Below are 181,278 nucleotides of genomic sequence, written 5' to 3'. Positions count from 1 at the left end.
TTGTTGTGCTTGAGACTACAAAGTAGCCGAAAGCCGTCCAAACAGTGAAGCTGACACTCTATCATCGGCCGAAGCCTAAGAGCGCGATATACAGACGTTGATCCATCGAATGAACCAAACCGCCCACATATCTCTTCAGATATCAAATTTTCAAACAGCGTTGAGACAAAAGAAACTGAGATGCGCCCTATAACCTTGGCGCGCCCCGCCTCTATTACCTCGAATTTTTACCCACCTTCCGAACCGAACCTAGCGTCGCCGCTCCCGTCCGCCCCGTCTGGCGCCCCGCCGCCGCATCTCTGCGCCGCCGGTAGAGGGGGTTCTAAGGTTAGACGCACAAACCCGCAAGCAGAAAGTTGAGAAAAGTGAGGGCTTTGGGGAACCTTTCGGCAAGTAGCTGAAATCGCGTGTTATTTCTGAGCTCCCGAAGCGCAGGATCCAGCCGCCCTGCCCCGCGCCCGACGGAAGATAGGCCGGGTCCGAGTGAATCACCCACGATTCACGGCTGCGAAGCACCTATTTGGTGAATCAAATCGAAAGCCAGGACCCCTTCATAATGCCGCCGTCCTCACCCCTCTGCTTCATCGTCCTCTGAACAGCGAAGCGGCAGCGGCTCTTTGAATGTGAGCGTACGGTAAGGGAATGGTATCTCAAGCCCGGCGTTATCCAACGCCCGCTTCACCGCCGTCACGACCTCATCCCGGGAGCGGCGCTGTTCCACCGGAGCCGAGCCTGTCCACCAAGTCACTTCGAAATTAATCGAGGAATCCCCAAACTCTTGGGCGAAGATCTGAATGGGGTGATCCCCCTGCTCTACTGTCTCACAGCCCTCAACCGCTTTGGAGATGACAGTGCGCGCCTCATTCAAATCTACATCATAGGCCACGCCGCAGATCACTGTTTGACGGCGGTGCTTTTGATCCGTGCGAACATGGACAGGGTTTTTGAACAGCATCGCGTTCGGGACGATCACAAGTTGCCCGTCCGTCTGGCGAATGTGGCTCTCCCTGATGGCGATATGGGCGACTTTACCCTCGATCCCCTCGCATTCGATATGATCCCCCATACGCATCTCGCGGCGAAAGAGGATGATAATTCCGGCGAGGAAGTTCTCGAAGACATCTTTGAAGGCAAAGCCGATGGCGACCGAGCCGATGCCAAGACCGGCCAGAATGCTCGCTGGGGTCAGACCCGGAAACACGATCACCGCGGCGATCATGATGCCGAACACCCAAATTAGGATTGAAGTCAGAAGAGTGAAGAGGTCCTGCAAGCTGGGGCGTAGTTTGGTACGCCCCAACGCCTTACTGACCAATGCGCGCCCAAGTGCTGCTATAAGCCAAGTTAGGATCAGCACAACCAGAGCAACCGCAACCTGCGGCAGGAGCGCGATTGTGTCCCGCGCCATTTCCATGACCTGACGCCACATAAACCTAACTGGTTCCACCCTAACCCCTTCTCAGACTTCTAAACAGATTGCAGCAAAACAGACGCTGCGGCGAGTATTATATGCCCCTACCACGGCAGTAGCATAACTGGTCACCTTAACCTTGCGGGCTACTTATCCGATGAGAGCAAGTTGCTGAGAGAGGGTCCCGATAAGATCGGGGTAGTACTATGGATATCATTCGCATCATTGTCGCTATCCTGCTGCCCCCGCTTGGGGTGTTCTTGCAGGAAGGTCTGGGAAAGCATTTCTGGATCAACATCATCCTGACGCTATTGGGCTATATCCCCGGTATCGTGCACGCGATTTACATCATCATTAAGAGGTAGGTGTGACGAGCCTTTGCCTTAAAAAAGCACGCCCCTGACAATCAGAGGCGTGCGATGCAATCAGTCAGATAATTTGCCCTCGGCGTCACCGACGCCCTTTTGCACTTTGCCTTCTGCCTGATCGGCCTGACCTTCGTGCTTAAGGTCGTCATTGCCAGCCGCATCACCAACTTCTTCTTTCAGCTTACCGCCAATGTCCTTGGCCTTGCCTTCTGCCTGATCTTTATTCGCCATGGTTGCTCTCCTCTATCTTTGTAGAAAAGCAACGCCAGAGTGCGAGCGGTAGTTCCGATATGGCAAAGCTGATTGAAACGAAACCGAGAGCTAGGCTTAGTTCGAGACTGACCATTTAGGGAAAATGGTGCCCGGGGGCGGAATCGAACCACCGACACGAGGATTTTCAATCCACTGCTCTACCCCTGAGCTACCCGGGCACGGGTCACCTCTTTCGAGATCGGGTGAGCGGGTTCTAGGACCTGTGGCGCGGGGTGTCCAGCCCCATTTTACCCTGAAATTCACTTCTTTTCGCGAAGGGCAAATTATCCAGCGTTAATGAGGCTTTGCGGGGCTGTCTTGCGCTGCCTCGGCGGCCTCAATGGCCGCCTCTACGTCTTCGGGATCGCGTGAGGGGACGGCATAGCTGCCGTTGAACCAGCGGCCCAGATCGATGTCAGCGCAGCGGCGCGAGCAGAAGGGGCGGTGCGCTTTGACGGTCTCAGCTTTGCAGATCGGGCAGCTCATTCGCCACCTCCTGCAAGAACCTCCGCCAGCACCGGGCGGCCGCGTTTGCGCTGCAATTCGTAATGGCCCAGCGGTGTCCAACCGACCAGCGTCGTGTCCACATCATCGGCACGGAAAGCGGCGCGAAGCGCGCTTTCAAAGGTGCGGCGATCCTTCTTGGGCATGGGGGCGAGATCGAGGGTGATCTGCCCGCCAAGACCGCGCAGGCGCAAGGCGCGGGGCAGTGCGCGGGCGCAGGCCATATTGGCTTTCACGCCAGCGGCGAGTGACGCATCACTACCGGTGTTCACATCCACAGCCACAAGTGCGCGGGTCGGCTCAACGAAGATCGACGCTCCGCTGCCAAGGGGAACTTGCGGCGAGGACAGGCGGTCAAGCTCTTCCAAAACACTATGGTCGCTGAAGCCCCCAGCCTCGGTCACCACCTCGGCAGGTGCGGTCCAGTCACGCCACGCCAACAAATGCGGGCCATCGCCTTCGCTCAGCACTTCCATCTCCTGCCCGTCATCATTGGCCACGGTATCCGCAAGGGCCAGCATATTCGCGATATCCTCGGCAATATCATTGGCATCGGCCCCGGCGCAGGAGGAGCGCAGGATCAGCCCCAGATCGGCCCCGCCTGCGGCTTCATGCGCGATTTCGAGCAAACGGTCGCGCTCTTCTTCGTCCTTGATGGAGCGCGAGATGTTCAGCCCCGGCGCATCGGGCGTTACGATGGCATAGCGCGACTTGAACAGCAGCTTGTTGGTCACCGGGATCGCCTTGCCCGGCTCGGCGTGGCCCGAAACCTGCACCAGAATCGTCCGACCGGGCGCCAGACCTTTGATCTGTCGCAGGAATGCCGCGCCGTCGGGGGTCTTGAGAAACATGCCCCCCTGCCCCTTCACCGGACGATCTGCAATCGCGCGATAAACGGTGCCAACGCGCGGCGCGTCGCTGTCCACGAGAAAATCATCAAGCTTGCCGTCCACCATGAGTGCTGCGGCTTCAACATCGCCAAGATGGTCGAGAATAATCGTTCGGCCCTTCATGCGGCACCTCCGTCAAATGGGTAGTCTGCCGCTTGAAGCAGGTTCGCAGCCTCGGCCAAAGGCAGGCCGACGATTGCAGTGAATGAGCCGCTGATCCATGGGATGAGCGCGCCAGCGGGGCCTTGAATGCCATAGCCGCCCGCTTTGCCGCGCCAATCGCCGGTGGCGAGGTAGCGGCGGATCTCTGGCTCGGAAAGGGATTTCATCTTTACGGTGCTCTGCACATCGCGCTGCCAGAGCTTATCGCCCTTTTTCACAGCCACAGCGGTTACCACCTTATGACGGCGGCCCGACATCAGTCGCAGGAAGGCCTCGGCTTCGGCCTCATCCTCGGGTTTGCCCAAGATGCGCCGCCCGAGCGCCACGGTGGTGTCCGCGCAGAGCACGATATCATCCGCCTCAGCAGGCACAGCCGCCACCTTTTCGCGCGCCATGCGGGCGCAATAGGGGCGCGGCAGTTCGGCCTTGTGGGGGGTCTCGTCAATGTCGGGGGCGCGGATGGCATCGGGAACCACGCCGATCTGGGCCAAAAGCTCCAACCGGCGCGGTGATCCTGATCCGAGAATGAACTGCATCTTATGGGCCTCCTTGCCTGAGGCCGGCAGCCCGGTCGGGGCCGCGCACGGCCCCGCCTGCGCCGCGCAACGCGCGAACGCGGTGCCGCTTACTTGAAACGATAGTTGATCCGACCCTTGGTCAAATCATAGGGTGTCATTTCCACCTGAACTTTGTCGCCAGCCAGAACACGGATGCGGTTTTTCCGCATCTTGCCTGCCGTATGCGCGATGATCTCATGGCCGTTTTCCAGCTCGACCCGAAACGTCGCGTTAGGCAGGAGTTCCTTCACGACACCGGGAAATTCGAGCGTATCTTCCTTGGCCATGGTCTCTCCTTGAGCACAAAACCCTCCAATTTGAGGGCGCAGGCTTAAATGGGCGCATTTTACTGCTTTTTCAAGAGGGATTCAGCGCAGCGTGACGTTTATCGCTGTTCCATCCCGCCCAAACTGGTCTTGCCAATCGCGCCGATTGAGCACGATGCCATCTGCGCGGACCTCCGCAACCTGCGCCAAGTCGGCCTCTGCGACCGTCCAGCCGGGGGCGTTGACCTCTCGCACGGCCAAAATACCGGTGGGTGGGAAACCGCGGTCCGGCGGGCAGAAAATGCCACCAGCGCCAAAGGACTGCCCCAAAGCATCAGACCAATCCGCCGCACCAACGACTGAAGACATCGCCGTGATACACTGATTCTCAAGGGCGCGGGCCATGGAGCCGATGCGCACACGCCAATATCCCGCCAGCGTTTCCGTGACACTTGGCACGCAGATCACATCGCAATCGGCCAGCGCACGGCCCAGCAATGGAAATTCACTATCGTAGCAGATCAAAATGCCGATCTTGCAGATAGCCGTGTCAAAAACCTGCAGCGCGTTGCCGCCAATTACGCCCCAGTCTTCCCGTTCAAACCGGGTCATGATCTGCTTGTCCTGCACGCCCACCTGCCCCGAAGGCGTGATCAGCCGTGCCCGGTTCACCGGACGGCTGTCGGTCGTGGCGGGGCCGGATCCTGCAACGATATGCACATTGTGTTCGGCGGCGAGTTGCAAATGAAGGCGATCTGCCTCTTCCAACTTGTCAGAAACGGAAAACAGCGAACGCTCTAGATCACCGGCCACCTCGGCGCCATCCAATGTGGCCAATTCCATCGCGGCGTATTCGGGAAATACCAACAGGTCCGCCCCCTGCACCGCCGCGTCGGCGACCCAATGGGCCAGTTTGTCCTCGTACTGCGCCCAAGAGCTTAGAACATCGAGCGGATAGGCGGCGGTAGCAATTTTCATCGGGGGCTCCGGAGGGTGCGTTTCGGCGCAGTCTGCGCGGCTTTGACGGTGGCTTCAAGAGGTCGCCGTCGGATCAAATCGCAGGCTTCACTGTTTCCGCTTTCTAACATCTACGCTGCCAGTTCATTGGGCAAACGCTTGACCTAAGGACTTCATGGTTTCACAAAACTCAAAAGAGATCGGACAGTCCATGCTGCATAAAGGCATCACTCTCAGAGGTATTGAAGTCTTCGAAGCGCTCGCGCGCACGGGGTCTGTCGCGCAGGCGGCTCATGCCACAGGGCTCAGCCAGCCTGCCGTCAGCCAGCAGATGCGCAATCTAGAGGCCGCCATAGGCGCAGAACTGGTTGATCACACGCGCCGCCCCATGCGGTTGACCCAAGCCGGGCAAATGTTCCTGCGCCGCGCCGGGCTCGCCCTGACCGAACTGCGCCAAGCACAAAGTGAAGTCACAGTGATGGATCTCGCGCATCTAGAGGCGCTGAACCTCGGAGTTATTGATGATTTCGATGACGATCTGACCCCACGCCTTGCAACGATCCTTGGCGACAGTCTGACCGGATGCCGCTTTCGCATGATTACGGCAGGCAGCAACGAATTGGCCGACGCGCTGCGTGACAAGAGCCTACATATGGCACTTTTTGCCCAGATCGAAGGCAAACTGGACGCGGTGGTGGAATATCCGCTGGCCCGCGATCCCTTCATCATCGTTACCCCAGAACAGACGCCGCATGCCCCCGCAGCCTTGCTGAGCGGCGACAGCGATCTGCCATTCCTGCGCTATGCCAAAGACCAGCTAATCGCGCGCCAGATTGACGCCCACCTTGCGGCTCAAAGCCATGACCTGCCCGCCCGGTTTGAGATCGGCAGCCATCTGGCGCTGATGGCCATGGTGGCGCGGGGGATCGGTTGGGCGATCACCACGCCCCTAGGCTACATGCGGGCGGCGCGTTTTCACAACAAATTGGCCGCACATCCCCTGCCCGCCCCGGTGCCGTCGCGCACCATTTCGCTGTTTGCCGGGGATGAATGGTCTGGCCCCGTCCCGCGCGACATCGCCCAAACCCTGCGGCAGTTGATGCAAACCCATATGATCGCGCCCGCCATTGCGCAGTTGCCGTGGTTGGCCGATGGATTCCATCTGCTTGAAGATTACAATCGGATCGGAGACTAATCAGCCATGACAAAAATCGTGATCCTTACCGGCGCAGGCATCTCAGCCGAAAGCGGGCTCGAGACCTTTCGCGCATCAGACGGGCTTTGGGCGCAGCACCGGGTCGAAGATGTTGCCACCCCCGAAGGTTTCGCCAGCAATCCGAAGCTTGTGATCGACTTCTACAATGCCCGCCGTGCGCAGGCGGCACAAGTTTCGCCAAACCCTGCGCATCAGGCTCTTGCGAAACTGGAAGCCGAGCTTGATGGCGAAGTGGTGGTGATCACTCAGAACGTGGATGACCTGCACGAACAGGGCGGCTCGCGAAAGGTTATGCATATGCATGGTGCTCTCAAAGGCGCGCTTTGTGCCGCCTGCGATCATCGCTGGCCCGCGCCGATGGTTATGGCGCCCGGCGATCCCTGCCCCGCATGCAATGCCCCCGCCGCCCGACCCGACATCGTTTGGTTCGGTGAGATGCCCTATGAGATGGACGCGCTTTTCGATCATCTGGCCGAGGCCGATATCTTTGCCGCCATTGGCACCTCGGGCAATGTCTACCCCGCCGCCGGTTTCGTCGCCGAGGCCCGCCGCGCCGGGGCGCATACGATTGAATTCAATCTAGAACGCTCTGCCGTGGGAAACCAATTTGAGGAACACCGCATTGGCGCAGCAAGTCAAACTGTCCCCGAATGGGTCGCAGAGGTTTTGCAGGCGCGCCGTTAAGCTCCGGCGCGCCGAAGTGACTTAGCGAGGTTCGCTGCGCAGCCCTTTGTAGATGGTGTAACACATCACCAGCATCAGAATAGCAAAGGGAACCCCCGTTGCCGTGACCCCGGCCTGCAAGGCCGAGAGCCCGCCGCCGATCAGCAGCACGATGGCGATCAACCCCTCAACCACACACCAGAAGACCCGCTGTGGCACCGGAGCGTCAATCTTGCCGCCTGCGGTGATCGTATCTACCACCAGTGACCCCGAATCTGACGAGGTAACAAAGAATACCAGCGCCAAAAGGATCGCAATCGTCGATGCGGTCTTGGTGAAGGGCAGCTCATTAAGCATCCCAAACAGCGAAAGTTCTGGCGAGTAGCTGTCGATTACATTCGCTTTCACCAATGACGTCTCAGGACTTGTGAGGATCTGGTCGATTGCGATGCCGCCAAAGACACCCATCCAAATAAAGATGATCAGCGACGGGATCAGCAGAACGCAGACGATGAACTCCCGCACCGTGCGCCCACGCGATACCCGCGCGATGAACATGCCGACAAAAGGCGCCCAAGAGATCCACCACGCCCAATAGAAGGCTGTCCAACCTTCGCGGTACGAATCGTCCTCACGACCGAATGGGTTGGAAAGTGGCACGATCTCTTGTGTGTAGGCGACCAGCCCGGTCCAGAACCCATCAAGCCCCACCAACGTCGGGCCCACAAAGAGCACGAAGAAGAAGAACAGGATCGCCACCACCATGTTCACCTCTGACAGGACTTTCACTCCACCATCTAGTCCCCGCCAAACCGAGACGAGCGCCACAGCAGTGACTAGAAGAATTATGATCACCTGCGCGTTGGTCGAAATCTCTAGCCCGAACGCAAAGTTAAAGCCTGCATTGGCCTGCTGCGCACCCAGCCCCAGCGACGTTGCCAGACCAAATAGCGTTGCGAACACGGCCAAGATATCAATGATATGCCCCGGCCACCCCCAAACGCGATCCCCCAGAATGGGGTAGAAACACGACCGGATCGAAAATGGCAGCCCCTTGTTATAGGTAAACAGCGCCAAAGCAAGCGCCATGATCGCATAGACGGCCCAACCGTGCAGACCCCAATGATAAAAGGTTGCCGCAAGCCCCATGGCACGGGCCGCCTCGACATTCTCAGGTATGATGGAGCCGTCCTCAGCAATCGGCAATGGCACCCCTAAAGGGCTGGAAACATTCATGTGGTACACAGGCTCAAGCACGCCAAAGAATAACAGGCCGATGCCCATGCCCGCGGCAAAAAGCATCGCAAACCACGCGGGGTAGGAATACTCCGGCACGGCGTCTTTACCGCCCAATCTGACCTTTGAGATCGGCATAAAAATCAGGGCGATACAGAAGATCACAAAGATATTCACGATGATCATAAATAGCCAATCCAGCTTGCTGGTGGCAAAATCCCGCACTGCAAGGAAAAGCTCTCCTGCGTGGCTGGGAAAGATCATTGTCAGCAACACAAAGGCCACGGCAGTCAGCCCGGATACCATGAAAACCGGGTTGTGAATGTCAAAGCCTAGAGGGCCAAGAGTGCCGTCAATATTGTCTTGGCCGACTTCGAAATCGGTTTCGATCTCGCCATTGTCGGGGGTGGGGTCAGTCATGAATTCTCCGATCTTGAATGCACTGTCTTAGCCCCGCCTTGGCAGGTCGCATGGCCAGAACAACGAGTGTCAGAGAGTAAATTAGCTTCGTTTACCGATATTTCCCGAATAAAAACATCAATCCGTGAAAGGAATTTCAAAAGCCTGCGCCATTCGGCTCTTTGCTTAAATGGGGTCGGTATTAAAAAATGCCTAAGCCACAAACGAAAAAAGCCCCGATCCTTGCGGATCGAGGCCCATTCTGGTCTGTGTTAAGCCTTAGCTCAGCACATCAGCGGTCGCGCTGGATTTGGCGATCGCTTTTTTGATTTTCAGTGCGTTGTCGGACAGTTCAACGTCCTTGGCTTTCGCCAGGAACTTGTCCAGACCACCGCGGTGGTCAACGCTGCGCAGGGCTGCGGCAGAGATGCGCAGCTTGAACGCACGGCCCAATGCCTCGGACTGCAACGACACGTCGTTGAGGTTCGGCAAGAACCGACGGCGGGTGCGGTTGTTGGCGTGGCTTACATTGTTGCCCGTCATCGGGCCTTTTCCGGTCAATTCGCAACGGCGCGACATGGGTTCATCCTTTTGCTGTTGTGTCTGCCCAGCGATCCGGGAAACACATACGATAGGGGCCGCGCAGAGCCGACCCTGAATTGGTCCGCTGGCTTTAAGGGGAATCGCGGTAGCCGTCAACCCGAAGCGCAGGACTTGAGCGCTTTTCCTGTCAGACAGCTTGGCCCGTCAAGGTCACCCCAGCCCGCCCTGCCCGCGTTACGCTAGTTTTTGCCACCTGTGATAGAGTTTTCTTTGCATCCCCCTGATGGATTTGCGATGCAGACATATGACCATACAGATGCGCGCCCTCTTCGTTCACCTTTTCACTGCCACCGGCGCGGTGCTGGCGATGCTCGCCATGCTCGCCGCTGTGGAGGAAAAATGGGACTTGATGTTCCTTTGGCTGGTGATCGCCTTTTTTGTTGATGGCATCGACGGCCCATTGGCGCGCAGATACGATGTAAAGACCAACGCGCCGGAGTTTGACGGCGTCTTGATGGACCTCATCATCGACTACCTCACCTATGTCTTTATTCCGGCCTTCGCGCTGTTCACCTCGGGGCTGATGGATGGCTGGAGCGGTTGGGCGATGATCATTATCATCACCTTTGCCAGCGTCATGTATTTTTCCGACACACGCATGAAAACGAAGGACAATTCATTCAAAGGCTTCCCCGGTTGCTGGAACATGCTGGTGCTGGTGCTCTTTGCTTTGCAGCCCCAGTGGTGGGTCAGCCTAATCGTGGTCACGATCCTTGCCGCGGCGATGTTTCTGCCGATCAAGTTCGTGCACCCCGTCCGGACCGAACGCTGGCGCCCCGTGACATTGCCCATGGCGCTGGCATGGACCTTCTTCGCGGGCTGGTCGGCTTGGGTGAATTTTCACCCCGAAAGCTGGGCCCACTGGGGTCTGGTAATCACCTCAATCTACCTGATCTGCGCCGGTGCTGCGCAGCAGTTGATCCCCCTCGCCGAAGACTAAGACTGCTTTACGAGGTTAAATCAACAGCCCCGCCGCGCCCTCATGGCGCAGCAGCGCGACCTTGGTCTCGACCCCACCTGCCCCGCTAAAGCCAGTCAGGCCCTTCGCCCCCATTACCCGGTGGCATGGGATAATGACCGGGATCGGATTGCCGCCACAGGCCCCGCCCACCGCTTGCGCAGGCACGCCGAGGTCGCGGGCAATTTCGCCATAGGTGCGGGTATCGCCGAACGGAATCGCCAGAATCGCGGTGCAGACCTCGCGTTGGAAATCGCTCCCTTTGATGCGCAGTGGCAGGTCGAAGCTCTGGCGCTTACCTGTCGCATATTCGTTAAGCTGGCTCAGCGCGGTATCAAGCAGGTCCGAGCAGTCCTGCCGTGTCGCCTGCCCCCAGCCAAGCGCGGTGATTGCGCCGTCTTCTTCGGTCAAGGTCAGATCGCCGAAGGGCGTGGAGAGGGAGGCGTGTTTCATTGTCCCATTCTGGGCCAGAAACGACATTTACGAAAGAGCGCTAAGGGCGATGCCCGTGGTTCCCACGGGCGGGGCATTGGCGACCAGACAAAGAAAAACGGGCGCCGGTTATCCCGACGCCCGTTTTACCGTGCTCTTGGACCGCCTTAGGCTTCCGCTAACGCCTCACGCACCGCTTCATCACAGCGCCCGCAAACGCCGGGATGCTCATGCGTGCCGACATCCGGCAGCACCTTCCAGCAACGCTCGCATTTGGCGCCTTCGGCTTTCTCGAACACCACGGCGACGCCTTGCGCCTCGGGCATGCGGAAAGCCTCAGCCGGAGCTGCATCGCCGGTTACGGTGATGTCAGAGGTGATGGCTACGTCTTCGAAAGACACGCTCTCCAACGCCTCGCGCTGCGCCGCGTCGTCGACATGCACAACGGGGGCCGCTTCGAGCGAGGCACCGATCACCTTCTCGGTCCGCTGCACTTCGAGCGCCGCGGTCACCACACGCCGCGCCGCGCGGACCTTGGACCATTTCGCCGCCAGCTCCGGGTTTAGCCAAGCCTCTGGCGTTTCGGGCATATCCACCAGATGCACGGAGGATTCCTCGCCCGGGAAACGCTCCAGCCAGACTTCCTCCATCGTGAAGACCAGCACAGGTGCAAGCCATGTGGTCAGACGGTGGAACAGGATATCCAGCACCGTGCGCGCGGCGCGGCGGCGCAGGGTATCGCCATCGCAATAGAGCGCATCCTTGCGGATATCGAAGTAGAACGCCGAGAGATCGACCGTCGCAAAGGTGAACACCGCCTGAAACACGCCCTGAAAATCAAAGCGCGCAAAGCCGTCGCGTACAACCTTGTCGAGTTCCGCCACCCGGTGCAGCACCCACCGCTCCAACTCGGGCATATCGGCGGGATCAACGCGGTCCGCCTCGCTGAAATCATTCAATGCGCCGAGCATATAGCGCATGGTGTTGCGCAGGCGGCGATAGCTGTCGGCCACACCTTTGAGGATCTCATCCCCGATGCGTTGGTCGGCGGTGTAATCGGTCTGCGCCACCCAGAGACGCAGGATATCCGCGCCATACTGCTGCACGATCTTCTCGGGCACGATGGTGTTGCCGATGGATTTGGACATCTTCATGCCCTTGGCGTCCAACGTGAAACCATGGGTCACCACATTGCGATACGGCGCGCGGCCCGTGGTGCCGACGGATTGCAGCAGCGACGAATGGAACCAGCCGCGGTGCTGGTCGGTGCCCTCCATGTAAACGTCTGCGATGCCGTCCTCGGTCCCGTCTTCACGGTCGCGCAGGGTGAAGGCATGGGTCGAACCGCTGTCGAACCAAACGTCGAGGATGTCGGTCACCTGATCGAACTCTGCAGGATCAACGATGCCTTCGAGGAACCGCTCCTTCGCGCCTTCCGCATACCACGCATCCGCGCCTTCGGTCTCGAAAGCCTCGGTGATACGCTGGTTCACTGCTTCGTTGCGCAGCAGGAAGTTCTCATCCGTCGGAGCGACACCCCTGCGCACGAAACAGGTCAGCGGCACGCCCCAGGCGCGCTGGCGGCTGAGCACCCAGTCGGGCCGCGCCTCCATCATCGAATGCAGACGGTTGCGGCCGGATTTCGGCACCCAGTTGACCTTGTCGATACACGTCAGCGCGCGCTCGCGGATCGTCTTGCCGTTCTGGTCCAGTCCGTCGCCGACCTCCTTGTCGATGGCGGCAAACCACTGCGGCGTGTTGCGATAAATCACCGGCGCCTTGGAGCGCCAGCTGTGCGGGTAGCTGTGCTTGATCTTGCCACGCGCCAGCAGACCGCCGACCTCGACCAGCTTGTCGATGATCGCGCTGTTCGCGTTACCCTCCTTGCCGTTCGGCTTGAGGATCGCTTTGCCGCCAAAGAACGGCAGATCGTCGCGGAAACGACCGTCTTCCATGACGTTATAGGTGATGACCTGCGGCAGCATGCCAAGGTCACGGTAGAGTTCGTATTCCTCGAGGCCATGGGAAGGTGCGCAATGCACGAAGCCCGTGCCCTCGTCCGAGGTGACGAAATCCGCCGCGCGGAAATCGCGCAGGTCGTCCCATTCGCCGTTCGCGCCCTCGGCCCCGGCGAGCGGGTGCTGAAGCTTAATCTTGGCTAAATCTTCCTGCGTGACATCGCAAAGACGGCGGTACATCCCCTCGTCCAGACGCGCGCGGGCAAATACATCCGCAGCCAGATCGTCAGCCAGCAGATAGCGGTCACCGATGCTGACCCAGCATTCCTCGGGTCGGCCGGTGATTTCATACAGACCATAAGAGATGCTCTCGCCGTAAACCACGGCCTTGTTCGAGGGCATGGTCCAAGGCGTGGTCGTCCAGATCACCACATTTGCCCCGTCGAGCGTCCGATCGCCGGTTTCGACGACCTTAAACTTCACCCAAACGGTGTGGCTTTCCTTGTCGTGATACTCGACCTCCGCCTCGGCCAGCGCGGTCTTTTCGACCGGCGACCACATCACGGGTTTGGAGCCTTGATAAAGCGTCCCGTTCATCAGGAACTTCATGAATTCCTCAGCGATCACGCGCTCGGCGTGGAAGTCCATCGTCAGGTACGGGTTTTCCCAATTGCCGGTAATGCCCAACCGCTTGAATTCTTCGCGCTGTACGTCAACCCAGCCACGCGCAAACTCGCGGCATTCGGCGCGAAATTCGTTGATCGGCACCTGATCCTTGTCGCGGCCCTTCTTGCGGTACTGCTCTTCGATCTTCCATTCGATCGGCAGGCCGTGGCAATCCCAGCCGGGGATATAGCGCGCATCATAGCCCATCATCTGGTGGCTGCGCACGATCATGTCCTTGATCGTCTTGTTCAGCGCGTGACCGATGTGCAGGTTCCCGTTGGCGTAGGGAGGGCCATCGTGCAGGGTGAAAGGCTCACGACCCTCTTTCTCGCGCAGGCGGTCATAGACGCCGATTTTCTCCCAGCGTTCCAGCCAAGCGGGCTCGCGCTTGGGCAGTCCAGCGCGCATCGGGAAATCGGTTTTGGGCAGGTTCAACGTGGCTTTATAGTCGGGGGTCTCGGCGCACATGGGGGGCGTCCTTCGGCATTTGGGGTGTTGTACAATCTGGTTCGGTGCGAGCGGCTCAAACACCTCGGCCCGGCGTCTCAGTTGGTCAGAGCGCCGGGGATATAATTCGAATAATGATCGCGGTGAGGCGTGTCATAAGGCTGCTTATAAACAGCCCCCCCTGCCCCGACAAGCCCTGCCGAAAGAGGCGAGGATTGCCCCGAATACCGCATCAAACAGCACCTCACGCAAATCTTAACATTTTTTATGAATCCCGGCCTTCTCTTGAATTTTACGGTAGAAACAGCATCATACACTTTTCGTTATGCTTATGAGTGCGCGGCCCCTTTGCTGAGGGCAGCCACGCAGTTTTAATGGGCGGAAAGACCTACATGTGACCACCGAACAGCCCCTATATCATGATATGACCGTTAAACCCTCTGGCATGGTGGATCACCTAAGTGATGCGCAGTGGGCCAAGCTCGCGCCGCTTTTGGTCCAGCATAAGCATTATGCACCCGGAAACGTAGTTAGCCGCCGGGGTGATTTTTTGAACCACAGTCTTTTGCTGCTTGATGGTTTGATTGCCCGAAGCGTGCCTCGCGGCCAGCGGGCGCGGAGCACCTTCGTTGCCCTGCAATTTCCGGGCGAGTTCGTCGATCTACATGCCTTTCCACTAAAGCGGTTGGATCATGATGTCGTATCGCTGACCGATACGCGTGTGGCTACGGTGTCTCATGACACGCTGCACGAATTGCTCAACGGCGATGTAGAACTGGCCCGGAAGCTTTGGCTTATGACCTTGGTGGATGCCTCAATTCACCGCCATTGGGTTATGCGTAACAGCGCCATGCGCGCATTGGCGCGCGTTGCGAATTTCCTATGCGAGTTTGATGCCCGGATGACCGCCGCCTACGGTGTGGAACGTCAAAGCCTGCCCTTCAGCCTGCGCCAAACTGACATTGCCGATGCCACCGGCCTCACCTCGGTTCACGTCAGCCGCACACTGCGCGAGCTACGCGAACATGGCTGCTGCTCTGTGACGGGAGGGAAGCTTTTGATCCACGACCGTAACGGCTTGCACAAAGTCGGTATGTTTGAGGCGGCATATCTTTACATGCCGGAAACCGAGGCGGTGATTTAAATCGCCTCAGCCGGCGCTTCGTTCTACCCCACCTCGACCAACGCTTCGTCTGTGCCCTCCACCCGCAGGGCGAGCGCCGGATAGGTTTTGCGCGGCGCTTCAGCATTTCGCAGCGCAGATGCCGAATGATAGAGCCGCTCAAACTTTGCCACCATCGCCCGCGCATCGAACAGCCGCGCCACGCGGGAGCGCGGCACCTCCGAAGAGATTGCAGACGCAAGCTGCAGGGCCTCTGCCAAGGCTTCGGGGCTATCATCGGCGGCGATCACACCTGCATCGCCAAGCACCTCTTCGACGGCCCCATGTGGGGTTGCCGCGATGGGTAGCCCCATCGCCATCGCCTCCACCGCTGCAAGGCCAAAAGGTTCCTCCCATTGCGGCGTGAAAAGCGCGACAGATGCCCGGCCATAGGCCTGTCTAAGCGCCGCAGCGTCCAGATGCCCGACGTATTCCACCCCGCCATATAGATGGGGTCTTACCAAATCGTTAAAGTAATCCTCATGCTCCACCACGCCGTAGAGACGCAGCGGCACTCCGGCGATCTGTCCAGCCTCTGCCGCCAGATGCGTGCCTTTTGTCGGCGTGATCCGTCCCGCCCAAACCGCGCTGCCATCACCGGGACCGCCTCCAGACCATTCGGTAAGGTCGATCCCGTTGTGCACCACATGCGCGGTTTCTGCCGCGCCTTCGGGCCACCAGATTTCCCGCTGACGTGCCGAAACAACGGAAGAGAGATGCCACGGTGCTGCCCCATCCATCAACGCGCCGCGCAAAACTTTGAACGGTGGAATATGCAGCGAGGTCACCATCGGCAGCCGCTCTGCCCGCGACAGGCGCGGCAGGTAGCGGTGCAGCGCATTGTTGTGCACCACGTCAAAGCGCCCCTGCAACAAGAGCCGCGCCGCACGGGCATAGCAAGCATCAAGGTGCGCATTCAGCGCCTCGGTTCCGTGGAAATTATGCCACGGAAACCGCGCATCATAATGCGCATCGCAGATCGGCAGCAGTTTGACCCCCGATGGCAGCCCTGCGGCACTGTCGCCGCTGGCCAATAGGGTCACGTCATGACCCCGCGCGGCCAACATCCGTGCAAGCCCGTGGGTAAACGCCTCCATTCCGCCCTTGAAGGGAGGGGCAATAGGATGGCGAATATGGCCGACGATGGCGATGCGCAGGCTCATTCCGCCGCGATCCGCTCTTCGCCGCGCAGATAGCGCAGCACGCGCGCGGTATTGGCGTAGGGCTGATCAGACTGCTGCTCACAGAGCGCAAAATCATCCGCATCCGGTTCGCGCAACTGCACCAACGCATCCCCATCATTGCCCACCAACCCCATAAGGCGAAAAGCCGTGAGCCAGTGGTTCATTGTTCGGTGGCCCCATTTGTCGGCAAAAATCTCGGTATTGCGCAGGATCGACGGAATGTGATGGATCGGCGGCATGCAATGGGCGTGATGCTGGTGAAACACCTTCGCCCCCTTCGCCCAATGGATCGGCACGCCGCGCTCGTCCAATTCGCGGCCGAAGTCGGTGTCCTCTCCCCCATATCCGGTAAAGCGTTCATCAAAGCCGCCCGATTTATCCCAATCTTGACGGTGGATGGCAAAGTTCAGCGACCAAAAGCAGCGGTAATCGTTGCAACGTTTCAACCCTTCGGCAGGCGGCCCTTGGCGGTCTGAATGGCGCACTGCGACGGCTTCGAGTTTGCTGTACGTCCATCCCTCATCTGCGGCGCCGTCGGGCAGGTAATTCACCTCGCCCATGATCAGACCGTTACCGGGGATCGCATAGCCCATGTAATCGGCGATGAGGTCTTGCGCGGGAATACAATCTACATCGAGGAAAACCAAACAGTCGCCTACGGCTCCTGTCGCGACGGTATTGCGTGCCCGCGAAAGCGGGAGTTCGCGGCCTGTGACCCGCACCTGTCGAATTGGAAAATCGGTCTGCGGCAAGTCTTCGTAAAGCGTGTCTTGCATGACGCCGATCACCAACTCATCCGGCTGGCGGGTCTGCCGCGTAAGGCCGAGGATCACATTGTACAAATGAACGGCCCGCCCCCGTGCAAGCGTCAGGGCGCTGACTGTGGTGTCTTTAGGCGCGGATGGGGTGAACGACGTCATGTAAATCTCCGATCTCATTGGATGGTTCAAAAAGCAACTGATCGGCCAAACCGGCCAACCATTGGGCTGTCTCAGACGCGGCATTCTCATTGACCAAAGCCCGTTGCAGGGCCGGATCATGAGCGTCGATAGTGGTACCTATCGCTGTGCGCCAAGCCTCGACTGAAGATGGAAAATGCGCGAGGTGATGCGCCGCACCCGCACGGGCCAGTGCTTGGGCCTTTTCGATCTGTTCGTCGAAATAGCGCCACTCCGGCACGGCAAGCCAAGGTGTCTCTGCAGCGAGGATTTGGTGACAGGTGGTGTTCCCCGTCGACGCCACCACCATGTCAGCTGCCGCCAGATATTCCGCGGCGTTCTTGACCCAGCCGTGATGTTGCAGGTTCGCCGGTTCCGTCGCATGCCAGTCCCGCGCCATTCGACCGATGGTGATGAACGCCGTTTCAGGCATCGCCCGCGCGGCTATCCCAAAAGGGGCCGAAGCAAAACCAGTGCCACCCCCACCCGACATGACAACCATCAACTGTTGATCCGGTCCGATCCCGAGTTGCGCACGTGCCGCTGCCCGCGTTGCCGCATCAGGGCGCTTGACCTCGACCCCAAGCCCCCCGGCGAAATGGGTTTTTACCATATGCCGCGCGGGCCAATCGGGCTGCGCCAGCGCCCGCGCCCCAGGACAAAGCAGACCAACCGCCCCGTCATAGGCCGCCTGATGCCCCGGATCGTTTCGCCGCCCGTGTTGCAGCACTTTCACATGCGGCACCGAGCATAGCCGCGCAAGCTGCGCCACCTCGGCAGAGACATCGCAGATCATTAACACTGGATTGGCACTGGCAAACCACGACACCAGTTGCGCCATGGCCTGCCGGATACCCGGCCAACCTAGAGGGGCGCAGTGTACCGTATCTGGGGCGGTGGTGGTGTCGTGGATGTCCTCCGCCCCGGTCGGTTCGAACAGCGACGGCAGGGTGATCAACTCTACCGGGCGGGTAAAAGCCGGAAAAATATCTGGTTTCGCGCAAAAGACGGTTACCGGCTGGCTGTCTGGCAGCGCGTTGATCACCGCCGCGCAGCGCTCGGCATGACCCCGGCCCTGATGATGCACGAAATAACCGATCGGCCGCGTCATTGCGCCACCATCTTAACAGGCGGTTCCATCGCGTTCGGCGCAAGGCCAAAAGTCTCCAACCCCTCCAGCACACCAGCGGCATGAGAAGCACGCGCATAATACAGCCGCCCGCCCCCCAAGCGTTCCCGAAGCCCGTCCATCGCATTGCCCACTAGAATGCCCCGGCCCGGCCCGTGTTTTACGGCCTGCAACATATCGAAGTCATTCCCACTGTCCCCGGCGACGACAACACGGTCCATTGGCATGCCCAGCCTCCGTGCCGCCGCGCAGACAGCGGCCCCCTTGCCCGCTGCCATGGGTAGCACATCAATCAGCCGATTATGAGAGGCGACAATCTGCGCTGCCGCACCGCATCGCGCCAAATGCCGTTCCAACCGCCGCGCTGTACGCATGTCTCCGAAACCGCTGAGTTTCCAACGGCGCTGCTCAACCCGGGCTTGCCAATTGAACCCGAAATCCTCCAACGCTCGTTCTACCCGGTCGCGGGCCCAACCTGCGTCGAGCTTGCGGGCAAATCGCGCGTCTAAACAAAGCCGCCCTTGTGCATCGGGCAGATAGACTTCGGTCCCGACCGAGGTGATGAAAACGCGCGGCATCGGCAGGTTCCATTCCCGCAAGATACGGCGGGCCTCGGGTAAACTGCGCCCCGTGGCCACAGCAAACACCGGACGATCCCGCGCGACCCATGTGTTGAACAACGCGGCTGACGGCACACAGCCAGTTAGCGTGTTATCGATGTCGCTGGCCAGCATGACCGGCGCAGCGGCAAGCGGCCCTGCGTTACGAATGTCTTCACAGATCAATTGCACCTCTTCGGCCCATTTAGACCAGTCATAACGCCCGACATGTGCCTGCCCCGCGGCGGATGCTTCGACCCACAGCGCCCGGTCATCCAAGAGCTTTAACAGCGCCGCCTTAATCGCCTGCGCATCAGACGGCGGCACGCAAATACCGTGACCGAGGTCTGCCACGATATCCGCAGGCCCCCCTTCATGAGTGGCCACAACCGGCAAGCCATGAGCCGCCGCTTCCAACATTGTCAGGCCAAAGGGCTCATGCAGAGCAAGGTTCACAAACACCCCACCCGTCTGCCTCGCCGCTTCGTAAAGTGCGGCAACATCTGCCTGCGTGTGCTGCGGCGGCAGGGCCACCTTGCCGCGAAGATTCGGTGTCTCCAAAATGTCGCGCAGTTTGCCTAGCTCGGCTCGCGCCTCGGGGTTGGCCTGCAACGCGTCGCCATGCTGCCCGGCAAGGATCACAAGGTTCGCACGCGCCTGCAAATCAGGGCTGTCCGCATAAACCTGCGCCAAACGCGCAAGGTTCTTGCGGGCAACAGGGCGTGCCACCGCCAGCAGCATCGGGCGGTCCGGTTCGCATAGCGATCTGGCCAACAAAGCGCGCCCGGCCCCGTTCTGCGCAGGGCGGCGCAGTGACACACCCGGAGAGACGCGGTGCACACGCGCCTGCGCGTCCGCGCCATATGCCGCGACCTGAACCTCTGCCTCATCACGTGACGACAACACAACCGCATCCGCCTCGATCAAGGCACGCCGCTCGGCCTCAATCCGGGCGGCATCCACCGTCGCGCCAGATTTGCTCAGCGCCAGTGAATGTGGCGTGTAGATCACCGGAATGCCAAACCGCTCACGCGCCGCCAAGGCCAACTGCGCTGCATCCGAGAAATGCGCATGGATCACATCTGGCCGTCGCGTGGCCTGCGCCAGATCCGCCAAAAAAGCCTCCACCAACGCAGGGATTTCCGCAGCAAGGTTTTCTTTGCTCAGATACCCGCGTTGCGCCGTCCACAGCCGCCGGATCGACAGGCTGCGGCTGACCTGCTGGTCTGTCTGTCCGTGTACCGCACCAAGGCTTGGCTCATCGAATGCACGCGTCACGATCTGAACCGTATCCACATCCCCGCGCGCCGCCTGCGCACGGGCTGCGCCCAGAATATACGCGATATGACCGCCGGTATCTTCGGTCACGCCGTAGTTAACAGTCGGAGCTGTAAGACAGCCCCCCAGTGCGATGTGGCAAATGTACATGACGGGTCTCCTTATGGGAGGTGAACCCCATTCAGCAGCCCTTCCGTTCCGATAACAAAAGTTAACACGTGAACCTCTGGAAAGAACATTGTCGTGGTCTAGCTGGCTTTCCGTTGTGCCCAATCGCATGCCCCATAACGAGCCACCTGATGTCCCTCAAAACTCCTCCACGCTATTTGTTTATCGGCGGGCTGCACCGTTCTGGCACGTCGCTGGTGAACCGACTGGCCAATGCGCTGCCCGGTGCGGGCGGCATTACCGGATCGGACGCGCCCGAGAATGAGGGCGTTTACCTGCAAGGTGCCATCGCGCATACGGCGCAATCGGGGCGGCCCATGCATTTTGCGACCAATCCGGCAGAACATCTAACCGAAGATCACCCGCTGAATTCATTGGAAACAAAGACACGTTTGGAGAACGACTGGGCCCCGTGGTTTGCCCCCGATTTGCGCTGGCGGGTTGAGAAATCACCGGTCAACCTGACCCGTATGCGGTTGCTGCAGCAGCTTTTCCCAATGTCTCAATTCATAATCGTTCTGCGCCATCCAGAGGCGGTCGCGGCCTCGGTCGCGTCTTGGGTTGGTGCCCCCGCGGAGCAGTTGATTGACCATTGGATCGCGGCACAGGCACAACTGCTTGGCGACCTGCCATATCTGCATGCTGTGATGGTACTGCGGTACGAAGATATCGTTGCGGATACACCCAAGGCGCTTCGCCGGATCGCGGCCTTTCTTGACCTGCCCGAAACCTCACTGCCTGAGTTGATCTCGGACGGCAATCAGCAGTATCAAGGCGCGCTTCAGATGAACCCCGAACAGGCCGAAAAGGCCGCAAGCTGGGGATATCAGCCCGGGCTGGCTGTCGGGACATTTCGCGGAATAATCCAGCACCCCCTGCGGGCCATCCGCGAAAATGCCGCGCCCTAGATTACCTTATTCCTTACCGAAAACCCCAGTAAGCGCCCGTTTGACGATGCCCCGCACACCGGGCCGTTTTTCCCGCACAAAGGGCAACGGACGGCAGACTTCGATCGCCGCGACCCCCACACGTGCGGTCAGCGCGCCATTTACCAGCCCCTCGCCAAAACGGCGGCTTAGTTTGGCAACGATAGACCCCCCCAGAAGCGGCTCGATCAGGTCATCACCCACCGCCACGGCTCCCGTCGCCACCAGATGCGACAGCACAGCACGGGTCAGCCGCCATGAGCCAAAAAACCCCGAGCGCCCGCCGTAAATCTCGGCAATTCGGCGGATCATCCGCAGGTTGCTGCTGAGCGCTGCGGCGACATCCGCCAGCGCCAGCGGAACCAGTGCCGTGACGGCGGCGACCTGCCGGGCGGCGGCCTCAACCTCGCGGGTGGCGGCGCTGTCCAGCGGGGCCAGAACCTCGCTCTCGGCCAGCCCCAGCAGCGCTTCGGCATCGAATTGATCGCCGCGCAGTTCGGTCAGCCGGTCGCGGCCCCAGCGGGTGTCTTCACGGTGTTTGTAAAGCGTTTCCAGCCGATCCGTCACGCTGCGTGCGGCGGCCAAATCCCCCTGCGCCAGCGCCTCGCCCGCGTCGTGGCGCAGCCCGTCCAGCCGCGCGAGCCGCCCAAAGGCCGCCATTTCGCGCAACGACAGTAACAGCAAGACCAGCAAAAACGCCCCGATCAGCAGCGTCATCGCCCAGCCCAGCAGCGGGTAGCGCGCCATCAGGTCGGTCACAAAAGTCCAAGCCGCAATCGACACCAGCGCCGTCACCAGCGCCCCGGCCAGCGCCCAGAACATCCGCACCAGCCGCGACGGTTTGCGCGCGGCGAGCCGTGCCGCGATCTGCATCGCTTGACCCTTGGGCGGCGGGGTATCCACGTCCAACTCAGGCACAGCAGGCGCGTCGGCGACCGAGGGCTGGGGCTTGGCGTCTTCTTCTAGGTCGAACAGGATCGGTCCGCGGGCCATCAGGCGGCCTCCCTCTGCCAGTGCAATGTCAAATCGGGCAACCCTTCGTCATTGGCGCTGCCATCGCCGCGCGCGGTTTCGGCAAAACCGTGTTGGCGGTAAAACGCGATGGCCCGCGCGTTGGCCTGAAATGTCCAGCATGTCAGAGTCTTATGGCGCGACTTTAACGCGATCAAAAGGGCCGAGCCGATGCCTTGCCCCCGCGCCGCATGGGACACATAGAGCGCGTCCAACTCGCCCCCCTCACAGGCGGCAAAACCGGTGATTTTGCCTGCTTGCTCGGCTACGGTGACCCAGTCCCGCGCGATCATAGCATCTGCATGGGCGATGTCCTCTGCCGCTGTATGAATGCGCGGCAACCAATTGGTATCGCGCGCAAAATCGCTCATGATGCCGCCTACAGCGCCCGCGTCCAAGGGCTGCGCTGGACGCAGAGTAGCGGGGCGGGTCAACACTTCGCTCATAGCCGATCCCCGATCAGAAACTCCGCCGCGCGGTCGAGCCGGATATGGGGCGGGCCGTCGCCGGGACGCAGGTCCAACACCGCCGGCGCAAAACGCATGATCTGGTAATCCGCCCCCAGCCATTCCTGCGCGCCCTGCCGGGCGGGGGTCAGAAGATGCGCCGGGTCTTCAGGCAATTCACCGGGGTAAAAAGCCGCCTGTCGCCCGCGCGTTTCATCATCGTTCAGCAGCGTGCCGCGCACCACGTCAAGTTGCTCTCCGCCATGGGTCATCACGTCTTCGGTCGTGGCACGCAGGCTGGCGATGGCCATCGCCCGCGTGCCCGCGCCTGCGTATTGCGCCCGGTCCCGCGCGTCGCGGATCAGCGCCTGCATGATGCCACTCAGCCGAGGATGCTGGCTGTGGTGCAGATGATCGGCCTTGGTCGCGGCAAAGAGAATTTTCTCAACCCGTTTGCCCCGCAGCAAGCTGGTCAGGAAGTTGTTCGTCCCCGGCCTGAACGCGCCCAGAATATCGGCCATGGCGCCGCGCAGATCTTCGACCGCGCGCGGCCCTTGATGGATCGCGCCAAGCGCGTCGACCAGCACCACCTGCCGATCAATCCGAGAGAAATGATCCCGGAAGAAGGGCTGCACCACCCGTTTCTTATAGGCCTCGAACCGCCGCGCCATTTCGCGGATCAGCGACTTACGCGGCGCGCCGTCCGAACCGGGCAGCGGCGCGAAGGTCAGCACCGGCGATCCGGCCAGATCACCGGGCAGCAGGAACCGCCCCGGCGTGCAGTCGGAATAGCCATTAGCGCGCGCGGTTTGCAGATAGTCGGCAAAGCTGTCGGCAAGCTTGCGGGCCGTGGTCTCTTCCAGCTCGGCATGGGGGTCGGTCTGTTCGGCCAGCGCGCGGTAGCCCGCCGCCTCCTCTCGGTTTGCGATACGCTCAATCACCTGCGCCGACCATTCAGCGTAGGTGACATCCATCAGCGCCAAATCAAGCAGCCATTCGCCGGGGTAATCCACGATATCCAGATGCAGCGTGCGCGGCCCTTGCAGCCCCGCCAGCAACCCATTGGGCCGCACCTTGAGCGACAGCCGCAATTCCGAGATCGCCCGCGTGCTTTCCGGCCAATGCGGCGTCTTGCCGGTCAGCGCGGCGAGGTGGTTCTCATAGTCAAAACGCGGCACGGTATCGTCGGGCTGTGGCTGCAAAAACGCCGCCTCAATCCGCCCTTCGGAGGCCGCCAACAGCCCCGGCATCCGCCCCCGATCCAGCAGGTTCGCCACCAGCGAGGTGATGAAAACCGTCTTGCCCGACCGCGCAAGCCCCGTGACCCCGAGCCGGATCACCGGCTCAAAAAACGTCTCGCCGACCGTGTCGGTGACATTCTCAAACTGCCGCCAAATGCCGTCGGCAATGCCTGTGATACCCAAAGCTGCGCCCGTCCCTTTGTCTTTGGCGTTAACATAGGGCTGGCAGCCGGGGATTGCCAGAAGCGCCCGCCCGCGCTAATGCCCCGTCCATGCCCAGATATGCTCTGAAAATCGAATACCACGGCGCGCCTTTCAAAGGTTGGCAGCGTCAAGTTGACCTTCCTACTGTGCAGGGGGCGATCGAAGCAGCGCTCGCGCGGTTAGAGCCCGGCGAACATACGATCGCCGCCGCTGGTCGAACGGATACCGGGGTGCATGGTTTGGCGCAGGTGGCACACTGTGATATGGCACGCGAGTGGTCGCCTTTCCGCTTGGGGGAGGCGTTGAATTATCACCTCAAACCCCAACCCGTTGCGATCACTGATTGCGCATTGGCGCCGCCTGATTTCCACGCGCGTTTCTCGGCGTTGGAGCGGCGTTACCATTTCCGCATCCTCAGCCGTCGCGCCCCTGCGGTGCATCAAGCGGGGCTGGTCTGGCAGATCAAACATCCGCTGGATGTAGCGGCAATGCAGGAGGCCGCGGACCTGTTGGTGGGCAAACATGATTTTACCACCTTCCGCTCAACAATTTGTCAGGCGCAAAGCCCGATTAAAACTTTGGGTCGGCTTGACGTTTGCGAGGTCGAAACTGAAGCCGGGACGGAATATCATTTCGATGTGCGTGCACAGTCTTTCCTGCACAATCAGGTGCGCAGCTTCGTCGGGTCGCTTGAGCGCGTCGGCGCCGGATCATGGAGCGTGGCGGATATGGGTGCAGCGCTTGCCGCACGAGACCGAGCCGCCTGCGGTCCGGTGTGCCCGCCGCAGGGGTTGTATCTGGCGCATGTGAGCTATCCTGTGCCCCCCTTCGCACAAGCCTAACGCAGAGCAGCGCCAGCCTATGAGGTGCCACCGGCCCGGCGGCAAAAACCGAGCCGAAAGCGATCTCTAAGGCAGCGGATTCCACGTCCCGTGGAACTTGCCTTCTTCGCCCTGGCGTTCAAACCCATGTGCGCCAAAGAAATCCCGCTGCGCTTGGATCATATTCGCCGTTCCACGCGCCCGGCGCATAGTGTCATACCACGCCAGCGCCGCCGATAGTGCCGGCAAAGCAACCCCCAAAAGCGCCCCTGCGGCCACCACACGGCGTAGCGCCGGAACGCTCTCCTCCAGCCGCTTGCGCATGGCGGGTGCAAGGATCAAATGCCCACCGGGCAATTCACCGCGAAACGCATCGGCAAATTCATCCAGCAGCGCAGAGCGGATAATGCAGCCCGCGCGCCAAATCTCGGAAATGCGCGCCATATCGAGCGACCATTCAAACTCCTCCGACGCGGCGCTGAGGATCCGAAAGCCCTGCGCGTGGCCGATGATCCGCCCTGCCAACAAGGCTTGTTCCAGATCACCCGGCTCGGGCAGCGGTGCGTCCTGTACGCCTTCGGGCAGAAGCGGCTCTGCCATCTCTCGCACTGCCTTCTCGCTCGACCAACCGCGCGCACCGACAGCGGCTTCGATCGTATTGGCCGACTGCCCCATCTTTAGCGCTTCAATCAGCGTCCAGCGGCCGGTGCCCTTTTGCCCCGCCTGATCGCGGATCACGTCGACCATCGGCGTGCCGGTCTGCGTGTCGACAGACAACAGCGCTGCGGCAGAAACTTCGATGAGATAGGAACTCAGCGGCCCCTTCTGCCACTCAGCAAACAGATTGCCGATCTCTACCGCGCCCAGTCCGCCCGCGTCGCGCAGCAGGCCGTAAACCTCGGCAATCATCTGCATGTCGGCGTATTCAATGCCGTTGTGCACCGTCTTAACGAAATGCCCGGCCCCATCAGGCCCGAGATGCGCCACACAGGGCGACCCTTCGAAATCCGCCGCGATGGCCTCTGCCATGGGTTGGAACTGCTCCCAAGAATGATCGCTGCCGCCTACCATCATCGACGGGCCATTGCGCGCGCCAGCTTCACCGCCCGAGACGCCCATGCCAACGAAATGCAACTCCGTGCCCTCCAACTCGGCGCTGCGGCGGCGGGTGTCGTGGAAATCGGCGTTGCCGCCATCAATCAGCGTGTCGCCCTCATCAAGCAGCGGTTTGATCGCTGCAATCATGGCATCAACCGGCGCGCCAGAGGGGATCATGAAAAGGATGCTGCGCGGGCGGGCAATCGCGGCGACGAACGCCTCGAGGCTTTCTGCCCCGGTCAGACGTTCGGCCAATGGCCCTGCTTCGGCCAGAAACTGTGCGATCCATTCCGCTTCTCTATTGCTGACGGCCACGGTAAATCCGCTGTCGGCCAGATTAAGCGCCAACGCCGACCCCATGGTGCCCAGACCATAAACCCCAATATCGGCGCCCATGCCATCGGTCGCGCCTCCCATTGCCTGCGTGCCAGTTGCCATATCGTTGATGCCTCACCTTTAGCCGGTCACACTGTTTGCACCTCAATCCGAAGCGCTGCAGTTTGATTTGCATTTAACAAGACTATATAATGTCCGGATAACAAGAAAAACACCCGACCGAGGCATAGTTCTGTAATGACACAAGTATTTAGACGCGCATGGGAGGATATGGTCCTTCCTATTTTCAAACGCCCCCGCCGGGTGCAAGTTGCCGCCCTTTGCTATCGCGATACCGAAGCGGGCAAAAAGGTGCTACTGATTACCAGCCGCGACACAGGCCGTTGGATCCTGCCCAAGGGCTGGCCGATTGACGGGCTAGACGGTGCCGGCGCCGCGCTGCAAGAAGCGTGGGAAGAGGCCGGCGTAACCGAGGCGGATATCGAATCCGATCCGATGGGCATTTTTGAGTATGACAAAGGCTTGGGCGAAGGGCTAACCGTGCCCGTGACCACACAGGTCTATTTGACCCGCGTCCGTGACCTGAGCGAGGAATACCCAGAAGCGGGCATGCGCAAACGCGCGTGGTTCACCCCTCAAGAGGCCGCCGAGTTGGTGGATGAGCCTGATCTCAAAGCGATATTGACCGCTTTTCACTAAGCAGGCAGCAAAATCGCCTTAGGTGCCGGGCCGTTGCCCGGCACGTCTACGCCCCTCCTTGCCCAGCTCTCCCTCCGCAACATGTTACAATTTTGTGACAGCGTGACTTGCACCCTAAGCGACCTTATGTCACCTGCCGCTGAACTTTAGGATCTTTGGGAGATCATCAAAGAATGGCAACGGAACCGCAGGGCAGCCAGTGGAAGACGCTGGACAAAGACCTCAACCGTATTTCGCAAGTCGAACTGGCCGCGACCTATGTCGCACGGCCTCTCGTGGGGCCCGGCATCGCGCTGGCCTTTATCGTGGTGGCGGGTGCTGTTGCTGCGGTCTTCTTTGGGCACCAGCCCTCTAGCTTTGTCGTGATCGCAGCGGCGGCCTTTGGCGCTTATATGGCCGTGAACATCGGCGCGAATGACGTGGCCAATAATATGGGCCCCGCCGTAGGGGCCAATGCGCTGACCATGGGCGGTGCCATCGTTATTGCCGCACTTTGCGAATCCGCAGGCGCGTTGCTGGCGGGGGGGGACGTGGTTTCGACCATTTCCAAAGGGATCATTGACCCGGCCAGCGTGGCTGACACCCGGATCTTTATCTGGGCGATGATGGCGGCGCTGATTTCATCCGCGCTGTGGGTAAACCTTGCCACATGGGTCGGTGCGCCAGTCTCAACCACGCATTCGGTCGTTGGCGGCGTCATGGGCGCGGGCATCGCTGCTGCGGGTTTCGGTGTCGTCAACTGGAGCTCGATGAGCATGATCGCCGCCAGTTGGGTGATCTCTCCCGTGCTGGGCGGGGCAGTTGCGGCGATGTTCCTTGCGTTCATCAAGGCCCGTATCATCTATCAAGATGACAAAATCGCCGCCGCGCGCACATGGGTTCCGGTGCTGGTCGGCGTCATGGCGGGGGTCTTTGCCGCCTATCTGGCGCTGAAAGGTCTGAAAAAGATCGTGTCCATCGATATGCCGATGGCGTTGATTATCGGCCTTGTCGTCGGCTTGGTGACCTATGTGATCTCCGCGCCGCTGATCCGTCAGAAATCCGAAGGCATGGAGAACCGCAACCGCTCTGTCAAAACGCTCTTTGGCCTGCCGCTGGTCCTCTCCGCCGCCCTGCTCAGCTTTGCTCATGGGGCGAATGACGTGGCCAATGCGGTTGGCCCACTGGCGGCGATTGTACACGCGACAGAGTTCGGCGGCTTTGATGATAAGGTCAGCATCCCCACATGGGTGATGATTATCGGCGCCTTCGGCATCTCCTTTGGTCTGTTCCTTTTCGGCCCCAAGCTGATCCGTATGGTTGGCAGCCAGATTACCAAACTGAACCCGATGCGCGCCTATTGCGTGGCACTGTCGGCAGCGATCACGGTGATCGTGGCTTCTTGGTTGGGGCTGCCGGTCTCATCGACCCATATCGCTGTGGGCGGGGTTTTTGGCGTGGGCTTCTACCGCGAATGGCATATGGAGCGTCGTCTGCGGCGCATAGGTGCCAAAACCGGAGAGGTGAAACGCATCGCCAAAGAAGAGCGCCGCCGCCGCAAGCTGGTGCGCCGTTCCCACTTCATGACCATCGTTGCGGCGTGGGTAATTACCGTACCAGCAGCGGCACTGCTGTCGGGGATTGTCTTTTGGGCACTTAATTCCTTTGTAAACTAAGGTCAGGCGCGTCTGCGCCTTACCCCTCTTGCTGGTCCTGCCCTGCTGCCATCTCGGCCCGCAGGGCGGTGACCGGCAGATGCGGCAGCCCTTCGCCCGCAAGCTCAGCCCAGCCCATCACCCGCACCACCATATCCGCCACCGGCGTCGCCCGGCCCAAGGTTTGCCCGCGCCGCTGCACCTCACCTTGCAGCGCGTCGATCTCGGTCGCGCGGCGCGCGGCGAGGTCTTGTGCCATGGAGGTCCGCGCCTGCGGGTCGATCTGCATCATGGTCGCAGCAATGCGCGTGAACAGCGGCGTCGGCAGGCGCAGCAGCGCCGGAACCAGCCGCGCAGGGATCGGCGTCGTCATGGCGGGGCGAATTTTCTCGGCCCGCAAGACCGTCAGCGCCTCAGCCCATTGATCGGCCATCAGACGTCGCCACGCCCGATCCTGCAACTGGGCCTGTAACGGCAACCCGCTCAGCGCATTCAGCGCGTTGTTTAGGTTCATCAGGAACTTACCCCACTGCAGGGCCGTGATATCCGCGTGTTCTGTCATCTTCAAATTGGGGAGTGAGAGCCGCGCCGCCAAATCAGCCGGCCCGCCTTCGATCACCAGATCGCCCGAGCTTGCCCGGTGATAGCACCCCTGCCCCATCGCGACGACGTTGAAAGGCACCAACCCCGCCCGCAGATCATGCTGCGGCAGGTGCTGGGCGAAGATCGCGCGGTTGCCCATGCCGTTTTGCAGACTGATGACCTGCACGCCCTGCGCCGTGTGGCGGGCGATAAGCCGGGCCATGTTTTCGGTGTCGCGCGATTTGACCGTGACCAGCACGATATCGGCATCGCGCAGACAGGTCTCATCACTCGCGAGGGTCAGATCATCCGCCGAGAGGTAGCGGGCCATGCCGCCAAAATCGGTTAACGTCAGTCCGTGGGTACGGATCTCGGCCTGAATACGAGGCCGGGCCAGCAGGGTCACGGAATGCCCCGCCCCGGCCAGCAACCCGCCGATAAAACAACCGATCGCCCCCGCGCCCGCGACAACGATGCGGGGGCCGTCGCTCATGCGCCCAGACACCAGCGCATGACGGCTTTTTGGGCGTGCAGACGGTTTTCGGCCTCGTCAAAGATCACCGAATGCGGGCCGTCCATAACCGAGCTTGTCGCCTCGTCGTCGCGGTGCGCGGGCAGGCAGTGCATAAAAAGCGCGTCAGGCTTAGCCAGCGCCATCAGCGCGTCGTTCACCTGATAGCCACGCAGCTGGTTGTGCCGCCGTTCGCGTGCCGACTGCGGATCATGCATGCTGACCCACGTGTCGGTGACCACCAGATCGGCGCCCTCAACAGCCTTTTGCGGGTCGCGCTCAATGGAATACAGACCATCAAGTGCCTGTTCGGGGTCCAGCGTCTGCGGCCCGGTAAAGACCAGTTCGAAGTCGAACTGTTTGGCCGCATGGGCAAAGCTCGCGAAGACATTGTTGCCGTCGCCTGACCAAACCACCTTGCGCCCTTTGATCGGTCCGCGATGTTCCTCGAAAGTCTGAATATCGGCCATGATCTGACAGGGGTGCGTGCGGTTGGTCAGCCCGTTGATCACCGGCACGCTGGCGTATTCGGCCATTTCCAGCAGGGTCTGCTCCTCAAAAGTGCGGATCATGATCATATCGACATAACGTGACAGCACGCGGGCGGTGTCGGCGATGGTTTCACCATGGCCCAACTGCATATCAGCGCCTGAAAGCACCATCGTCTGACCGCCCATCTGACGCACGCCCACGTCAAAGGAAACGCGCGTCCGGGTCGAAGGTTTTTCAAAGATCAGCGCAACCATCTGGTCTTTCAACGGCTGTTCTTCATCCGGCGCACCGCGCGGACGGCCATTGCGTGCGGCCTTCATGGCGGCGGCACTGTCGATGATCTGCCGCAAATCGGTGGGGGCGGTTTGGTGGATATCAAGAAAATGGTTCATCTGTCGTCTCTGTCTTGCGGGTCGAAAGGCGCGGCCTCCGGTGCCCGAGGAATATTTTAGGTGAATGACCCTCAGGCCGGAGTGAGATCACGCGCGATGGCGTCAAGGCGGGTCACGGCCTCGGCAATCTCATCGTCAGAAATGGTCAGCGGCGGCAGCAGGCGGATCACGTTGTCGGCGGCGGGCACGGTGATCAGGTCATGGGCATAGCCTGAGGCGACCACATCGGCATTCACCACCTTGCACTTCAGCCCCAGCATCAGCCCCGCGCCGCGCACCTCTTCAAAGACCTCGGGATGCTCGGCCACCAGCCCCTCAAGGCGCTGACGCATCAGCCCGGCCTTACGGTTCACTTCGGCTAGAAACGCCTCATCGGCCACCACATCCAGCACCGCGCAGCCCACGGCGCAGCCCAGCGGGTTGCCCCCATAGGTCGACCCGTGGGTGCCTGCGGTCATGCCCGATGCGGCCTTTTCGGTTGCCAGCACCGCGCCTAAGGGGAATCCCCCGCCAATGCCCTTGGCGACCATCATGATGTCGGGTGTCACCCCGGCCCATTCATGTGCAAAGAGCCGTCCGGTCCGACCCACACCGCATTGCACCTCGTCAAAGATCAAAAGCAGCCCGTGCTGATCACAAAGCGCGCGCATCTGCTGCAATTCCGCGTCAGGCACAGCGCGGATACCGCCCTCGCCCTGCACCGGCTCGACCATGATGGCGGCGGTCTTGCCGGTGATGGCGGCCTTTAGCGCTTCGCTGTCGCCTAGGTCGAGATGCACGAAACCCGGCAGCAACGGGCCGAATCCCTTGGTCATCTTCTCAGACCCCGCAGCCGCGATCCCGGCAGAGGAACGGCCGTGGAACGACCCGCTGAAGGTGATGATCTCAACCCGCTCAGGCTGGCCCGCGTCATAGAAATACTTGCGCGCCATCTTCACGGCCAGCTCACAAGCCTCGGTGCCCGAGTTACAGAAGAACGCCGTGTCGGCAAAAGTCTCGGCCACCAGCCTATCCGCCAGCGCTTCTTGCTGTGGGATATGGTAGAGGTTGGACGTATGCCAAAGCGCCTGCGCCTGATCGGTCAGCGCCTTCACAAGCGCCGGATGCGCATGACCAAGCGCGTTCACCGCGATCCCCGCGCCAAGGTCGAGAAAACGTCGCCCATCCGCCTCGATCAGCCATGTGCCTTCGCCTTTGACAAAGGTCAAAGGGGCACGGTTATAGGTCGGCAGAACGGAAGCGATCATCTGTTTGTCCTTAGGAAGGGGCCATATCACGCCGGTAAAAGGGCATGGGGCTGGCGCAGGGTCAATGGGATTTGATTGTTTTTGAAAGGGTGCAACATGCATGCTGCGAGATCAGGCCATCGGGCCGCCCTAAAAAGGGCCGCGCGTTTATCGGACGGTGCGTCGTCGGATGAAATATGTGGCGGAAATGATCATGGGCCTTGCATAGCCGCCCTTCATCCCCCACGTAAAGCCCCAATCGCAACCTGCCGCCCTTATGGGGATCGGCGCTTGCACCTGCGGCCCCAAAAGATAAAATGGGGGCTGATAAACTGACAAAGCGGTCCGGGCTATGGGGCCGCTTTTTAACTGGGGAACCCCGTATGTCCTGGACTGATGAGCGCGTAGAAACACTGAAAAAGATGTGGGGCGAAGGCCAGTCCGCCAGCCAGATCGCGAAAGAACTGGGCGGGGTGACGCGCAACGCCGTGATCGGCAAAGTCCACCGTTTGGGCCTGTCGAACCGCACTGCCGCTGCGCCAGCGGCCGCAGCGGCCAAGCCGGAGCCCAAGGCCAAACCAGCCGCGCCCAAGGCTGAGGCCAAGCCCAAGCCCGCTGCCAAAGCAACGCCCGAGCCAGAGGCTGAAGCCGCCCCCGCACCAGAAGCCGAAGAGCCCGCCGCAGCCCCGGCGCCCAAGCCCAACCTGCCCGCGCGCAAACAGATCATCCCCGCAGGCCAACCCCTGCCGCCGCAGCCTTCCGCTAATGAGATCAGCCCCGAAGCGCTGGCCAAAGTCAGCGAAGTCGAGAAGAAGGCCAAAAAGATCGGCCTGATGGACCTGACCGAGCGGACCTGCAAATGGCCCGTGGGTGACCCTGCGACAGACGATTTCTGGTTCTGCGGCCTGCCTGTGCAGCAGGGCAAACCCTATTGCGAAGCCCATGTCGGCGTCGCCTTCCAGCCGATGAGCGCACGGCGCGACCGCCGCCGCTAAGACCGGCTTCTTGAAATTAAAAAAGGCGGGTGGGTGTGAAAACCCGGCCCGCCTTTTTCTTTGCCCAGTGAAAAGATCAACGCAGTTTCGGCGGTTTCGCCGGATCGCTCCCCGGAGCCATACGCGGTGTATTCTGCAAGGGCTCCATCTGCGGCAAGTCAAAGCGCAGACCGACGCGGGCCAGTTTCTCGACCACCGGGTCATTGGGGCCGAAGAAACCCACGTCCATCGCGCCTGCCTCAATTCCCGAGAAGGTCAGCGCCTCGGACGCCGCGCGCACAAGCGCGTCCTGCGCGCGGGGGATCGCCCCGACGAAGGCCAGAAGATGCCCGCGCCCGCCGCCGGTATATTCGACCCCCACAAGGAACGCGCCTGCCGCCATGCCGGTGGCCGTCGCCAATTTCGCATCAATCGCGGCGATCAGCGTCTCAGGCAAGCCCTGAGGCGGGAACACGCGGTCGATGCCTGCCTCCACCTCGCCCGGCGCATGGGCCAAGGTACTGCGCAGCCAGTCCATCGCCTCGGCAGGCAGAAGGATCTCCGACGGGGCCACACCGATGTTTACCGCCATGCCCAAGGGCTGCCCCTCCAACATCGCGGCAATCGCACGACCCGAGAGCGCCACATAGGGAGACGCCTCCCCCACATGGGCCGAGAGCCGCGCGGCGCGGTCGAAGACCATGACATAGCTATCGTCGAGCAGCACCGGGCTGATCTGATCGCCCTGCGGCTCATCCTCAAGCAGCATGAAAAGCTCGACATCCGCGATACGCTCGTAAAATCGCAGCCGCGCCGCGTCGTCGTCGGGGGCAGAGGTCATCGCGGCATGGGCTTGGTCGAGCGGGGTCAGCTCGGTCTTGGGGTCAGTTTGGCGGTCGGTCATTCATCACCTCGGACACGGCGGCGCGCAGACGGGGCAAGACCTCTTCCGCGAACCAGGGATTCTTGTTCAACCATCCGGTATTGCGCCACGACGGATGAGGCAAGGCAAAGACCCCCGGCGGATGATCCCGCCAGCCCGCCACAGCCTCGGTCACATTGCGGAATCCGGGCAGGTGATATTTCATCGCATAGGCCCCGATCAACACCGTGAGCCGGAAATCCGGCAGCATCTCCAACACTGGTTTGCGCCAAGTTTGGGCACAGATACGCGGCGGCGGCAGGTCACTGCCCTTGGCGTCATAGCCCGGAAAACAAAAGCCCATCGGCACGATCGCCACCCGGCTGCGGTCATAGAATGTCGCCTCATCCAGCCCCAACCAGTCGCGCAGCCGGGTGCCTGACATATCCCAGAACGGCTTGCCCGCCTCATGCACCCGTTTGCCGGGCGCTTGGCTAGCAATCAGCAGCCGCGCGCCGGGTTTGAACCAGACGATGGGCCGTGGGCGATGCTGGGTCGCCGTCACGGCAAAACGCTCGGCACAAAGGCGGCAGGCGGCTAGATCATCTCGGATATCTTTCATGAGCAGGAGATAAGCGGTAGGGCCGAAAGATAAAGGGCGGCGGGCGTTCACTTCGATATTTATCGAAATAAAGATTGCATCGCGCTGACGTTTCTATATTTCTAGAATCATGAAACAAGAATCCGCAACCCCCGCCCTCACCCTCGCTGCCAGCAGCTTTGCAGCACTTGGATCAGAACAACGCCTGTTGGTGCTGCGCACGCTGGTGCGCGCCGGATCAGCTGGGTTGAGCATCGGCACGCTGGGCGAACGCACCGGCGTGACCGGCTCGACCCTGACGCATCACCTGAAACTTTTGGCCTCTGCCGGATTGGTGAAACAGGAAAAGCAAGGTCGCAGCACAATCTGCGCCGCCGTCGCCTATGAAGAAGTACAGGCGCTGGCAAATTTCCTGCTGACCGAATGCTGCGCGGACGCGATCGACGGCTGCACGGAGCATAACCATGGCTGATACCACACAAACCCTCCCCGCGCTGCACCGCTTGGCCTTTCTGAAAGGCGCTTGGGGCATCACAGTGGTCCTTCTGGCCCTCATCGCCCTGTTGGATCCACCGCAAGCCGTGCCCACCGTCATCTTCGCCGCCGAAGCCCTTTTGGGCACGGCCCCTTTCATCGCCTTCGCGGTGCTGGCCGTGGCTTACCTCAAAGCGAGCGGCGCCGAGAGCCTGCTCGCCAGCGCATTTGAGGGCAATCCGGCCCGGATGGTGGTCATGGCAGCCGCCCTTGGCGGGCTGTCTCCCTTTTGCAGCTGCGAAGTGATCCCCTTTATTGCCGCCCTTCTCGCTGTCGGGGCCCCGCTGGGTGCGGTCATGGCCTTTTGGCTAGCCTCCCCGCTGATGGACCCGGCGATGTTCGCTATTACCTCTGGCACGCTCGGCTTTGATTTCGCCGTGGCGAAAACCATCGCAGCACTTGGCGTCGGCATGTTCGGTGGCTTCACCGTATTGGCTCTATCGCGGACCCCGCTTTTCAACGATCCGCTGCGCGCCCAGCCCGCGAAAAGCAGCTGCTGTTCGTCGGCCAAACCCTTTTCCGGCGCACCGGTCTGGAAATTTTGGCAAGAGCCCGAGCGCCGCGCGAGCTTTGTCGACACGGCGCTGACGAATGCGCTGTTCCTCGTCAAATGGCTGACCCTCGCCTATGTGGTCGAAGCCCTCATGCTGACCTATGTACCCGCAGAATGGATCGCCAACGTCTTGGGAGGCACCGGAGTCATGCCGATCATCCTCGGCGCTTTGGTGGGGGCGCCGGCCTATCTCAACGGCTATGCCGCCGTGCCCCTGATCGACGCGCTGCTGGCCCAAGGCATGACCCAAGGCGCGGCCATGTCCTTTGTCGTCGCAGGCGGAGTAAGCTGTATCCCGGCGGCCATCGCGGTCTGGGCGCTGGTCAAACCGCATATTTTTGCGGCCTATCTCGGTTTTGCCTTTGTCGGCGCGATCTTTGCTGGTGTTGCTTGGCAATTGGTGGCGTAAATGGCGGCGGGCTGCAGCAACACTATGCTGCGGCCCGATCCCCCGAAGGTTTTTCGGTCTCTTCATCGCCAATCGGCCCGGCCCCGCTGATCATATCTTTGATATGCATCCCATGGGCCAGCTCGCGGCCAGACCCATTTCCCAAAGGCATATCGATATAGAACGTCGTGCCGGGGCCTTCGTTTTTGAAATAGTCAATCTCCCCGCCCAAGGCTTCGATGATCCGCTTAGAGATATTCATCCCCAACCCCGTACCGCCAACTGCGCGCTGGTCTGATGAATCGATCTGCGAGAATTCATCAAAGACCTTTTCACGCTCTGACTCTGACAATCCAATCCCCTCGTCTATCACGCTGATGCGCACCTTTTCGTTCTCCGTGACCGACGTGACCTTCACGGTCGACCCAGCCGGAGAGAACTTGGCCGCATTGGACAACAGGTTCGACATCACCTGCTGCAAGCGCTTTTCATCCGTGGCAATGCCCGCCGGATCCGACGGCTTGGCATAGCGCAGTGTCACACCAAGGCTCGACGCAAAGGACTGGTTAAGCTCAATCGCGTCTTCGATAATCGTCTGCACTTCAAGCGGTTCGATATCAAAGCTTATCTTGCCCGCCTCAAACTTTTGCAGGTCGAGAATTTCGTTGATGATCGAAGTGAGCCGCGCTGAATTGCGCTGCGCGATCTTCAAAACCTTCTCCATCTGTGGGGTCATCTCACCCAGAACACCCGCGCAGGCCATATCGAGCGACCCTTTGATCGAGGTCATCGGCGTGCGCAACTCGTGGCTGATGGTTGATACGAACTCAGTCTTCACCTTAAAGGCGATCTTGGTCTTCTCATGCTCTGCCTTCAACTCTTCCAACTGGCGCAGGTTGGTGCGGTACATTTTCATGAAGATGCGCGAACAATCGACGATGAAATACAGCACGAAAACAACGGTGAACAACTGCGTCCAAAGCTCAGACTCGATGGTCGCCCCGGTGCTCACGATGTCCCAGGTTGGAATGAACAGGAAAGTCGCGCCATAGATCGCCAGCCGCATCATAAGCACAGGCAGGATGTGGTGGTTGTTCATTGACGCGAAAAGTGCCGCTGCGAACAGGAAAAACAGCGGCAAGAAATGTGTCGTCGCGCCTTGTTGCAACGCAATGCCAAGCGCGAAATAGCTGATCACCCCGGCGCTGAGCACTGTGCCGATGTAGATACGGTTCATGAACAGCCGCGCCAATCGGGGGCTGCGCCCCCGCCATCTGGTGATGCGCAAGAACAGGATGTAATCGAACGTCTCGGATATCGCGATCAAAATCAGCGTCGATATCGAAAGCCAGAGTTCATAATAGAACGCGGACAGGCAGATAGCAGCGGCAAATATCATCTGCCGCTGCCAGAACAAGCTAACGCCCACTTGGGAGTAGTCGCGCATCTGCTGGACCTTAGTGGCGTCCGCCAAATGAGCCGTATGAGTCGGGCGGTATATTGTTTTTTCCTGCGACATCGCTCTCGTTTTCTTCGGTCGGCTGCTCGGACCCGGCATTCTGCCGTTTTAAAAGGCTCTGAACATGTTGCATTTCGGCATCGAAGCACATGTTAGACGCGATCTTTACCCCTTCTACACACGGAATTGGGACATAAGTATGGCCATTTCGTGCAACTAGAGGTTACCCTCTTGATAAGAGGCATTTTTACACCGCAGTTTTGAGGCCCGATATGAGTCTGCAAGGACGGAAATTTAGTGGTAGATCTTGGCAAGATGTTCTTCCCGAACTGACGCCACAAGACGCTAAGGCGTTGGAAGTTAAAAATAATCGTTTCCCGCGTAGGCTGCTTGGCGCTAAGGCTGCCGAACCCGATCCCTATAGTCCAGAGGCCCTCGCCCAAGCCAACCCGTATATGCGCGCCACGACTTTGTCGTTTTTGAATATGCATCAGCACGGTGAATTATTCGTAAATTTCCTGCGTGCCCGCCGGCGTATCTTCATTGATGACAAGCAATGGGATCTACCTCAGGTTGATGGGATGGAGTTTGACCAATACGATACGCCCCGTGCCCGCTGGATTGTACTGCATGAATATGGCGAAGTCATGGGGGGCGTCCGCTTGATGCCCACCACTTCAACGTGTGCGCAATACAGCTATATGCTACGTGATGCACAGTTGGGCATGCTACCTGACATTCCTCAAGATGTGCTGTTTTTCAAAGCGCCCGTGCGCGATGACATTTGGGAAGCCACCCGTCTGTTCCTGACCAACGCCGTCCCCGCACACCGCCGCATTGCCGTGCAGCGTATGCTGATGAACCAAATGGCCGGTGCCGCCTATGCCATGGGTGCAAGCCATGTATTGGGGATTGTGCCCGCCACTTTTAGCCGTTGGATGACGCGTCTTGGCCTAATGAGCGCCGTGCCCGTCGGCCCGGTGCAGAACATTGACGGCGATCGCACGCAGGCCGCTCTGATGAACGTCAGCTATATCGGAGACATCGCCCCGACCGAAAGCACCCACACGCTGCACTGACCTCCTACGCTTTTTCGCGGGGCGTTCATGTCCTTCGCAGTTCCTTTTCTCGCCGCGCGGGAAGCGTATTTCGGTCGCGCACAGCCTGCCCTTAAGAAGCTTTGCAGCGACCTTCGCCTGCATTTCGACATATTGTGGTCAAATTCAGTGAATAGACGGTTAAGATACCTCTGATACAAGAGGCGCCGAGAGGCCGCGCTCAGCACCAACCGGAGCAGGGAATGCTGGAATTTGAAAATGTGTCCAAGTCCTTTTGGACGGGCTCCCAGCACAAGGTCATTCTTGACCGGGTGTCTTTTCGCGTGGAACTTGGCAAGTCCTTGGGCATTCTGGCCCCCAACGGAACCGGCAAAACCACCCTCATCAATATGATGGCCGGGCTTGAAAAACCGGATGAGGGTGAGATCAGGCGCAGCTGTAACATCTCGTTTCCATTGGGTTTTATGGGCGGCGTGGTCAACAAAGTCTCTGCGATGGAAAACGCCCGCTATATCGCGCGGCTTTATGGGCTCGATCCCGATTACGTCGAAAGTTTTTGCCGCTGGCTTTGCGGTCTGGGGGAATATTTCGATCAACCGATTGGCACTTATTCTGCGGGGATGCGGGCGCGGTTCTCTTTTGCGCTGATGTTGGCGTTAGATTTTGATATCTATCTGATTGACGAAGGCATGCCGGGCACCACAGACGTGGAATTCAACCGCAAAGCGGGTGACATTCTGAAAGAACGGCTGCGGACCACGACGATTATCATCGTTTCGCATCAAGCCCATACGCTTGAAAAGTTCGCCCGCTCCGCCGCTGTCCTTTTGGATGGTAAACTGCATATGTTCGACACCTTGGAAGAAGCGAAACAGCTCTATGACTACGAAACCCAAGGCTAGAAAATTCCGCATCCGCAAAGTGACGCCATCTGCGGCGTCCAGCCCTGCCGTAAAGGCCGAGACTTCGCAGTCCGATGCCGCACGCGCAGAAAGAGCCGCCAAGCTGCGCGCCGTGGCAGATGCTACGGATGTGAAACCATCCCACAGTAAAGAAGCGTTGGAACATGCCGCAAGAAGCGGCAAAGCCAACCCGCCAGAAACCAGCCGTGAAGGAGAGGTCTCCTCAGCCGGGGAGGTGTCAGCCGAGCAAGATATCGACGCGATCCGCCGCGAAGGGCTGACGGGCCGACAACTGCGCATGGCCCGCCGGGTGGCGCAGAAACACGGGCTGGCACCCACTTCGGATTTTGATGCTGTGCGCCTGTTGCGTGCCAAGGGAATTGACCCTTTCCAACGCTCCAACATGCTGGAACTGGTGGTGCCGCAAGCCGGTGATCAAGACGGGGCAGGCCTGCCTGCCACTCATGGTCAGTCGGGTGCGGCGCGCGTACAACTGCCTCAAACCACGCCTGCGGGTGGTCGCGGCCTTCCCTCTACCGATGTCAGCCCGGCAGAGCGCCGCCAGCGCGAGATCTCTGACATCCAGCGCGACATCACCCGCCGCCGCCGCCGCAAGGGGGCGATGCTGCTGGTGCGGCTCGCCTTTTTCGTCATGCTACCGACATTCGCGGCGGGCTATTACTTTTATAAGATCGCAACGCCGATGTATGCGACCGACAGCCAGTTCCTAATCATCCAAAACGAGGGCGGCGGAGGCACAAGCCCCTTTGGCGGCCTGCTGCCCACGCAATTCGCCAACAGTGCCGACAGCATCGCCACACAGGCCTATCTGCAATCTAAAGACGCCATGCTGCGGCTAGACGAAGATGCCGATTTCCGCGCCCATTTCGCGGATCCGGAAATTGACCCCATCCAGCGTTTAACCGAAGACCCGACCAACGAAGAATCGTATAAAACCTATAAGAAGAACGTGAAAATCGGCTACGACCCGACTGAAGGCGTTATCCGGATGGAGGTTATTGCCGCCGATCCCCAGCTCTCGGAAGAGTTTTCAAAACGCCTGCTCACCTATGCCGAGGAACGGGTTAACGATCTAAGCAAACAAAAACGCGAAGACGGAATGCGCGATGCGCGTGAAGGTTATGAAACTGCGCTTCAAAATCGCCGTGATGCCCAAGAGGCGTTGATTACATTGCAGATCGACAACAACGTCGATCCCGAAGCGATGATCGCTTCGATCCGCACCCAAATCACCAGCTATGAGACTCTGTTGATCGAGAAAGAGCTCGAACTGGCGGCCCTGCTCGACAATCAGCGCCCGAACCAAGCCAAGGTCGATGGCGCGCGCGGCGATGTGCGCCGCCTGCGCGAACAGTTAACCAAGCTGCGCGAGCGGATGACCGCCGCCAATGAAGGCGAAAACTCGCTTGCCCAACAGGCCGTCGCGGCACAGCTTGCACAGGCCGATCTGGCCGCCGCTGACATGGTGCTACAAAGTGCGCAAACCGCAATGGATCAAGCCCGAACAGAGGCCGGGCGGCAGGTCCGCTACCTCACCGTGGCGGTCAATCCCGTAGCCCCGGATGAGGCCACCTACCCCCGCAAGTTTGAAAACACGATATTGGCTTTCCTTATCTTTGCAGGCATCTACCTGATGCTGTCCCTGACGGCGTCCATTCTAAGAGAACAGGTAACTTCATGACCCAGCTGCGCATCGGAAATCTGACAGTCGGCAACGACCGCCCACTCACCGTGATCGCTGGTCCCTGCCAGCTAGAGAGCGAAGATCACGCGCAGATGATCGCGGGCGTTCTGAAAGAAGCCTGCAACGCGGCGGGCGCGCAGTTCATCTTCAAAGCAAGCTACGACAAAGCCAACCGGACCTCCCTTTCGGGCAAGCGCGGATTGGGCATCGAAAAAGGTCTTCAGGTACTGCAATCCGTGGCCCGCGCCAACGACGTGCCCGTACTGACGGATGTGCATAACGAAGCACAATGCGCGCAAGCTGGCGAAGTGGTCGACGTGCTGCAAATCCCCGCCTTCCTCTGCCGCCAGACCGACATTCTGCTGGCAGCCGGCGAGGCGGGCAAGGCTGTGAACGTCAAGAAGGGCCAATTCCTCGCCCCTTGGGAAATGCAGAACATCGTCGACAAGATCGAAAGTACCGGCAACAAGAACATCCTGCTGACCGAACGCGGCACGACCTTCGGCTACAACACGCTGGTTGCCGACATGCGCAGCCTGCCCCAGATGGCCCAAACCGGCTATCCGGTGGTGATGGACGCGACACATTCCGTCGCGCAGCCGGGCGGCAAGGGCGGCTCCTCGGGCGGTCAGCGCGAGTTTGCCCCAGTTATGGCCCGCGCGGCAGCATCCATCGGCGTCGCAGCGATCTTTATGGAAACGCATGAAGACCCTGACACCGCGCCCAGCGATGGGCCAAACATGATCTACCTCGACCAGATGCCGGGGCTGATCAACCTGCTGATGCAATTCGACGCGCTGGCCAAGAGCCACCCGCTGACATTCTGAATTTAAACAAAAGCGAGTATTTACAGTGACCAAACCGGCCTCCACCGTGACCCCGAACACTTGGGAATTTTTGCGCGATGCGATGATCACCCCGACAGGTTTCCGGGAGTATGACGCGCGCTGGAAGTACCCCGATGACATCAACCTGCCCGGCATCACCGCGCTTGGTCTTGGGCTCGGCACCCAGATGCACGCACGCGGGATTGAGCCGGTCATCGCCGTTGGCAATGACTACCGCGATTACTCCCTGTCGATCAAAAACGCGCTGATGCTCGGCCTGATGCAGGCCGGGATCACGGTCAAAGACATCGGCCCGGCGTTGTCGCCCATGGCCTATTTCGCGCAATTCCACCTCAATGCGCCCGCCGTTGCGATGGTCACCGCCAGCCATAACCCCAACGGTTGGACCGGCGTCAAAATGGGCTTTGAACGCCCGCTGACCCACGGCCCGGATGAGATGGCCGAGTTGCGCGACATCGTTCTGAATGGCCGGGGAGAGCGGCGTTCAGGCGGCGCTTATGAGTTCATCGAAGGAGTGCGCGAAGCCTATCTTGACGACCTTGTGGGTGACTTCAAAATGACCCGCAAACTTAAGGTCGTTTGCGCCACCGGTAACGGCACCGCCTCGGCCTTCGCGCCTGAGCTGTTCCGCCGCCTGGGTGTCGAAGTGGTCGATAGCCATAATCAGCTAGATTACACATTCCCGCATTACAATCCGAACCCCGAAGCGCTGGAAATGCTACACGACATGGCCGACAGCGTGCGTGCCTCTGGCGCCGATTTCGCGCTTGGTTTTGACGGAGACGGTGACCGCTGCGGCGTGGTTGATGACGAAGGCGAAGAGATCTTTGCCGACAAGATGGGCGTTATCATGGCCCGCGATCTGGCCAAATTGCACCCCAACAGCACCTTTGTCGCCGACGTGAAATCCACTGGCCTCTTCGCATCAGATCCCGAACTGCAAAAGCACGGGGCCAAAGCCGACTACTGGAAAACAGGCCACAGCCACATGAAACGCCGCGTCAAAGAACTGGGCGCGCTGGCGGGTTTTGAGAAATCCGGCCACTACTTCCTCGCCGAGCCGATTGGCCGGGGCTATGACTGCGGCATGCGCGTCGCCGTGGAAATCTGCAAGCTGATGGACCGTAACCCGGACAAATCTATGTCCGACCTGCGCCGCGCCCTGCCCCAGACTTGGGCCACGCCCACCATGTCGCCCTATGCCTCGGACACCGAGAAGTATGACATCCTCGACCGTCTGGTGCAGAAACTCGTCGCCAAAGCCGAAGCTGGCGAAAAAATTGGCGGTCGCGCGATTTCCGAAGTCATCACCGTAAATGGCGCACGGGTCATGCTCGACAACGGCGGTTGGGGTCTGGTGCGGGCGTCGTCCAACACGCCGAACCTTGTGGTGGTCTGCGAAAGCCCCGAGTCAGAGGCCGAAATGCGGGCGATCTTCGCCGATATCGACGCCGTGATCCGGACAGAGCCGGGCGTGGGTGACTACGACCAGTCGATCTGATCCTCCACACATTCGCATCGAACGACAAAGGCCCGGGGCAATGCCGCCGGGCCTTTTTACTGTTGTAGGTAACCGTTCTTACTTCAGTGCCGCGTCGCAGAAAGCGCGGATAAGCTCAGCATCCTTCACACCGGGTGCGCTTTCGACGCCGGAAGATACATCCACCTGCCGCGCACCGGTGAGGGCAATCGCCTCCCCCACATTCGCTGCATTCAGGCCACCTGCCAGCATCCACGGCTTCGGCCAACGGCGGCCCGCAATGAGACGCCAGTCAAAGGCCAGCCCATTCCCGCCGGGCAGCACCGCATCTTTGGGCGGCTTTGCATCAACCAAAAGCTGGTCGGCGACGCTCACATAGTCATTCAAGGCCGCCAGATCATCACGATCCGCCACGCCCACGGCCTTCATCACCGGCAAGCCATAGCGCGCCTTGACCTCAGCCACCCGCGCGGGACTTTCGCTGCCGTGAAGCTGCAACATGTCCAAAAAGGGTACGGCGGCCAGCAGCGCATCCAGCGCAGCGTCATCGGCATTCACCGTCAAAGCAACTTTGCAGATGCCGTCTGGCACAGCCTCTGCCATATGCGCGGCAGCCTCTAATGACAGGTGACGTGGCGATTTCTCGAAAAAGACAAAGCCGAGCGTGCGCGCGCCTGCCAAAAGGGCGGCAGGCACATCAGCAGGATCGGTCAGACCGCAGATTTTTACGTTGATATTCTCAGGCATGGAGAGCGTTTAGCCCGCTTCGTCGAGAAGTGCCAGAACTTCATCCTTACCTTCATGCTTCTCAGCTTTGAGGCGGATTACTTCACGCTCCAACCGACGACGTTCGCGGGCCAAACGGGCCGCCTCCGCACGCTGGCCGTGCTCCCGAATCCACTCCCAGACGAAACCGACCAAAAGGCCTACGATGATCCCGCCAAGGATCACGATAAACAATGGCAGCTGCACCGACGGGTTAACGGCAAACCAGCCGGAAATTTCGGTCGGCAGAACCTGCAAAGTAACGATGTTGCGGTTTGCCAAAGCGACAGAGATCAGCGCCACCGCAAAGAGTGCGATGCAGGCATAACGAATGTAACGCATTAGCTTTTCCCGTTCAGCCGGTCGCGCAGCAGCTTGCCAGTCTTAAAGAAAGGCACGTGCTTTTCCTCAACGTTCACCGTCTCCCCTGTACGGGGGTTACGGCCAACGCGTGCGTCGCGCTTTTTCACCGAAAAGGCGCCAAAGCCGCGCAACTCAACCCGATCCCCACGCGACATCGCGCCGGTGATCTCATCGAAAACGGTATTTACGATCCGCTCCACATCGCGTTGATAAAGATGCGGATTGTCGTCAGCGATCTTCTGGATCAGTTCCGACCGGATCATGGCACGTCCCCCGAGAATTTGTTGATGTCTTAATCGACTATAGGAAATAACGCTTCACTCGGGAAGGTGTTCCACCCACACCGCAGCAGATTTTTCTGGGCGAAACCTCTGTTTTCTCGGCTCTTTTCCGCCGCTTCTTGCTGAGCAGCACCTAAAGAGGCGACAGCGCGGTGCCCCCTCCCCTCAAAGCAGCCCCGATTCGAGAGGCCCGGTAGAACAGAAAAAGGCCCCGCATGTCGCCATGCGGGGCCTTCGCTAACTACACACATTCGACGTGGAATGTGTTTACTCGTCGTCGCCCTTCAGCGCCGCACCAAGGATGTCGCCCAAGCTCGCGCCGGAGTCGGAGGAACCGTACTGCTGTACCGCCTCTTTCTCTTCTGCGATCTCACGCGCCTTGATCGAAACGCCCAGACGGTGTGCCTTGGCATCGACGTTGGTGATGCGCACGTCAACCTTGTCACCGACCGAGAAACGCTCAGGGCGCTGTTCGGCACGGTCACGGCTGAGGTCGGAACGACGGATGAAGCTCTTCATGCCTTCGTATTCGACTTCGATGCCACCTTCTTCGATGGAGGTCACGTTCACGGTTACGATCGAGCCGCGCTTCACGCCTCCAACGGCTTCGGCGAATTTGTCACCGCCAACGTTCTTGATCGAGAGCGAGATGCGCTCTTTCTCAACGTCGACTTCGGAGACAACGGCCTGAACCACGTCACCTTTGCGGTAGTCTTGGATCGCTTCTTCGCCGCGCTGGTCCCAGCTAAGGTCGGAGAGGTGAACCATGCCGTCGATGTCGCCGGGCAGGCCAACGAACAGACCGAATTCGGTGATGTTCTTGACTTCGCCTTCGACTTCGGTGCCCTCGGGGTGGGTCTCAGCAAAGACTTCCCATGGGTTGCGCATGGTCTGCTTGAGACCAAGGGATACACGACGCTTGGCGCTGTCGATTTCCAGAACCATGACTTCGACTTCTTGGGAGGTCGACACGATCTTGCCGGGGTGCACGTTCTTCTTGGTCCAAGACATTTCGGACACGTGAACCAGACCTTCAACGCCCGGCTCCAGCTCAACAAATGCGCCGTAATCGGTGATGTTGGTCACACGACCGCTGTGCACGGAGGACAGCGGGTATTTCGCGCCAACCAGATCCCACGGATCTTCCTGCAGCTGCTTCATGCCGAGGCTGATGCGGTGGGTCTCTTTGTTGATCTTGATGACCTGAACCTTGATGGTCTCGCCAATCGCCAGGATCTCGGACGGGTGGTTAACCCGGCGCCATGCCATGTCGGTGACGTGCAGCAGGCCGTCAACGCCGCCCAGATCAACAAACGCACCGTATTCGGTGATGTTCTTGACCACACCATCGACGGTCTGACCTTCGGTCAGGTTGCCAATGACTTCGGCACGCTGTTCGGCGCGGGACTCTTCGAGGATCGCACGGCGCGATACAACGATGTTGCCACGACGGCGGTCCATCTTGAGGATTTGGAACGGCTGCTTGAGGCCCATGAGCGGGCCCGCGTCGCGCACGGGGCGGACGTCGACTTGGCTGCCGGGCAGGAACGCAACTGCGCCGCCGAGGTCGACGGTGAAGCCACCTTTGACACGGCCAAAGATCGCGCCTTCGACACGCTCTTCTGCGGCATAGGCTTTTTCCAGACGATCCCAGGCTTCCTCACGGCGGGCCATTTCGCGGCTGATGACAGCCTCGCCACGCGCGTTCTCGACTTGGCGAAGGAAAACTTCGACTTCGTCGCCAACTTCGATTTTGGGGGATTCGCCGGGATCAGCAAATTCTTTAAGCTCAACGCGGCCTTCCATTTTGTAGCCGACGTCGATGATGGCTTGGCCCGCTTCGACAGCGATCACCTTGCCTTTGACGACTGTGCCCTCTTGGGGCGTGTCCATTTCGAAGCTTTCGTTCAGAAGCGCTTCGAATTCGTCCATTGCTTTAGTCATGTAGCTTTTCGTATCCTTATCAAATGTTTCTGGCCGCGCGGTTGTCTCCGCCGGTCTGGAGTTGCAATTGGTCGTCGTGGTGGCACCGTGCAAATTACGCCGGAGAAACTCCGAAGCAAAGGCACAGCGGTGAACCCGCAGCCGAACACAAACAAAAGAGGGCCGGTTGGTACCGACCCTGCCCGTTATATCGCGCCCGAAGCTGTAACCGCCCCTTAGACAGGGCGCGTATATGGCAAATTTGACGCTCCTGCAAGGGCCAAGCATGCTCATGGCGGGGGCATGCGGGCTTCTGCCTGAAAAGTGAAGACGTTGGGCCGTCGAAGCAAGGGGGGGGGGCGCATGACGCTATAAATCAGTCCCAAGCATGGACGGGCGCGCGGCCGCCTGCGTCGCTGGGCCCCGTCTGCACGGCACCCGGCCCGGAGCTAATGAACGGATGACCCAAGGATGCGCAGAGTAGCGAGCCTCTCAAATCCGGCGTTCATCCAACCGCACCACCCCATCCGGCGCCCAACCCCGGCGTCGGTTTCGGCAGATCGGTAAGATCACCCTCGGCCAGTTCGCCGCCCTGGTAGCTGGCCAAATCTTCCACAAACTCCCAAAGTTGCAGGAATGTGTAGTCAACTTTAGCCAGTTCTTCTTCCATCAACACTGGGTTGGATCGATCAAGCCTGCGCAGATCGCGCATCATCTCACTGACCATCGGCTTGATCTCTTGCGCGCATTCTTCGGTAAAACGCCGCAGGACACTTTGAACCTCAGTCCTTTTTTGTTCTTGGGTGGCGATGCCAAAGCGCAGTGCCGTTTTCTGCAAAGCGTTAAAAGCAGAGCGCCGCAGGGTGTTTTGCGAAAGCTCGTCTTTGGCGATATAGTCACTACAGCCGCCACGCAGCGCTTCGATTGCCACGTCACCCTGATCTGTTCCGGTGACCATCACCGTCGCGACACTGCCGTTTTGTGGATGCGCTCTTATGAGCTCCAGCCCGCGCAACCCATCCCCGTCTGGCAGGTTATAGTCGAGCACGATCAAATCAAACTCACCCTCATCCAACTGTTGGGAAAGGGCGGCAAGGCTCTCTGCCTCTGTCAGGAGGGTCGAAAAATCAAGCCCGCCGCAGAACCGTTTGATCCGCATCCGGTCGAACCGGTCGTCATCCACGATCAGGATACGCGCGACATCGCCTGACGCCGCCATGCCGTCCGCTGTTCCGCCGCTACCCGCTTCACTTCTGACCACGCTCATCTGACGCCTCCCTGCTATGTCTCCCTGATTTATACCCACGAAGGCTAACAACTGATTAAGCTCCATAATCACCGCTCCGATGCAGAGGATTGTTGCGAAGGGCCAGCCGGGCCGCTACATGAGCCGCCATGAGTGACACAGAACGCCCCCGCCGCAACTTCTATGGCCGCCTCAAAGGCAAATCCCTGAAGAAGTCGCAAAAGACCTATATCGACGAAGATCTCGACGCATTGTCGCCGGGGGCCGTTGATTGGGACGCCAATCCCGACCGCACACCGCTGGAGCTCGACACGCTCTTTGACGGGCGCAAGGTCTGGCTGGAAATCGGCTTTGGTGGTGGTGAGCATCTGGTGCATCAGGCGGGGCAGAACCCGGATGTCGGCATCATCGGCTGCGAGCCTTACATCAACGGTGTTGCGATGCTGCTGGGCAAAATCCGGCGGGCGGGCGTCGATAACCTTGCCATCCATCCCGGTGACGTGCGCGATATGTTCGACGTGCTGCCTGAAGCCTCCATCGACCGGGCGTTCCTGCTCTACCCCGATCCTTGGCCAAAAACCCGCCATCACCGCCGCCGCTTTGTCACGCCCGAGCATCTGGAGCCTCTGGCCCGCGTTTTGAAACCCGGTGCGATCTTCCGCGTGGCGACTGATATCGAAGACTACGTCCGCCAGACCCTCGAACAGGTGCCGCAGCACGGGTTTGACTGGCTGGCCGAAGGACCGGAGGACTGGCGTGCGCCTTGGGATGATTGGCTCTCGACCCGCTATGAGCAGAAGGCACTGCGCGAAGGGCGCACCCCGCATTACCTAACCTTCCGAAAACGCTAAGCCCAACCGCCTGATACCACCCTGATTACCATCCATTGCACGCGCGGCGATGGACGCTGCCGCCCGCCTGCGATAATAGGAACCTTGAGCAGATCAGAGGTACCTCATGTCCAGTCACGGCAGCCCCATTCCCATGTCATCGCGCGCCTGCGGGCCGCTTAGCGGCACTGCCGAGGTGCCCGGTGATAAATCCATCTCGCACCGTAGCTTGATCCTTGGCGCCATGGCCGTGGGCGAGACCACGATCACCGGGCTTTTGGAAGGCCAAGACGTGCTCGACACCGCCAAAGCCATGCGCGCTTTCGGGGCCGAGGTGATTGACCACGGCGGCGGCTCTTACTCCGTTCACGGCGTCGGCGTCGGCGGCTTTGCTGAGCCTGACAACGTGATCGACTGCGGCAATTCCGGCACCGGCGTGCGCCTGCTGATGGGGGCCATGGCAACCTCCCCGATCTCTGTCACCTTCACCGGTGACGCCAGCCTTAACAGCCGCCCGATGGCGCGGGTGACCGATCCGCTGGCGCTGTTCGGCACGCAATCCGTGGGCCGCGCCGGAGGCCGTCTGCCGATGACGCTGGTAGGCGCGGCTGAGCCTGTACCGGTGCGCTATACCGTCCCGGTCCCTTCCGCACAGGTCAAATCCGCCGTGCTGCTGGCCGGGCTGAATGCCCCCGGCAAGACCGTGGTGATCGAGGCCGAAGCCACCCGCGACCATACCGAGCGGATGCTGGCAGGCTTCGGCGCCGAAATCACGGTCGAAGAAACGGACGAAGGCCGCGTCATTACCCTGACCGGCCAGCCGGAGTTGAAGCCGCAGCACATCGACGTGCCGCGCGACCCCTCCTCCGCCGCCTTCCCCGTTTGCGCCGCGCTGATCGTGCCGGGCTCGGACGTGCTGGTGCCGGGTATCGGCTTAAACCCGACCCGCGCGGGGCTGTTCACCACCCTGCGCGAGATGGGCGCGGACCTGACCTACGAAAACGAACGCACCGAGGGTGGCGAGCCTGTGGCCGACCTGCGCGCGAAGTTCTCACCAAACCTCAAAGGCATCGAAGTGCCGCCCGAACGGGCTGCCAGCATGATCGACGAATACCCCGTGCTCTCGGTCGTGGCAGCCTGTGCGACGGGCGAAACCGTGATGCGCGGCGTCAAGGAATTGCGCGTCAAGGAAAGCGACCGGATCGAGGCCATGGCCAGCGGGCTGCGCGCCAATGGGGTTGAGGTCGAAGACGGGCCGGATTGGTGGATCGTCAAAGGGTTGGGCCACGGCAATATCCCCGGGGGTGCGACCTGCCAGAGCCATCTCGACCACCGCATCGCCATGTCATTCCTGATCCTCGGGATGGTCGCGCAACAGCCGGTGCAGGTGGATGACGGCGGGCCGATCGCCACATCCTTCCCGATTTTCGAACCGTTGATGGCGTCCTTGGGGGCGCAGGTCGAACGGCTACCTGCGTGATAGGCGACCGGCTCATCTGGCTCAGCCTCTGCGCCACATTGGCCTTTGCCGCGCTCGCGGGCTTCTCCGAAGTCTACCTGCGCGCGGAGGGCATGGGGGTCTTGGATGGGCGGCTTTGGGGCTATGATCTGGCCGAGGTACGCGCGTATCTCGCCGCTCTCAGCCCGGAGCAGACCGCACTTTACCTCGGCCAGTTTCGGCTGGCTGACACCGCCTTCCCCGCGCTTTTGGCGTTGGCGCTGTTACTGTGGTTTCGGCGTTGGTCGGCGGGCGGGCTTCGGCTGGCGCTGACGCTGGCCGTCGCGCTCTACCTCGGGGCGGATTACACCGAGAACATGCTGATCGCGCGGCTGGCCGAACTGGGGCCAGAACGGCTGACGGAACAAGCGGTCGCGACCGCCAGCCTGTTTACGCAGGTAAAATGGACAATACTGGCCGCCTGTTTCGGAGCAGCCCTGCTGCTTGGCCTCAGGGCGCGCAACGAAAGGAATGAGCAATGACGAAGAGTACCAATGGCGGCATGACCGTTGCCATCGACGGCCCCGCAGCGGCAGGCAAAGGCACGGTCGCCAAAGCGGTCGCTGCGCATTTCGGCTTTGCGCATCTCGACACCGGGCTTTTGTACCGGGCGGTGGCCGCGAAAACCCTGACCGGGATGGACGCCGAAGTGGCCGCGCAAACCCTCGCCCCTGTTGACCTTGAAGACCCCAGCCTGCGCAACCCGGACGTGGCGCAAGAGGCCAGCAAAGTGGCGGTGATCCCCGCGGTGCGGGCCGCCCTCGGGCGTTTCCAACGCAGCTTTGCCGCCCGCGCAGGCGGTGCCGTACTGGACGGGCGCGACATCGGCACGGTGATCTGCCCCGATGCGCCGGTGAAACTTTTCATCACCGCCAGCCCCGAAGTGCGCGCGCAGCGCCGCTTTGCCGAGCTTTCGGGCAAGGGGATTGAGATTACTTATGAAACCGTTCTGGACGACGTCAAACAGCGCGACATGCGCGACATGAGCCGCGACCAAGCGCCGCTGAAGCCCGCTGATGATGCCAAGCAGATCGACACGACTGAAATGGCTATTGAAGATGCGGTCGCCGCCGCGGTGGCTTTGGTTGAGGCCAAGCTGGCCGACCGGGGGTAAGCTGGGCCACGGTTATACGGGTGGTGTAACGCCAGCCTTTGCATTCCGTGATGTCGTTGGATGTTTCAGAACCCTGACGTGCGTAACTTGACCGATGCTTCGGGTCGGACCAAGGTCAGCGGTGTAACTGTACACAGATTGCTGATGAGGTCGGCTGTGAGTGTTTTGGAAATGTACCACGACTTTCGAAAGCAATTTCCCAAGCTCACCCGTGCCGCAGACGCCAAGCACCTGCAAATCTGGGGCAGTGTCGATGATGACACGGCATATGTCTGGTTCGAAAGTTTGGCTGCTACGATCAACGATCAGATGGTGGATGAAAAACAACGCACCGATATCGCGTCGGTTTTCACATACTTCCAAGGACAACTTCGTGCGGGTAGCCATGAAGTTGAGAACTGCATTGAAGTTAGTCTTATTGAGAACCTCTTTTGGGAAGTGAAACCAAGTTTTGCTACCAGTGTTTGGCCGCAACTACCCAAGTCTATGCAACGACTCTATCTTAACTTCCATGGTCGGCCCCCAACGCAAGAATAGCCCACGTTTGATCAGCGTTGAGATGAATTGAGGAGAAAGCCTGCTCTGCTCCACTAGGTTAATCGCTAATGCAAGAAGCGCCCGAAGATATCTTCGGGCGCTTCATTTGCCATAAAACCATGCCTTTAAGGAGACCGGCCGAGGGCTGCATGCACCACGCACCCCACAGGCCTGGGGCGCAACCGCCCCCAAGTATCTTTAGACTGCAGTCTTCAACTGATCGGCCAGATCACGGCGCTCCCAGCTAAAGCCGCCATCCGCGTCGGGCGCGCGGCCAAAGTGGCCGTAGGCCGCCGTGCGCTGGTAGATCGGTTTGTTCAATTGCAGATGCTCGCGAATGCCACGCGGGGTCAGGTCGATGATCTGGCGGATGGCCTTTTCGATCGCCGCGTCATGTACGTCACCGGTGCCATGGGTGTCGCAATAGATCGACAGCGGCTCGCTCACCCCAATCGCATAGCTAAGCTGGATGGTGCATTTCTTGGCCATCCCCGCCGCCACAACGTTCTTGGCCAAATAGCGCGCGACATAAGCGGCTGAGCGGTCCACCTTGGTCGGATCCTTGCCCGAGAACGCACCGCCGCCATGCGGAGCGGCCCCGCCATAGGTGTCGACGATGATCTTGCGGCCCGTGAGGCCCGCGTCGCCATCCGGCCCGCCAATGACGAAAACACCGGTGGGGTTCACATGCCAAACGGTGTCAGCGTCGATCCAGCCCTCGGGCAGCACTTCGCGGATGTAAGGCTCCACGATATCGCGGATATCGGCGCTGGTCTGGCGTTCGCTCTCATGCTGGGTCGAGAGGACAATGGAGGTTACGCCCACGGGTTTGCCGTTCTCATAACGCACCGAAAGCTGGCTCTTGGCGTCGGGCCGCAGGGTCGGCTCGGTCCCGTCTTTGCGCACTTCGGCCAGACGGCGCAGGATCGCATGGGCGTAGTGGATCGGCGCGGGCATCAGCTCGGGCGTCTCATCGGTGGCAAAACCGAACATGATCCCCTGATCGCCTGCGCCCTCTTCCTTGCCGTCCGACGCATCAACCCCTTGGGCGATATGCGCGGACTGGGGGTGCAGCAGATTGGTGATCTCACATGTCGCGTGGTGGAACTCATCCTGCTCGTAACCGATGTCTTTGATGCAGGCGCGGGCGATGTCTTCGACCTTGCTAAGATATTCGTCAAGCTTGGTCTTATTGGCCAGACCGACCTCCCCGCCGATCACGACGCGGTTGGTGGTGGCAAAGGTCTCGGCGGCGACCCGCGCTTCGGGTTCCTCGCTGATGAAAGCGTCGAGGATGGCATCGGAAATCCGGTCGCAGACCTTATCCGGGTGCCCCTCGGAAACGGATTCCGAAGTGAAAGTATAGTTCTGACGGGACATGTAGTGCTCCAATAAAAATTACGCACCACGTCAGGAAGCCGTTGTGATGCTCTGCCAATGGCTTAGACAACCGCTGGTGGATGGTCAATCGGCATTCCCGGGGCTGCGGCGGCGGGCCACGGCAAGCCCCGTAAGGCACAGCGCCAAGATTACAGAAAGCGGCAAATCTCCGCTGCCGCTATAGAGTGTAGGCGGCAATGGTGCCGGCAGCGGCGCGTCGATGAACCCTTCGGTGTTCAGCGCCAGTGACGCGATCACCCGCCCCTGCGGGTCGATCATCGCCGAGATGCCTGTGTTGGCCGCACGGGCCATCGGCAGCCCCTGCTCAATCGCCCGCATCCGCGCTTGGGCAAGATGTTGGCGCGGGCCTGCGGCCTTGCCGAACCAAGCGTCATTGGTGACCTGCATCAAGAACGCGGGCCGCGCCGGGGCTGCGTTCACGTCATGGGCAAAGACGGCTTCATAGCAGATCAGCGGCAAGCCCGCGCCGAGCGGTCCAAGGTCCAAAAGCTCTGCGCCCGGCCCGCTGGAATACCCATTCCCTTCCTGCGCGGCGAGCCCGTGGATCCCGAAACGCGCCATCAGATCGCCCATGGGCATGTATTCGCCAAAGGGCACGAGGTGATGTTTATCATAAAGCTGGTCAACAGCGCCATTGGCATCCAGCACCACCAGCGAATTGAAATAGCGCATGTTCGACCGGCGCTGCACCCCAAGGACGACCGGAACGTCAGACGCCGCACCGATCTCAGCCAGCGCACTGCCCGCCATATCCAGCGCCCAAGGGATCGCGGTTTCGGGCCAGATCACCAGATCGGGTGCACGCCCCCTGTCTTTGGGGGTGGCGGCGGTATACTCAAGCTGCCGCGAGAAATAGAACTCAAAGGTGTCGGAATTCCATTTGTCCCGTTGCGCGGCGTTGGGCTGAACCAGCCGCACGACATTCTCGGTCAACGCCGCAGGTGGTGTCTGTGGCGGCAGCACCAACAGCAGCAAAGTAGAAAGCGCCAGCGTCCCTTGCCCCAAGCGCAGGGCGAGTGGTCCGCGCAGCAGCAAGATCGCGGCAATCGCAAACAGCCAGAGGTTCAGCGCATAGGGGCCAACCCATGCCAAACCCTGCCCGGCCATTACGCCGACCAGCGCCTGCGCGGGCATGGCCCATGGGAAACCGGTGAAGATATAGGCGCGAAGCAGTTCCACCGCCGCCCAAGTCAGCGCTAAGGCCAGCCCGCGCCGTGGCGCAATCCAGCGGGCAAGACCAAAGGCCAGCCCCGAGAACAGCGCCATGCCTGCCGCCAGCAGGATCAGCGCAAAGGGCGCCATCCAGCCGTGACGCTCCACATCGACCATAAAGGGCGACACGATCCATTGCAGGGCGTGCAGGAAATAGCCAAAGCCAAAGCCCCAGCCCAAAAGCGCCGCGCGAAACGGGCCGCCAGATTGCGCACGGTACAGCCAAAACGCCGCCACCAGCCCGGCAAAGAGCAAAAGCGGAAGTTCATAGGGCGCTTGCCCGAAGGCTGCGATGGCGCCGGCGATTGGAGCCAGCAACATCCGGCCCCGCATCGCCAGCCGTTGCATCATCCCCCTGCCCCTTGGGTGCGTACCCGCAACCGTTTGATGCGGCGCGGATCGGCGTCGATCACCTCAAACTCAGGGCCGTCAGGGTGCAAGACAACCTCGCCCCGTGCGGGAACGCGACCCGACAGCATGAAGACCAGCCCACCAAGGGTGTCGATCTCCTCTTCGTCGACGGTCTCATGGTCGGTCAGCGAATGGCCAATCTCGGCCTCAAAGTCGCCCAGCGGTGTCTTGGCGAGCGCCAGATAAGTGCCGGGTTTTTCGACCGTCCAATAGGTGCCCTCGTCAACGTCATGTTCGTCTTCGATTTCGCCTATGACCTGTTCGATCAGGTCTTCGATGGTCACCAACCCGTCGACACCACCATATTCATCGATCACCAATGCCATATGCCGCCGCTCGGCCTGCATTTTGGTCAGCAGCACACCGATGGTCATAGACGGCGGCACATAGACCAAGGGACGCAGCATGGCGCGCAGATCGAACTTGGTGTTTTTACCGTTAAAACCGTGGTTTAGCGCGAGGTCTTTCAGGTGAACCATGCCAACGGGCGTGTCCAAGGTGCCGTCGTAAACCGGCAAGCGGGTCATCCCGCTTTCCCTAAATACAGCCACCAGCTCATCCAGCGTGGCGCTGACCGGCACGGCGGTAATATCTGCCTTAGGCACCGCCACATCATCAACCCGCATACGGCGCAGGTTTATCATGCCGTGGCCGGTGGGCCGCTCGGCCTCTGCCGATGCCTCGGGGGTGTCATCCTCGCTGTCCGATGGGCTCAACGCCTCGAACACCCGAGAAAAGAAATTGCCGGTGCGCATTGCGCTATCGTCCGGCAGCTCATGTCTATCTTCATCCGCAAGCGCGCTCTGCGCCGCCTCAGATGATCCGTCTGTATCGCCCATTGGGTCCCGTCTGTGTTGCAAAGCCCCTTAAGGCCCATTTTCCCTATATGGGTCATCATAACCCATTTTGCCAAGTATTTCGCGCTCTAACCCTTCCATCAACGTCGCGTCGGGGTCATTTTCATGGTCATAGCCCAGAAGATGCAACAGCCCGTGTACGATGAGATGGGTCACATGCGCGGCCAGAGGCTTGTCTGCCGCTTTAGCTTCGGCGGCACAGGTCTCATAGGCCAAAGCGATGTCGCCCAGTTCGAGCATTCCGTCAATGCCGGGGGAGACGGGCAGCGGATCGCCGCCCGGTGCGGCGGCACCCCGTTCTTCTGCGGGCCAGCTCAGCACATTAGTGGCGCGCGCTTTGCCGCGAAAGTCTTCGTTCAGTACAGCAATGCGGGCGTCATCGCAGGCCAGCAGGGTCATCTCTGCCGCCTCGGCGTTGAGGCCGAGATGCCCCAGAGTGGCGCGTGCCGCCGCATGAGCGAGCGGTTCAAGGTCGACCGCGTTCCAGCGGTCGTCCTCAATCACGAGGTCGAAATCTTCTAGCATCACATCAAGCGGCACCGCTATCCGCCTCATAAGCCTCAATAATCGCCGCCACGAGCGGGTGGCGCACCACGTCTTTAGAGGTGAAATAGTTGAAGCTGATGCTGGGGATCGTTTTCAGCAAGCGCTCGGCATCCTGAAGCCCCGATTGCACGCCACGCGGCAGGTCGATCTGGGTCCGGTCGCCGGTGATCACCATGCGGGAGTTCTGCCCTAGCCGCGTCAGGAACATCTTCATCTGCATCGACGTGGCGTTTTGCGCCTCATCCAGCACGACGAAGGCGTTGGAAAGCGTCCGCCCGCGCATAAAGGCCAGCGGCGCGATCTCGATGCGCTTTTCTTCTAGCAGTTTCGCCAATTGCTTGCCCGGCAGGAAATCATTCAGCGCGTCATAGAGCGGCTGCATGTAAGGATCGACTTTGTCCTTCATGTCACCGGGCAGATAACCCAGCTTTTCTCCCGCTTCGACAGCAGGACGGCTGAGAATAATCCGGTCCACATGCCCGCCGATGAACATCGACACGCCCACCGCCACCGCCAGATAGGTCTTGCCGGTGCCGGCAGGGCCGATGCCAAAGGCCAGTTCATTGTCAAACAGCGATTGCACATAAGCCTTCTGCGCGTCAGTGCGCGGCTCCACCCGTTTCTTGCGGGTCTGGATTTCAATCGCGTCCGAGATCGGCATTTCCAACTGGTCGCCCTGGCGCACGCCAGTGCCCGCGCTGGAATTGCCCATGCGCAACATGCCGTCCACATCCGCAGGCTCAACCGAGCGCCCGCTTTCCAGCCGCACATAAAGCGCGTTCAGCAGGCTTTCGGCTTTCTCCACGGCCTCGCCCTCACCCAAAATCTGCAGGTGATTGCCGCGCCGGATGATCTGCACCTCGAGCGACTTTTCGATGGCAGCCAGATGCGCGTCATAGGCGCCGCAGAGGTCGATCAAAAGGCGGTTATCGGGAAATTCCACCACCCGTTCGGCCGCGGTTTCCGGTGTCATCAGATCAGTTGAAGGCAATGCGCGTATCCTTTGTGAAGCACTAAATGGTGAGATAGTCAGGCGGGCAGGATTTACCAACCCGTAGCGACAAAAAGGGCCGAAGCGCAATGCGCTCCGGCCCGAGGTGTCTGATATGGTCCGCCAAGGTCAGTTCGGGTCTTTGATGTTGGAGCCGCCCTTGAAATCTCCGACCGTATGGGTTGGAGGGGCCACGCCCGAACAGACCGGCTTGCCGAATTTATCAAGCCGTGCCGACAGATAGCCCTCAACCCCATCGTCGATGATCCAGTGGTCGCAGCCGTTGGGATCGACCCAGATACCGGCCTGAAGGTTGCTTAGGTGCTTTTTATCGATGCCCCGGTCAAATGTCTTGTCCGAAGGGTAGCCCCGGCCCAGACCACCTTCGAAGTCGGTACAGGCTGACAGGCCGACAGCACAGGCGGTGACCATGAGAAGTTTCGTCTTAATCACTTTTTTGGTCCCTTCAGCGAATGCAGATAATTTCGACACGGCGGTTTTTGGCCATGTTCGCAGCGGAATTGTTCGGCACGGCGGGCATCCGTTCACCATAGCCACGCACATCAGCGATACGCGCACCAACCTGATTGGCGACATGCGCCACGGCATTGGCGCGGTTGTAAGAAAGACGCATGTTATAGGCGTCCGAGGCGCGGCTGTCGGTGTGGCCAGTGATGATGTAAGATACTGCCCCGGTCGATTGGAAGAAGTTCGCCAAACGCGCACGGCCCTGAGCGGAGATATTGTATTTGTCGGTGGCAAAGAACTGATCCGCCTCCATCACGCCGCAGACATTGCCCCGGCGGCAGACCGGAATGCCCTGACGCGTGGTGTGCGGGGTCATATAGCCCTCGGCCCCGTCATCCATGACCCAATGCTCACAGCCGTCGGGATCAACCCAAATGGTCGGCGTGTAGACGCCCTTGTCGCGGCCCTGTTGCGAGGGTGTCTGCGCGTCTGCCGACGTGCTGGCCACGGTAAGCACGGCTGCCATCGTCAGGCTGGCCATGGTGCGCAGCGCATTGGAAATAGTGGGTCCCACAGCGTTTGTCCTTATTCTAAATTCTGGCAAATGCGGCCCCTCCCCGGACCCGCGTCCACGTAATATACGGCTAGGTTAAGTAAAAACGGGCCTGCTGTGAAGCTGCGAAATCAACATTTTGTGGCTCGGGCACTTCGGGTTACAACGAATCTGTCGCGCCACTGGGGCAGGAATGACCATCCCCACCCGGCCTACAGGCCACCAGCCCGCCGACAAAAATGCCCTATTAACCCATGGGTCGGCGACAATCATCCGCAAGCCTTTGAGATTGTTCGCACCTCTCTGACAGTGCCATCGAATCTTCTTGAAATACGCACGATTGGGTCTAAGCCTCTATGCATCAGATCGCGAGGGTGGGACTTTCGCGCGGCTTTGCCGATCTTGACTGACGCTGCAACGATAACTGGGGGACCAACTCATGATGAAAACAATACTCGCCACCGCCGTCACCGGCCTGCTTGCCCTGCCCGCCTTTGCCGGAGGTGTGAAATACGCCTACCACAATCAAGGCAAGGCGCATCCAACAGGCAATGTGATCCACGTCAGCTGCTACCGTGGGCCATGGAATGACGTGATCTGGGACCGCCCCAATTCCGTTTTTGTGGATAGCCTCGTCGCCGTTGGATACGACTTCTCGACTGCCCATGCCGTGGCCGAGCGCATTTGTCGTGATGACAAGCTGGTTGGCAACCCTGCGGGCATGAAAGCGGCGATGGAGCGGATCTTTGCGGATGCCTCTTCTCACCGGAAACACAACTACTGATACGCTTGGGGTGCGCGGCGACGCGCACCCACTGCGGCCCTGCTGGCCACCAAGATAGAAAAGGATTTAGATCTGAACAGCGGCCAAAGAGTTCGTTTTGGCCTCAGTCACCCGCACGCGCTGGATATCACCAATCGCCGCCGTGCAGTTCTCAATATGCACCGCATGCAGATACTCTGACTTACCGAGCATCTGACCGGGCAAGCGGCCTTTCTTCTCAACCAGAACCGACACCTCGCGCCCAACCATCGACTGCTGGATTTCGCGCTGGTGCTGAGTGATGAGCCCCTGCAAACGTTGCAGGCGGTCGTCAGCCACGACTGGATCGACCAGCGGGCGTTCGGCCGCTGGGGTGCCGGGGCGGGTGGAGTATTTAAACGAATAGGCATAGCCGTAGCGCACCTGCCGGACCAGCTCCATCGTGGCCTCGAAATCGGCATCGCTTTCTTCGGGGAAGCCGACGATGAAATCGCCCGACAGAAGGATATCAGGCCGCGCCTCGCGGATACGTTCCAGCAGCTTGAGGTAGCTTTCGGCGGTATGGCTGCGGTTCATCCTCTTCAGGATGTGGTCGCTGCCGGACTGCACCGGCAAGTGCAGGTAAGGCATCAGTTCGGGCACCTCACCATGCGCCGCAATCAGATCGTCGCCCATGTCGTTAGGGTGGCTGGTGGTGTAGCGGATACGCTCCAGCCCATCGACCTTGGCGAGTGCGCGGATCAGTTCGGCCAGCGTCATGCCCCCGTGGTAGGCATTCACATTCTGCCCCAGCAAAGTGACTTCGCGCACTCCGCGCTCTAGCAGATCGCGGGCCTCCTCCAGCACTTTTTCGGCGGGGCGCGAAACTTCGGCACCGCGGGTATAGGGTACCACGCAGAAGGCACAGAACTTGTCGCAGCCCTCTTGCACGGTGAGGAAGGCCGCGGGCGCGCGTTTCGCCTTGGGGCGGCCCTTGAGGTGGTCGAATTTGTCTTCTGCCGGGAAATCGGTGTCCAGCGCGCTTTGACCGCTGCGCACTTTTGCCTCCATCTCTGGCAGACGGTGATAGCTTTGCGGGCCAACCACCAGATCGACGGCGGGCTGACGGCGCATGATCTCTTCGCCCTCGGCCTGCGCCACACAGCCCGCCACACCGATCTTCAGATCGGGCCGCGCGTCTTTCAACGGCTTCAGGCGGCCCAACTCGGAATAAACCTTCTCTGCTGCCTTTTCGCGGATGTGGCAGGTGTTGAGCAGGATCATATCCGCGTCATCCGCGCGGTCGGTCGTGACATAGCCCTGACCGCCCAGGCTTTCGGCCATGCGTTCGCTGTCATAGACGTTCATCTGGCAACCATAGGTCTTGATGAACAGCTTTTTCGGTTGTGTCATGGCGGAGATCCAACTGGCTTTGGCAGTATATAGGCAGATGGCGTCGTCTAGCAGCGGCAGCCGCGTCTTGCAATGCATCCGGAATTGACCGACTTTGCGCCACGGAAATACCAGCGGGGGCCTATGCGGTATCGCGATCTCGATCATCTTATCAAAGAGGCGCAGGCGGCGCTCAAGGCGGGCCCCATCGCCATGATCGTGGTCGAGGATGAGGTGGAGATCGACACCACCCTGCGCCACCACCAGCAAGCGGGCTTTGACACTGTGTTGGCGCTGATGCCCGCCGCCTTTGATCTGCCCCGCGACTTGCAGGAAAGCGTGCTGCGTGTGGACTACGACACCACCGCCGAAGGCGCGTTAGCGCAGGCGGTAAACCGGATGATCCCGGCGGTGCCAGGGCAATGGCTTTATTACTGCTACAACGCCGAATATCTGTTCCACCCTTTCAGCGAGACGCGCAACGTCAAGGAACTGCTGGCGTTTCACAGCGAAGAGCGGCGCGATGCGCTGCTTGGCTATGTGGTTGACCTCTACGCGCTTGACCTCAAACGCCACCCCAACGCTGTCTCACTGGAACAGGCGCATCTGGACCGGTCAGGCTATTACGCGCTGGCGCGTAAAGACGTAGCGCGCGATGGACACCCCAAGGAGCGGCAGTTGGACTTCTTCGGTGGCCTGCGTTGGCGGTTTGAAGAACACGTGCCGAAGCTGAGCCGCAAAATTGATCGCATCCCGCTGTTTCGTGCCAAGCCGGGTTTGAAGCTGCGCAGCGATCACACCTTTAATGATGAAGAATACAATACCTACGCCTGTAAGTGGCACCACAATATCACCATAGCCGTCTGCTCGTTCCGCACGGCAAAGGCGCTGAAAAGCAATCCCGGCAGCCGCTACGATATACCGACGTTTCAATGGCATAACTCAGAGCCGTTTGAGTGGCATTCTAGGCAGTTGATGGATCTGGGCCTAATGGAGCCGGGTCAGTGGTTTTGAAGAAGACCCGGTAGCCTCGGCGTTGACCGTGTTCCCTCCTGCCCAAACCCGCCGCTTTCCTAAAACCTCCTTGCACTCGCGCTTTATGCACCTATGACGGAAGACAGCCAGAACGGGAGGGTCCGATGTCCGTCAACATGCTCGACACATTCATCAAACCAATGCACCGCGAGGGCGTCAAATTCGTGGCGATCTTTGCCGCCATCACGCTGGTGCTCTTCGCCATCGAAGAAGTGCTGGGCTGGATCGGCGTCGGGTTGACCGTTTGGTGCTACTATTTCTTCCGCGATCCTGAGCGTGTGACCCCCGACCGGCCCGACCTCATCGTCAGCCCCGCCGATGGCATCGTCTCGCTCATCGAGCCTGCCGTGCCGCCTGCCGAACTGGGCATGCCCGATGTGCCGCTGATCCGCGTCAGCGTCTTCATGAGCGTGTTTAACTGTCACATCAACCGCGCCCCCGTCGCGGGCAAGGTGCAGGCCGTCGCTTACCGTCCGGGCAAATTCTTTAACGCCTCGCTCGACAAGGCCAGCGCCGACAATGAGCGTAACAGCCTGTGCATCCGTATGGACGATGGACGCGATCTGGCCGTGGTGCAGATCGCCGGCCTCGTCGCACGTCGCATCGTCTGTTTCGTAAAATCCGGTGACGCGCTGGAAACCGGCGAACGCTTTGGCTTGATCCGCTTTGGCTCCCGGCTAGATGTTTACCTGCCCGAGGGCGTCGACCCAATGGTCAGCATCGGGCAAACCATGGTCGCCGGGGAAACCGTGCTGGCCGAGTTGAAACCGCCGGTGGCCCAGACCACCCCCGTCTAGGATTGCTGCATGCGCCCCTCTTCTGAAAAGTCCGGCGCAGACCTTGCGCTGATCCAGCTCCTGCCCAACGCGCTGACGATCACCGCGATTTGCGCAGGGCTATCAGCGATCCGGTTCGGGGTGCAGGGCAACTATGTGCTGGCCGTGCAACTGATCCTTCTGGCCTGCGTGCTGGATGGTTTGGACGGGCGGCTGGCGCGGTTGTTGCGCTCTTCCAGCCCGATGGGCGCTGAGTTGGACTCACTGGCCGATTTCCTGAACTTCGGCGTGGCCCCGCCGCTGATCCTCTATTTCTGGGCGCTGCAAGACATGCGCAGTGCGGCATGGATTTCCGTGCTGATCTATGCGGTCTGCTGCGTGGTGCGGCTTGCGCGCTTCAACGTGAACGACAAGGCCGAGGCCGAGAAGGCCAAGAATGGCGACGCGGTGGGCGAGAGCGGCTCGTTCTTCACCGGCATCCCCTCCCCGGCGGGCGCGCTGTTGGTGCTCCTGCCGATGACCGCCTCTTTTGCCTTTCATAACCGGCCCATCGTGCCGGATTGGTTAATTTGTCTGCATATGGTGCTTATCGGCTTTCTGATGATCAGCCGCATTCCCACGTGGTCGTTCAAGACCACCAAAGTCTCGCGCCGCCATGTGAAGTACCTGCTGGTGGGTGTGGCGATTTTTGCCGCAGCGCTGGCGACCTATGCTTGGACCACGCTGGTTGCCCTTTGTGTGGCCTATATCGGCATGGTGGTCTGGGGCCTGCTGCGGGCAAGGAAAACGAATAAAACCAAAAGGATTTAAGATGGATATCAAGGCGGTTGAGACATCCTATGCCCGCTGGGCGCCAATTTACGACAAGACCTTTGGCGCGCTGACCAGCGGCGGTCGCCGTCATGTCGTTGCCCATATCAACAAGGGCAGCGGATCGGTCCTTGAAGTGGGCGTCGGCACTGGCCTGTCCCTGCCCCATTACGCGCCCCATCTGTCGGTCACCGGCATTGATTTCAGTGACGAGATGCTCGCGAAAGCCCGTCAGCGGGTCACCCACGAAGGACTAAAGCACGTAGCCGACCTGCGCCAAATGGATGCCCGCAACCTCGATTTCCCCGACGCCAGCTTTGATACCATCGCCGCCATGCATGTCCTTTCGGTCGTGCCCGAGCCGGAACGTGTCATGGAAGAGATTGCCCGCGTGTTAAAGCCCGGCGGTCAGGTGGTGATCGCTAACCACTTCATGCGCACCACAGGTGTGCTCGGTTTCCTAGAGAAGGTCTCCGCCCCTTTTGCCAACACACTCGGGTGGCACTCGGATTTTGAGATGGAAACCGTGTTACAGCAAGATGCGCTTCAGCTTGAAGACGAACGCGCCTTGCCTCCGATGGGCATGATGACATTTCTGGTGCTGCGCAAACGCGGTTAAGCCGCGCCCTGCGGTGGGGTGCGATGCCCCGCCGCTTAAGACTTCCGGCGCAGGCGGATCACCACATCGACCGAAGCAATCTCGGCGCCCTCTGGCGCATCGGGAAGTTGGGCGATCACCAATTGCTCGGATGGCGCGTCTGTCAGCTTGCTGTCGTCTTCCCAGAAAAAATGCGGGTGGTCGTGGGTGTTGGTGTCGAAATAGCTTTTGGAGCCATCAACGGTCACTTCCTGCAACAGCCCCGCATCACAAAAGGCGCGCAGCGTGTTGTAGACCGTCGCCAGCGACACGGCTTCGCCCTGCCCCTTGGCCGCCTCAAACAGGCTCTCAGCGGTGACATGACGGTCTTGACCATCGCCCACCAGCAGGCTTGCCAGCGTGACACGTTGGCGTGTGGGGCGTAGTCCGGCCTGCGCCAGCCAGCGCGTCCCGACCTCTTGTTCCTGTTCGGACATCAGTTTCCTGCCTTTCAGAGCCATATAAAGGATGAAATCCCCGGTTTTCAATTGAAAACCTCGCGCCAATCGTCGCAGCCGCCCTTGCGCGGCCCTTGCAGCACGCGGTGACGCGGTGCTAAACGGGGCCGGTGTTATAACAGAGCAGCAGGAGAGCCGCAGGATGGCCGACTACCCCACGAGTTTCGACAAGGAAGATCTGCTGAAATGCGCCCGCGGCGAGCTTTTCGGCCCCGGTAACGCGCAGCTTCCCGCCCCGCCGATGCTCATGATGGACCGGATCACCGATGTCTCGGCCGACGGTGGTGCCCATGGCAAGGGCCATATTACCGCCGAATTCGACATCACTCCGGACCTGTGGTTCTTCGAGTGCCACTTCCCCGGCAACCCGATCATGCCCGGCTGTCTGGGCCTTGACGGTCTGTGGCAACTGACCGGCTTTAACCTCGGCTGGCGCGGCTGGCAGGGGCGCGGCTACGCGCTTGGCGTGGGCGAGGTGAAACTCACCGGCATGGTACGCCCGGACCGCAAGATGCTGACCTACAAGATTGATTTCACCAAGGCGATCCAAACCCGCCGCCTGACCATGGGTGTGGCCGATGGCATCGTCGAAGCCGATGGCGAGGTGATCTATCAGGTGAAAGACATGAAAGTGGCGCTGAGCGAAAGCTGAACATCGCGTCCAACGCCTTAAAAAGGGGGCCATCCGGCCCCCTTTTTTTTGCGTGAGTAGTGTCATTCGATTTAGATGGTTTGCATCTCTTGCACCTTGCCGTCATGACGGCCCGTGACCGCTGCTTCGGCCAAGACAGCCGCCACATCCGCACGGCGTGCCTGCGCGCCTTGATCCACGTCATTGCCCAGTTTCACGGCGTCAGTCTTAGGATCATCCGTCAGTGCCACGGGCCGCAGGATCGAATAGGTCAACCCAGAGGCCTGCAAATGCTCGTCAGCGGCTTGTTTTGCCTTTAGGTAATGGGTCATCTCGTGGTCCTCGGGCGGATTGTCTGCCCCGACCGAGCTTAGCATGACAAAGCGGTCAACCTTGGCCTCGCGGGCGAAATTCACCAGACGCTGGGCGCCCTCTCTGTCAACTTTCTCGGTCATTTCGGGCCCTGTGCTGCCGCCCGACCCTGCGGCAAAGATCACTGCATCGACACCGTCGCATACGCCCGTTTGCAGGTTGGTCAAATCCCCCTGCCGCTGTTCAGTGCCTTCTGGCAGAACGGAGGTGTCGGAGCCATCACGCACCAATGCAATGGGCTCGGCCCCTCGCTCTTTCAATTCGCTCACAAGCAGACGCCCCGTTTTGCCGGTCGCACCGGCAACAAGTATCTTCATAGTCATATAGAACCCCTTAAAAATTTTGCAGATATCAGGGCGAACGGCATATGATACCGCCCGCCAATTGCCGTTCAGGACGACAGGAAGATCGATTTGGCGTTGACGAATTCCTTCATGCCAAAGCCGCCGTGCTCACGCCCGTAACCAGAGTTTTTCACCCCGCCGAACGGCATATTCGGATCGGCTGCACCAAAGTTGTTGATCCGCACCATACCGGTATCGAACTCATCTCGCGCCAGCTTGAGCGCGTGCTCTTCGTCGGTGCAGAAGATGCCACCGCCCAAGCCATATCGGCTGTCATTGGCGAGGCGCATGGCGTCTTCGTCATCCTTGGCGCGGATCACCGCCGCCACAGGGCCAAAGATTTCATCGTCATAGGCTGGCATCCCGGGCGTCACTTCCGACAAAACGGTCGCAGGATAGTAGGTGCCTGTTCGGTCCGGCACTTCCCCGCCGCATAGGATCTTGGCCCCCTTCTCGACGCTCTCTTTTACCTGATCGCGCACCGTTTCAAACTGGCCTTGACTGGAAAGCGGTCCAAGCTTGGTATCTTCGTCCATCGGATCGCCCATCGGGATTTCCTTCATCGCGTCGACATAGGCGCTAACAAAGGCGTCGTAATTCTTCTCGGTCACGATAAAGCGCTTGGCCGAAACACAGGTTTGACCGTTGTTATAAAGCCGCCCCATGGTCGAGAATTTGACAGCCGTTTCGATGTCCGCATCTTCCAGCACCAGATAGGCGTCGTTCGAACCCAATTCGAGCACGGATTTTTTGAGGTTTTTCGCCGCCTCCGCACCGATATGGCTACCCGCCTTATCAGAACCGGTCATGGTCACACCGCGCACAAGTTTGTGGGCAATCAGCTTGTCGGATGTGTCGTGGTCAATGATGATCACATTGAACAAATCCTTAGGCAGCCCGGCTTCTTCGCAGATTTCTTTCAGACGCAGACCGCTGCCAGTGCAGATTTCCGCGTGTTTCAGCACGCAGCCATTGCCCGTCATTAAATTAGCGGCCAACACGCGCACGGGCTGGTACAATGGGAAGTTCCAAGGCTGAATTTGATAAATCACGCCGATGGGCTGATAGGTCACCACGCCACGCTTCTTGCCGCCTGCGTGTTTGCGCTCTTCGTCTTCCAGCATTTCTGGGCCGTTTTCGGCGGTGTATTCAAAGATCTGCGCGCAAAGCTCGACCTCTGTCAGACCGTCCTTGTACAGCTTGCCGACCTCACGGGTCATTAACTCTGACAAGTTCTCTTTATTCTCGCGCAGCTTTTCCGCGATCTTTTTCAGGTATGGGGCGCGCTCAGCATGGGAGAGTTTGCGCCATTCTCTGAAAGCTTCATGCGTGGCCTCGACCGCTTCGGTCGCCTCGGCTTCGGACATCCCGGTGTAGGTGTTCAGTACCTCTTCGGTGGCGGGGTTTACCGTCTTGATCTCGGGCATTCTGTTCTCCTTTATGTCTCGCTGGGCTAACACCGCCTGCCCGCCGGGCGTTCCATCACAGAACCTTGACCGGCAACTTCCGCCCGCTGTCTTTCGGCAAACCGCTTGCGCCGTGCCGCCGTGCTGTCATACACCGGGGCTGATAAAACAAAGGAGTGCTGCCCATGCGCCGCGTCGTCGTCACAGGGTTGGGAATTGTCTCATCCATCGGAAATAACGCCGAAGAAGTGCTAGCCGCGCTGAAAGACGGCACCTCCGGGATCGAAGCAAGCCCGGAGATGGCCGAACACGGGTTCCGCAGCCGCGTGGCCGGGACGCTCAAGATCAATCTGTCCGACCACATCGACAAGCGCACCCTGCGTTTCATGGGTCCGGGCGCGGGTTATGCCTATGTCGCCATGTCCCAAGCGATTGCGGATGCGGGTCTGGATGAGAGCCAGATCAGCAACCCGCGCACAGGTCTGGTGGCAGGCTCTGGCGGGCCGTCGACCAGCGCCATGTTCACCGCGCATAACATCGTCAAAGACACCGGGACGACCAAGCGCATCGGGCCCTTTGCCGTGCCGAAATGCATGTCTTCGACCGTCAGCGCGAACCTTTCGACCGCGTTCAAGATAAAGGGCATTAACTATTCCATCACCTCCGCCTGCTCCACCTCGCTGCATTGCATCGGCAACGCGGCCGAGCAGATCATGCTGGGCAAGCAAGACGTGATGTTTGCGGGCGGCGGCGAAGAGTTGGACTGGACGCTCAGCTGCCTCTTCGACGCGATGGGCGCGATGTCGTCCAAGTACAACGACGCACCCGAAACGGCGAGCCGCGCCTTCGACGCCGACCGCGACGGTTTCGTGATCTCCGGCGGCGGCGGTATGCTCGTGCTCGAAGACCTCGACCACGCGCTGGCGCGCGGCGCGAAAATCTATGCCGAGGTGACCGGCTATGCCGCCACCAGCGATGGGCATGACATGGTGGCACCCTCCGGCGAAGGCGGCGAGCGTGCAATGCGTCTGGCGCTCGACACCCTGCCCGAAGGCCGCAAGGTCGGCTATATCAACGCGCACGGCACCTCGACCCCCGTCGGCGACGTAGGCGAGATCGAAGCGGTCCGCCGCGTCTTCGGCAAGGGCAGCACGCCACCGGTAAGCTCCACCAAGTCGATGACCGGCCACGCCCAAGGCGCCGCCGGAGCGTTGGAGGCGATCTTCAGCCTGCTGATGCTCGACAACGATTTCATCGCCCGTTCGATCAACGTGCAAAACCTCGACCCCGCGCTTGATCCGTCGGAAATCGCGCTTGAGCGCGTCGATAACGCGGGCCTCGATTCCGTGATGACCAACTCCTTCGGGTTTGGTGGCACCAATGGGTCGATGATCCTGTCGAAATACAAAGGCTGAGGGCGCGGTATGTCAGGAATGCTTGCAGGAAAACGCGGTCTTATCATGGGCGTGGCCAATGAACGCTCCATCGCTTGGGGCATCGCCAAGGCGATGGCAGAGGCCGGGGCCGAACTGGCCTTCACCTATCAGGGCGAGGCCTTTGGCAAGCGTCTTGAGCCGCTGGCCCAGAGCGTCGGGTCGGACTTCATGGTCGATGTCGATGTGACCGATGACGCCTCGCTCGACCGCGCCTTCGAGGAATTGGGCGCGCGCTGGCCGACGATTGACTTCGTCGTGCATGCCATTGCTTTCTCGGACAAATCCGAGTTGACGGGGCGGTTCCTGAACACCAGCCGGGCGAACTTCAAGAACTCGATGGACATCTCGGCCTATTCCTTCATCGACGTGGCGCGCCGCGCGCATCCGCTGATGGTTGAGAACGGCGGCACATTGATGACGCTGACCTACATGGGGTCAAACCGCGTGACGCCGAACTACAATGTGATGGGTGTGGCCAAGGCGGCGCTAGAGAGTGCGACACGTTATCTGGCGAATGATTTGGGGCCGGAAGGCATCCGCGTGAACGCGATTTCGCCGGGGCCGATGAAGACGCTGGCGGGGGCTGCGATTGGTGGCGCGCGCAAGACGTATAAGCACACGGATCAGAACGCGCCACTGCGGTCGAATGCGACACTGGAGGCGGTTGGTGGCACGGCGGTTTATCTGGCGTCTGATGCGGGGGCTTGCACGACGGGTGAGATTATCCGCGTCGATGGTGGTTTCCACGTGTTGGGAATGCCGCAGGCGGATCACCTGTAAGTCTAGAACTAAGGGCCATCGCCTGCCCGTGGGGTGGCGATGGCAACGTGGCTTTGTGCCACTTTATGGTGCAGCCTTTGGACGACTTCGAAGGCTCCCGCCCAGCCTCACCAAATCGCCAGCCCGCCGGGACGGGCAGGCGATGGCCCGGTGCCTGCGGCTTGATTCCGGGCTGGGGTGGTATCCTTTACCGCAGCACATCCGTCTGCCAGAGCCAGATTTTCATCCCACCATGCGCAATCGCCGGCCCCTGCGGCTTCCACGGCAACCCGGTCGCCCGCGCCAAAGGCGGCTCTGACGTCACCAGCGCCACACGCCAGCCGCGGAACCGCGCCTTCAGCGTCTCGCCCAGCGTCCCATAGAGTGGATAGAGCAGCTTCTTATTCCCGATGCGCCCGCCATAAGGCGGGTTCACGATCACCAGACCGGGCTGGCCTTCGGGCGGCTGCACCTCCCCTGCCCCATGACAGGCAAAATGACACCACGCACCAACACCCGCACGCTCGGCATTGGCCGTGCTCATCCGGATCGCGCCCGCGTCCCGGTCCGAGCCGTAGAACCGCGCTGCAGGCGCGGCCACCGCCCCGCCGCTGCGCATCTCTTCCCAAGCTCCAGCATCAAAACTCGCCAAATCCTCGAAAGCAAAGCTCCGGCTGCGCCCCGGCTTCAACCCCGACGCAATCTCCGCCGCTTCAATCAAAAACGTCCCCGAACCACACATCGGATCAACCACCGGCTCGCCGGGCTTGTAGCCGCAAGACCGCAGCATCAGCGCCGCCATATTCTCGCGCATCGGTGCCTTGCCCACAGCCTCTTTATGCCCGCGCTTGTGCAGCGCCTCGCCAGAGGTATCGAGGCTGAATTGCACCGCGTTGTCATGGATGCGCACCTTGAGCACCAATGCTGCCTCGGCATCCACCGTGATCCCATGGCTTTCACGCAGCGCCGTCTCGACCCGCTGCTGCGCCGCCCCGGCATGGTAAATCTTCGACGCCTTGCACGTCACCTGCACCTTCACCGGCACATCGGCGCGCAGCACGTCACCAAAGGGAAACTTGCGGCAGCGTTTGTCCAACTGCGCCAGATGGAAGGCCATAAACCCGCCAATCCGCGCCAGCACGCGACCCGCGCCGCGCAGATCAAGGTTCGCACGCCAGACCTCGGGCCAGCCGCCCTGAACGGTCACGCCGCCGGGCTGCGCCTGCGCCTCGGCAAAACCTTTTTCCTGCGCCTCGGCGCAGAGCAAATCCTCAAGCCCGGGCGGGCAGACAAGGAAGATCTCGAATGTATCTGGGGTATCCATGGCCCCTGCATAAGCGCCTGCGCGGCGCGGTGCGAGGGGAAAAAGACGCGCATGGCGTCTTCTAGGCCCGCCGGGGAGGCATCCCCCCGGCAGGCAATATCAGATCGCTCAGGCGATTTTGACCAGTTCGATATCAAACTGCAGGTCTTTGCCCGCCAGCGGGTGGTTGGCATCGAGGGTCACGGTGGTCTCGTCCACTTCCACCACGGTCACGGGCAGCGCCTGACCTTCGGGCGTCTGCATCTGCAACTGCGTGCCGGGATCAAGCGGGATGTCCGCCGGAATGCCTTCGCGCGGCACCGATTGGCGCATCTCAGGGTTCACCGGACCGTAGGCGTCGTCGCTGGGCACCTGAACGACCTTCTTGTCGCCTTCGGTCATGCCGGGCAGCGCGCTGTCGAGGCCGGGGATGATCTGACCCGAACCCACAACGAATTCCAACGGGTCACGGCCCTCGGAACTGTCAAATGTGGTGCCGTCCTGCAGCGTGCCGGTATAGTGAATCTGTACTGTGTCGCCGGATTTGACCTCAGCCATTGTCGTCTCCAATTTGTCAGGGGAAAAAGGGAAGGAGGCCACGTATCTGCGCGGGTGCTCCAAATTCCGCGACAGCATGAAGATTGTGCGCCTGAGAGTAAACCCCCAGTCCCGGCCGATTGGGGAATTCGCCCCTTTTCGCCGCTGCGCCCGCGTGCCACTCTGCCGCGACACGGAAAGGGAGAGCCTGTCAGATGCCCATCACAACCTGCGTTTTCGACGCCTATGGAACCCTGTTCGACGTGGCTGCTGCGGCGCGTGAGGCGGCCAAAGAGCCAGCCTTTGCCGCCATCGCCGACACTTGGCCGCAGCTGGCAGAACACTGGCGCCTCAAGCAGTTGCAGTATTCATGGCTGCGCGCCGTGACCGGGGCGCATGACGATTTCTGGCAGGTCACCCAAGAGGGGCTGGACTGGTCGCTGGAGAAATTGGGCGTCGCAGACGACCCTGCCCTGCGCGAGCGTCTGTTGGCGCTTTATTGGGAGCTTCAGGCCTTTGCCGAAGTTCCCGCCATGCTGCGTGCGCTGAAAGACGGCGGCCTGAACACCGCGATCTTATCCAACGGCTCGCCCGCGATGCTGGACGGGGCGGTGCAATCTGCGGGAGTCGGTGATCTTTTGGATGTGTCGCTCTCGGTCGAAAGTGTCGGGGTCTTCAAACCCCATGCATCGGTCTATGATCTGGTCGGGCAGCACTACAGCTGCGCCAAAGACGAGGTGCTGTTCGTCTCCTCCAACGGCTGGGACGCGGCGGCGGCGACGGGCTATGGCTTCACGACCGCATGGGTAAACCGGGGCGGCGATCCGGTGGACCGCCTGCCATGGAAACCTGCGCATCAGTTGCGTGAGCTCAGCGGCATCCCTGCATTGGCGGGCCTCTGATGGCGCGGTTCACCACCTCCGACGGTCTGTCACTGCACTACACGGACGAAGGCTCCGGCCTGCCGATCCTCTGCCTTGCTGGCCTCACCCGCACCGGGGCGGATTTCGACTATCTGGCTCCACATTTGGCCGATCACCGCCTGATCCGCATGGATTATCGGGGCCGTGGGCGTTCGGATTTCGACAAGAATTGGCAGAACTACACGCTGCCGGTGGAATGCCGCGACGTGCTGGAACTGCTGGCGCATCTGGAGTTGGAGCAGGTCGCCATCATCGGCACCTCGCGCGGCGGGCTTAACGCGATGGGGCTTGCGATGGTCGCCCATGACCACCTTTTGGGCGTGGCGCTGAATGACGTCGGGCCCGAGCTTGACGCCAAGGGCGTCGAGTTCATCATGGGTTATCTGGGGCGCAACCCCGCCGCCAAGACCTATGAAGAGGCCGCCGCCGCCATGGCCCGGGCCTTTTCCGAATTTCGCGGCGTGCCGGAAAGCCGTTGGCTGGAAGAGGTGCAGCGCCATTACACGGCGACCGAACACGGGCTGAAAATCACCTATGACCCGCATCTGCGCGACGCAGTTGCCACCGCAGGCCAGCCGACGCCCGACCTCTGGCCGTTTTTCGACGCGCTTCAAGGCCTGCCACTGGCTGCGATCCGAGGCGCGAATTCGACCTTACTGAGCCGCGAAACGCTGATGCAAATGCAGGCGCGGCGGCCGGATATGATCGTGGCCGAAGTGCCGGATCGCGGCCACGTGCCATTTCTCGACGAACCCGAGGCGCTGGCCGCGCTGCACGAATGGATAGGACAACTGCAATGAATATCGACATGATCCGCGCCTCCGCCGCCCGGGCAGAGGGCCATGTGCGGCGCACGCCCCTGTTGAACTCGCCCTTTCTGGACGAGATCGCGGGCCGTCGCATTTGGGTCAAGCCAGAGTGCTTGCAACATACCGGCAGTTTCAAGTTTCGCGGCGCGTGGTCGGCCCTGTCATCGCTGGATCCTGACGCGCGTGCCAAGGGTGTCATCGCCTATTCCAGCGGCAACCACGCCCAGGGCGTGGCACTGGCCTCCAAAATGCACGGTGCCCCCGCCGTGATCATCATGCCCAAAGACAGCCCGCGCCTGAAAATTGCCAACACCCGCGCCTATGGGGCCGAGGTCGTACTCTATGACCGCGCGAATGAAAGCCGCGAAGAAATTGGCGCGAAACTGGCCGAAGAACGCGGCCTGACGCTGATCAAACCTTACGACAATCCGCAGGTGATCGCGGGCCAAGGCACCACGGGGCTGGAGATTGCGCAGCAGGCAGCCGAGGCCGGGATCGAGAACGCTGATGTAATCGTCTGCTGCGGCGGCGGCGGTCTAACGTCCGGCATCGCGCTGGCACTAGAGGCTGAGGCCCCCAGCTTTCGCGCGCGCCCGGCGGAGCCGGAAGGCTTTGACGACGCGGCCCGGTCGCTGGCGCAAGGTAAAATCGTGGGCAATGCCCGCCCGCTTGGATCGATCTGCGATGCCATCGTGACGCCCCAGCCGGGTGATCTGACCTTTCCAATCATGCAGCGGCTCGCCGGTCCCGGTCTGGTGGTGAGCGATGATGAGGCATTGCAAGCCATGGCGCAGGCGTTCAATCGGCTGAAACTGGTGGCCGAGCCGGGCGGCGCGGTGGCATTGGCAGCAGCGTTGTTCCGTGGGGATGAGATTGAGGGGGACGACGTGATCGTCACGATCTCTGGCGGGAACGTAGATGCAGAAATGTTCGAGCGCGCGTTGCAGACGTTAGGGTAAAGACAAGCGCAGCCTTGGCTTAAGGGTCCGGGTCGGCGCGCCCATCCCGTGGCCTGCCACGACCCGGCAGTGCTGTTCGCTCTTTGCCCTCCGACCATCGCGCGATATGCTGCCCCTTCAAGCCGTTCACAGGAGACGACCCATGCGCATTTTCGACACCGGCGAGGTGCAACTCCACTACCGCGTTGATGGGCCGGAAGATGGCGCACCTGTGGTCTTTGCCAATTCGCTCGGTACCGACTTGCGCCTGTGGGATCCGATCTTGCCGCTGCTCGCCCCCGGCCTGCGGATCATCCGGTTTGACAAACGCGGCCATGGACTGTCGTCCTGCCCGCCCGCGCCCTATTCGATGGGATCGCTGATTACCGACACCGAGCGGTTGCTTGACCACCTAAACGTCCGCGACTGCGTTTTTGTCGGCCTGTCGATTGGCGGCATGATCGCGCAGGGACTGGCTGTCAAACGGCTCGACATGATCCGCGCGCTGGTGCTGAGCAACACCGCCACCAAGATCGGCAACCGTGACATCTGGGCTGAGCGGATCGCGGCGGTGGAACAGGGCGGCATCGAAAGCCTTGCCGACGCGGTGATGGAGCGCTGGTACTCCCCCCAATTCCGCGCGACGCCGGAGCTGGCGCTGTGGCGCAACATGCTCACCCGCCAGCCGGACGCGGGCTATGCGGGCTGTTCGGCGGCGATCTCGCACAGTGACTTCATGACCCCGACATCCGGCCTGCGCCTGCCCGCGCTTGGCATCGCGGGGACCGAGGATGGCTCCACCCCGCCTGATCTGGTGCGCGAGCTGATGGACCTAATTCCCGCTTCCAAGTTCAAGCTGATCCGCCGCGCGGGGCATCTGCCTTGCGTCGAGCAACCGCAAGAATACGCCGAAATACTGAACGAATTCCTTGCCAACGTCGGGCATATTCCCAAGGCGCAGGGCTGAGCATGGTGCCATGCGATCACGACACCCCTGCTTTCCGCGACGGGCAGGCAAATTGCGCCCAGCCGACTGGCCCCGACCGCACCCGGACCGATGCGCAGCCGCGTCGCCTTGCACCGGGCGCCCTTGCCTTTGCCACCCGTGCGGACCACCTCTAACCGGATGCCGCTGCCGCTGATTTTTATCCTTTTGACGGTGATGATTGATGCCATGGGCGTCGGTCTGATCCTGCCGGTGATGCCCGACCTGATCCGCGAAGTGCGCGGTGGCGGGCTGAGCGATGCCGCCCTTTGGGGTGGTGTGCTGGCGACTGGTTTTGCCGCGATGCAATTCCTTTTCGGACCCGTTCTGGGCGGACTGTCTGATCGTTTTGGCCGCCGTCCGGTCTTGCTGCTCGCGCTGGTGGTGATGACTGTAGACTACGGCGTCATGGCACTAGCGGGCAGCATCTGGCTGCTGCTGATCGGGCGGCTGGTGGGTGGCATCACGGCAGCGACCCATGCGACGGCATCGGCCTATATGGCTGATATCTCTCCCGCGCAGGATCGCGCGGCGCGGTTTGGACTGATTGGCGCGGCCTTTGGCGCGGGCTTTGTCTTGGGGCCGCTGATGGGCGGTATCTTGGGCGAATACGGCACCCGCGCACCTTTCTGGGCGGCGGCGGTGCTGGCGGCAGGCAATGCCGCCCTCGGATGGCGCGTCCTGCGCGAGACCCTGCCCCAGACGCAACGCCGCAGATTTGACTGGCGTCGCGCCAACCCGCTGGGCGCGCTGCATGCCCTTGGCCGTCTGCCGGGCATCGGTCGGATGCTCTTGGTCTATTTCATCTATCATGTGGGCTTTGCCGCCTATCCGGCGGTCTGGGCCTATTTCGGGGTCGAACGGTTTGGCTGGTCCCCGACGATGATCGGCCTGTCCCTGGGTCTGTTCGGCATACAGATGGCACTCGTCCAAGGTGCGCTGATCGGCCCAGTGCTGCGCCGCCTTGGCGCGCGGGGCACGGTAATCATCGGCCATGTCTTTGCCCTCGCGGCCTTTGCGGCGCTGACCTTGCTAAGCTCGGGCACTTGGGCGTTGATCATGATCCCGCTTGCCGCGCTTGCGGGCGTGATTCCCCCGGCGCTCCAAGGCATCATGTCGGCCCGCGTCAGCGCCGATGCCCAAGGCGAATTGCACGGCGCGCTCAGTTCCTCGACCGCGCTGGCAATGATCATCTCCCCCCTGACGATGACAGCGGTCTTTGCCTATTTCACCGCGCCCGGTGCCGCGCTTTATCTGCCCGGCGCGCCCTTTTTGCTGGCGCTGCTGCTGACGTGCGGCGGGCTGATCATCTTTGCCAGCCGCCCTACCCCTACGTCACAAAGCAAGCCTAAACTCGATTGAGCCTATTCCCCTGCTTGCACCATAGGCCCATCCGCGTCAGGCTGGCGAAAACCGAGTAAAAAGGACAGGCCATTGCAAACCATCAAAGCCGCCGTCTGCCATGCGTTTGACAGCCCACTAAGCGTCGAAGACATACGCCTGCGCGCACCGCAATCCGGCGAGGTCGAAGTCACCTTGGACGCCGTGGCGATCTGCCACTCTGATATCTCTTTTGCCGACGGCGGATGGGGCGGCACCCTGCCTGCCGTCTATGGTCATGAGGCCGCAGGCTGCGTGAGCGCGGTTGGGGAAAACGTCCAAGGGCTTGGGGTTGGCGACAGCGTGGTGGTCACCCTGATCCGGGCTTGCGGCAGTTGCCCCAGTTGCGCCTCTGGCCAGCCGGTCATCTGCGAAACACCGCAAGCGCCCGAAGGTCCGTTACAAACCGCCGACGGAAAACCGCTTTACCAAGCCATGAACACCGGCGGATTTGCCGAAAAGGTGGTCGTGGACCGCTCACAGATCGTGAAAATCTCGCATGACATCCCCAAAGACGCCGCCTGCCTGATCGCCTGCGGCGTCATCACCGGTGTCGGCGCTGTGGTCAATGCAGCGGGGCTGCGCGCGGGGCAAGACGTGGTGGTGATCGGCGCGGGCGGCGTCGGGTTGAACGCTATCCAAGGCGCGCGCATCGCGGGTGCTCGGCGGATCGTGGCGGTCGATATGACCGAAGATAAACTCGCCATCGCCCGCGAATTCGGCGCGACCGACACGGTGCTGGCGACCGAGGCCAAGCCATGGCGCGCGGCACTCCAAGCCATGGGGCGCGGGGCAGATGCCGTGATCGTCACCGTGGGCGCGATCCCCGCCTATGAAACCGCGCCGCGCTACCTTGCCGCCGGGGGCCGGGTGATCATGGTCGGCATGCCCCATAGCGGGGCCGAGGCCAGCTATGAGCCGGTGGTCCTTGCGGCCTTGGGGCAAGGCATGGTTGGTTCCAAAATGGGCGATGTGGTGATCCAGCGGGATATCCCGTGGATGGTTGACCTCTATCTTCAGGGGCGTCTGCAACTCGACAGCCTGATCTCAGGGCGCTGGCGGTTGGATCAGATCAACAAAGCGATTGCCGACACCAAAACCGGTGCCGCGCGGCGCAATGTGATCCTGTTCAATCAACCTGAGTGATTTAGCCCTCCGGCAGGTCGCCAATCAAGATCGCGCGGAAATCATTCACATTGGTCCCGGTGGGGCCGGTGTGAAACAGCGCGTCAATCGCCTCGAACGCCTCGAAGGCATCGTTGCGCTGCAACGCACCGCGCGGATCCACGCCTGCTGCGCGCATCGCGGCTCCTGTCCTTCCATCGACAAAGGCCCCGGCGTTGTCCTCTGATCCGTCGATGCCGTCGGTGTCTGCGGCCAGCGCCGTGATCCCCGCCTGCCCCTCCATCGCAAGGGCCAGCGACAGGGCAAACTCACTGTTGCGCCCGCCCCGGCCCTTGTGACGCAGCGTGACCGTCGTCTCTCCGCCCGAAAGCAAAACCAGCGGCGCGAGATGGGGAAAGCCGCTTTCTTGCGCCTGCCGGGCCAAGGCCGCATGAACCAGCGCCACCTCCCGCGCCTCGCCCTCGACCGCGTCAGACAGAACCCAAGCGTTCACGCCACGCCCGCGGGCAGCCTCGGCAGCGGCGGCGAGCGATAGGCCCGCAGAGGCAATGATATGCGTAGTTGTGTTACTGGGTGCGTCTTGCGCAGGCTGCTGCGCGGCTTCTTTTAGATACGCCATACAACGAGACGGCAGCTCCAGCCCACGCGCCGCAACCTCCTCCAGCACCTCTTCCGCAGACCGCCGTCCCGGCACGGTAGGGCCAGAGGCGACAGCCCCCGGATCATCCCCCGGCACATCCGAAACAATAAGGCTAATCACCTGAGCCGGATACGCCAGTTCTGCCAAACGCCCGCCATTGACCGTGCTGAACTGCTTGCGGATGTCATTCATGACCGAGATCGGCGCGCCGGACGCCAAGAGCGCAGAGTTCAATTCCTGCAAATCTGCCAACGTCAGCCCCTCGGGCGGCGCGGGCAACAGCGATGACCCTCCGCCACAGATCAATGCAATCACCTGATCCTCTGGCCCTAAGCCCTGCACCGCATCTTGCAAGGCCCGTGTGGCCTCTACCCCGGCTTGGTCGGGCACGGGATGGGCGGCTTCCAACACTTTGATGCGAGGACAAGACGCGCCATAGCCATAGCGTGTCACCACGACACCTTCATATGGATGCGGCCAAAGTGCCTCGAAGGTCTGCGCCAGTTGCGCGGCCCCCTTGCCCGCCCCGATTACCACCGTGCGCCCCTTGGCCGGGGGCGGCAGCATATCGGGCAAGATGCCACGCGGGTCGGCGGCGGCGACGGCAGTGTCAAAAAGGTCCACGAGGAACTGGCGTTTCGGGTCATCAAGTTGGGTCATTGGGCACTCCGGCTGCTGCGGCGATCATGGCCGCGCGGGGCGTACTGTCAATCCGGCAGGGGTTGATCCCGATGCACAAACAAAGAGTTCCGCGCCCCCAGCAAGCCGAAATCCGGGTCTTGGCAAAGGCCCAACGGCAGTTCTTTGCGCCATGTGCTATGCCGCCCGCCCGCATTAAATGCCGCCAGAAAGGCATCGTCGAAGATCCACTCATTCTGCTGCGCGACACCGCCGGTCACAAAAACCCCGCCACGCGCGCCCATGACCAACCCCAAATCACCCGCGACACCGCCCAGATAGCGCACCATTAACTCCACCGCGCGGCAAGCGTTGGCGTCGCTTTTGGCCTTAGCCGCTGCAAAGATCGCCGCGGCACTCTCTAGGTCTACCGCCTCGCCCCGTGCCTCTGCGATGGCGCGGTACCAATATGGCATTCCGGTGCCGGACAGGATCGCTTCGGCCTCGACCGCCAATTGGTCGCCCAACTGGACCTCTGGCCATAAAGTAACCAACGCCCTGAAATAATCAATTTCCTCGGCGCTATGCGGGGTCAGGCGCACATGACCGCCTTCGCCCGGCACTGCCGTAGGTCGATTGCCGTGCCAAACCAAAGCACCAACCCCCAAGCCCGTTCCCGGCCCAATGATCACCCGTGGCCCCGGCTGCGCCTCTGGGCCGCCCTGAAGATAGGTCACTTTCGCCGGGTCAAGCGTGGCCAGTGACCATGCCGCCGCCTCGAAATCATTCAGCAGCAACACCTCTGATGGCGCGACCTTACATGCCGCCGCCAGATCATCGCGCGAAATACTGCGGTCGGCGTTTGTCATCCGCACCTGCCCGTCGACAACCACCCCGGCCACCGCCACGGCAACCCCTTCCGGCGCACTGCCCATCTTAGCACATAACGCGGCACAAACCTCGGGCAGCGCGGTTAGAGCATCGGTGGGATGCGCGCTTCGGGCTTGCAAGTTGCCTGCCATATCAACCGCCGCCAGCCGCAGATTGGTGCCGCCGATGTCCCCCACGAGATACCACATATGTTTGCCCTGATGCCTTTAATGCTGTCGCTAGATGACCCGCGCAATCAGCAAAGGTCAAACGGCAAAAGGCCCGAAAGCAATCTGCTTCCGGGCCTTGACCCCGTGCGGGGCGCTTATGTCTTAGTCGGGTGCAACAGGCACGGTGGCCGTGTCGTCGCCCTCAATCCCGGTGCCATCGTCGACGATTACTTCGTCTTCGGTTCCGGGGGCCGTCGCGACTTCTTCACCGGTCCAGAATACAATGATCCCGATGCCAAAGAGCACAACGATCGCCATGCCGATCAACGGCCATTTGTGACGGTTTTCTTGCTTCTTCAGATTTGTGTCTGGTGGACTCATGATCCGCTCCCTTTCGCTTACCCCGGTCAGTGATGTGCAACGCGCCCAGCGCGGCCCTTGTTACAGAGCAAACCCAATGGCCCGCGCCAAAGTTCCCTAGGGCCGGAAGGTTTCACAATAGCGCCGTCAATTCTGCCATCGCACGGCGGTAACCCGCTACAATATCATCGCGTTGCCGATGCCGCCCGCCTGATACCGCATGACGCCCCGCTGACCAGACATCAGTGACCACCCGGTCCTTCGCCGCAAAGACCAGCCCATCAAGAAATTGATCTGCCCGCAGCGCACAAAGCGCCGGGTCTTGGCTGTCGATTGCTGTCAGATCAGCCCATTCGCCTACCGCAATCTCGCCCCGCCCCCGGCCAAGTGCCTGCGCCCCGCCGCGGGCGGCCCCGGTATAAAGCGCCTCGCCGACCGAGCCTTCGTCCGGCACCATCACATTGCGCGCCAGATCGCGCAGGCGTTGGGAATACTCCAAAGTGCGCAACTCTTCGGTCAATGAAATCAGCACGTTAGAATCCGACCCAATGCCAAACCGCCCTCCTGCGGCGAGGTAGCCCGGCCCGTTGAACGGCCCATCGCCCAAATTCGCCTCTGTCACCGGGCAGAGCCCCGCCACCGCGCCGGTGCGGGCCATGGCCGCCGTCTCTGCTTCGGTCATATGAGTCGCATGGATCAGGCACCAACTCTCGTTCACCTCAGCGTTCGCCAGCAACCAGTCTACCGGCCGCGCGCCGAGCCAGTCCGAGACGTCTGCGACTTCCTTAGGCTGTTCGGCGATGTGGATATGAGTCGGCACCTCGGGATGCGCGGCCAGCACCTCGGCCAGTTCCGCCGGGGCTGTGGCGCGCAGCGAATGCGGCGCGATGCCCACACGACAGTCTGGGGCGAGATCATCCACCGCCCGTTTCGCTCGCTCCACCAGCGCATTGAACTGCGCCACCCCATTGCCAAAACGCGCCTGCCCCGCCTGCAAGGGCACCTGCCCCGCGCCGCCATAGGTATAGAGCACCGGCAGATGGATCAGGCCGATCCCCGTCTCCGCCGCCGCCGCCGCGATCCGGGCCGAGAGCTCCCCCAGATCATCATAGGGCGTGCCGTCGGGCTGGTGATGCAGGTAATGAAACTCGCCCACGCTGGCAAAACCCGCCTCTTGCATCTCAAGGAAAACAAAGGCGGCGATGGCCTCAATATGTGCGGGCGTAAGATGGGCGGTAAAGCGGTACATCAGGTCACGCCACGTCCAAAAGCTGTCTTTGCCCGCCCTGCGCGCCTCGGTCATCCCGGCCATGGCGTGTTGAAAGCTGTGACTGTGCAGGTTGGCGAGCGCGGGCAGCAGGGTCTCGACGCGGCTGTCGTCAGGATGCGGCGTCTGACCGGTCTGCACCGCCGTGATGCGGCCCTCTGCCACCGTAATCCGAACGTCCCGCGCCCAGCCCTGCGGCAGTTTTGCGTGTTTGGCGAAAATCATTTGACGGCCTTTCGTTTTTTTATGTATAGACATATAACAATTAAAACCGCGTTAGAAAAGTAAAACCTCAGGAGGGGGCGATAGAGATGACAGAGCATGACCGGGTCTTGATCGACCTCACCGCCGCGACCTTGGACGGCGCGGAACCCTATGGAATGATTGAGAATGCAGCGATTGCGATTGCCGGCAGCCAGATCGCATGGGTCGGCCCGCGCGTTGAACTGCCACGCGCCTACCGCGACCAGCCGACAGAATCGCTCGGCCACCGCCTCGTCACCCCCGGTCTGATCGACTGCCACACCCATATCGTCCACGGCGGCGACCGCGCGCGTGAATTCGAGATGCGGCTGGAAGGGGCCAGCTATGAGGAAATCGCCCGCGCCGGGGGCGGCATCGTCTCAACCGTCACCGCCACCCGCGCCGCCAGTGAGGCCGACCTGCTGGCCGATGCCCTGCGCCGCGTCGATGTGCTGATCGCCGAAGGCGTCACGGGGATCGAGATCAAATCCGGTTACGGTCTGGATATCGACACCGAGCTGCGCATGCTCCGCAGCGCCCGCGCCGTGGGCCACCAGCGCCCGATCCGGGTGCGCACCACCTTCCTCGGCGCCCATGCCACGCCTACCGAATACGCAGGGCGTGACGACGCCTATATCGACGAGGTCTGCATCCCCGCCCTGCGCGCCGCCCATGCCGAAGGGCTGGTCGATGCAGTTGATGGGTTCTGCGAGGGCATCGCCTTTCAGCCCGCCCAGATCGCGCGCGTGTTCGATGTGGCGCGGGAATTGGGCCTGCCGGTCAAACTCCACGCCGAACAACTGTCTAACCTCGGCGGCGCGAAACTCGCGGCCTCCTATGGCGCGCTGTCGGCGGATCATATCGAGTACCTTGACGCGGACGGCGTGAAAGCGATGGCCGAGGCCGGCACTGTCGCGGTTATCCTGCCCGGTGCGTTTTATACCCTACGCGAAACCCAAGCGCCCCCGATTGATCTGCTGCGCAAACACGGCGTGCCGATGGCGCTGGCGACGGATATCAACCCCGGGTCTTCGCCGCTCAACTCCCTCCTCCTGACGCTTAACATGGGCTGCACCCTGTTCCGCATGACGCCCGAAGAGGCGCTGCGCGGCGCCACGCAACATGCCGCCCGCGCGCTTGGGCTGGACGATTGCGCCATGATCCGCCCCGGCCTGCGCGCCGACCTCGCGGTCTGGGACATTAAACACCCTGCCGAGCTTGCCTATCGCATCGGCTTCAACCCGCTTCATTCTCGCATTTTCGGAGGCCAATCGTGACCACCCTGACCCTCACCCCCGGCGCGGCCACTTTGGACGATCTGGCCCGCATCTACCGCGAAGAGGCATCGGTGAGGCTCGACCCCGCCTGCCGCCCGGCGATTGAGCTGGCCCATGCGCGCATCGCCAAAGCGGTGGCGGGAGAGGATGCCGTCTACGGCGTGAACACCGGTTTCGGCAAGCTCGCCTCGGTCAAAATCGCCTCGGAAGACACGGCCACCCTGCAACGCAACCTGATCCTGTCACATTGCTGCGGCGTTGGCCCCGCGATCCCGCGCGGCCATGCGCGGCTCTTGATGGCGCTCAAACTACTGAGCCTCGGGCGCGGTGCCTCGGGCGTGCGGCTTGAGGTCGTGGACCTGATCGAAGCCATGCTGGAGCGGGGCGTGACCCCGGTGATCCCGGCGCAAGGCTCTGTTGGTGCCTCGGGCGATCTGGCCCCCTTGGCCCATATGGCCGCCGCGATGATGGGCCACGGCGAGGCGGAATTTGAGGGCCGCGTCATGCCCGGCGGCGAGGCGCTGGCCGCCGCGGGTCTCACCCCGCTTGAGTTCGGCCCCAAGGAAGGGCTGGCGCTGATCAATGGCACGCAATTTTCGACCGCCTTCGCGCTGGCGGGGTTGTTTGACGCATGGCGGGCCGCAAGTTCGGCGCTAGTGATCTCGGCCCTGTCGACCGATGCGATCATGGGCTCCACCGCGCCGCTTCAACCCGAGATCCACGCCCTGCGCGGCCATCGCGGCCAGATCGAGGCGGGCGAGACGATGCGTGCCCTGCTCAACGGCTCGGATATCCGCGAGAGCCACGTGGCGAATGACGCCCGCGTGCAAGACCCCTATTGCATCCGTTGCCAGCCACAGGTGACCGGGGCCGCAATGGACGTGCTGCGCATGGCCGCCCGCACGCTTGAGGTCGAAGCCAATGCCGCCACCGACAACCCGCTGGTGCTGGTCGGCGCAGACCTGATCGTCTCTGGCGGTAATTTCCATGCCGAACCGGTGGGCTTCGCCGCCGATATGATCGCGCTGGCCGTGGCCGAGATCGGCGCCATCGCGCAGCGCCGCGTGGCGCTGATCGTCGACCCGGTGCTCAGCTTCAACCTGCCGCCCTTCCTGACGCCAAACCCCGGCCTCAACAGCGGCTATATGATTGCCGAAGTGACCACCGCTGCGCTGATGAGCGAGAACAAACACCTCGCCAATCCTTGCGTCACCGACAGCACGCCGACTTCGGCCAACCAAGAGGATCACGTCAGTATGGCCGCCCATGGCGCACGGCGGTTGGGGCAGATGATCGACAATCTCAACCGTATCCTCGGCGTGGAACTGCTCTGCGCCGCGCAGGGCATCGACTTTCGCGCGCCGCTGGCCACCAGCGAGACTTTGCAGCGCGTGGTGACACGGGTGCGCAAGGATGTCGCGACGCTGGATGAAGACCGCTACCTCGCCCCCGATCTGGAACGCTCGGCACGGATGGTGGCCGGAGGTGAGATCACCCGCGCCGCCGCCATCGAAATGCCGGAGCTTTCCACATGACCCCGGTAGAGATCACCCGCGGCGACAGCCCTATCGTGCTCGGCCTGCCACATACCGGCACCGATCTGCCCGACACGGTGCGCCGCGATCTCAACCCGCGCGGGCGCGAACTGGCGGATACCGATTGGCATATCCATCACCTTTACGAAGGGCTGTTGCCCGGCGCGACAACCGTGCGCGCGACCTTCCACCGCTATGTGATCGACGCCAACCGCGACCCTTCGGGCGCATCGCTCTACCCCGGCCAAAACACCACCGGGCTGGTGCCGCTGACGGATTTCGACGGGCAGGACACTTGGACAACCCCGCCCGATGACGCCGAGATTGAGACCCGCCGTGCTGCCTATCATGCACCCTATCACGCGGCGCTTGAGGCGGAACTGGCCCGCGTCCGCGACCTGCATGGGGTCGCAATCCTCTATGACTGCCACTCGATCCGCTCGCTGATCCCGTTCCTCTTTGACGGCCCGCTGCCCGATTTCAACATCGGGACGAACCTCGGCTCCACCTGCGCGCCTGAGATCGAAGCCGCCGTCGCGGAGATCTGCGCCGCCGCCCCCGGCTATACCTCTGTCACCAACGGACGTTTCAAAGGCGGCTGGACCACGCGGCACTATGGCCGCCCCGCCGAAGGGATCCACGCGATCCAGATGGAACTGGCGCAGAGCAGCTACCTCAGCGTCGAATCCCCGCCCTGGCCCTATGACCCCGAAAAATCTGCGCGCCTGCGCGTGCACCTGACCGACATTCTGACAACTCTGGCCGCGATGGCCCCTACCCTGAAAGGCACAGCATGAGCGATCCGCGCAAGAACACCCGTGACGTCTATCCTGCCACCGGCACCGAGCTTTCGGCGAAAAGCTGGCTTACCGAAGCGCCCCTGCGGATGCTGATGAACAACCTACATCCAGATGTCGCCGAGAACCCGCATGAGCTGGTCGTCTACGGTGGCATCGGGCGCGCCGCGCGGACGTGGAAGGACTATGACCAGATCGTCGCCTCGCTCCGCGCGCTCGAAGACGACCAAACGCTGCTCGTGCAATCGGGCAAGCCCGTGGGTGTCTTCCAAACCCACAAAGACGCCCCGCGCGTGTTGATCGCCAACTCCAACCTCGTGCCGCATTGGGCGAATTGGGATCACTTTAACGAGCTCGATAAAAAGGGTCTGGCGATGTACGGCCAGATGACCGCCGGATCGTGGATCTACATCGGCTCGCAAGGCATCGTGCAGGGCACCTATGAGACCTTCGGGGAGGCAGGCCGCCAGCACTATGGCGGCGACCTCAAAGGCAAATGGATCCTCACCGGGGGTTTGGGCGGCATGGGCGGTGCGCAGCCCTTGGCGGCTGTCATGGCCGGGGCCTGCTGTCTGGCGGTGGAGTGCAACCCCGACAGCATCGATTTCCGCCTGCGCACCCGCTACGTCGACGAAAAGACCGACAGCCTTGATGAGGCGCTGGCGATGATCGACCGCTGGACCGCAGCCGGAGAGGCGAAGTCCGTGGCCCTCTTGGGCAATGCCGCCGATGTCTTCCCCGAACTGGTGAAACGCGGGGTCCGCCCCGATATCGTCACCGATCAAACCTCGGCCCATGACCCGGTGAACGGCTACCTGCCACAGGGTTGGAGCATGGCCGAATGGCGCGAAAAACGCGAGAGCGACCCCAAAGCGGTCGAAAAGGCCGCCCGCGCCTCGATGAAGCTGCAGGTGCAGGCGATGGTCGATTTCCACGCCGCGGGCATCCCCACGGTCGACTACGGCAATAACATCCGTCAGATGGCGCTGGAGGAAGGGTTGCAGAACGCCTTCGACTTCCCCGGCTTTGTCCCCGCCTACATTCGCCCGCTGTTCTGCCGGGGCGTGGGGCCGTTCCGCTGGGCGGCACTCTCGGGCGATCCTGAGGATATTTATAAGACCGATGCCAAGGTGAAGGAAATCCTCTCCGAAGACACACATCTGCACAACTGGCTCGACATGGCGCGGGAGCGTATCTCTTTCCAAGGGCTGCCCGCACGGATCTGCTGGGTGGGTCTCGGCGTGCGCCACCGCCTCGGTCTTGCCTTCAACGAGATGGTCCGCACTGGCGAGCTGAGCGCGCCGGTCGTGATAGGCCGCGATCACCTCGACAGCGGCTCCGTCGCCTCGCCCAACCGCGAGACGGAGGCGATGAAAGACGGCTCTGACGCCGTGTCGGATTGGCCGCTGCTGAACGCGCTTTTGAACACTGCCTCGGGCGCCACATGGGTGTCGCTGCACCACGGCGGCGGGGTCGGCATGGGCTTCTCGCAGCATTCCGGCATGGTGATCTGCTGTGACGGGTCCGAAGACGCCGACCGTCGCATCGAAAGGGTGCTGTGGAACGACCCGGCGACGGGCGTGATGCGCCATGCGGATGCGGGCTATGACGAAGCGCTTGATTGCGCCCGCGAACACGGGCTGAACCTGCCGGGCATCCTTTGAACCTCACGCGCCGCCTTAGCGTGGCGGCGCATCAATAGCGGGTTGTCAGCCGGTGACCGGGGCGATGGGACAGGCGCACATAGGTCACCGCCTGCCCCTCCCACCACGTCGAACGCTCGACCGTGAAAACCGGATCGCCTAGGGCGCAGCCGAGATACTCGCTCAGCCGCTGATCGGCCAGTCCGGCAGAGAGGCTGATTTCCACATCCGAAAAGGGTATCGCCGAGATCAGCCATTCGTTTGGCCCCACCTCTGCGAAATCCTCCTCTCGCGCCTGCGGCAGGGTCGCAAGGTTGATCCAGCGGTCTTCATATTGATAGGGATCGCCGTCGGCGTAATGCATACAGACCAGATGCAACACCTCACCACCCGCGTCCAGTTTCAGCCGCGCGCGCAGCCAGTCCGGCGCAGGCTCAACCGCGTGGCTGACCAGCGAATAGCGATAATCAGCGCCCTTCTCTTCGATCTCGGCTCGAACCAGCGGAATGTCAAAGCGCGCCTGCCGCACCGGGGCCATCCGCACCCGCGTCCCGGCCTTGCGGCGGCGCTCGATAAACCCCTCATCGGCCAATTCGCGCATGGCGCGGTTGACCGTCGCGCGGGCGCAGCCATAGGTCTCGGCCAGATCGACCTCATTGGGCACAAGACTGCCCAGAGGCCACTCACCCTTGGTGATCTTTGACAGGATGTCGGTTTTGACATCCCGGTAGGTGACTTTCATAAGAACGGCCCTGCTGGGTTCATGACTGTTTTATCAAGCATTACACTAGGTCAAAGCATAGCCCAAGCGCCACAAAGGCGCCGCCGGGGGGAAATCGCCGGGGCGGCGCCATGGCTCTTGCCTCGCCCGGCGTTTGCTGAAAAGTTGCTGGCCACGCAGTCTCCTGATCCCGAAAGGCCACCCATGCGCGCTCAGCCCTTGAACTTCCGCACCGCCGCTTTGTTGCTGGGCTTTGGCCTGCTTGCCGCCTGCGGTGGCAAAGAGACGGAGTTGGTCGCAGTGCCGGGGGACGAGCTCGAATGTATGGCCCGCGCGATGTATTTCGAATCCAACCGGTCAAGCCGTGATGGGATGATCGCCGTGGGTAATGTGGTGATGAACCGGGTCCACTCAGAGGCGTTCCCAAATACGGTCTGCGGGGTGGTGGGCCAGCCCAAACAATTCGCCCCCGGCGTTATGACCAAACCGATGAACGACCGTTCTGCGCCGCTGGCCCGCGCGTCTGCATTGGCGGTCCTTCAGGGCGAACGGCACCCCAAGGTCACCCGCGCCAAATTCTTCCACGCTGCGTGGTACAAAGCGAATTACAACAACATGCATTATGTGGTGACGGCGGGCGGTAACGCCTTTTATGAAAAGCGTCGCCCCGAACTGGTGACCACCCCCAACCCGCTGCCGCCGCTCGAAGGCATCACGCCGCATTGACGCTTACATTTAGCCACCTGCGACCAAGATCAGCACTAGGTAGCGCCCCCCTTTGGCAAAGGTGACGATCACCAGAAATCGCCAAATCGGTTCGCGCAGCATGCCTGCGGCCAAGGTCAGCGGGTCACCGATAATCGGCACCCAACTGGCCAGCAGGCTCCAATAGCCCCAACGCCGATACCAGCCAGAGGCGCGGGCCATCTGCTTGGCCGAAAAGGGAAACCAGCGGTGATCGGCAAAATGGATGAGGTAGCGCCCCAGCAGCCAGTTCATCACCGACCCCAGAACATTGCCCAGCGTCGCCACCAGCCACAGCAGCGCGGTCGCATGCCCGCCGGACCACATCAGCCCCAACAGTAACGCTTCGGATTGTGCGGGGATTAACGTCGCCGCCAGCAACGCCGCAAAAAACAGGCTCGACAGCGCCAACATGTCAGCGGTCAAACGGGTGAAAAGAGCGCGGGCCAAACATGGCGCGTTCGTAAAGGCCGCCTCACGCCAGAGCAAGCCAGCAAAGTTTGCCCCGCAGCGCGCTATGAGCTGTCCAAGACGGGCAGATCACTTGGTCAGGATCAATTTCCCCGCCCGTGTGATGCGCAGCGTATAGGTCTGACCATCAAGAACGATATTGGCTGTGGTGCCGTTAGGGACCAGCGCGCGGGCGTCATGAACAGCCGCCTCAACTGGTTGGCTCGCAGGCGATGGATCGGGCAGCTTTTGCATCAGGCTCATCGTTCTTCTCCGATTTGGTGCGTACGTTGCAGATCAATAAGGTGCTCAAGCGCGATCCCATCACAGGGGCCGTGGTCAACATTGTTCAGCGCGATATCGCGCCAGCTGTTGCTGGGCGGGGTGCGTAGCCGGGCATGGGCCATTGGCTCGGGCGTGGTCACGGGTGTCCTCACGGGGCGGGCTCCTTTCCATTGACATCCGGGCTGCCGAACAGGCGGTGGCTTGGACGGTTGCGGCGTAAATTGCTTAACTTTCCGGCAAAACAACCGGGCACATGTGAACGCTACTTAATCCGATTATTTTAGTCAAGTATAGAAACCGCGCCTTTCAACGCTCACACTGAACGGGGCGCCTCAATCTTTTGGATGGCTTGAAACCCTTCGAAACGCGGCGATCCCTCATGCAGTTTGCGCGTTTGCCCCGCACGGGAATGCGCCGCACGAAAAGCGCCGCTTGTGGTCCAAGCGCGGAAATGCGCCTCGCTCTCCCATACAGTATGCGAGGCATAGAGGATCTCCCCCTCCTCCTCCGGCCCTTTGAGCATGTGGAAAGAGACGAACCCTTCGGTATCTTTCAAACGGCTCTCGCGGTTCAGCCAAAGGTCTTCGAAAGCGGCAGCGTTTTCCAGCAAGACGGTGAAAAGGTTCATGGCAAGATACATGGGATATCCTTTAGCTTTTGGTCAGGGATTTACAGGGGTCTTCCCGTGCGACAGGCGGGATGAGATGTGTCTCATCGAAAGGCGTATCGCCTGCTGCTTCGACAAAGCCGATGGCGTGGGTCGTCACCTCGGGCGCGGCTTGGGCGATGAGGGCCGGAATCCCCCAATCGGTGCGCGCGTGACCATTGCCCACGATGACGGCCACGGGTGCGCCGTAGGTCTCCAGCGCGTCCAGTGCCGCGCGGGCGAATGTGGCGTCGCGGTAGCGCTGCACGGCAACCATCCCCCCCATCATCTCACGCGGCATGGCATTGCAATGCGCTGCAAACTGCCCTTCAACCCGCGCGGCGTGCTGATCTTCAGGCAGCGGCTGATCAAGGCCAAAGCGCGCCGCTTCAGGCCCAAAAAGCGCAGCTGGCCCATCATTAAAAACGCTGCGCACCGCCTCGCGCGGGGCTGCAGCACCGATGATACGCGCCGCGCCCAAAGCGTCAAAGATTGGTGCATAGATTTTGAAGTCTTGCCAACCGCTCGCGCTCCACGCCTGTGCAATCTGGCTGCGGTCGGCATCGGCTTTGGCGGCTTCTTCGGCGGTTAGCATCTCGAACACAACAGCCGTAGGGCGTAACGCCTTCACCGCGGCAGCTTGTTCTAAATGGGCGTGCGAATTGTCATGCACCTCGCCCAAGATCACGATATCGGCGGATGGATCAGCCCCGGCAGACATTGCAAAGCAAAGCAGAAAAGCGGTTAGGCGCATGGGCGTCCTCTTTGGCAGAAACAGAATGCCCGAAAGTTGAGAGCACCCCCCGAGGGTAATCATGCCGAAACATCTAGCGCGCATCCATAGGCACGCTAACGTTCTTAAGAAACATTGCCTTGAGCAGCAGGCCAAAGGGCCATGGTATTATGCGCTTCACTGTCCAACCAGCCGACTTCAGCTTAGGACTTTACCTCGTCGGCATCGGTCTTCAAATCAGGATCGTTGTAGTTGTTCGGATCGAAATCCTCGGGGTCAAAGGGATCTTCATGCTCGGCAATACCACTCACATGTGTGGTGCCGCTTTCTTCGTCGAACACCAAACCATAGTTCGCCTTGCCTTCGCTTTTATAGCGCTGAAACTCGTGAATGCCTGCGTAGACAAAAACCAGAGTGATCGGCAACAGAATCAGAAATGCAACAATTTGGGCGTCCATAAGCGCGCTCCTTAACCTATTTGTCGGGGGCCGTATCACCGGCGGGCGCCTGCATTTGGCACTGCGCGGCCAGTGAACTCGCCTGAGATATAATGTCTGCCGCGCAGCATCGCGCGGCTGGACCAGATGCGCCCCTATCTGAACCGCCTTGTAGGTGAAAGCATTAAACGCGGCATTTTGTTCCCTAGCCCCTTATTTTTCTGGCCATGGCTGGATTTGCGCAGCGTTACGAACGCTGCCTTCACCTACAAAAACCTCCCACAAGTCACGCGGCACCAACTGCTTCAAACCATGCTCTAGACGGCCAATGCGCCCAACAAATAGCGGCAAACGCGCAGCCCTGCGCCCCGGTTCCTGAAAAAACCGCGCGTTACAAAAGCTTCGTCAAACTTAAACATTCGTGACATTCACCACTGCGATAGCTCGCCCCGCAAACCCCGGGGGACTTATGCTCGTCATTTCTGAACTGACCAAAACATTCGGCGCAAACACAGCGGTGGCCCGCGCCAATCTGCAGGTCGACAAACCGCAGATGATCGGGATCATTGGCCGCTCTGGCGCGGGGAAATCCACGCTGCTGCGGATGTTGAACCGACTGACCGATTCCTCCTCGGGGCAGATCCTGTTCCAAGGGCGCGATGTGACCGCCCTGCGCGGCGCGGCCCGGCGCGGCTGGCAGGCAGAATGCGCGATGATCTTTCAGCAGTTCAACCTCGTCCCGCGGATGGATGTGGTGTCGAATGTGCTGCACGGCACGCTCAACCGCCGCTCGACGCTCAGCAGCATCTTCAACCTTTATCCCGATGCCGACATCACCCGCGCGATTGAAATCCTCGACCGTCTGGGCATCGCGCAGCACGCGCCCAAACGGGCCGAGGCGTTGTCAGGCGGGCAGCAACAGCGCGTCGCCATCGCCCGCGCCCTGATGCAAGACCCGCAGATCATTCTGGCCGATGAACCCATCGCCAGCCTCGACCCGATGAACGCGCAGGTGGTGATGCAATCGCTGCGCCGCATCCACGAGGAAGACGGCCGTATGGTCATCGCCAACCTTCACACGCTGGATACCGCGCGCCGCTACTGCGACCGCGTGGTGGGGATGCGCGACGGCAAGATCGTCTTTGACGGCACGCCCGAGCAACTGACCACCAGCATGGCCCGCGAAATCTACGGTGCAGACAGCAGCTTCTCCGAAGCCGCCACCTCAACCGAGATCGAAACGCTGGACAAGGTGCCAGCCTGACACGACCCGCCCCAAGGGGCATATTTTCAAACTGGAGACGACAAAATGAAGAAGCTCATCGCCGCCGCACTGGCTTCCACTGCCCTGACCGGCGCTGCACTGGCTCAATCCGCCGATGTCACCGAATTCCGCATCGGCATCCTCGGCGGGGAAAACGCGCAGGACCGGATGAACTCCTACGAATGTCTGCGCGGCTACACCGAAGAGCGCCTTGGCGTTCCGGCTAAACTCTTTGCCCCGGCCGACTATAACGGCGTGATCCAAGGTCTGCTGGGCGGCACGCTCGACATGGCGTGGCTGGGTGCCTCGGCCTATGCCGCCGTTTACCTGCAAGACCCCGAAGCGGTTGAGCCAGTACTGGTCAAGATCAACCTTGATGGCTCCTATGGCTACCACTCCATCGGCTTCGCCCGCAAAGATGCGGGCATCAACAGCCTCGAAGACATGCAGGGCAAGGTCTTTGGCTTTGGCGATCCAAACTCCACCTCCGGCTACCTGATCCCCTCCATCGAAATCCCCCAGACGACCGGTGCCACCATGGAATCCGGCGACTACTTCGGCGAAGTGAAATTCACCGGCGGCCATGAGCAGACCATCGTCGCGGTCAACAACGGCGACGTGGCGGGCGGCGTGACATGGGCCGACGGTCAGGGCAACTGGGAAGACGGCTATAACTCCGGCGCGCTGCGCAAAGCCGTGGACGCGGGCCTCGTCGACATGAATGATCTGGTGGAAATCTGGCGCTCCAAGCCGATCCCCGAAGGCCCGGTCGTGCTGCGCAAAGACCTGCCCGAAGAGGTCAAAACAACCATGACCCAACTGGTGGATGAGCTGCACGAAATGGACGCCGACTGCGCCTATGGCGTGGCTGCGGGCGAGAGCCTTGGATTCGATCCGATTGCGCATGACGCCTATGTCTCCATCGTCGAAGCGCGCAAGGCGAAATCCAACTGATCCGACAGAACGACAGACATCTGGCAGGTCCCGGCAACGATTGTCGGGGCCTGTCGTCATAGGGGGACGACAGATGCACCAGACCACCACCGCACCGCAGATCACGGCGGACTACCTTGCCCATACCCGACAAAAGCGGGTGATGAATATGATCCTGCTGGTCGTTTTCGTGGCCCTGCTAATCGGCGGTTTTAGCACCGCCAATGCCCGTAACGCGGGCGGGTTCTGGAACGGGCTGCCCAATGTCTTTGACTTCCCCGCCGATGTGCTGAGCGAGGCTTGGGAGCGCGCCCATCTGCTGCCCGGCTATTTCGTCAAATACCTCCCCTCTCTGATTGAGACCGTGAACATCGCCGGGGCTGCCACGCTGATCGGTGCGCTCTTTGCCTTCTTCGCCGCGCTTCTGGCCACACGCGGCCTTGCCCCCGCGCCTTGGCTCGTCGGCCCTCTGCGCCGCCTGCTAGACGTGCTGCGCGCCGTGCCTGAAATTGTCGTCGCCCTTGTGCTGATCTTTTTGCTCGGTGGTGGCCCGGTGCCTGCGATGATCGCCATCGCGCTGCATACCGTGGGCGCGCTTGGCAAACTTTTTTCCGAGGTGAACGAGAACGCCTCCCTCAAACCCGTCGACGGCCTTGCCTCTGTTGGGGCGGGCTGGCTGCAACGCATGGTGCTGGGCGTCGTGCCACAGGTCGCGCCCAACTACCTCTCCTACGCGCTGCTGCGGTTTGAGATCAACATCCGCGCCTCGGCCATCCTCGGCTTCGTCGGCGCAGGCGGCATCGGCTATGACCTGCGCAACACGATGTCTTGGGGCCAAGGGAAATTCGACGAGGCGGCGGCGATCTTTCTGCTGCTCTTCGGCACCATCATCATTGTCGACCAAGTCTCAAGCCATTTCCGCAACCGGCTGACCCATGGCCGCGCCTATAAGGACAAGGGAGCCATCCTGTGACCGACCTTACCGCTTCCACCCTCCCCGCTCAGCAGGTCGCCAGCCGCAGCTTCCGCCGCAAACGCATGGCGAGCCTTGCCGCGCCGGTGCTGATCCTTGCCTACCTCACCTACGTCTTCTTCGCCTTCGACGTGGCGGGGCTGGGCGATCGCATCAACGTGTCGAACATGAAGACGCTGGTCGCCGACAGTTACAGCTACAAAACCCATGTCGCCCGCGACAACCGCAATGGCGAGATGGAGATCGCCATCGAGGGCGAGCGCAAGGGCCGCTACGCCCCCGGCACCGCGCCCGATTGGGTCACCTTGGGCGAGACGACCCGCGTCGAATTGGGCAATGGCCATACCGTCGAACTGGGGCCGGAGGTGCGCTATGACGTGCCGGGCTACGGGCTGATCACCGCCACACCGGGCAGCAGCGGCGTCAATGCCTCCCTGCCCGACGGCCCCCTGCCCGAATGGATCAACGCCTCGAAAAACCGTCTTGCCATAACCACGGACGCGGGCCGCCTCACGATCACCCGCAACCGGGCCGAGGTCTTCCGCTATTTCAATGGGTGGGAGCTGTTCTTCTTCACGCTCGACAGCCCCTATCACGGCATGTCCCCGCTAGAGCTGCTGCGCAGTGGTGAATACGGCGCGATCTGGCAGGATTTTTGGACCAACAAAATGTGGCGTCATGGCGATGTGGCATGGGCGCTGGTCGAGACGGTCCTGATGGCCTTTCTCGGCACCTTTGGCGCGGCGATGATCGCCCTGCCGTTGGGCTTTCTGGCCGCCAAGAACTTCTCGCCCCTGGGCGGTCTGCGCTTCGCGGCACGGCGGCTCTTCGACTTCCTGCGCGGGGTCGACGGGCTGATCTGGACCATCGTTCTCTCCCGTGCCTTTGGCCCCGGCCCGCTGACCGGCTCGCTGGCGATCCTGCTGACCGATACCGGCACCTTCGGCAAAATCTTCTCCGAGGCGCTGGAGAATGTGGATGACAAACAGATCGAGGGCATCGCCTCAACCGGGGCCGCCCCCGTGCAACGCTACCGCTTTGGCGTGATCCCCCAGATCACCCCGGTCCTGCTCAGCCAAGTGCTCTACTATCTGGAGTCGAACACCCGGTCTGCCACCATCATCGGCGCGATCACCGGCGGCGGCATCGGCCTGCTGCTGACCCAGGCCATCATCACTCAAAAGGATTGGGAGGAGGTGAGCTATTACATCGTGCTCATCATCCTGATGGTTATCGCGATGGACAGCTTCTCGGGCTGGCTGCGCCGCAAGCTGATCGCGGGCAATGAGGCGGGCCACTGATGGCGCGTCTCAAAGCCGACGCGCCTTTCCTCCACCCGGACTGCGAAGTGACAGACACGCAGTTCGGGCGCTATGTCGAGATCGGGCGCGCCACCCGCCTCGCCCACTCAGAGATCGGGGATTACTCATACTGCGACCGCTGGTGCGACATCGCCAACACCCAAGTCGGCAAGTTCAGCAATATCGCCGCCAGCGTGCGCATCGGGGCCACGGATCACCCGATGGAAAAGGCCAGCCTGCACCACTTCCACTACCGCGCCGGGGATTACTTTGACGGGGCCGAGGATGACGCCGATTGGTTCGCCCTCCGCCGCAGCCGCCGCACGGTGATCGGCCATGACACATGGTTGGGCCACGGCGCGCAGGTTCGGCCCGAGGTGACGATCGGGCACGGCGCGGTGGTGGCGGGCGGGGCCATCGTCACCCGCGATGTCGCCCCCTATATGATCGTCGCTGGCATCCCCGCCAAACCGCTGCGCCGCCGCTTTTCCGAAAGCATCGCCGCGCGGATGGAGGAATTGGCGTGGTGGGATTGGCCCCATGACCGGCTGCAAGCATCGCTCAAGGATCTCCAGACCCTGCCCGCCGAAGCGTTTTTGGAAAAATACGCCTAGTCGCCGGGGTTGAGGGTCAGCGTCACCCGATCACCCGCGAACCACGTCACCCCGTATTCCACCGGCACGCCCCCGGGGTCCACGTTGATCCCCGCCGAGCGCAGGATCGGCGCGCCTTCGGACAGCCGCAGATGCAGCGCCTGCGTGGCATTCGCCAGCTTCGCAGTCAGCCGGGTCGAGGCGCGGGTGTAATCCGCCACCCCGCCCTGCGCCAAGGCAGTGGAGACCGAGCGGCTGGTCTCAAGCGCTTCCAACAGATCGGGAAACCGCGCGGCGGGGAAGATGCTGCGAAAGATCGCGATGGGCTGCTCATCGGCCAGCGACAGCCCTTCATAGACATGCACCAGCGCCTCGCCTTCCAGCCTAAGCTGCGCGGCCTCATGGGCCGAAGCGGCGCGCGTCTCCAAGGTCAAAATCTCCTTGGCTGGCACCCGCCCCGCCGCCGCGAGGTTCTGGTGAAAGCGCACCCGTTTGCCGATTGGATAATCCGTGGGCCGCTGCGCCACGAAGACCCCCGCCCCGCGACGGCTATAGGTCAGCCCGCTCTCGTTCATGTCGCTAATCGCGCGGCGCACCGTATGGCGATTCACGCCAAACCGCGCCGCCAATTGCGCCTCGGTCGGAAGCCGGTCGCCGGGGGCGTATTTCCTCGCGGCGATGTCATGGGTCAGCGTGGCGGTGATGGTTTTCCAAATCGCAGTACGGGCCATGTCGCAGAAGTTTCACATATCCAAGCTTGCGCCAGCAGGAGGCCAGCGGCTAATACTTGTCTAGTTGTATAGTAAATTAGACAAATGCACAAGGTGTCTAGATGACCGTTGAAACCAAGGAAAAGACCCGCGACAGGCAGGCTTGGATGGGCCTGCTCGGACGGGCCGAGGCCCGTGATCTCGCCCGGCTTTGGGAGGGCTTCGGCCCCCTGCCCGCCCATGAGATACTCCGCGCGCCCGAGATCGGCGGCGTCATGCTGCGGGGCCGGATGGGGGCTGTGGGCGATGCCTTCAACATGGGCGAAATGTCGGTCACGCGCTGTTCGGTGCGGCTAACGGATGGGCCAGACGGCCACGCCTATGTCCAAGGCCGCAGCCGCGACAAGGCGCTGCAAGCGGCCCTTACCGACGCGCTGATGCAAAGCGATGCGGCGGATGAGGTCCGCGCCAAACTGCTCGACCCGCTGGCCGAGATCGAAAGCCAGCGCCGCGCCAGCCGTGCCGCCAAGGCTGCCGCCACCAAGGTCGACTTTTTCACCATGGTCAGAGGAGAAGACTGATGCAGACCCTATCGCTGACAGGCGGGTTCCGCGACGCGCCGAAAGACGCCGCTTTTGCCTTTCGCGCGGTGATGAACGCCATGGCCAAACCGGGTGAGATCAATCGCGTGACCGGGGCCGAACCGCCTGCGGGCCTCTCCATCGCCGCCGGGGTCGTCCTGCTGACACTCTGCGACCCCGAAACGCCGCTCTACCTCGCCCCCGGCTTTGACCGGCCCGAAGTGCGCGACTGGATCACCTTCCACACCGGCGCGCCCTTCGCCCCGGCCAATGCGGCGCACTTCGCCTTAGGCGCTTGGGACGACCTGCCGCGCGGCGACTTCCCCCTCGGGACCGCCGCCTACCCCGACCGCTCTGCCACGCTGATCGTTGAGGTGGATGATCTGCGCAGCGATGGCGCGACCCTCTCCGGCCCCGGCATCAAAGATAGTGCTGCGCTGTCGCTGCCCGACCGCATGGCCTTCCAACAAAATGCGGCACTCTTCCCCCGTGGTTTGGATTTCATTTTCACCTGCGGCGACCGTCTGGCGGCGCTGCCCCGAAGCACAAAGGTGTCCTGATGTATGTAGCGGTAAAAGGCGGCGAGCGGGCGATTGACAACGCCCACGCATGGCTTTCCGAAGAGCGGCGCGGTGACGCAAGCGTGACCGAACTCAGCGTCGCGCAAATTCGCGAGCAGATGACGCTGGCGGTGAACCGGGTGATGGCCGAAGGCTCGCTCTATGATCCCGACCTCGCCGCGCTGGCGATCAAACAGGCGCGGGGCGATCTGATCGAAGCGGTGTTTCTGATCCGCGCCTATCGCACCACCCTGCCGCGTTTCGGGGCCTCGCGCCCGATGGACACCGGCACCATGGCCTGCGACCGCCGCGTCTCGGCCACCTTCAAGGATGCGCCTGGCGGGCAAGTCTTGGGGCCGACCTTCGACTACACGCACCGGCTGCTGGATTTCAAACTTGCCGCCGATGGTGAGGTGCCCCCGGCCCCCGAAGCGCCTGAGGGCGCGCCACCCGCAAAGGCGCCGCACATCATGGAATTCCTCGACCGCGAAGGGCTGATGCAGCGCGACACGGACAGCAAGACCCTGCCGCGCGATCTAACCCGCGAGCCGCTGGAACTCCCCGCCACCCGCGACCTGCGCCTGCAAGCGCTGACCCGCGGCGACGAGGGCTTCGTGCTCGGCATGGCCTATTCCACGCAGCGCGGCTATGCGCGCAATCACGCTTTCGTCGCGGAGCTGCGCATCGGCAAAGTCGCGGTCGAGATGGACATCCCCGAACTGGGTTTCGCCATCGAGATCGGCGAAGTTGAGCTGACCGAATGTGAAACGGTGAACCAATTTGCAGGCTCCAAGACCGAGCCGCCGCAGTTCACCCGCGGCTATGGGCTGGTCTTCGGCATGTCTGAGCGCAAGGCGATCTCGATGGCGCTGGTGGACCGGGCATTGCGTTGGGAGGAGTTGGGCGAAGACAACCTCGGCGCGCCGGCGCAGGACGCGGAATTCGTGCTTTATCACGCTGACAACATTCAGGCGACGGGGTTCTTAGAGCATATCAAGCTGCCCCATTACGTCGATTTCCAATCCGAACTCGAACTGATCCGCAAACTGCGCCGCGAAGCTGCGGCGGCGGCCCAAGACGCACCACGGGAGGCCGCGGAATGAACCCTGCCATGACACAGAGTGACCAAGACAGGCATGAGGAGCGGGGCATGAATGACTACAATTTTGCCTATCTAGACGAGCAGACCAAGCGAATGATCCGCCGCGCGATCCTAAAAGGGTTGGCGATCCCCGGCTATCAGGTGCCCTTTGCCAGCCGCGAGATGCCGATGCCTTACGGTTGGGGCACCGGCGGGGTGCAGGTCTCTGCCGCGGTGCTGACGCCCGAGGATACCTTCAAGGTGATCGACCAAGGCGCGGACGACACGACCAATGCCGTCTCGATCCGCCGCTTTTTTCAGAAGACGGCTGGCGTTGCCGTGACCGAAGCCACGACCGAGGCCAGCGTCATCCAAACCCGCCACCGCATCCCCGAAGCCGCGCTGCGCGAGGATCAGGTGCTGGTCTATCAGGTGCCGATCCCCGAACCGCTGCGTTTTCTCGAACCTTCAGAGGTCGAGACCCGCAAAATGCACGAGCTGGAGGAATACGGGCTGATGCATGTGAAACTCTACGAAGACATCGCCCAGCATGGTGCGATTGCCACGGCCTATGCCTATCCAGTCAAGGTCGAGGGGCGCTATGTGATGGACCCTTCGCCGATCCCGAAATTCGACAATCCGAAACTGGAAATGGCCGCGATCCAACTCTTCGGCGCAGGGCGTGAGCAGCGGATCTATGCGCTGCCGCCCTATACGCAGGTCGTCTCGCTGGATTTCGAGGATTACCCCTTTGAGGCGAGCAAGGCCGACCATCCCTGCGGCCTCTGCGGGGCCGAAGACAGCTATCTGGATGAGTTGATCGTCGATGACGCAGGGGGGCGCTTGTTCATGTGCTCCGACACCGATTATTGCGCGGCCCGTCAGGCCGCCGGGCATCGCGGCGCGGATGCGGCCCCTGTGTTGGAGGGCATGGCATGACCCCCTTGTTGCAAGTTGAAAACATCGCGAAATTCTATGGCGCGCGGATCGGCTGCACTGATGTCAGCTTTGATCTCTACCCCGGTGAGGTCATGGGCATCGTCGGCGAGAGCGGCTCGGGCAAGTCGACGCTGCTGAACACGCTGGCGGGGCATCTGACGCCTGATCGCGGGGCGGTGCGTTTCGACACCCGCGCCGATGGGCTGCGCGACACAGTGACGATGAGCGAGCCGGAGCGCCGGATGCTGTCGCGCACCGATTGGGCCTTTGTCCACCAGCACGCGCGCGACGGGCTGCGCATGAACGTCAGCGCAGGCGGCAATGTGGGCGAGCGGCTGATGGCCGTGGGCGCACGGCACTACGGCGACATCCGCGCCAGCGCCACCGATTGGCTGGGCAGGGTGGAGATCAACGAAGACCGGATCGACGACCGGCCTTCGGCCTTCTCTGGCGGGATGCAGCAGCGCTTGCAGATTGCCCGCAACCTCGTGACCGGGCCACGATTGGTTTTCATGGACGAACCCACCGGCGGGCTGGACGTAAGCGTTCAGGCACGACTGCTCGACCTGCTGCGCGGTCTGGTGCGCGAGATGGGGCTGAGCGCCATTATCGTGACCCATGATCTGGCGGTGGTGCGGCTGCTGGCGGATCGGCTGATGGTGATGAAAGACGGCCATGTGGTGGAAACCGGACTGACCGATCAAGTCTTGGACGACCCGCAGCATGGCTATACCCAGCTTTTGGTCTCTAGCGTGCTACAGGTGTAATCATGCAAGAAAAACCATTCAATTTCAAAGTTATACTAAACAAGGCTAAACCATGATACGCGTTGAACATGTGAGCAAATCCTTCACCCTGCACAATCAGGGTGCGGCGGTGATCCCGGTGATGCGCGGCGGTGAATTGACCGTGGCGCGGGGCGAATGCGTGGCGCTGACCGGGGCGTCGGGGGCCGGGAAATCAACGCTGATGCGGATGATCTATGGCAATTACCTGACCGCCTCGGGCCGGGTCATGGTGGGCGATCTGGATGTCGCCCAAGCCGCCCCGCGCGAGATATTGGAGCTCCGCCGTCATGTGCTGGGCTATGTCAGCCAGTTCCTGCGCGTCGTGCCACGGGTGGCGACGCTGGATGTGGTGGCCGAACCGCTCCGGGCGGTGGGCAGCAACGAAGCCGAGGCACGGGCGCGGGCCGGAGAATTGCTGGCGCAGCTCAACATCCCCGAACGCCTCTGGCAGCTCAGCCCGACGACCTTTTCAGGCGGGGAGCAGCAGCGGGTGAACATCGCCCGTGGCTTTGCGCATCCCTATCCCGTCCTGCTGCTGGACGAGCCGACGGCGAGCCTTGATGCCACCAACCGCGCGACGGTGCTGGCGCTGATCGAAGATGCCAAGGCCCGCGGCACGGCGATCTTGGGCATCTTCCATGATGAGGCCGCCCGGGACCAAATCTGCGACCGCGAAGTGGACGTGACCCGTTTCACCCCCGGATTGGCCGCATGAGCGGGCGCTTTATCGCAGTCGTAGGCCCCTCCGGCGTTGGCAAGGACAGCGTGATGGAAGGACTGGCCGAAGCCCTGCCCAACCTCTTCCTCGCCCGCCGCGCCATCACCCGGCCCGGTGAGGCCGGGGGCGAGGATTTCGACGGGATCAGCGAGGCGGCGTTTCTGCGGCTCGAAGCGGAGAGCGCCTTTGCCCTGAGCTGGGCCGCGCATGGGCTGCATTATGGCATTCCCATCGCGGTTGAAATGGCGCTGGCTGAGGGGCGCGATGTGCTCGCCAACCTCTCACGCGGGGTGCTGACCGAGGCCAAACTGCGGTTTGCGCGGTTCGAGGTGCTGTCGCTCACCGCCTCCCCTCAAGTCTTGGCCGCGCGGTTGCGGGGCCGTGGGCGCGAGACGGAGAAGGAGATCACCGCCCGTCTGGCACGGGCCGAGCGCGCCCTGCCCGATCATATTACGGCGATGGAGATCGACAACTCCGGCCCCTTGGAGCAGACCGTGGCGCAGGCGCTGGCGGCACTTTACCCCGAGAGGGCGGCGCGGTGAACCTCATGGAACATACCGTCTTCGGCTTGCCCTACAAGCGTCAGGCTGTCCAGCACGAAGGGCTGCGGCAGATGCGGCGTGATATAGGGGGCCAGCGCTGCGGTGACCTGCGGCAGATCGCCCTTGGGCAGCTTGCCGGTCAGGGTGATGTGAAAGCGGAACGCCTCCATCACGTAAGGATAGCCCCATTTGGTGAGGTTCGCCTCTTGAGCAGGCGTCAAGTTGGCTTGGCGGCGGCGGGCCAGATCGGCCTCGGTCGGCGGCGCGCGGAAAGTATCGAGGCCGCGCAGCACCTCGGCGGCCATGGCGTTGAGCGCGGCGGTGTCCCCCTCGGGCGTCAGCGCCAGAAAGCGGCCCAGCGGGGTGAGCGCAAGCCCGTCGAGCGTGATCGGCGAAAGCCGCGTACAAAGCGCCTCGAACCCGGCCATCAACCCGTCAGCCGTGGTGCCTTCGGCCAACACAAAGGGCGGTTTAATGGTCGCATGCAAACCGTATTTGCGCGGCGTCTGGGTCAGGGCGTCCACGTCCAGCCCGGCGACCGCTGGATGCGCCACGGCGCAGCCCCGCGCCACATCCCAGCCCAGCCAAGCGGCCCCAGCCTCGGCCAATGCGCCCTTGGGCGTGTAATAGATCGCGTAGCGGTCGAACTTCATTCATCTTCTCCCTGCATCCATGGATGCGCAACAAGCGTGACGTTCACATGACAAAAGAAACCATTCTCGCCAATGCCAAAATCATCCTGCCCGATGCGGTGATCCCCGGCAGCGTGGTGCTGCGCGATGGGGTGATCGCCGATATCGCCGAAGGCACCGCTCTGCCCAAGGGGGCGGTCGATTGCGAAGGACGCACCCTCGCCCCCGGTCTGGTGGAACTGCACACCGACAACCTTGAACGCCACATGAAGCCGCGCCCAAAGGTTGACTGGCCGCACCGCGCGGCGATCATCGCACATGATCGCGAATTGGCGGGCACCGGGATCACCACCGTGTTTGACGCGATCCGGGTGGGGTCGATCGTCTCGGACGACGGGCGCAAACGCTATGGAAAATATGCCCGCGACATGGCCGACGAAATCCTGATGATGCGCGACAGTGGGGCGCTGGCGATCAGCCACCATATCCACCTGCGGGCCGAGATCTGTTCGGAAACGCTGGAAGAGGAACTGGCCGAGTTTGGCCCCGACGACAAGGTCGGCATCGTCAGCCTGATGGACCATACGCCAGGCCAGCGCCAGTTCCGCGATGTGCAAAAGTTCGAGGATTACGTCTGCGGCAAGAACGGTCTGCCCCGTGAGGATTTCGGCGATTACGTCACCTTCCTGCACGGGCTGCAAGAACGGCTGGGCGCGAAACATGAGGCGGCAGCGGTGGCAGCAGCAGCGCATTACGGCGCGGCGCTGGCCAGCCATGATGACACCACGGCAGAACAGGTGGCCACCAGCCACGGCCATGGCGTGCGGCTGGCTGAATTCCCCACCACACGCGAGGCGGCAGAAGCCTGCCATGCCCAAGAGATCGCCACGATCATGGGTGCGCCCAACCTCGTGCGCGGCGGATCGCATTCAGGCAATGTGGCGGCAAAGGAATTAGCGGAACTGGACCTGCTCGACATCCTATCATCGGATTACGTGCCCGCAGCGCTGCTATTGGGCGCGGTGCAACTGGGTGAGCTTTGGGGTGATATGGCACGGGGGCTGGCGACCGTCACCCGCACGCCCGCGCACCACGTAGGCCTGACCGACCGGGGGGAGATTGCCCTTGGGATGCGGGCCGATCTGATCGAATTTGAGGTGATGAAAGACGCGCCGATCCTCCGCTCGGTCTATGCGATGGGCAAGCGGGTGGCCTAAGCAAACAGAGTTTCTACGCAACGTGCATCCGCCGATTTCGGCGGGTGCCGACAGGCCGTTCGGTATCACCGCCGCCGAATGCTGCCCCGCGCAGAGGTGGTTTGACATCATGTTCAGCGACATTGGGCCGCCGGATAATCGCGATCATCATCACCTCAAGCGCCAGTCCGCAAGAATGCGCCGAAGGTGACGCAGACGTGACGCGCTTTGTCAGCTTGATGAAACCTTATGATGAGCATTCTGCAGGACACGCGCTCGCACCATGTGGGGAAAGCGCGGTATAAGGCGGCTAGGATCAGGCCGGTTTTCGATCTATGACGGACGAAAATCAAAGAGAGGCAGATCATGCGCAGGATCACATTCGCAACCGTTTCCACCCTTATGTTCGTCGCAGGCTGTGCGGGCATCGCCGCCGATCAGGTGATGGTGCACCGCACCGGGCCGGACGAGCTTTTGAAGCTGCGCAGCGGCCCCGGGCTCGACTTTGGGGTCATCATGGGCCTGCCCGATGGCACCATTCTCAACCGCCGCGATTGCGTGACTGAGATTGGCCAGCTTTGGTGCCGAGTTTCCTTGGCCGATGCGCCAGAGGTACGGGGCTATGTCTCGGCTGATTATATCTCGGATATCTGAGACGAAAGCCGGAGCGGGGCGGGACGCGCCCCCCTCCTTTTTCAAACGGCGCTTCAGCGCCACGGCCCGACGTGTGGCTAGATTTACCGGCACATCACTCTACTTGAGGGCTTCACACCCGTTGTGACGCTAAGTGAAACCCCTCTAGAGTAAGGACAAATATGTGCCGCTTCCTCGCCTATATCGGACCTGAACTGCCAATCGAGTCGCTGCTCCTTGCTCCTGAAAACAGTCTGCTGAACCAAAGCCTTGATCCGGAACTTCACCCAAGTCTGCAGCTGGCAGGATGGGGTTTTGCCGCCTGGAGCGACCATCTGCTGAAACCCGATCCGCCGCTGCTTTATCACCGGCCCAAAGCGGCCTTTCACGACGACAATGCCAAGACCCTGATCCCCAGCCTACAGGCCCATACGATGCTGTCGCACATCCGCGCGGCCTCTTATGACGCCAGCGTCGTGCAGGCCGATGAAAACTGCCACCCGTTTTCCTTTGACCATACCCCGTGGATCATCGCGCAGAACGGTGCCCTGCCTCATTGGCGGCAATTGCAACGTGAGCTCCTACCCCATTGCAAAGATCAATACCTCACCCAGATGCGCGGCACGACGGATACGGAATTTCTGTATGTGTTGCTGCTGTCATTGCTGGAGGGCGACAGCGACGACCATGTGCAGCGCGGGTTTGAGAAACTGCTCAAGGTGATCTGCGAAGCGGCGCGAAAACTTGATCTCGCGTCGCTGACCAAGCTCAAGATTGCGCTGGTCAGTTCGGATCGGATCATTGGCGTGAACTATGGCTGCGACCATGAAGGCGAGACGGATGTGAAGGGCGATTGGAAGAAGTTGCGCGACGAAGACTTGCATCTCTCCATGCTGCTTGAGCCGGTCTATGTGCTAACAGGGACGAATTTTCAGGATTACGCCAATTCCTACAAGGTAGACGCCTGCCCCGAAGGCGAAGCCACATCGGCGATCTTTGCCTCTGAGCCGCTGACCGAAGACGGGGACGAGTGGCAAAGCATCAATTTCGGAGAGATCGTGTTTCTGGAGCGGAAAGACGGGCGCATTGCCAAAACGGTGCGCAAGCTCGACGTTTGATCGTTCGCCCAGCCGATAGGAGCCATTTGATGACGGATCGTTTCCAAAACTATGCCGACCTCTCTGCCGAGATGCTGCGCGATGATGATTACCAGATACGCGCCGAGGATCGAGGCAGCGCAGTCATCATCATCGCGCCCCACGGCGGTACGATTGAGCCTGAGACCAGCCTGATCGCCGAGGCCATCGCGGGAAGCGACTATTCCTACTATCTGTTCGAGGCGCTGAAGGCCGGGGCGCATGGGGATTTCCACATCACCTCGCACCGCTTTGATGAGCCGCAGGCGTTGAAACTTGTGGCAAGCGCGCAGGTTGCCGTGGCGATCCATGGCCGCAAGGATGATGGCACCGAGACGGTTTGGCTTGGCGGGCGGGCCGAAGCCCTACGCGATGCAATCGGCGCGGCCCTGCGTGAGGCGGGGTTTGACGCGGCGCCCAACACCACGCTGCCCGGTGTGCATGAGACGAACATCTGCAACCGAACCCGCACAGGCGAAGGCGTTCAGCTAGAACTGCCCCGGTCGCTGCGGCGCACGCTTGCCGAAGACCCAGACCTGTTAGAGAGATTCAGTCAAGCGGTACGGCAGACGCTGTGACCAGGGAGCGGCAGGCCCAGCGCGGGCCTGCCCTATTATCATCCGCGCTTTTGAAACAGGATCAGCATCAGCGCCAAAAGCGATGAGCCCAGCATCAATAACAGCGACACGGCGTTCAGCAGCGGGGTCGAGCCTTCTTTCAACCGGTCGAACATGGCGATGGTCAGCGGCGCGTCAGAACCCACGAGCATCAGCGTTGTGTTGAAGTTCTCAAAGCTCATGAGAAACGCCACCACGACCGCTCCGATCATCGCGGGTGCAAGGAACGGCAGCGTGATCGTGCGCACCGCCGTCAGCCGGTCCGCGCCAAGGTTCAGCGCCGCCTCTTCCAACGTGCGGTCAAACTTCTGCAAGCGGGCCGAGATCACCAGCGTGGCGATGGTGGTGATAAAGCTGAACTGTCCAAGGATCACCAAAAGCAGACCGGGGCGCAGCGCCTGAATGTCGATCTGCGCCATGTCCCAGACGCCATTGGCCAGCGTGGAGGAAAACACCAGCACCGAGATGCCCAGCACGATGCCGGGGATCACCAGCGGCAGCAGCATCAGCACATAGAGAAACCCCTTGCCGCGAAACTCATAGCGGTTGAACAAAAAGGCGTTCGTCGTGCCAACGCAAACCGACATGATCGCCACGCAAAGCGCCACGAATGCCGATGTGCCCACCGACCGCAGGATGCCACGTTCATGAAAGACGCCGATCTGAGGGCGCTCCTCGCCAAAGAACCAGTTCCACGTGAACCCCTCCCACGGAAGAGACGGGAACTGGCTGTCGTTGAAGGCGAATACCGCCACCACGGTCAGCGGCAGGGCCAGATAGAGAAAAAACAGCGCCACATAGCCACCATACAGGATGCGAAAGCTGCGCGATTGCGGGATTGTCGGGATCATTGGATCACCCCATCGTTTCCTTGAGGGTCCGGCCCGTGAGCCAGAGCATCCCCCAGACGATCACCGAAGACAGCACCAGAAGCATAAAGCCAAAGGCAGCGCCCAGCTCCCAATTGGAGCGCACGATGAACTGGTTATAGATCATTTCGGTGAACCACAGGCTGTCCTTGCCGCCCAGCATCGTCGGCGTCAGGTAGTTGCCCAAGCTCAGCATGAAGACCACGATACAGCCCGACACGATACCGGGCATGGCATGGGGGATGATGATCTCACGCAGGACGGAAAGCCCGCTGCCGCCCAGATCATAGCCCGCTTCGATCACACTGTCGTCGAGGCTTTCCAGCGTAGTGACAAGCGGCACCACCATGAAGAGCATGGAGGTATAGACCAGCCCCACCATCATCGTGGCATCGGTATAAAGCAGTTCAATCGGGCGATCCGCCAGCCCCACCCATTGCAACAGGTTCGAGACGAGACCGGTCTCGCGCAGCAGGATCATCCAGCCGAAAGTACGCACCAATTCCGAGACATAGAACGGGATCAGACAGAGCAGGAAAAGCACCTGCTGCAACCGCCCCTTCGCCATCTTGGCGATGTAATAAGACACCGGGAAGGCGATCATCAGCGTCAGCGCGGTTGCCAGCACCGACATCACTGCCGTGCGCCAAAAGGTGCGTAGGTAAAGTGGTTCGGTCAGCGCCTTTTCATATTGCGCAAGACTGGTTTCATAGACGCCAAAGCTGATCCGCTCGCGCAGGGAAATCAGCAGCATGTCGATATGCGGAATGATGATGAGCAGACCCAGCCAGAGCACCAGAGGCGTCAGCAGCAGGTAGAATGTAATGCGGGATTGACTGCGCATCAGGCGGCCCCAAAGCAGGTCGCCTGCCCCGCGCCCCAGCCGATATGCACCGCATCGCCGCGTTGCAGGCTTGAGAATTCGCCCGATTGCGGCAGCGTGACTTCGAGCGTTTCGCCAACATCGTCCTGTACCAACACGCGCGAAGCCGCGCCGTTGAACAGCAGGCTGGTCACCGTGCCCGTCAGTTGATTGTCAAAGCCCGACAGCGCATCGGCACTGGCGGCCAGCCGGATGGATTCAGGTCGCACGAAGATCTCGGCCCGCGCCCCTTGGACAAGGCCCGCGCCGGTGGCGCGCATTGCAAGCCCGCTGTCGGTGCGCAGTTGCAGGGCGTCGCCCTCCACCCGCTCAATCCGGCCTTTCCAGCGGTTCGATTCACCGATGAAACCGGCGACGAAGGGCGTCTCGGGGCGGTAGTAGAGGTCTTGCCCCCGGCCCACCTGCTCGAACTGGCCATTGCTCATCACTGCGATCTGGTCGGACATCACCAGCGCTTCGGATTGGTCATGAGTGATATAGACGAATGTCGTGTCAAAGGCGGCTTGCAGGGCCTTGAGCTCAACCTTCATATGTTCGCGCAGCTTGAGGTCCAGCGCCCCCAGCGGCTCATCCAGCAGCAGCACGTCCGGCTCCAGCACCATGCAACGCGCGATGGCCACCCGCTGTTTCTGACCGCCCGAAAGCTCATCCGTCTTGCGCGCGCCGATCCCCGGCAGGCCGATCCGGTCGAGCGCCTCGTCGACTTTACGCGCGATCTCGGCCTTGGGCATGCCACGGCGGCGCAGCCCGTAGCCGATATTCTCGGCAATCGTCATCATCGGGAAAAGCGCCAGATGCTGGAACACCATATTCACTGGGCGTTTGTTCGGCGGCGTATCGAGCACCGATCCGCCCTTGATCCGAATGTCACCAGAGGTCGGGTCGAGAAACCCCGCGATCATCCGCATAATCGTCGTTTTGCCGCAGCCCGAAGGCCCGAGGATGGAGAAGAAACTGCCGGGCGGCACCGTGAAGGAGACGTTGTTAACAGCGGTGGTATCGCCGAACCGCTTAACGAGGTCGACGCATTCCAGATCTGGGGTCATGTGAATTCCGTATAAAGAAGCGACACCCTCAGCGTGAGGGTGCCGCTCGTAGGGTCAGTTATCAGTTGGCAGCTTGGATGCGGTCCAGCACTTCGCCTTCGATCGTTTCCAGACCGGCGGGCACCGGCGGATACCATTTGATGTTGTCGATGGCTTCTTGGGGGAAGCTGGCCTGGTACTTGGCTTTCAGGCTGTCTTCGGCAAACTCATCCGCGCCTGCGGAGGCGGTGAAGTTGCCCGCCGCTGCGGTGATCATCGCCGCGACTTCGGGCTGCATGACAAAATTGATCCACTCATAGGCCACATCGTCAGCCTGCCCTTTGGCGGGCAGAACGAAGGTGTCGATCCAGCCCAGAGCGCCCGAGGCCGGGGCCACGAAGGTCAGATCAGCGTTGTCGTCGTTCAGCTTCCAGCCGCCGGTGTCCCATGCCATCGACGCGGTCACTTCGCCCGAGCGCAGCAGGTTCATCAGCTCATCACCGCCGCCCCAGTAGGTTTTGACGTTCTCTTTACATTCGATCAGCTTCTCTTCGACCTTGCCCATGATCTCGGCGTATTTGGCTTCGTCGCCATAGGCGGCAAAGGGGTCTTCGCCCATCGCGAAGGCGAAACCGATCAGGGTCGGGCGCTTGAGACGGTAAGAAACCTTACCCGCCACTTCCGGCGCACAGAGGTCGGTGTAATCCTTGACCGTGTCACCCGCTTCGGCGGTGTTCATCACCAGACCGGAGGTGCCCCAGACATGCGGAACGCCATAAACGTCGCCGTTCACGGTGGTGTTGCCCATCGTCGCATCAAGCATGGAGGGAATGAAAAGCTCTTTGTTCAGCTTCGAGACATCAATCGGCTTGTAGATGCCGAATTCCATCTGCGGCCCCATGATGCGGTCTTGCGAAGGCTGGGCGAGGTCAAAACCACCGCCGCCCGTGGCGCGCAGCTTGGCGATCATCTCTTCGTTGTTGGATTTCGTGACTTCGACGGTATGGCCGGTCTCTTCTTCGAATTTCGCGACCACGTCCTCAGGTGCGTAACCGCCCCATGTCAAAAGGCGCAGCGTGTCGGCTTGGGCCACGGAGGCAAGCCCCGCCAGCATGGTGCCGGCCAGCAGAATGGTTCGTGTCATGGGAAATCCTCTTTCTAGTGTACTCATTGTCGGCAGAATGCGCGCGTTAGACCATATGGTCAATTTATACTTCGGCGCAGCATGCCTCCTTGTCGCCTTAGAATGCAAAACTTTTGTGACAATGATGGCAATTGCCTTTTGTTTTGGTAGGGTTGGCATCACCGCGACTTAGAAATTGGCAGATCAATCGGCATGCGCAGCGCCGTGCGATAGGATCACGCTGGGCGGACTTGTCTTTGCAGTTTTAGCACGCCAAACCGCCAGCGCGGCAGGCTGACAATGCGTATTTGTCCTATGGAGCGTCGCATGGCGAAACTACTTGCCTTGCTATGTTTTTTCCTGTGAAGGTCGCCGCATCACGACCTAAGGCCCCGCCTTGGTTGGGCATAAAATAGAACGGAAGGAACCGGAATGACCGACAGCAAACCGCTTTGGCAATGGAGCGCCAGCGAAATCTCAGCGGCCACCCGGGCAGGCACAATCTCGGCCAGTGACGCCACCGAGGCGGCGATCGCACGTATGAATGAGGTCAATCCAGACCTGAACGCGGTTGTCGAAAACCTTGCTGACGAAGCACGAGCAGAGGCCAGCGCTTTGGACGTCAGCAGCGCGCCCAAAGGAGCGCTCCACGGCGTTCCGGTCACCATCAAAATAAACGTCGACCAAAAGGGCCATGCCACCAGTAACGGTGTTCCAGCGTTCAAAGACATAATTGCGCCCGAGGATGCGCCGCTGGTTCGCAACCTGAAAGATGCAGGCGCGATCATCATAGGCCGCACCAACACGCCTGAATTTTCCTTTCGTGCGGACACGGACAACCCACTTTATGGGCGCACCTACAACCCTTGGGGCCGGCATCTGTCGGCGGGCGGCTCTTCGGGCGGTGCCGGATCGGCCGTGATGGCCGGGATTGGCGCACTTGCCCATGGCAACGACATTGGCGGTTCGCTGCGTTTTCCGGCTTCGGCAAATGGCGCGGTCACGGTGAAACCCGGATTGGGACGGGTGCCTGCGTGGAACCCCAGCCAAAAGGCTGAGCGGGGATTTTTGGCACAATCCATGTCAGTTCAAGGGCTTATCGCAAGAACTGCATCTGATCTGCACCTCTCGATGCCCTCCCTGATCACGCCAGACGCGCGCGACCCGTTCCATGTGCCACTTCCTTGGCGTGGCGCACTGATCGACGGCCCGATCCGTGTCGCCGTCACACGCGAAGATTTCGGGTTTGGCCTGCACGGTGATGTGGCCACGGCGCTTGATAATGCGGCATCCGCCCTGTCAAATGCAGGCTACGCCGTCGAAGAGGTCGACCCGCCCCTTGCGCGCGAGACCGGCGAAGTTGGATACCGTGCGTTGTTGGGCGAAGTTCAAGCCCTCATGGGCCCGGATATTCGCGCCCACGGATCTGACGAAGTGAATGCGATCTTCGATTCCTACTATGCGGAATTCCCGCCTTTCGAAGGTACTCAGCAGCTGGAAATGATTGCCAAACGCACGCATTACGCCCGCGAATGGTCGCTGTTTCTTGAGGATTACCCCTTGATCCTGACCCCATTCCTGCTGGCGCCGTTCTTCACGGCTGGCCGCGATACGGAGGGTGCAGAAGGTGTGCGTGAGGTATTGGGCAAGGCGCATTGGTCGTTCATCATGAACTTTACCGGGCTGCCTGCTGGCAACATTCCAACGCATATCGCGCGCTTGGCCAGCGGCCCCCAGCCCATCGGGGTGCAAATCGCCGGCCGTCGCTGGCGCGAAGATCTGATCGTCGACGCGATGCAGGCGATCGAGAAAGAGATTCCGCCGGTTTGTGGGGCTTTGTGGGATAGGTAAGGGTTCTAAGCTAAGATAAGCGTGCGAGCGTGTAGGGGCGGTCGCACGCTGGTTTGGGCCAAGGTATCGTCGGCAACGGCCCGGAATCGCGATTCATTTAGTACGCAGCCAAGGTCAGTTTTTGGATGCTCTAAAAAAACCCATCAATCGCGGAACCTCCGATTAAATTGGTGGGAATGCCTACCGCTCAAAAGGTGCATCGCAAGTAACCGAAGAGAGCATTTAACCTCTTCAGGCAATCTCATAACACCAAGATGAAAGAGCGCTCGCACCCCCGGAAAGCTGACTTACTATTAGGGTTCCTTCACCGATTAGAGAGTATTCGATGAACGACGGTATAGGCTTGGAGACGTGCCATAGGACTTACGAAACTCACGATGAAAATGCGCGGAATCTGAAAACCCAGCGTCAGCTGCGATTTCGGCGATCCTGTCCGTGGTATGCGTCAATCGCCAAAGCGCGTAGCTGAGCCGCATTGAACGGAAATACCGAGACGGGGATTGCCCCATGGCCTGATTAAATCGCCGATCAAGTTGACGGACACTGATCCCCACCTCGGCGGCCAGGACATCCATTGATGGCGGCATATTGATTTTTTGCTCCATCAGGGCTGCGCAACGCCGTACCACCTCATCTTTCACATCATGGGTGCTCTTTGAGAAATGCGCTTGAGGAAAAGTCCCTGCCCGCTGTCCTTGCATCATCATATGTCGGATGGATTGCTGAGCATACTCACTCCCGCAGTGGCGATGGATCAGGTGAAGTGCCAGATCCGAGGCCCCGGTCGACCCTGCGCAGGTGATACGCGCCCCGGCGTCCAAGAATATCCGGTCAGTAAAGGCTTCGACCCGCGGGAATTGATCGTGAAATTCGTCTGCTACGTTCCAATGCACGCAGGCCGGATAGCCCTGCATCAGCCCCGCCCGCGCAATGTTAAATGTCCCGGTACAGAGCCCGATCAAGGGGACACCAGACTCAGCGACCTCGGAGAGGTATTGATCCAGCCATTGGGGCTGGGACCTAATTCGGTAACCATTCCCACCGCAAACCGCGACATAGTCGACCTCCTTTGGATCGATCAATGGCGAAGTCGCTGCAACGGACAGCCCGCAACTGGCCGCAACCTTGCCCTTCCCCATAACCTCCCAACCGCAGGCAACCTGCCGGCTGCGGCCGCCATGGTCAGCGGCAAGGCGGATCGCCTCGACGAATCCGGAGAAGGCGTTGAGGGTGAAGCTATCCAACAGCAAAAACCCGACGCGAAGTTTCTGTTCAGTACGGCGCATCACATCCCCATTAACGGTGGCGTCATGATCAGAGAGTAGTGATTTCAAACAAAAATGTCCGAAATATTCACTTATCTGTCTAATCTATTCTATCGAGGGGGTCCATCGCTGTCTAACGTCCTATACAGCCCCACCGTATACAACGGGGCACAGAGAGGGAGACTCAGAATGAACCGCAGAACTTTTGCCGCCTTTGCTTTAGCCGCTTCGGTCAGCGCATTGGCAACCCTGCCTGCACTGGCCCAAGATATCAATTTTCGTGTCAATGTTCCCGGCAACCAAGACGGGATCGCCTTCCGCTCGGTTGAGCATTTCAACGAAGTTCTGAAGGACAAAAGCGGCGGCAGTCTCGGCACCAAATTGTTCCACTCCAGCGCACTCGGCGATCAGGAAAGCTCGATCGAAGCGATGCAGTCTTCGATCCTCGACATGGCCACAATCGAAACGCCGATCACCGCCGTCGCACCTGAACTTGGTGCAGCCGCCTTGCCCTATATTTTTTCCAGCCGCGCGCACGTGAAAGCGGCAATGGATGGCGAAGCAGGCCAAATGATCGAAGCGATGCTTGCCGAAAAAGGCCTGCGGGTGGTTGGCTTTTTGGAAGGCGGCTTTCGCCAGATCACCAACAATGTCCGTCCGATCACGACCCCAGAAGACCTGAAGGGCGTCAAGATTCGCACCCCGGGCAGCGCCTTGCGCATTGCGATCTTCAATCACTATGGCGCTAATGCCTCCCCTCTACCGTTCAGCGAACTCTACTCGGCGCTCCAGACCGGCGTTTATGATGGGCAAGAGAATCCAGTAATCTGGGCGCAAAGCACCAAATTTTACGAAGTGCAAAAGTACCTATCTCTTACCAATCATCTCTATACGGTCACCTACCTCCTAATGGCCGAAGACAAATTCCAATCCTTGACCGAAGACCAGCAGGCTGCGGTCCTCGCGGCAGGTGAAGCCGCCGAGGCGCGTTCAGTTGAACTGGGCATCAAAGCTGACGCTGAGATTGTCAGCTTCCTTGAGGAAGCAGGCATGGAAGTGAACGAGGCTGATGTTGAAGCCTTCACGGCGCAGTCCGGCCAAATCTGGGAGGATTGGGCAGCCGAGCAAGGCCCCGATGCGCAAAAGCTGATCGATCTGATCCGCGCCGCAGATCAGTAAGGCCAGCCCAGAGGAGATAGCCATGATTAACCGCATACTCGAAGCGATCATCTCAGCCCTGCTGCTCGCGGCCGTCGGTGTGGCTTTTCTGGCGGTAATCTACCGCTATCTCCTCGACAACGCGCTCAGCTGGAGCTTTGAGGTTTCGCTGGCGCTGCTGACCTATATTACCTTCTTAGGAAGCTATCTGGCGCTGCGGCGGGGTGCGCATCTGAAGGTCGATGTCTTCGTGCGCAACCTGCCCTTCTGGGCGCAAGGCGTTCTTTACGTCATCAACCAGCTACTTATCGGTGGCGTGGGCTGGATCATGGCGTGGTATGGCGGGCGGCAGGTTATCCGCTTTGCCGGGCAGACTACCAATGTTTTGGAAATCTCTAGCGGCTGGCTTTATGCGGCGATCCCCATTGCAGGCGCGCTGATCTGCTTTGATGCGCTGATACAGATTGCCCGCAGCCTGCCGCGCATTCGTCAGGGGCTTGACCCCGACAGCCGCCACGACGCCGACAACAGCCCTTTCGATCTTTGACCCGAGGATAACCGACCATGGAACTGCTTTTAATCCTCTGCATCCTTTTGGGATTGATCGGCATCGGCCTGCCCATCGCATTTGCGTTGGTTTGCATCGCCATCGGCATCTTCTGGATGGGAGACATCGACCAGTTGATCGTCGCTCAGCGCCTTTACCGCGGGGTGCAAAGTTTCCCACTGCTGGCGGTGCCGCTTTTCATCCTTGCCGGTCAAATCATGAGTCGTTCTGGCATCTCTGGTCATCTCATCGAATTTGCGAAGACCCTCGTTGGACAGATGCGCGGCGGTCTGGCGGCGGTTAATGTCGTCACCTCCATGTTCTTTGCAGGGATGAGCGGCACATCGATGTCCGACACAGCCGCCGTGGGCGGGATGATTATCGACCCTATGATCAAGCGCGGCTACAGCCGCCCCTTCACCGCAGCCGTCACTGCCGCGTCTTCCACCATCGGCATCATCATTCCGCCCAGCGTGCCCATGGTCATTCTGGGGGCCTATCTCGGCATCTCTACAGGCGCGCTCTTTGCCGCGGGGCTGATGGCGGGCGTGCTGCTGGGCGTGGCTCTGATCATTGTGGCATGGATCATCTCGGTGCGCGAAGGCTACCCGGTTGAGGCCCCTTTCAGCGGCAAACGCATGTTGGTTGCCTTTGGCAAAGCGCTTCCCGCGTTGCTGATGCCGGCGATCATCCTTGGGGGCATTCTGGGTGGTATCTTTACCCCGACCGAAGCCTCTGCCGTGGCAGTCGTCTATGGCATCTGCGTTGGTATGTTCTACTACCGTACCCTCAAGCTGCGTGTACTCTATCAAACCTTCTGCGAGGCCGCAGTTCTATCCGGCGCGGTGATGCTGGTGACGGCGACCGCGCATGTCATGGGCTTTGCCTTCACGTTCGAGCAATTGGCCGACAGCATTCTCGCGCCGCTCGCACAGATGGACATGTCACCCATCCTGTTCCTGATCATGCTGAGCGCAATCATGATTATCGCGGGCACCTTTTTGGACGGGATTGCGATGATCTTCATCATCGTGCCGCTGTTCCTTCCAGCAGTGAAACTGCTGGGGATCGACCCGATCCACTTTGGCATGGTCGTTGTCCTTTGCTGGGGCATCGGCCAACAGACCCCGCCAGTTGGGGCCGCCCTCTTTATCACCAGCGTCATCGCGAAGGTCGATATCTTGACCCTAACCCGGGCGAACCTGCCCTTTATCGCGGTGATGTTCCTTGTTCTGGGTGCCGTGATCGCCTTCCCCGATCAACTCGTGCTGCTGATCCCGCGCGCCCTCGGACTCTAACACTTTTTTCACTTTCTAAGAAAAACCACAGGAGGACTCTGTCCAATGATGACCAACAACCGCTTCGTCGATGTGATCTATACACATACCGATGGCGAACCCACCTGCATCATCCACGGGGGCATCCCCTATCCCCACGGGCTGAGCGTCACCGAAAAACGTCAGTTTATCCGAGACAACTATAACTTCGTGCGAACGGCCCTTCTGCGTGAGCCACGCGGCCACCACGATATGGTCGGCGTCTTCGTCACCCCGCCTTCCAGCTCCGATTATGACGCGGGCATGCTGTGGTGCGATGGTGATGATTTCATGGAGATGTGTGGCCACGGCACTATCGCACTGTCTATGGCACTGGTCTCACACGGGCTGGTGCATGACGCGGGCGGCGATGTAACGAAAATCCGCTTTGAAACACCAGCAGGCGATGTGACCTCTGAAGTAGGCCGCGAAAACGGTCAGATCGCTTGGACCAAATTCCAAAACGTCCCTGCCTTTGTTCTGGAACAAGATGTGCCGATCACCCTGCCCGGCTATGGCGAATTGAAGGCAGACATCACCTTTGGTGGCAACTTCTTTGCTGTCGTCAAATGGCCAGACGGGGAACGCCCGATCGGTCCACAGAACGGCAAGCTGCTGTCTGAGATGGGTGTGCTGGTGAAGGATCAGATCAACGCCAAGATGAAAATTCAGCACCCGACCGAGAAGCATATTCAGGGTCTGAACTTCACTACCTTCTGGCAAGAGCCTGACCACGCGGACAGCCTTTACCGCAACGTGCATGTCTTCAGCGATGGAAAGCTTGATCGCTCGCCCGGCGGCACGGGCACATCAATGATGATGGCGATGTTCGAAGCGCGTGGGCAGATGAAGATCGGCCAAACCATCAAGTCCGAGGGCCTGCTGGGCCAAGGGCGCTTCGAAGGTCAGCTTTTGGGTGAAACCATGCTGGGGAACCAGCGCGCTGTGATCCCTACGGTTAAAGGCACCGCCAAAGTTATCGGCTATGCCAAATGGTTGATCGATGAAACCGATCCTGTTGGCCGCGGTTTTACAATCACCTAAAAACACAGTCGTGACGGTCGGCCGCCGCAGCTTACGTGGCGACCGACTGTTTCATAGCGGGTGGGAAAGTCTCCATGCCCGCCACAGGTTTCACGTCACTTCGCAGATAGTTGCGCAACACATTCGGCCTTAGCCGCTGCGCCTTTGCCCATTTGGTGTCGGGCTTGGGATCAGACAGGCCGAGGTCATTCGAGATCACCTCACTGAAGGCGGGCTTCCCACTATCAAACCTCTTCACGCCCCGGGCAGCCGGTGCAGCCTTGCCCCCAAGTTTGGTATAGTCCAACAGCAGCGCGTTACCGTGATGCCAAGTATGGCCCGTCGCATCATGCGGCGGCGCGGGAAAGTTATCCGTTCTTAAGAGCACGGGTTCACCCTGCCGCTCTGTCCAGACAGCCATCCTTTGGTCAAGATGGGAGGCAATCAAGCTGCGTCGTCCACATGAACCCTCGTATCATCGCGCACCTCTGCGGGCACCAAGACGTCATCCATCAGGTCCTCAATGAAGGTGCTGAGCAACTGAGTTCGGCCCGCGACCCCCGCCTTGCGATAGATTGCATTTGTTTGCGCTTTAATCGTGCCTTCGGAGGTGCCTCGCAGCCCTGCAATATCCCGGGTACTTAGTCCTTTCGTCAAGAAGAGCGCGACGTCTTTCTCTGCGGACGTCAGTCTCCATTTATGAAAATGCTCGGCTATCAATTGCGAGAACTCCGACGTGCATTTGCGCATCTTTTCTTCGGCAAGCCGGGCACGATGAAGACTCATTCTCAAGGCAATCCAACCCAAGGCGACCCCCAGATTCAACCCGATTGCCAAGATCGTTTGCTGATACTCATGGCTCTGCCAGATCAGAAAATCGGGCTCCATTCCTATGACGTCCAGTAGGAAGCAAACAGTAAAGAAGATCGCCACAATTGCCTGTAGTGCAGCGATGGCCCAAAGGGCGATGGTTCCACGCGATTTCATAGCTCGAAGTGCCTTATTTTTGGTGGAAAGCGCAGGGCCGGCCCGTTCAAGCGGCCCTGCGATAGGCGCTTACTTCATCGCTGTGACGGTGAGCTTGCCTTTCACGCGGTCGGCCACGAATTCGATGTTCTGGCCTTCTTTCATTTTGGCGATCAGCGCTTCATCGGCTTTGAACACCATGGTCATCGACGGCATGTCGAGGTTTTCAAGCGGGCCGTGAATGATGGTCACTTTCTTACCCTTCGCGTCGACCTTCTTGATCTTGCCGGTGGAGTAGACCGCGGGCGCCTCTGGCGCCTCATCAGACTGCGCCACGGTGATCGGGCCATGCATGCCGGATTCGTAGTGGCCGGGGATCAGGCAGGCGAATTCGAAGCTGCCTTCGTTGGCGAAGGTCCAGATCACCTCGCCCTCCATGCCGGAGTCGAGACGGACCGAATTCGGGTCGTCATGCTCCATGTCCATCTTGGCCATGGCTTCCTTGTGCTTGGCAATGCCCTCCATCGTGTCGATCACGAACTCATGCTCGATCTCGCCTTTGTTGGTGACGTTGAAGCGGATCGTCTCGCCCTTCTTGATGTGGAACTCGGCGGGCTCAAAGATCATTTCGCCATCGTCGGTTTCGCGCATGGTCACGTCGATGGTGCGATCGACCGCCTCGGCCTTGCCGGGCATGCCGATGGCCATTTCCTTGTGCATGTCGCCGTGGCCGTCGTCGTCATGACCGCCGCCATGGGTGCCCGCGGCAAAGGCGGGGGCGGTGATGAGAAGGCTGAGGGCGGTCGAGAGAAGAAGTTTGTTCATGGTGTTTCCTGTATGGGTTGGTTGTCATTGTGGTCCTAGGGCCGCTTAGCCCTTGGAGGTTGGTTTTGGCGTGATCTGGGTTTTCGGGCTGTGGTTCTGCGCGAACTCTGGCAGTTCGCCCGTCCATTCATACGCCTCGGTGCCCAGAGGGTTTTCGTACCAGCCGGGATCTTCGTAGTCGTCCGCGTCGATGCCCTCGCGCACCTTCACGACCGAGAACATGCCGCCCATTTCCAACGGGCCATGTGGCCCCCAACCGGCCATCATCGGCACGGTGTTGTCGGGCAGCGGCATCGACATTTCGCCCATATCCGCCATGCCTGCCGTGCCCATGGGCATGAACTCGGGCTGCACGCGGCGGACCTGACGTGTCATGTTGGAACTGTTGGTACCGATCAGCGTCGGCACGTCGTGGCCCATGGCGTTCATCGTGTGGTGCGATTTGTGGCAATGGATTGCCCAGTCGCCCAGATGGTCGGCCACGAACTCATAGGCGCGCATGGCCCCCACGGGGATGTCGATCGACACCTCGGGCCATTGCGCCGATTCCGGCACCCAGCCGCCATCGGTGCAGGTGACCTTGAAGTCATAGCCATGCATGTGGATCGGGTGGTTGGTCATCGTGAGGTTGCCAACGCGCACCCGCACCTTATCCCCTTGGTTGACCACAAGCGGGTCAATGTCCGGGAAAATCCGGCTGTTCCAGGTCCACAGGTTGAAATCCGTCATCGTCATGATGCGCGGGATGTAGGTGCCGGGATCAATGTCGAAGGCGTTGAGCATGATCAGGAAGTCCCGATCAACGCGCATGAAGTCCGGATCCTTGGGGTGGACCACGAACATGCCCATCATCCCCATCGCCATCTGCACCATCTCGTCGCCATGCGGGTGGTACATGAAGGTGCCGGATTTGGTCAGGTCGAACTCGTAGACAAAGGTCTTGCCCGGCGGGATGCCGGGATGGCTGAGCCCGCCGACACCGTCCATGCCCGAGGGCAAGATCAGCCCGTGCCAATGCACGGTGGTATGTTCGGGCAGGCGGTTGGTGACATAGATGCGCACCCGGTCGCCCTCGACGGTCTCGATGGTCGGGCCGGTGGATTGGCCGTTGTAGCCCCAGAGCCGCGCGACCATCCCGTCGGCCAGCTCCCGCTCCACCGGTTCGGCAACGAGGTGAAATTCCTTCACGCCATTGTTCATTCGGTGCGGCAGGGTCCAGCCGTTGAGCGTGACCACAGGATTGTAATCCGGCCCGCTGGTGGGGCGGGTTGGCGATTGGGTCAGCGCGCTGTCCATCACCGCGGCTTCAGGCAGGCCCATATTCATGGTCTGGCCCCATGCTTTGGAAGACACGAGCGTTGCTCCCGCAGCACCGGCCCCCAGCAGTTGACGTCTGTTAATCATCTGGTTGCTTCCTTGTCTCAATGTCCGCCGCCGCCACCGGCGGCGATTTGTGTCTCTCCACCGGCGCCACCGCCGGCGCTGCCACCGCCGTAGATCGCGGCTGTCAGACCAGCCGAGGCCAGCCAGAATTCACGCTTGGCGCTGGCTGCTTCGAGCTGGCTCGCGATCTTCTCGCGGGCGTCGTTCAGCAGGTCGAAAGTGCTGGTGATCATGCCGTTGTTGCTGAGCAATGCCTCCTCGTCGATTGTGCGGCGCAGGGGCAGCACGACGTCTGAGTAGTGCCGCGCGATCTGGTGGCTTGAGCGGTAGGCCGTGGCCGCCGCCCGCGCTTCGGAGCGGACGTTCACAGCCTGCTCGGCCAGCACATTGGCCGCCTGAAGATAGCTCAGCTCGGCCTTGCGCAGCCGCGCCTTGCCGCTGTCGAAGATCGGGATCACGAACTCGAACTCGACCTGCGGTGACACGCTGGTCTCGGTCTCTCCGTCCTCTTCTTCACGCTCGATCTCGGCCCCGGCGATAACTTCGAGGTCCGTCAGGGTGCGGGTGGCATCGGTCAGGCCGTAGGCTTTGGCCGTGGCCTCCAACCCCAGCCGGGCGACTTCCAAATCAACGCGATTGGCCAGCGCCAGCCGTTCAATGCCCTTGTGGCTGCCGACCGTGTTCGGCACACGCGGCAGGGCATCAGGTACATAATAGGCCACGTCCTGCCCCCAAAGGCCCATAAGCCGGGTCAATTGCTCCTTGGCCAATTGTGCGTCCAGCCGCGCCTGTGCCAATTGGCCCGCCATTTCGGCGTTGAACGCCTGCTCTCGGGCCTGCGCGGCCTTGTTGAGCGCGCCGGTCTTGCCCAGCTGCTGCGCCAGTTCCGCCACCGCATCGGTGGTGACGGCCGCGCGTTTCAGATAGCTGACCGTTTCAAAGGCCGCGACCGCGTTGACCCAAGCCTCGCGCGTCTCATTGGCCAGCGCCAACGTCTCGCTGACCGCTTGCATCTGCGCGTGCTGGAACTCCGCCTCGGCAGCGGCGATGCGCTGTTTGCGGGTGCGGGCATCCAGCAGGTTCACGGCGATCATGCTTTCCAAGGCGCGGTAAAGACCAACTTCAGGCGCGCCGATGCCCAGCAAGCCGATGGAAACGACGGGGTTTTCTGGCGTGGACTGCTGCCATGCTTCGGCCGCCGAAAGGCCGATCTGCGCATAGGATGCCTGAAGCCCTTTGTTGTTCAAAAGCGCGACTTGCACCGCGGTTTCGGCATTGATCGTCTTGCCCTGCACCATGGCGCGGACCTGTTTAGAGGCCGCGACGGTCTCTGCCTGCGACTGCGCCCAGACGGTGCGCTTGCCGATGGCCTTGGAGGTGCGCGCCTCAACGGCGGCAAAACCAGCATCGCGGGCCGAGTAATTTACCGGCAGCACCGGGGCCGTGCAGGCGCCCAAGATCAGAGGCGTAATGACGGCGGCGGTTTTCAGTTTCCAACGCATCAGTGGTTCATCCCTTGCATAGGTGCTTGTTCAGCGTTCAATCGTCGCCAATCGAGCGGCTCCACCACGCCGCGGCGACGGTAACCTGCGAAGGGTTGCTCTTCGGCGGTCGTGGCACTGCCGCGCGTGCTGTTGTCGGCGGCGGTCATCGCGGCGACTTCGGGCAGAGGCGTGGGTTGCTGTACGTAAGCGGTAGTCACGTCGGGAAACGGGGGGAGCGCGGTTGCGCAAGCCCCAAGGGTCAGGGACATCGCCCCTGCAATCAGTGGTAATTTCATTGGTTTTTTGCCTGAGAATGAGGTGATCTTACCCGCAGCCAGACGCCGCGGATGCAAAGGCCGTTAGTCGGCCGGGATCAACTCAGGCTCGAGGTGGGCGCAATTGGCCAGCGGGTTGGCCAGAGGCGACGGAATGGGACACGCTGGTGTATTCAACGGATCGCACAGCCGTCATTTTAACGTCTTGCGAGGTGGTCAGCGCCGCCGTCAGGCAAATACCACCACAGCAAGGCTCGCCTTCGAAATCTTCGCGTACATCGGCGTGGTCGGGCACTGCTGCTGCTTCTTGCTGCGGCTCAGACGCTGCGGTCATTTGATGGCCCACGTGAGGCGCCGCCTGCGCGCTGTCATGCATCCCGCTTTGCGCGTGAACCGACGAGGGCGGGAGCAGCAATAGGCTACAAGCCAAGACCACGCCAAGCAGGGCGCGGCAGAGGTTTGATATGTTTGCCAGAGCACGCATAGGGGTTAGCAGTGTCGCAAGCCGCACGACCTGTCAACGCGTCCAGCGCAGGAAGGTTTGCGGTTTTCTGGCAGAAATCTGCCAAACCTACGGGGCGGCGGCTCGACGTTTCGGCCAAGATGGAGGCCCGTGGCGCTAACCTCGGAGCCAGAACGCGTTAGGCAATAGGCCGGAAACGCCTACTTCGACGCCTTTTGCAAAAGACCGATCAACTCGTCAAACTTGGCGCGTTGCTCTTCTGGGTCGCCGCTGGCAATCGCAGCCTCAACGCAATGCTGGGCGTGGTTCTCCAACACAAGCTTTTCGACCCCCAGAACGGCGGATCGGATCGCCGCAGTCTGCGCTAAGATGTCCATGCAATAGCGGTCGGCCTCAACCATTTTCGCGATGCCGCGTACCTGTCCTTCGAGCCGCGCTAGGCGGTCCAGCGTCTTTTCCTTGTTAGCCTTCATGAGGCGGCGCTCCGTTTGGGATTTGTTGCCAACCGGAAAACATACCCCATATGGGTATAAAACGAAGGCACACATTGGCAATTTAGGAGGACAATACAATGGTTTCAAAGAATAAGCACGACGATAGCGAAGGCTCAGGCAGCGGCTATGGTCGGTTCTTCGCGATGATCGGCACCTCAACGGTTGTGATGTACGGCCTGATGTACTTGAACACCTATGCCCTTGATCATGTCTTCTTTTCGCAGACACGGATGTGGATGGCGTTTTATATGGGCGGGGTGATGGCAATTATCATGCTCGCCTTCATGCTCGGCATGTACTCCAATCGAAAAATGAATCTTGCAATTTTTACTGGGGCCGCCATCGCCTTTGCAGCTGGCCTATACTTGGTCCGTTCGCAAGACACGGTAGGCGACACGGCTTGGATGAAAGCCATGATCCCGCACCATTCCATTGCGATCTTGACCAGCGAACGTGCAAACCTGTCCGATCCGCGCGTACGCGAACTGGCCAACGCGATCATTGAGGCGCAGCGCAGCGAGATCGAAGAGATGAAGCTCTATATCGAAGACATCGAAGCCAACGGGGATGCAGCGCCCGGCACGCCCCGCGCCGAACCCTAAGATGAAGGAGCATATGATGCCCAGAGACACCCGTGATGTGGCCGACGTGACATCTGACCCGGCGACCGCAGCGCCCGGAAACACCGCCGTTCTGTACCGCATGGCCCTGCCAAACCACCTGTGCCCGGCGGGGCAGAAGGCGCGATGGCTTTGGGAGGGGCACCCTGCAGCGAACAGCAGCAATCTGCTCTGACAACTGGGCCGTCACGAAAGGCCAAGCAAAGCCCTGCAATATCAGACGCCAGCGGAGAAGTTCGCACAGTGTATTGCATCCACCTGCTGAGCCCGCCGCCCAAGGCCGACATTGCCCGCTCACTCAATCAATGTCTGATATGAGAGAACTTAAACTGCATTACTCGAATTCGGCAAAACCAACCTATGTTCAGAGCCGAACCGCATTTACCGCAGAAAACTGATCTCGAAAGTTGTTCCTGGATCATTCTCTGACACGGTTATTTCGGCGCCATGCAGATCACAGATTGCTTTTGCTAATGCTAGGCCAAGGCCATTCCCAGGACTGTTCCGACTTTTTTCGCCCCGAAAGAACCGTCGAAAAATACGCTCTCGATCCTCGCGTGCGATCCCCGGACCGTTGTCAGTGATGCGCAAGGTCGGGCCGGCAAGTGTGCTTTCCGCCAAGACCAGAACCTTAGAACCAGCGGGACAATGTTTGATTGCGTTCTCGACAAGGTTCGACAGTAGTTGCGTCAGAAGATTTCCATCGCCAACAACCTCAAGCTGTTCGCCCGGCACCTTAGTGGTCAACTCAATGCCAGCATCCTCGGCCGCAGGCTCAAAGACCTCCGTAACATTGGCTATGATCTCACAAAGATCGTACAGCCCAAACCTTTCGCGACGGTCACTCCCCTCAATCTGGGCGATACGCAAAAGGGCGTTGAAGGTCGCTATGATTTCTTCAGTTTGATCGAGACTGGCTGAAATATCGTCCGGGCGGATCGTCGGGCTGTCTCGTAGTTTCTCCAGCCGCTGCCGAAGATGCTGAAGCGGTGTGCGCATATCATGGGCAATATCATTCGAGATTTGCTCTTGGCTTTCCAGCAGGCGTTTGATCTGACCGAGCATACTATTGATCTCGGTTGATACCCGCGAAAGATCATCACGAGCCTTTGGGGCCGTTGAAATACGGGAGGCGAGGTTGCCAGCGGAAACCTCCGCGAGGGTATTTGATATCGCCGCAATCCGTCGCTCGGTGATGCGGCCTATTCGGATACCGACGATAAGGCCGAGGATCACAACCGCCAAATAGCCTACCACCAAAGCCATGCCGAGCGCTTCCAGTATCTCCAAGACGATATGGTCTCCTGTCCCTTGGATCAGGAGATAGGGGCCAACATCATCTGCGCGCAGCCAATAGCCGGTGACCTCGTCGTGGATTTCTCCAGCAAGTGGCAAATCCTGTGCCGGAAGGTAGTCTGGCAAAGGGCTTGCAAAGGTCGAGGACAGGTTGCCGGAAACAATCGCGCCGTCTGAGTTTAGAAGCTGGTAAACCCGGGCATTCTGAAAGCTGACTTCGGCGAGGGCATCTACGCGGTCGACCAGCATCTCATCGCCGCCCAACTCAAAGATTTCAACGAGTGTGCCCGCATCGCTGCGCATTTGGTCGAGGACCCAGTCTTGAACCTCGTATTGCGTGAACCAATAGGCCAAGGCGAAGACCAGTGCAGAGAGCACCGAATAGAGGAACGAGTATTGCAAAGACAGCCTTATGGATGTCCTCAACGCGGATGGACCTTTGCGCGCGTGCTTATCCATGGAGGCTGTATCCAGCGCCCCGAACCGTATGGATCAACGGCTGGTCGAAAGGTTTGTCGATTTTGTTGCGGAGGCGGCTGATATGCGTCTCAACGACATTCGTGTTAGGATCAAAGTGAAAGTCCCAAACTGCCTCTAACAACATGGTGCGTGTCACCACCCGCTCGGCGTTCTTCATTAGGTAGGATAGAAGGCGAAACTCACGCGGCTGCACGGCGATCTCTTGGCCGGATCTGCACACAGTATGGCGGATCAGGTCAATCTCCAGATCGACAACCTGAAGTCGCGTTTCTTCTGTCTGCATCGGGGGACGACGCGCAAGTGCAGTCAGGCGCGCAGATAGTTCTGAAAAAGCAAAAGGTTTCACAAGGTAGTCGTCCGCCCCGGCTTCCAATCCATTCACCCGGTCGTTCAAACCGCCGAGCGCGCTCAGGAATAGGATCGGCGTGTTAACATTCGCACCGCGCACTGATCTGACGAGGGTCATCCCATCCAAGCCGGGCAGCATCCGGTCGACAACGATCACGTCAAAGTCATTGTCCAAGGCATCAAGGAATCCTTGTTTGCCATCCGACGCATGCTTCGTCACATGACCAAGCGCTTTTAGGCTGGTGCAGATATACTCAGCCGTTTCGCTATCATCTTCTACAACAAGCACCCGCATTTGCGCCCAAGCTCCGTAAGGTATCGAGAAAATAACCTGCTTTGCAGCTTTAAGCCATCTTCGTAATGTTACGGATCGGTATAGTGCCGACCACCTTTTGCAGATCACTGCCGTCCTATGCCCTTAGAAAAAGGACAGGACATCATGGTCGCAATTGATCCCAAATTCGATACAGCCGTGCGGCAAGAGCATGCGGGGCGCTTTGGCTTAACGCGCAGTGACCAACGGTTCCTGCTGTTTGCACTCGGTGCATTATTCGCCGTGCGCCTGCTTGCCATGTTCTGGTGGCCTTTCACGGATTCTACAGAAGCCCGCTATGCCGAAATCGCGCGTAAGATGGTCGAGACAGGGGACTGGATCACACCCCAATTTGACTATGGCGTCCCGTTTTGGGGCAAACCTCCCTTACATACTTGGCTGTATGCCTTGGGGATGAAGCTCTTTTGGTGTTGGGGCCTTTGGTGCGCGGGTATTCATCTTTGCTGCGTCATTGGGGGTGCTAAGCCTTCTTTTCGCCTGGATGCGTCGGCACCGGGGCCCGGATCAGGCTCTGGTCGTGACGGCGGTTCTCGCTTCATCTTTAATGTTTTTTGGCGCGTCGGCCTTTGTGATGACGGACATGGTCATGGTGCTCGGCACGACCCTGAGCATGATCGGCTTCTACAACTATATGGAGGACGGCCCCTCTCGCAGCACATGGGGACGGTGGTTCTTCGTCGGCATCGCAATCGGCCTTTTGGCGAAGGGACCAGTCGCGCTTGTCATAACGGTGATCGCGCTTGTACCATGGCTGGCGCTGACTGGACGCTGGCGGGAATTACGCGGGTTTCCCTGGCTGTCGGGGCTGTTGATCGCCGCAGCGCTGACCCTTCCGTGGTATATCTTGGCCGAGATCAAGACCCCGGGGTTCCTGCGCTACTTCCTTATCGGAGAGCATTTCCAGCGCTTTGTCGTGCCGGGTTGGCAGGGTGATCTTTACGGCTCCGGCCATGAGCAGCCCAAGGGCCTGATCTGGCTTTATGCCGGCGCTACGTTTCTGCCATGGAGCCTGTTTGCCCTGCCCCTGCTTCCCCGAGCCGCCTCTTACGTCAAGGAAATGACAGGGAGTGATCGAGGCTGGCACAGCTATCTCGCGCTTTGGGTCGTCGCGCCGCTGATCCTCTTCACCCCCGCCGCAAACATCTTGCCAGCCTATGCCCTGCCCGGGCTTCCCGCAGCGGCGGTTCTTCTGGTCTCGCTTTGGACTCAGGGTAGAGGCCGACCGGGGTGGTGGGCGCGGAGCACGGTCTTCATGGCCATTGTTTTTGTGGGGCTGGCATTTCTATCTCTGACCATTCTGGCGCGTTACCAGCCCGGATCAATCACCTATCGGTCAGAGCGCAGATTAGTAACCGCGGCGCAAAGTTACGATCCTGATGTGCAGATCACCTATTGGGGCGGTCGCAGCTTTTCTGCCGAGTTCTATACGCGAGGCAGAGTTCAGTTCACCAAGCGAACCGCGACATCCGATAGCCGTGCAGACAATGGCTTGCGCGACGCGGTAGCCATCCCGGCATCTATCGCCTCAGAACTGGTTCCCTTTCTGGGTTCGCGGTTCGATCCTGCCGGACGGTTTGGGCATCGCATCTTGTTCGTCGAAAATCTGGATCGGGAGGTAACACGATGAACCGTCGCCCCGAAAGCTATGTTAAGCCTAAGCTCGTTCCTTCTCCACAACCTATTCCCGATCTTTCGTTTGTGATCCCCGCTTTCAATGAGGCGGGCAATATCACCAGAACGGTGGCCAAGGTGGATGCGCATGCCCGCAGACTGGTGAGTAGTTTCGAGATCATCATCGTGGATGATGGCAGCCTCGATTCCACCTTTGAGGAAAGTCGAGCACTCTGCGCCCAATATCCGCTTCGTGTGCTGCGACTGTCGCGGAACTTCGGCAAGGAACATGCGATCATGGCCGGTCTGGAGAGTACAGTGGGGGCGGCGGCGGTCATTCTTGATGCCGATCTTCAAGAACCCCTTTTTCATCTCGAAACCATGCTGAAACATCGCGCCGAGGGGTATGAGATGGTCTGTGCTGTTCGCGCGCAACGCCGGGACGAGACATGGCGCAAACGGGTTTTCACCCGGGCGTTCTATGCCCTGCTGAATATCGGCGGCGACACCGCGATACCAGCCAATGCGCGCGATTTTAGGCTCATGGATCGACGGGTTGTCGATGCGCTCTGTGCCTTGCCTGAGCGCAATCGCTTTATGAAGGGGCTGTATGGCTGGGTCGGCTTTCGCACCAAGGCTGTGGCGATTGAGTTGGCCCCGCGGGCGACCGGAGCCTCTAAATTCGGCTTTGCTGGATTGTTCAAGTTAGGTTTGACCGGCCTTACGTCCTTCACCGCATGGCCGCTAAGGGTTTGGACAGGGATAGGTATGACCATTGCTACCTGTTCAATTCTCTACGCCCTCTGGATTGCCATCCGCACCCTAGTCTTCGGCATCGAGGTGCCGGGGTGGTCGACACTTGTGGTGGCCGTCATGTTGCTGGGCGGCGTGCAACTTATCTCCATCGGTGTGTTGGGCGAATACCTCTCGCGGGTCTTTACGGAGGTCAAAGGCCGTCCCGGCTTTATCATTGCGGAAGACTTTTCTGCTGATCGGGAGCATCTATGATGTGGCGCCAATTTTTGCGTTTCGGGATGGTCGGCCTGTTTGCGACCATCGTTCATATGATGATCGGCTTTCTACTGATCCAGTCAAACTGGCAGCCAGAGATGGCGAACCTGCTCGCCTTCACAATCGCTTTCGTGGTCAGCTTCATCGGCCATCTCGGCTTTTCCTTTGCAGACCAAGAGGTCAGCCTGTCAAACGCGCTCTGGAAATTCGCGCTTGTCGCCCTGATCGGCTTTGCCGGCAACGAAGTGCTGCTGATTGCTTTGTTATCGGTCGGTAATCAGACTGAAGTCATGAGCCTGTGGACCTCAACCGGGTGCATTGCATTTTTGACTTTTGCGCTCAGCAAATTTTGGGCGTTTCGCGGTCCTGCGCAGCCCCGCTGACTGCCGTCGGTGCTGTCGCAATGGCTGTGATGGCTCTGGTTGAAATGTGCAGCCCTGCAAGCCCGCATCCATGGCCGGATCAACACCTTACCAATTGGTAATATTGCGGCAATGGTCCGATCATTCGGCAAACTCTACTGCTTCGTTTAAGGAGAACCAGATGAAGAAAACCGCCTTTCGAACCCTATTGGCAACAGCAGTGGCCCTTATTCTTGTTGCCGGGACCGAAGGCCAGGTATTCTCCGTCGCGGCTTCTGGCATACGGTCATTGGCGAGCCCTCTGCAATCAGACATGTTCGACACAAACCGGGTCCACAAACTGGATGTGACGCTGCCATTCTCTGTTCTGGCGGCAGGTGACATCGCCTCCTGCGCAAACGGAGGCTACTTGGGTAGAACCGACAGAAACCTGCGCTATGCGGTTGGTCTTCCCCGGGCAGAAGCCACACCGAACGAGGGCATGATAGACACCACCAGCATCTTGGAACAACACCCCGAAACGGCAGTGCTTGCCTTGGGGGACCTGGTTTATAAACGCGGAGAAGCCGTGGGCTTTGAAGATTGCTACGACCCCTATTGGGGGGCTGCTTGGGAGCGCACATGGCCGACCCCTGGAAACCACGAATACCACTCCCCTCTTGCATATGCATACTTTGACTACTGGCAAGATCGCGCAGGGCCAGACCGAAGCGGCTATTACGCTCTGCAAGCCGGGAACTGGTTGATCCTGTCACTCAACAGCGAGATCGATGCGTCCGAAGGGTCTGCACAGGCGAAATGGGCAAAAGAAGTGCTCGCAGCGCATCCCGACAGCTGCACTGCCGCATATTTTCATAAACCCGCCTATTCGAGCGTGGTGCGCAGCGGATCGAACGATGCACGGGCGCTGTTCCGGCTTGTCGCTGAGGCAGGTGTCCGCTTCGTCTTGCATGGTCATAATCACTTCTACGAACGCACCGTGCCGCTGGATGCCGAGGGAAAGCCAACAGAGGGCGGCACAATCGCCTTCGTGGTAGGGGCCGGCGGCAAGTCGACACAGGGCAATATTGAGCCTGCGGCCTTCTCTGAGCGGCTGATTACCGGGACAACAGGCGTGCTGAAGCTGACCTTCACAGATGAGGCGGCCATCTGGACCTACCTCACCGCCCCCGGATCCGAGGAAACTGACAGCGGCTTGATCCCGTGCTGAAACGGGCAATGCTGCCCAACCTACCGCATAGGCCCGAGCATGTTTGACTTTATCACCTCGCTGCTGGCTTCAACGGGGAGCCTCGGCGTCGCCGCCCTGATGTTGTTTGAGAACGTCTTCCCGCCGATCCTTTCGGAAGTCATCATGCCCTTCGCCGGCTATCTCGCGGCGAATGGTGACCTCTCCTTTGTAAGTGTGGTGATCGCCGGCACGATCGGTTCAGTTGCAGGAGCTTTTCTGTGGTATTGGATCGGGTCAGCAGTATCTGAAGCACGGTTGCGCAGGCTCATCGCGCGGCACGGCAGGTGGCTGACCATCTCAGAGCAAGACCTTGACCGTTCCCTTTCGTGGTTTCGGCGCAATGGTGGCAAAGCGGTGTTTCTGGGCCGGATTGTGCCGGGGGTTCGAACGCTGGTATCCGTCCCAGCCGGCATGACGGGGATGCCGCTGCTGCCATTTCTTCTCTACACAGGGTCGGGCAGCCTCCTCTGGACGGCTGCGCTCACCATTTCAGGCTATCTGCTGGAGGCGCAGTTTGCCAAAGTCGAGATGTGGATCAATCCGGTGACAAATGTTCTGCTCTTGGGCCTTCTCGCTCTTTATGTCTGGCGGTTGCTTCGCCCTCAGGCACAAAGATGACGCCGGTGGAAAGGCGCAGTTCAGACAGTCTCAATCATCGGCCGTTTGCAGCACTTTAAGAATCTTATGCACTAGGCTCTTCGCCGGCGCTTTTTTCGCCGTCTTTATGGCCAAACAACGACGCTCCCACATGGGCATTCGCAGAGGTTTCAAATTCAAGGCTGGAGTGGGTGATGCCGAAGTCATTGGCGAGCTTTTTCTTAACCTCCTGCTTTACGACCTCAAGATCCGACCAATCTCGCCCCACCAACACCACATGGCAATCAAGAGCCACCTCATGCTCTTGCATCTGCCAAAGGTGAACGTGATGCACATCCCGGACGCCATCGACATTGTTCATCGCCTCGACCACTGCGCCTGCATCCATGTCGGGCGGACTGCCCAGCATCAGCATACGGATCGGACCGCCGATTTCAGTAAGGGCCAGATAGAGGATATAAAGCGCGATACCGATGGTAATCGCGGGATCGACCCACCGAAGGTCGTAAAGGATAATGAGCGTGCCACCGATAATCACAGCGACCGAGGCCAGCGCGTCTGACAGGTTATGCAAGAACAAAGCCCTGATATTCACGCTGTCCTTCTGCATCGAATAGGTCAGCAGCGCCGTCAGTGTATCGACCACCAGCGCAACAGCGCCCAGAATGACCACCGTCCAACCCGCCACCTCAGGCGGATCAATCATGCGCATCCCGCCTTCGTAGATCAAATAGATCCCGACCAGAATGAGCGTGGTGTAGTTGATCAGGGCGGCAACGATTTCAATTCGACCATAGCCAAAGGTCATCCGCGCATCTGCCGGACGCCGTGCGATTTTGCGGGCGACAAAAGCGATGACCAATGAGGCCATGTCCGAAAAATTGTGCAGCGCGTCCGCGATAAGAGCGAGCGACCCCGCAAAGACACCGCCCACGATCTGTGCCACCGTCAGAAGCGCATTCGCCCAGATTGCCAGTGATACTCTGCGGTCTCCGCTTTCGGGGTCAATATGGGCGTGATCATGTGCCATATGTGCTTCCTACCGGTTTAGGGCCAGAACCGTTGCGTTTTATGCAGCCTCGTAGCGTGTGAAGACTTCGCTGCTGCCATCACGGGCAATCAGATAGACGTCATATGCGTCGCGCTCACTCTCCGGTCCCATCCCCGGCGAGCCATAGGGCATTCCCGGCACGGCGAGGCCGATAGCATCCGGGCGCTCTGCCAGCAGTTTGCGGATGTCGCCGGGCGGGACGTGGCCTTCGATCATATAGCCCTCGATCTTTCCGGTGTGGCAAGAGGCCATATTCTGCGGAATACCGTTGTCTTGCTTGTATTTAATCAAGAGCGTCCCCAAGCTGCGTTCCGTGGTCACGGCAAAACCCTCGTTCTCCAAAATCTCGATCCACGCCGAACAGCAACCGCAATTAGGATCTTTCATTACATGGATCGCGGGCTTTGCTTCAGCCAAGGCCGCGAGGGGTGCGGCGGCGGCAAAACTCGCGGAACAGGCCAGCAAGCTGCGTCGTGTGAGGGTCATGTAAAATCCTTCCAGAGGTTCAGGCTGTCGTTTCATCTGTTGCATGGGTTGTAGGGCAGCGGCCGGGTTCGGCCAACCGCTCAGCGAAAGTTGGGCGGAAAGGTAGCAACCGCAGGGCGTTGAGCGTAACCAAAACAGCCACCCCAGTGTGCGCCAAAATCGCGATCCAGAGGCCGGTGACGCCAAGCACCGTGGCGACAAGGAACCCGGCCTTCAGCTCAAGGTCGATGGCGATTTTCTGCCGGATACTCCCGATCATGGCACGTGCAAGGCGGATTTGGCCTGCCACATCCGTCACCCGCTCGCGCAGGATCGCGGCATCGGCGGTTTCAAGAGCCACATCGGAGCCGGGACTTTCAGCAGGCCGGACAAGCCGGGATGCCCACGCCGCTGCAAACAAGGCGCCGCTGCCGAGCACCAAGTAACCTTTCGCAGTTTGATGCCAAACCGGGTCCAATCTATCTTTAGGCGCAGAGTCTCGAGGAGCGGCCCCTGCCCCACTGATCAGCGCATCGTCCGGTAGGATAAAACCGCCCGTGGGCCTCTCTGTCTTCGCTCCCTTCGTCGAAATGCCAAAACCAATGCCGCGGGTGGAGAAACAGCCATCCATATTTGGAAATTGTCAAATGCGTGGTGGACCAGTAGTTCAGCAATTCTTTGCTGAAATTCAGCCTGTTCGCGGAAAATCGGCAAAGCATGTAGTGATCCACTGCCAGCAACGTTAGGTCACTATCAGGTCCATACTTCTCCATAAAAGGCGTGTGTTCTTGAGGCAGCGGGGCATGGCAATAGAGGATACTTCAAAATGCAAACTCGCAACAAAGGCTCACTTTTCGGCCGTATATTGAGACCATTTCAAACGACGGGCGCGGACTCTATTGACATAGAAAGTGGAATGATAGCGCGGGAGGAAGGTCAGTACGATCGAGCGCATGAAATTTTCGGCGCTTTCGCCAAAGAGGGAAATGCTGAAGCTCAATGTGAGTTGGGCCGCCTGTACTTTGACGGGTTGGGCGTGTCGCAGAATTTCGTGACATCTCTCGAATGGGCGCGGAAGGCCGCTGATCAAAACCATGCAGGCGGGCTTAACTCTGTCGGTGTGTGCTACCGGAATGGGCTGGCTGTCGACGCTGATCTTGATGTGGCGATGTCCTACTTTGTTCGCGCGGCGGAACAAGGGTCCGTCAAAGCCATGTTCAACTTGGGCAATATGCACGATCTAGGAGGGGAACTGGCACATGACCCCGACCAAGCGCTGAGCTGGTACGAAAAGTGTCTGAAGGCCGATGGGAGCTTCGCGCTTGCAGCTTACCGTGCAGGCGTATTGGTTCTGCAAGGTTCTGATCCGGACCCCGACCGTGCCGTTGGTCTTTTGCAAATTGCTGCGGACCAAGGTTTGGCGGATGCACAATACACCCTAGGCCTTGTGTATGATGAGGGCATGGGCATACCCGTTAATCATGCCAAAGCAAGGACCTATTACCTTGCCGCTGCCAATCAGGATCATCCTGCTGCCCAGATCAATCTGGGCAACTTGTACAATGAAGGGATCGGGGGCTCACAGGATCACCAAAAGGCAACAGAATGGTACCATAGAGCCGCCGAAATGGAAGTGCCCGCCGCTGAGATCAATATGGGCAAACAATATCAAATGGGATGGGGCGTTGCCAAAGATATGGATGAAGCGCTTGCATGGTATCAACGCGCGGCAAACGGCGGGGAGCCTGTAGCCTACCTAAATATTGGCCTTATGTACCTGAATTGGGATGGTATCGAGCAAAGCGATATTGACGCCGCACTATGGCTTTTCAAGGCTGCGGAATGTGGCGAGCCGCGGGCCATGCGCTGGATGGCGACGCTATATGATGAGGGGCGCGGTGTGCCGCTGAATTCCGTCCTTGCGCTGGCCTATGAGCAGTTAGCTCATGACTTTGGTGAAGCTACCGACGGCGCTGCATGGCATGAGTTTCGGCAAAAGCTGAACGATGCCGAAGCGGAAAAAGCGCTTGCGCTGGCCGCAAATTGGTCAGTTGGGATGCCCGGTCTTCGTGCCGGATGACGAACAAACGCAAGTACCCTGCCAGCGGGCTGACGGGGTGCTTGCGTCTGTGGGTGAAGCCAAGACGCGCTAAATAGAATGCGCTGCGACCGCAATCGCATAAGCGCCAATCTTTTTAGTGATCTAGGAGAGATTGGCTCCGGCGGTAGGGATCGAACCTACGACCAATTGATTAACAGTCAAGTTTTGGGGCCCATCCGACGCTAACCATTCAGAACGCACACCCCTTAAAAAATGTGGAATCACTTGTATTTAGACCGATTTCCCTTAACACTCATTAGCACCGGGTAACGCCTCAAATCGGCGAAAATGTTACCCCGGGTAACGCTCGGGGTAACGCCCGGGCCTCACACAAGAGGTCAGAGACGACATGGCGAAAGCACTCACCACGACGGCAATCGACGCAGCCAAGTCCGGCCCGAACCGCCGCGAAATCAGCGACGGCGGGCAAGAGGGCCTCTTCCTGATCGTGCAGCCGTCGGGCTCGAAGTCGTGGGCGCTACGCTATCGCTCGGCCGGGAAGCCAGTTAAGCTGACGCTCGGCTCGTGGCCCGCCATGTCGCTCGCCAAGGCACGGGGGGCGGCCGCCGAGGCGCTCGAAGCGGCGAAGTCTGGCGACGATCCCGCCGCCAAGAAGCGCGCCGAGAAGGCCGCCCGGCTCGAAGTTGATCTCTCCGAGCGCGACAAGGTGAAAACGCTGATCGGGCAATACGACAAGCTACGCCTTAAGGGGCTTCGCAGCCGGGCGACGGTACGCCGGGAACTCGATCGCTTCGTCGTCGCTGCGTGGGGCGAGCGCGACATTCACACGATCGCCAAGCGCGACGTGATCGACCTTCTCGACGGGATCGCCGAAAGCGGGCGGGCCGTGACGGCAAACCGGGTGCGGGCCTACGTCAACACCTTCCTCAACTGGTGCGTCGAGCGCGATATCGTCGCCATAAGCCCGGCGACGGGCGTGAAGCGCGTTGTCAAAGAAGCGAGCCGCGAGCGCGTGCTCTCCGAGGACGAAATCCGGTGGCTCTGGCGGGCTTGCGACGAACTCGACCTATGGGGGCCGTTCACGAAGACGCTCTTGCTCACGGGGCAGCGGCTTGGCGAGGTGGCGGGTATGCGCGAGGCCGAGATCACCGGCACGACATGGCACCTTGACGCCAAGCGGACGAAGAACGGCCGGGCGCACGACGTGCCTCTCTCCGACGCGGTGCGCGACGTGCTGGCGAGCACAATGAAGATCAAGGGTGCGGGCTATCTCTTCACGACGACGGGCGCCTCGGCTCTCTCGAACTTCCATCGGGGGCGGGAAGCCGTCGCCGCGAAGATGGCCGAGGTCGCCGCCAAGGAACGCGGCGAGCCCGTCGAGATTCCGCATTGGACCTTCCACGACCTTCGCCGCACGGCGGCAACCGGCATGGCCCGGCTCGGCATCCCCGTTCGCGTCACCGAGGCCGTGCTCAATCATGTCTCGGGCACGGGTGGCGGGATCGTCGCCGTCTATCAGCGCCACGACTACGCCGACGAGAAGCGCGCCGCGCTCGACGCATGGGCGCGCTACGTCGTCTCGATCGTCGAGGGAAAGGCCGAGAACGTGATCCCGATTCGGGCGTGAGCGCGCGCGAACGGTGCGGATATTCGCAGCATGTGGCGAACTTGCACCGAACTTTGTGACGCCGTGTGACACGGTGTTACAAGAGCGAACTCGCCTCAAGCGACGTGCGAGCACACGGTATCTAGAGCTATCAGAGGCGAACGATACGGGGCATCTTCCTTCGTGTCGCCGGGCTCACCGGCGAAGAGCAAGAAGGAAAACGGCTATGGACCGACCCGAATACGTTCCCGCACACGTCGCTCGCCGCGAGATTCTCGGCGTCTCGGAAATGACCGTGTGGCGCTGGCGGCAAGACCCGTCGCTCGGCTTCCCGAGTCCCGTTCGCATCCGCAATCGGCTCTACTTCCGAGCCGACGAATTGCGCGACTGGATGGAGACTCAGCGAGCCGTCGCCGCCTGACTTGAAGGCCCCGCCGGATAGCACCCGACAGCGCCTGAACGAGCTTTTCTGCGCGGAGCCGAACCCGCGCATCAAAACCCTACCACTCGCCGCGCAAGCGGCCAAAAAGAACGAGCTTAAAAAGCCAATGCAGATCAAAGACATGGCGTCGCCTCGCGAGCCTAAATCCGCCCTCGGCGCGGCGCTCGCGTACGCCGCCGCCGGGTTTCCGGTGCACCCCGTCAAAGGCAAGGTGCCTCTGACTAAATGGAAGGGTGCCGCATCGACCGACGAAGCAACAATCCGGGGATGGTGGGAACGATGGCCGAATGCGAGCGTAGCTCTCGTCACCGGCACACGATCAGGGCTCTTCGTCGTCGATCTCGATATCGACAAAGCGACGGGCGAGGCTATCGGTGAGGCGTCGGCCGCGCGGCTCGGGCTCGCTGAGTGCTTCGAGGGTGCGCCGGTCGCGCGCACCGGCTCGGGCGGGCGGCACGTCTTTTTCAAGGCCGAAGAGGGGTTTGAAAATTCTGCCGGCAAGGTCGGCGAAGGGATCGATACGCGCGGCGAAGGTGGCTTCGTGGTGGCGGCCGGATCGCCCGGCTATGAATGGCTCGGGCCGTCAATCGTCGAGCTTGCGCCTCCGCCGGTCCCCGAGAAGATCGGCAAGGCGATCCGAGCCTCAAAGAAGAAGGATGGCCCCAAACCCATGCCCAGCGCATCCTCTGCGGCGGACGTCGTCGCTTTTCCTATGGCGGCGCTCGCCCGGCAGCTCGACGTCATGCGCGCAGGCGAGGCTGGCAGTTGCGCATGGGCCGAGCAAGCCATGCTCGCCGAGGCTGGCCGCGTCATTGCGGCCGCCCCGGGCACGCGCAATCACACCCTCAATCGAGCGGCCTTTTCTCTTGGGCAGATCGTGGCAGGCGGCGGACTTGATCGCGCGCGCGTCGTGGACGCTCTGACCCGAGCTGCACGCGCCGCCGGGCTCGATGAGCACGAGATCGGCCCGACTATCGAATCCGGCCTCAACGATGGCGCTGCAAGTCCGAGGACTGCACCCGAGCGGCCGTCAGGGCACCCCCAGGCATCGCTTGCCCCCCTGCCCGCGCCAGACGTGCTCGCATGCCGCAAAGCCGCATTAGCGGCGCGCATGGTGCGGGCAACCGACGTGCGCCCGCTTCTCGCCGCGCCCTATCTCGTGAAGGGTTGGCTCGATCGTGGCGCAATGTCGGTCGTCTATGGCGAGAGCAACGTCGGCAAGAGCTTTTTCGCCCTATCTATCTCGCACGCCGTCGCAAAGGGCGAGCGTTGGGCGGGGTGCCGCGTGGTCGGCGGACCAGTGTTCTACGTCGCTAGCGAGGGCGGCCGATCCTTCGTAAACCGCGTGGCTGCCCTAGACAGGCCTTCCGAGCGGCTCGTGGTGATTCCTGTCTCGATCGATCTCTGTGGCTCAACTCTCGACGTTGAAGCAGTGGCCGCGCTCATCCGCGACGAGGCTAAGGTACACGGCGAGCCAGCGTTACTGGTAATTGACACGCTCGCACGTAGCATGGGCCAAGGCGATGAGAACACCGCGCCCGATATGGGTGCTTTCGTGCGCAACGTTGACACGATCCGCGAAGAAACCTCGGCGCATGTCATGGTGATTCACCACTCAGGCAAGGACCGGGCTAGAGGCGCGCGCGGGCACTCCTCGCTCCGGGCGGCGACCGACACTGAGATCGAGTTAACCGGCGAGGCCGGGATCGTAGTCGCCGAAGCAAAGAAGCAACGCGATATGGCTAACGGAAGGCGCTTCGCCTACCAACTCGCAGAAGTCGATCTCGGCGAGGACCAAGACGGCGATGCAGTTACGACATGCCGTGTCGAGCCCTGCCACGTGCCCGAGAAGAGCGCCTTGACGCCGATCTCGCCCGAACAACGGCGGGTGCTCGAATCTCTGCGCCAGTTCGTCGGCGATCGCGGCACACCAAATCCGGGCGGCACAGGCTGGCCCGAGCCGGGAGCGCGAATGACTGTAGATCTGGTCGAGTTTAAGCGGTTCGCAGCGGCAAAAGAACCGGACGCTGAAGAGCCGAAAAAAGCATCACGTCGGGTACGTGATATGCTTATGAAGCTGGAGGGGAAAGGTCTGGTCCGATGCAACGAAGGCCGCATCTGGATCGTGCCGCGCGGTGGGAACGTGGGAACGTAAAGGAACGCGTGCACCTCTGCGTTTTCTGCGTGCCCTTGCCGTCGAGGGAACGCGACGCGACGCGCGCTCTATAAGAGCGCGTCGCGCGTTCTCTACGTGCATTAGGCCTGCAGGGCGATAAATTGGATCGGAAGAGCATTCCCAAATTTGACGACTGACCGCCTCCGATTTCAGCGGTTGACTGTGCAACTTGGTAGTTTAACCTCAAACCCACGATCGGTAGTGCAAAAACGCAAAGTCTCGCCAGCCCTTGGGCACCGATCGTTCCACCTCAATACATCGGATAGTCACGATACTTCGATGGCCATAGCGATCCACTTTTGCCTCGGATCGCGTCATGGAAGCGTGTTCGCCAATAGCTTGAAGATGGCGGTTTAGCATATTGCTTGCAATAAACGTAAATGTCAGCCAGCTGAACAAGGCGGCTGTGGTGAGAGTGCGCAAAATGGACCGTATCCACGAGGCGCTCTATCTTTCTTCCAAGCGCCCAAGACGTTGTGCCAATCCGGTATTGTGAAAGGTTGGTGATCGATGGAGTTATCATTTTGTGATCGTAGTCCCCGAAGAGCATCCCAATATCTGATCTGGACTCTAGGAAAGCCTCTGCCTTTTCGACAAAGAACATGAATGTGTCTCGTTCTGGATCGGTGGGGAAGTGAACTTTTGAGGGTGTCATACGCGCATATATTTTCGAGACCGTAGATTTTCCCAAAATATCAAGAAGCCCTTCGAGCATCTCAACTCGCTCTTCGCCGCCTCGTCCCTTGCAGTTCCCTTTGCCTTGCGCGATGTCCCTTGCGTGAAATTCAGTGTCCTTGCTTAAAACCTTACTGCCAAAGTATTTTTCGGCGAGTTCGTTCATCTGGTCTTCGATGTCCTGCGCGTCGGTGTGTTTTACTGCAATTCCACCGAACAACTGCGCCTCCTGCGCCGGGGGGTCATGTTTAACCTCATCAAAATAAATCAAGAACAACTATCATCCCCTTTCTGCCCTCTCGTCGCAGTAATGCAAGGGGAAGTTGTGTTTTGCAAGGCGCGTCACGAAGGCATACAGCATAGATAGCCGGTAAATCTCTTATACTTTTTGGGCACAAACCGCATGGGATAGCCAAATTCTTACTTGGTAGAAATGCCGGTTTCGACGCGGCGCTAATCACCGCTGTCGCGCTTCTCGATCGCCGCCCGCGCTCCTTCGGGAAGAGCTGCATAAACCTCGTCAACGTGCTTTGGTTCAGAGATCATTTTATCCGCGATCAAGTTCATCAATCGGAAAAGGCTTTCCGCCGTCGCTCGATCGTCTCGAAGGTCAATTTGTCCGGGATGCACAGCGTTGTTCCCGATCACGCGCACCGCATCGAGCGCCTTTTGCACCCGGGGATCGAGGCCACCCGCGACCAGCGCCTTGATATCTGCGTTGATGTTTTCCCCCGGCTGCCCGAGTTCCTTGCAGAGCTTCTGGATCCCGAGGCGGATTAGCGCGGCGGCACCCCTTGGCGAGAGATCGAGGATCACGCTCGCTTCATCATAGTCGCGCCGAACGTCTTCGGGCAGATCGGGATTGGCGGGAGGTGCTTCGCCACGCTGCGGATACACAAGCCGATCATAAATCCAGATCGAAATATCATCGCAGTTGTAACACTGGCTAAACGAAAGGTTCGTCAGGGCTTTATCCACGTTCGTTCGGTTGTGTTCCCAAAAGGGAACGCCTTTTGCAGCGCGTTCCGCCCACGCCTTTAGGTGGGCGCGCTGGTCTTTGTCTTCGATATGGTCGAGCTTGAGTTCCTTGAGTCTTTCTTCGGATATTATCAACGGGTGCGAGTCTTTTTCCATCGGCTCCGCGTGAGCGGCAAACCAGAACTGCTTCGCGAGAGCGCCGCAATGCGGGCAATTAAAGGCGGTCTCTGTCGCGGAAGGCGGAACAAATTTCATCTTAAATCCTCGAAACTTACGTAGGCATTTAGTTAGCCGATCGCCCCTTCGAAGTCATCATTGAATGGCTGCGCGAGCGCACGGCGGCGTGCAAGCGCAGCCGCACGACACCGTATAGCCTAGTGTTTGACCACAACGAGCATCCGGCGCCGAAGCCGGGCAGAAGGAAACTCGCCATGAAGACGGCTCACGCTCTCGCGAAAGAACTTCGCATCCACTACGGACTCGCGATCAATTCAAGCTACTCGGCCGCCTATGCTGTCGCGCGCTCGCGCGGGCTGATCCGCCCGAGCGGCGGTGTCGAACTCGATACGGCCGCCAAGGCTGAGACGATCCTTGCCGTGATGGCGCAGGGTTCCGGACTTGGAGGCGACACCGACCTCTTCCTCGCTACGATCCGCCGGAATGGCTCGGCCGAGACGCTCGCTGACCTGATCCGCAAAGTCGAGGCAGGGAACCCCGAACACCTCCGCGAAAGCTGGCTGGCGATTGACGCGATCGGCCGGTGCCGCTGGATCTATGTCGAAAGCCTCGCCGCTTCGTCGGTAGCGATCGGTCTCACCGACTTCGGCGGGAAGCCCGGGCCGCGCTGCGCTGCGATCGACGGCGGCGCGCTTGCCGAGTTGCTTGCCTGATCCTTCTCCGGCCGCGCGGCGCGGCCAATGAAGCGTGTCACCCGTATATGGCCGGGCAATGCGCGCTTCGTGAAAGACGATCGACCACGGCCTTTTCCCTTCGCCGTGGGAGTCGCGCCGCAAGTTCCGGGGGCCTTCCTCGGCGGGTGCGCCGCGCATCCGTAACCAAGCGGTACCTCAACCCGCGCCCGAGCGGCGCACCAACCAGAAGCCCGCTAATGGGCCACAGAAGGAACTTTCGTTCATGAAAACTGTCCGTGAACTGCGCGCCGCTCTCAAGGCGAAGACTGACGAGGCGCGCACCGTGATCAACGATGGCGAGAAGTTCGCCTCCGTGGATTCCGAAATCCGATCGCTCTCGGAGCAAATTGAACGCGCCGAGCGTGTCGAAGAGATCGAGCGCAACGTCGAGGGTCGCTCGCTAACCGAGCCCGGGGCCGATGGTGCCGCCGAGTGGCGCTCGCTGGCGCGCGGAGAAGCTCGCTCCATGACCGTTGCGGCCGACGGCGGCGCGATCGTCCCCGAGCAACTTGCGAGCCAGATTCAGAACCGCGTCTCCGATATCTCGCCGATCCGGTCGATCGCGAGCGTCGTGCAGGTTTCGAGCGCCGACTTCACGATCCCGGTGAACGTGCGCGGCTCGGCGTCGCGCTGGTCCGGTGAGTCCGACGACCGCAACAGCGAAACCGCGACTCCGACGATCCGGCCGGTGAAGCCGACCTTCGGCGAGGTGAACGCCTTCCCCGTCGTGTCGAACCACCTGCTCGACGACTCGGCCTATGACGTGGGCGGCTTCATCACCAACAACGCCGCCACCGACTTCGCGGAGGCCGAGGGGGCAGCTTTCGTTGCAGGCAACGGCACCAACAAGCCGACGGGCTTGCTCGCCGTCGCGCCGGAAGCTGCTGGCGACGACACTCGCACCGCCGGTGCGCTGCAATTCGTCGAGACGACGGGCACGAGCGTGATGATCGCCGAAGATATCGTCGATCTCGTCTACAAGCTGCGCGCGGGCTACCGGGCGAACGGCGTCTTCGTCATGAACTCAACCACGGCCGCTGTCGTTCATAAGCTCAAGGACTCGACCGGCCGTTTCCTCTGGACCGACGGCCTTGCTGCCGGGCAACCCGCCCGCCTTCTGGGCTATCCCGTCGTCATCGCTGAGGATATGCCCTCGATCGCCGATAGCGCCTTCCCTATCGCGTTCGGCGACTTCAGGGCCGGCTACACGATCGCCGATCGCACCGGCGTGCGCCTGATCCGCGACGAAGTGACGAAGAAGGGTTTCACCGGCTTCTACCTTTCGAAGCGTGTCGGCGGGATCGTCACCGATGACGCGGCGATCAAGCTGCTCAAGGTCAAGGCCGCGTAATATGGAAGGGCACGCCGACATTGAACGGCGTGCCCTCGAACTCCGTGCCGTTGAAGGCGGTCGGATCGAAGGCTACGCCGCCGTCTTTAAATCGCCGAGCCACGACCTCGGCGGCTTCGTCGAGACGATTGCACCCGGTGCTTTCGCCGCCTCGCTCAAGCGGGGCGACGACGTTCTCGCGCTCTTCCACCATGACACGCGGGCCGTACTCGGGCGCTCCACGGCCGGAACGCTGCGCCTCAAGGAAGACCGAAAGGGCCTGTTCTTCTCGCTCGACGTGGCGAATACTTCGGCCGGACGCGACGTGCTGGAAAGCGTCGGGCGCGGCGATATCACCGGCGCGAGCTTCGGCTTCCGCGCGATCCGCGATCGCTGGTCGCATAAGGGGAGCCCGGCAAAGCGCGAGCTTCTCGAAGTCAAGCTTCTCGACGTGACGATCACCCCGAGCCCGGCTTACCCGGCAACCGTCGTCGCGCGCCGCTCTTTGGATAAATTCGACGAGACCGATCGCCGCGCGCGGTACCTCGATCACCTGCGAGGCTATCATGGGATTCTCTGACCTCTTCCGCCGCCGCCAAGTCGAGACGCGCTCCAACGAGACGCTCGCGGCGCTCGGCGCTCATTGGCTTGGCACGCCGTCGGGCAAGTATCCCGCGGAGCAGCTCGCCGTCACGTCCGCCTGCGTCGGTGTGATCTCGGGCCAGTTGGCGGGCCTGCCGGTGCGCGTCTATCGCTTCGAGGGCGATACCCGCCACGAGGCACCGTCACACCCTCTCGCGCGACTTGTGCGGCGTGCGCCGAACCCGTGGCAGTCTTGGCCTGACTTCGTGGAATGGCTGGCTGCCTCGGCGCTCTTGCACGGCAACGGACTCGCCGAAGTCGTCACCGATCGCGCGGGCCGCGTCGTCGAGCTTCGCCCGATCCGTTGGGGGCTCGTGCGCGTCGAACTCGTGAATCCCGGGCGAGTGATCTATCACGTCACGGGTGACGATCTCTCGGCACCAATGGGCACGACGCGCCGCTTGCTGGCGAGCGAGGTGATCCACCTTCGCGCTCGCACCGACGACGGCTTGATCGGCGTTGCGCCGCTGCGCCGGGCTATGGCGGCCGCCGAGCACGCCGTCGAAACCGACGCGCATAGTAAGGCCGTTTGGCGGAATGCATCGCAACCGGGCGGCGTGCTGATGCACGAGAAGAATCTTTCGGAAGCGGCAGCCAAGCGGCTCAAGCAAAACTGGCTCGATCGCTTCGGCGGCGCGAACCGGGGCTCGCCTGCCGTGCTCGAAGAGGGGCTCAAGTTCGAACCCTTCCCGACGCTCTCGCCGGAAGACGCCGAGATTCTCGCCGCTCGCCGGTTCTCGACCGAAGAGATCGCCCGGGCTTTCGGCGTTCCCGCGCCGCTCGTCGGTATCCTCGATCACGCCAGTTTTACCAACTCGGAAACGCTCTTGCGGCACTTCGCGCAAAGCACGCTAGCGCATTGGGCGCGGAAGTTGGAAACCGAGCTTTCCCGCTCGATCCTGACGGACACCGAGCGCGAGACATACGAGATCGACGTTGATCTCTCCGGGCTTCTGCGCGGCGATCACGCTGCCCGGTGGGCGGCCCATAAGATCGCGTTAGAGGCGGGCGTACTCACGATCGACGAGGTCCGCGAGGTGGAAGGGTGGAGTCCGCTTGCCAAGGCACCGCAAGGGGAGGGCATGGCATGAGCGTCTATGCGAAGATCGCCGAGCGTCTCTCGATTGAAGAGGCGCTCGTCCGGGCGGTGGCGTGGGAATTGCGCGCCGCCGGGCTTGCCAGTGGACACCGGCGGCGTGTCCCACCCGAGATTGCGCGGCGTATCCGCGAGCTTGCGGCCGTCGGCCTTAACGCTCGGCAGATTGGCGAAGTCGTTGGCTATTCCCGGGCGTGCTGCGACTCGATCATGCGAGGGGCGACACACAAGCGCCTCGCGTGAGCGCGCATCACTCATTGACCATGAGCCCGTCGGGAAACTGACGGGTTTATTCATTGCGAAAAGGCGTTACCCCAAACGTTACCCCGAGCCCAAAACGACGAAAGCCCCCGAAGGGGCTTGCTCGCAAATCACTGTTTTGACAGGGAGATTTGGCTCCGGCGGTAGGGATCGAACCTACGACCAATTGATTAACAGTCAACTGCTCTACCGCTGAGCTACGCCGGAATGCCTATGTCTGTCTGGTGAGTAACTCTACCGGACAGCGGCTCTTTAACTTGGGCGGTCCGGGGTGCGCAAGGGGAATTGGGCACGAATATCGAATTTTTTTCGGAAATCTTGCCGCCACGGCGAGAATGCTCTGTTTGACGGATGGCGACAGACATCTTCAATCACAGATGTGTGACAATCCCCCCTTCCCCGCGCTTCAGGCTGGACGGCTTACGCCAACTGCGATTGATACTTGCTCAGTTTGCGCAACTCCTAGCACTACAAAGGAAAAATCATGACCTTCCTCACCCCCTACCGGCTGCAAATCTTGTCGCTACTCCGCATCATGTCGGGGCTTTTGGTGCTGCAGCATGGCACAACGAAAATCCTCGGCTTTCCAGCCAGCCAGATGAGCGGCGTTTCAATCACGTCGATGGGCGGCATCGCGGGCGTCATTGAGCTGGTTTTTGGCGTTTTGCTGGTGGTTGGCCTTTTCTCAAGATTGTCGGCCTTTATCCTCAGCGGCTTAACCGCAGCGGCCTATTTCATCGCGCATATGCCGCAGGGGTTCTACCCGATGCTGAACGGCGGAGAACTGGTGGCGCTTTACAGCTTTGCTTTTCTCTACCTCGCGGCCGCAGGCCCGGGGCCTTGGTCGGTCGACGCGATGCGTGACAACGGCTGAGGCCGGATATGAAAAAGGCATGGCCCGTTTGGGGCCATGCCTGACGTTACTACAGGTTATAGCGCGGTTAGAACCCTGCAGCCTGTCCATCCTTGCGCGGATCGGAACCGGCGGAATAGCCCCCTTCGGGCAAGCGCTGCACCAGTTGCGCGCCGCCGAATCCAAAGGCATTGTCGGGCGCTTCGACATGGATCACATGGCCCAGATCACGCAACCCTTGCAGCAATTCCGGCTTCATCGCGGGTTCGCAAGCGACCTCTAGCCCAGACAGCATCCGCCAGCGTGGCGCGTCGGCTGCAACCTGTACGTCTTGGCCCCAAAGCTGGGTGCGCAGCAGCAATTGCATATGCCCTTGAGCCTGGATCGGGCCGCCCATCATGCCGTAAGCCATCAGCGGCTGGCCGTTCTTCATGGCAAACCCGGGGATGATCGTATGGAAGGGGCGCTTGCCGCCTGCCACGATGTTCTGGTGCCCGGCCTCGGTGGTGAACCCAAAGCCGCGGTTTTGCATCGACACGCCCGTTCCCGGCACCACCACGCCTGATCCGAAGCCCGCATAGTTTGACTGGATAAAGCTGACCATCATGCCAGAAGCATCGGCCGTGCTCATCAAGACCGTACCGCCCTTTTTAGGCGCCCCTGCCCCGAAATCCTGCGCTTTTTGGGTCGAAATCAGTGCCGCACGGGATTTCAAGTAAGCGGGGTCGAGCAGCGCCTTTTCATCCACCTCAGTCATCGCCGGACGATCGGCGACATAGGCATGCAGGTCACTGTAGGCGAGCTTGCACGCCTCGATCTGAAGGTGCACCGACATGAGATCGTCGGGACCGTGGTCGCGAATTTCGCTATGCTCTAGAATGCCCAAAGCCATAAGCGCGGCGATCCCCTGCCCGTTTGGCGGGATTTCATGCAGTTCCACGTCGTCGAAGCTCTGGCTGATTGTCCCACACCATTCGGGCGCATTGGCGGCCAAGTCCTCCATGGTCATCGCGCCGCCGTTGGCTTTGGCATGGGCGACGATTTCCTCGGCGATTTCCCCTTCGTAAAAGGCGCGGCCGTTCGTTTCGGCAATCAGGCGCAGGGTACGCGCGGCACCGGGGTTACGGAACCGCTCACCTGCACGCGGGGCGCGACCTTCGGGCAGGAACGTCTCAGCAAAGCCCGGCTGCTTGCCCAGAACCTCGGCACCGCGCGCCCAGAGCGTGGCAATCGTGGGCGAAACGAGGAAGCCTTCCTCAGCGTAGCGGATCGCCGGGGCCAACACCGTCGCCAGATCAAGCTTGCCGAATTTCTCCATCAGTTCGACCCAAGCGCTGACCGCACCGGGAACGGTGACACTGTCCCAACCATGCTCAATCATGCCATCGGGGAACCGCTCGGGTGACCAAGCCGCCGGAGCGCGGCCCGAAGCGTTAAGCCCGTGCAGCTCCTTTCCATCCCACAGAATGCAAAAAGCGTCGGAACCCAGCCCGTTGCCCGTCGGTTCCACCACCGTTAGCGCCGCGGCAGTTGCGATCGCCGCATCCACCGCATTCCCCCCCTGCTGCATCATCAAAAGCCCAGCCTGCGTGGCCAGCGGTTGTGAGGTCGCGACAACATTATCGGCAACCACGGGGGAACGGTGGGACGGGTAGATTGGATCGTGACGAAGCATAGCTGTCCTTTGTTAAGGTAAGGCCAGCGGCACGGTTATTCCGGCCGCCTGCGGCGTTGCCGGCAAACTGAACCCGAATGCATCTGCATGCAACTGCTCTGCAGCGCTAATTCCCAAGCAGTTGGTAATTGGATTTCTGTGAACGATATGATGTGCCGCTCTACCCGGGATTTTCGCCATGATGGCGCATCTTCAGACGCAACATGGTTCGATGATGACGAAAGCTATGCTCGCAATGAGAGGGGGTGAAAACCATCACCTAGATAGCCCAGAGGCGGCTTTCCTCTCTGTACTGCCATGCCCTTGCACAAAGCGACTGATCGGCATCCGAAAAGATGCAATTATGAAGGATACGAGACCAATCTCTAACGTTAACCAACATTCAGAACCTCCCTTTCGCATGGCGTCGGGGCATTCACATGCCCCTACTGCCAAGATTTGCCCCCCGAATGGGTTAGTCCTCGTCAAAAATTCTGCCGAGAATACAGCGGAGGATGACCAAAACCATGCCGCGCGTTTGTGTAATCTTTGCGATACGAGCGTACGGTGGGTAAACGACCTCGGCTGTCTGGCAGCGCCGACGGGTTCTTCATGGCAAGCACTGAAAAGTTTATCTCCAAGGCAAGAGCTTGCCATTTGGCTGACACCAAACAATGCTGTGCTCTCTGGACAGCGTTAGATGAAGATGCAAAAATATCGGAACTCTTTTCACCCCCATATTTTAGGTTATCAGGCTTTTTAAGGCCCGCCCTGCCACAATCCTATTTAACGACAAAGGATATAAGCAGCCTATGCCAGAGAACCTGCTTATTTATGCACCGGTTCCCCTCTACGCCTCCTCCCAAGGTTTCCTTCAGGAAAATCAAGCTTGTAACGGCCTGCGATTATGGGCCGAAAATTTTGAGACCGTATCGGTCATGATGCCCGTGCTAACCGGGATGCCCCCCCCCAGTTGGCGCCCTATAAGCACGGTTGGTCCGAATTTAGAGCGTATTAACGTTATTCCCCTCCCCACCGCCTATCGACCCGATAGGTTTTTCCAGCATCTTCCATCCACGGCGCGCCTTATCCAAGAGCAGATCAAAAAGGCAGATTATCTTTCGTTCTCCATCGGGGGGCTATTCGGGGATTGGGGATCGGTGTCATGTCACCTCGCCCATAAGATGGGCAAGCCATATGCCATCTGGACGGACCGGGTGGAATCGGAAGTTGTCCGCCGCACGGCTCACGTTGGAAACTGGCGCCAGCGGTTGCGTGCGCGCGCAACCCACCGTCCGATGTTCGCCTTGGAAAAACATCTGATTAGGCGATCTTCGTTAGGGCTGTTCCATGGCAAGGAGACCTATGACACCTATGCGCCCTATTGCCGCAACCCGCAGATTGTTCACGACATTCATATACCAAAATCTGATCACATTGATGCCCAAGCACTAGATGAAAAGCTCGCATCTTTAGTGAAAGGCCCTCTCAAGATCGCTTATGTCGGCCGGGCCGATGCCATGAAAGGGTCGCTGGACTGGATCACAGTCATAAAAAACCTCGCCGCTGCGGACATGGATTTTCAGGCAAGCTGGCTTGGTGATGGCCCCGATCTGGAAGAGATGCGTGCTCAGGTGACCGAAGCGGGCTTGCAGGATCGCGTCAAACTGCCCGGCTTCACAGACGATCGTTCCGAAGTGCTAAAATGCTTACGAGATGCTCATATCGTTATGTTCTGCCACAAAACTCCTGAATCACCCCGCAGCTTAATCGAGGCACTCGCCTCAGCCGCGCCAATTGTCGGCTATGAGGGAGCTTTTGCGCGCGATCTTATCTCAGCAGAGGGCGGTGGCTTGTTGTCTGGCATGGGGGATACAGCGGAGTTAGCCCGGAATATAATGACCCTTGATAATGATCGACAGAAACTAGCCCAGTTGGCCCGAGAAGCGGCGGTGGCTGGATCAACCTATGACGAAGAAACGGTTTTTGAGCACCGCTGTGAGCTTATTCGTCGGTATCTATGAGTTGTAGAGAAGCCGTGGTAACAATGATCTGAGGATGCGAAGCTGGTGAATGGGTTTCATCGCCATGAGGCTCAATCTAACGCAGACAATCAACATTACAGGGTTGGCGGGCTTTTGGGCGGATAAAGCGCGTAACTATTCTAAATTTTATTAAAAAAGCAAGGCGCAGTGGCGGAGACGAAGGGATTCGAACCCTCGAGACCCTTCCGGGCCTACTCCCTTAGCAGGGGAGCGCCTTCGACCACTCGGCCACGTCTCCGCCGACCCGTTTAGACAGGTCCCGTCCGAGTGACAAGGCGAAATTGGCCAGAAAATTTGCATTTTCTGCATCTAATTTCATCTGGCCAGTGGGTCGTGGCTTGCGAACGCCTATCCCTAGAAACTCGAGCGTTGCACCACAGAGGGAATGCGATCGACCCTCCATCAAACCGCCGTTTATTCTCCTTCTCAGCACCCTCTGTAGCATCTCACACGGGAGCGTGAATGACTTGTGAAATCATGAGAGCCCGAAAATAAAACACTGTTATAAAACGATAAATTTGATACCCCCTACCGTTCACGCGCAGCAATCTCCCTCGAACGTCGGCAACCTTGCCGCAGTGCCGAAACTTTCTCGCTCCCTGTGCCGTTACTTCACCACAAACAATGACATCGCAATGACGCGATCTTAGAGAAACCCGAAGGAACACATTATGAAACTTATCTTAACAACAGCCGCCGCCGCTTTGATCTCCACCGCAGCCGTTGCGGATAACTCCACTCGCTACAACGACCTCTTTCTGAACACCTCAAATGACGCGGGCGAAGTGTATGGCAACAGCGACCGCATGCAAGATGCAGACGAGTCGACCAAAGCCAATGACATTATGCTGAACACCGCCGACAACGCGAAAAACGGTGACACCGTTATGAGCAGCCGTAATGCAATGAGCAGCCCCGGCGAAGGCTATCCCTATGGCGGGTTCGGTCCGGGCAACGACAGCAAATAAGCTGAAGACGTTCCAATTGAAAAACCCGGCAGCGCAAGCTGTCGGGCTTTTTGTTTTCCAGTCAACTGAACGGCGCGATCAAGCTACGCTGCAGATCAATTGTTACGTGTTGAAAAGGAAGTGCAGCACGTCGCCATCCTTGACGATATAGCTCTTACCTTCAGCACGCATCTTGCCCGCCTCCTTGGCTGGGCCTTCGCCGCCAAGGCATACAAAATCATCATAGGCGATGGTTTCGGCCCGGATGAATCCCTTTTCGAAATCGCCGTGAATCACACCAGCGGCTTTCGGAGCAGAGGTGCCGGATTTGATCGTCCAAGCGCGCGCTTCCTTGGGGCCGACGGTGAAGTAGGTCTCAAGATGCAAAAGCTCATAGCCAGCACGGATCAAACGATCGAGACCGGCCTCTTTCAGCCCCATCTCTTCGAGGAACATCTCGGCCTCTTCGGCCTCTAGCTGGCTGATTTCTTCTTCGATTTGGGCCGAAATTACGACATGCGAATTGCCTTGCGCTGCGGCCATTTCGGCCACTTTTGCGGAATGCGCGTTGCCTTCAGCGGCTTCCGCCTCGCCTACGTTGCAGACGTAGAGCACCGGTTTCGTGGTCAGCAGTTGCAGCATCCGCCATGCTTTGGCGTCATCTTCGTCTACCTCAACCACGCGCGCGGGGTTGCCAGCCTCCAATGCCTCAAGCGCCATGCGCATCAGACGTTCCTGCTGCACCGCTTCCTTGTCGCCGCCGCGCACTTTACGCACGATGTTTTGCAAGCGTTTCTCGATGCTTTCAATGTCGGCCAGCATCAGTTCGGTGTCGATGGTTTCGGCATCCGCCACCGGGTCCACGCGGCCTTCGACATGGGTGACATCGCCGTCTTCAAAGCAGCGCAGCACATGGGCGATAGCGTCGACTTCGCGGATGTTGGCGAGGAACTGATTGCCCAAGCCTTCGCCTTTCGACGCGCCCTTCACCAGACCAGCGATATCGACAAAGGTCATGCGCGTAGGGATGATGCTTTTCGACTTGGCGATTTCGGCCAGCGTGTCGAGCCGCGCGTCGGGCACGGCCACTTCGCCGACATTGGGCTCGATCGTGCAGAACGGAAAATTCGCCGCCTGTGCCGCTGCGGTGCGGGTCAGCGCGTTGAAAAGGGTCGATTTGCCGACGTTCGGCAGACCGACGATGCCCATTTTGAAACCCATGACGATACCCCTATAAAAGCTGCGCGTGTGTTAGGGGTAGCGGGGGCAAAGCGCAAGGCTCAGCGCGCGCGCCGGTCCTGATGCGCCTGATAGATCAAGATCCAAGCCAGCAGGATAAACATCGGATGTGTCAGCCCGCCTGAGAAGATGATCGCGGGCAGCCAGATCAGGAAGACCACGATAGACAGGATCGGCCGTCCGATCAGCAGGATCGACAGCGGCGGCAGGAAAAGGGCGAGTACATAATTCATGCGCCATGAGATAGGAGGCTTTGCGCCAAATGAAAGGGCGCAACGCGCGAAACGGCCCTGGGTGGGAAATTTGCCGCCCCCTGCCCCGCGGTGGATTGATTTTCGCCGCCACATTCGGCATTGCCGAGGAAAGCACCAAATGAGGCAAGCCACATGACCCGTATCGACGCCAAATTCGAAGACCTCCGCGCCCGCGGCAAAAAGGCGTTTGTCTCCTACGTGATGGCCGGTGACCCGGATTTCGACCGCTCGCTAGAGATCGTGCGCGGCCTGCCCGCCGCCGGGGTGGATATCATCGAACTTGGCCTGCCTTTCACCGATCCAATGGCCGACGGCCCGACGATCCAGCTTGCCGGTCAACGCGCCCTCGAAGGTGGCATGACGCTGAACCGCACGCTGGAAATGGTCCGCGCCTTTCGCGAGAATGACGATACGACCCCAATCGTGCTGATGGGCTATTACAACCCGATCTATTCCATGGGTGTTGAGAAGTTCTTAACCGAAGCCAAAGATGCCGGGATCGACGGGTTGATTGTGGTTGACCTGCCACCCGAAGAAGACATCGAACTGTGCCTGCCCGCACAGGATGCCGGGCTGAACTTCATCCGCCTTGCCACGCCGACCACCGATGACAAACGCCTGCCCCGCGTCGTGCAAAACACCTCTGGCTTTGTCTATTACGTCTCGATCACCGGCATCACCGGCTCGGCCGAGGCGAATGCCGCCGATGTTTCCCCTGAAGTTAAGCGCATCCAAAAGGCCAGCGGCCTGCCCGTGATCGTGGGCTTTGGCGTGAACACCCCCGAAAAAGCCCGTGCCATCGCGGAAGTGGCCGACGGTGTAGTGATCGGCTCGGCCATTGTGAACCGCATCGCCAATGGCGACAGCCCTGAGGATGTCTTGGCTTTCGTCAAAACCCTCGCTGATGGGGCGCATTCGGCGTGAACCTATTTTAGAGAGACGAACTAAAGTCCGCGCTGCCCTATTGGCCGCGCGGGCTTTGTCGCTTCAACGCCCTTCACAATTGCCAAGCCCCCCGCCACTTGCTACCCAAAGTTGACCCATTCAACATAGGTGGCCCATGCCCGTCATCACCAATATCGACGACCTCAAGCGTATCTACCAACGGCGCGTGCCACGGATGTTCTACGATTACGCGGAATCGGGCAGCTGGACGGAACAGACTTTTCGCGAGAACAGCAGCGACTTTGACCAAATTCGCCTCCGCCAGCGGGTCGCGGTGGATATGTCGGGCCGCAGCACAGCAACCCAGATGATCGGCGAAGACGTGGCCATGCCGGTGGCACTTGCTCCAGTTGGGCTGACCGGAATGCAATGCGCGGATGGGGAGATCAAGGCCGCTCGGGCAGCAGAAGCCTTTGGCGTGCCTTTCACCCTGTCGACCATGTCAATCAACTCCATCGAAGACGTGGCTGAGGCGACGACAAAACCCTTTTGGTTTCAACTCTATACCATGCGCGATCAGGACTATGTCAGCCGCCTGATCCAGCGGGCGAAAGACGCCAAATGCTCCGCGCTGGTGATTACACTCGACCTGCAAATTCTCGGGCAGCGGCATAAAGACCTGAAAAACGGCCTGTCGGCTCCGCCCAAGCTGACCGCCAAAACACTCGCCAACCTTGCCACCAAATGGGGTTGGGGGATCGAGATGCTGGGCGCGAAGCGGCGGCATTTCGGCAATATCGTCGGCCACGTGCATGGAGTCACTGACAACGCCGACCTTGGCGCTTGGACGGCAGAGCAGTTTGATCCCTCGCTCGATTGGGACAAAATTGCCAAGATCAAAGCGCAATGGGGCGGCAAGGTGATCCTCAAGGGCATTCTGGATGCCGAGGATGCGCGAATGGCCCTGAAAGTGGGGGCCGATGCGATTATCGTCTCCAACCACGGCGGGCGACAGTTGGACGGGGCGCTAAGTTCGATCCGTATGCTGCCCGAGATCCTCGACGCGGTGGGCGATCAGATCGAAGTGCATCTCGACGGCGGCATCCGGTCGGGTCAGGACGTGCTGAAGGCCATGGCGATGGGCGCGAAAGGCACCTATATCGGGCGCGCCTTCATCTATGGCTTGGGCGCGATGGGCCAGCAGGGCGTGACCCGCGCGTTGGAGGTGATCCACCGCGAGCTGGACCTGACCATGGCGCTTTGCGGTGAGACACAGGTCGCCAGCCTTGGACGCCATAACCTTTTGATCCCACGTAACTTTGGCGGCGATTGGCAGGAATGGCCGCGTGATCCGGTCAAATGCTGATCTTTCTCAGCCGCGAACTGACCTTTCTCGCCACACCGAAAACCGGGACCACCGCCGTGGAAATGGCGTTAAAACCGGTAGCGGAAATCGTTTTTTCGCGCAATCGCAAACACTTGACTGCGCAGCGCTATAGAAAGCGCGTGTTGCCGTTTTTACAAGACACCTTCTCGGCCTCGCCCGAACCGCTGGCGGTGATGCGTGACCCGGTTGCGCAAATCCGCAGTTGGTATCGCTATCGCAGCCAGCCGCGCCTTGATGGTAGAAAGCTCAGCACCAAGGGGCTCACATTTGAGCAATTCGTGCTTGAGGTGCTCTCTGACGCGCCACCGCCCCGCGCTCAGGTTGGCAGTCAGTTCTCCTTTCTGACCTCCGGCCAAGGCGCGTTGCTTGTGCAACACCTCTTTGCCTATGAAAACCAACCAGCCTTTCGCGATTTTCTAGAAGATCGCTTGGATCGTGAAATAGCATTGAAGCCAAAAAACGTCTCTCCCGACCTGCCCGCTCCGCTTTCCACTGCTGTCGAAGCACAACTCCGCGCCGCGCGCGCCAAGGAGTTCGCCCTCTATGATCGGCTCATGGCGGCAGATGGCTACCTGCACACGCCCCAGGAATAGCGCAGCACCCCGCCCTTTTGCCCTTTCCAGCCGGGCAAAACCGGTCTATACGCGCGGCTTCACGCGGGAATACAGCCTTGGAGGATTCCCGCCCTAACAAATTTGGAGACTAAAATGGCCGGAGAGATTCCTGATCTTGAAGCCCAGGTACGCGCGGGGACAGGCAAGGGCGCCGCTCGCCAAGCACGTCGTGACGGCATGGTTCCTGGTATCGTATTTGGTGGCGACAAAGAGCCGCTGCCGATCAATATCCCGTTCAACAAGCTGCTGACCAAGCTGCGCGCAGGCCGCTTTAAGGCGACCCTGTTCAACCTCAAGGTTGAAGGCCACGACGACGTTCGTGTGATCTGCCGCGACGTTCAGCGCCACGTTGTCAAAGACCTGCCCACGCACATCGACCTGATGCGCCTGAAGCGGACAACCAAGATCAACCTGTTCATCAACGTCGAAGTCAAAGGCGAAGAAGAATGCCCCGGCCTGAAAAAGGGTGGCGTGCTCACTCTGGTCCGTCCGGAAGTTGAACTGGTCGTCACTGCGGCAGACATCCCCGAGTATGTGACCGTGGACATCACCGGTCTCGAAATCGGCGACAGCGCGACCATCAGCCGTGTTGACCTGCCCGAAGGCGCCAAGCCCACAATCGACCGCGACTTCGTTGTGGCGACGGTTTCGGCTCCTGCCGGTCTGTCCGCGTCGGATGACGACGAGGACGAAACTGCGGCAGACGAAGTACCGACAACCGAAATGGGTCCACCCGACGGTGAAGAATAAGCATCTGCCGAAAGGCACTGCTGGAACGGGGTCGCATCACGCGGCCCCGTTTTGCGTTGGGGGGGGTGATTTCTTTAAAAGAAATCACTGCGGAATTTTGAAAAAATTCCGATACCCAGCAGGCCATTCCATCCCCCTGCCCCTCTTGTTAAACTCCACCGAACCACAGGAGAAAGCCCATGAAACTCATCGTCGGCCTTGGCAATCCGGGTGGCAAATACGCCCGTAATCGCCACAACATCGGCTTCATGGCGCTGGACCGCATTGCCGACGATCACGGCTTTGCCCCGTGGAAGGGCAAGTTTCAGGGCAGTGTCAGCGAGGGGCGCTTCGGCTCCGACCGGGCGGTGCTGCTCAAGCCCGAGACATTTATGAACAACTCCGGCCAATCGGTGCAGGCGGCGATGAAGTTCTACAAGATCGACGCGGGCGATGTGATTGTTTTCCATGACGAATTGGACCTCGCGCCGGGCAAGGTCAAATGCAAGACCGGCGGCGGCCATGCGGGCCACAACGGCCTGCGCTCAATCCACGCGCATATCGGGGCGGAGTATGACCGCGTGCGCCTCGGCATTGGCCACCCCGGCCATAAAGACGCGGTGGCGGGCTATGTGCTACGCGATTTCCCCAAGGCTGACGAAGGCTGGCTGGACGATGTGCTGCGCGGCATTTCCGACGGCGCCGCCGATCTGGCGCGAGGCGACACGGGGCGGTTCATGAACGCCGTGGCCCTGCGCGTGGCCCCACCCCGTTCAGGTACCGGAAGCAAAGGGCCGAAGAAACCGGCCGAAGCCGCGCCAAAGCCCGCCGCCAGCAAGCCCGAGCCCGAGGCCGAACCTCAATCGCCGCTACAAAAACTAATGGACCGTTTCCGCTAAGCAATTCCGCCTGACGCAATGTCGGGCTGGTCCCCGCCCGCGCCGCGTGGTTCACTCAGGTCAATATTGAGGGGACATCATGCGTACATTTGGAAAATGGCTTGGCCGCGTCATGCTGGCGCTTTTGGCGGCCGCGGTCGTCATCGGGCTTTGGAAGCGCGAAGAGATTGCGCGCCTGCTTGCCGTGAACTCATTGTTCTCGGAAGAGAAAATCGTTCACAACTTCAGCCATATGGAAGGTGCCTTCCTCTCGGCCCCCATCTCGCGCGGGGATGGATTGACGAGCGAGCTACCCTACGGCCCCGAAACCGAATTGCCCGAAACGGTTGATGACTGGATCGCCGCCCGCGATGTGACCGCGCTGGTGGTGCTGAAAGACGGCGCCATCGTCTATGAGAATTATTTTAAGGGCACCGGCCCCGATGACCGCCGCATCAGTTGGTCGGTCGCGAAAAGCTATCTCTCCGCCTTGGTGGGCATCCTGCTGGACGAAGGCAAAATCGCATCTCTCGACGATCCGGTCACGAAATATGCGCCCAGCCTGAAGGGCAGCGCCTATAACGGGGCGAGCCTGCGCAATGTGCTGCATATGGCCAGTGGCGTCACCTTCGACGAAGACTATCTCGACTACGATTCAGACATCAACCGCATGGGCCGGGTCGTGGCCTTGGGCGGCAGGCTGGATGACTTCACTGCCGAGCTGACCGAGACTTTCGCGGAACCCGGCAGCCAGTGGCAGTATGTCTCGATTGATACTCATGTGATCGGCATGGTGGTACGCGGGGCCACCGGGCGCGGCGTACCGGAGTTGCTGAGCGAAAAGGTCATCGCGCCCTTGGGGCTGGAACATGCGCCCTATTACATTGTTGATGGTTCAGGCACCGCCTTTGTCTTGGGCGGGCTGAACATGACCACACGCGACTATGCCCGCTTTGGCCAGATGTTTGCCCAAGGTGGCGAATGGAACGGCAAGCAGGTCGTGCCCGCAGACTGGGTGACAGCATCAACCAGCCCCACCGCCCCCACTGCGGCGGGGCAGATCGGATACGGCTACCAATGGTGGATCCCCGTGGGCGCAGCAGAGGGGGAATATATGGCGCGCGGCATCTATGGGCAGTACATCTATGTCGATACCGCCCGCGATGTGGTCATCGCCACCAACGCCGCCGACCGTAAATTCCGTGAGGCCGGGGTGGCGGAGCAGAACATTGAGATTCTCCGCGAGATCGCGACCTCCATCTCTGGCGGGACCTAAGGCAGAAAGGCAAGATATGACACCTGACAGCAGCATCAACGTCCTGAATCAGCCGCTTGTGATCTGCGGGACGGACCCGGTGACGGGGTTCTTCCGTGATGGACATTGCAACACCTGCGCGCAGGATCAGGGCAGCCACACGGTCTGCGCGGTGATGACGGCCGAGTTTCTGGCCTATTCCAAATACGTCGGCAACGACCTCAGCACCCCGCGCCCCGAGTTTGGCTTTGCCGGGTTGAAGCCGGGTGATCCTTGGTGCCTCTGTGCTGCGCGGTATTTGCAGGCCGCTGATGAGGGCTGCGCACCACGGGTTCACTTGGCCGCCACACATCTACGCGCGCTCGATATCGTGCCGCTGGAGGTACTGCGCGACCATGCCATCGACCAGAACGAGGGGTAACCATGCGCCTGCGCCTCCTGCCCCTCCTGCTGCTTCTCCCGGCCACCTCTTGGGCCGAAACAACACTGCGCCCTGCCGACAGCGCGCGGCTGGATAACCTCGATGCGGCCTTTGGAAATGCCGTGATGCAGGCGCTTGCCGCGGGCGAGGCTGGGGATGTAACCGCTTTGACGCGCGCGCTGTCGGGCGAACCGCAGGTCGCTTTCTCTGCCGATCTGCAGGGCGATTGGTCTTGCCGAACGATCAAGCTCGGCGGGATCAGCCCACTTGTCGCCTATTCTCCGTTTAAATGCCGCTTTACGGCGACCGACCGCGGTTTCGCCTTTGAAAAGTTGACGGGATCGCAGCTGACCCGCGGGGAGATTACCCTGCGCGATGGCCGCGCGATTTATGCTGGCGTGGGCTATGTGAATGGTGAAACAGCGCCCGACTATGCCGACCTGCCCGAAGATTTCACATCGGGTGGTAAGGTGCAGAGCGATGTCGCGGTGTTCCAGCGGATCAGCCCGACACGGGCCCGGCTGCTGTTTCCGTCACCGGCTGTGGAAAGCGATTTCGATATTCTGGAATTGACGCGCTAAAGGCGCCACGCCGCTGTCAGGCCGCGTGGCAAAGCTGTAGCTTGGACTTGGGCCGGGGCATCAGAGAATCGTCCATCAGGTCTTCGATGAAAGTGCTCAAAAGTTGGGTTCGCCCGGTGACGCCAGCCTTGCGATAAATCGCATTGGTCTGCGCCTTTACGGTGCCTTCAGAGGTGCCGCGCATCTCTGCAATATCGCGTGTATTCAAACCCTTGGTCAGAAAGATCGCCACATCCCGTTCGGCCGGGGTGAGGTGCCATTCGCGAAAATGTTCTTCGAGCACATCGGCGAATTCCACCGCACAATGGCGCAGGGCCGTTTCCGCCCGCTCGGCACGCTGAAGGCTCATGCGCAGCGCCATCCACCCCAGCACAACGCCAAGGATCAGTCCCAAAACCTGAACGCCTTTGTTGGGGCCAATATCCGCAAGCGGTATGCCAAAAAGCGTCACGCCCCGACCTTCCAGCGCAAACACCAGAACGAAATAGACGGTCGCGTTAAACTGCAAAGCGGCGATGACCCACAGAGCGATCTTTTTCTTATTATTCATGGTGAAGCCTTGCCTTGGTATCCGCCGTATTTAACCGCGGGCCACCGAAGTACAAGGGATGGCGGCCATGCGCCGTGATCAACCCTTAGTGATTTGGCACCCGCCCCGAAGGGCAGGTGCAGGGTCTCAAAGCCAGCTCTGGGGCCAGTTCTCTGGCCGAAAGAGTGTTGTAACGCAGTGCCTTATCAGCCAGCAGGCCAGGTTTAGTGTGGGAATCGGTCCACGGAAGCGGCGCTCTGAGCAGTTGGGAAGACGGTGATTGTCACATCAGACAAGTCTTCGGCGCGCAGGTTGCCGCTTTTGAAGTTTTCAAGTTTGCTCTCATCCACGGCTTCGCTGCGGCTGGAGTAGGAAACGCCGTCATTGGTTTGATCGTTGTAACCAATGCGCTGGCCTTCCATGCCTTGAGCAAAAGCGGCAGAACCTGCTGTAGCAAGGATGAGGGCGGTTGTTGCGAGTGTCTTTTTCATGTCGTGTCCTTTTGGGGAAGTAAGTGAATGGTGCCCGCAATTAGCGCGGGAAACGGTTCACGGAAGCGTCGCTCTGAGCGGTTGGGAAGACGGTGATTGTCACATCAGATAGGTCTTCGGCGCGCAGGTTGCCGCTTTTGAAGTTTTCGAGTTTGCTTTCATCCACGGCTTCGCTGCGGCTGGAGTAGGAAACGCCTTCATTGGTTTGATCGTTGTAACCAATGCGCTGGCCTTCCATGCCCTGAGCGAAAGCGGCAGAACCTGCTGTAGCAAGGATAAGTGCGGCGGTTGCGAATGCGGTTTTCATATCGTGTTCCTTTTCTTACCCGGGTTGTATTGCGAGCCGCTCTTCAGTGACGCGGCGTCGTCGGGATGACAGGGAAAAGGGCATTCGAGGGGGAATTGGCTATCTGCCTTGGGTTTAAATCGTCCGATCTAAACCCATGAAAGAGTGTCATAAACTTTGGTTTACGAGACGAAAGCAGCGCGATAAACAGTGAGAAGCTGCCGCGGCGTCAAGCCCACAAGGGCGAAACCAAGTTTCGCGGGCAGACGCGCAGGCTGCAACCGAAAGCTAGCCGCTCTTTTCCGCATAAGAAAGTTTTTTCTGGTTTTTCCTTGAAGGAAGCTCGCCCCCTGCCCAAAGTTTACGCTGAAATTCAACGCATCCCTCTGGCCCACAAAAAAACGGGCCCGCGTTTTCACGCAGGCCCGTCAAATTCCACTCAGATTCGGAAGCGAATTTAGGCGAATTCACCCATGTCGAAGTCCAATGCCCGGGCGACGGTGAAGATATCTTTGTCGCCGCGACCACACATGTTCATCACCAGCAGGTGATCTTTCGGCAGTTCCGGCGCGATCTTCATCACATGGGCCAGCGCGTGGCTCGGCTCCAATGCCGGGATGATGCCTTCGAGGGAACAGCACAGCTGGAACGCCTCCAGCGCCTCACGGTCGGTGATTGAGACATAATTGGCGCGACCGATGTCATGCAGCCACGAATGCTCTGGCCCGATGCCCGGATAGTCCAGCCCCGCCGAGATTGAAAAGCCTTCGAGGATCTGCCCATCGTCGTCTTGGAGCAGATAGGTGCGGTTGCCATGCAGCACGCCGGGGCGACCCCCGGTGAGGGAGGCGCAATGCTCCATCTTTTCGTTCACGCCTTTGCCGCCAGCCTCGACCCCGATGATGTTGACCGACTTGTCGTCAAGGAAGGGGTAGAACAGGCCCATGGCGTTCGACCCACCACCGATGGCGGCGATCAGCGTGTCGGGCAGACGGCCCTCGGCCTCTTCCATCTGAGTGCGGACTTCCTTGCCGATGATGCTCTGGAAATCACGCACCATCGCCGGATAGGGGTGCGGCCCGGCCACGGTGCCGATGCAATAAAAAGTGTCGCGCACGTTGGTCACCCAGTCGCGCAGCGCGTCGTTCATCGCGTCTTTCAACGTTCCACGACCAGAGGTCACAGGCACGACTTCGGCACCCAGCAGGCGCATGCGGAAGACGTTGGGTGCCTGACGCTCAACATCATGCGCGCCCATGTAGACCACGCATTTCAGACCGAACTTGGCACAGACCGTCGCGGTGGCAACCCCGTGCTGTCCCGCGCCGGTTTCCGCAATGATGCGCTTCTTGCCCATGCGGCGGGCGAGGATGATCTGGCCCAGCACGTTGTTGATCTTATGCGCGCCGGTGTGGTTCAGCTCGTCGCGTTTCATATAGACCTTGGCGCCGCCCAGATGTTCGGTCAGCCGTTCGGCGTGATAAAGCGGGCTGGGGCGACCGACGTAGTGGGTCCACAGATCATGCATCTCGGCCCAGAAACTGTCGTCGGTCTTGGCCTTCTCATACTGTTCTTCCAGTTCAAGAATGAGCGGCATCAGCGTTTCCGAGACAAAGCGCCCGCCGAAATCGCCGAAACGGCCCTGTTCGTCGGGGCCGGTCATGAAGCTGTTGAAAAGATCGTTGGCCATTGCGCCTCTCCTAGAATGTCGCGCCAGCCTTACCGCAGCCCGCCCGTCTGCGCCACCATGAGTTTCGCAGGTGGCACAGAGCGGGGCGGCCTTGGGCTAGTCAAAGAGTTTGAACAATTCGCGCCTGACGGCGTTCTCCAACTCATCCTTGACGATATCTTCGGTCGAGCGGCTGTCATCCGGTGAGATATTCAACTCTTCCTGTATCTTTTCGCGCACTTTATCTTCGGCCTGCTGCTTTTCTTCGGCAAAGTTCAGATCAATCGCGGCACGCAGGTCGGGCTTGATCTGCGGATCGGCCCATGGCCCCGTGATCCGCACCGGCACCGCCAGCCCGCCGCGCGACGCATTGACGCGCAGTGCCTTGGGCGTGAACGTATAATCAAGCGTCCGTGCGCCCAGATTGACCTGCCCTGCCCCGGTCGCGTTAAAGTTTGGCAGCAGCATTAGCAGGTCATCATTGCGCAGAACCCCTTGGGCGATGTCGAATGTCGCTTCCATGGAATCGAAAACCGTGCTGCCGCCCTCAGCGTCTACCGACCCCAAGAGCGCATCCAGATCGATCCCGGCAATCGTGCCCCGCCCCATGCTCAGCGTCCCATTGCCACTGAGCGAGCGCATGATCGCATCAACCGATTTCCCGGAGCCGAGAAAAGACAGCGCCGCATTGCCGTCCCCACTAAACCGCGTGACCCCGGCGGTATCCTCCAGCAAGTCGCGCATCTGCACGCCCTGCGCCGTCAGATTGCCGCCCACAGACAGGCCACTGCGGTTGTTCATCACAAACTCACCGGCGACCTTCCCGCCATAGGCGCTCATGTCCTGTAGGTCGAACACCATCCGCGCGCGGTCATTGCGCAGCACGGCCCGTGTGGGGCCGAGGTCGAGTTGCCCCAGATCGATGCTTTCCGCGCTCAGCGCGATATCGCCGTCAAATGCGGCAAGCCAGTCCGCGTTGATTTCTTGTCGGGACCAGCCCTCCAACGCGTCGCCCTGCGTTTGGCTGCTGGTGCCGTTCGTTTCGGCCCGGCCTTCCGACAGTGCGGATAAGTCCAGCGCCCCGGTGCGCAGATTGGCGGTGATGCGCGGCGTGCCGTTCAGCGCTAGATCGGCCTGCCCGGTCAGGCTGTTGCCACCCAAATCCAGCGCGATATTGCGCAGCGCAAGACGCCGATCCGCCGTCAACGTCAGCCCACTACGCAGGTCGACCGACTTTCCCAAGCCCTGCGGCAGCGTGACACCGCCCGCACCAAAGGATGCCAAAAACCGCGCCGTATCCGCGCTGTCGATCCGCAGCTCCCCAGCCAGCGCACCGTCGAGCGATCCGCGCCCATCAAACCCGATCTCGCCACCGCGCGTGGTGACATCGGCCCGCAGCGGCTGCACGCCGCCGTTCAGAAAATCCGCGAAACCTTCGATTCGCGCGGTCAGGTCAACCCCCGCGCCCGCTGGGGCCATGCTGGCGGCAATCTCTGCCGCACCGTCTTGTTCGGGCCAATCCAGTTCCAGATCGACGCCGTCATAACGCAACACATCGGCCCCTTCCGCGTCATAGATCAGCGTGGCATCAGTCACCGTCAGTTTTTGGATGCTTAGGGGCCGCCTATTGGCGGTCGGCTCGCTCTCAGTCTCGATCTGAGCGCCGCTGGCGCTGTCGGTGAATTGCCAACTGGCACGTCCATCAAGGCGTTGCTCCAGCCGGATCACCGGGCTTTGAGCTGCGATATTGGTAATGCGTATCTCACCACGAAGCAGCGCACCCGCATCCACCCCAATCGCCGCATTCGCCGCCGTCAGCATCGCGCCCTTGTCGGTCCAGTCAGCATTGCCAACCTCAAGCCCGCCCGCTGTGACCCCCAGCACCGGCCAGAGCGTTACACCCACATCGCCGGTGATCGACACCTCGCGCCCGGTCATCCGGCTGAGTTGGTCACTGGCGATCCGCGCGATCCGTTCGCCGGGCAGCAAGAACAGCGCCCCCAGCATGATCACAACAATCAGCAACAGCGCGCCGATGCCCCGAATAATCCATCTCATGGCTCTCTCCTCCTGCCCGGCGGCTCTTTCCCCGCTCATCCGCTTGCCTTATAGCGCAAGCCATGAGCACAAACCCACCCAATCTGCGCCCCGACCTCGCTCCGCAAGCGAAGATCAGCAACCCCGCCCGCCCCGGCCAGCCCACAATCGGCATGGTCAGCCTTGGCTGCCCCAAGGCGCTGGTGGATTCTGAACGCATCCTGACGCGGTTGCGCGCCGAAGGCTATGGCGTCTCGCCCGATTATGCAGGCGCCGATGCGGTGATCGTGAACACCTGCGGTTTCCTCGATAGTGCCAAGGCCGAGAGCCTAGACGCCATTGGCGAAGCGCTGACCGAAAACGGCAAGGTGATCGTCACCGGCTGTCTCGGGGCCGAGCCGGATTACATCCGCGAACACCACCCCAAGATCCTCGCCGTGACCGGCCCGCATCAATACGAACAGGTGCTCGACGCGGTGCATGGCGCGGTGCCGCCCAGCCCCGATCCCTTCATTGATCTGCTGCCCGCGCAGCAGGTCTCGCTCACCCCGCGCCACTACAGCTATCTCAAGATCTCCGAGGGCTGTAACCACAAGTGCAAGTTCTGCATCATCCCCGACATGCGTGGCCGCCTGCAAAGCCGCCCCGCCCATGCGGTGATGCGCGAAGCCGAGCGGCTGGTCGACAATGGCGTGAAAGAACTTTTGGTCATCAGCCAAGACACCTCCGCCTACGGCGTTGACATCAAACACGCCGAAGACCGTGGCCACCGCGCCCATATCACCGATCTGGCGCGCGACCTCGGCAGCTTGGGCGCATGGGTGCGGCTACACTACGTCTACCCCTACCCGCATGTACGTAAGTTGATCCCGCTCATGGCCGAAGGTCTGGTGCTGCCCTATCTCGACATCCCCTTCCAACACGCCCACCCGGACGTGTTGAGACGCATGGCCCGCCCCGCCGCCGCGTCGAAAACCCTCGATGAGATCGCCGCTTGGCGCGATACCTGCCCCGACATCACCCTGCGCTCGACCTTCATCGTCGGCTACCCGGGCGAGACCGAGGCGGAATTCCAAACCCTGCTCGACTGGCTCGACGAGGCGCAGCTCGACCGGGTCGGCTGCTTCCAATACGAAAACGTCGAAGGGGCGCGGTCGAACGCGCTGCCGGATCATGTGGCGCCTGAGATCAAACAAGACCGTTGGGAGCGCTTCATGGAAAAGGCGCAGGCCATTTCAGAGGCCAAGCTCGCCGCCAAGGTCGGCAAACGCCTTGACGTGATCGTGGATGAGATCGACGAAGACGCTGCCACCTGCCGCACCAAGGCCGATGCGCCTGAGATCGACGGCAACCTTTTCATCGACGAGGATTTTCAGAACCTCAAAGTCGGCGACATCGTCACCGTTGAAGTTGAAGAGGCCGGCGAATACGACCTTTGGGGACGTCAGATCACCTGACGCCCCCGGTGGCCGATCAGGCGTAGGCACCTGCCGAATAGGTCAGCTCATAGCTGTGGCTGTAAAGCTCGAAGACGATGCCAAAGGGGTCTTCGACATAGACCATGCGGTAGGGTTTCTCGCCCGGGAAATACTCCCGCACCGGCATCCGCTGCTTGCCGCCCACCGCGATGATGCGCTCTAGCAGACCTTCGACATCGGGGTCTTGGATGGCGAAGTGGAAGGTTCCGTGGCGCTTGTGCTCCAGCTTTTCCTCTGGGGCGTAGTTGCCGGGGAATTCGAAGATTTCGATGCCGATACCATCCGCTGTCGCAAGATGTGCAATGCGCAGCGAACCCCAACCGGGGCCGAAGACATCGGTGCACATGACGCCGATGGCGGTGTCTTCTTCCACCGCTTCTGTGGGCTGCATCACGACGTAAAAGCCCAACACTTCGGAATAGAATTTCACCGCAGCGTCGAGGTCCGGCACGGATAGGCCGATGTGGGAAAAGGTACGGGGGGTGGTCATGGGGGTTCTCCTGTTTGCGTTGACCTTGAGATAGACAGGCACGCCCCACATGTGAAATTATCAAAGCTCATCGAAATCATAACGAAACGTTTGATATGCTGAACGCCACTTGGCTTGAGACCTTTACCACCCTTTGCGAAACGGGACATTTCACCCGCACGGCGGAGCGGCTGAACATGACCCAGCCCGGCGTGTCGCAACATCTGCGCAAGCTTGAGGATCAACTGGGCCAACCGCTGATCGCACGGGAAGGAAAAAGTTTTACCCTGACCCCAGCAGGTGAGGCGCTGTTTGAAACCGGCCTTGCCCGCCGCCGCGAAGAGCAGCGCCTGCGCGAACGCATCACGACCGACCTGCCCGACCGGGGCGTGGTGCATATCGCCTGCTCTGGCAGTTTCGCCATGCTGCTACACCCCCTGCTGTTGAATTGGATGACCCAAGCGCCGGACCTTACCCTGCATCTCGAGGCCGCACCGCAGGCCACGATCCGCGCCGGGCTGCTGGATGGGCGGTTTGATCTGGGCGTTTTGGCCGATGACCCCGCCCACGCGCGGCTGGAAGCTCAGCATTTAGGGCGGGAGGAACTTTGCCTCATCCTGCCGGTTAATACATTGGAACATATAGAGAGTTTCGCTGATCTCGAAGCGCGCGGTTTCATCGCGCATCCCGATGGCTTTGCCTATGCCGATGATCTGTTGCAGTTGAATTTCCCCGACAGTTATCCGGGTGGGGACCGGATGCGCCTGCGGGGATATGTAAACCAGATCGGCCAAATCCCGGCAGCGGTCGCGCGGGGGGTGGGCTATACGCTCTTGCCCCGCAGCGGGGTCGAAACTTTTGCCGGGAAAGACCAGCTTCAGCTGCTGCCGTTGCCCAAACGGCGCTGGCATGACCTCTGGCTCGCTTCGCGTCGCGGACGCCCCCTGCCCGCCCGAATGCGCAGGGCAGCAGACCTCATCGCCGAGGCTGCCACAAGGTTGCACTAGGCCAATAAATTCGCCGATATTGTGGAACCAAATCGCTCCGCTACTAGATATACCTTCAAGAAAGGGCGAAAATACGGAGAGACTTGAAAGTGTTCCCTTTCTGTTCTATATGTAGAACGCAGTAGCAGAGGAATGACCACATGTCTTTTCAACCTCAGTTTCCCGGCATCTTCGACCCTGACCAACAGGGTCGCCCGCCGCGCGGCAGCGACAGTGCACAGCCCAAACAGGCCGACCGCCGCATGCCCGCGACCGAAAAACAGATGCAATATGCCCGCTCTCTTGCCAAACGAACCGGCGATGACCTTCCCGATGGGATCGAAGCAGACCGCGCAGCGGTTTCGGAATGGATCGACGCTCATAGGCCGCAGGCGCTAGAGGGGCCGTTTGCCGCCTACCCTTCGGCCAAACAGGTCGCCTTTGCCGAACGCATCGCGCGCTTGAAACGCCGTGACGTACCGCAGGAATGTTTTCGCGACAAAACCCTGATGTCGCGTTGGATCGACGGCAATAAACCGCGCTGATCTGCCGTGTCAGCGCGGTTTACGCCTCGTCACCTATGGCAGCGAAGCGCTTCGCTGCTAGCTTTCCATTATGAGCTATCCGACCTCCATCGCTGAGACTTTAGCTGACGGCACCGTGCATGTGCTCAGCCTCGGTTTTGCTATTCCTGCCAGCATCCTGCTGATGATCCACGCCGCCGGACAAGAGGGGCAGTTGACCGCCACGGCGATTTACGCCGCCTGCATCCTCGCCTCTTTCACCGCCTCTGCCGTCTATCATCTGCTGCCCTTCGACCGCAGCCGCGCCTTTTTAGGCCGTGTCGATCATGCGGCAATATATTTCAAGATTGCGGGCACCTATACGCCGCTGGTCATGGTGATCGGATCGGGCTTTGCTTACGGCATACTCGGCGTGGTCTGGGCCTTGGCTGTGATCGGCGCAGTGGCCAAACTCTGGTTCTGGCGCATTGATGCACGTGGATCACTGGCGCTCTACCTCGGGATGGGCTGGCTTTCCGTCCTGCTGATCTATCCGATGTGGCACAATCTGCCCGGTGCCGCACTGGCGCTGGTGGCGGTCGGCGGCCTTACCTACTCGGCAGGCACGTTGATCTACGCCCATCCCGGCATGCGCTATCAGAACGCCATTTGGCATGTTTTCGTACTCATCGCCACGGCCTGTTTCTTTGCCGCGATTGCACTGAGCCTTTAGGCCGCGACCGCGTCCAGATAGTCCCGCACGCAGGTCTGGACATGGCGAAACCGATCTCCACCCAGATGTTTGCCGCCGTACCAACGGGTGACGATGATGAGGTGATCCTCCAGCCCTTCCCGTTCCAGCATGCGCAGGATCACCATCCCGGCACCGGATTCGCCATCATCCCCTTTCAGCGGGCCGCCGTCTGAGAACAACACCGCCCATGTGTTATGCGTGGCCTTGGCATAGGCTTTCTCGCGCTTGAGGTCTTTCAGCGCCTCGTCAACCTCAGCCCGGTCCCGGGCATCACAGCCCGACACCGCGTATTTCGACCCGCGGTCGTTCAGCACTTGGCCTAGCTTTCGCAAACCGTCACAGCCCCGCCATGGTGCGCCGGACGATGTCGATCCGGGAACTGTTGGGCGGATGCGTGCCAAGGAAACGATCACCCGGATCGGGGATGCGGGTAAAGAATTCCGCCCCGCGCAGCGGATTATAGCCCGCCCGCGCGGTGATGATCGTTCCAAGGGCATCAGCCTCAAGCTCGAAGTCCTTGGAGTACCGCCGCGCGCCGACCTCAGCACCCAGTTCCTGCGCCGTGCGCACGGCGGTTGCGTCGCCGCCGCTCAGCGTGGCGATCCCGGCAAAGATCACCGCGCCTGCCATGGCGTTCTGCTGCTGACGGGCAATGTGGCCTGCGATGTGATGCGCGGTCTCATGGCCCAGAACAAAGGCAAGCTCGTCCTCGTTGCGTGCATCTGCGATCAACGCCAAGGTGAAAGCAACGATGGGACGGCCGTTTTCGTCCAGCGTCTGAAAGGCGTTCGCGGGCTGGCCAGGGCGGTCATCGACCACGATATTGAAATCGCAATTCATCCCCGAGGTCCGGTTACGGCACTCACGCTCGGCCACCGGTTCAACTGTACGGACCACCTGCACAAAACTGCGTGCGGCAGCGTCGGCAGTCAACTGAGAGCCCGTCGTGCTGGGCGTGCCTGAAGGGATCGGCCCTGTCTGGATAGGTGCCACGCCACAGGCCGAAAGCAGGGCAATGACGCCAAATGCGCCAAGGGCATTCATAAATCTCACGACAGGTCCTCGCTCGGGTTTTCCAAACTTGTACCTATCATGACAGGTCGTCACTGCCACCCCTGTTCACAGAGCTTTGACGCCCCGCCGAACCTGACCTTGCACTTATCCGCGCAAAGCCTGTCTTGCGCTCACGAGCACAAAGCCTGTCTTGCGCTTGGCCGCACAAAGCCTAATGTGCCCTCATGTTTACCATTGAGCATGAATTCGACGCCACCGTCATCACCCTGATCGACGAATCCGACGCGCCCCTGCGCGAAGACGTGACCGTCTCTGCCTTTGCAGAGGAGATCACGATCGAGCAATGGGACGCACGCACAGATCGTGTGGCCAAGATCACCCTGTCCCCCGCGCAATTGCGCGATCTGACAGCGGCCTTAAACCTGCCCGAGGGCATCTACCGAAGCAACTCCTAAGGATCGTCACATGGCCACCGGCACAGACATCAAGACCTATTTCAACGGCGCATGGCATGACGGCGATCTGCCCACCATCAAAGCCGCCGACCACGGGGCATGGCTGGGCACCACCGTTTTCGACGGGGCGCGGCTGTTCGACGGGCTCGCCCCGGACCTTGAGGCGCATTGCGCCCGGATCAACCGCTCGGCCCGGGCGCTGATGATCACCCCAACGGTCGAGACCGAGGACATGATCGAGATGTGCCGCGAGGGGCTGAAGAGTTATTCGCGCGATCAAGCGGTCTATATCCGTCCGATGTATTGGGCGCTTGCGGGCGATGAGCTGGGCATCGTGCCGCGCGAAGGTGCGACCGGCTTCGCCATCAGCCTTGAGGCCATCCCCATGGCCCCGCCAGAGGCCGCGACCACCCTCACCCGCACCCGCTTCCGCCGCCCGGTGCTGGAGGACAACGTGGTCAACGCCAAGGCGGGCTGCCTCTATCCCAACAATGCCCGCATGATGGTCGAGGCGCGTTCCAAGGGCTTCGGCAACGCACTGGTCGCCGATGCCATGGGCAACGTCGCCGAAAGCGCCAGTGCGAACGTGTTCATGGTCAAGGATGGTGAGGTCTTCACCCCCATCCCCAATGGCACGTTCCTTGCCGGGATCACCCGTGCACGGCATATGTCGAACATGCGCGACGCGGGCATGAAGGTGCATGAAACCGTCCTCAGCTTTGACGATTTCCATGCAGCCGATGAAGTGTTCCTGTCGGGCAATATGATGAAGGTCACCCCCGTCAGCGCCTTTGACGACACGCAATATGGCACCGGGGACAATCAAAACCCGGTCACCCGCCGCGTGCGTGAAATGTATTGGGATTGGGCCGCAAGTCAGCGCGGCTGAAGGTCCGGGCGGCAGCGGCGCGCAAAAGCAATTGCCAGCGCCGCCCGCCCGCGCCATGATCGTACCGCACCGGGAGGAGGTGCGGAGAGAGGGTTTGATGCGGAAGTTCCTAGTGGTGCTGGACGATAGCACCGAATGTTTGAATGCCATGCGCTTTGCCGCTCTGCGCGCGGCGCGTACTGGGGGCGGCGTGGCCGTTCTGTCGGTGATCCCGCCCGAAGAGTTCAACCATTGGATCGGCGTCGGCGACCTGATGCGCGAAGAGGCTCGCGAACGGATCGAAGTGCATTTCGAGGTTTTCGCCAAATGGATGCGCGACAAACAGGGCGTCGATCCTGAGTTAATCATCCGCGAGGGCGAGCCTGCGGATGAGATCATTCAGCAACTCTCTGACGATCCAGACATTGGTGTTCTGGTGCTGGGTGCCAGTGGCGACCGTAAGAAAGGCCCCGGACCTTTGGTGACGCAATTGTCACGTTCTGCGGGCGATCTACCAGTGCCGATTACCATTGTGCCCGGTGGTCTCAGCAAGGAACGGCTCGAAGCGATCACCTAAACGCTCCTGTAGCCCGCCTCAGCCACTTACAATTTAGAACGGTTCTAAACCTTGACTTGCAGCCCCTGCGAGCGCATATCAGAACCCACGCCGAAAGCGAGGAAACCCGATGTTCATCCAGACCGAATCCACTCCGAACCCCGCAACGCTCAAGTTCCTGCCGGGTCAGACCGTGCTGGAAATGGGCACCGCCGATTTCCCGACCCCCGACGCCGGTGCGACATCGCCGCTGGCCCAACGGCTCTTTGCTGTTGAGGGTGTGACGGGCGTGTTCTTCGGCACCGATTTCGTGACTGTGACCAAACAAGACGCCGTGGAATGGGACCATGTGAAGCCCGCCCTGCTGGGCGCGATCATGGAACACTTTCAATCTGGTGAGCCGGTCATGGCCTCTGACCACCAACCCACATCGGGCCATGCCGCGCATGACGGTGAAGATGGTGAAATTGTCGGCCAGATCAAAGAGTTACTGGACAGCCGGGTGCGCCCAGCCGTGGCCCAAGATGGCGGCGACATCACCTTCCACGGCTTTGAGCGCGGCGTTGTCTATCTGCACATGCAAGGTGCCTGCGCCGGGTGCCCCTCGTCCACGCTGACGCTGAAAATGGGCATCGAAAACCTGCTGCGCCACTACATCCCCGAGGTGACAGAGGTTCGCCCGGTTGCCTGAGCATAGCGCAAGCGGGCCGCTGATTCTGGCCTTCGACACATCGGCCGCGCATTGCGCGGCCGCTTTGCTGTCGGGCGACCGAGTGCTGGCGGAGCGGATTGAGCCGATGACCAAGGGCCAAGCCGAACGGGTGCTGGTACTCTGCGAAGAGCTGCTGGATGAGGCCAATGTGGTCTATGCCGACCTCACCGCGCTTGGCGTTGGCATCGGACCGGGCAATTTCACCGGCATCCGCATTGCCGTCTCCGCCGCGCGTGGGCTGGCGCTTGGCCTTGGCATTCCGGCGGTCGGGGTCGATGCCTTTGACGCATTGCGCGAGGGCCATGACGGCCCCTGCGCCTGTGGGGTGGATGCCCGCCGCGATCAGGTTTTCCTCCAAGGCTTTGACAACCCCGACATTTCTACTCCCGCGCTCTATGACGCCGCCGCCCTGCCAGCCTTCACCGGCCCGCTGATCGGCGCGGGAGGAAAGCCTCCCGCGATGCCCGTGGCCGAAGCCATCGCCCGCCTCACGGCCCGCCGCTATGCCAGCACCCTAGCACGCCCTGCGCCGCTTTACCTGCGCCCTGCCGATGCAGCACCCGCACGCGATGCCGCGCCGGTGCTGCTGCCGTGACAGCGGCAGAGCTTGCCGCCCTTCATGCCGCCGCCTTTACCCAAGACAGGCCGTGGCAGGAGGCGGAGTTCGCCAGCCTGCTCGACAGCCCCTTCGTGCAGCTTTTTACCCGCCCCGGCGGCTTTGCCCTGACCCGCACCATCGCGCGCGAATCTGAGTTACTGACCCTCGCGGTCGATCCCAGCTGCCAACGCCAAGGCATTGGCCGCACGTTGCTGCGCGATTGGCTGGCCGCCCTGCCCGCAGACTGCGCCAGCGCCTTTCTAGAGGTCGCAGCCGATAACCAACCTGCCCGCGCCCTCTATACCGGTGAAAACTTCGCCCACATCGCAACCCGCCGTGCCTATTACGCACGCATTGATGCCCCAGCCGTCGATGCCTGCATTCTGCGGCGCGACTTGACCCATGGTCACTGTGGCGATCCCGCAGCGTTGACCACAAAAAGCGGTTGACCCTACCCCCCGCCTGCGCCCTAAATTACACCTGATCGAATGATCCACCAACGCCGTGGCGGCAGCCTTTGCCAGACCGCCCGGCACCACAACCGGGAGACGATAAATGACCCTCATGACGAAATTCCTCGGCGCAGCCGCAGGCATGGCCCTGACATCGGGCGCCGCGCTGGCCGAACCCGCGCTGATCTTTGACCTTGGCGGCAAATTCGACAAAAGCTTTAACGAAGCGGCCTTCAATGGTGCGACCCGCTGGGCCGAAGAAACCGGCGGCAAATTCGCTGAGATCGAGATGCAGTCCGAAGCACAGCGCGAGCAGGCCCTGCGCCGCTTTGCCGAATCCGGGGCCAACCCGATCATCACCATGGGTTTCGCCATGGCCGATCCGCTCTCGACCGTCGCGCCTGATTACCCCGACACGAAATTCGCCGTGGTTGACGTGAACTGGCTCGACCTGCCCAACGTCCGTCAGGTCAGCTTTGCTGAGCATGAGGGGTCCTACCTCGTTGGCGTGATGGCCGCGATGGCCTCCAAGTCGAACACCGTTGGCTTTGTCGGTGGCATGGACGTGCCGCTGATCCGCCACTTCGGTTGCGGCTATGCCCAAGGTGTCATGGCAACCAACCCCGATGCCAAAGTCATCGCCAACATGACGGGCACCACCCCCGCCGCTTGGAACGACCCGGTAAAGGGGTCCGAGATCACCAAAGCGCAGATCAACCAAGGCGCTGACGTGGTTTATGCCGCGGCTGGTGGCACTGGTGTTGGCGTGCTGCAAACAGCCGCTGACGAAGGCATCCTGTCGATCGGCGTGGACAGCAATCAAAACCACCTGCACCCGGGCAAAGTCCTGACCTCGATGCTGAAACGTGTCGATGTCGCGGTCTATGACGCGATGATGGCGGGCGAAGACCTCGAAGTTGGCGAAGTCGTGACCCTCGGCCTCGCCGAAGAAGGTGTCGGCGTTGCCGTTGACGAGCACAACAAGGACCTTGTCACCGAAGAGATGCAAGCCGCAGTCGACGAAGCGCGCCAAAAGATCATCGACGGTGAGATCAAAGTGGTCTCTTACTACGAGAACGACAGCTGCCCGGCGCTGGACTTCTAAGCCTAAATTTACCAAACTAACCCTTAGGGCCGCGCCGTATCATCGGCGCGGCCCTTTCCGAACCGGAGAACGCCATGCCCCGGAAAGAATTGGGCCAAACCCAGATCAAAACCCGCAATGGCCGCAGGACCTTTTGATATGACCGATACCGCTCCCGCGATTGAACTTAAGGGCATTTCCAAAGCCTTCGGCCCGGTGCAGGCCAACAAAGACATCTCGATCCGCGTGATGCCCGGCACGATCCACGGGATTATCGGCGAAAACGGCGCCGGCAAGTCGACGCTGATGTCGATCCTTTATGGGTTTTACAAAGCCGACGCGGGTGAGATTTTCATCAGTGGCAAAAAGACCGACATTCCCGACAGCCAAGCCGCCATCGCGGCGGGCATCGGCATGGTGTTCCAGCACTTCAAGCTGGTTGAAAACTTCACCGTGCTGGAAAACATCATTCTGGGGGCCGAAGATGGTCGCTTGCTCAAGCCTTCGCTTTCTAAAGCCCGCAAGTCGCTGATTAGTCTTGCCGAAGACTACGGTCTCAACGTCGACCCCGACGCGCTGATCCAAGATATTGGCGTGGGCATGCAGCAGCGCGTGGAAATCCTCAAAGCGCTTTACCGACAAGCCGACATTCTGATCTTGGACGAACCCACGGGCGTGCTGACCCCCGCCGAGGCTGATCAGCTTTTCCGCATCCTCGGGCGCCTGCGCTCTGAGGGCAAAACCATCATCCTCATCACCCACAAGCTGCGCGAGATCATGGAGATCACCGACACCGTGTCGGTCATGCGCCGGGGCAAGATGACCGCGACCGTGAAGACTGCCGAGACCTCGCCGCCGGAACTGGCCGAGCTGATGGTCGGGCGTAAGGTCTTGCTGCGCGTCAATAAAAAGCCCGCAACGCCCGGCGATGTCATTTTGGATGTCAAAGGGCTGCGGGTCGTCGATGGCAAAGGCGTTGAGCGTCTGCGCGGCATTGATTTGCAAGTCTGCGCTGGTGAGGTGCTGGGCCTTGCGGGTGTCGCAGGCAACGGCCAATCCGAACTGCTCGAGGTGCTGGGCGGCTATGCCGATGGCACCGGCAACGTCACGCTAAACGGCACCCCGCTGGACCTATCGGGCAAGAAATCCGACGGCCAATCGCGCCGCGCGCGCGGTGTAGCCCATGTGCCCGAAGATCGCCAGCGCGAGGGTCTGATTATGGATTTTCAGGCTTGGGAGAATAACGTCTTCGGCTACCACCACGACGACCGCTTCAACAGCGGGCTGCTAATGGACCACGCCGCGATCCGCGCCGATGCCGAAGACAAGATGGCCCGCTTTGACGTGCGCCCGCCTGACCCAACACTGGCGGCCAAGAATTTTTCGGGCGGCAACCAACAGAAAATCGTCCTCGCGCGCGAGATCGAGCGCAACCCCGACCTGCTGCTGATCGGCCAGCCCACCCGCGGCGTCGACATTGGCGCGATTGAGTTCATCCATGAACAGATCATAGCCCTGCGCGATCAGGGCAAGGCGATCCTGCTGGTCTCGGTCGAACTCGAAGAAATCCTTGCCCTGTCGGACCGCATCGCGGTGATGTTTGACGGGCAGATCATGGGCGAACGCGCCGCCGACCAGACCGACGAGAAAGAACTGGGGCTGCTGATGGCTGGCATCACCGACACCGAGAACGAACACAGCGTGGCCGAGGTCGAAGCCAATCTCGCCCGCGCCGGCGGCGACGCCAGCAAGGAGGTCTGAGATGGACGTGATGCCAAAATGGGCCGAGGTGATCCTCGTGCCGCTGATCTCTCTGTTGCTGGCGGCCCTGCTCTCGGCGCTGGTGATCCTCGCCATCGGTGAAGACCCGATTGCCGCCGTGACACTGATGGTCAAAGGCGCGCTCGGCTCGACCTATGGCTGGGGTTACACGCTGTACTACGCGACCAATTTCATCTTCACCGGGCTGGCCGTCGCCGTCGCATTCCACGCGCGGCTGTTCAACATCGGTGGCGAAGGTCAGGCGATGCTGGGCGGTTTGGGCGTCGCCATTGCCGCGCTCTATATCCCATGGCCGCATTGGACGCTGGCGCTGATCGGCTGCGGTGTGATGGCCGGGCTTTTGGGCGCGATCTGGGCCGCGATCCCCGGCTGGTTGCAAGCCAAACGCGGCAGCCACGTCGTAATCACCACGATCATGTTCAACTTTATCGCGGCGGCGCTGCTGAACTATGTTCTGGTCAACGTCATGCGCCCGCCGGGCAGCATGGACCCGGCCAGCGCCCGCTTTCCCGAAGCCGTGCATCTACCGACGTTGCATGAATTGCTGGCCCCGCTTGGCATCGCCTTCTCGAAATCCGCGCCTGCCAATATCTCGCTGCTCGTCGCTGCTGCGGCCTGTATCGTGGTCTGGCTGCTGATCTGGCGCACGCGCCTTGGCTATGAAATCCGCGCCTATGGCCATTCGCAACCTGCTGCCAAATACGCGGGCATCTCGCCCGTGCGAATCACGATGGTCACCATGATCATCTCGGGCGCGCTGGCGGGGCTGATGGCGATCAACAACGTCATGGGCGAAAGCGAGCGTCTGGTGCTGAACGCGACCGAAGGCGCAGGCTTTATCGGCATCGCCGTGGCACTTATGGGCCGCTCGCATCCCGTGGGCGTCTTCTTCGCCGCCCTGCTCTTCGGCTTCCTCTACCAAGGCGGCGCGGAACTGGCGCTCTGGACCTCGATCCCGCGCGAATTGATCGTCGTGATCCAGGCGCTGGTGATCCTCTTTACCGGCGCGCTCGACAATATGGTGCGGATGCCGCTGGAGCGTCTTTTCCTGATGTTCCGCCGCCCCGCCCCCCCAGCCAATTCCGCTGACAGCGAGCCCAAACCCGGCCCCCGCAGCGGTCAGTCGGAGGGCGCGGAATGACCCAGAACACCCCCCTGAGAAAGCGGGTCTGACCTATGGACTATATCACGCTCATCCAATTGCTCGACAGCACTGTGCGGCTGGCCACGCCGCTGCTTCTGGCCTGTCTTGCCGGTCTCTTCTCCGAACGCGCCGGGGTCTTCGACATCGGGCTCGAAGGCAAGATGCTGGCCGCGGCCTTCTTCTCGGCGGCGCTCGCCTCAATCACCGGCTCGGTCTGGATCGGTCTCGCGGCGGGCATCGCCTCTTCGCTGGCACTCAGCGCTGTGCACGGGCTGGCGTCGATCACCTTCCGCGGCAACCAGCTGATCTCCGGCGTGGCGATCAACTTCCTCGCTGCCGGCATGACCGTGCTGATCGCGCAGGACTGGTTTGCCCAAGGGGGCCGCACGCCCTCGCTCTTTGGCGGTGCCCGGTTCGAGCCGATCACCCTGCCCTTCGCTGATGCCATGGCCAATGTGCCAATCATCGGCCCGCTTTACGAAGAGCTGATCTCGGGCCATTCGATCCTCGTCTATGCCGCCTTCCTCGCCGTGCCGCTGACATGGTGGATCCTGTTCCGCACCCGCTTCGGCCTGCGCCTGCGCGCCGTGGGCGAGAACCCCGCCGCCGTCGACACCGCAGGTGTCTCGGTCGTGGGTCTGCGCTATGCCGCCGTGGCCATCGCGGGCCTGCTCTGCGGCGTGGCGGGGGCCTACCTCAGCACCGCGCTGCAGGCGGGTTTCGTCAAGGACATGTCGGCGGGCCGCGGCTTTATCGCGCTGGCCGCGCTGATCTTCGCCAAGTGGCGTCCGTGGTACGCGCTCTGGGCGACGCTGCTCTTTGGCCTATTCGGCGCGCTGGAAACCCGGCCTGACGTGATCCAATCGGTGATCGGCATCAAGGTTCAGGGCCAGATATTGAGCGCGCTGCCCTATCTGATGACCGTGGTGATCCTCGCGGGCTTCGTCGGCAAGGCGATCCCGCCCCGCGCGGGCGGCGAGCCCTATGTGAAAGAACGCTGACACCCCTCTCCGGCCCTTGCACCCGAGGGCCGGATCGGCGCAACCTATCTCAGTGGTCGTTTTATCGCGACAAGCTATGTTGAACTGCGCGGCCGTTAGAGGCTAGGAAACGTCATGCAAATCTACCTGCCCATCGCCGAGGTATCGGTTAACGCCTTCCTCCTTCTGGGACTGGGCGGAATTGTGGGCATCTTATCGGGCATGTTTGGCGTCGGCGGCGGTTTTTTGATCACGCCGCTGTTGTTCTTTGTCGGCATCCCCCCTGCCGTGGCCGTGGCGACTTCGACCAACCAGATCGTCGCCTCGTCCTTCTCGGCCCTTCTGGCGCACCTAAAAAGGCGCACGGTGGATTTCCGAATGGGCTGGGTGTTGCTGGCGGGCGGCCTCATCGGTTCCGGCATCGGCATGTTCATCTTTAACTACCTGAAATCGCTGGGTCAGGTCGATCTGCTGGTGACCCTTTGCTACGTGATTTTTCTGGGCATTATCGGCGGGTTGATGTTCTTTGAATCGCTCCGCGCGATCCGCCGCACCCGCAAAGGTGGGCGCGTGCAGCGCAAGAAACACTACTGGGTCCACGGCCTGCCAATCAAAATGCGGTTTCGGGTATCGGGGCTTTATATCTCGGTGATCCCCCCGGTGCTTGTCGGCGCAGCGGTCGGGATGCTCTCGGCCATCATGGGCGTCGGCGGCGGGTTCATCATGGTGCCCGCGATGATCTATCTGCTGGGCATGCCGACTAAAGTGGTAATCGGCACCTCGCTGTTGCAGATCATTTTCGTGACCGGTTTCACCACCATGCTGCACGCCACCACCAACCAGACGGTCGACATCGTGTTGGCGGTGCTTTTGCTGGTCGGCGGGGTGCTGGGCGCACAGGTTGGCACGCGGATCGGCGTGCGGATGCAGGCCGAACAGTTGCGCATTTTGCTGGCGGTGCTGGTCCTCGCGGTCTGCGGCAAGCTGGCGCTTGATCTGCTGCTGGAGCCGTCCGAGCTTTACTCCCTCAGCCCGGTGGCGGCAGAATGATCCGCGCAGTTCTCGCATTCGCTGGCCTGCTGCTCACAGCCTTCACCGCCACGGCGGAGGAGGAGATCGTGTTGGGCCTGAGCCAGGCCGAAGTCTCCATCACCACCAATTTCGACGGGTCCGAAATCCTCGTCTACGGCGCTGTCAAACGTGAAACCCCGATCCCCGAAGGCGCACCGCTTGAGGTGGTCGTCACCGTCTCTGGCCCCTCGACCCCGATCATGGTGCGGCGCAAGGAAAGGCGCTTCGGCATCTGGGTCAACACGGACGCGATTGAGGTCGACCGCGCGCCGAGTTTCTATGCCGTGGTCACCTCCGGCCCGCTGTCCGAAGTGCTCAAACGTATCGAAGACCTGCGCCACCGCATTTCCATCCCCCGCGCCATCCGCTCTGTCGGCGCCCCGATGGAGATCGCAGACCCCACCCAATTCACCGATGCGCTGATCCGCGTGCGCAAAGAGGCCAATCTCTACCAAGTCATCGAAGACGGCGTGAAGGTTGATGAACAGACCCTATTTCGCGCCGCCGTTGCGCTGCCTGCCTCGCTCACCGAAGGCGCCTATGACACGCGGATTTTCCTGACCCGTGGCGGCGATGTGGTGGCTCAATATGAAACGGTGATCGACGTGCGCAAGGTCGGGATGGAGCGGTGGCTGTTCAATCTGGCCCATGATCAGGCGTTTATCTACGGGCTGCTATCGCTCTTTATCGCCATTACCGCGGGCTGGGGCGCCTCTGCCGTCTTCGGGTTGCTGCGCCGCTAAGCCGCGCCATCCTCGGTCGCCTCAAGCGTCAGCGCCGCTGCAGGGGCGGCGCGCAGGTCATCCACGCGCAGCGGCCCAGATGGTTTGCTAAGACGGTTGCGCACCACCCAGATCAACCGCTCCTGCGCGCGGGTGATGGCGACATAGGCCAGCCGTTTCCACAGCGGTTGCCCGGCCTCAGAGCGCCCCATCCGCGCGGCGGCGTAAAGGTCGGGCGCAAAGACCTGCACGTTCTCCCACTGGCTGCCTTGCGCCTTGTGGATCGTCACAGCGGCACCATGCAAGAACGTGGCCCCCATACGCGCGGCGAAGGGGATAAAGGGCTCTTCCTCATCCGGCTTTTCGATTTTAACGATCGACGCGGCACTTACCTGCGGGTCTTCGGCACCGATAACGTGCAACCGGCTGAACCCCGGCTTACGCCCCTCGCCCAGATAGACCACCTGCGCGCCCTTGATCAGGCCCCGCGCCTCGAGGTCTAGCCGCTTCTTGCGATGCTTCAGCGGCAGTTCGATCCCGTCGCAGATCAGCGGCTCCCCCGCCAGCAGCGCATCCTCCGGCGCACCATGCACGGCGCGAAAGGCGTTGATCAGCCGAATGCGCGTGGCATTCCGCCAGACCAGCACGGGGCTGCGCGCCATCAGATCAACCTCAACCCGCTGGCCCCAGACCACGCGATCATCCTTGCGCGCCGCGTCTTCGATCATCCGCTCAAAGTCATGAAACTCAAGCTGTGGATCGGCCAACGCATGGGCCAGATCAAGGATCGGGTTGTCCGCCTCTTGTCGGTGGATCCGGTTGAGGTTCAGCACCCGCTTTTCGGGCAGTTTCTCAAACACCATCGTGCCGGATTGCCCCACCGGGGCCAACTGCGCCGGATCGCCGAACAGCAGCAGCGTCGGAAAAATCTCTTTCAGGTCTTCGAATTGTTTGTCATCCAGCATCGAGCTTTCGTCGACAAAGCCGATGTCGAGCGGCTCTTCCCGGCGTTTCCATCCGGTGATGAAATCACTGCCCCGCAGCCCTGCTGCCGCCAGCGCCCCGGGCACAGATTTGTTATTCGCGAAAAACGCCGCTGCCCGGTCCAGCGCGACCTCGCTCAGCCCTTCGATGTCGGGCTTTTCGCCATTCCCGGTCAGCCACTCCGCGATGCGCTCGTATTCGGGGTGGTAAACCGGCGTGTAGAGGATGCGGTGGATCGTCGTCGCGGGCACGCCGCGCAGACGCAAGACGCTCGCCGCTTTGTTGGTCGGCGCGAGGATTGCCAGCGTGCGTTTCTCACGTTTCTTGCGCGATTCGTAATCACCCGACACAATGTCGACGCCCGCCGCTTCCAAGGCACGATAAAGCTCGGCCAGCAGCAGCGTTTTGCCCGATCCGGCCTTGCCCGTCACCGCCATCACCTGATCCGGCCCGCCCGCAGGCGGCATCAGCAATGAGTCGTCCAGATCAATGCCCGCAGAGCGCAGCATCTCGGCCACCTTGTCATGGGCGGCGGCTTGGTCTTCGGAGTAGGTGAGCGCGGTAGATGTCATTGGGCGACCCTAAATGAGCCCCGCGCCGGGGGCCAGATCGCTTTGCCCTGCCCGCGCGCGATTCATGTGGATTATCCGCCTCAGATGACGATCAGCCCCCGGCTGAGCGCGCGTGCGACGGCATGGGTGGTGTTCGATGCGCCCAGTTTGAACCGCGCGCTTTCCACATAGGCGCGCAGCGTGTGTTCTGAGATCGACAGCCGTTCGGCCACCTGCGCGCGGCTATAGCCCACCGCCAGCAGCGTCATGGCATCCACCTCCCGCGGGGAGAGCGCCTGCACCGCCCCCGGTGCACGATCCGGGGCCAGCGCCAGTGCCTTTTCGTTGAAACAATGCGCCGCCCAGATCAGATCGCGCCGGTGCCGCGCGGTGAATGAGGCCCAGACCGCGTCGGTGCAGCTATGATTGGTGGTGAACAGCGCAAACTGCCCATGCGGCCCCCGAATAGGCACCGAAAACCCCTGATCGCCCACCCCATGATCCAGCGCGTCCCGCCGGAATTGCCGCGCCGCGCGGGAGGACCAATCAAGGTCTTTCCAGTCCACTGGCACAAACCGACGATAGCAGCCGCCGACCACCGGATCGATGCGCAGGTAGTTGTGGTTCTGATACCGCTCAGACCAGAGCGGTCCATAGGTGCCACAGCCATATTGCGCACCCGCCGTATCAACCCAATGATAGGCAACATGTAAAATGCCATAGTGATCGCGCAGATCTGCGCAGGCGCGCTCAAGGGCTGGCTGCCCGTCAGCCTGTGCCAGCCTTTCCCAAATTTGTTCCAGATGCGGCTCTATCCTCATACGCCCGGCCTGCGGCCCCTTCGCGTTGCACGGACATTTCAGCCAGAGCGATAAGCGCCGCGTCGTCCAACTGTTCCGCAGTACGGGGCAGTTGGTTTGCCATGGCGAAAGCCCTTAGATCGGCCAATACGTCCAATATCCAATCATCTCGCATGAGAGTCGCCCAGCTTTGGTTAATGGCAGATTAATACA

The 181,278-nt window shown here is 60.6% G+C and carries 193 protein-coding genes, 3 tRNA genes, 1 pseudogene and 1 riboswitch; of the genes and pseudogenes, 105 read left to right on the top strand and 92 right to left on the bottom strand.

Annotation, left to right across the window (positions count from 1 at the left end):
- Positions 1 to 568: 568 nt before the first annotated feature.
- Positions 569 to 1,447 carry a mechanosensitive ion channel family protein gene (locus tag BM229_RS15920; RefSeq protein WP_244152225.1) on the bottom strand — a complete coding sequence of 293 codons (879 nt, stop codon included), beginning with the start codon at positions 1,445 to 1,447 and terminating at the stop codon, positions 569 to 571.
- A 170-nt stretch (positions 1,448 to 1,617) separates the two neighbouring features.
- Between BM229_RS15920 and BM229_RS15915 the strand changes: the two genes are divergently transcribed.
- Positions 1,618 to 1,776: a YqaE/Pmp3 family membrane protein gene (locus BM229_RS15915; protein WP_093928596.1), complete on the top strand. Its 159-nt coding sequence runs from the start codon at positions 1,618 to 1,620 to the stop codon at positions 1,774 to 1,776.
- Positions 1,777 to 1,836: 60 nt separating this feature from the next.
- Here BM229_RS15915 and BM229_RS15910 read toward each other — a convergent pair whose 3' ends face one another.
- The 7 genes from BM229_RS15910 to BM229_RS15880 form a co-directional block, all read right to left on the bottom strand.
- The gene (locus tag BM229_RS15910) at positions 1,837 to 2,010 is read right to left on the bottom strand and encodes a CsbD family protein (protein WP_093928595.1); all 174 of its coding nucleotides are present in this window, start codon (positions 2,008 to 2,010) and stop codon (positions 1,837 to 1,839) included.
- Positions 2,011 to 2,135: 125 nt separating this feature from the next.
- Positions 2,136 to 2,210: transfer RNA gene (locus BM229_RS15905), tRNA-Phe, on the bottom strand.
- A 115-nt stretch (positions 2,211 to 2,325) separates the two neighbouring features.
- Positions 2,326 to 2,517: a DNA gyrase inhibitor YacG gene (locus BM229_RS15900; protein WP_093928594.1), complete on the bottom strand. Its 192-nt coding sequence runs from the start codon at positions 2,515 to 2,517 to the stop codon at positions 2,326 to 2,328.
- Positions 2,514 to 3,548, bottom strand: a complete 1,035-nt coding sequence (locus tag BM229_RS15895) for a ribonuclease E/G (protein ID WP_093928593.1) — start codon at positions 3,546 to 3,548, stop codon at positions 2,514 to 2,516. Before BM229_RS15895 ends, BM229_RS15900 begins: the two co-directional genes overlap by 4 nt.
- The gene (locus BM229_RS15890; protein ID WP_093928592.1) at positions 3,545 to 4,123 is read right to left on the bottom strand and encodes a Maf family protein; all 579 of its coding nucleotides are present in this window, start codon (positions 4,121 to 4,123) and stop codon (positions 3,545 to 3,547) included. The genes BM229_RS15895 and BM229_RS15890 overlap by 4 nt, the downstream gene beginning before the upstream one ends.
- A gap of 89 nt (positions 4,124 to 4,212) precedes the next feature.
- Positions 4,213 to 4,431 carry a translation initiation factor IF-1 gene (gene infA, locus BM229_RS15885; RefSeq protein ID WP_005978431.1) on the bottom strand — a complete coding sequence of 73 codons (219 nt, stop codon included), beginning with the start codon at positions 4,429 to 4,431 and terminating at the stop codon, positions 4,213 to 4,215.
- 81 nt (positions 4,432 to 4,512) lie between these two features.
- On the bottom strand, positions 4,513 to 5,388 hold the full coding sequence (locus BM229_RS15880; protein ID WP_093928591.1) for a carbon-nitrogen hydrolase family protein: 876 nt from the start codon (positions 5,386 to 5,388) through the stop codon (positions 4,513 to 4,515).
- 190 nt (positions 5,389 to 5,578) lie between these two features.
- Between BM229_RS15880 and BM229_RS15875 the strand changes: the two genes are divergently transcribed.
- Positions 5,579 to 6,562, top strand: coding sequence for a LysR family transcriptional regulator (locus BM229_RS15875; protein WP_093928638.1), 984 nt, complete (start codon positions 5,579 to 5,581; stop codon positions 6,560 to 6,562).
- A 6-nt stretch (positions 6,563 to 6,568) separates the two neighbouring features.
- Complete coding sequence (locus tag BM229_RS15870) at positions 6,569 to 7,267, top strand: NAD-dependent deacylase (RefSeq protein WP_093928590.1); 699 nt, start codon at positions 6,569 to 6,571, stop codon at positions 7,265 to 7,267.
- Positions 7,268 to 7,288: 21 nt separating this feature from the next.
- Here the strand turns inward: BM229_RS15870 and BM229_RS15865 are convergent, their stop codons facing one another.
- Together BM229_RS15865 and rpmB are read right to left on the bottom strand one after the other, a co-directional pair.
- A complete protein-coding gene (locus BM229_RS15865; RefSeq protein ID WP_093928589.1) occupies positions 7,289 to 8,902 on the bottom strand; it encodes a BCCT family transporter in 1,614 nt (537 codons plus the stop codon).
- A 258-nt stretch (positions 8,903 to 9,160) separates the two neighbouring features.
- A complete protein-coding gene (rpmB, locus tag BM229_RS15860; RefSeq protein ID WP_067268014.1) occupies positions 9,161 to 9,460 on the bottom strand; it encodes a 50S ribosomal protein L28 in 300 nt (99 codons plus the stop codon).
- A 268-nt stretch (positions 9,461 to 9,728) separates the two neighbouring features.
- Here rpmB and BM229_RS15855 point away from each other — a divergent pair, with 268 nt between their 5' ends.
- A complete protein-coding gene (locus BM229_RS15855; RefSeq protein WP_093928588.1) occupies positions 9,729 to 10,424 on the top strand; it encodes a CDP-alcohol phosphatidyltransferase family protein in 696 nt (231 codons plus the stop codon).
- 15 nt (positions 10,425 to 10,439) lie between these two features.
- Here the strand turns inward: BM229_RS15855 and BM229_RS15850 are convergent, their stop codons facing one another.
- A complete protein-coding gene (locus BM229_RS15850; RefSeq protein ID WP_093928587.1) occupies positions 10,440 to 10,895 on the bottom strand; it encodes a methylated-DNA--[protein]-cysteine S-methyltransferase in 456 nt (151 codons plus the stop codon).
- Positions 10,896 to 11,041: 146 nt separating this feature from the next.
- Positions 11,042 to 13,966 (bottom strand): isoleucine--tRNA ligase, encoded by a 2,925-nt coding sequence (gene ileS, locus BM229_RS15845; protein ID WP_093928586.1) that lies wholly within the window; start codon positions 13,964 to 13,966, stop codon positions 11,042 to 11,044.
- Between the two features lie 403 nt (positions 13,967 to 14,369).
- Between ileS and BM229_RS15840 the strand changes: the two genes are divergently transcribed.
- Entirely contained in the window at positions 14,370 to 15,089 is a 720-nt protein-coding gene (locus tag BM229_RS15840; RefSeq protein WP_139226300.1) for a Crp/Fnr family transcriptional regulator, read from the top strand.
- Between the two features lie 23 nt (positions 15,090 to 15,112).
- Here the strand turns inward: BM229_RS15840 and BM229_RS15835 are convergent, their stop codons facing one another.
- From BM229_RS15835 to BM229_RS15820, 4 genes are read right to left on the bottom strand one after another with little or no spacing between them, the layout of a single operon-like run.
- A complete protein-coding gene (locus tag BM229_RS15835; protein ID WP_093928584.1) occupies positions 15,113 to 16,270 on the bottom strand; it encodes a glycosyltransferase in 1,158 nt (385 codons plus the stop codon).
- On the bottom strand, positions 16,267 to 17,211 hold the full coding sequence (locus BM229_RS15830) for a glycosyltransferase family 2 protein (protein ID WP_093928583.1): 945 nt from the start codon (positions 17,209 to 17,211) through the stop codon (positions 16,267 to 16,269). Before BM229_RS15830 ends, BM229_RS15835 begins: the two co-directional genes overlap by 4 nt.
- Positions 17,183 to 18,340: a glycosyltransferase gene (locus BM229_RS15825; RefSeq protein WP_093928582.1), complete on the bottom strand. Its 1,158-nt coding sequence runs from the start codon at positions 18,338 to 18,340 to the stop codon at positions 17,183 to 17,185. Before BM229_RS15825 ends, BM229_RS15830 begins: the two co-directional genes overlap by 29 nt.
- Positions 18,337 to 20,385: an HAD-IIB family hydrolase gene (locus tag BM229_RS15820; RefSeq protein WP_093928581.1), complete on the bottom strand. Its 2,049-nt coding sequence runs from the start codon at positions 20,383 to 20,385 to the stop codon at positions 18,337 to 18,339. Before BM229_RS15820 ends, BM229_RS15825 begins: the two co-directional genes overlap by 4 nt.
- Before the next feature lie 149 nt (positions 20,386 to 20,534).
- Between BM229_RS15820 and BM229_RS15815 the strand changes: the two genes are divergently transcribed.
- Positions 20,535 to 21,311: a sulfotransferase family protein gene (locus BM229_RS15815; RefSeq protein WP_093928580.1), complete on the top strand. Its 777-nt coding sequence runs from the start codon at positions 20,535 to 20,537 to the stop codon at positions 21,309 to 21,311.
- A gap of 6 nt (positions 21,312 to 21,317) precedes the next feature.
- Here the strand turns inward: BM229_RS15815 and BM229_RS15810 are convergent, their stop codons facing one another.
- The 3 genes from BM229_RS15810 to BM229_RS15800 form a co-directional block, all read right to left on the bottom strand.
- The gene (locus BM229_RS15810; RefSeq protein ID WP_093928579.1) at positions 21,318 to 22,322 is read right to left on the bottom strand and encodes a YcjF family protein; all 1,005 of its coding nucleotides are present in this window, start codon (positions 22,320 to 22,322) and stop codon (positions 21,318 to 21,320) included.
- Positions 22,322 to 22,711, bottom strand: a complete 390-nt coding sequence (locus BM229_RS15805; RefSeq protein WP_244152224.1) for a GNAT family N-acetyltransferase — start codon at positions 22,709 to 22,711, stop codon at positions 22,322 to 22,324. Before BM229_RS15805 ends, BM229_RS15810 begins: the two co-directional genes overlap by 1 nt.
- 71 nt (positions 22,712 to 22,782) lie before the next feature.
- On the bottom strand, positions 22,783 to 24,210 hold the full coding sequence (locus tag BM229_RS15800; RefSeq protein ID WP_093928577.1) for a YcjX family GTP-binding protein: 1,428 nt from the start codon (positions 24,208 to 24,210) through the stop codon (positions 22,783 to 22,785).
- A gap of 89 nt (positions 24,211 to 24,299) precedes the next feature.
- On the opposite strand from BM229_RS15800, the gene truA reads away from it, so the two are divergent.
- The gene (truA, locus tag BM229_RS15795; protein ID WP_093928576.1) at positions 24,300 to 25,073 is read left to right on the top strand and encodes a tRNA pseudouridine(38-40) synthase TruA; all 774 of its coding nucleotides are present in this window, start codon (positions 24,300 to 24,302) and stop codon (positions 25,071 to 25,073) included.
- Between the two features lie 66 nt (positions 25,074 to 25,139).
- Here the strand turns inward: truA and gndA are convergent, their stop codons facing one another.
- Positions 25,140 to 26,588 (bottom strand): NADP-dependent phosphogluconate dehydrogenase, encoded by a 1,449-nt coding sequence (gene gndA, locus BM229_RS15790; protein WP_208604099.1) that lies wholly within the window; start codon positions 26,586 to 26,588, stop codon positions 25,140 to 25,142.
- Between the two features lie 135 nt (positions 26,589 to 26,723).
- Here gndA and BM229_RS15785 point away from each other — a divergent pair, with 135 nt between their 5' ends.
- Both BM229_RS15785 and BM229_RS15780 read left to right on the top strand, forming a co-directional pair.
- Positions 26,724 to 27,185: an NUDIX hydrolase gene (locus tag BM229_RS15785; protein WP_093928575.1), complete on the top strand. Its 462-nt coding sequence runs from the start codon at positions 26,724 to 26,726 to the stop codon at positions 27,183 to 27,185.
- Positions 27,186 to 27,358: 173 nt separating this feature from the next.
- Positions 27,359 to 28,840 carry an inorganic phosphate transporter gene (locus BM229_RS15780; protein ID WP_093928574.1) on the top strand — a complete coding sequence of 494 codons (1,482 nt, stop codon included), beginning with the start codon at positions 27,359 to 27,361 and terminating at the stop codon, positions 28,838 to 28,840.
- A 19-nt stretch (positions 28,841 to 28,859) separates the two neighbouring features.
- On the opposite strand, the gene BM229_RS15775 is transcribed toward BM229_RS15780, so the two are convergent.
- From BM229_RS15775 to BM229_RS15765, 3 genes are all read right to left on the bottom strand, one after another.
- Complete coding sequence (locus BM229_RS15775) at positions 28,860 to 29,894, bottom strand: 2-dehydropantoate 2-reductase (RefSeq protein ID WP_093928573.1); 1,035 nt, start codon at positions 29,892 to 29,894, stop codon at positions 28,860 to 28,862.
- Positions 29,891 to 30,796 carry an ornithine carbamoyltransferase gene (gene argF / locus BM229_RS15770; protein WP_093928572.1) on the bottom strand — a complete coding sequence of 302 codons (906 nt, stop codon included), beginning with the start codon at positions 30,794 to 30,796 and terminating at the stop codon, positions 29,891 to 29,893. Before argF ends, BM229_RS15775 begins: the two co-directional genes overlap by 4 nt.
- 71 nt (positions 30,797 to 30,867) lie before the next feature.
- A complete protein-coding gene (locus BM229_RS15765; protein WP_093928571.1) occupies positions 30,868 to 32,043 on the bottom strand; it encodes an aspartate aminotransferase family protein in 1,176 nt (391 codons plus the stop codon).
- Between the two features lie 362 nt (positions 32,044 to 32,405).
- Here BM229_RS15765 and BM229_RS15760 point away from each other — a divergent pair, with 362 nt between their 5' ends.
- Positions 32,406 to 33,017 carry a GcrA family cell cycle regulator gene (locus BM229_RS15760; protein ID WP_093928636.1) on the top strand — a complete coding sequence of 204 codons (612 nt, stop codon included), beginning with the start codon at positions 32,406 to 32,408 and terminating at the stop codon, positions 33,015 to 33,017.
- Positions 33,018 to 33,093: 76 nt separating this feature from the next.
- Here the strand turns inward: BM229_RS15760 and BM229_RS15755 are convergent, their stop codons facing one another.
- Both BM229_RS15755 and BM229_RS15750 read right to left on the bottom strand, forming a co-directional pair.
- Complete coding sequence (locus tag BM229_RS15755; RefSeq protein WP_093928570.1) at positions 33,094 to 33,900, bottom strand: SseB family protein; 807 nt, start codon at positions 33,898 to 33,900, stop codon at positions 33,094 to 33,096.
- Complete coding sequence (locus BM229_RS15750) at positions 33,881 to 34,480, bottom strand: uracil-DNA glycosylase family protein (protein ID WP_093928569.1); 600 nt, start codon at positions 34,478 to 34,480, stop codon at positions 33,881 to 33,883. The genes BM229_RS15755 and BM229_RS15750 overlap by 20 nt, the downstream gene beginning before the upstream one ends.
- Before the next feature lie 109 nt (positions 34,481 to 34,589).
- On the opposite strand from BM229_RS15750, the gene BM229_RS15745 reads away from it, so the two are divergent.
- Entirely contained in the window at positions 34,590 to 34,931 is a 342-nt protein-coding gene (locus BM229_RS15745; RefSeq protein ID WP_093928568.1) for an ArsR/SmtB family transcription factor, read from the top strand.
- The gene (locus BM229_RS15740) at positions 34,924 to 35,955 is read left to right on the top strand and encodes a permease (protein ID WP_167360272.1); all 1,032 of its coding nucleotides are present in this window, start codon (positions 34,924 to 34,926) and stop codon (positions 35,953 to 35,955) included. Before BM229_RS15745 ends, BM229_RS15740 begins: the two co-directional genes overlap by 8 nt.
- A gap of 22 nt (positions 35,956 to 35,977) precedes the next feature.
- Here the strand turns inward: BM229_RS15740 and BM229_RS15735 are convergent, their stop codons facing one another.
- Positions 35,978 to 37,381, bottom strand: a complete 1,404-nt coding sequence (locus BM229_RS15735) for a sensor histidine kinase (RefSeq protein WP_244152223.1) — start codon at positions 37,379 to 37,381, stop codon at positions 35,978 to 35,980.
- Positions 37,382 to 37,848: 467 nt separating this feature from the next.
- Between BM229_RS15735 and BM229_RS15730 the strand changes: the two genes are divergently transcribed.
- The 5 genes from BM229_RS15730 (at position 37,849) to BM229_RS15710 (ending at position 43,407) form a co-directional block, all read left to right on the top strand.
- Positions 37,849 to 38,472, top strand: a complete 624-nt coding sequence (locus BM229_RS15730) for an acyl-homoserine-lactone synthase (protein WP_244152221.1) — start codon at positions 37,849 to 37,851, stop codon at positions 38,470 to 38,472.
- A gap of 221 nt (positions 38,473 to 38,693) precedes the next feature.
- The gene (locus BM229_RS15725) at positions 38,694 to 39,353 is read left to right on the top strand and encodes an ABC transporter ATP-binding protein (protein ID WP_093928564.1); all 660 of its coding nucleotides are present in this window, start codon (positions 38,694 to 38,696) and stop codon (positions 39,351 to 39,353) included.
- Positions 39,331 to 41,055, top strand: coding sequence for a KpsE/RkpR family capsule polysaccharide export protein (locus BM229_RS15720; protein WP_093928563.1), 1,725 nt, complete (start codon positions 39,331 to 39,333; stop codon positions 41,053 to 41,055). The genes BM229_RS15725 and BM229_RS15720 overlap by 23 nt, the downstream gene beginning before the upstream one ends.
- A complete protein-coding gene (gene kdsA, locus BM229_RS15715) occupies positions 41,052 to 41,885 on the top strand; it encodes a 3-deoxy-8-phosphooctulonate synthase (RefSeq protein ID WP_093928562.1) in 834 nt (277 codons plus the stop codon). Before BM229_RS15720 ends, kdsA begins: the two co-directional genes overlap by 4 nt.
- A gap of 25 nt (positions 41,886 to 41,910) precedes the next feature.
- A complete protein-coding gene (locus BM229_RS15710; RefSeq protein ID WP_093928561.1) occupies positions 41,911 to 43,407 on the top strand; it encodes a phosphomannomutase/phosphoglucomutase in 1,497 nt (498 codons plus the stop codon).
- 78 nt (positions 43,408 to 43,485) lie between these two features.
- Here BM229_RS15710 and BM229_RS15705 read toward each other — a convergent pair whose 3' ends face one another.
- The 5 genes from BM229_RS15705 to BM229_RS15685 form a co-directional block, all read right to left on the bottom strand.
- Positions 43,486 to 44,133 carry a phosphoribosylanthranilate isomerase gene (locus tag BM229_RS15705; RefSeq protein WP_093928560.1) on the bottom strand — a complete coding sequence of 216 codons (648 nt, stop codon included), beginning with the start codon at positions 44,131 to 44,133 and terminating at the stop codon, positions 43,486 to 43,488.
- 9 nt (positions 44,134 to 44,142) lie between these two features.
- On the bottom strand, positions 44,143 to 44,493 hold the full coding sequence (locus BM229_RS15700) for a lipopolysaccharide assembly protein LapA domain-containing protein (RefSeq protein WP_093928559.1): 351 nt from the start codon (positions 44,491 to 44,493) through the stop codon (positions 44,143 to 44,145).
- Positions 44,493 to 44,777 (bottom strand): integration host factor subunit beta, encoded by a 285-nt coding sequence (ihfB, locus tag BM229_RS15695; RefSeq protein ID WP_067626061.1) that lies wholly within the window; start codon positions 44,775 to 44,777, stop codon positions 44,493 to 44,495. The genes BM229_RS15700 and ihfB overlap by 1 nt, the downstream gene beginning before the upstream one ends.
- 285 nt (positions 44,778 to 45,062) lie before the next feature.
- Complete coding sequence (gene rpsA / locus BM229_RS15690) at positions 45,063 to 47,006, bottom strand: 30S ribosomal protein S1 (protein ID WP_276326651.1); 1,944 nt, start codon at positions 47,004 to 47,006, stop codon at positions 45,063 to 45,065.
- A gap of 217 nt (positions 47,007 to 47,223) precedes the next feature.
- Complete coding sequence (locus BM229_RS15685; protein WP_167360271.1) at positions 47,224 to 47,985, bottom strand: response regulator; 762 nt, start codon at positions 47,983 to 47,985, stop codon at positions 47,224 to 47,226.
- A 128-nt stretch (positions 47,986 to 48,113) separates the two neighbouring features.
- On the opposite strand from BM229_RS15685, the gene trmB reads away from it, so the two are divergent.
- The 5 genes from trmB to BM229_RS15660 all read left to right on the top strand — a co-directional run bounded on the left by trmB (position 48,114) and on the right by BM229_RS15660 (position 51,943).
- Positions 48,114 to 48,815: a tRNA (guanine(46)-N(7))-methyltransferase TrmB gene (gene trmB / locus BM229_RS15680; RefSeq protein ID WP_093928556.1), complete on the top strand. Its 702-nt coding sequence runs from the start codon at positions 48,114 to 48,116 to the stop codon at positions 48,813 to 48,815.
- A gap of 106 nt (positions 48,816 to 48,921) precedes the next feature.
- A complete protein-coding gene (gene aroA, locus BM229_RS15675; protein WP_093928555.1) occupies positions 48,922 to 50,274 on the top strand; it encodes a 3-phosphoshikimate 1-carboxyvinyltransferase in 1,353 nt (450 codons plus the stop codon).
- Positions 50,271 to 50,774 carry a hypothetical protein gene (locus tag BM229_RS15670; protein ID WP_093928554.1) on the top strand — a complete coding sequence of 168 codons (504 nt, stop codon included), beginning with the start codon at positions 50,271 to 50,273 and terminating at the stop codon, positions 50,772 to 50,774. Before aroA ends, BM229_RS15670 begins: the two co-directional genes overlap by 4 nt.
- Positions 50,771 to 51,406 carry a (d)CMP kinase gene (locus BM229_RS15665; protein ID WP_093928553.1) on the top strand — a complete coding sequence of 212 codons (636 nt, stop codon included), beginning with the start codon at positions 50,771 to 50,773 and terminating at the stop codon, positions 51,404 to 51,406. The genes BM229_RS15670 and BM229_RS15665 overlap by 4 nt, the downstream gene beginning before the upstream one ends.
- A gap of 78 nt (positions 51,407 to 51,484) precedes the next feature.
- Positions 51,485 to 51,943, top strand: coding sequence for a DUF7674 family protein (locus BM229_RS15660; protein ID WP_167360270.1), 459 nt, complete (start codon positions 51,485 to 51,487; stop codon positions 51,941 to 51,943).
- Between the two features lie 198 nt (positions 51,944 to 52,141).
- On the opposite strand, the gene metK is transcribed toward BM229_RS15660, so the two are convergent.
- From metK to BM229_RS15625, 7 genes are all read right to left on the bottom strand, one after another.
- Positions 52,142 to 53,323: a methionine adenosyltransferase gene (metK, locus tag BM229_RS15655; RefSeq protein ID WP_093928551.1), complete on the bottom strand. Its 1,182-nt coding sequence runs from the start codon at positions 53,321 to 53,323 to the stop codon at positions 52,142 to 52,144.
- 4 nt (positions 53,324 to 53,327) lie between these two features.
- A riboswitch (SAM-SAH riboswitch) is annotated at positions 53,328 to 53,376 on the bottom strand.
- 31 nt (positions 53,377 to 53,407) lie between these two features.
- Complete coding sequence (gene lnt, locus BM229_RS15650) at positions 53,408 to 54,907, bottom strand: apolipoprotein N-acyltransferase (RefSeq protein WP_093928550.1); 1,500 nt, start codon at positions 54,905 to 54,907, stop codon at positions 53,408 to 53,410.
- Positions 54,904 to 55,806 (bottom strand): hemolysin family protein, encoded by a 903-nt coding sequence (locus BM229_RS15645; RefSeq protein WP_093928549.1) that lies wholly within the window; start codon positions 55,804 to 55,806, stop codon positions 54,904 to 54,906. The genes lnt and BM229_RS15645 overlap by 4 nt, the downstream gene beginning before the upstream one ends.
- 27 nt (positions 55,807 to 55,833) lie before the next feature.
- Positions 55,834 to 56,379 carry an rRNA maturation RNase YbeY gene (ybeY, locus tag BM229_RS15640; protein ID WP_093928548.1) on the bottom strand — a complete coding sequence of 182 codons (546 nt, stop codon included), beginning with the start codon at positions 56,377 to 56,379 and terminating at the stop codon, positions 55,834 to 55,836.
- A complete protein-coding gene (locus tag BM229_RS15635) occupies positions 56,354 to 57,343 on the bottom strand; it encodes a PhoH family protein (protein WP_093928547.1) in 990 nt (329 codons plus the stop codon). The genes ybeY and BM229_RS15635 overlap by 26 nt, the downstream gene beginning before the upstream one ends.
- 147 nt (positions 57,344 to 57,490) lie before the next feature.
- Complete coding sequence (locus BM229_RS15630; RefSeq protein WP_208604098.1) at positions 57,491 to 57,814, bottom strand: hypothetical protein; 324 nt, start codon at positions 57,812 to 57,814, stop codon at positions 57,491 to 57,493.
- A 13-nt stretch (positions 57,815 to 57,827) separates the two neighbouring features.
- On the bottom strand, positions 57,828 to 58,403 hold the full coding sequence (locus BM229_RS15625; protein ID WP_093928546.1) for an OmpA family protein: 576 nt from the start codon (positions 58,401 to 58,403) through the stop codon (positions 57,828 to 57,830).
- Positions 58,404 to 58,821: 418 nt separating this feature from the next.
- Between BM229_RS15625 and BM229_RS15620 the strand changes: the two genes are divergently transcribed.
- Complete coding sequence (locus BM229_RS15620) at positions 58,822 to 59,166, top strand: hypothetical protein (RefSeq protein WP_093928545.1); 345 nt, start codon at positions 58,822 to 58,824, stop codon at positions 59,164 to 59,166.
- Positions 59,167 to 59,232: 66 nt separating this feature from the next.
- Here BM229_RS15620 and miaB read toward each other — a convergent pair whose 3' ends face one another.
- Positions 59,233 to 60,537: a tRNA (N6-isopentenyl adenosine(37)-C2)-methylthiotransferase MiaB gene (miaB, locus tag BM229_RS15615; protein ID WP_093928633.1), complete on the bottom strand. Its 1,305-nt coding sequence runs from the start codon at positions 60,535 to 60,537 to the stop codon at positions 59,233 to 59,235.
- A 123-nt stretch (positions 60,538 to 60,660) separates the two neighbouring features.
- Here miaB and BM229_RS15610 point away from each other — a divergent pair, with 123 nt between their 5' ends.
- From BM229_RS15610 to BM229_RS15595, 4 genes are all read left to right on the top strand, one after another.
- Positions 60,661 to 61,530: a hypothetical protein gene (locus BM229_RS15610; protein WP_093928634.1), complete on the top strand. Its 870-nt coding sequence runs from the start codon at positions 60,661 to 60,663 to the stop codon at positions 61,528 to 61,530.
- A gap of 125 nt (positions 61,531 to 61,655) precedes the next feature.
- A complete protein-coding gene (locus tag BM229_RS15605; protein WP_093928544.1) occupies positions 61,656 to 62,348 on the top strand; it encodes a phosphatidylserine decarboxylase in 693 nt (230 codons plus the stop codon).
- Between the two features lie 9 nt (positions 62,349 to 62,357).
- Positions 62,358 to 63,137, top strand: coding sequence for a CDP-diacylglycerol--serine O-phosphatidyltransferase (gene pssA / locus BM229_RS15600; protein ID WP_093928543.1), 780 nt, complete (start codon positions 62,358 to 62,360; stop codon positions 63,135 to 63,137).
- A gap of 1 nt (position 63,138) precedes the next feature.
- A complete protein-coding gene (locus BM229_RS15595) occupies positions 63,139 to 63,756 on the top strand; it encodes a class I SAM-dependent methyltransferase (RefSeq protein WP_093928542.1) in 618 nt (205 codons plus the stop codon).
- Positions 63,757 to 63,791: 35 nt separating this feature from the next.
- Here BM229_RS15595 and irrA read toward each other — a convergent pair whose 3' ends face one another.
- Complete coding sequence (gene irrA, locus BM229_RS15590; RefSeq protein WP_040701812.1) at positions 63,792 to 64,211, bottom strand: iron response transcriptional regulator IrrA; 420 nt, start codon at positions 64,209 to 64,211, stop codon at positions 63,792 to 63,794.
- A gap of 163 nt (positions 64,212 to 64,374) precedes the next feature.
- Between irrA and fabA the strand changes: the two genes are divergently transcribed.
- Positions 64,375 to 64,884, top strand: a complete 510-nt coding sequence (gene fabA / locus BM229_RS15585) for a bifunctional 3-hydroxydecanoyl-ACP dehydratase/trans-2-decenoyl-ACP isomerase (RefSeq protein WP_067261401.1) — start codon at positions 64,375 to 64,377, stop codon at positions 64,882 to 64,884.
- Positions 64,885 to 64,955: 71 nt separating this feature from the next.
- Here fabA and BM229_RS15580 read toward each other — a convergent pair whose 3' ends face one another.
- Both BM229_RS15580 and BM229_RS15575 read right to left on the bottom strand, forming a co-directional pair.
- Positions 64,956 to 65,558 (bottom strand): SDR family oxidoreductase, encoded by a 603-nt coding sequence (locus tag BM229_RS15580; RefSeq protein WP_420855263.1) that lies wholly within the window; start codon positions 65,556 to 65,558, stop codon positions 64,956 to 64,958.
- A 68-nt stretch (positions 65,559 to 65,626) separates the two neighbouring features.
- Positions 65,627 to 67,006 carry an NAD-dependent succinate-semialdehyde dehydrogenase gene (locus BM229_RS15575; RefSeq protein ID WP_093928541.1) on the bottom strand — a complete coding sequence of 460 codons (1,380 nt, stop codon included), beginning with the start codon at positions 67,004 to 67,006 and terminating at the stop codon, positions 65,627 to 65,629.
- 164 nt (positions 67,007 to 67,170) lie between these two features.
- On the opposite strand from BM229_RS15575, the gene fabB reads away from it, so the two are divergent.
- Both fabB and BM229_RS15565 read left to right on the top strand, forming a co-directional pair.
- Positions 67,171 to 68,400: a beta-ketoacyl-ACP synthase I gene (gene fabB, locus BM229_RS15570; RefSeq protein ID WP_093928540.1), complete on the top strand. Its 1,230-nt coding sequence runs from the start codon at positions 67,171 to 67,173 to the stop codon at positions 68,398 to 68,400.
- Between the two features lie 9 nt (positions 68,401 to 68,409).
- Positions 68,410 to 69,201: an enoyl-ACP reductase FabI gene (locus BM229_RS15565; protein WP_093928539.1), complete on the top strand. Its 792-nt coding sequence runs from the start codon at positions 68,410 to 68,412 to the stop codon at positions 69,199 to 69,201.
- 187 nt (positions 69,202 to 69,388) lie between these two features.
- Here BM229_RS15565 and BM229_RS15560 read toward each other — a convergent pair whose 3' ends face one another.
- Complete coding sequence (locus BM229_RS15560; protein ID WP_093928538.1) at positions 69,389 to 70,504, bottom strand: THUMP domain-containing class I SAM-dependent RNA methyltransferase; 1,116 nt, start codon at positions 70,502 to 70,504, stop codon at positions 69,389 to 69,391.
- 108 nt (positions 70,505 to 70,612) lie between these two features.
- Positions 70,613 to 71,041, bottom strand: coding sequence for an FKBP-type peptidyl-prolyl cis-trans isomerase (locus BM229_RS15555; protein ID WP_093928537.1), 429 nt, complete (start codon positions 71,039 to 71,041; stop codon positions 70,613 to 70,615).
- A 194-nt stretch (positions 71,042 to 71,235) separates the two neighbouring features.
- On the opposite strand from BM229_RS15555, the gene BM229_RS15550 reads away from it, so the two are divergent.
- From BM229_RS15550 to BM229_RS15525, 6 genes are all read left to right on the top strand, one after another.
- Positions 71,236 to 71,922, top strand: a complete 687-nt coding sequence (locus BM229_RS15550) for a haloacid dehalogenase type II (protein WP_093928536.1) — start codon at positions 71,236 to 71,238, stop codon at positions 71,920 to 71,922.
- The gene (locus tag BM229_RS15545) at positions 71,922 to 72,743 is read left to right on the top strand and encodes an alpha/beta fold hydrolase (protein WP_093928535.1); all 822 of its coding nucleotides are present in this window, start codon (positions 71,922 to 71,924) and stop codon (positions 72,741 to 72,743) included. The genes BM229_RS15550 and BM229_RS15545 overlap by 1 nt, the downstream gene beginning before the upstream one ends.
- Positions 72,740 to 73,711: a threonine ammonia-lyase gene (locus BM229_RS15540; protein WP_093928534.1), complete on the top strand. Its 972-nt coding sequence runs from the start codon at positions 72,740 to 72,742 to the stop codon at positions 73,709 to 73,711. The genes BM229_RS15545 and BM229_RS15540 overlap by 4 nt, the downstream gene beginning before the upstream one ends.
- A gap of 142 nt (positions 73,712 to 73,853) precedes the next feature.
- Complete coding sequence (pcaD, locus tag BM229_RS15535; RefSeq protein WP_093928533.1) at positions 73,854 to 74,657, top strand: 3-oxoadipate enol-lactonase; 804 nt, start codon at positions 73,854 to 73,856, stop codon at positions 74,655 to 74,657.
- A 159-nt stretch (positions 74,658 to 74,816) separates the two neighbouring features.
- The gene (locus BM229_RS15530; protein WP_093928532.1) at positions 74,817 to 76,037 is read left to right on the top strand and encodes a TCR/Tet family MFS transporter; all 1,221 of its coding nucleotides are present in this window, start codon (positions 74,817 to 74,819) and stop codon (positions 76,035 to 76,037) included.
- A gap of 72 nt (positions 76,038 to 76,109) precedes the next feature.
- On the top strand, positions 76,110 to 77,201 hold the full coding sequence (locus BM229_RS15525; RefSeq protein ID WP_093928531.1) for a Zn-dependent alcohol dehydrogenase: 1,092 nt from the start codon (positions 76,110 to 76,112) through the stop codon (positions 77,199 to 77,201).
- Between the two features lies 1 nt (position 77,202).
- Here the strand turns inward: BM229_RS15525 and BM229_RS15520 are convergent, their stop codons facing one another.
- From BM229_RS15520 to BM229_RS15505, 4 genes are all read right to left on the bottom strand, one after another.
- Positions 77,203 to 78,480: a glycerate kinase type-2 family protein gene (locus BM229_RS15520; protein ID WP_093928530.1), complete on the bottom strand. Its 1,278-nt coding sequence runs from the start codon at positions 78,478 to 78,480 to the stop codon at positions 77,203 to 77,205.
- 47 nt (positions 78,481 to 78,527) lie between these two features.
- On the bottom strand, positions 78,528 to 79,517 hold the full coding sequence (locus BM229_RS15515; protein ID WP_093928529.1) for a glucokinase: 990 nt from the start codon (positions 79,515 to 79,517) through the stop codon (positions 78,528 to 78,530).
- 123 nt (positions 79,518 to 79,640) lie between these two features.
- Positions 79,641 to 79,859, bottom strand: coding sequence for a hypothetical protein (locus BM229_RS15510; RefSeq protein ID WP_093928528.1), 219 nt, complete (start codon positions 79,857 to 79,859; stop codon positions 79,641 to 79,643).
- 112 nt (positions 79,860 to 79,971) lie between these two features.
- Positions 79,972 to 81,330, bottom strand: a complete 1,359-nt coding sequence (locus tag BM229_RS15505) for a formimidoylglutamate deiminase (RefSeq protein ID WP_093928527.1) — start codon at positions 81,328 to 81,330, stop codon at positions 79,972 to 79,974.
- Positions 81,331 to 81,416: 86 nt separating this feature from the next.
- On the opposite strand from BM229_RS15505, the gene hutI reads away from it, so the two are divergent.
- From hutI to hutU, 4 genes are read left to right on the top strand one after another with little or no spacing between them, the layout of a single operon-like run.
- Positions 81,417 to 82,625 carry an imidazolonepropionase gene (gene hutI, locus BM229_RS15500; RefSeq protein WP_093928526.1) on the top strand — a complete coding sequence of 403 codons (1,209 nt, stop codon included), beginning with the start codon at positions 81,417 to 81,419 and terminating at the stop codon, positions 82,623 to 82,625.
- The gene (gene hutH, locus BM229_RS15495; protein WP_093928525.1) at positions 82,622 to 84,160 is read left to right on the top strand and encodes a histidine ammonia-lyase; all 1,539 of its coding nucleotides are present in this window, start codon (positions 82,622 to 82,624) and stop codon (positions 84,158 to 84,160) included. The genes hutI and hutH overlap by 4 nt, the downstream gene beginning before the upstream one ends.
- Positions 84,157 to 84,957: an N-formylglutamate deformylase gene (gene hutG / locus BM229_RS15490; protein ID WP_093928524.1), complete on the top strand. Its 801-nt coding sequence runs from the start codon at positions 84,157 to 84,159 to the stop codon at positions 84,955 to 84,957. The genes hutH and hutG overlap by 4 nt, the downstream gene beginning before the upstream one ends.
- On the top strand, positions 84,954 to 86,621 hold the full coding sequence (gene hutU, locus BM229_RS15485; protein WP_093928523.1) for a urocanate hydratase: 1,668 nt from the start codon (positions 84,954 to 84,956) through the stop codon (positions 86,619 to 86,621). Before hutG ends, hutU begins: the two co-directional genes overlap by 4 nt.
- A gap of 31 nt (positions 86,622 to 86,652) precedes the next feature.
- Here hutU and BM229_RS15480 read toward each other — a convergent pair whose 3' ends face one another.
- Positions 86,653 to 87,342: a UTRA domain-containing protein gene (locus tag BM229_RS15480; protein WP_093928522.1), complete on the bottom strand. Its 690-nt coding sequence runs from the start codon at positions 87,340 to 87,342 to the stop codon at positions 86,653 to 86,655.
- Between the two features lie 183 nt (positions 87,343 to 87,525).
- On the opposite strand from BM229_RS15480, the gene BM229_RS15475 reads away from it, so the two are divergent.
- The gene (locus BM229_RS15475) at positions 87,526 to 88,047 is read left to right on the top strand and encodes a cell wall hydrolase (RefSeq protein ID WP_093928521.1); all 522 of its coding nucleotides are present in this window, start codon (positions 87,526 to 87,528) and stop codon (positions 88,045 to 88,047) included.
- A gap of 9 nt (positions 88,048 to 88,056) precedes the next feature.
- Here the strand turns inward: BM229_RS15475 and BM229_RS15470 are convergent, their stop codons facing one another.
- The 6 genes from BM229_RS15470 to BM229_RS15450 form a co-directional block, all read right to left on the bottom strand.
- Positions 88,057 to 88,515, bottom strand: a complete 459-nt coding sequence (locus BM229_RS15470) for a YqaA family protein (RefSeq protein ID WP_476755914.1) — start codon at positions 88,513 to 88,515, stop codon at positions 88,057 to 88,059.
- A 90-nt stretch (positions 88,516 to 88,605) separates the two neighbouring features.
- On the bottom strand, positions 88,606 to 88,770 hold the full coding sequence (locus tag BM229_RS15465; RefSeq protein WP_093928631.1) for a hemin uptake protein HemP: 165 nt from the start codon (positions 88,768 to 88,770) through the stop codon (positions 88,606 to 88,608).
- Positions 88,771 to 88,775: 5 nt separating this feature from the next.
- Positions 88,776 to 88,952: a hypothetical protein gene (locus tag BM229_RS18280; protein ID WP_167360268.1), complete on the bottom strand. Its 177-nt coding sequence runs from the start codon at positions 88,950 to 88,952 to the stop codon at positions 88,776 to 88,778.
- A 161-nt stretch (positions 88,953 to 89,113) separates the two neighbouring features.
- Positions 89,114 to 89,440: a heme-degrading protein HmuQ gene (gene hmuQ, locus BM229_RS15460; protein WP_093928519.1), complete on the bottom strand. Its 327-nt coding sequence runs from the start codon at positions 89,438 to 89,440 to the stop codon at positions 89,114 to 89,116.
- A gap of 10 nt (positions 89,441 to 89,450) precedes the next feature.
- On the bottom strand, positions 89,451 to 90,200 hold the full coding sequence (locus BM229_RS15455) for a ChaN family lipoprotein (RefSeq protein ID WP_244152219.1): 750 nt from the start codon (positions 90,198 to 90,200) through the stop codon (positions 89,451 to 89,453).
- 182 nt (positions 90,201 to 90,382) lie between these two features.
- Positions 90,383 to 90,637, bottom strand: a complete 255-nt coding sequence (locus BM229_RS15450) for a hypothetical protein (RefSeq protein WP_093928517.1) — start codon at positions 90,635 to 90,637, stop codon at positions 90,383 to 90,385.
- Between the two features lie 448 nt (positions 90,638 to 91,085).
- Here BM229_RS15450 and phnC point away from each other — a divergent pair, with 448 nt between their 5' ends.
- From phnC to BM229_RS15425, 5 genes are all read left to right on the top strand, one after another.
- Entirely contained in the window at positions 91,086 to 91,880 is a 795-nt protein-coding gene (phnC, locus tag BM229_RS15445) for a phosphonate ABC transporter ATP-binding protein (RefSeq protein ID WP_067623287.1), read from the top strand.
- Between the two features lie 45 nt (positions 91,881 to 91,925).
- Positions 91,926 to 92,834 carry a phosphonate ABC transporter substrate-binding protein gene (gene phnD / locus BM229_RS15440; RefSeq protein WP_093928516.1) on the top strand — a complete coding sequence of 303 codons (909 nt, stop codon included), beginning with the start codon at positions 91,926 to 91,928 and terminating at the stop codon, positions 92,832 to 92,834.
- A 73-nt stretch (positions 92,835 to 92,907) separates the two neighbouring features.
- Positions 92,908 to 93,786: a phosphonate ABC transporter, permease protein PhnE gene (gene phnE, locus BM229_RS15435; RefSeq protein WP_093928515.1), complete on the top strand. Its 879-nt coding sequence runs from the start codon at positions 92,908 to 92,910 to the stop codon at positions 93,784 to 93,786.
- 65 nt (positions 93,787 to 93,851) lie between these two features.
- The gene (phnE, locus tag BM229_RS15430; protein ID WP_244152229.1) at positions 93,852 to 95,087 is read left to right on the top strand and encodes a phosphonate ABC transporter, permease protein PhnE; all 1,236 of its coding nucleotides are present in this window, start codon (positions 93,852 to 93,854) and stop codon (positions 95,085 to 95,087) included.
- Positions 95,087 to 95,701, top strand: a complete 615-nt coding sequence (locus BM229_RS15425) for an LbetaH domain-containing protein (RefSeq protein ID WP_093928513.1) — start codon at positions 95,087 to 95,089, stop codon at positions 95,699 to 95,701. The genes phnE (BM229_RS15430) and BM229_RS15425 overlap by 1 nt, the downstream gene beginning before the upstream one ends.
- Here the strand turns inward: BM229_RS15425 and phnF are convergent.
- Entirely contained in the window at positions 95,698 to 96,411 is a 714-nt protein-coding gene (phnF, locus tag BM229_RS15420) for a phosphonate metabolism transcriptional regulator PhnF (RefSeq protein WP_093928512.1), read from the bottom strand. The genes BM229_RS15425 and phnF overlap by 4 nt on opposite strands.
- 101 nt (positions 96,412 to 96,512) lie before the next feature.
- On the opposite strand from phnF, the gene phnG reads away from it, so the two are divergent.
- Genes phnG through phnN form a run of 7 tightly spaced genes read left to right on the top strand, consistent with a single transcriptional unit; the run spans position 96,513 to position 101,599 of the window.
- Positions 96,513 to 96,971 (top strand): phosphonate C-P lyase system protein PhnG, encoded by a 459-nt coding sequence (phnG, locus tag BM229_RS15415; protein ID WP_093928511.1) that lies wholly within the window; start codon positions 96,513 to 96,515, stop codon positions 96,969 to 96,971.
- Positions 96,971 to 97,531, top strand: coding sequence for a phosphonate C-P lyase system protein PhnH (gene phnH / locus BM229_RS15410; RefSeq protein ID WP_093928510.1), 561 nt, complete (start codon positions 96,971 to 96,973; stop codon positions 97,529 to 97,531). Before phnG ends, phnH begins: the two co-directional genes overlap by 1 nt.
- Entirely contained in the window at positions 97,531 to 98,634 is a 1,104-nt protein-coding gene (locus BM229_RS15405; protein ID WP_093928509.1) for a carbon-phosphorus lyase complex subunit, read from the top strand. Before phnH ends, BM229_RS15405 begins: the two co-directional genes overlap by 1 nt.
- A gap of 47 nt (positions 98,635 to 98,681) precedes the next feature.
- The gene (locus tag BM229_RS15400) at positions 98,682 to 99,551 is read left to right on the top strand and encodes an alpha-D-ribose 1-methylphosphonate 5-phosphate C-P-lyase PhnJ (protein WP_093928508.1); all 870 of its coding nucleotides are present in this window, start codon (positions 98,682 to 98,684) and stop codon (positions 99,549 to 99,551) included.
- Entirely contained in the window at positions 99,548 to 100,318 is a 771-nt protein-coding gene (gene phnK, locus BM229_RS15395) for a phosphonate C-P lyase system protein PhnK (RefSeq protein ID WP_007117460.1), read from the top strand. Before BM229_RS15400 ends, phnK begins: the two co-directional genes overlap by 4 nt.
- A gap of 52 nt (positions 100,319 to 100,370) precedes the next feature.
- Positions 100,371 to 101,054 (top strand): phosphonate C-P lyase system protein PhnL, encoded by a 684-nt coding sequence (phnL, locus tag BM229_RS15390; RefSeq protein ID WP_093928507.1) that lies wholly within the window; start codon positions 100,371 to 100,373, stop codon positions 101,052 to 101,054.
- On the top strand, positions 101,051 to 101,599 hold the full coding sequence (phnN, locus tag BM229_RS15385; protein WP_093928506.1) for a phosphonate metabolism protein/1,5-bisphosphokinase (PRPP-forming) PhnN: 549 nt from the start codon (positions 101,051 to 101,053) through the stop codon (positions 101,597 to 101,599). The genes phnL and phnN overlap by 4 nt, the downstream gene beginning before the upstream one ends.
- Here the strand turns inward: phnN and BM229_RS15380 are convergent.
- Positions 101,575 to 102,252 carry a DUF1045 domain-containing protein gene (locus BM229_RS15380; protein WP_093928505.1) on the bottom strand — a complete coding sequence of 226 codons (678 nt, stop codon included), beginning with the start codon at positions 102,250 to 102,252 and terminating at the stop codon, positions 101,575 to 101,577. The genes phnN and BM229_RS15380 overlap by 25 nt on opposite strands.
- A gap of 47 nt (positions 102,253 to 102,299) precedes the next feature.
- Here BM229_RS15380 and BM229_RS15375 point away from each other — a divergent pair, with 47 nt between their 5' ends.
- From BM229_RS15375 to BM229_RS15360, 4 genes are all read left to right on the top strand, one after another.
- Positions 102,300 to 103,448: an alpha-D-ribose 1-methylphosphonate 5-triphosphate diphosphatase gene (locus tag BM229_RS15375; RefSeq protein ID WP_093928504.1), complete on the top strand. Its 1,149-nt coding sequence runs from the start codon at positions 102,300 to 102,302 to the stop codon at positions 103,446 to 103,448.
- Between the two features lie 345 nt (positions 103,449 to 103,793).
- Positions 103,794 to 104,081: an SH3 domain-containing protein gene (locus BM229_RS15370; protein WP_093928503.1), complete on the top strand. Its 288-nt coding sequence runs from the start codon at positions 103,794 to 103,796 to the stop codon at positions 104,079 to 104,081.
- Positions 104,082 to 104,242: 161 nt separating this feature from the next.
- Positions 104,243 to 105,178, top strand: coding sequence for a class II glutamine amidotransferase (locus BM229_RS15365; protein ID WP_093928502.1), 936 nt, complete (start codon positions 104,243 to 104,245; stop codon positions 105,176 to 105,178).
- A 29-nt stretch (positions 105,179 to 105,207) separates the two neighbouring features.
- Positions 105,208 to 105,774 carry a poly-gamma-glutamate hydrolase family protein gene (locus BM229_RS15360; protein WP_093928501.1) on the top strand — a complete coding sequence of 189 codons (567 nt, stop codon included), beginning with the start codon at positions 105,208 to 105,210 and terminating at the stop codon, positions 105,772 to 105,774.
- A gap of 38 nt (positions 105,775 to 105,812) precedes the next feature.
- On the opposite strand, the gene BM229_RS15355 is transcribed toward BM229_RS15360, so the two are convergent.
- The 4 genes from BM229_RS15355 to BM229_RS15340 all read right to left on the bottom strand — a co-directional run bounded on the left by BM229_RS15355 (position 105,813) and on the right by BM229_RS15340 (position 109,734).
- Positions 105,813 to 106,664 carry an ABC transporter permease gene (locus tag BM229_RS15355; RefSeq protein WP_007117469.1) on the bottom strand — a complete coding sequence of 284 codons (852 nt, stop codon included), beginning with the start codon at positions 106,662 to 106,664 and terminating at the stop codon, positions 105,813 to 105,815.
- Between the two features lie 4 nt (positions 106,665 to 106,668).
- Positions 106,669 to 107,526 carry an ABC transporter permease gene (locus BM229_RS15350; protein WP_093928500.1) on the bottom strand — a complete coding sequence of 286 codons (858 nt, stop codon included), beginning with the start codon at positions 107,524 to 107,526 and terminating at the stop codon, positions 106,669 to 106,671.
- Positions 107,526 to 108,611, bottom strand: a complete 1,086-nt coding sequence (locus BM229_RS15345; protein WP_093928499.1) for an ABC transporter ATP-binding protein — start codon at positions 108,609 to 108,611, stop codon at positions 107,526 to 107,528. The genes BM229_RS15350 and BM229_RS15345 overlap by 1 nt, the downstream gene beginning before the upstream one ends.
- 61 nt (positions 108,612 to 108,672) lie before the next feature.
- Entirely contained in the window at positions 108,673 to 109,734 is a 1,062-nt protein-coding gene (locus BM229_RS15340; protein WP_093928498.1) for an extracellular solute-binding protein, read from the bottom strand.
- A gap of 411 nt (positions 109,735 to 110,145) precedes the next feature.
- Between BM229_RS15340 and BM229_RS15335 the strand changes: the two genes are divergently transcribed.
- On the top strand, positions 110,146 to 111,564 hold the full coding sequence (locus BM229_RS15335; RefSeq protein ID WP_093928497.1) for an amidase family protein: 1,419 nt from the start codon (positions 110,146 to 110,148) through the stop codon (positions 111,562 to 111,564).
- A 311-nt stretch (positions 111,565 to 111,875) separates the two neighbouring features.
- Here BM229_RS15335 and BM229_RS15330 read toward each other — a convergent pair whose 3' ends face one another.
- Positions 111,876 to 112,898: a GlxA family transcriptional regulator gene (locus BM229_RS15330; RefSeq protein ID WP_208604097.1), complete on the bottom strand. Its 1,023-nt coding sequence runs from the start codon at positions 112,896 to 112,898 to the stop codon at positions 111,876 to 111,878.
- Positions 112,899 to 112,904: 6 nt separating this feature from the next.
- Between BM229_RS15330 and BM229_RS15325 the strand changes: the two genes are divergently transcribed.
- From BM229_RS15325 to BM229_RS15310, 4 genes are read left to right on the top strand one after another with little or no spacing between them, the layout of a single operon-like run.
- A complete protein-coding gene (locus tag BM229_RS15325) occupies positions 112,905 to 114,008 on the top strand; it encodes a TRAP transporter substrate-binding protein (RefSeq protein WP_093928495.1) in 1,104 nt (367 codons plus the stop codon).
- A 22-nt stretch (positions 114,009 to 114,030) separates the two neighbouring features.
- Positions 114,031 to 114,534, top strand: coding sequence for a TRAP transporter small permease (locus BM229_RS15320; protein ID WP_093928494.1), 504 nt, complete (start codon positions 114,031 to 114,033; stop codon positions 114,532 to 114,534).
- A gap of 17 nt (positions 114,535 to 114,551) precedes the next feature.
- Positions 114,552 to 115,832, top strand: a complete 1,281-nt coding sequence (locus tag BM229_RS15315; RefSeq protein WP_093928493.1) for a TRAP transporter large permease — start codon at positions 114,552 to 114,554, stop codon at positions 115,830 to 115,832.
- Between the two features lie 48 nt (positions 115,833 to 115,880).
- Entirely contained in the window at positions 115,881 to 116,894 is a 1,014-nt protein-coding gene (locus BM229_RS15310; protein ID WP_167360277.1) for a proline racemase family protein, read from the top strand.
- Positions 116,895 to 116,925: 31 nt separating this feature from the next.
- Here BM229_RS15310 and BM229_RS18470 read toward each other — a convergent pair whose 3' ends face one another.
- The 8 genes from BM229_RS18470 to BM229_RS15270 form a co-directional block, all read right to left on the bottom strand.
- Positions 116,926 to 117,294 carry a hypothetical protein gene (locus BM229_RS18470; RefSeq protein WP_338117471.1) on the bottom strand — a complete coding sequence of 123 codons (369 nt, stop codon included), beginning with the start codon at positions 117,292 to 117,294 and terminating at the stop codon, positions 116,926 to 116,928.
- 23 nt (positions 117,295 to 117,317) lie between these two features.
- Entirely contained in the window at positions 117,318 to 117,860 is a 543-nt protein-coding gene (locus BM229_RS15300; RefSeq protein WP_093928491.1) for a helix-turn-helix transcriptional regulator, read from the bottom strand.
- 69 nt (positions 117,861 to 117,929) lie between these two features.
- Positions 117,930 to 118,664, bottom strand: a complete 735-nt coding sequence (locus tag BM229_RS15295) for a copper-binding protein (RefSeq protein WP_093928490.1) — start codon at positions 118,662 to 118,664, stop codon at positions 117,930 to 117,932.
- Between the two features lie 45 nt (positions 118,665 to 118,709).
- On the bottom strand, positions 118,710 to 120,068 hold the full coding sequence (locus tag BM229_RS15290) for a multicopper oxidase family protein (protein ID WP_139226298.1): 1,359 nt from the start codon (positions 120,066 to 120,068) through the stop codon (positions 118,710 to 118,712).
- A gap of 17 nt (positions 120,069 to 120,085) precedes the next feature.
- Positions 120,086 to 121,549, bottom strand: coding sequence for a TolC family protein (locus BM229_RS15285; protein WP_093928489.1), 1,464 nt, complete (start codon positions 121,547 to 121,549; stop codon positions 120,086 to 120,088).
- Positions 121,549 to 121,827 carry a hypothetical protein gene (locus BM229_RS15280; protein WP_139226297.1) on the bottom strand — a complete coding sequence of 93 codons (279 nt, stop codon included), beginning with the start codon at positions 121,825 to 121,827 and terminating at the stop codon, positions 121,549 to 121,551. The genes BM229_RS15285 and BM229_RS15280 overlap by 1 nt, the downstream gene beginning before the upstream one ends.
- An 82-nt stretch (positions 121,828 to 121,909) precedes the next feature.
- Positions 121,910 to 122,140, bottom strand: coding sequence for a hypothetical protein (locus BM229_RS18310; RefSeq protein WP_208604096.1), 231 nt, complete (start codon positions 122,138 to 122,140; stop codon positions 121,910 to 121,912).
- A 329-nt stretch (positions 122,141 to 122,469) separates the two neighbouring features.
- On the bottom strand, positions 122,470 to 122,742 hold the full coding sequence (locus BM229_RS15270; RefSeq protein ID WP_093928486.1) for a metal-sensitive transcriptional regulator: 273 nt from the start codon (positions 122,740 to 122,742) through the stop codon (positions 122,470 to 122,472).
- A gap of 98 nt (positions 122,743 to 122,840) precedes the next feature.
- Here BM229_RS15270 and BM229_RS15265 point away from each other — a divergent pair, with 98 nt between their 5' ends.
- Together BM229_RS15265 and BM229_RS18100 are read left to right on the top strand one after the other, a co-directional pair.
- A complete protein-coding gene (locus tag BM229_RS15265) occupies positions 122,841 to 123,365 on the top strand; it encodes a DUF305 domain-containing protein (RefSeq protein WP_093928485.1) in 525 nt (174 codons plus the stop codon).
- 16 nt (positions 123,366 to 123,381) lie between these two features.
- Positions 123,382 to 123,558, top strand: a complete 177-nt coding sequence (locus tag BM229_RS18100) for a hypothetical protein (RefSeq protein ID WP_208604095.1) — start codon at positions 123,382 to 123,384, stop codon at positions 123,556 to 123,558.
- 206 nt (positions 123,559 to 123,764) lie between these two features.
- On the opposite strand, the gene BM229_RS15260 is transcribed toward BM229_RS18100, so the two are convergent.
- Both BM229_RS15260 and BM229_RS15255 read right to left on the bottom strand, forming a co-directional pair.
- Positions 123,765 to 124,943 (bottom strand): sensor histidine kinase, encoded by a 1,179-nt coding sequence (locus tag BM229_RS15260; RefSeq protein WP_167360267.1) that lies wholly within the window; start codon positions 124,941 to 124,943, stop codon positions 123,765 to 123,767.
- 187 nt (positions 124,944 to 125,130) lie between these two features.
- Entirely contained in the window at positions 125,131 to 125,802 is a 672-nt protein-coding gene (locus BM229_RS15255) for a response regulator transcription factor (protein WP_093928483.1), read from the bottom strand.
- 496 nt (positions 125,803 to 126,298) lie between these two features.
- Between BM229_RS15255 and BM229_RS15250 the strand changes: the two genes are divergently transcribed.
- The 5 genes from BM229_RS15250 to BM229_RS15230 all read left to right on the top strand — a co-directional run bounded on the left by BM229_RS15250 (position 126,299) and on the right by BM229_RS15230 (position 130,674).
- Positions 126,299 to 127,468 carry a phospholipid carrier-dependent glycosyltransferase gene (locus tag BM229_RS15250; RefSeq protein WP_244152217.1) on the top strand — a complete coding sequence of 390 codons (1,170 nt, stop codon included), beginning with the start codon at positions 126,299 to 126,301 and terminating at the stop codon, positions 127,466 to 127,468.
- A complete protein-coding gene (locus BM229_RS15245) occupies positions 127,465 to 128,460 on the top strand; it encodes a glycosyltransferase family 2 protein (RefSeq protein ID WP_093928481.1) in 996 nt (331 codons plus the stop codon). The genes BM229_RS15250 and BM229_RS15245 overlap by 4 nt, the downstream gene beginning before the upstream one ends.
- Positions 128,460 to 128,846 carry a GtrA family protein gene (locus BM229_RS15240; protein ID WP_208604094.1) on the top strand — a complete coding sequence of 129 codons (387 nt, stop codon included), beginning with the start codon at positions 128,460 to 128,462 and terminating at the stop codon, positions 128,844 to 128,846. Before BM229_RS15245 ends, BM229_RS15240 begins: the two co-directional genes overlap by 1 nt.
- 70 nt (positions 128,847 to 128,916) lie before the next feature.
- Complete coding sequence (locus BM229_RS15235; RefSeq protein WP_093928479.1) at positions 128,917 to 130,035, top strand: metallophosphoesterase family protein; 1,119 nt, start codon at positions 128,917 to 128,919, stop codon at positions 130,033 to 130,035.
- A gap of 39 nt (positions 130,036 to 130,074) precedes the next feature.
- The gene (locus BM229_RS15230; RefSeq protein ID WP_093928478.1) at positions 130,075 to 130,674 is read left to right on the top strand and encodes a DedA family protein; all 600 of its coding nucleotides are present in this window, start codon (positions 130,075 to 130,077) and stop codon (positions 130,672 to 130,674) included.
- Positions 130,675 to 130,738: 64 nt separating this feature from the next.
- Here the strand turns inward: BM229_RS15230 and BM229_RS15225 are convergent, their stop codons facing one another.
- The 3 genes and pseudogenes from BM229_RS15225 to BM229_RS15215 all read right to left on the bottom strand — a co-directional run.
- Complete coding sequence (locus BM229_RS15225; RefSeq protein ID WP_093928477.1) at positions 130,739 to 131,683, bottom strand: cation diffusion facilitator family transporter; 945 nt, start codon at positions 131,681 to 131,683, stop codon at positions 130,739 to 130,741.
- Positions 131,684 to 131,722: 39 nt separating this feature from the next.
- A complete protein-coding gene (locus BM229_RS15220; RefSeq protein ID WP_093928476.1) occupies positions 131,723 to 132,190 on the bottom strand; it encodes a DUF411 domain-containing protein in 468 nt (155 codons plus the stop codon).
- Between the two features lie 19 nt (positions 132,191 to 132,209).
- A pseudogene (locus tag BM229_RS15215) lies at positions 132,210 to 132,542 on the bottom strand (hypothetical protein); the annotation flags it as partial.
- A 453-nt stretch (positions 132,543 to 132,995) separates the two neighbouring features.
- On the opposite strand from BM229_RS15215, the gene BM229_RS15210 reads away from it, so the two are divergent.
- From BM229_RS15210 to BM229_RS15195, 4 genes are all read left to right on the top strand, one after another.
- The gene (locus tag BM229_RS15210; protein ID WP_093928475.1) at positions 132,996 to 134,249 is read left to right on the top strand and encodes a tetratricopeptide repeat protein; all 1,254 of its coding nucleotides are present in this window, start codon (positions 132,996 to 132,998) and stop codon (positions 134,247 to 134,249) included.
- Between the two features lie 370 nt (positions 134,250 to 134,619).
- Positions 134,620 to 135,858, top strand: a complete 1,239-nt coding sequence (locus BM229_RS15205; RefSeq protein ID WP_093928474.1) for a tyrosine-type recombinase/integrase — start codon at positions 134,620 to 134,622, stop codon at positions 135,856 to 135,858.
- A 205-nt stretch (positions 135,859 to 136,063) separates the two neighbouring features.
- Complete coding sequence (locus BM229_RS15200) at positions 136,064 to 136,258, top strand: helix-turn-helix transcriptional regulator (protein ID WP_093928473.1); 195 nt, start codon at positions 136,064 to 136,066, stop codon at positions 136,256 to 136,258.
- Position 136,259: 1 nt separating this feature from the next.
- Complete coding sequence (locus tag BM229_RS15195) at positions 136,260 to 138,434, top strand: AAA family ATPase (RefSeq protein ID WP_093928472.1); 2,175 nt, start codon at positions 136,260 to 136,262, stop codon at positions 138,432 to 138,434.
- A 271-nt stretch (positions 138,435 to 138,705) separates the two neighbouring features.
- On the opposite strand, the gene BM229_RS15190 is transcribed toward BM229_RS15195, so the two are convergent.
- Both BM229_RS15190 and BM229_RS18305 read right to left on the bottom strand, forming a co-directional pair.
- On the bottom strand, positions 138,706 to 139,407 hold the full coding sequence (locus tag BM229_RS15190; RefSeq protein ID WP_093928471.1) for a DUF3800 domain-containing protein: 702 nt from the start codon (positions 139,405 to 139,407) through the stop codon (positions 138,706 to 138,708).
- A 176-nt stretch (positions 139,408 to 139,583) separates the two neighbouring features.
- Entirely contained in the window at positions 139,584 to 140,363 is a 780-nt protein-coding gene (locus BM229_RS18305; RefSeq protein ID WP_208604093.1) for a DUF4145 domain-containing protein, read from the bottom strand.
- Positions 140,364 to 140,539: 176 nt separating this feature from the next.
- On the opposite strand from BM229_RS18305, the gene BM229_RS15180 reads away from it, so the two are divergent.
- The 5 genes from BM229_RS15180 to BM229_RS15160 all read left to right on the top strand — a co-directional run bounded on the left by BM229_RS15180 (position 140,540) and on the right by BM229_RS15160 (position 144,330).
- Positions 140,540 to 140,998, top strand: a complete 459-nt coding sequence (locus BM229_RS15180) for a hypothetical protein (protein ID WP_093928470.1) — start codon at positions 140,540 to 140,542, stop codon at positions 140,996 to 140,998.
- 244 nt (positions 140,999 to 141,242) lie between these two features.
- Positions 141,243 to 142,370, top strand: coding sequence for a phage major capsid protein (locus BM229_RS15175; RefSeq protein WP_093928469.1), 1,128 nt, complete (start codon positions 141,243 to 141,245; stop codon positions 142,368 to 142,370).
- 1 nt (position 142,371) lies between these two features.
- Entirely contained in the window at positions 142,372 to 142,929 is a 558-nt protein-coding gene (locus BM229_RS15170) for an HK97 family phage prohead protease (protein WP_093928468.1), read from the top strand.
- Complete coding sequence (locus BM229_RS15165) at positions 142,916 to 144,082, top strand: phage portal protein (protein WP_093928467.1); 1,167 nt, start codon at positions 142,916 to 142,918, stop codon at positions 144,080 to 144,082. The genes BM229_RS15170 and BM229_RS15165 overlap by 14 nt, the downstream gene beginning before the upstream one ends.
- The gene (locus tag BM229_RS15160) at positions 144,079 to 144,330 is read left to right on the top strand and encodes a hypothetical protein (protein WP_093928466.1); all 252 of its coding nucleotides are present in this window, start codon (positions 144,079 to 144,081) and stop codon (positions 144,328 to 144,330) included. The genes BM229_RS15165 and BM229_RS15160 overlap by 4 nt, the downstream gene beginning before the upstream one ends.
- A 150-nt stretch (positions 144,331 to 144,480) precedes the next feature.
- Here the strand turns inward: BM229_RS15160 and BM229_RS15155 are convergent.
- Positions 144,481 to 144,555 (bottom strand) — tRNA-Asn (locus BM229_RS15155).
- A 277-nt stretch (positions 144,556 to 144,832) separates the two neighbouring features.
- Here BM229_RS15155 and BM229_RS15150 point away from each other — a divergent pair.
- Positions 144,833 to 145,222, top strand: a complete 390-nt coding sequence (locus BM229_RS15150) for a DoxX family protein (RefSeq protein WP_093928465.1) — start codon at positions 144,833 to 144,835, stop codon at positions 145,220 to 145,222.
- Positions 145,223 to 145,289: 67 nt separating this feature from the next.
- On the opposite strand, the gene BM229_RS15145 is transcribed toward BM229_RS15150, so the two are convergent.
- Positions 145,290 to 146,876 (bottom strand): gamma-glutamyltransferase family protein, encoded by a 1,587-nt coding sequence (locus BM229_RS15145; RefSeq protein WP_093928464.1) that lies wholly within the window; start codon positions 146,874 to 146,876, stop codon positions 145,290 to 145,292.
- A gap of 791 nt (positions 146,877 to 147,667) precedes the next feature.
- On the opposite strand from BM229_RS15145, the gene BM229_RS15140 reads away from it, so the two are divergent.
- Positions 147,668 to 148,879: a glycosyltransferase gene (locus BM229_RS15140; protein WP_093928463.1), complete on the top strand. Its 1,212-nt coding sequence runs from the start codon at positions 147,668 to 147,670 to the stop codon at positions 148,877 to 148,879.
- A 169-nt stretch (positions 148,880 to 149,048) separates the two neighbouring features.
- Here the strand turns inward: BM229_RS15140 and BM229_RS15135 are convergent.
- Positions 149,049 to 149,138 (bottom strand) — tRNA-Ser (locus BM229_RS15135).
- 433 nt (positions 149,139 to 149,571) lie between these two features.
- Between BM229_RS15135 and BM229_RS15130 the strand changes: the two genes are divergently transcribed.
- Positions 149,572 to 149,868 (top strand): hypothetical protein, encoded by a 297-nt coding sequence (locus tag BM229_RS15130; protein ID WP_093928462.1) that lies wholly within the window; start codon positions 149,572 to 149,574, stop codon positions 149,866 to 149,868.
- A gap of 102 nt (positions 149,869 to 149,970) precedes the next feature.
- Here the strand turns inward: BM229_RS15130 and ychF are convergent, their stop codons facing one another.
- Positions 149,971 to 151,068 (bottom strand): redox-regulated ATPase YchF, encoded by a 1,098-nt coding sequence (gene ychF / locus BM229_RS15125; protein WP_093928461.1) that lies wholly within the window; start codon positions 151,066 to 151,068, stop codon positions 149,971 to 149,973.
- A gap of 59 nt (positions 151,069 to 151,127) precedes the next feature.
- Positions 151,128 to 151,319 carry a hypothetical protein gene (locus BM229_RS15120; protein WP_067261693.1) on the bottom strand — a complete coding sequence of 64 codons (192 nt, stop codon included), beginning with the start codon at positions 151,317 to 151,319 and terminating at the stop codon, positions 151,128 to 151,130.
- 153 nt (positions 151,320 to 151,472) lie between these two features.
- Here BM229_RS15120 and trpA point away from each other — a divergent pair, with 153 nt between their 5' ends.
- The 8 genes from trpA (at position 151,473) to BM229_RS15080 (ending at position 158,090) form a co-directional block, all read left to right on the top strand.
- Positions 151,473 to 152,264, top strand: coding sequence for a tryptophan synthase subunit alpha (gene trpA / locus BM229_RS15115; RefSeq protein ID WP_093928460.1), 792 nt, complete (start codon positions 151,473 to 151,475; stop codon positions 152,262 to 152,264).
- Between the two features lie 136 nt (positions 152,265 to 152,400).
- Positions 152,401 to 153,591 carry an alpha-hydroxy acid oxidase gene (locus BM229_RS15110; RefSeq protein ID WP_093928459.1) on the top strand — a complete coding sequence of 397 codons (1,191 nt, stop codon included), beginning with the start codon at positions 152,401 to 152,403 and terminating at the stop codon, positions 153,589 to 153,591.
- Positions 153,585 to 154,205 (top strand): hypothetical protein, encoded by a 621-nt coding sequence (locus BM229_RS15105; RefSeq protein ID WP_093928458.1) that lies wholly within the window; start codon positions 153,585 to 153,587, stop codon positions 154,203 to 154,205. Before BM229_RS15110 ends, BM229_RS15105 begins: the two co-directional genes overlap by 7 nt.
- Positions 154,206 to 154,319: 114 nt before the next feature.
- Positions 154,320 to 154,976, top strand: a complete 657-nt coding sequence (locus BM229_RS15100; protein WP_093928457.1) for a 50S ribosomal protein L25/general stress protein Ctc — start codon at positions 154,320 to 154,322, stop codon at positions 154,974 to 154,976.
- Between the two features lie 179 nt (positions 154,977 to 155,155).
- Positions 155,156 to 155,854 (top strand): aminoacyl-tRNA hydrolase, encoded by a 699-nt coding sequence (pth, locus tag BM229_RS15095; protein ID WP_093928456.1) that lies wholly within the window; start codon positions 155,156 to 155,158, stop codon positions 155,852 to 155,854.
- A 79-nt stretch (positions 155,855 to 155,933) separates the two neighbouring features.
- On the top strand, positions 155,934 to 157,109 hold the full coding sequence (locus tag BM229_RS15090; RefSeq protein ID WP_093928455.1) for a serine hydrolase domain-containing protein: 1,176 nt from the start codon (positions 155,934 to 155,936) through the stop codon (positions 157,107 to 157,109).
- Between the two features lie 16 nt (positions 157,110 to 157,125).
- Positions 157,126 to 157,509 (top strand): DUF2237 family protein, encoded by a 384-nt coding sequence (locus tag BM229_RS15085; protein ID WP_093928454.1) that lies wholly within the window; start codon positions 157,126 to 157,128, stop codon positions 157,507 to 157,509.
- A 2-nt stretch (positions 157,510 to 157,511) separates the two neighbouring features.
- A complete protein-coding gene (locus BM229_RS15080; protein ID WP_093928453.1) occupies positions 157,512 to 158,090 on the top strand; it encodes a DUF4893 domain-containing protein in 579 nt (192 codons plus the stop codon).
- Between the two features lie 16 nt (positions 158,091 to 158,106).
- Here the strand turns inward: BM229_RS15080 and BM229_RS15075 are convergent, their stop codons facing one another.
- From BM229_RS15075 to BM229_RS15055, 5 genes are all read right to left on the bottom strand, one after another.
- Positions 158,107 to 158,640, bottom strand: a complete 534-nt coding sequence (locus BM229_RS15075) for a helix-turn-helix transcriptional regulator (RefSeq protein ID WP_093928452.1) — start codon at positions 158,638 to 158,640, stop codon at positions 158,107 to 158,109.
- A gap of 203 nt (positions 158,641 to 158,843) precedes the next feature.
- Positions 158,844 to 159,110 carry a tryptophan synthase subunit beta gene (locus BM229_RS15070; protein WP_093928451.1) on the bottom strand — a complete coding sequence of 89 codons (267 nt, stop codon included), beginning with the start codon at positions 159,108 to 159,110 and terminating at the stop codon, positions 158,844 to 158,846.
- A gap of 40 nt (positions 159,111 to 159,150) precedes the next feature.
- Positions 159,151 to 159,417 (bottom strand): tryptophan synthase subunit beta, encoded by a 267-nt coding sequence (locus tag BM229_RS15065; RefSeq protein WP_093928450.1) that lies wholly within the window; start codon positions 159,415 to 159,417, stop codon positions 159,151 to 159,153.
- Between the two features lie 436 nt (positions 159,418 to 159,853).
- Positions 159,854 to 161,086 (bottom strand): tryptophan synthase subunit beta, encoded by a 1,233-nt coding sequence (gene trpB, locus BM229_RS15060; RefSeq protein ID WP_093928449.1) that lies wholly within the window; start codon positions 161,084 to 161,086, stop codon positions 159,854 to 159,856.
- Between the two features lie 96 nt (positions 161,087 to 161,182).
- On the bottom strand, positions 161,183 to 163,123 hold the full coding sequence (locus BM229_RS15055; RefSeq protein WP_093928448.1) for an AsmA family protein: 1,941 nt from the start codon (positions 163,121 to 163,123) through the stop codon (positions 161,183 to 161,185).
- A gap of 62 nt (positions 163,124 to 163,185) precedes the next feature.
- Between BM229_RS15055 and rimO the strand changes: the two genes are divergently transcribed.
- A complete protein-coding gene (gene rimO, locus BM229_RS15050) occupies positions 163,186 to 164,559 on the top strand; it encodes a 30S ribosomal protein S12 methylthiotransferase RimO (RefSeq protein WP_093928447.1) in 1,374 nt (457 codons plus the stop codon).
- 16 nt (positions 164,560 to 164,575) lie between these two features.
- On the opposite strand, the gene BM229_RS15045 is transcribed toward rimO, so the two are convergent.
- On the bottom strand, positions 164,576 to 165,070 hold the full coding sequence (locus BM229_RS15045; RefSeq protein WP_093928446.1) for a lactoylglutathione lyase family protein: 495 nt from the start codon (positions 165,068 to 165,070) through the stop codon (positions 164,576 to 164,578).
- Positions 165,071 to 165,165: 95 nt separating this feature from the next.
- Here BM229_RS15045 and BM229_RS15040 point away from each other — a divergent pair, with 95 nt between their 5' ends.
- The 3 genes from BM229_RS15040 to trhA all read left to right on the top strand — a co-directional run bounded on the left by BM229_RS15040 (position 165,166) and on the right by trhA (position 167,271).
- Positions 165,166 to 166,056: a LysR family transcriptional regulator gene (locus BM229_RS15040; RefSeq protein WP_093928445.1), complete on the top strand. Its 891-nt coding sequence runs from the start codon at positions 165,166 to 165,168 to the stop codon at positions 166,054 to 166,056.
- A 140-nt stretch (positions 166,057 to 166,196) separates the two neighbouring features.
- Entirely contained in the window at positions 166,197 to 166,580 is a 384-nt protein-coding gene (locus tag BM229_RS15035; protein ID WP_093928444.1) for a hypothetical protein, read from the top strand.
- Between the two features lie 70 nt (positions 166,581 to 166,650).
- The gene (gene trhA, locus BM229_RS15030) at positions 166,651 to 167,271 is read left to right on the top strand and encodes a PAQR family membrane homeostasis protein TrhA (protein WP_093928443.1); all 621 of its coding nucleotides are present in this window, start codon (positions 166,651 to 166,653) and stop codon (positions 167,269 to 167,271) included.
- Here trhA and BM229_RS15025 read toward each other — a convergent pair.
- Entirely contained in the window at positions 167,268 to 167,624 is a 357-nt protein-coding gene (locus BM229_RS15025; RefSeq protein ID WP_093928442.1) for a YigZ family protein, read from the bottom strand. The two genes, trhA and BM229_RS15025, sit on opposite strands and share 4 nt — an antisense overlap.
- A 4-nt stretch (positions 167,625 to 167,628) precedes the next feature.
- On the bottom strand, positions 167,629 to 168,336 hold the full coding sequence (locus tag BM229_RS15020) for a M48 family metallopeptidase (RefSeq protein ID WP_167360276.1): 708 nt from the start codon (positions 168,334 to 168,336) through the stop codon (positions 167,629 to 167,631).
- 194 nt (positions 168,337 to 168,530) lie between these two features.
- Here BM229_RS15020 and BM229_RS15015 point away from each other — a divergent pair, with 194 nt between their 5' ends.
- The 12 genes from BM229_RS15015 (at position 168,531) to BM229_RS14960 (ending at position 178,751) form a co-directional block, all read left to right on the top strand.
- The gene (locus BM229_RS15015) at positions 168,531 to 168,761 is read left to right on the top strand and encodes a hypothetical protein (protein ID WP_007117540.1); all 231 of its coding nucleotides are present in this window, start codon (positions 168,531 to 168,533) and stop codon (positions 168,759 to 168,761) included.
- Between the two features lie 10 nt (positions 168,762 to 168,771).
- Complete coding sequence (locus BM229_RS15010; protein ID WP_093928440.1) at positions 168,772 to 169,650, top strand: branched-chain amino acid aminotransferase; 879 nt, start codon at positions 168,772 to 168,774, stop codon at positions 169,648 to 169,650.
- Between the two features lie 97 nt (positions 169,651 to 169,747).
- Entirely contained in the window at positions 169,748 to 170,206 is a 459-nt protein-coding gene (locus BM229_RS15005) for a universal stress protein (RefSeq protein ID WP_093928439.1), read from the top strand.
- A 109-nt stretch (positions 170,207 to 170,315) separates the two neighbouring features.
- Positions 170,316 to 170,876: a NifU family protein gene (locus BM229_RS15000; protein ID WP_093928438.1), complete on the top strand. Its 561-nt coding sequence runs from the start codon at positions 170,316 to 170,318 to the stop codon at positions 170,874 to 170,876.
- Complete coding sequence (gene tsaB / locus BM229_RS14995) at positions 170,869 to 171,492, top strand: tRNA (adenosine(37)-N6)-threonylcarbamoyltransferase complex dimerization subunit type 1 TsaB (RefSeq protein ID WP_093928437.1); 624 nt, start codon at positions 170,869 to 170,871, stop codon at positions 171,490 to 171,492. Before BM229_RS15000 ends, tsaB begins: the two co-directional genes overlap by 8 nt.
- The gene (locus BM229_RS14990; RefSeq protein ID WP_093928436.1) at positions 171,489 to 171,944 is read left to right on the top strand and encodes a GNAT family N-acetyltransferase; all 456 of its coding nucleotides are present in this window, start codon (positions 171,489 to 171,491) and stop codon (positions 171,942 to 171,944) included. Before tsaB ends, BM229_RS14990 begins: the two co-directional genes overlap by 4 nt.
- A 106-nt stretch (positions 171,945 to 172,050) precedes the next feature.
- Positions 172,051 to 173,052 carry a BMP family lipoprotein gene (locus BM229_RS14985; protein WP_093928435.1) on the top strand — a complete coding sequence of 334 codons (1,002 nt, stop codon included), beginning with the start codon at positions 172,051 to 172,053 and terminating at the stop codon, positions 173,050 to 173,052.
- 138 nt (positions 173,053 to 173,190) lie between these two features.
- Positions 173,191 to 174,792 (top strand): ABC transporter ATP-binding protein, encoded by a 1,602-nt coding sequence (locus BM229_RS14980; protein WP_093928628.1) that lies wholly within the window; start codon positions 173,191 to 173,193, stop codon positions 174,790 to 174,792.
- 1 nt (position 174,793) lies between these two features.
- Positions 174,794 to 175,954 carry an ABC transporter permease gene (locus tag BM229_RS14975; protein ID WP_093928434.1) on the top strand — a complete coding sequence of 387 codons (1,161 nt, stop codon included), beginning with the start codon at positions 174,794 to 174,796 and terminating at the stop codon, positions 175,952 to 175,954.
- A gap of 35 nt (positions 175,955 to 175,989) precedes the next feature.
- Positions 175,990 to 176,958 (top strand): ABC transporter permease, encoded by a 969-nt coding sequence (locus tag BM229_RS14970; protein ID WP_093928433.1) that lies wholly within the window; start codon positions 175,990 to 175,992, stop codon positions 176,956 to 176,958.
- A 114-nt stretch (positions 176,959 to 177,072) separates the two neighbouring features.
- A complete protein-coding gene (locus tag BM229_RS14965) occupies positions 177,073 to 177,987 on the top strand; it encodes a sulfite exporter TauE/SafE family protein (RefSeq protein ID WP_093928432.1) in 915 nt (304 codons plus the stop codon).
- Positions 177,984 to 178,751 (top strand): TIGR02186 family protein, encoded by a 768-nt coding sequence (locus BM229_RS14960; protein ID WP_093928431.1) that lies wholly within the window; start codon positions 177,984 to 177,986, stop codon positions 178,749 to 178,751. Before BM229_RS14965 ends, BM229_RS14960 begins: the two co-directional genes overlap by 4 nt.
- Here the strand turns inward: BM229_RS14960 and BM229_RS14955 are convergent.
- Positions 178,748 to 180,286: an ATP-dependent DNA helicase gene (locus BM229_RS14955; protein ID WP_093928430.1), complete on the bottom strand. Its 1,539-nt coding sequence runs from the start codon at positions 180,284 to 180,286 to the stop codon at positions 178,748 to 178,750. The two genes, BM229_RS14960 and BM229_RS14955, sit on opposite strands and share 4 nt — an antisense overlap.
- A gap of 80 nt (positions 180,287 to 180,366) precedes the next feature.
- Positions 180,367 to 181,086, bottom strand: a complete 720-nt coding sequence (locus BM229_RS14950) for a helix-turn-helix transcriptional regulator (RefSeq protein WP_093928429.1) — start codon at positions 181,084 to 181,086, stop codon at positions 180,367 to 180,369.
- Positions 181,087 to 181,278: the final 192 nt, after the last annotated feature.

The organism is Sulfitobacter dubius, assembly GCF_900113435.1.
GTDB classification, from domain to species: Bacteria; Pseudomonadota; Alphaproteobacteria; order Rhodobacterales; family Rhodobacteraceae; genus Sulfitobacter; species Sulfitobacter dubius.
The sequence above is the reverse complement of the archived record's forward strand: the minus strand, read 5'-3'. Positions and strand labels throughout refer to the sequence as shown.

Bases quoted from the DNA above. Each gene is read 5' to 3' on its own strand.
- BM229_RS15915 (WP_093928596.1), top strand. From the start codon at position 1,618: ATGGATATCATTCGCATCATTGTCGCTATCCTGCTGCCCCCGCTTGGG.
- BM229_RS15910 (WP_093928595.1), bottom strand. From the start codon at position 2,010: ATGGCGAATAAAGATCAGGCAGAAGGCAAGGCCAAGGACATTGGCGGT.
- BM229_RS15900 (WP_093928594.1), bottom strand. From the start codon at position 2,517: ATGAGCTGCCCGATCTGCAAAGCTGAGACCGTCAAAGCGCACCGCCCC.
- BM229_RS15895 (WP_093928593.1), bottom strand. From the start codon at position 3,548: ATGAAGGGCCGAACGATTATTCTCGACCATCTTGGCGATGTTGAAGCC.
- BM229_RS15890 (WP_093928592.1), bottom strand. From the start codon at position 4,123: ATGCAGTTCATTCTCGGATCAGGATCACCGCGCCGGTTGGAGCTTTTG.
- infA (WP_005978431.1), bottom strand. From the start codon at position 4,431: ATGGCCAAGGAAGATACGCTCGAATTTCCCGGTGTCGTGAAGGAACTC.
- BM229_RS15880 (WP_093928591.1), bottom strand. From the start codon at position 5,388: ATGAAAATTGCTACCGCCGCCTATCCGCTCGATGTTCTAAGCTCTTGG.
- BM229_RS15875 (WP_093928638.1), top strand. From the start codon at position 5,579: ATGCTGCATAAAGGCATCACTCTCAGAGGTATTGAAGTCTTCGAAGCG.
- BM229_RS15870 (WP_093928590.1), top strand. From the start codon at position 6,569: ATGACAAAAATCGTGATCCTTACCGGCGCAGGCATCTCAGCCGAAAGC.
- BM229_RS15865 (WP_093928589.1), bottom strand. From the start codon at position 8,902: ATGACTGACCCCACCCCCGACAATGGCGAGATCGAAACCGATTTCGAA.
- rpmB (WP_067268014.1), bottom strand. From the start codon at position 9,460: ATGTCGCGCCGTTGCGAATTGACCGGAAAAGGCCCGATGACGGGCAAC.
- BM229_RS15855 (WP_093928588.1), top strand. From the start codon at position 9,729: ATGACCATACAGATGCGCGCCCTCTTCGTTCACCTTTTCACTGCCACC.
- BM229_RS15850 (WP_093928587.1), bottom strand. From the start codon at position 10,895: ATGAAACACGCCTCCCTCTCCACGCCCTTCGGCGATCTGACCTTGACC.
- ileS (WP_093928586.1), bottom strand. From the start codon at position 13,966: ATGTGCGCCGAGACCCCCGACTATAAAGCCACGTTGAACCTGCCCAAA.
- BM229_RS15840 (WP_139226300.1), top strand. From the start codon at position 14,370: ATGACCGTTAAACCCTCTGGCATGGTGGATCACCTAAGTGATGCGCAG.
- BM229_RS15835 (WP_093928584.1), bottom strand. From the start codon at position 16,270: ATGAGCCTGCGCATCGCCATCGTCGGCCATATTCGCCATCCTATTGCC.
- BM229_RS15830 (WP_093928583.1), bottom strand. From the start codon at position 17,211: ATGACGTCGTTCACCCCATCCGCGCCTAAAGACACCACAGTCAGCGCC.
- BM229_RS15825 (WP_093928582.1), bottom strand. From the start codon at position 18,340: ATGACGCGGCCGATCGGTTATTTCGTGCATCATCAGGGCCGGGGTCAT.
- BM229_RS15820 (WP_093928581.1), bottom strand. From the start codon at position 20,385: ATGTACATTTGCCACATCGCACTGGGGGGCTGTCTTACAGCTCCGACT.
- BM229_RS15815 (WP_093928580.1), top strand. From the start codon at position 20,535: ATGTCCCTCAAAACTCCTCCACGCTATTTGTTTATCGGCGGGCTGCAC.
- BM229_RS15810 (WP_093928579.1), bottom strand. From the start codon at position 22,322: ATGGCCCGCGGACCGATCCTGTTCGACCTAGAAGAAGACGCCAAGCCC.
- BM229_RS15805 (WP_244152224.1), bottom strand. From the start codon at position 22,711: ATGAGCGATTTTGCGCGCGATACCAATTGGTTGCCGCGCATTCATACA.
- truA (WP_093928576.1), top strand. From the start codon at position 24,300: ATGCCCAGATATGCTCTGAAAATCGAATACCACGGCGCGCCTTTCAAA.
- gndA (WP_208604099.1), bottom strand. From the start codon at position 26,588: ATGGCAACTGGCACGCAGGCAATGGGAGGCGCGACCGATGGCATGGGC.
- BM229_RS15785 (WP_093928575.1), top strand. From the start codon at position 26,724: ATGACACAAGTATTTAGACGCGCATGGGAGGATATGGTCCTTCCTATT.
- BM229_RS15780 (WP_093928574.1), top strand. From the start codon at position 27,359: ATGGCAACGGAACCGCAGGGCAGCCAGTGGAAGACGCTGGACAAAGAC.
- BM229_RS15775 (WP_093928573.1), bottom strand. From the start codon at position 29,894: ATGAGCGACGGCCCCCGCATCGTTGTCGCGGGCGCGGGGGCGATCGGT.
- argF (WP_093928572.1), bottom strand. From the start codon at position 30,796: ATGAACCATTTTCTTGATATCCACCAAACCGCCCCCACCGATTTGCGG.
- BM229_RS15765 (WP_093928571.1), bottom strand. From the start codon at position 32,043: ATGATCGCTTCCGTTCTGCCGACCTATAACCGTGCCCCTTTGACCTTT.
- BM229_RS15760 (WP_093928636.1), top strand. From the start codon at position 32,406: ATGTCCTGGACTGATGAGCGCGTAGAAACACTGAAAAAGATGTGGGGC.
- BM229_RS15755 (WP_093928570.1), bottom strand. From the start codon at position 33,900: ATGACCGACCGCCAAACTGACCCCAAGACCGAGCTGACCCCGCTCGAC.
- BM229_RS15750 (WP_093928569.1), bottom strand. From the start codon at position 34,480: ATGAAAGATATCCGAGATGATCTAGCCGCCTGCCGCCTTTGTGCCGAG.
- BM229_RS15745 (WP_093928568.1), top strand. From the start codon at position 34,590: ATGAAACAAGAATCCGCAACCCCCGCCCTCACCCTCGCTGCCAGCAGC.
- BM229_RS15740 (WP_167360272.1), top strand. From the start codon at position 34,924: ATGGCTGATACCACACAAACCCTCCCCGCGCTGCACCGCTTGGCCTTT.
- BM229_RS15735 (WP_244152223.1), bottom strand. From the start codon at position 37,381: ATGCGCGACTACTCCCAAGTGGGCGTTAGCTTGTTCTGGCAGCGGCAG.
- BM229_RS15730 (WP_244152221.1), top strand. From the start codon at position 37,849: ATGCGCGCCACGACTTTGTCGTTTTTGAATATGCATCAGCACGGTGAA.
- BM229_RS15725 (WP_093928564.1), top strand. From the start codon at position 38,694: ATGCTGGAATTTGAAAATGTGTCCAAGTCCTTTTGGACGGGCTCCCAG.
- BM229_RS15720 (WP_093928563.1), top strand. From the start codon at position 39,331: ATGACTACGAAACCCAAGGCTAGAAAATTCCGCATCCGCAAAGTGACG.
- kdsA (WP_093928562.1), top strand. From the start codon at position 41,052: ATGACCCAGCTGCGCATCGGAAATCTGACAGTCGGCAACGACCGCCCA.
- BM229_RS15705 (WP_093928560.1), bottom strand. From the start codon at position 44,133: ATGCCTGAGAATATCAACGTAAAAATCTGCGGTCTGACCGATCCTGCT.
- BM229_RS15700 (WP_093928559.1), bottom strand. From the start codon at position 44,493: ATGCGTTACATTCGTTATGCCTGCATCGCACTCTTTGCGGTGGCGCTG.
- ihfB (WP_067626061.1), bottom strand. From the start codon at position 44,777: ATGATCCGGTCGGAACTGATCCAGAAGATCGCTGACGACAATCCGCAT.
- rpsA (WP_276326651.1), bottom strand. From the start codon at position 47,006: ATGCTTGGCCCTTGCAGGAGCGTCAAATTTGCCATATACGCGCCCTGT.
- BM229_RS15685 (WP_167360271.1), bottom strand. From the start codon at position 47,985: ATGAGCGTGGTCAGAAGTGAAGCGGGTAGCGGCGGAACAGCGGACGGC.
- trmB (WP_093928556.1), top strand. From the start codon at position 48,114: ATGAGTGACACAGAACGCCCCCGCCGCAACTTCTATGGCCGCCTCAAA.
- aroA (WP_093928555.1), top strand. From the start codon at position 48,922: ATGTCCAGTCACGGCAGCCCCATTCCCATGTCATCGCGCGCCTGCGGG.
- BM229_RS15665 (WP_093928553.1), top strand. From the start codon at position 50,771: ATGACGAAGAGTACCAATGGCGGCATGACCGTTGCCATCGACGGCCCC.
- metK (WP_093928551.1), bottom strand. From the start codon at position 53,323: ATGTCCCGTCAGAACTATACTTTCACTTCGGAATCCGTTTCCGAGGGG.
- lnt (WP_093928550.1), bottom strand. From the start codon at position 54,907: ATGATGCAACGGCTGGCGATGCGGGGCCGGATGTTGCTGGCTCCAATC.
- BM229_RS15645 (WP_093928549.1), bottom strand. From the start codon at position 55,806: ATGGGCGATACAGACGGATCATCTGAGGCGGCGCAGAGCGCGCTTGCG.
- ybeY (WP_093928548.1), bottom strand. From the start codon at position 56,379: ATGAGGCGGATAGCGGTGCCGCTTGATGTGATGCTAGAAGATTTCGAC.
- BM229_RS15635 (WP_093928547.1), bottom strand. From the start codon at position 57,343: ATGACACCGGAAACCGCGGCCGAACGGGTGGTGGAATTTCCCGATAAC.
- BM229_RS15620 (WP_093928545.1), top strand. From the start codon at position 58,822: ATGATGAAAACAATACTCGCCACCGCCGTCACCGGCCTGCTTGCCCTG.
- miaB (WP_093928633.1), bottom strand. From the start codon at position 60,537: ATGACACAACCGAAAAAGCTGTTCATCAAGACCTATGGTTGCCAGATG.
- BM229_RS15610 (WP_093928634.1), top strand. From the start codon at position 60,661: ATGCGGTATCGCGATCTCGATCATCTTATCAAAGAGGCGCAGGCGGCG.
- BM229_RS15605 (WP_093928544.1), top strand. From the start codon at position 61,656: ATGTCCGTCAACATGCTCGACACATTCATCAAACCAATGCACCGCGAG.
- pssA (WP_093928543.1), top strand. From the start codon at position 62,358: ATGCGCCCCTCTTCTGAAAAGTCCGGCGCAGACCTTGCGCTGATCCAG.
- BM229_RS15595 (WP_093928542.1), top strand. From the start codon at position 63,139: ATGGATATCAAGGCGGTTGAGACATCCTATGCCCGCTGGGCGCCAATT.
- irrA (WP_040701812.1), bottom strand. From the start codon at position 64,211: ATGTCCGAACAGGAACAAGAGGTCGGGACGCGCTGGCTGGCGCAGGCC.
- fabA (WP_067261401.1), top strand. From the start codon at position 64,375: ATGGCCGACTACCCCACGAGTTTCGACAAGGAAGATCTGCTGAAATGC.
- BM229_RS15580 (WP_420855263.1), bottom strand. From the start codon at position 65,558: ATGACTATGAAGATACTTGTTGCCGGTGCGACCGGCAAAACGGGGCGT.
- BM229_RS15575 (WP_093928541.1), bottom strand. From the start codon at position 67,006: ATGCCCGAGATCAAGACGGTAAACCCCGCCACCGAAGAGGTACTGAAC.
- fabB (WP_093928540.1), top strand. From the start codon at position 67,171: ATGCGCCGCGTCGTCGTCACAGGGTTGGGAATTGTCTCATCCATCGGA.
- BM229_RS15565 (WP_093928539.1), top strand. From the start codon at position 68,410: ATGTCAGGAATGCTTGCAGGAAAACGCGGTCTTATCATGGGCGTGGCC.
- BM229_RS15560 (WP_093928538.1), bottom strand. From the start codon at position 70,504: ATGGATACCCCAGATACATTCGAGATCTTCCTTGTCTGCCCGCCCGGG.
- BM229_RS15555 (WP_093928537.1), bottom strand. From the start codon at position 71,041: ATGGCTGAGGTCAAATCCGGCGACACAGTACAGATTCACTATACCGGC.
- BM229_RS15550 (WP_093928536.1), top strand. From the start codon at position 71,236: ATGCCCATCACAACCTGCGTTTTCGACGCCTATGGAACCCTGTTCGAC.
- BM229_RS15545 (WP_093928535.1), top strand. From the start codon at position 71,922: ATGGCGCGGTTCACCACCTCCGACGGTCTGTCACTGCACTACACGGAC.
- BM229_RS15540 (WP_093928534.1), top strand. From the start codon at position 72,740: ATGAATATCGACATGATCCGCGCCTCCGCCGCCCGGGCAGAGGGCCAT.
- pcaD (WP_093928533.1), top strand. From the start codon at position 73,854: ATGCGCATTTTCGACACCGGCGAGGTGCAACTCCACTACCGCGTTGAT.
- BM229_RS15530 (WP_093928532.1), top strand. From the start codon at position 74,817: ATGCCGCTGCCGCTGATTTTTATCCTTTTGACGGTGATGATTGATGCC.
- BM229_RS15520 (WP_093928530.1), bottom strand. From the start codon at position 78,480: ATGACCCAACTTGATGACCCGAAACGCCAGTTCCTCGTGGACCTTTTT.
- BM229_RS15515 (WP_093928529.1), bottom strand. From the start codon at position 79,517: ATGTGGTATCTCGTGGGGGACATCGGCGGCACCAATCTGCGGCTGGCG.
- BM229_RS15510 (WP_093928528.1), bottom strand. From the start codon at position 79,859: ATGAGTCCACCAGACACAAATCTGAAGAAGCAAGAAAACCGTCACAAA.
- BM229_RS15505 (WP_093928527.1), bottom strand. From the start codon at position 81,330: ATGATTTTCGCCAAACACGCAAAACTGCCGCAGGGCTGGGCGCGGGAC.
- hutI (WP_093928526.1), top strand. From the start codon at position 81,417: ATGACAGAGCATGACCGGGTCTTGATCGACCTCACCGCCGCGACCTTG.
- hutG (WP_093928524.1), top strand. From the start codon at position 84,157: ATGACCCCGGTAGAGATCACCCGCGGCGACAGCCCTATCGTGCTCGGC.
- hutU (WP_093928523.1), top strand. From the start codon at position 84,954: ATGAGCGATCCGCGCAAGAACACCCGTGACGTCTATCCTGCCACCGGC.
- BM229_RS15480 (WP_093928522.1), bottom strand. From the start codon at position 87,342: ATGAAAGTCACCTACCGGGATGTCAAAACCGACATCCTGTCAAAGATC.
- BM229_RS15475 (WP_093928521.1), top strand. From the start codon at position 87,526: ATGCGCGCTCAGCCCTTGAACTTCCGCACCGCCGCTTTGTTGCTGGGC.
- BM229_RS15465 (WP_093928631.1), bottom strand. From the start codon at position 88,770: ATGCAAAAGCTGCCCGATCCATCGCCTGCGAGCCAACCAGTTGAGGCG.
- hmuQ (WP_093928519.1), bottom strand. From the start codon at position 89,440: ATGTATCTTGCCATGAACCTTTTCACCGTCTTGCTGGAAAACGCTGCC.
- BM229_RS15455 (WP_244152219.1), bottom strand. From the start codon at position 90,200: ATGCGCCTAACCGCTTTTCTGCTTTGCTTTGCAATGTCTGCCGGGGCT.
- BM229_RS15450 (WP_093928517.1), bottom strand. From the start codon at position 90,637: ATGGACGCCCAAATTGTTGCATTTCTGATTCTGTTGCCGATCACTCTG.
- phnC (WP_067623287.1), top strand. From the start codon at position 91,086: ATGCTCGTCATTTCTGAACTGACCAAAACATTCGGCGCAAACACAGCG.
- phnD (WP_093928516.1), top strand. From the start codon at position 91,926: ATGAAGAAGCTCATCGCCGCCGCACTGGCTTCCACTGCCCTGACCGGC.
- phnE (WP_093928515.1), top strand. From the start codon at position 92,908: ATGCACCAGACCACCACCGCACCGCAGATCACGGCGGACTACCTTGCC.
- phnE (WP_244152229.1), top strand. From the start codon at position 93,852: ATGGCGAGCCTTGCCGCGCCGGTGCTGATCCTTGCCTACCTCACCTAC.
- BM229_RS15425 (WP_093928513.1), top strand. From the start codon at position 95,087: ATGGCGCGTCTCAAAGCCGACGCGCCTTTCCTCCACCCGGACTGCGAA.
- phnF (WP_093928512.1), bottom strand. From the start codon at position 96,411: ATGGCCCGTACTGCGATTTGGAAAACCATCACCGCCACGCTGACCCAT.
- phnG (WP_093928511.1), top strand. From the start codon at position 96,513: ATGACCGTTGAAACCAAGGAAAAGACCCGCGACAGGCAGGCTTGGATG.
- phnH (WP_093928510.1), top strand. From the start codon at position 96,971: ATGCAGACCCTATCGCTGACAGGCGGGTTCCGCGACGCGCCGAAAGAC.
- BM229_RS15405 (WP_093928509.1), top strand. From the start codon at position 97,531: ATGTATGTAGCGGTAAAAGGCGGCGAGCGGGCGATTGACAACGCCCAC.
- BM229_RS15400 (WP_093928508.1), top strand. From the start codon at position 98,682: ATGAATGACTACAATTTTGCCTATCTAGACGAGCAGACCAAGCGAATG.
- phnK (WP_007117460.1), top strand. From the start codon at position 99,548: ATGACCCCCTTGTTGCAAGTTGAAAACATCGCGAAATTCTATGGCGCG.
- phnL (WP_093928507.1), top strand. From the start codon at position 100,371: ATGATACGCGTTGAACATGTGAGCAAATCCTTCACCCTGCACAATCAG.
- phnN (WP_093928506.1), top strand. From the start codon at position 101,051: ATGAGCGGGCGCTTTATCGCAGTCGTAGGCCCCTCCGGCGTTGGCAAG.
- BM229_RS15380 (WP_093928505.1), bottom strand. From the start codon at position 102,252: ATGAAGTTCGACCGCTACGCGATCTATTACACGCCCAAGGGCGCATTG.
- BM229_RS15375 (WP_093928504.1), top strand. From the start codon at position 102,300: ATGACAAAAGAAACCATTCTCGCCAATGCCAAAATCATCCTGCCCGAT.
- BM229_RS15370 (WP_093928503.1), top strand. From the start codon at position 103,794: ATGCGCAGGATCACATTCGCAACCGTTTCCACCCTTATGTTCGTCGCA.
- BM229_RS15365 (WP_093928502.1), top strand. From the start codon at position 104,243: ATGTGCCGCTTCCTCGCCTATATCGGACCTGAACTGCCAATCGAGTCG.
- BM229_RS15360 (WP_093928501.1), top strand. From the start codon at position 105,208: ATGACGGATCGTTTCCAAAACTATGCCGACCTCTCTGCCGAGATGCTG.
- BM229_RS15355 (WP_007117469.1), bottom strand. From the start codon at position 106,664: ATGATCCCGACAATCCCGCAATCGCGCAGCTTTCGCATCCTGTATGGT.
- BM229_RS15350 (WP_093928500.1), bottom strand. From the start codon at position 107,526: ATGCGCAGTCAATCCCGCATTACATTCTACCTGCTGCTGACGCCTCTG.
- BM229_RS15345 (WP_093928499.1), bottom strand. From the start codon at position 108,611: ATGACCCCAGATCTGGAATGCGTCGACCTCGTTAAGCGGTTCGGCGAT.
- BM229_RS15340 (WP_093928498.1), bottom strand. From the start codon at position 109,734: ATGACACGAACCATTCTGCTGGCCGGCACCATGCTGGCGGGGCTTGCC.
- BM229_RS15335 (WP_093928497.1), top strand. From the start codon at position 110,146: ATGACCGACAGCAAACCGCTTTGGCAATGGAGCGCCAGCGAAATCTCA.
- BM229_RS15325 (WP_093928495.1), top strand. From the start codon at position 112,905: ATGTCCGAAATATTCACTTATCTGTCTAATCTATTCTATCGAGGGGGT.
- BM229_RS15320 (WP_093928494.1), top strand. From the start codon at position 114,031: ATGATTAACCGCATACTCGAAGCGATCATCTCAGCCCTGCTGCTCGCG.
- BM229_RS15315 (WP_093928493.1), top strand. From the start codon at position 114,552: ATGGAACTGCTTTTAATCCTCTGCATCCTTTTGGGATTGATCGGCATC.
- BM229_RS15310 (WP_167360277.1), top strand. From the start codon at position 115,881: ATGACCAACAACCGCTTCGTCGATGTGATCTATACACATACCGATGGC.
- BM229_RS18470 (WP_338117471.1), bottom strand. From the start codon at position 117,294: ATGGCTGTCTGGACAGAGCGGCAGGGTGAACCCGTGCTCTTAAGAACG.
- BM229_RS15300 (WP_093928491.1), bottom strand. From the start codon at position 117,860: ATGAAATCGCGTGGAACCATCGCCCTTTGGGCCATCGCTGCACTACAG.
- BM229_RS15295 (WP_093928490.1), bottom strand. From the start codon at position 118,664: ATGAACAAACTTCTTCTCTCGACCGCCCTCAGCCTTCTCATCACCGCC.
- BM229_RS15290 (WP_139226298.1), bottom strand. From the start codon at position 120,068: ATGATTAACAGACGTCAACTGCTGGGGGCCGGTGCTGCGGGAGCAACG.
- BM229_RS15285 (WP_093928489.1), bottom strand. From the start codon at position 121,549: ATGCGTTGGAAACTGAAAACCGCCGCCGTCATTACGCCTCTGATCTTG.
- BM229_RS15280 (WP_139226297.1), bottom strand. From the start codon at position 121,827: ATGAAATTACCACTGATTGCAGGGGCGATGTCCCTGACCCTTGGGGCT.
- BM229_RS18310 (WP_208604096.1), bottom strand. From the start codon at position 122,140: ATGACCGCAGCGTCTGAGCCGCAGCAAGAAGCAGCAGCAGTGCCCGAC.
- BM229_RS15270 (WP_093928486.1), bottom strand. From the start codon at position 122,742: ATGAAGGCTAACAAGGAAAAGACGCTGGACCGCCTAGCGCGGCTCGAA.
- BM229_RS15265 (WP_093928485.1), top strand. From the start codon at position 122,841: ATGGTTTCAAAGAATAAGCACGACGATAGCGAAGGCTCAGGCAGCGGC.
- BM229_RS18100 (WP_208604095.1), top strand. From the start codon at position 123,382: ATGCCCAGAGACACCCGTGATGTGGCCGACGTGACATCTGACCCGGCG.
- BM229_RS15255 (WP_093928483.1), bottom strand. From the start codon at position 125,802: ATGCGGGTGCTTGTTGTAGAAGATGATAGCGAAACGGCTGAGTATATC.
- BM229_RS15245 (WP_093928481.1), top strand. From the start codon at position 127,465: ATGAACCGTCGCCCCGAAAGCTATGTTAAGCCTAAGCTCGTTCCTTCT.
- BM229_RS15240 (WP_208604094.1), top strand. From the start codon at position 128,460: ATGTGGCGCCAATTTTTGCGTTTCGGGATGGTCGGCCTGTTTGCGACC.
- BM229_RS15235 (WP_093928479.1), top strand. From the start codon at position 128,917: ATGGCCGGATCAACACCTTACCAATTGGTAATATTGCGGCAATGGTCC.
- BM229_RS15230 (WP_093928478.1), top strand. From the start codon at position 130,075: ATGTTTGACTTTATCACCTCGCTGCTGGCTTCAACGGGGAGCCTCGGC.
- BM229_RS15225 (WP_093928477.1), bottom strand. From the start codon at position 131,683: ATGGCACATGATCACGCCCATATTGACCCCGAAAGCGGAGACCGCAGA.
- BM229_RS15220 (WP_093928476.1), bottom strand. From the start codon at position 132,190: ATGACCCTCACACGACGCAGCTTGCTGGCCTGTTCCGCGAGTTTTGCC.
- BM229_RS15210 (WP_093928475.1), top strand. From the start codon at position 132,996: ATGCAAACTCGCAACAAAGGCTCACTTTTCGGCCGTATATTGAGACCA.
- BM229_RS15205 (WP_093928474.1), top strand. From the start codon at position 134,620: ATGGCGAAAGCACTCACCACGACGGCAATCGACGCAGCCAAGTCCGGC.
- BM229_RS15200 (WP_093928473.1), top strand. From the start codon at position 136,064: ATGGACCGACCCGAATACGTTCCCGCACACGTCGCTCGCCGCGAGATT.
- BM229_RS18305 (WP_208604093.1), bottom strand. From the start codon at position 140,363: ATGAAATTTGTTCCGCCTTCCGCGACAGAGACCGCCTTTAATTGCCCG.
- BM229_RS15180 (WP_093928470.1), top strand. From the start codon at position 140,540: ATGAAGACGGCTCACGCTCTCGCGAAAGAACTTCGCATCCACTACGGA.
- BM229_RS15175 (WP_093928469.1), top strand. From the start codon at position 141,243: ATGAAAACTGTCCGTGAACTGCGCGCCGCTCTCAAGGCGAAGACTGAC.
- BM229_RS15170 (WP_093928468.1), top strand. From the start codon at position 142,372: ATGGAAGGGCACGCCGACATTGAACGGCGTGCCCTCGAACTCCGTGCC.
- BM229_RS15165 (WP_093928467.1), top strand. From the start codon at position 142,916: ATGGGATTCTCTGACCTCTTCCGCCGCCGCCAAGTCGAGACGCGCTCC.
- BM229_RS15160 (WP_093928466.1), top strand. From the start codon at position 144,079: ATGAGCGTCTATGCGAAGATCGCCGAGCGTCTCTCGATTGAAGAGGCG.
- BM229_RS15150 (WP_093928465.1), top strand. From the start codon at position 144,833: ATGACCTTCCTCACCCCCTACCGGCTGCAAATCTTGTCGCTACTCCGC.
- BM229_RS15145 (WP_093928464.1), bottom strand. From the start codon at position 146,876: ATGCTTCGTCACGATCCAATCTACCCGTCCCACCGTTCCCCCGTGGTT.
- BM229_RS15140 (WP_093928463.1), top strand. From the start codon at position 147,668: ATGCCAGAGAACCTGCTTATTTATGCACCGGTTCCCCTCTACGCCTCC.
- BM229_RS15130 (WP_093928462.1), top strand. From the start codon at position 149,572: ATGAAACTTATCTTAACAACAGCCGCCGCCGCTTTGATCTCCACCGCA.
- ychF (WP_093928461.1), bottom strand. From the start codon at position 151,068: ATGGGTTTCAAAATGGGCATCGTCGGTCTGCCGAACGTCGGCAAATCG.
- BM229_RS15120 (WP_067261693.1), bottom strand. From the start codon at position 151,319: ATGAATTATGTACTCGCCCTTTTCCTGCCGCCGCTGTCGATCCTGCTG.
- trpA (WP_093928460.1), top strand. From the start codon at position 151,473: ATGACCCGTATCGACGCCAAATTCGAAGACCTCCGCGCCCGCGGCAAA.
- BM229_RS15110 (WP_093928459.1), top strand. From the start codon at position 152,401: ATGCCCGTCATCACCAATATCGACGACCTCAAGCGTATCTACCAACGG.
- BM229_RS15105 (WP_093928458.1), top strand. From the start codon at position 153,585: ATGCTGATCTTTCTCAGCCGCGAACTGACCTTTCTCGCCACACCGAAA.
- BM229_RS15100 (WP_093928457.1), top strand. From the start codon at position 154,320: ATGGCCGGAGAGATTCCTGATCTTGAAGCCCAGGTACGCGCGGGGACA.
- pth (WP_093928456.1), top strand. From the start codon at position 155,156: ATGAAACTCATCGTCGGCCTTGGCAATCCGGGTGGCAAATACGCCCGT.
- BM229_RS15090 (WP_093928455.1), top strand. From the start codon at position 155,934: ATGCGTACATTTGGAAAATGGCTTGGCCGCGTCATGCTGGCGCTTTTG.
- BM229_RS15085 (WP_093928454.1), top strand. From the start codon at position 157,126: ATGACACCTGACAGCAGCATCAACGTCCTGAATCAGCCGCTTGTGATC.
- BM229_RS15080 (WP_093928453.1), top strand. From the start codon at position 157,512: ATGCGCCTGCGCCTCCTGCCCCTCCTGCTGCTTCTCCCGGCCACCTCT.
- BM229_RS15075 (WP_093928452.1), bottom strand. From the start codon at position 158,640: ATGAATAATAAGAAAAAGATCGCTCTGTGGGTCATCGCCGCTTTGCAG.
- BM229_RS15070 (WP_093928451.1), bottom strand. From the start codon at position 159,110: ATGAAAAAGACACTCGCAACAACCGCCCTCATCCTTGCTACAGCAGGT.
- BM229_RS15065 (WP_093928450.1), bottom strand. From the start codon at position 159,417: ATGAAAACCGCATTCGCAACCGCCGCACTTATCCTTGCTACAGCAGGT.
- trpB (WP_093928449.1), bottom strand. From the start codon at position 161,086: ATGGCCAACGATCTTTTCAACAGCTTCATGACCGGCCCCGACGAACAG.
- BM229_RS15055 (WP_093928448.1), bottom strand. From the start codon at position 163,123: ATGAGATGGATTATTCGGGGCATCGGCGCGCTGTTGCTGATTGTTGTG.
- rimO (WP_093928447.1), top strand. From the start codon at position 163,186: ATGAGCACAAACCCACCCAATCTGCGCCCCGACCTCGCTCCGCAAGCG.
- BM229_RS15045 (WP_093928446.1), bottom strand. From the start codon at position 165,070: ATGACCACCCCCCGTACCTTTTCCCACATCGGCCTATCCGTGCCGGAC.
- BM229_RS15040 (WP_093928445.1), top strand. From the start codon at position 165,166: ATGCTGAACGCCACTTGGCTTGAGACCTTTACCACCCTTTGCGAAACG.
- BM229_RS15035 (WP_093928444.1), top strand. From the start codon at position 166,197: ATGTCTTTTCAACCTCAGTTTCCCGGCATCTTCGACCCTGACCAACAG.
- trhA (WP_093928443.1), top strand. From the start codon at position 166,651: ATGAGCTATCCGACCTCCATCGCTGAGACTTTAGCTGACGGCACCGTG.
- BM229_RS15020 (WP_167360276.1), bottom strand. From the start codon at position 168,336: ATGAATGCCCTTGGCGCATTTGGCGTCATTGCCCTGCTTTCGGCCTGT.
- BM229_RS15015 (WP_007117540.1), top strand. From the start codon at position 168,531: ATGTTTACCATTGAGCATGAATTCGACGCCACCGTCATCACCCTGATC.
- BM229_RS15010 (WP_093928440.1), top strand. From the start codon at position 168,772: ATGGCCACCGGCACAGACATCAAGACCTATTTCAACGGCGCATGGCAT.
- BM229_RS15005 (WP_093928439.1), top strand. From the start codon at position 169,748: ATGCGGAAGTTCCTAGTGGTGCTGGACGATAGCACCGAATGTTTGAAT.
- BM229_RS15000 (WP_093928438.1), top strand. From the start codon at position 170,316: ATGTTCATCCAGACCGAATCCACTCCGAACCCCGCAACGCTCAAGTTC.
- BM229_RS14985 (WP_093928435.1), top strand. From the start codon at position 172,051: ATGACCCTCATGACGAAATTCCTCGGCGCAGCCGCAGGCATGGCCCTG.
- BM229_RS14980 (WP_093928628.1), top strand. From the start codon at position 173,191: ATGACCGATACCGCTCCCGCGATTGAACTTAAGGGCATTTCCAAAGCC.
- BM229_RS14975 (WP_093928434.1), top strand. From the start codon at position 174,794: ATGGACGTGATGCCAAAATGGGCCGAGGTGATCCTCGTGCCGCTGATC.
- BM229_RS14970 (WP_093928433.1), top strand. From the start codon at position 175,990: ATGGACTATATCACGCTCATCCAATTGCTCGACAGCACTGTGCGGCTG.
- BM229_RS14965 (WP_093928432.1), top strand. From the start codon at position 177,073: ATGCAAATCTACCTGCCCATCGCCGAGGTATCGGTTAACGCCTTCCTC.
- BM229_RS14960 (WP_093928431.1), top strand. From the start codon at position 177,984: ATGATCCGCGCAGTTCTCGCATTCGCTGGCCTGCTGCTCACAGCCTTC.
- BM229_RS14955 (WP_093928430.1), bottom strand. From the start codon at position 180,286: ATGACATCTACCGCGCTCACCTACTCCGAAGACCAAGCCGCCGCCCAT.
- BM229_RS14950 (WP_093928429.1), bottom strand. From the start codon at position 181,086: ATGAGGATAGAGCCGCATCTGGAACAAATTTGGGAAAGGCTGGCACAG.